Raw genomic sequence first — 230,686 nt, 5'->3', positions numbered from 1 at the left:
GTTAAACGAATTATCATCATAGTATATTTTTTATGAGTTATTGTAAAAGGTGCAACTCTCACTTCAAATTAGACAAAGACTGTCTCAACAAAGATTGAGACAGCCTTTATGATTTCAGCTTCTATTATTATAATAATCTAGCTTACTCTTATGAGATCGCCTACTTGTAATCGTTGTGGATCAATCCCTGGGTTTAAGGCTATTAAATTATCAACCGTTGTATTATACATTTGTGAAATACGCCATAATGTATCCCCTTCTACTACGGTGTGGTATCTTGGTGCTTGACCACTTACAACAACTTCTTGTCCAATTTGCAAGCGATCTGGGTCAATCCCTGGATTTAATTCAAGCAGTCTGTTTACCGTTGTTTGATAAAGCTGAGCAATACTCCAAAGTGTATCTCCCTGCTGTACGATATGAATTTGTGTGCCACCGCTTTTCGGCGTTAATCCAAATGCTCGTGCAAGCCCACTGGCGTGTCCACGGGCAATTTTTTCTAAAAAGGAATTTTGCTTTAGTTTATTTGCATCATCTAAAAAATCAACAAACCCATTTTCTGTTAATACTGCTTTCATATTTGATTCTCGCAGCATATGGAAATTTGCTTCCTTCTTGCCTCGATCTCTAAAGCCTGTGCTTGAGACTACTGCGTCATGAATATATCCACGCAAACGATTTGTTTCGGCCTTTCCACTATAGCTGCCATTATGAATATACGATTCAAAGCCTGTTCCGCCCCCAGCATTAATATGAATCGACACTAAATAATTGGCACCCCAGTTATTTGCCATATTTGTTCGCGTTGATAATGAAACAGTAACATCGGTTGTACGTGAAAATTTTAGTGTATGCCCCTCATATTCATTGTTTAAAATATTTCCTAGCTTTAGGGCAATAGCGAGTGTAACATCCTTTTCCTGTAAACCGTTTGCAGTTGCACCAGGATCTGATCCACCATGACCTGGATCAATAAAAATTTTTGTCATTTCGCTTCCTCCTACTAGTTATTTTTTTAAACATGCATGCCTTCCTTCGACCATGGTCATAATAATAATCGAAAAAAAGCAATAATACGGGGCAAAATAAAAGCGCAATTCTTATGTACAATAACATACGAATTGCGCTACTAATATTTGGTCAAATAGAGAGAAAGATCATGATTAAAAACAAAAAGGATAAATAAACTAATGACGATTTAAATATTATATTGGCCCATTTAATATCATCCTTCATCCAAAATCCAGCAATTGCGAAACCAAGCCAAATCACATTCATTATAGAAGCAACGATAACAAAACCGATTCCTAACGAACTAAGAAAAAACGGAGTTGGTAAAAGCCCTGCAATATAAATTACGGTTTGTCGCTTTGTCATTTCAAAGCCACCAACAACTGGTAGCATTGGAACACCCGCTGCCTTATAATCATCAAATCTTCGCATTGCAATAGAGAACGTGTGTGGAACCTGCCAAATAAATAAAATAATAAACAGCATGATTGGTACAATGTGAAAGCTTGATTCAACCGCTCCCCATCCAATTAACGGCGTTACAGCACCAGAGACACTCCCTATAATAGTATTTAACGTATATTTCCGCTTTGACCAAAATGTATATAAAACAACATACGTAAACCATCCAATAAATGCATATAGCACGGATTCTAACGTAGTAAAGGAAAGAATGATAAATCCTACTAATGTAGAAGTAATCCCCATTATCAAAATGGTTTTCATCGAAATGCTGCCAGTAACAGTTGGTCGCATGATTGTACGCTTCATTTTTCTATCAAGATCGACTTCATACCAATTATTAATAATTAATGCACCAGCCATGATTAAAGTACTACCAACAATCGTAAATAGAAGTGTCATCCAATAAGCCGACAACTCCTGATTTGAATAATGGAGCGCCAATAAAAACCCTGTGAGCACTGGTAGTACATTGAGCATTAAAACTACAAATTTAATTAACGATTTTATATCTGAAAGGACCGATGAAGGAGCTTCATTAAGTAAAACCTTATTTCCTTCTGTTCCTTTAACAATTGTATTTCCGTCCTTCGACACCTTACTTCCCCCTATCTTCTATCATCATACCTTTCTTTTCCGTAAATAGTGTAACATGAATCCACATTCTTCGCCTACTACTGAAACACTTCAAGAAAGAATTTATCATTGCTCGATAATTATTTCCCGGGCAATATTCGACATTTTTTTCACAAGTGAACACTTTAGAAAAAAGCTTGTCTCTAAAGATAAGCCTCAAGTAGCAGGACTTATTTCATCACTTACAGATAGTTAAAAAATAGAATCGGATAATCAACATCCAATTTGATTATCTACTTATTCTCTGTTTCTTCATTTCGATTTCCAATTTATAGTGTTTTTACCAACAGTTACATGAGGAGTAATTCCATTTCATTTCTCTACTTCTGTTTGACATCACCTTAATTAATTCATTTGACAAATTCCAACGTTTATTATGAATAATACAGGGAAATAAATCAGAAAGAACCTTCCTCATTTACAAGAAAGGAGCTTCGATATGGAACGTAAAATAGATGTTACAAATCCAGCAACAGGAGAAATAATTGATTCGGTGCAAATGCATTCAGAGTCAGAAATCCGAACAGCAATTAATAAAGGAGCAAACGCTTTTTTCAACTGGTCAAAAACAAATGCACATAAACGGGCACAATTATTAAAAAACTGGGCACAAGTTGTTATGAACCATAAGCAAGAACTTGCAAACTTAATGACATTGGAAAATGGAAAACCATTAAAGGAATCACTCGGGGAGGTAGATTATTCCGTAGATTATTTAGAATGGTATGCCGAGGAAGCAAAAAGAATATATGGTAGAACAATTCCTGCGAATGACGGCTCCAAACGAATTATCGTAACAAAGGAGCCAATCGGTTTAGTTGCAGCGATTACACCATGGAACTTCCCAGCTGCCATGATGGCTAGAAAAGCTGCACCAGCATTAGCCGCAGGATGTACCTTTATTGTTAAACCAGCATCAGAAACACCTTTAACTGGGATGAAATTTATTGAGCTTGCCCATGAAGCTGGTATTCCCAAGGATGTTATTCAATATGTCAATGGTAAAGGAAGTGATATTGGTTCCATCTTTACCGAAAGTGAAGCAGTTCGAAAAATTACATTCACTGGTTCAACTGCTGTAGGGAAATCGCTTATAAAAAATAGCGCAAATACGGTAAAACATGTGACCATGGAGCTTGGAGGCCATGCCCCACTCATCGTTGCAAAAGATGCTGATTTAGATCTTGCCGCAAAGCAAGCAGTCGCATCCAAATTTCGTAATGCTGGTCAAACATGCGTGTGCGCAAATCGAATTATTGTCCATGAAGATGTAGTCAACACATTTACAGAAAAGTTTATACAAGAGGTAGAAAAGCTAAAGGTCGGAAATGGATTAGATGATGGAACAGATATTGGTCCAATTATTAATAAACAAGGCTTTGAGAAAATAACAGATCAAATAAAGGATGCAATAGAAAAAGGGGCAACAGCGAAAATAGGAAATTCGTTTGAAACCAATGAATCAGAAGGTTATTTCTTTATTCAACCAACCGTTTTAACAGAAGTTACAACCGATATGACAATCATGCATGAAGAAACGTTTGGACCTGTTGCACCAATTTTAACTTTTTCAACAGCTGAAGAAGCAGTTGAACTAGCTAATTCTACGCCATTCGGCCTTGCTGCTTACTTTTTCACGAGTGATTATAGACTAGGGACGTATCTACATGATCACTTGAAATTTGGTATTATCGGGTGGAATGATGGCGGACCTTCTGCCGCACATGCTCCTTTCGGTGGTATGAAAGAAAGCGGTCTAGGACGAGAAGGTGGCATAGAAGGTATTGAACCGTATTTAGAAACGAAATATATGTCCATAGGTGGCCTTTCATTTAATGGATAGAGAAAACAGGACTGATACAAAACAGAAGCATTTGTTTCAGTCCTTTCTTATTATCTTTTTCTTTATCACATTTTCACTTCTAAAACCTCTTTCCTGTTCATATGCTATAAGGTCGTTTATTTTTTAAGGAGGAGATATTGATGCCACATGGAACGCATGAGATGTCAATGAATGTTCCTATATTCAGTGTGTTTTCGTTTGTAAGTGATATGGATAATTGGGCTCCATTAATAAATGGGTATGTCGAACATAAAAAGCTAAATGAAAAACAGTCAACTTGGAAGTTCAAAGGAGACTTAGGCATTATACAAAAGACGATTTACATGGGAGTAGAAATTACAGAGTGGAAAGAACCAACCTTAATTACATTTGACCTAGTTGGACTAAATGAAAATTTTAAAGGAAATGGTTATTTTCAAGCAACCCCGATAAATCAATCGAAAACAAATGTTACTTCCTCTCTCAATATTACTGCAAAAGGGTTCAAAGCACCGGTTGCAAATCCTGTCTTAAAGTCGCTCGTGCCAAAAACAACGATGGAATTAACAAAAGCAATTGAAAAAAAGCTCGCCTCCTACCAACGTCTTGCATTAACATAAACTGATACAAAAGAACTGCTTTTTTCTAGAATTCATCAAACTACCCCCATAGATAATCTTAAAACTTCGTATCTTTTATAAAAAATAATGTTTATCTTTATCTTAATAGGGTATATTTATATAGGAATTAATGACTAATTGCTCACACGTTCTAGATAACAATATAATCCGACGTCTCGTAAGCCACTTTTTTAAAATTGGAGGTTGAATTGCTGTGAGGAAACTAAAAAGAAGCGAAGCAAAATTAATCAAAGACATTGTACACCAAAATCATACAGTCATCGAAATAGATAATAAACGTTATTTCCTTTCCCTGGTAGAAGAACCGGAACCAATGAAACAGCCTTCTAAGACCAACACCAAGCTAGCACAAAAATATGTGCAAACGAAATTAGACATTTTACGAGGTCGAAACTTTTCGATTGATGATGTCGTAGAAATGATGGACAACGGTGTTTTATAGCGTGCAACATAAAGATACTTTACCTGTTTTCTAATAGAGAACAGACCTTAATACTTAGATACGGACAGCATTCTCTGTTTCAAAAAAGCGTGCTCATTTTATGGTGATTAAGTCGCCATAATGGCACGCCTTTTTTATGGCTTGCTTCCCCTATTCACCAATTACAATTACTTCATGAAAGAATGCCACAATTTGTAAAGTAAATTCCTATTTTGATATGGGAGCTATGAAATTAGTGCACTTAACAACGAAGCTGGAATAAAGGCAGCAAACACTTCTAAAGAACTGCTAAAAAAGCTCCGTGCTAAAAACAGAGGAAGCAAGTTTAAATAGTGTTATCCTTTACCGACCGCACTTCGCGGTCGGGTTTTTATTCACCACAATTCCCTACCCTCTCACTTATGATCCGTATCAAACGAATCTGGATTTGTTCCACTTCGATCATCTCGGTTTAAACGATCTAGTAATTGCATATCATGTTCGGTAAGTGAAAAATCGAATACATTTCCATTTTCCTTGATTCTTTCTGGATGGATTGACTTCGGAATGGTAATAACACGATGCTGGACGTTCCAGCGCAAAATAATTTGTGCGGGTGTTTTGCCGTATTTATTAGCTAGATCTTTAATTGTCGGCTCCTCTAACAGCCTGCCTCGCTTTAACGGAGACCAGGCCTCTAATTGAATGCCTTGCTTTTCACAAAAGGCCTTTAACGGCTCCTGTGTTAAATGCGGATGATATTCTACTTGATTTACAGCAGGGGTAATTTGGCTCTCTTTTAGCAAATCTTGTAGATGATGGATATGAAAATTACTAACACCGATTGCCCGAACTTTTCCTTCTTCGTAAAGTGCTTCTAGTGCTTGCCACGTATCTTTATACATGCCTTTTACAGGCCAATGGATAAGATACAAATCTAAATAATCTAGACCGAGCCTCTGAAGACTACGATGAAATGCTTCCTGTGCCGCATCATAGCCCTGCTCATCATTCCATACTTTAGATGTAATAAATAATTGATCACGCGGGATATTAACTTCAGCTAACGCCTTTCCAATCCCTTCCTCATTTCCATAAAAAGAAGCGGTATCAACACTTCGATAGCCATAATCAAGCGCAACTTTCACTGCCTGTTCTACTGTTGGACCATTTTCCACCTTATATACGCCAAGTCCAACTCCAGGCATTTTCACTCCATTGTTCAAGGTGATCGTATCCGCCAAATGCGAAATCATCAAGCATCCCTCCTACTTTCTCTTATCTCTGTATCATATCGATGAAGCTGAAAATTATCAAACAACATTCGCATACTTTTCCTTGAAATCGGGAAATAGATAATTTAGAAAAGCATGTGGTATTAATAGTATCGATTAAAATCCGTATAACAAAGGAGAACAGGCTATGATCCAAACCGTAGCAATCACATATAACAATGAACGTATTACAAATGTTCCATTAGAAGCGCTACATGCTGATACCTATCGTTGGTGGTGGATCGATTTCTATCAACCAAATAAAGACGAGATTACATTACTAGAAACAGAATTACACTTCCATCCATTAGCAGTCGAGGATTGTATTCAAGGAAATCAACGACCAAAGCTTGATTATTACGATGACTTTTCTTTTTTTGTTACGCATACAATTGGTCCACAGCACTTCAATCAATTTGAAATAAACTTCTTTATCGGAGAATGCTATATTGTTACCTTTCATAAAAAAGATCTGCAAGAAATTAATGATGTATGGAACCAGCTTTTCACCCCAAAAAATGTATTAGATTGGGATGAACATCGTGTTTTTTACGAAATTATGGATAATGTTGTCGACAATTATTTTCCAATCATTTATCGACTAGAGGATCGGATTAATGCGGTTGAAAACAATCCTGATAACGAAACAATGCATGTGCTCCTCAAGAATCTTTTCGACCTTCGCCATGAATTATTAGAACTGCGGCATGCCATTAATCCAATTCGAGATCTTTTTTACCGCATCCTAAATTCACATCATTTAGAAGGCATTCAGGAACGAAGAGCTTATTTTACAGATATCTATGATCATCTCTTAAAGCTCTCTGAAATGATCTACTCTAATCGTGAATTAACAAACGATATTCGAGATAATTTCATTTCTATTAACTCTTACCAGCAAAATAAAGTAATACAAATATTAACAGTAATCACTTCTATTTTCGCACCATTAACGTTTATAGTTGGGATTTACGGAATGAATTTCGTTCACATGCCCGAGCTACAATGGCAATATGGTTATCTCATTATTTGGATCCTCATGTCGATAATTACCATCCTGATGATTTTATGGTTTAAGAAAAAAGGCTGGTTTGGATAATAAAAACTCCACTCCAGCCTTTTCTCCCTACAATTACAATAACCCAGAAAACCACATTCCTAAAATAGTACCAATATAATTACCTATAATGTAGCCTAATGTTCCTACTACTAATATTGGTCCAACTAAATCCTTCCAGCCCTTAGCAATTGCTAATGCTGCTGCAGTTGTAGGACCGCCGATATTCGCGTTACTTGCAACGATAATATCCTCCAAATTTCCCTTTACAAGCTTTCCAGCAGCAAATGATACAAGCATATTAATCAATACAATAATAAAAACAAATACCAATAAAAGTGGTGCATTTTGAATGATTAATGGGATAGATGCAGGGATGCCAATTACGACGAAAAACAAATAAATTAAATATGTACCAATTTCTTGGCTTCCTCGCATTTTATCAAAGTACTTAGGAAAAAAGAATAAAGCTATAAAGGTTAACGTCGTCAGCATTAAAAAGGCATCACCCAAAAGTCCATTTAACACATTTAATATGAACGAAACATTTTCACCAGATGGGATGACTTTATCGAACACTCCAGCCAATTTAAAGGAGAGGATAACTAGCAAATAAGCTGTTCCAACAGATAGTGCAATATCCTTTAATGACATCTCCTTGCGCTTCCAAAAGCGTTCTGAAAGTGTCTTCCCGTTTTCTGCGTCAGTCGCAATTTCCACTTGATTGATATGTGGAGTAGTAAACCTTTTCCTAAAAAACGTCAATGCAGGAATCATCATTAAAACGACAAAGTAAGCCGCCATCATCAAGTTATCGGCGACAACCGTAGCAGAAACCCACTCACCTGGTGTATCAAATTTCGCAGCCATGGCAGCAAAATTCACACCACCACCAATATAAGAGGCACTGATCATACCCGCAATCTTGTCTAGGAATGGTATATGGTCTCGTAAAAGAAAAAAACTAATAATGGTACCAGCAACCGTTCCAATCGAGCTTAATAAAAATAATAGAACAAGCTTTCCGCTTTCTCGCCATATCTTTCGTAAATTAACTTGAAAAAGCAATAACGGAATGGCTAACGGCACAATAATTCCCCAAACCGCATCATAAACAGTAGATTCAGTCGGAATGAATCCTGTGTTTGACATAATTATCGCACCAATAAGCGCAATAATCGCACCCGATATTTTGGATGCCCATTGAAAACGTTGTTCCAAATAAATACTAACAGACGCCCAAACAATTATTATTCCCCATAACGTTATCGTGTCATCGGCTTTAATAATGGAGAAAATCATCTCCTTGTCCTCCTTTTATGATTTAACGTACTATTGAAATTAAATAAATGCACTATTTTATTTTATATGCTATGGATTACAATGCGCAATCAATTCTTGTGACTCCATTCATTTTTATGTATTAGTCCATTAAATATTTGCCAACAAAAGAAAAAAACAGGGATTTCCCCTGCTTTAAGTCAACGTAACATCATCTAAACATATGGGCTTCGAACATATGGACCAATGGTTGACGTTAATGTAAGCTGACTAGACATATATTTAGGCGTATAAGGCATGTCATTTTTAAGCCACCATATGATTACCCCCAAAATAGCGCTAGATCCATATGCAACACTAATTTCTTTCGGTATCGTAAATTCAATTCCATCCTGTTCCATTTGCTGAATTCCATTCCTTACAAAAATCTCAATTATTTTTACAACTCGCTCTGTAAAATATGGCACCTTTTCTTCTGCCAGCATAATTTTATAGAATCGACTTCGTTCCATCATTTTTTCAAATAAACGAATAAATGTCGGATGTGGCTCATCATATTTATAAGTAAATTCGAAAGCCTGCACCTTAATACTTTCTTCTAGCTCTTTTATTGCCTTGTCTAAAAGCTGCTGTAGAAGTTCATTTTTATCATAATAATGCAAATAAAAGGTAGCTCGATTTAATGTTGACTTTCTAGCGATCTCCTGCACAGATATTTTATCATATTCTTTTTCTTCCATTAAATCAAGCAGAGCTGCTTCAAACAAATCCTTTGTCCGCCTTACACGCGGGTCCATTCTAATAGACATTTTATCCCCCTCTGTCTTATTACCGATTTGTAGTGATCATTTTGGTTCAAATTGCCTATAAAGCATCATCTTTTCCAAAAGTGTTTATTGTTTGTAAATCTCTATCTGCTATCATTATATACGACAACACTATGTCTATAAAGTAAAATTTGCATTAATTAGAATAACTATTTATCTAGTGAATTTGTCTCATAGTGTTGCCATCATTTTATTATGCATATTTGCTTATATAAATGGGAGGGGAAAGCATGTTATCAAACAAAGAAATCAACTGGAATGTTGAGACAGACGTTGTTGTTGTTGGTAGTGGTGGTACTGCACTTACATCTGCCATTCTAGCACACGACCAAGGGGCAAAGGTTATTGTACTCGAAAAAGCCGATCAAATCGGTGGTACAACTGCTTTTTCAGGTGGAATTCCATGGATACCAATGAACCGTTACATGGCGGAAATTGGTGTAGAGGATTCTAAAGAAGATGCAAAAAAATATTTAGATCATATTACGTATGGTAAAGCTCCAGATCCTGAATTAGTTGATGTTTTTATCGAAGAAGGAAGAAAAATGATTGACTACTTGCATGATCATACTCCTGTACGGTTTAAAGTGCCAAGATTTTACGGAGATTATTATGCGAATTTAGAAGGTGGAAAAAGAGAAGGGCGTTCCCTTGATCCACTGCCATTTGAATTAGCACAAATTGGAGAATGGGCAGATAAACTTCGTCGTCACCCTATCTTTCCGCCGCTTACATTAGAAGAAGGCGGAGCAGGTGACCCAACAAAAGCAGACTTTAATTTAATCGCAGAACGTATGGAAAACAATATTGCAACAATGGGACGATCACTAGTAGGCGCACTATTAAAAGCCTGTCTTGATCGTGGCATTGAAATCATTACCGAAACACCTGCAAAAGAGCTCATTCAAAATGACCATGGAGAGATTGTTGGCGTTCGTGCCGAACAGCATGGCAAATCGATTTATTTTGCGGCTCGTAAAGGTGTTGTAATTGCTTCCGGGGGCTTTGAATGGAACAAGCAATTAGTTCGTACGTTCCTAAAAGGAGAAGTTACACATCCAATGTCACCTCCTGGCAATGAGGGAGATGGACTAATTATGGCTATGGAAGCAGGAGCTGCATTAGGTAACATGAGTGAAGCATGGTGGTCTCCTGCAATGGTCGATCCAACCATTGAATATCAAGGTCATGTCTTTAATCAAACGGGTAGTGGTCGTGGACTAGCGCATTCGATTATTGTCAACAAACACGGAAAGCGTTTTGTAAATGAAGGCGCTACATATATGGATATGCCAAAATCGTTTTATGCTCATGACGCAGTTACACAATCCTTACCGAACGAAGGACCAGTATGGTTAGTTTTTGATCGTAATTTAAAGGATAACAAGCTAATTTTAACGATGGCTCCTGGTGAGGATGCTCCTGATTGGGTGCCACAAGCGGAATCAATTCGTGAGCTTGCGGAAATGATTGGCGTAGACGCGGACGGGTTAGAAGCAACTGTAAAGCGTTTTAATGAAAACGCTAAAAATCTAGAAGATCCTGATTTCCATCGTGGAACCCAATACTTTGAGCAAATGCTTGCTGGTTTCCAAGGACCTCAAGGAAACATTGGACCAATTGAAGATGGCCCATTTTATGCATTACCGATTTATAGTGGGGCATTAGGAACAAATGGTGGTCCTCGCATTAATGAGCATGGACAAGTTATCAGCCTACGTGGAGAACTAATTCCAGGGTTATATGCAGCTGGAAACGCCGCAATGGGAGTACTTGGACCAGCCTATCCAGGTGCAGGAGGAACGATTGGACCTGCTCTAACATTCGGCTATTTAGCAGGAATCGCAGTGGGAAAAGCGGAAGATAAAGATTTTGGTGGAAACAGTCCAGTAGAACTAACCATTGCGTAAATAATATTTACTAAAATAACATCGACAAAACTCAAGGAGGAATTTTTCATGCCTAGTGGAACACACGAAATTGTATTAGACATCCCTATTGAAAATATTTGGAGCTTTGTGAGCGATATGAATAAATGGGCTCCATTAGTACCAGGATATATTGAACACAATATTATTAATGATCGAGAATCAACTTGGAAATTTAAAGGTGATATCGGTATTATGCAAAAGACTGTATCTCTTAAAATTAATATTAAAGAATGGATTGAACCAACAACTGTAACATTTGATTTATCTGGAATTAATGAGAATTTTGCTGGAGATGGTTATTTCGAAGCAGAAAAAATTTCAGACACGCAAACAAAGGTAACTGGTAATCTTGATATTACTGCCAAAGGAATGATGGGGCCAATGATTAACTCCATTCTTAAGTCCTTTGTTCCAAAAACAGCAAAAGAATTAACCGAAGCAGTTTGCAACAAAATTGTTGAAGAAGAAACTGTCGCTAAATAAACGATGAAGCATGTACCTTAAAACAGGTGCATGCTTTTTTATTTGAAGATCCTTCGTTATTTAGAACTTCTAATTTGTCCCGCTCCGTGAAAATGAATGACGCTTATCTCCATCCTAACAAATAATATCATACCGATTGGTAATTCTAATCATAAAGTGAAACTTCAACCAGTCAAGGGGTTCCCCACTGGTCGCGAACTAAAACAGAATCGGACATTTATTAACAACTTAACTCACTATTTATCGCTTTATTATCGTCTCATAGACTAATTGGAGAAATACCGCCAGTTATATGTGGGGGAAGATAAAAGTTTTTACTGGTAAAAAAAAGTCGCTAAAAAATATTGACGTAAATTAAATCATGGTGGTAAACTTAACTGATAAAACGTTTTACCATTGTTGAGAGGAGCATGAAGCATGAAAAAAATCCTCGTGTTTGGCAGTTTAAATATGGATTTGTCTATTGAGGCAGAACAAATGCCACGAAATGGAGAAACTATTGACGGCAAAGATTTTTATATGACTCCTGGTGGGAAGGGAGCAAACCAGGCAGTGGCAGCCCAGAAAAATGGGGCATCTACCTTTATGATTGGTACTGTTGGCGATGACATCTTTGGCAATCAGCTAGTTTCTGCATTAAACAGCTATGGTGTGGATTGCCAAAACGTAACGAAAACGAAGGAAGCGTCCACAGGAGTAGCCATTATTACACGACATAAAGGAGATAATCGCATTATTCTTAGTGCAGGAGCAAATTATATTACGAATAATACCGATATCTTAAACGCTATAAACACACTCACCAAAGAAGGAGATATATTCTTAACCCAGTTTGAAAGCGATTTCGATACAGTTGTAAATGCAATTACTACTGCAAAAAGACATGGCTTGTATACGATTTTTAATCCAGCACCTGCAAAGCAAATACCAATCACACTTTACAAGGAAATTGATTTGTTGGTTGTTAATCAGTGGGAAAATCAAATGTTAACAAATATCTATCCAGAAACAGAAAGCGATTGCAAAAAATCGATAGAATACTATCTTGAACATGGCGTCCAATCCGTTATCATAACGCTTGGTGCAAATGGAAGCGTTTTTGGAAGTCACCAACAATTTATTTTTGTTCCTAGTATGCAAGTCACAAGTGTTGATACGACAGCTGCCGGCGATACGTATATTGGAACGCTCGCTAGCTCTCTTGCTATGGGACGACCAATAAAAGAAAGTATGCAATATGCGACAAAGGCTGCTGCAATCACCATCTCTAAACAAGGTGCACAAGAATCTATTCCATATAAAGAAGAAGTAGAACAATTTAAGGAGGAAAAACATGATGAATAAAAGACCAATCATTATTGATACAGATCCTGGTATAGATGATGCTGTTGCCTTAGCAATTGCATTGTACAGTGAAGAACTCGACGTTCGTTTAATCACAACAGTTGCAGGTAATGTAAGCTTGGAAAAAGTAACCTATAATGCACTCAGACTCATGAAGTTCTTTGAAAAAGATGTTCCTGTTGCTGCTGGGGCGAACAGACCACTTATTAAAGCGCCGATTGATGCTAGCAATATTCATGGCGAAACAGGAATGGATGGATATGAATTTGAAGAGCCGGAGCCAAACAAGCTTCTAAGCGATCACGCGGTTAATGCCATGCATAAAGAAATCATGTCGAGTAAAGAGCCGATCACAATCGTTCCAATTGGACCACTAACGAATATTGCACTTTTACTTCGTCTCTATCCAGAGGTAACAACGAACATTCAAGAAATTGTTCTTATGGGTGGTTCAGCAAGCAGAGGAAATGCAGGTGTTATGGCAGAATTTAATATTTTTGCCGATCCAGAAGCTGCGAAGATTGTCTTTAATAGCGGGATCCCAATCGTAATGGTTGGACTTGATGTTGGTTTGAAAGCGCTTGTTTATCCAGAGGATAGTCAAAAGCTAAAGGATATGAACAAAACAGGAAATATGATTTTTCATCTTTTCCAAAAATATCGTGGCGGAAGTATGAAAACAGGACTTAAAATGTATGATAGCTCAGCGATAGCTTACTTGCTCCAACCTTCCATGTTTGAAGCAGTTGACACACATGTTGATGTTGAACTAAACGGTACATTAACGGCGGGTTGTACAGTTGTCGACTTAAAAGGATATCTTGGAAAAGAAGTAAATGCAAAGGTTTGTATCGATATTAATCCAGATGAATTCAAGAAATGGTTTATGGAAAGTCTGAAAAAATGTAACTAATTACAGATATAATAAAGGAGGTATGATTCCTTATGCAGGATATCATTATGTATAGTTCAGCTATATTAGCTGTTGTAATTCTCGGATATATGCTAATTTAAAAAATGGATATTAAAATCGCATTATTTATGATGGGGATTGTTCTTATTTTAATCAGTATTGGGATGGGGAACGATATTGCTATCAAAGACTTTGAATCAACCGGCTCTCCACTACTCGATCCACTACAGGTCATTGTTGAGCAGTTTAAGGATACCTTTAGTAAAGCCGGGTTGATTATTTTAATACTTGGTGGATACACGGCATATATGACATCCATCGGTGCTAATGATGTTACGGTACAATTATTGACAAAACCGATTGGCAAGGTCAAATCTGTATATGTACTCGTTCCCATCGTGTTTCTATTAGGAAATCTACTTTCCTTAGTTATTCCAAGTGCATCAACATTAGCTATTCTATTATTAGCAACATTGTATCCTGTTTTAAAACAAGCGAAAATGTCTACATTGACCATTGCTGCAATTATTGCAACATCAGCAACGATTATTCCAACACCACTTGGAAGTGACAATGTAGCAATCGCTGAAGAACTTGCAAAATATGCGCAGTTCGCGGATATGAATGTTACCAACTATGTATTTAGTTATCATGCTATCGTATCTTTACCGACCCTTCTTTTCATAGCACTCGTACACTATTTATGGCAAAAACGAATGGACAAGAAGCTGGAACACACTGGACATCACGAAGAAATTGAAGTGCAAAAAGTAGACGAAATTAAAGGCGGATCCCTTTTCAAAGCAGTATATGGTATTCTTCCTGTATTTCCAATAATTTTACTTCTTATTTCGTTTATCCTAGAATTAACAGCTGGCATAACGATTTCTATCGGTGTCGAATCAGCTGTTTTAGTATCACTCATCCTGGCAATTATTTGTGAATTAATTCGTCACAAAGGCGATAAGGCAGTACTCTCCAATACGGAAAAGTTTTTCGAAGGCATGGGGAAAGTATTCCCAATCGTTGCATTAATTGTTGCAGCATCTGTTTTTGTAACAGGTTTAAAATCGATTGGATTAATTAACGAGCTTCAGCAATCCATGGGGCACTTGCAAGGTGGCAATGTATCCTTTATCCTTCCATTAATTATGGTTGCCCTTACGGCATTAATTGTATTATTAAGTGGTAGTGGAATTGCGTTGTTCTTCGCAATGGTTCCTTTAATGGTTCCACTTGCAGAAGCAGCAGGAATTAGCCCAATTGCTATTTCCATTCCGATGGGACTAGCAGGAAACTTATTTAGAGCAGTATCACCTGTAGCTGCCGTTGTTCTCATAATTGCGGGTACATTAAAGCTCGATCCATTAGATATTATTAAGCGAACATCCGTCCCAATGATCTCTGGTGTCGTGTTCATGTTTATACTATCAATGATTTTTTTCTTATAAAATGAAACGTTAAACAGAGGCGGGATTCTTCCCCCTCTGTTTGTTTATTAGAGAAAGGATAGCCTATGCTACTTAGAAGCTTTGTCCGTTTTCGGAATCGTGAGTTGGACTTTTTACATTGCCATTTAGGCTTTATTCGCCGATAATAGAATGGAATCCTTTAAAAAGGTGCTTTTTAATATTGGATAGAAAGAGGCCTATGCATAATGAAAATCACGATTAAGGATATTGCCAAAAAAGCAAACGTATCCCCGAGTGCAGTTTCGCTCGTCTTAAATAATCGACCATGTCGAATATCAAATGAAAAGCGTAAGAAAATAAAGGAAATCGCCGAGGAATACAACTACTCAGCAAATCAAATCGCTAGAAGCCTAGTAACAAAGAAAACACAAACATTAGGCTTAATTATTCCAGATATTGAAAATATATTCTTTTCCTCATTAGCAAAAAACATAGAAGCATATTGTCGTGAAAAAGGCTATATGCTGATGATTGTTAATTCAAACAACGAATACGACAACGACTTAGAACTAATTAATTTACTTGCTTCTCGTTCTGTAGAAGGAATGTTTATCATTCCAAGTGATTCATCCTATAGCGATAATACTGAAATAATCGATCGGTTAGAGAAATTAAGTAAAGCTTCTATCCCGTATGTGTTAATTGACCGAATTTATCCAGAGCTTTCTTGTGACAAAATAACGTATGACAACGAGCTTGGCGCTTATTTGGCGGTGCGTCACCTTTTAGAAAATGGTCACCGAAAAATTGCCTGTATCGCAAGCTCGGAAATGTCCTATAACGGGAACCTTCGTCTTCGTGGGTATTATAAAGCAATGAAGGAATTCAATAGTACGATTAAGCCTGGCTATGTGCTACAAGGAGATTACCGCATTGACAGTGGATATGAAGCAGGAAATCAAATACTTGATAAGGATATTACCGCTGTATTTATTACGAACGATATGATGACACTAGGATTTTTAAAAAGTGTGTATGAAAATGGTAAGCGTGTTCCAGATGACTTTTCAGTTGTTGGTTATGATAATTCTATTTATCCATATGTCTTCGGTGTAGAGCTTACTTCTATCGAGCAGGATGTAGAACAATTAGGAAAACATGCTGTCCAACTATTATTTTCCAAGCTACAAGACCCAAATAAATCATATGAAAGTCTTTGTCTTTCTCCAAGGTTAGTCGTTAAAAATAGTGTAAAAGAGATTTAAATTAATCAAGAGCACTCATTTAGGGAACACTATCCTTTAGTAATCATATAAGGCTGTGACAACCGCATTTTAAGAAGCGATCATTGTCACAGCCTTTTTTCATGGAGACAATGCTCCTTACACTATTTATCTTTCAACGATGTATTGCTGTAAACGAAGCGCAGCGAGATCCTTTTGCTTTGCTTCCACCATCACATCAACATCAGCACCATTTAAATAGTGTATTAATCGGTCAAAATCGTCTGGAAATATATAATCATGATGCCTTCTATCAGTGGGAAATTCCTTCCCTGAGCTAATGTGCACTTTTGGAACTTCTCCTTGCTTCCACGTTTTCCAAACAGCAGGAAGTAATGCAGATAACTCCTTTGTTGCGGGATTACAATAATGATGATGAATGTCAAAGCAAGCTGGAATCCCTGTAGCTTCACATACATAAAGCACATCTTCTAAATCGAAAATTTTATCATCATTTTCAAAACGCAGCTTCTGCAAAATTTTAGCTGGTAGCCGCTTCGTTTGTTCCATTAATCGTGCTAATGCTTCCTCTTTATCACCATACTTCCCTCCGAGATGAAGGATCATGTCCGTTGCACCAGTAAGCTCCATTAAGGTAGCATGATAGTTTAAATCAGCGATTGTATTTTCAACCACTTCTGCTCGTGGTGAGTTTAATACACTGTATTGCCCAGGATGCATGGACAATCGCAATCCATGTTTTTCTTGTAATGCTTTTATGTCATTACAGATTGTTTGCACATCCTGATCTTCCGCCCAATCCCACGTATTAACTGGATGTGTTGCTAAAACAACGATATCACTGCTTATGCGATAAAAATATATACCATGGGCAATATTCCATTCAATAATTTCTTTTGTTAAGCGCAGGTTTTCCAACGTCAGCTCTTTTAGCTTGGGAACACCCTCTTTTTCTGCTGTGGCAACACGACATGTTCGGAATTTTTTCTTTAAACTCATATTTATGCAAGCATAACCAATTTTCATATCATCTCTCCACCTGTTCATCAAAAAATAACCTAATGAAAACTTTATATTGCAAATCTATATTTTTATTATAAGAATAAATGTTCTTATATATTGTAGCGAAATAGGCTATCAAAAACAATAAATTCAAGTTCAGTGTGCAAAAAAAAAAAAGAGGAAACTTCCTTTCAGAAGTCCCTCTCGAGTGATACTATATAGCACCTGTTACGAATATGGATATTGCCGCTTTACATGTTGAACGGAGATCCATTTAAATGTAGTAAACGCATCTAAACTCCATTCGCCATTTAAGCGTCCCACACCTGAATGCTTCATTCCACCAAAGGCTACATTAGGCTCATCATTAATTGTTCCATCATTGATGTGAATCATACCAGTATCCATTTGCTTCGCTAATTCAGCACCCCGTTCAACATCTTTCGTATGAACCGCTCCACTTAAGCCATATGGCGTGTCGTTAACAAGACGTAATATTTCCTCATCGCTGGACGCTTTCATAATGGAAATTACCGGAGCAAATAATTCTTCTTTTGCCAATGTCATTTCTGTTGTAACATTTCCAAAAACAACAGGTTCCATCGTATTGCCATCTACCTTGCCCTTCAACAATGGCGTAGCTCCTTCACTCAACGCTTTTTCAACAATTGCCACCGTATTATTAACTTGGCGTTCATTAATCAATGGACCAATAATTGTATTTGCATCGCGTGGGTCACCACATGTAAGTGTAGAAACTTTGGCAATATACTTTTCTACGAATTCATCATATATTTTTTCATGAACAACTAGGCGATTTGCTGACATACAAATTTGCCCCTGGTGTGTAAAACGACTGAATACAGCAGCACTTACCGCAAGATCGATATCGGCATCATCTAATACGATTAATGCACTGTTCCCTCCAAGCTCCAAATGAACCTCTTTTAAATGTTTTCCAGCTAATGCACCAATATGCTTTCCGATAGCGGTAGAGCCTGTAAAAGAAATTGCTCTCGGAATTGGATGTTCAACAAAGCGATCCCCTATTTCAGCTATCTCTGTTGTTACAACATTTAACAGTCCTTTTGGTAGTCCAGCTGCTTCAAAAATCTTTGCAATCATCGTACCGCCTGTAATAGCAGTATGCTCATGCGGCTTTAAAACAACACCATTCCCTGCCGCTAACGCTGGTGCAACAGATTTCATTGAGAGAAAAAATGGAAAGTTAAATGGACTAATGACACCTACCACGCCAATTGGAACACGATACACGCGGTTTTCTTTATGATCAATTGGAGATGGCATAATTTTTCCTTCCATTCGAAATGGAAATGTTGCTGCTTCCTTTAGCATATTCTTAACTAATCCGATCTCAAATTCTGCCTTTAATCTTGTTCCACCAATTTCTTCAATAATAACATCAACAATAGATTCATGCTGTTCCTCTATATAAGCAACCGCACGTTCAAATACTTCACGTTGATTAACCGGATTAACGCGAGCCCATTCTTTCTGAACCGTTTGAGCAGAAACATAAGCAGCATCTAAATCTTGAATAGTAGCAGCCTTGTATGTAGCAATTAGCTTTCCATTATAAGGATTGCGATTCTCCATTGCACGTTCGCTATTTCCGTCTCGCCATTCTCCAGCAATATACTGTCCTTCAAGTTGTGTAAAATTCATTTGTAATCCCTCCGAAGTTTAGTTGTCGATTTGAACATTTTGCTTTGCCAAGCTTGCTAGCGTATGTACATTTGCATTTATTTCTTCCATGGTTGCCGATAGTTGTTCAATTGCAGCAGATTGACTGTCAGATTCCGTGTTCACTTCTCTTGTATGTTTGTTTAAGTCACTAATATCACTTTTTATTTTCTTTGTAATTGCCTGAATCTCGGTAACTTGCTGCTTTGAGTTAACCGCCATTTTTCGAATTTCATCCGCAACGATGGAAAAACCTCTTCCGTGTTCCCCAGCTCGTGCTGATTCGATTGCTGCATTCAGTCCAAGTAAATTACTCTGATCTGCAATTTCTTTTACAACATTCGAAACCTCTTCAATTGTTCCTGCACTCGTAGTAACTTCTTCAGCTTGATTCGAAACAATCGTCATATTTTCAGCAAGCTCTGTAATGGATTGTGACATTTCAATAATTGTTTTCGTCACATCTTCCATGACAGTTGATAGATTTGATGAAATATCAGATAGTCTTTGTGCATGTTCAATACTGCTTCCAATTCCAACTCCACCAATCACATTACCAGCTTCGTCATGTAATGGAATAGCACGAGCAATAAGATGTACACCAAAAAGCTCCGGCGGAACTGCTGCTGCCATGTTCTCATTATTTCTTATAGCAGCTGTCACGATATCTCCTTCCATTAAAGGATCTCCCGGATTCACATTTAAGGAAAAGCTTTTAGCGGGAAAGTTGATTACTAGCTTCTCCGTGTCATAAATTCCAACCGTAATATCATCATTAACTAATGTTTGAAGAAATGGTGCGACTTTCACAAATGCTTCTAAAAGCGAATGCTGTTCCTGCGTTTCCATCGTCATCTTGTGTACCTCCATTATGTTGTATTCTTCTTTTATATCGACATACTGTCGTGTATAATGAACCTAAATTTAACAGTTTTTCTAAATAGCTTCTGAACTATCATTATTTATATGAATAATCATAAATTATTAATTACTGGTACGATATTTCCAGAAAAACGGATGAAGGAGGGTGTATCATGACTAAACATCGGATATATACAATGCCTTTCGCAAGTGTCTATCCCCATTATGTCACGAAGGCAGAGCGAAAAGGCCGTACAAAAACAGAAGTAGATGAAATCATCGGCTGGTTAACAGGCTATAGCCAGAAAGCGTTAGAAGCACAATTGGAAAAACAGACAGATTTTGAGACTTTCTTTGCGGAAGCTCCTAATCTAAATCCTTCGCGCGCTTTAATCAAAGGGGTAATCTGTGGTGTTCGAGTGGAGAATATTGAAGAACCAACGATGCAAGAAATCCGCTATTTGGATAAGCTTATTGATGAGTTAGCAAAAGGAAAAGCAATGGAGAAGATTTTACGAAACTAATCGATTCTTTGTAATATGTGGTGGTGTAATTTTCTCTCCATTGCTCTTGTTTCAAGACTTATTGGTATGAAATAGTACTGGCAAAGAACGCGGCAGAAAATTATTCCCTTTTCGCAGTAGGCATGCGTTTTTCCCAGGATTTCCAAGTTACTTAAAATAATTCGGTTTTTTAATCGTATTACTGTATGGACGATGAAACATATGCGTCGTTGCTGGAGAAAGTGGCGGAACAAGCCATGACCATTTTCCTGTTAGTTCTCGTCCTGCTTCCTGCTCTTTTCGTTCAAATACGCTAAATTGCTTTGCTGCAGTATGATGATCAACAACGGTTACACCATGCTTCTGAAAAGAATCTAATACAGCGGCATTAAGCTCTACCAATGCTCGATCCTTCCATAGGCTTCGAGCTTTATTGCGATTGAGACCCATTTGATCGGCTATTAGCGGCAATAAATGATATCGTTTTTCATCTGCTAGATTTCTAGCACCGATTTCTGTTCCCATATACCAGCCATTGAATGGAGCTGCAGTATATTGTAACCCGCCTATTTCAAGTCGCATATCCGAAATAATTGGCACCGCATACCACTTTACTTCGAGATCGCCAAACAGGTTATATTCTTGATGTTCGATCGGCACTTCCATTATAATTTCTTTCGGAATTTCAACATAAACTGGTGTTTCATCATTCCATTGAATAACAAGGGGTAATAAATCAAAATAACTGCGCTTTCCTTGCCAGCCAAGCTGTTCACACATTTTCGTAAAGGGAATCGAGTCGGGATCACCGATAATCTCATTTTCGGTTTCATAGCCTGCATAGCGCAATAATTGATGGTTCCATATTTTCAATCGCTTATTATGACTTGCTGGTGGAAACACAGTAATCATCGGTTTAATCTTTCCAGCATTCGTCGCCTTTTCAATATGCTGAACTAAATATGGAAATACTTCTTCACTTGACGTGACATGACGTGCATCTACTACTTCCAACCGGTCCCAAAACAATCGTCCGATACAACGATTAGAATTTCGCCATGCTACCCGTGCACCATAGGTTAATTCGTCTATTGTATGCTCATAAGAGCCTTCCTTCGCAATCATAGCTTTTACTGTAGAGAGGCGCTCATTAAGTAGTGCTTTAGATTTATTGGTTTCCATATAATATTGCTCTAAAAATTGCTTTGCTTCGTTAAATAGTTCTGAATTATTCATAGTTGGTGCTCCTTAAATATATCTTCTTCCACCATCATAGCAAATGAAAGAAAATATATGGTAGATAAAGACTTTCAATGGGGTTTACTCCAATTTATACGCGGGATTAAAAATGAAAGGAAGAATGAAAAAAAGAGACGCAAAAGCGTCCCTTATGATATGCTCTTCAGTTCTTTTATATACGCACCGATTTCTTGTAATGTGCAGTCTCTTACCTTTTTTACAAAATGAGAACCAATAATCGCTCCATCTGCTCCATTTTGATACACAAGGGAGACATCTTCTCTTTCTTTTATTCCAAACCCTACATAAACAGGAATGCTGCTATAATTACGAATTCGCTTTATTGTATCGATATAATTTGTGGGAACCTTTTCAAAGCTACCTGTTTTTCCGATCCCACTCATACAATATGCAAACAGCCGATTGTTTTCCAATTGCTTGACCATTTCATCCTCAGATGTTTCTTCATTATACAATTGAATTGGTGCTGGAAAATCTTCCACCGTTAGTGCTTGATCAACACAAAGTAACCCATCAAATAAATGCTGCTTTTCATGGAGTAAGCGATAGCTTTCCAATCCCTCTTTATACGTCATTAATACAATCTGAAAGGAAAATGCTTCTTTGATTCGCTGAAGGATTTCAACAAAATATTCCTCATTAAAGCCTTGTGAAAGCACCTGCTTATGACTTTCTTGGATGACTGCTCCATCCATGTGCGCATCCTTAACAGGAACCCCTAATTCAAGTACGTCAACCTGATATTGATCCATCAGAGTTAAAATCTCAAAAAAACGAGCTTCATTTGGATAGCAGCATGGTAGATAAAGTGCAAGCTTTTTCATGATTACCCTCCTATCAGCTTAAGAAACATTCCTAACAATGGACCATATAAAGCATAGTCTGTTTCACTTAAAATCCGCATAATTGATGCATATGAACCAATATGAGGGAGCAATAATGCCTGTCCTATTATTAAGATCAATCCGTTTGTAAAGGAACCAATCAATGCTCCACGAATCCCACCAGTAGAATTCCCAAAAATTGCAGTTACCGCACCAGTAAAGAAGGTAGGAATTAATGCTGGGAATACAGCAATTGGATAATCAATCATTGCTAGAAAAACCATACCTACAAATCCAGCAACTAAGCTAGTGAGAAAACCGACAATAACCGATGTTGGATAATTTGGAAATAACAACGGAACATCTAATCCTGGCTTTGCATTCGGAATGATCTTATCCGCAATGCCATGGAAAGCAGGAATTATTTCTGCTAGAAGCATCCGCACACCAGCTAAAATAACCGTAATCCATAAACCGAACTGTAAACCATTTAAAAGTGAGAATGAGATTATATCTCTTCCATCACTAATATTTTCCATAATCCAACTTGGACCAGATATAATCGATACAATTAAGAACATTAAAAACATAATTACCGTCAACGCAATAGTCATTTCACGTAAGAAGTTTAAGCTTTTAGGAATTTTAATATCCTCTAAATCACGCTTTTTATTTCCAAAAAGTCCGCCAAGCTTAGCAGCAATCCAAACACCACTAGAGCTTGAATGGCCAAGCGTAAATCCTTCTCCACCTTTTACATTTTTCATTAACGGTGCCACATAAGCACATGTAAAGGTTAAATAAAAACCGAGAATTAGAGACCCTGTTAAAACAAGTGGAACAAATCCCATATTCGTACCAAATTTTAATAACGCTGCAATTAAACCAGCATAGAAGAAAGATACATGTGCAGAAAGATGTACGTATTTAAATGGTGTTATTCGCGCAAATAAAATATGAATAATAAATCCTAAAGCAAAAATAAGTGCCATTTCTGTTCCAATTTGAACAAAGCTCTCCATTTGCGCCTCTGCAAGCGTAGGAATTTCGGCTTCTAAACGAAATACTTTACTAAGCATTGGCTGCAACGGCAGTAAGGAAATCCCTAACGACTGTGCACCTGTATTAATAAGTAAAAAACCAATCATTGTTTTAATGGTACTAGATACAATCGAATCAAAGCCCTTTTTCTGAACCAATAAACCAATAATGACGACAATACCAATTACAAATACAGCCTGGCTAAATATGTTATCAATAAGATACATGATAAAGTCCATGTGTGCTCGCTCCTTTAATAGATTTAATGGTATTTAATAACGAAATATTTTTGAACATTTTTCACATATTAGAACTATCTAAGATAACTGACATACGTCTTCTATTTATTTTATTTTGGAAGCTTTTGCTGGTCATATATGACTTCCGAACAAAAACTCCCATTTACACTTCTATTTATTCGTTTATTGCTTTTAAAAGCTCGGATCGCAATAGCTCTTTGTCCATCATATTATCAATTCGCAACACCTTTGCTCGCGAATTACGGAGAATATCAGCAAAATCAGAAGTTGTAATAACTACGTCATAATCATCTGCGCGGACCGAACCAATGTCGGATGCATCCACTGTTGCTGAAATCCCTTCTTCTGTTAATACTTGTTGTGCATAAAGACGGAGCATCATACTACTTCCCACACCAGCTCCACAAACCGTTACAATAGATAACATTATTATTCCTCCCCTTTAAATATTTTCATTAATTGTTGAGGTGTTGTTGCCTGTAATATCGCCTCTAGCTTTTCTTCTTGATTTAATACACCAACTAGTTCAGATAACGCAGTTAAATGGGTTTCATGATCAATGGCACAAAAACCGATCACGATTTTTACCGGGTCATTGGTTCGATGTCCAAATCGAATTGGCTCTTTTAACGTCACGATACTAAATCCAATATCTTTTGCACCATACTCCGGTCTAGCATGTGGCATTGCAATTCCAGGAGCAATGACGATATATGTTCCATTTTCATGGACATTATCAACCATCGCGTCAATGTACGAAGGCTCGATTAAGTCATTTTGATAAAGCAATTCACCACTTCGTCTAACCGCTTCATCTCTATCTGTAATTAAAGCTTGTGTTTCAATTAAGTTCTCATTTAACACTTCTATTAACACAGGATTTATTCTCCTCTCTATTTTGGCTGTCTCTTTTTCATCACGTTGAAAATAGTCCTGTAATCGCTCATGAAGCGCCAATGGATCATGAATTGTACAAAACGGATAAATAATATGCAGAATATCCTGTACAAGTAATTCAGGACCCTCTAGCTTGTCGAATAGCAATGTAAGCTTCTGAATATCTTCTTTGGTAAGTAATGGACTTACTTTAAGAATTTGCGTATTCTCCATTTTCAGAGGTACGGTCGTAATGACTACATCCACTAATTCCTTTGCCACGATTTCACTTGCCTGTCGTGCCGGAAATGCTCCTAGCACTCGAATATGAAATAAGCTTTTCAGCTGTGTGGCAAGCATCTGTGAAGTGCTTGTACCGGTATCACAAACAATGATAGCGATCGGCGTTCTTTTTGTTTGCTTCTTTTGTCTTTCTAAAGCTGCTGTTACATACATCGTTATAAAGGAAGCTTCGTCTTCATTAAAAATTACATTTAACTCTGCCTCCATAACAGTAAGTGACTTCATCACCTTATGATGCACAAAGCTATAGTTCTCACGAATTTGACTCAATACTGGATTATCAATCGTTGAACCATTTCTGATTCGATATAGAGCAGGTCGTAGATGCGCTAACAATCCATTAAATAATTGAGCATCTTCTAGTAAAGGGACATTAAACACATTCTCTAGCGCCTTTATAAACGTACGTGTTACAATTTGTAGTGGAAGCCATTGATCATTTATATTTCCAAAATGATTCGTATCCTGCAAGCTACTGCTAACTAACTGCGCAGCGAAGTAAACGATTTCATTCTTTGGAAAATCAATCTGAAACACACGGTCAATTTCTTTCTTCACGATACAGGCCACTTCGTATTCACGTGTTTCCTGAATACTTTCCGCTACTGTACCTTTTTCTAGCGTGCAGTTCTGTTTTACTCGTGCGATTGCCATTCCAAGATGGAGCATTACGCGAAAATAAGAATGATCAGAAAGAATAATTTGCAGCTCATTTTCTACTACATCTATCATGCTTGCAAGCTGATTAATTTCTTCCTTTGAGAGAATTCCACTTAACATTATTCGCTCTTCGTTCGAAATTTGAAATCGATGCTTTTGCTCTTGACGATAAACAGCAAGCAATGCTTTTCGAATAGAAAGTTCTGTTCCTTCAACCTTTAATCCTTTATAAGGATATGACGTTAATGATAATTGAAACGAAGCCAACCACTCTTTCAGTAGCTTCATATCATTAATAACGGTATTTCGAGATACTTTAAGGAAATTTGACACTTGATCAATGGTTACATGCTCATGCTGAATTAATAGATAATGCAGTGCTCGATATTTGCGTTCTTCTGGAGTATGAAAAGTAAAATCCTCATGATCAAGAAACTCTTTAATTACTTGCTTCTCGCCATTTTCCAAATTCAGCCTCACGCCAATCCCTTTTTGACGCTCTAATGCAGAAAGGTGATGCTTTTCTAGAAATTCATCTACCTCCATTAAATCGTTATACATTGTCCGCTGACTAACAGAAAAGTGGTCTGAAAGCTGGCTTACGGTAAAATATTGATCATTATCCATGAATAGCAAAACCAGATCTCTTGCACGTTGATTCATTGCCTCCACCTCAATTTCATTATACGAACTACAAAAAAACGTACCAAGACCAATTTCTTGCAAAACAATTTGCAATCATTCGTTAAAGTCTTGCAAGTTTAACCTGCAAACTAAAATATATTAAAAAAGGCAGACCAAAGGAAAACTTCCTTTTGATCCGCCTTTTTGCTGATCCAATCCTATTATAATATGAAAAAGAAAGATGTTAGTTAAAAAAAAGATTCCTTTCTTACCATTTTTAAAGCAATAAAACCCCTAACCATTGGAATTGGTTAGGGTATGTGTTATAGAAGCTTTTCAATAACAGATTTTGCCGTACTTTCTTTATTACGAATAGATTGTTCATGTGTCCGCTTAAAATACTCTGCGTAGAGCACATCTAACAAGTAAAGCTGTGATATTTTGGCAGAAAGACTGCCACCTTGAAGTGGCCCTTCATTTGCACCGCAAAGTAATGTAATATCGGAATAACTCGTTAGTGGTGATTTAGCAAACCTTGTTAACGAGATGACTTTCACGCCTCTTTCTCTCGCTATCTTTGCTACTTCTAATGTGTCCTTTGTTGAACCAGAATAGGAAATTAAAATTGCAACATCCTTGTTGGACATTAATACAGCTGACATCACTTGAAGGTGAGAGTCAAATGAACATTCCGTTTTATTCGTAATACGCATAAACTTATTTTTACCTTCCATCGCGGTCATTAGTGATGCACCGACACCAAAAAAGTGAATACGCTCTGCTTCAACCATCCAATCAATTGCTTTCGAAATGTCTGCATCATTTGCTAAATTATGTGTTTGGGTAAGGGCATTGATTGTTGTAGATAATATTTTGGCAGAAAGCTCCTCAATTGTATCCTGCATCGTAATTTCACTTGTAAGCTGTGGTGTTTCATCTGCCATGGAAATGGTATGTGCCATGGCAATCTTAAATTCTTGATAGCCTTTAAAATTCATCGATTTACAAAACCGAAAGACACTAGATTCACCAACTTGGCATGCTTCAGCAAGGTCTGTGATGGACATGTATATGACATCCTTCGTATGCTCACAAATATAATCGGCTACTTTCTTCTCCGTATTTGTAAACGAACGATATCTCGTTTGGATGAGTGAAAAAATATCCGTCTTCGTCATAGCATACTCCTTCTAACTTCTCTCGCTAAGTGAAGAGCGATTGCACCCAGCACACCTGCTTTATTACCAAGAGAAGCTTTTTGTATTTGCACGTTTGAAAAGCTATCCATAATCATTTGTTTTACTTGAAAGGATACTTGTTTAACAAGGACATCCTGCTCCATAATTCCACCTCCGATAATAATAGATGGAGGATTAAAAATATGAATTAAAGAAGTTAATCCAAGTGCTACCTCATAAATCCAATCCACGATGAGCTGCTGTAATGAAACATCTCCTTGCTGATATCCCTCAAAAATAATTCTACCATTATCATAACTTTTATCTACCAATTTTGCTTTATTAATCAATGCTGTTGTCGAAGCATAGGCTTCATAACAACCATACCTCCCACAATTACAAAGCGCCCCTGACGGATGTGTAATGAGATGTCCGAATTCACCTGCTATCCCATCATTTCCGTGGTATAATCGACCATTTAAAAAAAGCGCTCCACCAATCCCTGTTCCATACGTTAAAAATAAGAAGTCATCTCGCCTATGTGTATTTCCAAAATAATACTCACCCATCGCAGCAGCATTTACATCATTCTCAACCATTACCGGAACACCGAAGCGATCCTCAAGCAGCTCTTTTAATGGCATTCCGGTATAGCCTGGAATATTATCATTTGCATAAAGGATGGAACCGTCCTGGTGGTTTACTTGACCTGCAGTACTTATTCCAATGGCGTCTACCGTATTCATTTCGGTGATGATACGCATCACCTTCTGAATCATATATTCGCCACCCTTTTTGCTTTCAGAGGCATATTCTTTAAAAAGCGAAATTTCCCCATGTTCATTTGCGAGGCCAACCTTGATTGCAGTCCCCCCAATATCAATTCCTAATAATTTCATAATGCTCATTCCTTTTCAAGGAAATATCATCGTTCTGCTAGGATTTAATGGCACGAACAAATCGTTCCGTAATTTCTTTTGGTCTCGTAATCGCAGTTCCAACAACCGCACTATACGCACCACTTTCATATACATTACTTAAATCGTCCGGTGTCCATATGCCACCCTCTGCAATGACTGGAATCGGAATATCACGTGCCATCTGTTTAATCAAGTGGATGTCAGGAAGGGAAACTCCTTTTGTTTGCGTGGTGTATCCACACAAGGTTGTCCCCACTAAATCAAAACCCAATTCATAAGCCTCTTTTGCTTCTTCATAGCTAGAGCAATCAGCCATAAACAACTGATCGGGATACGTTGCACGAAACGCTGGAAAAACATCTCGTATTCGCTGTCCTCCTGGTCTAACTCGGTCGGTCGCATCCATTGCAATAATATCTACTCCCTCCTGGTGAAGCAGCTCTACCTCTTCTTCAGTTGGCGTAATAAACACGTCAGAACCTTCATATGTTTTCTTTATTATACCAATGATTGGTAATGCAACCACTTGTTTAATAGCACGAATATCATCAATTCCATTTGCCCGTATACCTTTTGCTCCACCTAAGCGCGCTGCCTGTGCCATTCTTGCCATAATAAACGGACTATGCAATGGTTCTTCGGGTAGAGCTTGACAGGAAACGATTAATTCATGCTGGATAGATTGTAGTATTTGTTCATTTGTTGTCATCACATGCATCTCCATAATTTTAGATTATCCTTTTTCTGCACCTATCGAAATTCCTCGTGTAAAGTAACGTTGGAAGAAAAGAAAAATGACGAGCATTGGAATTGCGGCGACGGTGGCCCCAGCCATCTTATATGCGAAGTTTGGATTTAAATCTTGCATTAATGTCGCTGTTCCTACCATCAATGTTTTTACGCCTTCCTCTTGTCCGATAACTAACTGCCACACATAGTCATTCCATACTTGCACAAAGTAAAGGATAAATAGTGCACCAATTCCTGGTTTTACAATCGGTAGCATAATCTTAAAGAAGGTTCGAAACTCACTTGCGCCATCCATTTTTGCTGATTCACGCAATGAATCTGGAATACTATCGAAGAATCCCTTTAATAAAAACACACCAAAAGCCGTAGCAACATTCGGCCATATCATGCCATGTAGCGAGTTAACCATACCAAGCTGATCAACAATACGATATAACGGAACGATCATCACTTCTTTTGGAACCATTAAACTCGAAATAAAAATAATGAAAATAACATTTTTTCCTTTGAATTGTAGCTTAGAAAATGCATAGGCTGCTAAGGAGCTAACAATAATTAATGCTACCGTAGCAACAAGCGAAACAATCACACTGTTCATTGCCCATTTCAGTGCAGGCTGATTGCTGAAAACATCGATATAATTTTGAAAGTTAAAGGTCTTCGGAAACCAATCTGGTGGCATTTTCACAACTGCTGCACTGTTTTTAAATGAGCTTGTAACGAGCCAATATAATGGAAATAAACTTAATATCGCAAAAAATAGCACAATCACATTTGCTGTAATATCGAATTTTTCCTGTTTTAATTTATTTTTGCGTTTCAACATTTCATTTCACCTCTAGTTCGTTTTAAACATGGCACGTAGCTGTGGAATCGAAAGCACCATCGCAATGGCGAACATAATCACACCTACAGATGATGCGATGCCTAGTTGATTGTATTTAAATGCATTATTGTACAAGAAGTACATTAATGTCGTAGAGGCATTGTTTGGTCCTCCACCTGTGAGGAGCTGAATAACGACGAATATTTTTAGCACATTGATGATATTGATAATGATGATATAAATCGTTGTAGGTTTTACTAACGGGATCAAAATCTTAAAAATAACACGAATGCGGCTTGCACCATCTACCTCAGCGGCTTCAAAAATATCCCTTGGCACGCCTATCATAGCTGCTATATAAAGGATAATTGCTTGACCGACATTTGTGGCGAATGTTACAAAAATGATGACGGGTAAGACGAGATCCTTATCCCCGAGAAAATTTACGACAGGCAATTCCATTTGTCTAGCTAAAAATGGTATAAGTCCATTGGAAGGATTCAATAAAAAACTCCAAATCATACTCATAACGACCATGGATACCATAACCGGAATATAATAGCTCCCCCGAATAAACGAAACATATTTAGCGTTTTTATCAAAAATAGCTGAAGCCACAAACAAAGCAAACACAACGGTTAATGCTACAATACAAATAACAAATACAACTGTGTTTACCGCTGATTTTATAAACACTTCATCTTGAAACAGTGCCTTGTAATTATCAAAGCCAATGAATGTCATGTTGCCGTAATTGATTTTATATAAGCTTAAACGAATTCCTTCGAATATCGGATACACAAGAAAAACCATGAAAAATAATAGCTGTGGTGAAATGAATAGATACCCTGTTAAATTACGCTTTAAAGCGTGCATGTTGTTTTTCATACGCATCATTTACCTTTCCAATAAAACTATGAGAGGATGAGACAAAAGAAAAGCATTTATATCAAAGATAAATTCCTTTGTCCCAGTGCCTCATAGATTATTTGTTATAGATGACAGAGTCTTCCTTCGCTTTTTCGATTACATTGTTTCCTTTTTTCTGATAATCCTTCACAGCTTCTTCTGGCGATTTTTCACCTGTATATAATGCTTGAAGCTCTGGATATAAAACCTGTCTTAACTCATTGTAACCAGGAACATTTCCTGTGAAGCTAAACATATATTGTGAGTTCGCTTCATATGCAGCAAACAATGGATTTTCACCCTTAAATTCTTCGACGACTGATTTTCTTACTGGTACACCGTTCTTCGAAGCTTTAACAAGCTCCGGATCAGAAGAGAAGAACTTCACAAAGTCTTTACTAACTTCCATTCTTGTTTTGTCTCCTGTATCAAAAATAGAAGCACCTGTTACATAGGTGAATGAAAGTGGATCTCCGCTTTCAGACGGAATATTTGCAAGTCGAGCATCGAATTCAGGCACATTTCCACTAGCCATATCAGCTTTAATGTTGTTGTACAATACAGAGTTTGTGAAGCTAACGCCTAATTGTTGATTTTGGAACATTGCATTTACATCATTCGAGGAAACAGACTCCGCTCCCGGATTCGTAAGACCCTCGTCATACATATCCTTTAGCCATGCTGCAGCCTTTGTCCCTTTTTCATCTGCCAAAACAATATTTCCTTCATCATCAAAGAAAGGGCTTCCAAACATTCTTAAATAAGCTAAGTTCCATGTATCACCTTGATTATTCAATGCATATAATCCCATTGGATACGCGTTCGAATATTTATCCTCTGGTGTGTTCGCCTTTAGTTCTTTTAAAATCGTTTCATATTCATCCAATGTCCATGTTTGAATTGCATCCGCACTCCCGACATACTTTTCAAGTCCTGCCGCTTTAAACATATCTGCGTTATAAACTAATGTACCTGGCATATGTGAGAACGGATAAAAATAGATATCTTCTCCAAATGTTACCGTATCCCAGAAGCTTTGTTCGATATCCTGTTTCGCTTCATCATCAACAATATCATTCAAAGGAGCAAGAGCACCGCGATGTGCGTAATCCCCCATTGCGAATACGCTTTCAAAGAAAATATCTGGAGGTGTGCCACCATTTAAATTAACGTTTAACATTTCATCACGCTGATCACCAGCAATTACTTCTACATTTACTTTCACATCATGCTTATCATACTGCTCGGAAAATTTCTCAGCAGCATACTTAAAGAAACTGTCAAAGTCTGCACCTTCTTCCGAAGAATCGATAACACCTTTCCATTGTGGTGTGAGCCATAAAGAAATTTCGACCGTATCTTTCCCATCGGTTTTTCCTTTATCAGCTTCTTTATCGTCATTTCCACAAGCAGTAAGCAGAGATAATAATAAAACAATACTAAATAAAGCCAATCCTAATTTTTTCAATGTATAATCCTCCTTAATCCTCAAACTTTTTTCATACTTTTTTCTTTCCATTCTTCTCTTTAGCTCTCCCCCCTTTTCTCATCACCTCCTATAATTAATCGAAGCACGCCGGTTTTATTGATACATTTGGATAGCTTGATCGATCATTTGATTAATTTCTTTTATTTTCTGTGCTTCATGCTGAGCTACTTCCTCTAAAGGAGCACGAACTCCTCCTAGTTCTATGCCACGTAAGTTGAGGCATGCTTTAATGACGGCATACATATTCCCATCCAATGATGTTAAAGCAATAATAATATCATTGATCGATTGTTGAATTGCTCTAGCTTTATCAAATTGTCCTGCCTGTACATATTCATCTGCTTTTAAATACAACTCAGGCATCACTGCATACGTTCCACCAATTCCGCTGTCTGCTCCAATTAATCTTCCTGAAACAAATTGTTCATCTGGTCCATTAAAGACGATAAAGTTCTCACCACCAGTCGTTTTAAAACGCTCAATGTCTAACACTGGCATGGAAGAATTTTTCACCCCAATTACTTTTTTGTTTCGGAGCATTCGTTGAAATAAGGAAAGCGATAAATGATACCCTGTTGTTTGTGGAATGTTATAAATAATAAAAGGCAATTCCGTTGCTTCTATAATTGCTTCCCAATATTTATCAATCGCACTTTCAGGAAGCTTATAATAAATCGGAGGAATCGCAGATAATGCATCATACCCTAATGTCTCAGCATATTTCGCAAGTTCAACACTGTCCTTCGTTGATGGCGCACCAACATGGGCAATTAATGTAAGTCCTTCTTTTGCTTCTTCCGCTACATATTGGAGCGTTTTTTTTCTTTCTTCTAAGCTATGATATATACATTCTCCAGAACTACCACCTACATAAAGCCCTCGAACACCTTTGTTTGTTAGGTAGTTTACAAACGCTTTTGTTCGCTTTTCTGAAACCTCTCCATCTGCATCATAGCAAGCATAAAAGGCGGGAATAATTCCGTGAAACTTCGCATTCATCATTGTTGTTATATCCTCCTGTTCCTGTTCAAAAAAATGATAACGTTTACAAAACAAACTTATCACACATATTATTTTTTGTAAATAATTTTCTCCATAATTAATATTTATGAAAAAAATATCCATTATTCCGCGATTCTATGATAATAATAGTGCCAACATAATAATCTATAGTAAATGAAGAGGCAGTTACCTCAATGAGTAACTGCCTCTTATTTAAAAACTTTCTTTACGCTTATTACGAAAACCAAAAAAGCTGCTCTCCGCTAACGAAGAACAGCTCCTATCTATTTTATTTCATAATGAGTACTGGACATTTGGCATGTTGTACAACATTATTACTCACACTTCCAAGGAAAAAGGACTTCATATTTCCTAGTCCACGACTTCCAACGATAATCAAATCCATGTGATGATTCTCTGCATATTCACACACTTTGACACCTGGATTTCCTTGCGAGTAATCAACCATCACTTCTGAAATTACCTTTATCCCCTCTGCTTTTAGTTCTTTCTCAATCCTACTAAGACTAAGTATGGGGCGTATTTCTTCAGCCAATTCCATCATGATGCTACTAGCAATTGCTTTATTTGTACTTGGCCCTGCATGAGTTACAACAGAAATGAGATGAATTTCAACTTGAGGGTTTTCTGTTGCTTGCAATCTTGCTTCTTCAAGTGCACGCTTACTTAAATTTGACCCGTCATATGCTACTAAAATTCGCTTCATTCTTTTGTCCTACTTTGCTTAGATGTCCTCCTTTTCACTATATCATAACACTACATAGCTTGTACTTATCCCTTACAATTATAGATTCTTTACAATTGAAAAGCATGCGTTGCAATGGTAAACTTTTTCATTGTATCCGCATCAATTTCATATCCAATTCCTGGCTTATCCGGAATGCGAATTATCCCATCTTTGACGATTACTTCCGGTTCAATAATATCTTTTTCCCAATAACGAGAGGAACCTGCTGTATCACCTGGTAGCGTAAACTGTGAAAGCGACGTTAGTGCAATGTTATGTGCACGTCCAACTCCTGCTTCAAGCATACCACCACACCATACATCGATCTTCTTTTCCATACAGTAATCATGAATTTTCTTAGCTTCTGATAATCCACCAACGCGTCCAATTTTTATATTAATAATTTGACAGCTACCAAGCTCGATTGCTTTTCTCGCATCTTCGAGTGAGTGAATACTTTCATCCAAGCATATTGGTGTTTTTAGCTGCGCTTGTAATAAAGCGTGATCCACGATATCGTCATGTGCTAACGGTTGTTCGATCATCATTAAATTAAATGCATCAAGCTGTTGTAAATGCTCCAGGTCTTCAAGCGAATACGCAGAATTTGCATCTGCCATAATTAGAATATCGGGAAAATGAGCACGGACTTCTCTTAGCACATCAATGTCCCAGCCAGGCTTTATTTTTATTTTAATTCGTTTATACCCTTGCGTGACAAACTTATCGATTAACTCCAATAAAGCTTTTATAGAAGGTTGAATCCCTATACTAATCCCTACATCAATTTCTTTTTTATTTCCACCAAGCATCTCTGCCAATGGCTTGTTATTTCGTTTCGCATATAGATCCCAGATCGCTCCTTCGATTGCTGCCTTAGCCATATTATTTCTTCGTATCGGTGAAAACAGCTTTGTGACTTCAAACGGATGTGATATGGAATGCTCCTGCAAAAGTGGAATTAAAAAATCACGCATCATATGGTATGTTGTCTCTACAGTTTCCTCACTATACCAAGGACTGGTAAAAGCAACGCTCTCTCCATAGCCATGATTCCCATCCGCATCAACCGCCTCAATTATAAAAAACTCCTTGTCCTGGAATGTTCCAAAGCTCGTTGTAAACGGATCATTTAACCGCATTTTCAATCGATGTAAGATAACTTGTCTAATTGGAATTTCCACTTCTATCCCTCCACTATCATTTTGAAAAATAATAATAACAAATACGCTGTTCCTTGTCCCGAATAATGTCTGTCGCCATGTAACCATTCGAAAACAAGGCCATAAAAACACGTCTTGTAGCCGAACGCCACGCTTTCGCCAATGGTAAGTCTCTTTGCTTTATTTGTTGAAAATGGTCTGGTACAGCTACAAACCAACCATCTTTACATTCTATTTCTACTAAATTAGCAGAATTGAAAGTATCGGTTATAGCAGGTTGATCATTTTCCCCTACCTTAAGAAGCAATAGATGTTCGGAAATCTCATGTACTTCTTTTTTAATAGGCTCCTTATGTAGGTGCCACGCTACAAGAAATCGATCAGTAGCAAGTCCTTGGTTTAGCCCATCATCCAAGGTTCCGTAATGATCTTCTTTATACTGTACACCTGCAGCTCCGAGCTTATGTATATTTAAGTACGCATTTTTGGTTTCAAGTGGATCATACGTCCATGTAATCATGTGATAACCTAAATCTTTTGCAATCCTTGCTTGCTCGAGCTTCATCCGCATACCAACCCCTAATTTCTGATAGGCTGGTAGGATGCCAAGCATGTGCGAGCAAACATATGGAGCACTCCCATCAAATCCAGCAAAGCTATACAAAAAGCCAATCATTCTATTTTCATCATAAGCGCCGAGTAGAATACCGCCATTATTGCAAGCGGTGTATGTTTGATGCACAGGGGTTGGAGGCATTTCCCAAACTTGTTCTTCTATCTGCTGCATCTCATTTAATTCCTCTAAGGAATGAAGTCTTCTAATATCAATGGACCGGTTCAAAATATAAATCCTCCTTGTTGCGTCTAACTCACAATTGTATGTATATGTTAAATAAAAAAGAAAAAAGCCCCATTAGGACAATGCTTCAGTACATGATACTTTTATATTCAATGACTTTAAGAGTATTTCTTTTCAAATTAACGTTACCATAGCTCTTATCTTTAATCAACGCTGAATTGTCTAACAATTCAATTAAGTTAACGTCTGTCCATTTTCTTATTATCTCTTAAACTGATAACGGATACAATTATGACAAATCTTCAAAACAATTGTACCATTATTCTAATTTTTCCTGTTATAATATAATTAAAACTATTAAAAAAAGAGGGTTAAAAGATGTGGTTAAAAAATTTCTTCATCGGTTTATCTCAAAATCAGCTTTTAAATAGTATGGCCAAAAAATACGGCACCAAATTAGGTGCACAAACGGTTGTCGCAGGAACAACTATTGAAGAAATGATTGAAAGCGTAAAAGAGCTCAATAGGCACGGCATCTCCGCCACGGTTGATAATCTCGGAGAATTTGTATTTGAAAAAGAAGAAGCACTCGAAGCAAAGGACCAAATTTTAAACGTCATAGAAGCGATTCATGCACATGAGGTAGATGCACATATTTCGTTAAAACCAACCCAGCTGGGACTTGACATCGACTATGCCTTTTGTCGTGAAAATCTAGAGGAGATTGTCGCGAAAGCAAATGAATTCGGTATTTTTATAAATGTCGACATGGAAGATTACAAACACCTGCAACCGTCCTTTGATTTAATTGACGAATTGTCCCAAAGCTATCAGAATATTGGAACCGTAATCCAGGCTTATTTTTTCGATTCTGTGAAAATGATTCAAGCATATAAGGATTTTCGTCTACGCATTGTAAAAGGAGCTTATAAAGAACCGGAAACGGTAGCTTACCAGGATAAAAAAGAAATTAATAACAATTTCCTTAAATTAATCGAATATCATTTGTTAAGCGGATCGTTCACTTCCATTGCTACACATGATCATCATGTCATTAACCATGTAAAGCAGTTTGTAAAGGAAAATGATATTCCGAAAGATAAGTTTGAATTTCAAATGCTATACGGCTTTCGCAAGGACCTACAGCTTACACTTGCCAAGGAAGGCTATCAGTTCTGTACATACGTACCATTTGGAAAAGACTGGTATGGTTATTTCATGCGTCGTTTAGCAGAGCGTCCACAAAATATGAATTTAGTAGTAAAACAAGTATTCAACAAAAAAACGAACACAGCTATTGCCATTGGTGCAGGCGCATTCCTATTAGGGAGACTATCCAAACGAAAAAAGAATAAGTAAGATAAAAAAGCCACGTAGTTTAAAAATGGGGTCGCTTTCCCCGGGCACGACCTCAACTAACTCGGAAAAGAAAGTACACTTTTCCGAGTTAATTTTTCGACGTACAGGATGTACTAGCGCAGACGTTGCAACAGGACGTAGCGATTTTAGTCTGCGTTCCTCTGTTGCTTCCCGGAGGAGTCTCACCCATTTCAACTGCTTATAAATACATTTAATTACAGTTAAATTTTAACGTCAATATTTCGTTCGTATTTTTTGAATAATAAACCTTTTTTTCATCCGCCTTTTTATCTAATAACTGTTTATTCATACTCCATTTTATTCGTTTTAATTCTAGGAACTAAATACCGGCCATTCCCTTTTCTTTGCGATTGCTAACATCGCTTCATCAGGATTTACTACAACAGGATAGGTTGCTAGTTCAAACAGTGGAATATCGCTCTCACTATCCGCATATGCCCATATTTTCAGTGCATCGTCTTCTTTACGCGAATAGGCTTGCAGCCAATCCTTCACCTTTTCGACCTTACTAGCACCATTTATAATTTGTCCAATTTCACCAGTGCAAACCCCATTTTGATCATAAAGCAGAGAGGTGCTTATGATATGCACATCTAGTTTAACTTCTTGAACGAACATTTCTAAAAATGGACGTAATGCACCTGAAAGCAATATTATTGTATCGCCTTGTTGCTGGTGTTCACGTATTTTTTCTACAAGGTCTTCATGGACATCCTTTTTCCCAATAGATACTAACTCTTGGAAAAATAAAGCCATTTCTTGTTCTGTCTTTCCTTTAAATGATTTAGCAAATGCGATAAAAAACTGATGGCGAAACGCATCTTTCCCTTTAAATACACCAATAAAAACAGCCTGAATTAGCCCTGCAATCACGACAAGCCATTGCTTAAGGGTGAACTTCTTTTTCGCAATCTTAAACATAATCTTAAACGAGTTCCCTTGGTATAGTGTCCCATCAAAATCTACTGTTACGACTGCCACTTTTCTTCCCCCTTTTGTTACAATCAATAACCATAATTTACCATGCAATCTACTTAGAAGTAAATAGCTTTTACTATTTTTGTACAATAGTATCCTGTATACTACGCTTCTTACATTCTATTTAAGCATTGATTGTAATTCTTTTAAAGATAGTATCCGATAAAATATTGGAAATGCAAAAAATACAAGCCTTTCTTTTTCAAAGAATGGCTTGTATCAAAAGTTTGTGTTATTGCGATACACATAATTTCTTATTCACAGCAAGCTTCACGGTTTTCCAACTTAATACTATGATTAGAAATAGTAGACCAGCACTTTCAAAAACGAGCGACCAAGCATAAAGTATCGATTTAGTAACAACGAACATATGAATCGTAGCAATGGTTAATGCTGCTGTTGGAAATAAAAATGCCCACCATGATACGAAAAACGGAAGGACAATAAATCGCTTTATATTAAAAAGCAATAGTAAAAAAATAAAAAATGCAAACCCGAACAAAATATGAGCAAATACATTTAAATTTCCGGTTAGCTTCATATACGATAAAAATCCTACTGCTGGTGGTGCCATTAAAATAAACAATGTTGCCATCAACGGATTTGGTAATGAAGGATCAAAAAACAATCGTTGCATCATGATTGTTAGATAAATGATGCTAAATACAATTCCAACACTAAAAAACAACCAATTAATATCCTTTCCTACATGATACACTCCAGCCAATGGTAAAACAATATTCCCTACAATTGGAATAAACCAAGCGGGATTAAATTGAGCAATAACAAATGATTGCCGCCAAATTAAGTTAGACAACACTTTTAAAGTCAGATACAGCTGTAAGACAGCACCTACTACCCAGACTACAAAAGATAAGGCTGGCACATAATGATAATAGGATTCCGCTAATAAAAGTAAGCTTATTGATATCGCTGCAAAGAAATTCATCTTTACCGGATGATTAAAATCCTCCCTAACATCCTGAAGAAAATGAATAGAACGATAACTTAGTATTGCTAAATTAACTAGAAATAATAAGGTTGAAAAAAATAAGAATACTAATGATACATAATGCGGAAAATTTAAGAGCTCTTCGAGATGTCTACTAGCTATTGTTACTCCCGCAAATCCCATCACACTTGCAAATAATCCAATTGGAAAATAACGCAATCCGTGTTGTTCCAATGCTTCCACTCCTACTTAAAATTAATAACGTTCATTATATGTGAGGAATCTCTTTCATTCCTCACTGATTGTTAGCTGAACAGAATCCGATAAAAAAGCTACTGGATATAGATGCACGTTTGCATCACCCCAGCAGCTAAATCGGATTGACCCCTAAAAAATGAAACGCTGTCTTATCTCATTAGCTCCGAAATTAAAATAAAAACGGCAGCTAAAAATAACCCTACATGACCAATACAAATCTTCGGACCACCTGTTTTAGTATTGCATCCCTTGTCCTCATTATTCACTGAACAAGAATTACACATGAACTGGTACTTGATTTTCTGAAATGCTTTCTTCACTTGCTTCACCCTTTTAGCGCTTCTTGCACTGCATCTGGATCAAAGCCAAGCACCCATTTTCCATTGATTTCTGTCTGTGGTACACCAGTTTGACCAGTCGTTTCAACAAGCTTTACTGCAGCTTGTCGATCCGTTTGTACATTAATCGTTTCAAATGGAATATTATTTTCATGCAAATAATTCGTCATCATCGTGCAAAATGGACATGTTGAAGTTACATAAACCTTTGCTACTGTAGCCAATTTTATTCTCCCCTTCCTACAAAAACTCAATTAACTAACCTCATTATATACCCCCTTAGGTATATAGTCAAGTGTATTTGCTTTCAAAAAAAGAAGCGTTATAAAATTTGATTTCCATATTTTATAAAAATATCGGAGAAGTACTTATCTACTTCTCCGCAGTCTGATCATTATTATTATTAAGTTCTTTTAAATGCTCTTTGTGAGACGAACCCCATTCTTGCATTGAATTTAAAATCGGAATTATTTTTTCTCCATATTCTGTTAAAGAGTACTCCACCTTTGGCGGGACTTGGGGATAAACCTTTCGATTTACAATGCTATGAGATTCCAATTCTCGCAGTTGTGAGGTGAGCATTTTCTGTGTGATTTTTGGTATTTTTCGCCTTAATTCATTAAACCGCATTGTTCCATTTTCCATCAAATGAAACAAAATAATTGGCTTCCATTTACCAACCATTGCATCAATCGCTACTTCTACACCAACACATGTGCGGTCATCCATCTGCATCCTCCTAAGTTTCCTTTTGGATACTATACCACTTTAAAGTGCCTACTTCAATAAAAAGATAATATATATCATAATAGAGTCTGCAGCAAAAGAATGGAGGAAATTATAATGTTATCTGTTGGTTTACAAGTACTACTAGGAGCAGGTTTTTTTATGTTTGGTTACATGAAATTCACCTCGCCAAAAATGGTGGAGGGCTTTAATCATTTCGGACTCCCCCAGTGGTTTCGTGTTATAACTGGGTTATTTGAATGGGTTGGAGCAATAGCAATCATTGCTGGGATATGGTATACGCCATTAGTCATTTGGGCCGGCCTCTGGCTAGCGATTATAATGTTTTTTGCAATGTTAACACATATTCGGGCAAAGGATCCTGTTGCATCGTTAAAAATGCCTGGATTATTATTTGCATTTTCACTGCTTGTTGTCATTTTAAATATCTAACTTTTAGATACTATCTCAAACAACAAAAAGAGGTTGAACCATTATTCAACCTCTTTTTATTCTATTTGAAGGGATGTTCACTTTTAATTTCGGATAAAAAACTTTTCCCTTCAGCAGGTGCAGGCAATTGAAAGAAATCACAAAACGTTGCCCCAACATCTGCCATCGTATTTCTTAACCCAATAGATGTTTTTTTCACTTTGTTTCCTACTATTAATATTGGAACATATTCTCTGGTGTGATTGGAATGCCCAATCGTTGGATCATTGCCGTGATCTGCCATGATAATTAATATATCCTCTTCGTTCATCTCTGGAATGAACGAAGCGAGCCACTGATCTGTTTCATTTAGCAAGCTGCAGTACCAATCGACATCCTCTGCATGACCAGCTAAATCTGTTTCCTGTACGTTCACAAGGAAAGCGGCATCCCCTGTTTCTGCTTTATAGCTGCTTGTTACTTTCTTTAAAAGCTTCGTCGTATTCACAATAGGATCAGCAGGTCCTTCGCCATGCAATACATCTGCAGTTTTACCGAGTCGATATACCTTTAATCCATTTTTTGCGGCAATCATCGGGAATTGCTTTTCAATCTCCACACCAAAGCCCATATGATATACTTCGTAACCTTTGCCATAAACGTTTGCCTTCGGAGTATCTACTCCCCACTGACCAGGATGCTTTTCTTGTACACAGGATAAAATATGTTCAATACTTGTGTAGGGTCCTCCAAAAGCAATCACTCTTGTAGTATCCACATTTTCTCGAACTACCTCACCCAGCTTCTTTACTTCTGAAAAAGGCATGCGATTAAAGTCAGCTGTTACATTAATTATATTTCCTAAAGCAGACTCTAAATTATCAGCTACAACAGCACTGCCATTAACTAATAAGATCGGACAATGAGCTAATGGATAAGTAACGGTATAGCCACTTTTTTCTAAGGCATTTTTCATTTCATGATGAATGTCCTTCATTAGTCGTTTATTTGATTTCTTGGGGCAGCTTCCGGCAATTTCTTGATGGCCTAAATACGTGTCTGCCCCATGATGAGCTAGCTTTGCATAGCCATATGCGTTTTCAGGTGCCTCTTTTCCGTCCACAAGTGTGCCCAACCCAAGCTTATACATGACAGGAATTTGTAGACTATCCTGTTTTTTGGCACGAATATGCTTATACGTATTTGCTGTGCAATCTGACGGTACAAAGTCTTTACAGTCCTCCATTGCTCCAATTCCAAAGCTATCGATTACGAGTAACATCATTTTAGCCATGATGTCACCACTTCCTTTCTAGGTGGATGACATTCGGATTTCCTGATTGTATTCCCTCAACAAGCGCAATATGTGCTCGCGTAACAAAAAGCTGCGTACGAAAAGCAAATATAGCTGTATCTCCGATTTCAATTTGAAAGTCGTTTGGCTTCGCAATCATTCCATAATAATCAATTGATTCAGGGCTAAGCTCATATGCCGCCGTATATCGATTCATAATTGTTTCCTTATCATGACCAACGAAGCAACCCTTCATATTTGATCTTCCATAAAATCCACCGGCTATGACTTGATACTTGTCATCATAGGTATGAGATACTTCAGAAACATAAACAATTGCCGGTTTTTCTGGTAAATCTTTATATGCGTGCAGTGGAGTCGTTCCCGTTAACCCATGTCCAGGCTCTCCATGAGTTACTCCTTTATGGGATAAAAACGGAATCGTTTCACAGCTTGTTCCACTTGGACCATTAACTTGAGTAACTTCTATTCCTTTCTTCTCTAATATCTTCTTTGCTCTTAATAGAGTAGAAAGATTTTCCGTTGGGATCATTTCCAGATTTAAGCTATTTAATTGTAGGTTTGGAAATGTAGTAACACCAACAATTCGAACTCCAGTTAATTGCAGGATGTTATCAATCGTTTGTTCAAGGCTGTGAAGCGGAATGCCTCCCTCTTGACCATGATAGATTTTATCCTCTGAATCAACTACTTTGAGTAAAATATCCTGCACTTTCCCCATCTGTCTCGCAGTAACGGATAGTTGTTGTGCTCTTTCATAAGAAAAAATCGTCACAACTTCTGGGTTCCAGCTTAAAACTTCCTTCCATTGGTGCTTTCCTGGCTGTACAAGATGACCTATATTACCAATTTTTATTCCGTTTTCAGCTAGTAGCTTTCCTTCATCGAAGTCTACCGCTACCGCTTTCGCTATTCCATTATTTTCGATTATCCTTGCTATCTCTGGCAGCCTACCAAGCTGCTTAGACATAAAATATAATGTCATCTCATGCTTATCAGCAGCCTTTGACAGTAATTTTACATTTTCTTTTAAAATATCTACATCAATAATATATGTGTTGGGTGGAATCTCACCCGTTTGGTGTAACGTAACACCAGTCTTTATAAGGTCTGGATTCCTTCGTTTTGTCACATCCAAAAACATGGGACATCCTCCTGTTGTTCATTCAATTATCAGAACCCCTGCTTTACTGCTTTCATCGCTTTCTCCAATATAGATAAAACAGTTTTCGATCCTGATTTCATCGGATTAATTCTTATGCCATACTGCTTTAATCGAGGTTGTGAAGCAATAAAGCTTCCAGAAACCCGATAGATCATCGGCAAAATCTCATACTTGGATTCAGCTCCGACTGGATGCGTCGCCGCTCCAAAAGTATTACTAGCTTTAATAACCTGTTGTGCAATAGGTTCCTCTAATTCCACGATTATATTTTTTGATTGTGCATTTACCATGTATGCATGTGTGACACCTTTTATAGCACCGGTATTTAATTGCTTACAAACCTCAGCTACCTGCTCATTTTGAATTGCTAATGATACTGGAGCAAAGGTCATCATTCGCAATAGCTCCATTGCTTCAAAGCCTTGAACTTGTCCACCACCAGAATAATTTCTCGATTGAAGCAATTGGATTTCTTCTTTTTTTCCTGCAATAATACCAATTCCTTCTGGTCCAAGCACTTTAAAGCCAGAAAACGTGGAAAAATCTGCTCCATACTCCACACCAATTCCGTATGCTTTCATCGCAAGATAATTATCATCTACAATAATTGGCAAGTCTGGACGAACACGTTTTACCGTTTGAATAACCGCTTTTAAATCATACGTATCTGTCGGCTGCTGTCTAGCATGCTGAACATAAAACACCTTACATACTGTATCTTCTTTTAATACAGCTTCAACTGCTGTTAAATCATTAAAGTCGACTTCCTTTGTACGCAATCCTAAAACGCGAATGGTATCTGTTGTTGTTGTATATACTGGTGCGGTATGAATTAACATCGTATCACCTGGGCTCATGATCGTGCTTAAAATAATGCGAATCGCCCCTGTTCCTGCGCCTCGGACAAGTGCAACATCCTCCACACCAAAAAACGATGCTAACACACGTTCAACTCGAGCTGTCTGTTCTGGCTTCTTATAAACTGGTGCTACTCCAAGATCTCCCAATGAAAGAAACTGATCACCAGTAAAATGCTCACTCATACATTCAACCAATTTAAATTGAAGCTCCTCCGCTTCCTTTACTGTTCGTGTTGGAACAACTGAATTTGCATACTTAAGTTTTGCTGGATCGTAAGTCACGGTTAACGCTCCTTTATTGAAAATGCATGTGCTGGATTGTTGATAAGCATATCTTGAATAACATCATTTGTTACCCCGTGCTCCTGTAATTTCGGAATAAACCCTTGAAGGACGAGATCATATCCTGGACCACCGTGCTTCTTCCAATGTGATTTGCGGGTTAAATCGGCTGAGAGTAAAATTTGCTTATGATAACCACGCTCGATAAAGTCTAATAAAAATGCAATTCTATCCTCATCTGGACGATAATTTGTTTTACCAATTGTATCAAATCCGATATAAACACCTGCACGAAGCACATCAAGTACTTCATCCTTGTTCGTATTTAAATCCTGATGACCAATAATGATTTGATCCTTAGGTACACCTAAATCAAACAACATATTTACTTGTTCAACCCCCATTGTTCCTAAAGACGTATGGGTTGTAACGGTTAATCCAGTTGCAAGTGCCGCTTTCCCAGCACCAATGATGAGTTCTTTTTCTACTGGTTTAATTTCATTTACACTCGTACCTACCTCACCAATAACACCTGGATAAATTCCCGTATTCTGAATACCTTCTTCTATTTCTTTCGTAAAATACAAGGCAAACGCATCTCGATCCCATTTTTGAGCAAAATCTGGAATAAAAGGATCCTTGTAAAAGCCTGTGCATGCAATAATATGGACATTTGTAACCTCACTTAACCTTTTTAAGCGTTGGACATCTCTTCCCATTCCTTCATTCGTCAATTCAACCATTGAGCGTCCACCAGCTTGATAAAAATGGTGTAATTCTGATTCCATACCTGCTTCATCATCTAATATCGTATCTGGGTCTTTTTTTATTCTTGATAAATCAATGGATAAATGTTCATGTGCTGCACATATTCCAAATTCATTTTGCTTAATTTTTCCTCTAACTGTTTGTAGCATTACCAATCACTCCCATGCTGTTATTGAGGTATCGCCATAATCCCCATTGCCACAAGTATGTTTGCAATAATCCCTACTGCAATCGCTCCGACTGGCCCTACTGCCATACGAACGATTGGACGACCTGCTGCTTCATTTAACAAGTAGAAGCCAGCAATAAAGAAGAAACCGAATCCTGGTGCAATCGCATTGGAAGCATTTGCTCCACCAATCAATAAAGCAACCTCAAGCAGTTTCGTCATCGCGTTACGGATATTTTCCCCAGAGTTTCGAACACCTGGATACTTATCTAAAAATCTAGCAATAGAGCTAAGGAGCATGACTTCACCAAAGATTACTAATGCACCAATAATTACTGCTAACCATACATTTGGAGCAAACAACCCGACAACAAATATCAATGTAAATCCAACTGGGCTGTAAACACCAGTAGCAATCGCTGTACTTGCAACTAAAGGAATAAACCCAATCGCTCTAGCAGCAGCTGCAATACCAGCATCTGTTTGCTTTCCTTCTGCAAGAAGATTTAAAGAAATTGGATCACCAGCCATTAATAATAGATTAGTAGCCCCAGCTATTAATGCACCGATAATCATGAAAAAGGCAACATTCTTTTTAATTGATTTTACCTTTTCACTAAATACAGAAGCTAAATCAATAGAAGAACCTTCTTCTGCTTTTTCCTTAATGGCATAAGTAAAGAGAAAGATCATTCCAACAATCAAAGCCATTCCTTCTTGATTTAAGGAAACAACGTTATCACCTATTGTTAAAAAGCCTTGCTCATTCACAAAAACTGCTAATTGTCTTACTAAAGCAGCAACAACAAAGGTCAATATCCCTTTTTTCACACTAAACTGAAATGCTACTGCAAGTGCTGGGAAAGCCATAAATGTTACAACAACTGGTGTTCCAACTTGTCCCATCGCATCAAGGAAATTCACTGGCAAATAATCAAACAGCTTCACAAATCCTTCTAACCCTGCAAGTAATCCCCAACCATAGAGACCACCAACAAATGCGGCAACTGGAGTTCCCCAGCGGTTTTTTGGTGTAACTAATCCAATAATATCCGTTCCCAATAAAATACTATGAATCAAAATAATACTAGCCGACAATGTAAACGGAATCCCAAACCCAACAACTAAGCCGAAGCTCATCGCAAATGCAGTTAATCCAAGCTCTCTCCGTTTTAACCTACCTTCGATATGCTCAGATACAATCGGTCGTAGCCCATCATTAAAAACTGCGATATTTCTGTTTGATAGAACAGCAGCAACTGCTCCAATTAAAATGACAAATAGCATTTCCATTTCATGCACTCCCCATTCTACGTTTTATTTTTTATTTTTTATTGCATTAATAATCATTGGTACTGCCAAATCAATATGATCGCCGGTAAAACCAAAGGCTCTTTTTCCATCGTTCACTGCTGCGATTATGGATGCTTCTACAGGCTTTTTCCCCGGCATTGAAACGGTTTCACAAGAAGCCTTTCCATTCATCGCGATTGCCATTGCCAATGCTCCACCACCACCGGTATGACATGCACCTAGATAATAATCAGCTTGGTTTGTTTTGAGTGCCATTGCAGCTTCTAAATCTGATTTGATTACTGTCTCAATCGAATCATCTAATTCTTTAACCAATGCCTCAATAGCTTTTTTTTCAACTTGTCCACCAATAACAATCTTCATCTTATTCTCCTCCTGTGTTCATCGTAATAACAGTCGTATAATGTAAATATAAAAAGTCCTTTTCCCCTTTTGGCAACGGTGCTTCCCATCTTTGTTCAATAAATGCTACATGCTCCTGCGCAATTGGATAAAAGGGCGAATTCCTTACATCAAGCATGATGTCATCTGTAGGACTTGCTACATCCTCACCATTCTCAATCCGTGTAAGTGCCATCGGTAAATGTGTAAAGAGCATTTCAGCATGATCAGCAAAATCTCTTTCCAAGTAACGAAGCAAAAACTCATAGGAATCTAAAGTAGTTGCATATGCTTTCTTTGTGATTACATGTTGTTCAAGCAATAGCTGTAATCGTTCTTTTAATTCTTGGATGTTCATTCCAACTCTCCTAACCTTACTTTGTTTATTTAATAATGAGGCAGCTTCTTCTTTTCCACTACAAGCCGCTGTATATCTAAAATAAGCTGCTTATCCAGCCGCAAAAGAAAATTACTAACCTCCGGCCGATCCTTTTCCATCAGCACTACGGATGTAGATGCTTTCTTAGCAATCGCCTTTGCTTTTTCTGATTTAAAATCTACTTTTTTTAATACCTTGTTTGCTCGCGTTTCATCTGCATTCCAGACCGCGGCATCCAAGCTACCACTTTGAAGACTATCGAATAATTGCATGTAATTAAGTGGAACCAACTCAACATTTAAGTTTTCACATTCCAACAATGTGATTTTAGATTGATCTATAGATGTATAGTCAATACCAACTCGCATCCCCTCCTTTATTTGATTTTCATGCGCATTTGCTAAAAAAATTTGGTGTCGTGTCACATATGTTTCCGGACCAAAATTAATAGCTATTTGCAAATTATTGTCCTGCGCAATTTCTTCCTCTGCTGCTAGCTGTGACATCACTACAAAATCATATCTTCGTGATTTCAACCCCTCCAATCTTTGCTTTGAACCTCTCATATATGCTAGATTAACTCGATTTAACATCGCATCTGACACTTCAATTAATCCTGTTGCTAACCCTTCATATAAAGTAGAATATGGTAACGGCATTGCTCCCATAAGTGAGCCTACACCTGCAATTTCTTTTAATAAATGCATGTCCTTCGTTATCAAGAATGTCCCTAAGTGACCACGAGATTCTAAATGGATTGCTCGCAGGTTTTCTAATACCTTAAGCGCTCCTTGTACAGTGCCACGCCCCAAAGACAAGCTTTGAACAAAATCCTCTACGCGCGGGATTCTTTCTCCTGCTTCGATAAAGATCATTTTTTTAGCAATTTCCTTTGCTGCTAACCCGTTTTTTGAAAATAAACTTTCCCAAATTCTACTCATTACTTCACCTTATTCTCGTATATTTTTTTTAATGTAATCGGAAAGTCCAGCATCGGTTTCCTTTTTCATATTCATTTGTTGTACCCATGCGTGAGGTAATACGATTTTTTCTTCTAATTTTTTTGCTAAGGAGATTGCGTTCATACAATTGGCATATCCCGTATTTGCTATAATTAACAATCCGGTTGCAAGACATTCAGTTGGAACAGTAATAGCCGTTGTTTGACACATGTTCGCTACTCGAACTAAATATTTTCCATTTTGATCGAATATCTCCTTGCCAACCGTTCCAAAGGTGGACGGCATCGTTTCTCCATAACCATAAACATCAATTGGACCTTCACATGTAACAATTAAGTCAACGTTTAAACGTTGAAATGCCTCTTGAATAACGGCAATGCCCTTTTCTCTATATTCCATCCCTTGCATATCCATTTCGATAATAGAATAGTCGTTCGGATCTAGCATTGATAAATAATGGGATACCTTCTCATACATATCAACCCGATCAGGAGAAATAACAGTTCCTTTTTTAGGGATTGCAATTGTTAATCGCTCCCTTTGTGGGATATTAAAGCTTCTTTCTGATAGTTTCTCTATCACATCGACGACTTGCTGCATTTTTTTTGCTATAACTCCAACACTTCCAACAAAATTAATTCCATCCGTGGAGGTTTTGTTTTTCTCAAGCTGCATCCCAATCCCAGCACCTATCATTGCTGGTAGCTGACAGCTTATAGCAGGTGCCAGCACGGAGCCTCCTCCATCCGTTCCAATTGCAAAGTCAGTAATGCCTTTTATAATATTGATTGGTCCTCCACTCGTCGAACCAGTCATTAATCGATATGTAACTGGATTATGGATATCTGTATCTATTGCCCTTCCATTGCTTGCTGCTTTATCAATTGTTAACCACTGCCAATCATCTATGCTTAAAAGCTTATCGAGTAATGCATGTGGAAATTGATTCGTATCCTTTATTCCAAAATATAAGGTAGTATCGTCCTGTGACAATTGCTTCTTTATAGATGGATTTAAAGCTACTACTGACCTTCCTATTTCCTTCTCTGCATTGATTAGTCTTTGCTTGAAATTCCCCATGCTCCAATACCTCTCTTCGGAATTAATAAAAGCATATGAAAAGCCCGGACTTTTAACCCATAGACAATATACAAAATATCGTATATTGTAATTATAACGCTTTCATTACTAGATAGCAATGAAAGTTTAAAAATCGATGGATCTTTTTACCATCAAATACACTTTAGGAGGCTGTTTTAAATGAGGAAGAAAAGCTTTATCACATTAATTCTTATTCTATGCTTTGCACTCTTTTCAACACCTTTTTCATCCTTTGCAGCAACAAATAACGGTAAGCTCAGTTATGGAACATCAAAAAAAGTTGGACTTAGTGAAACAAAACTAAAGGAAATTGATACAATTGTCCTTCAAGCAATAAACAATGGAATAACACCAGGGGCTGTTGTGTTAATTTCGAAGGATAATAAAATCATAAAAGAAAGCGCTTACGGTTATGCAGAAAAGTATGATATGGGTAATTTATTAGATAAACCTACTAAAATGACTAAAAAGACTTTATTTGATTTAGCATCTGTCACGAAGGTAATGGCAACAACACAAGGAATTATGAAACTTGCATCGGAAAATAAGCTATCCATCGAGGATAAAGTAAGTGATATCATTCCTGCGTTTGCACAAAACGGAAAAGAAGACATTACCATTGCCGACTTATTATCGCATACTTCAGGATTAACACCTTGGCAGCCTACTTATTTACATGCTGACACACCTGAGGAAGTTCTCGATTATATTAATGAGCTTCCACTTGAATATGAAACAGGTACAGATCGACGGTACAGTGACTTTAGCTTTATGACACTCGCATTTATTATCGAAGAAGTAACAGGACAAGCATTTGATGAATATCTAGAGCAAAGTATTTATACTCCTTTACAGATGCAAGATACGATGTTCAATCCAAATAGCAAAACAAAAAAACGGATTGCTGCTACATCCTGGGGGAATCCATTTGAATACAAAATGATTGACGATCCTAATTTTGGTTATTACGTGGAAGAGGATGCAGATTCTTTCACAAGATGGAGAGACTATACACTACGTGGTGAAGTAAATGATGGAAATAGCTTTTATGCTAATCAAGGCGTAGCTGGACATGCAGGCTTATTTTCAACCGCTAAAGATCTTGCCATTCTTGGGCAAGCAATGTTAAACAATGGAACTTATGGTAAAGTAAAGCTATATGACGAAGAAACGATAGACCAATTCACTTCTCCATACCTTTTTGGGCAGGGGCTTGGCTGGGAGCTAAATAAAAGCTGGTACATGGGTGATTTACATTCACCAAGAGCTTTCGGTCATACTGGATTTACCGGCACACAAATTATCGTAGATCCTACCTATAACCTACAAATTATAATATTAACGAATAAACAGAACAATGGTCCTCTAGCAAGTGGCTCTTATGCTAGTACGGGAACATTATCTAAACAAATCGCAAATAAAGTATACGAAGCAATGCAAGCATATTAATTCGTAATGAAAAGGAAGCATCTAATATGCTTCCTTTTCCTCTTTCCATAAAAGTAGAAATAAAAGAAATAGATTTAAATTTTAAATTGCTTCACCAGTTCGTTTAACTCTTCTGCAAGATTTGCTAATGCATTTGAGCTAGCCGCAACCTCTTCCATCGAGCTACTCGTTTGCTGAGAGGATGCAGACGTTTCTTCAATACCTGCAGCAGATTCTTCAGAGATTGCAGCGATATCCTCAATGGAGCGATTCATTTGCTCACTTTCTTCTACAATCTGTGCTAGACTACTTGATACCGCCTCAATACTTTTAACAACATCTGTAACCGCCGCATCAATAGAACGGAACCTTTCACCTGTCTCCTGAATTTGCTCAGAGCCTAATGCAACCTCTTGATAACCATCCTTCAAAGAAACAGTAACTGCTCCAGATTCTTGCTGAATATTTGTGACGATTGAAGTTATATCGGTAACAGATTCAGCTACTTGCTCTGCTAGTTTTCTAACTTCATCTGCAACAACAGCAAAGCCCTTTCCATGCTCCCCTGCTCTAGCCGCTTCAATTGCAGCGTTTAGTGCCAGCAGATTTGTTTGCTCTGCAATATCCTTTATAACAAGGACTAACTTAGATATTTCTTGTGTTTGTTGATCTAAACCACTTACCTTTTGCACCGCTTCATCAACTATATGATCAATTTTCTCCATCTGTTTCATGGAGGTTGTCATGAACTGACTTCCTTCTTGCGTCATACTTGAAATCTTCCTCGAAGCTCGTTCAATATGATTTCCACTTGTATTTGCTTGTTCGAGCTGGACAGCAAAGCCTTGCATTGCAGCAGATAGTCCGCTTGCACTATTCGCTTGATTTTCTGATCCATTTGCTAATTCCTGCATCGTAATGGCAACCTGCTCTGACCCAGCTTTTACTTCATTTGCCGACTGAGTGAGTGCGCCACTTTGATTATTCAGTTTTTGTGAAGCACTCATCACATTACTCACAAGTGCTCGCAGCTGTTTTTGCATATGGTTCATAGACGCTGCAAGCTCTGCAGTTTCGTCCTTTGAGTTAACGACGATTTCTTCTTGACTTAAGTTGCCTTCAGCAAGATAGTTCATTTGCTTGGAAACTCGTCGAATTGGTGTGGCTAGTTTCGAAGCTAGAACCCAAACAAGCCCTACTCCAATAACTAATGTAACCCCCATTACGATTAAAATCATTCCAAGAAGCTCTGATGCAGGTTTATTAAAGTCCATCATGTACGTTCCCGCTACAATCACCCATCCCCAATCTGGATTCAATTTGGAATAGGCTGCTTTTCGTTCAATGATATTTTCATCATTTGGTAATGGCCAATGAAAATAAGTTAACCCCCCGCCGTTTTGGGCAGTCTTAATAATTTCCTGTGTGGACATAAATCCTTTTGCATCCGGATTATCCCAGTTGTTCTTTCCTTCCACGTTTGGATGTGCTACTTGATTTCCTTTTTCATCTAAAATAAAAAGATAGCCATGCTCCCCGATATCAATCGCTTTGTTAATCGGTCGTGTTCCATCTGACTGCTTCTCCCCTAAAAGTGCAACCTTTACTTTTTCCTGTGCTTCTTGAAGTGATATATTTCCTTTTGTTACTTCACTATCTAGCGTATCAATCATTTCGAGTGTAAGCTCTACACTGTTTTTTAGATTGGTAACACCGATTTCATTTAAGCTTGTTAAGCTTTTGTTGTACGTTACGAATCCTAATACAATCATCGGAATTGCTAAAATTAAAATTGCAGCGATAATGAGTTTTACCTTAATCGAATGAATATCAAGCTTCAACTTTTTCATGATTTACACCTTCCTGGATGCTGTATTTAAGCCAAGTCACATGTGTATAAAAGGTCTTCTATAAAGTGGAGAGCAGAACAAGATGATACGCACCTTGGCTTTTGTTTTTTCTTATCACTTTTCTGCTATCTATGTTAATTATCGCCAGCATTGGAAAGGACTTAAGGAGAAGCACTGATTTTTAATGAAATTTTAATGTCTCATAATTTATGTGCATGCTACACCTTATCTAAAAAATTGCTAAAAATTATACAACTTTACCAACAATAAAAAAGAGCATTCGCGAATCAGGAATGCCCACAGATTTTTCTAAAGTTATTTTTTTCTTGCTGTCCATATTGTCCACCTATCTTTTTCCACTATTTTCTTACTAGAATCTAACACCGTATCAATATGAAAGATGAGCTGCGCTAATTCTTCGTCCGTCAATTCATGGAGAATACTTCGACCCGTTCTTGCAAGTAAGTCCATTTTTAACTGATCATTATTTTCATAAACTGCTCTCGTTTCCCATTGTGACACTTCTTCTATCTCGATAAAGCCCGATTCTTCTAATGCCTGAATCACATCTATTGAACGATGCCTACGAGAGCGTTCGAACGCAGCTAATCTTGGAAAGCAATCGAAAAAATATCCTCGAATATGATTCTCACTTCCCTCTAGCAAACAATCTTCAAGCGTGCGATCCTGAATAATAAAGAACCCTTCTTTTTGCAAGATTCGATTAACTTCACTAAAACCTTTATTCAAATCATCAATATGATGAATCAATGCCCTTTCGAGTACCAATTCATAGCTGTTACTAGCCAATCCTGTTTCGAGGGCATTCCCATGCTTTAAAATAATGTTGTCATGATTCCTACAATTGTAGCTTGCTCCTTCGAGAATTTGCTCTGAAAAATCGACTCCAGTTATTAAATTTATCCCCATGTCTGATAAAGCCTTCGCATAGATTCCTCCCCCACAACCAATATCTACAGCATTCGTTATACGGTTAATTGGAATGAGATCTTGTATAACTTTAATCCACGATTGATCAGCATTACGTGTCGTATAGGTTGATTTATTCCTTTTATCATGAAAATCCATGCGCTTATCCACCCCTTTCTGAAATTGCCCTACCATCCTTAATATAAACGACATTCCCTACTAGGAATAATATGGATTTAAAATAGCTTTTGATAAAAATTAATTATTATTATTTTGAACGACCCTTGCTTTTAGCATTTACGTACTTTAAGAATTGAAAGCAATATCATGAAAAATACATTTTAATATACTTATCTAGCACACTTGTTCCACCAAAATCATCCACGCAAAAGAAAAAAGAGGATATTAGCCAAAGTAATAAACTAATTATCCTCTTTACTTCTGTTTGCCTCATCAGGCTTACGTTAATAAACCTCATGCATTTTATTCAATTACATGCTAACTCAGCTTTTCAATATCCGTAACTGTAAAATTGTTTCGATCTAAGTCAGCTTCAATTTTCTTCGCCATTTCTTCCGTTACTTCTTTTGGTAAAACGATACAAACTCTGCGAACATATTTCGAATTGTTATTTAAGGAAATAACACTTTGCACATTACAGTATTTGTTAATGATTTTCAGCATTTTACGAAGTACACCAGCATATTCAATCGTACCAATCGTTAATGAATAGCTGCCATTATGCACGCCCCAGGCATTTTCTAGTACTTGAATAACATTTCCATTTGTAAGTATACCTAGGAAATCCTTTTCTTCATTTACTACCGCAAGATAAGGCAGTTGCTTAATCGTAGAGAACACTTTAAAAAATGGGTCATCTTCCTTCACAAATCCAATTTCCCGATCAGATACGAGCTGTGCAACAGCATCATCTAAGGAATGCTCTTTTTCATACTTTAATAAATCGACCTTATAAATATTTCCGACATATTTTTCCCCAGACTCATCCAAAACCGGGATACAGCGATAGCCTGAGTCCGCAAGCTTTGTCATGACATCCTTCATGCTAGTATTCTCTGTTACGTAGACAACATCCTTCTTATTTACATAATCGTTACTTACAAGCATGTTTTCTGCCTCCTCTATGCCCTGGAGAATAATCTCACAGAGCTCTTTCCTCTATTTTCGTCTATTCTCAATTTTATTTCAATAGTGAAAAGAATAGAACATTGAAATTATAGCGAAAAAGAAGTTGGTTAGATAATGAAGAAACCGTCTTTCACGAATTAAATTACAATAAGACATATGCTATAGTTTATAGAGAACTATCAAAATGCGAATGCTAAATTAAAAGGACGGATTGTTAATGATCGAAGTATATACAGACGGGGCAACGAATGGTAATCCTGGTCAAAGCGGAGCAGGGATTTATATAAAAAGGAATGGTGAATCGTATGAATATGCGCTTCCTTTAGGGGAGCTAACAAATCATGAAGCAGAGTTCCAAGCAGTATTAGAAGCATTACTCCTTTGCAAACGCGATTTCCCTGATGAAATCCTTTCTTTTCGATCTGATTCAAAGGTAGTCGTCGATACGATCGAAAAGGATTATACAAAGAACAAAACCTTTTTACCCTACTTAGAAAAAATAAAGCTAGAAATAGCTGCTTTTCCATATTTTTTTATAAAGTGGATTCCGGAAAAACAAAACAAACATGCAGATCAATTAGCTAGAAAAGCGCTACATATGAATGAATAGTAAGCAAACTACTAACTGCTACATTAAGTAACTAATAAGCTATGCTTTTTAGTTACTTTTTTATTTACGATCGAAAAGAATATATCCTCCAATAGTAAATCTTGATGTAGATCAATTTTTAGCTGTTCTTATTCACCTATACTTTAGGTAACAAACAAAAAGGAGGTTTTTCAAGTGAAAACTGTTGCTTTTCAATTAGAGACACTTACTTGTCCAACCTGTATCAGAAAAATAGAAAAAACAGTAGAAAAAATTGACGGGGTAACTAAAGTAAACGTTCTATTTCAATCAAGTAAGGTGAAAATTGTTTTTGATGAAAGTAAAACGAATGCAGAATACTTAGCTTCTACACTCACAAAATTAGGTTATCCTATTCTAACAACTAATTTATTATAAAATTGCAGTCCTTCATTATTCTAGGAATGGCCATATTCGGAGGTGAACCATTTGATTTCCTACATTCATAACAATAGGACTAAATTAACGTTCATTTCATTACTGTTTATCATGTTTAGTTTTATTTTTAAATTAACAAATGATCAAACTTTGATAGATATAATGCTAATCATTGCTACTGTTATTGCTGGTATCCCCATTGCAATAAAAGCCTTTCAAGCATTATACATGAAAGCATTTAGCATTGAATTACTAGTAATGCTAGCTATCACTGGGGCGCTTTTTATTCAAGAATATGTTGAATCTGCTGTTGTGGCATTTCTTTTCTTATTTGGGGATTACTTAGAAGCTCGAACGTTAGCTAAAACAAGATCCTCTATAAAAGAATTAATGGATGCGGCTCCACAAAACGCCATTGTTATTCGCAATGATAAGCAGCAAACTGTAAGCTTAGAAGAAATTGAGGTTGGAGAACGTGTTATTATTCAAACAGGAGCAAAAATTCCCGTTGATGGAAAAGTAATAAAAGGAACTGCTTCTGTGAATGAGGCAACCATTACCGGAGAATCTATTCCAGCATCTAAGGTGATAAATGATTTTGTTTATACTGGTACACTTGTTGAACAAGGATATCTTGAAGTATTAGTTGAAAAAATTGGAAATGATACGACATTCGCTAAAATTATAGAGCTTGTAGAGGAAGCGCAGGAAGCAAAATCAAATACTGAAAAGTTTCTGGATAAATTTGCACGGTATTATACACCATCTGTGATTTTTCTATCCGTAATCGTATACTTTTTACTAAATGATTTGCATATAGCAATCACATTTTTAGTTATAGCCTGCCCTGGAGCACTCGTAATTGGTGCACCAGTATCTACTGTTGCTGGCATCGGAAATGGAGCTAAACATGGAATATTAATCAAAGGCGGAGAAATATTAGAAGCTTTCTCAAAAGTAAACACAATTGTATTCGATAAAACGGGAACATTGACTAAAGGGTCGCCGCAAGTTACTGCAATTAAAATATTTGATGAGACATATGATGAAGATGAACTAGTACAATTAGTTGGACAGGCAGAAACTATTTCTGAACATCACTTAGGAAAAGCAATTGTAAAGGAAGCTCAAGAACGAGATCTGAACATAAATCAACCAACTAGTGAAGGAGAAATTATTAAAGGCAAAGGGATTCAGGTGAAAGTGGAAGGGAAGCAACTAGTAATCGGAAATCGTAAGTTGCTTCAACAAGAAGAAATCACCCTTCCACAAGTTATTACGGCCTATGCTGAAAAACAAGAAAGATTAGGAAATACAGCCGTTTATGTTGCGATAGATGGAAAACCTATATGTATCATTTCTATCGCAGATCAAATTCGCACCGATACGATAGAGGCAATAAATGCTTTTCGCAAGAACGATGTGAAGCAACTAGTCATGCTTACAGGAGATAATAAATATACCGCTGAACTTATCGCAAACAAACTAAAACTCGATGATTATCAAGCAGAGTTACTACCACAAGAGAAAGTAGCTTATATTAAACAGACAAAGAACATAGGACAGATAACTGCAATGGTTGGTGATGGAATCAACGATGCACCCGCTATCGCAACTGCCGATATTGGTATAGCAATGGGAGATAGTGGAACAGACATTTCCATGGACACTGCTGACATTGTGTTAATGGGAGGGCGCCTTATTCAACTTGTTCAAGCACATGCGCTTTCTAAGAAAACGATACGCAATATGAAACAAAATACTTTATTCTCAATGATTACTGTTTTTGTACTTCTAATAGGCGTGCTTTTCGACTACATTCATCTCGCCTCTGGAATGTTTATTCACGAAGCGAGTGTGTTGCTTGTCATCTTAAATGGGATGAGACTATTGAAATACAAAACGACGGAAATAAATAGTAACTAAAAATGGTAATTGTTCCATGTAAATAATAGAATAATATTATGTAGGTAAGGAGGGATATCTTGAAAAAAAATGAGGCAGTTTCATCCTGTTCTATTGATAAAAAACGAGGATGTGTATCAAGCGTTCCCATATTTAATCATCTAACTAATGATCAAATGAAAGAAATAGAGGCAGTTGTCAATGCTGTAACCTATCAAAAAGGACACACAATTTATCGAGCGGGTGAGTGTGCAGATACTCTATATATTGTAAATGAAGGGAGAATACGAATATATCGACTTTCAGAAGCAGGAAAGGAGCAGCTTGTTCGAATTATACATGCTGGTGAATTTTCTGGCGAGCTTTCCATTTTTAAGGATACAGTGCATGAATCGTACGCAGAAGCGATGGATAATGTGACAATATGTAAAATAAGTCGTTCTTCATTTCAGAAATTATTATTAAAATTCCCATCTATCTCATTAAAGCTATTAGAAGAATTCGCCAATAGACTTGAGCAATCTGAAGTCCAGACTACCCGTTTTGCAACTGAATCAGTCGAAAGTCGTATTGCGTTATATCTCGTTGAAATTAGTTCCAATGATACAAATGAAGTAATTTTACCAATGAGTCACAAAGATTTAGCTTCTTATCTCGGAACAACACCTGAGACTGTAAGTAGAGTGTTTCATACATTACAATCTAAAGGATATATTAAAAAGATCTCTCCAAAACGATTTATGATATTGGATATAGATGGATTAACACAAGCTTGAAGCTTTCTAGCTAAAGGATAGCAATACATTTAGAATAGAGGGTTTTTATCTTTAATCCCTAGCACCACTGTAATAAAATCATGTTGTACTCATCCCCTCTCCTTTTCCTTTTGTCTCGCAGCTATAGGTTATCAATAAGAGAGAAATGAGTGTTTTATGTACCATCTTTATGTCTTACCTATGACCTGATAAGCCCACAATTAATATAGAGCAAAAAAAGCAGGAGATCCCTGCTTTTTATTGCTGCTTATTCACATAGTTTCTTTGGTGATCCGATATTCCCGCTAGACAGATTGTTGCTGGATCTTGGCTAATATCTAATTCTACAGTTGAGCCATCCGTTGGCAAGCTTTCCTGAAAAATAGCTTCATATTCTGCTACACTAACTTCTTTTCTAGCTTGAAACTGTGCAGCATGCTCTGCAACAAACAAATGCTCGCGATACCCTGGCTGTAAGATTCCGGAGAAGAATTCACCAACTGCTCCTGAACCATAGCTGTACATACCAATTCTTGCACCTTCCTGTAAATCTTCTTTTTGCTCTAACAAGGACAGTAAGCTTAAGTATAGAGAGCCCGTGTATATATTACCTACATTTCGATTATATAACGTACTTGTTTTATAGTTGGTTAAAAGACGTTCCTGTTCTTTTTCTGAAGCTTCTTCCAGGATTGTTTTTAATGCTTTAAAGCCCATTTTCGTATATGGTAAATGGAAGCAAATCGCTTCATAATCTGCTAACTGCAAGCCTGTTTTTTCCTTATATTGCTCCCAAACCTTTGCAAAAAAGTGAATATATTGCTCATTAGAAAACTTTCCGTCTACATAAGCTGTTTCCGAGTAAACTGGTCGCCAAAAATCCATAATATCTGAGGTGAAATATGCACTTTCATCCTCAAGCACCATAACACTTGGATTAGCGCTAATCACTAATGCTACAGCACCTGCTCCCTGTGTTGCTTCTCCACCAGTGCGTAATCCATAACGCGCAATGTCAGATCCGAGCACCAGCACACGGCTCTCTGGATGAAGCGCAATATGACCTTTGGCCAGTTGGATTGCCGCAGTGGCACCATAGCATGCTTGTTTTATTTCCATCGCTCGCGCCTCTGAACGAAGCCCTAATAATTGATGAACATAGACAGCACCAGACTTGGAATGATCAATACCTGATTCTGTACCAAAAATAACGAGGTCAATCTTGGCTTTGTCCTCCTCATCTATTATCTGCAAAGCTGCATTTGCCGCTAAAGAGATAGGGTCTTGTGTAATCGGAGCAATCGCCATCTGACTTTGTCCAATTCCAATGGTAAACTTTTCTGGCTCGACATCTCGAGCAACTGCTAGCTTGTTCATGTCAACATATAAATGAGGGGTGTAAAATCCAATTTTATCAATTCCTATTTTCACACGAATTCTCCTTTGTCTGTCATGATGATCTAACATTACCGATAGGAAACTTACAGCGTTGGATGAAAAAAATTACGATTCTAGCTTTGTACAATCCCCAACAAACATTATCGTATCCTATTTTTTGTTATCCATTTCACAATGATATATTACCGTTAACTCGTCCGAAGAGCAAGAAAACGAACCTTAAAAAATAAACTTTTTTTAAGGAGTGTTTCACTAGAATATTTTGATTAGAATTGTAATCGTGCTTCTTCTATTACAAAAGAAGTTTATCTCATTCTATTACCTGAGAACCAATATTGGAACAATATGGAAACTTTTGTGGTTATCCCATATAATAGTACCCAACTAAGATTACTTATTCAGAAGAAAAAGGAGGAAGTCTATGTTCAAACGAAAGCCATTATTGATCGTTGCTCTTATTTCTTTTATTTTTTTCAGCTATGGGTGCTCACAGCAAACAGAGGGAGTTATATTATCCAAGGACTCAAACTCTGAGTATGTAAAAACATTTAACGATCTAAGCTTAGGAACAATACTAGATTTCAACATCCAGATTCCAAATGAAGACGAGCGCTGGTTTACATTATGGGTTGAAAAGTATGAAAATGGACAAAAAATCTCGAAACCATTATCCGAACTATCCTTTCCAAATAATCCGAATGAGGAGGAAGAAGGACATATTGGCTTTGGATTAGTCAAAACGAATGAAGATTATCCGGTTGCCTTTCTTTATGGATTCGGGAGCGCTGCACAGTCATTCGGCATCGATAAAGAAATGAAGATGGACTCTTCTAGTACTAGTAGTTGGCAGTCTGTCATGGAAGATGATGAAAAGATAGAAATCAAATTATATGAACCAACGCTACTTGGTGTGTATATAGAAACGACGAGTAATAGCATTAGAATACCAGATTTGACGGACGAAGCAGACGTAGAACAACTAACCAGTGAATATGAAACCATTCTTTTACTAAAGGTAAAGGTGGAAGAAAGAACAGAAAATTAAAATCTGAATAAAAGCATCCGTTTATAACTTGACTCTATTTCACAACAGATACAAACGTGATGCTTTTAATCAGCCTACACCCTCTTCTTTATTACTCAACTAACTCGCGTTGATCCACGCTCAATAAGCTTCACTCGCAATTCCTTTTCAGTTATAGGAATGGTAGTATCTTGAATTCGAGTAATCAGCATTTCCGCAGCTGTTGCGCCAATCTCATAGATTGGCTGTGCCATCGTCGTTATTGCTGGTTTTGTTGCTTTCCCAATGCCGATACCATCAAATCCAATAATCGATAGGTCATCCGGAACGCGATACCCTAATTGCTCTGCTGCTTTTAACGCACCTACTGCCATTAAATCGTTTGCAGCAAACAAGCCATCGATATCTGGGTGTTCTGTAAGCATCTTTTTCGTTGCCTCAAAAGCAGCTTCAAATCCATACTTCCCTGACCGAATATACCCTGAAGAAAACCATGGTTCATTTTTGACAACATCTAAATATCCCTTTAAGCGGGCTTTTGAGCTACTCGCATTTTCCGGACCACAAATATGACCAATCCGCTGGCAGCCTTTTTGCATAAGGAATCTTACTGCTTGCTGTGCGCCATCTTGATTATTTACTGTCACAAGATCAATATCAATGCTAATTTTACGATCAAGTGCGATCATCGGAGTGGTTATATCAGATACATCCTCCTGTGAAAGCTTGCTCGATACAATGATCATTCCATCGACTGATTTTTGCCGTAATGCATTTAAATAGGCAAGCTCCTTCTCCTTTTCATCATCCGTATTGCACAACACAAAGGTATACCCATACTTACTCGCAACATCTTCAACCGCACGAGCTAATTGTGGAAAAAAGGGATTCATTATATCAGGTACGAGTAAGGCAACCATTTTGGACCTTCCTTTATAAAGACTTCTTGCCACATCGTTCGGCTGATAATTTAACTGTTTAATTACTTTTTCTACACGTTCTTTCGTTTTTATATGTACATATCCAGATTGATTAATAACCCGTGATACCGTTGCTACAGACACACTGGCTTGTTTTGCGACATCTCTAATAGTTGACATGATACATTCCTTCCTTCACTCCCTGTAACCCGTTACATATAGACGTATACGTATGCTTTTAATGAGAAATCTAGCTACCTAGTAAGACATACGGAATACGTCATAGTACTATGAAAAACGACATACAGCATTATGTAAACCGTTACATTTATATTTTTCTAAATATAATGGTAAGATATTTGCAAAAAATTGTCAAATTAACGCATTGGAAAATATTAAAAACATATAAATAGTATAAAAGCCAAAAACGTCACCGCGAATTCAAAAAACGGATGCTCTACTTATGATACGATGAAAAAAGAAACTATATATTGTATATAAATAAAAACAAAACACAATATATTGTATTTCAGCTACAGGATGGGAGGTATTTCACAATGATCGTAGAAAAAGAGGAACATGCGCTCATGCGAGCTTTTACTGACATTGTAGATACAACAAACAGAGATTTTTTACAGGAAAACGCAAATGTAGATGGGCAAACCCCAATGGGACAAATGGGCAAATTTGCTTCGGAAGGAAGTAAATTTTACACGAATGAATATCTACTTTCACAGGAAGCACGACAAGCAGTAGAAGAAAACTATCTTCATATTCATGATTTAGATTTTTATTCGACAGGTACAACAACCTGCTGCCAAATCCCGTTAGGAAAGCTATTAGCACGTGGCTTTAATACCGGCCATGGTGCTATTCGGAAGCCAACTTCCATAACAAGCGCCATGGCATTAGCCTCCATCATCTTTCAAGCAAATCAAAATATGCAGCATGGTGGTCAAAGCTATCCTTTATTTGATTATGACCTTGCACCATATGTCCAAAAAACGTTTCAACGACATAAAGAACGACTGGAACATTACCCGACAACTTGGACAAGCATGGAAATCATCGAACAGGCATGGAAAGATACAGAAAAGGATGTATACCAAGCGTGTGAAGCATTTATACATAATTGTAACAGCATGCATTCTCGTGGTGGTGGACAGGTTCCATTTGTATCCATTAACTATGGCACCGACACCTCTAAGGAAGGAAGAATGATTACGAAAAATATTTTATTAGCAACACAAGCTGGCCTAGGAAACGGAGAAACACCTATTTTTCCAATTCAAATCTTTAAAATAAAAAATGGGACGAATGCAGAGAAAAATGAACCAAATTATGATCTGTATGAATTAGCACTGCAAACGACTGCCAAACGGCTATTTCCGAACTTCAGCTTTATCGATGCGAGTATGAATCAAATCCATTATGATGGAACGCCTGAGTCAGAGGTTGCTTATATGGGGTGTCGTACGAGAGTGATGGCAAACCGACACGGAGGAGAGACAAGTATTGGTCGTGGAAATCTTTCTTTCACATCGATTAATCTCGTAAAAATCGCCTTAACAACAGGGAGCTTTCAAGCTTTCCTTAACAAGCTCGAGCAATATATGGACATTGCAATTCGACAGCTGTTAGCGCGGTATTCTTTTCAAAGTAAAAAACATGCACGCCATTTTCCATTTCTTTACCTTCAGCACATATGGAAGGACAGTGAAACATTAGAAGCACATTCCAAGTTAGATAATGTGTTAAAGCATGGCACATTAAGTGTTGGCTTTATCGGCTTAGCGGAGGCGTTAGTAGCATTAACAGGAAAGCATCATGGTGAAAGTCATGATGCACAGCAAATCGGCTTACAAATTATAAAATGGATGCGCCAAAAGTTAGAGCGCGCATCGAATGATTATGATGTTAACTTCTCACTATTGGCTACTCCTGCAGAAGGATTATCTGGTAAATTCACAAGGAATGATCAAAAACAATTTGGTAAGCTGCCTGGAATTACGGATCGGGATTACTATACAAATTCGTTCCATGTTCCTGTTTACTTTCCAATAAAAGCAATTGATAAGATTCGGAAGGAAGGACCATATCATGCCCTATGTAACGGCGGGCATATCTCTTACATTGAATGTGATGGAGATGTTTCTAAAAATATACCTGCCCTCAATCAATTAGTTAAAGCGATGGCTAATGCGAATATGGGATATGCTTCGATTAACCATCCAGTTGATCAATGCCTGAGCTGTGGTTATTCAGGAATTATTGATCAAGCTTGTCCTGTTTGTCAAAATGCAGATGAAGATTATATTGAGAGAATCCGCAGAATCACAGGTTATCTTGTTGGAGATATGTCACGGTGGAATGCGGCAAAATCGAGTGAGGAACGAGAAAGGATAAAGCATCGATGAAGGTCATGAACATTATCCATGACTCTGTTGTCGATGGGCCTGGCCTTCGTACGGTAATCTTTTTAGCTGGTTGCCCGCATCAGTGTCCAGGCTGTCACAATCCTGAAAGCTGGAAAATGACAAATGGAACCAATATGTCCATCGAAGAAATCCTACGTGAAGTTGAAAGTAATCCACTAACAGATGTCACACTATCTGGTGGTGAACCTTTCATCCAAGCAAAGGAGCTAGTAAAACTCGTAGCATTGCTGAAAGAAAGAGGAAAAAATGTATGGATTTACAGTGGCTATACATATGAGCAGCTATCTACTTCAATTAATCCATACCAGCAGGAGCTACTTGCTTTATGTGATGTTTTAGTAGATGGAAAATTTATTCAGGAAGAACGAGATTTGAGCTTATCCTTCAGAGGAAGTAGGAACCAAAGCATTATTGATCTGCATCATATAGGCGGGTAATAGGAGATAAAAAAAGAGGGAAGCAGCCACCGTTAGACTATCTTACCGGTGGCTTTATTGCCTCTTCGTTTCATCGTTTAGTATATTTTATCTCCATTGAAAATCGAGTTTTTCACCACAACATAATCCACTTTTTGAATCGCTTCTAAATCCGTTCCACCTGCATAAGAAATAGATGATTGTAGATCCTGTTCCATCTCAACAAGCGTATCCATTAAAGGTCCTTTGTACTCAACATACATGCGCTTACCTTCTACATTTTTCTTTTCACCTTTTTGGAATTCAGAAGCAGAACCAAAGTATTCCTTATACTTCTTTCCGTCCCTCTCTACCGTTTCGCCTGGCGATTCTTCATGCCCTGCAAATAAGGACCCGATCATTACCATTGTAGCTCCAAAACGAATCGATTTCGCCACATCACCATGTGTACGGATGCCACCATCAGCAATAATTGGCTTTGTAGCTGCTTTTGCACACCAGCGAAGTGCAGCCAGCTGCCAGCCACCTGTTCCAAAGCCTGTTTTAATCTTTGTAATACACACCTTTCCAGGACCAATCCCAACTTTCGTCGCATCGGCTCCTGCATGCTCGAGCTCCCGAACCGCTTCTGGTGTACCAACATTCCCTGCGATAAGGAAGCTTTCAGGTAAATGCTGTTTAATATGCCGAATCATTTCAATAACGGAATCGGAATGTCCGTGGGCAATATCAATTGTAATATAATCTGGAATCTGTTTTTCACGTGCTAATTGCTCAATAAAAGCGTATTCATCATTTTTCACGCCAACACTAATTGATGCAATTAATCCTTTTGCATGCATACTTTGAATAAACTCGATTCGTGTTTCTGGTTGAAATCGATGCATAATATAAAAATAGCCATTCTCAGCTAGCATTATGGCAAGGTTCTCATCCATAATCGTTTGCATATTCGCAGGAACAACAGGTAGCTTAAACGTATGCTTTCCTAACGTAACCTTCGTATCACATTCTGATCGACTTCGCACCACGCATTTTCGTGGAACCAACTGAATATCCTCATAATCAAATACATTTTCCATCCAAATCACTCCTATTTCCGAACATTAAAAAGTAAATTAATAAAAACATTCGACTTTTGTAATATAAATCATTTTTCAAAGAATGTCAATCTGAACAGAAACGGATAAGGGTGAAAATGAGTGCGAGAATTACCTTTAGTCGAGCCAGAAAGTCCCAAACCTCAACTCGATCTAGAATGTGCATCAAACGATCAAGAAAGTGCTCCAAACGATCAAGATTCACCCTAATTCGAGCGAGATTCTCCCCAATCGATCAAGAATCCTCCACAAACGATCGAGATCCACCCAAAATCGAGCGGGAACTCTCCAACCCATCTCTCCCCCAAAAAACCGCACTAAAAAAAGCAAGGTATGCCTAAACGCTATGAAAATATCATACCGATTAAACGCGATACCTTACTTTTCTTAAATCCGATCCTTATCTTAATCCAATTCGATTAAAATTCGTCCCATGGAATTGCTGTTTCCTTAATAACATCCATTACTTTCGTTAGATTAGCTGTTCCTGTTGTTTCTAGCCATTGGTAGAATTCTTTTTCTCCAGCTTCGGCAAATGATTGAACGCCTTCCTTCCAAATAGCTCTTCCACATAAGCTTCCGCTAAAGCGAGCGCCTGCTTCTTTGGCAAAATACAGTGTATCGATAAACTGATCATTCGTTACACCACCACTTAAATAAATAAATGGTACGCCACTTTTTTCGGAGCATGTTCGGTAAAGCGCTGCTGCTTCTTCTTTGCTGTACACAGCTTCAGCTTCTGATTTAGAGAAGCCTTCAATATGATAAATAGATACTGGTACTTCTACCTTTAATACATCGACACCATACGCTTCCTTTGAAAATTCTTCCATAAAGTATTCAACAATGGCAGGCTTTACTTTCGCAAAGTCTGTTCCCTTTGCGTCAAATCCTTCCGCACTATAGGAAACTGGCTCTAAAATAAAGAGAACATCGTTTTGCTTACACTCGTCACCGACACGCTTTATAAATGCTTGCTTTAATCGGTTAATGCTCTCTTCTTCCTTATGATCATAATAGATTAATAGCTTTATTGCACTTGCTCCTTGCTCGACTAAATCCTGTACTGCATAATCATCAACGAGGTTTGGAAGCCTTCCTTTTTCCGTCGCATCATAACCTGTTTTTTCATATGCCATGATTAAGCCGATATCCTTGTTTAATTTTTTGGCAGCATCCCAGCCATATTCTGGATCTAGCAAAAGTGAAGAGGATTGATTACCAAGTACTTCACTAACGCCCACTTTAAAGCGGCTTAGACCATCGGCATAGCTAATTTGATCGTTTAATCCTTGAATCATCTTACCAAGTGAGCCGCGTTGATCCATTGCTGTTGCTAAAATCACATGGTTTTCATTGGAAATTTGTTCTAATCCACGTCGCTTTCCTGGTGTTAAATTCATCTTCAAACACCCTCCCATTTAATGTCCAATTTTAATGACCTGTATTTGTTCCATGCACCAATCGAGCTTTTCGATATCGATAAACCCTGTTTTTTCTTCCATGGCGTTCAACGTTCCCATTGCCATTCCATATTTAAGTAAAGGGGCTTCTTTCATGCCTTTCGATAAACCTGCGGCAAAGCCTGCAACAACGGAATCCCCAGAACCTACCGGATTGACTGCAGTTACGTTTGGAATCGTTACCCGATACAATTTATTTCCTTCCTTTACAATTGCACCATTAGCTCCTCTTGTAACAACAACCATTGGAATGCCTTCAAATCGTTCATCCTGTAGTCCATCTAACAAGGCAGCTTCTGTCGTTAGCGTCCTACCAAGCAAATCAGACAGCTCTGATTCGTTTGGCTTAATTAAATACGGCTTATTGACCGATTGTAATGTACGTTCTAATAAGTCTCCCTTTGTATCCAAGAGAACTGGCACATCCTGTTCAGCTGCAAGTGCAAGCATTTGTTCATAGTAGTCTGCAGCGATCCCAGCTGGCAGACTCCCCGAAATGGCTACAAGACTTACTTCAGGAAGATGCAGAGAAAAAGCAGCTAACAATCGTGCTTGCTCTTCTTCAGATATCAGCGGTCCACCTTCTAAAATCTCTGTTTGTTGTCCTTCATGAATAAGGGCAATACAGTTACGTGTTTCGCCTTTTATTCCGACAAAATAATCTTCAATGCCAAGCTTCGTAAGCTCACTTCGAATAAATGCACCTAAACTTCCACCTAAAAACCCTGTTGCAGCAACATTCACATTTAGCTGCTGAAGGACGCGTGCAACATTTAATCCTTTTCCACCAGCAGTTTTCGTTACGTCGGCTACTCGATTAACGGTATCCAATGACAGCGTTTCGAGTTTATAGCTAATGTCCACTGCTGGATTTAACGTTACGGTAAGGATCATTGCTTCACCCCCAATCCAATCTATCAAAATCCTAGACGCGCTTATATTTCAAATTTCCTTCTACAGCTACCGCTTGGACATCCAATTGTTCATTTAAAACAACATAGTCAGCAAGCTTTCCTGGCGCGATACTTCCTAGCTCGTTTGCACGGCCAAGGCTAGCTGCTGGAGATAATGACGCTAAATGCCAGACATCATAAAGGGCTTTTTCACTCCAAGCATGGAGGTTCTTTACGCCATCAATAAGCGTTAATGTACTCCCAGCTAACGAACCCGTCTCTGTTCGAGCAACTCCTTGCTTCATAATGACTGGAAATTCACCAAGCTGATAATTTCCATCAGGCATTAAGCCCGCACGCATGCAATCTGTAATTAATTGCAGCTTATCTTCCTTCACCCTTGCAGCAAATGCCGCTACCTCTGGATGAACATGAAAACCATCACAAATTAATTCAGCAAATGCATGCGGATTCGTTAATGCAGCGCCTACTACACCTGGATTGCGGTGATGCAGCCCTGACATGCCATTAAATAAATGCACAAAATTTGTTGCACCAGCAGCAACCGCTTGCTGACAGCACTCAAAGCTGGCATCCGTGTGCGCAATGCTTGGTAAAACACGACTCTCACGCATTTGCTTAATAAACGGAATGCTATTTTCCCTTTCAGGTGCTAGTGCTATTTTTACAATAGAACCTTCGGCAAGCTCCTGCCAGCGCTCGAATTCTTGCATATCCGGATCGCGAAAATAACTAGGATTTTGCGCACCTTTATGCTGTTCTGTAAAATACGGTCCTTCGAGAAAAATACCTTCTGATTGCGCACCTTGTAGTCCGTCCTTCACAGCGTTCACAATAGCCTGGATCGATGCTTCGAGTGCTGCTTTACTAGATGTCAGTGTTGTTGGTAAAAAACGTGTTACACCTAGGGCTAATATTGCTTCGGAAATCAAATGGATCGCTTCTGCAGTTCCGTCCATAACATCCTGATTTTTAATGCCATGGATATGGGTATCAAACAAACCAGGCGCAACCGTGTACCCAGTCCAATCAATAATTTCCGCATCATTCGGGACGTTATTAACAAACTCACCAAAACGCCCATTATTAATTTCAAGAAACGAATGAAAAGCCTCTCCATGCTCTAATAAAAAACGATCTGCTTTTATATAGGTAGTCATTGTACATGCTTCCTTTGATTGTAAATTAGCGTCATCTTAATACGCTTCCGAATCGATGCATCTATTAACGCTTAGTTGAGCCGATTACACGTCGTAATGATGAATGGTAACACCCTGTACAACACGATTTACACGTCCATCTGGACTCGGATTGTCTGGTGTAATTCCAAGCGCTAAAGACTTCTTCAATGCAACCGTTTGAGCGAAAATAACGTATAGCAATGCAAGATGAAAATCATTAGAAAACGCTGTTTCACTTCGGTTTACCGTAATAGTCCAAGCTGCTAATGCAGCTACTTCTGGGTCTTCTTTTTCTGTTAAGGCAATGACTTTCATACCTGATTCATCTGCTGCTAATTCACGCAGTATATCCATGTCATATTTACGCGTGTAGGACTGCTGTGACATGAATAGTACAACTGCTGATTTCTCATGCAGGATAGATTTTGGACCATGACGAAAGCCTAAGGATGATTCATGAATAGCAACAACCTTTCCAGCTGTTAGCTCTAGCATTTTTAACGCTGCTTCATGAGACAACTGTCCAAATAGCCCTGAGCCAAGATAAACGATGCGTTCAAAGTCGAATGAAAGCATATCATCGACAACATCCCCAACATGATCCACGAAATGCTGAGCCTGCTCCACAAGAAGCTGCTCCTGTTCTCCATTAAATGGCGTGGACTGGAATAATGCATACGCGGTAAGAATCATGCTTGTAAAGCTACTTGTCATAGCAAATCCTTGATCATGTGCTTTATCTGGCATTAAAATAACGAGTGCTTTATCATCGTTTTCGACATTTTTCGCAAGCTGTCCACCCTTGTTACACGTGATCACTACTTGATAAAAATGATCAATTAACTGTTCCCCTAAAGCTACTGTTGCCACACTTTCTGGACTATTTCCAGATCGTGCGAAAGATACCATAATCGTCGGTACTTGCTTTAATAAATATTCTTCAGGATTAGAAACGATATCCGTTGTGGCTATTGCTTCAAACTGGATGTTCCCGGAAGTTCCTTTACGAAGTGCAGGTACGACTGTATCTCCAACAAAAGCGGATGTTCCTGCACCAGTAAAAATCACTCTAACTTGATCATGCTTTTGATAAATAGAATCCACAAATGTCTTCCATGTATCCTGCTGCTGTAAAATCATTTCAACGAGCTCACTCCATACTTCTGGCTGTTGATAGATCTCCCTTGCTGTATGGATAGCCTTGTTTTTTTCAAGCTGTTCAGCTGTGATGTTAAACATTTTTCATCCTCCATATTTGTTTATTTACTGTTTTCCGTAAGATTACTAGCTTTCAAACACGCGGAGTCCTGCACCGACAACACCTTGTTCGTTTTTAAGCTGACTGATCTCCATATTGTTCAAGATGTGCTGTTGCTCTGGAAGGAGACTACTTCCTAGCTTCTCCTTGATAACATGGAGAAGAATTGGATTATTCGTCGCTACACTACCACCAATAACAATTTTATGTGGATCTAGTAAGCTATTAACCATGTATATTCCTTGTGCTAATGCAGTTGCCGTTTCGTCAATCAACTGCTGTGCATGTATATCCCCATCATAATACGCATCGAATAGTTTCTTTGCTGTGATTGATGAATCATCGAAACGATACTTCGCTTCTTTCTCAATAGCTGGCCCAGAAGCGATTAGCTCAAGTCTTTCCAATCGCTCTAGTCTATCCTTTCGCGGACTAAGCACAGGAATTAAACCTAGTTCCCCTGCAAAGCCCGCACCACGTACAAATTGTCCGCCTTGAATAATCGAACAGGAAATTCCTGTACTAATCGTTAGGTAAACGAGTAGCTGATCATTCGTTAGCTGTGCTTGCTTCCACTCTGCAAAGGCCGCCATATAGACATCATTATCGATTCGAATCCGCTCGATATGTAATGCCTCTTTGACGCGCTCAACAAACGGAAAATTATCCCATGGTAAATTGTTTTGAAAGACGGCAATTCCTTTCTCCCGATCTACCTTTCCTGGCACACCTGCTCCAATGCCATAAATATGATCTAATGGAATACTAGAATGATTGAGAAGCTGCTCTACACACCCAATCACCTGTTGGAACATCTTCTCGCGATCAGAGGGATCACTTTTCACAACTTCCTTTTGGATCAAATCGCCTTTTTCATTGACAATGCCAGCGGCGATTTTTGTTCCTCCGATATCGATTCCAATCGCATACTTCATAACCGAACACTTCCCTTCATCGCTGATTTTTATAATCAGGTAGGAATTGCTATTTTCATTGGAAAAATCGTGTCACATACCGATTGGTCACGTAAACTTTCGATTGTAATTCCAAAGCAAAACGAGCAAGCCTCCAAGTCCGACTAATTGCATAAACAAAAACGTTCGCCCAACGGTTCGCTGTCCATAAATGATCAAAAACATACAAAAGAGAAAGAATACGACTTTTAGAATACGAGAAAGATTATCTTTCATCCTGCCATTCCTCCCATATAATTGCACTTGGTGCTAGTGACACATTCCGCTTTACGCCGTTTCCATCATATACTTCTGTTTCTTGCGGCTCATTCGAATTATTCACAATCGCATATTTCCCAGCTTCTGGATATGCATGTATTTCACAATGAATATTTGATGCATGCCAAATCTTATATTCTTTTTCTTTATTTGCCGCGTAATACATAGCCCGCATTAATAATCGCGTATTGGAATGACTATACGGTAACCCGGCAATGTAAACCGATCTACCCTTACCAAATGGTGCACTAGCTAAATGCACATCTCCATCCGAATTCTCAATAATCTCTGTATCTTCTCGGGTAGCATAAACGTTTTTCATGCTTTCCCCAAAATCATACGTATCGATATCTTCTGCAATAAAGTGGTTTTGTGTAGTCGCTGTATAATATTTATTCGTAGATAAGCTAAAGCCTAATTCCTTATCTACACCAAGCACGTTCGCAAGCTGGAAGAAACGTCCCTCATGATGATATGCAGTCGGTTCTCCAATTCCAATAAATCCTCCGCCATGAAAGACCCATTCGGTAATTTTTGCAACTAATGCTTCCTCCTGCCAGCGCTCTCCACCGGAAAATGCTGTTCCCATATCACCCGCATTAATAATGACGTCAATACCTTCTGGGACCCCATTCTGAATTACATCATCAAAGCTAATGAATTCTACTTCAACTGCCGATCCACTTAATGCTTCTAATACACCTTGGTACGAATAAATTTGCTTATACCATTTGCCGTGTGCGACGATATGTGTTTGCCAAGATCTTAGCTTACCCCATGAATTTAATATCGCTACACGTAATCCGGTATACGGCTTGACATCTTTAATATTGCTATAAATTTCGCGAAATTCATCGGTAACTTTTTCAACATAGTCAACGAACGCTGGGAATTTATAAGCAAGACTTAAATAGCCTCCATAGCCAATTCGATCTAGCGGCTTTCGCATTAAGGCACGACGAGCAGTAAGCCAATTTTGATTTGCTTCAATTACTGGATCATTGCCTTCATAAAACGTATCTGGGAAAAAGTATGGTAAAAATCTTCCCTCTGTATATTTCACATGCGGAATGTCTGAAATGATTCGTAGCGTTGTTCCATCACCAACACTTCCAACAACAGCATCCAAGCCTGTTTCTTTAAAATATTTTCCGTACGGCTCTGTTCCAATCCAGTTATCACCAAGGAACATCATCGACTCTTTTCCAGATTCGCGTACAGTATCGACTAATTCCTTTACTTCCTTCGCTACAAACTGCTGAATAAAGTCCATATAATCTAAATAGGCTTTAGAAGGAACACGGAACGTAGAATTATAGTAGCCTTGATCGACAATATCCTCTGGTCTTAAACGATATCCTTTTTCTTTCTCAAACGCTTCTAATGCTGCAACCGATACACTTGCACCATAACCAAACCAATCAACAAATTTTTCTTTTCCTAAATTGTTGAATACAAGGGTAAAGTGATAGAAAAATGTGGTGAAACGAACAACATCTGTGTCAGGGTTTTCCTGCAACCATTGCTGTAAATATTGCTTCATAAATTGGTTTGAATGTGGCTGACGAACATCAAACGGAATTTCATGTGGCTTGTCGCCCCAATCATTCGTAATATGGTTATACATTTGGGTAGGATCCCATTTCATATAGGCAAGAAAGGATACGGTATATTCATGCCATGGTGTTGCATCATGAACTGTCAATACATTATTCTCTTGATCGACAGTCCATTTCTCCTGGTCTACAACTGCACCAGTAGTCCGGTCAATAACCTCCCACCATTTCTTCGGGTCATGTACATAATCCGCTTCAATTTGCTCTTCGAAATAGCCAGTTAAAAACGTAATATCCAGTGTTGTAGATGTTGCCGTATTATACTGGGACATTAAATATAGCTGCTGTACTTCTTCTGGATGCTTTTCAGCAAATTCATTATGACTTCTCGCCACAAAATACGTCGTATAGATTTTGGCATCCAATTGCTTAATTTCATCATCAAGCTTTGTTCCGTCACTATCTCGAAGCGCATCTGCACCCCAGCGCGCCATTAATTCCTTTGTTTCTTGTAAAAAATTCTGCTCACTCGGTAAGGTTACTCTTCCTGTTTGTTTTTTCATCTGATACACCTATCCTTTCAATCCTCCAACCGTCATCCCTTGAGTTAATCGTTTTTGTACAATAATGTATAAAATTAATGTTGGTAGCATGACAATAACCATGCCTGCATACATTGGTCCGTAATTTACGGCGGCTCTTTCCGCTGCCATTAAGTTCAATAAGCCGACTGGCAGTGTTTGGTTTTCTCCTGGCATTAATGTCAGCGCAAGAATATATTCGTTCCAAAATAGGAGAAAATTAAATAACACGACAATAACAATACTCGGCATTGCCATTGGAAGCATTACCGAAAACATCGTGCGAAAATATCCTGCTCCATCAATACTTGCAGCTTCTTCAAAGTCAGCAGGTAATGTTTCAAAATAACTGGAAAGCAGAAAAATAGTGAACGGTAATGCCGTTGATGCATAAACAAGCGCAAGCATGAAACGATTGTTTAAAAAGACACCATCACCCATAATGACACGTAATGCGGTATCCCAATCAAGTAGCATAAGAAAGATAGGAACAGCAATATAACTCATATTGATAAATAACCCTGCTTTTACAAAGCTATTCAAAAATTTACTTCCTCTAAATGTAAAGCGTGATAATACATATGCTGCTGGTAATGCAACAGCAAGCAAAATTACTAATGCTAATACCGTAACAATGACAGAGTTAAGTAGATACTCTCCCATTTTTGCCTCATTAAATGCTTCTATAAAGTTTTGAAAATGAAAGCCATTTGGCATTGCCCAAGGACTGCCATAGAACTCTGCATTTTCCTTAATAGAAGCGAGAAACACCCATCCAACTGGAATAAGGATGGAGATTGCTAATGAAATTAATGCAACATATACAAATAATCGAAATAACTTTTCTGTGCTAATACCTTTTGATTTCTTCATCAATCTGCCAAACCTCCTTAATATTCCAGTACGTCACGCTTCGTAATTCGTGTAACAATCGCTGCAAGAACAAATGAGAAGGTAAAGACAACGACTCCGATTGCCATTCCATAGCCGTATGTTGAGTTCCCGTAGGCTTGTGCATACATGTAGGAAAGGAAAACTTCTGTCGATCCATCTGGTCCACCATTCGTCATCGCTTTTACAAGCAAGAAGCTTAAATTAATCGTACTAATGATAAAAAATGTTAATGTTGTTCGGATATTGTTCCAAATTAGTGGAAGGGTGATGCTCGTAAACTGCTTTAATTTACTAGCGCCCTCTAATGATGCAGCTTCGTAATAGCTTGCAGGTATACTTGCCATACTAGACATGTACATGACCATGTAATATCCGATCGCCTGCCAAATTAACGCACCCGCAATACTATAGATAACAATTTCTTGATTTCCGAGCCACATTTGCTGAAGATTTTCTAGGCTTAACATACCGAAAACGCTGTTTAACAATCCATTTGATGGATCATAGATTGCGGAGAAAATACCCGCAATAACAACGACAGAAAGGATGTTCGGAATGTAAAAAATGACACGGAAGAAGTTAGCTCCTCGTACATTTTCTTTCGTAAGAATTGCTGCAAAGAACACCGCAAAAACAACAGTGATCAACGCTACTACAACAATTAACAGGATGGAGTTTTGAAAGGAACGAATGAAATTCATGTCATTCCATAACGTTCTAAAATTATCTAAGCCCACAAATTGCTGTGTGTTAGAAAAGCCTCCCCATTGATACAACGACATCCGAAACACTTCTATCGTTGGAATAACCATAAATAAGAGAAATAATATTATTGCTGGTGCAACACTAACCAGAATAAATATATTTCTCGACTTCGATTTACTCATCTCGTTCACCTCTCTTAAGCAAATAAAACGGCGAGCCTGTATACCCACCGTTTTATTTTTAAGTTACTGTCGTTCTTATACAGGCATACAAATCATTTAATTCATTGCATCTCTTAGCTTATCACTTGCTGCTTCGACATTTGCCTGCCATTCTTTATACGAAATTTTTCCACTCATGACACTGTCGATTGAACCATATAATGTATCTCCCATATTTACACCAGGTACAGGCTTTGTTGAAGCAAATGTACCCATAGCTGGAAGTGCACCTTCACTCTCATAGACACTGTAGAATGTTTTGTTTTGTCCTTCTAATTGATCAATAATTCCATTCACAGGCTGAATCGCACCTGCTTCTAGGAAAATTTTTGCTGCTTCATCGGAATACATGTACGAAATAAATTCTTTCGCAGCATCTTTATTTTTTGCAGCTGCTGGAATCCACATTTGCTCAAAGAAAGTAAATGCATAGCGGTCTCCACCTTCTTCAAAAGCAGGCATTGGCATCATAGCCCATTCAAAGTTCTCTGCTCTTGGTGCTTCCGCCATTTCTCCTGCAACCCATGTTCCATTCGGCATGAATAATGCTTTATTATCCAAGATTAATCGTTGGTTCTTTGTAAAATCGTTCGGATTCGCATTTGCTACCGTGTTCTTTTCTGTATAATCCTTTAACTTCTCAACTGTTTCGAATACTTTCGTTGCTTCTTTTGACTCCCAAATTCCATCTTCATAAGTCATTGCAGAATTAAAGAAGTCTGTACCTCCTGCAGCATAAAGCATGGATCCGATAAATGTATCAAAATAACCAGTTGTTGGGTATGTGAATAAGGAAATACCTTCTGCTTGTGCTTTTTCTCCTAGCTCCCACATTTCATCCCATGTTTTTGGAACTTCCCAACCTTTTTCTTCTAATAGACCAGCATTGTAGAATAATCCTGTTGGGCTATAGAACATTGGTGCTAAATATGTTTTACCATCTGCATATGGATTTGTTGCTAACGTATTAGTGAAACCAGATAACATTTTATCTTTTACGTTAATATCCTCACCATATACTTTTCCTTCAAATACATCTGAAATATCTTCTAAGCCATTTTCCTTAATTAACGTTTCTGTTAATGCTTCTGGACGTCCAGTTGCTAGTAAAACAGCATCTGGATATTCTCCAGCCTGCATGTTCGGACGAATGACCTCTTCTAAATTCTTCTTTAATGTTAATTCGATTTTCACATTTTCATTTGCTGCCTCGTAGGATTCAGCGATTTTGTTCCACATATCTGCGCCATATGCAGATTCTAATGCGGCTACTTTTAGTGTCGTTTGCTTTCCCTTATCCTTGTCACCTGCTGCATCATTGTTATCGCCTTCTTCTTTATCCCCAGAACAAGCTGCCAGGCCGACAACTAACAAAACAAGTGCAAACATCCAAACTATTTTCTTGAGCTTCATATGCGTGCCCCCTACTTTTTTTATTTTCCACATCTTTATCGTACAAATAATAAAACGCTTTCACAATAAACATCTTGTTGATATTTTTAGTTATATTGCTTTTTATATTATAACTCGATAAAATAATATAGTAACAATATGCTCCATCGAAAGGATGAGATGAATGTCCTATGAAGTTTATAAAATGAAGGATTTTTCGGTGGAAAAAATGCCCTTTAAGCTGTTATACATTACCCATTCTGAATATGACAAAGGCTGGCATAGCACGCAGCACACGCATCATTTTACAGAGCTTTTTTATATTGTAAAAGGAAAAGGAGCATTCGTACTTCCACAAAAGGAAATTCCGATTAAAGAAAATGATCTTGTCATTATTAATCCAAATGTCGAGCATACAGAAAAATCAAACCCACAGGATTCCTTGGAATATATTGCATTAGGGATTGAAGGACTAGCCTTTTCGCTACCAAAAGAAATGGATTCCAGTGTTGGACTTTACACCTATCAAGGAGATCGGAAGGACATGCTCTTTTATCTTCAAAAGCTTTTAGTAGAGGTCCAGCACGGGGATGCAGAATACGAGATTGTTTGTCAAAATATAATTGAGATTTTAATTGTAAAGCTACGAAGAGAAAAGAATTTCAAGGTGGAGCAAATTGAAACAAAGAATGTAAACAAAGCGGTCGCATTTGCTATGCATTACATTAATCAGAATTACCGTGATAATATTACACTTGATAAGCTTGCCAAGGTTGCCCATATTAATAAGTATTATTTGGCACATAGCTTTAAAAAGGATATGGGCGTCTCTCCCATTGACTATTTAAATAAAATCCGTGTGCGTGAGGCACAAATTTTATTAGAAACAACCGATTATCCTATCTCTTATATTGCTGAAATTATCGGGTTTTCTTCACAATCATTTTTTGCACAAGCGTTTAAACGAAGCACAAACGAAACACCTTCAAGCTATCGAAAAGCGGCAAAGAGTAAAGGAAGCGTATAACTTGTACGGTAAAGAGCATCCAATGCAAATTTTGTTGGATGCTTTTTTAGTGAAATTGTTTTTCGTTTACGTTTCGTAACTTTTTCGAAAAAAATCCGCCATTCTACTATACTAATTAAACAAGATAGATTAGACTAACAGTAGTCCCCTATTTTTTTGATTGATAAAACAATCGCTTGCTTTCCCTTCTTTGTTGCAAGCATATATTTATTTTCCACACTTCACCCTGTTCATCACGGTGTTTTTTGTATTTTTATTGAACAGGAAAACGACTATTATGAAGGACTGCAGTTGCATTTCAGCTCCGGTTTGTTCGCATACTCATGGATACATGAACTTTTGTAAGGAAGAACATTGGTGCATGATGTGAATGAAAGCAGTCTTTATGACATTAACCAAACATGATTTCCCTGAAGGAGTGGTAAAATGAGTATTTTAGTTTTAGGTGGAGCAGGATATATCGGCTCCCACGCAGTTTATCAGTTAATCGATCAAAAGAAAGACGTAGTTGTTGTCGATAATCTGGAAACAGGTCATCGAGAAGCACTGCACCCCAATGCAACCTTTTATCATGGTGACATTCGCCAAATTGATTTTCTCCGCACTGTATTTCAAAAAGAACAAATTGATGCCGTTCTCCACTTTGCAGCGAATTCGCTCGTTGGAGAATCTATGGAAAATCCATTAAAATATTTTGATAATAATGTTTACGGAACACAAGTATTACTTCAGGTGATGACAGAGTTTCATGTAAAGCATATCGTCTTTTCGTCTACTGCAGCAACCTATGGTGAGCCAGATCACGTGCCAATTACAGAAACGATGACGACAAACCCTACGAACACATATGGTGAAACAAAGCTAACAATGGAAAAAATGATGAAATGGACAGCAAAGGCTCACGGAATTAAGTTTGTATCCTTGCGCTATTTTAATGTTGCAGGTGCAAGAGCAACTGGCGAAATCGGTGAAGACCATCATCCAGAAACCCATCTTATTCCGATTGTCCTACAAACCGCATTAAAGCAGCGTGACAATGTAACCATCTTTGGAGACGATTATGCTACACCAGATGGGACGTGCATTCGCGATTACATTCATGTCGAGGATTTAATTGCTGCCCATTTGCTTGCGCTTGATTATTTACAGCAAAATGGCGAGAGCGATATTTTTAATCTAGGTAGTAATCAAGGCTTTTCCGTGAAAGAAATCGTTGATGCAGCAAGAAAAGTAACAGGTGAAGAAATCCCGGCATTAATTGGCCAGCGTCGCGCAGGGGATCCAAGTAAATTAATCGCTAGCTCCGCAAAAGCAAAAAAAATACTCGGATGGCAGCCTACTCGCACATCCATTACAACGATTATCCAGGATGCTTGGAATTGGCATAAATCACATCCACATGGATATAGAAAGGATTAACCGATGATGATTTACAACGATATAGCAGGCCTCGTGCAACAGGCAATCCAAACCGAACTCATCGAGGTGATAGATGCACGTTACACCCGAAACCAAGTAATGCAGTTACTTCAATTGGATAGTTTTCCTGATTCAATTGCTGAAACGACAGATTCTATTCCGAATCTATTAGAAAAAATCGTCCAATACGCGGTCGAAAATGAAGTCATTGAAGATACGTTTGATCAGAAGGACATTTTATCTGCGAGCATCATGAATTGCTTTGTAGCTCGTCCCTCAGTTGTTCAACATACGTTTTATGAAAAGTATGCGCAATCCGCTGAGGCCGCAACCGATTATTTTTATGCATTAAGCAAAAACAGCAATTATATTCAAATGAAGCAAATCGCCAAAAACATCCATTATAAAGCAGATACAGCTTACGGAAAATTAGATATTACGATTAATCTTTCCAAGCCTGAGAAAGACCCAGAACAAATTAAGCGTGAGCGCGAAAGTAAGCAGCATGCAGTCCAATATCCGAAGTGCGTATTATGTGTAGAAAATGAAGGATATGCTGGACGGATTAATCATCCGGCGCGCGCAAACCACCGCGTAATTAACGTACCTCTTTTTGATGAAAATTGGTATTTACAATACTCACCATATGTTTACTATAATGAACATAGCATTCTTCTTTCGGAAGAGCACCGTAACATGAAAATCGATCGAAATGCCTTTGCCCGATTAGTGGAATTCACAGCAAAATTCCCACATTATTTTATCGGTTCAAATGCAGACTTACCTATCGTCGGCGGCTCTATTCTTTCGCACGACCATTATCAGGCAGGTCGCTATGAATTTGCGATGACAAATGCAGAAAATGCTTTTTCATTTTCACTGCAAGGATTTCCGGGCGTAGAGGCAGCAGTTTTAAAATGGCCATTATCCGTTATTCGACTACAAAGTAAAAGCAAAGACCAGATCATCCATGCAGCAGGTCACATTTTAGAAACGTGGAAAAGCTATGATGATGCCAATGCGGATATCATCGCATTCACAGAAGAAACACCACATAACACGGTAACACCAATCGCCCGACGTCGTGGGCAGCAATATGAGCTTGATCTTGTATTGCGCAATAACCGTACGACTGAAGCGCACCCATTAGGAATATTTCATCCGCATGAGGACGTACATCATATTAAAAAAGAGAACATCGGACTAATTGAAGTAATGGGCTTAGCCGTCCTACCAGCAAGACTAAAGGACGAGCTCGCAACCATTAAGCAATATTTGCTTAATCAACCGGTAACCGTAGCAGCATACCATCAAGCATGGGCAGAACAAATGAAAGCAAAATATACCCCATCTACAATAGAAGAAGCAGGAGAAATTGTAGAAAAAGAGCTTGGCTTGAAATTTGCACGTGTGCTAGAAGATGCAGGCGTATTCAAACAAACTAATGAAGGAATCAAAGCCTTTAAACGATTTATCCAAACATTATAGAGGAAAGCGTACGCGTGAGCTCGATTGGGCTCACGCGATTTTTTTTGGGAGTGGGGGGTGTTCTCGCTCGAGTTTGGGGGGATCGTCGCTCGAGTTTGGATGGTTCTCGCTCGTTTGGGGAGTTCTCGCTCTAATTTGGGTGGTTCTTGATCGTTTGAGGCACTTTCCTGATCGATTTGAAGCGAATCCTGATCGTTTGGGCAGCTTCTCGCTCGAATTGGTGCAGTTCTCGCTCGAGTTTGCGGGGATCGTCGCTCGAGTTTGGATGGTTCTCGCTCGTTTGGGGAGTTCTCGCTCTAATTTGGGTGGTTCTTGATCGTTTGAGGCACTTTCCTGATCGAATTCGGGCACTTTCTTGATCGTTTGAGGCACTTTCTTGATCGTTTGGAGCACTTTCTTGATCGTTTCGAGGCTTTCTCGATCGAATTCGAGCGTTCCTTGATCGTTTGGGGCACTTTCCTGATCGATTTGAAGCGAATCCTGATCGTTTGGGCAGCTTCTCGCTCGAATTGGTGCAGTTCTCGCTCGATTTAGTGCATTTCCCGCTCGATTTGAGCAGTTCTCGCTCGATTTGAGCAGTTCTCGCTCGAGTTCGACGCATTCTTGCTCGAATTAAAGCAATTCCGGAGCAACTCCCGCTCGTCCCCGCCAAATCTAGTGCGAATGATCTAATAGGACAGCCGTTTACTTTTCTATCCCCTTCTGCTAGACTATTTTTTAAATAGTTAAAAATATTTAAAAAATAAACTTATATACATATCCTGTTCTCGATAGGGCGAGCAACGAAAGTATGATCTAAAGGGGAAGAAACAATGAACAAAGCTTTATTTATTCATGAATTTAAAATGATTAGTAGAAGTAGGAAAAACATCCTGTTTATCATTACATTAGTCGCATTAATGCTAAGCTACTTTTTTATTATCCTTCCTGTTAAACAGACCCCTGATTCTTTTGATTCCAACGAGGTGAAGCTAGAGCTCAAAGACTTGGCTGCGGTTCAAGAAGGAAAGAAAGCTCGTGGTGCAACTGGTTTTTCCTACATGTCTGGGAGAGCTGTGTTTGCTGAAAATGAATACGCATATAATGTTCGGAATCGAATGGTCTATGCTTTTGATGATGGAAATTACACCAGATTTTTACGACTTCGGATGATTGATATGGCGAATAATTATATGAGTCAATCGATGGATGAAGCGATTATTAGAGATTCTCCTTTTCCAGGAAAGGATATAAATCATCGCTTTAATCAAACTATCATACGCTATGAAGGCTATTTAACTGAAAATCACCCAATTACATATAAAGTGATTGAACAAAAAACAGCTTTACAAACAGTAAAACAATTTCTAGTTAGTTCGGCCGTGCTCATTGTACTATTTTGTGCGATCTATTTTAGTAGTGACATGCTCACGAAGGATCGAAAAAACCAATCCATTATGCAAGGGCTCCCTATATCTTGGTATCGACGAATCAATTTAAAAACGACCGTCGCATTTTTTTATACGCTGCTCGTTTTAACAGGGCTACTTTTTGTATCGATCATCGTGCTTACGATTCAAAATGGCTTTGGCTCCTTTTCCATGCATGTGCCAATCTCAATGCAAGCAAGTGCTGAGGAGCTTGCTTATGGAAATTATTATGCATATGATTTCATATCGATGGGACGATTTTTCTTGTTAGCACTGGGATATTTGCCCATTCTTATCTATTTATTTATTCGGTTGAACGCCATATTAAGCTTACTTTTAAAAAACACTTGGGGTGTGCTAATGGTAGGCACGATTTTCTTATTTTCCGAGCGAATTTATTTCACAAGAACAACACGAGACTTATTCGGCATTGAAATTAGTAATCTGCCACAAACCTATTTTGACTTAGGAAAAATCATTGTAAATGATAAAAACTTTCTTGTTAACTTAGAAACAATGACATATGAAAAAGGGCTGCTTGTCCTATGCATTAGTCTTGTAATCGTTGAAGTTACCCTGTTTATCGTATCTCGAATTGTAAACAAACGCCGCTTTTACTATGGAGTTTAACTATTTTCATTAAAAAAGATATTGATGCATGTGGCAAATGATAGATAAGGATATTTTCCACAGAAAGGATACGGCAATATGTTTTGGAAATATACGCAATTTGAAACAAAGCTATTGTGGCATAATCGAAAAAATCTCTTTATAGCGCTATTCTTACTTCTCTTTTATTTTATATTTTTCATCTATTACAACCAAGGAGAGCAACTAACCTTAAAGCAGCAAAAATATGAAGAACAAGGCATCATGAATGCGACATTTGAGTATGTTGATTATTTACGCGATGAAGTTCCAAAGGTTGAAGAAGTATATCAGTTATTAACCGAACAATCCTCTTTAATAAACTATCAAGTGTTTTATTTAGGCGTGGGCGATGATCAGGCGCAGTATATTGAAAATGGACTTGAGTTAAATCAATTGCGGTTAAAGGTGCATGAATTAGGGAATGAGGGGATTCCGAATCACCTCATTAAACCGAAGGATGAAATATTAAAAGAGGACGCAATATTACATTATATTAAAAAGCATCAATTACCAATTGAAGACGATTCTTTTGCGACAAATGATTTTTTTGTTAAAGCACAGCAAGCTATGAGCGGATTGTTGCTTCTAGTAGTCGCGCTTATTGCAGGTAGTGAGCTATTAATTTATGAGCAGCGTCACCAATCGGTCGTGAAAGGATTCCCATTGCCATTTATGAAAAAAGTAAATCAGAAGGTGGCTGTCCATTTTGTTCATGTTTATAGCTTATTAATCGTTGGTTTTTTCATTGGAACGATTTATGCAGCGTCAACGCTTCAAGCGAGTAATTTTTCCTTTCCTGTACTCATCTATGTAAATGAAAGCTATATAGCCGTATCAACACTACAATATTTACTTTATGTATTTCTTGGATTTGCCATCGTTTTAACGCTTTTACTCTATGTATCTGTTCTACTAAACATGCTATTTCGCAATGCGTTTGCTAATTTACTTGTTGGTCTCGGTATCTTTTTTCTTCCTGATTTATTAACTGCTACCGGGATTTCACCGAAGATTTTAGCCCCAATCAAATATATGGATATTGCAAAAGTATTATCCGGAGAATTAGCAATACAATTTGGAAACAGCACGATTGATTATTGGCACGCGTTAACATGGCTCGGCGGACTACTGATACTTGTTGTCAGCATAATCTATGGAATGAATCGTTGGACATACCATCGACAGCCAAAGGATATGCCTTTAGTAAAAACTTTTTAGCTAAATTATTATGGAAATGAGGATGCTTATGCTGAAATTAAAGGACGTTTCCGTTGCATATAAAGAAAAGAACGTATTAAATAAACTAAACCTTTCAGCTGAAAAAGGCGAAGTTATCGGGGTAGTTGCTCCAAATGGAACGGGAAAGACGACATTGTTCCATGTAATGGCAAACTTTTTAAAGCCGAATGCAGGAACGGTCACCTTTTTTGATTCGATTGAATATAAGACCGAGAAGGATGAGCTTACCATTCATAAACAGCTTGTCACCTTTCCAGATCAAGGGGATTTATTCGATGAGCTATCAGGAGTAGATCACTTGAATCTATATGCCAATCTTTGGAAAGGAACAACAAAGCACGTTCCAGATATTATCGATCGGCTACAAATGACAAATTACGTGAAACGAAAGGTGAAAACATATTCTTTAGGGATGCGCCAGCGCCTCTGCTTTGCCATGATGGCTGCAGCTGATACTCCCATTATGCTCATGGATGAAGTAATGAATGGCTTAGATGTTGCGAATGTAGCGATGATATCTAACCATCTGTTGCAAATGAAAAAAGAAGATAAATTAATATTCATCGCTTCCCATCTATTAGAAAATCTTGATTTATATGCTGATCGTGTGCTTTTCCTAAAGGATGGCGTCATCGTTTATCAGGAAGATTTGCATGAAGCCTCTGTTGACTATATAAAAATCGAGTTAAAACCAGACCAATATAAAACGCTTTGTAACGATATAGAAGTACCCGAGGAGCACCATTATATTGCGAAACGCCTTTTCTGTTTGCCTTTATCAAACTTAACTCCTGAAGAGAAAGCCACATGGATCGAACGGCTTTTACTATATAAAGGAAAGGATTTAACGATCGGACCTTTAGGAACGGTGGAATTCTATGAAAAATATTACCATGAGGAATAATAATAGCAGTTGTTGTACGGCTAGTAAGTGGATTGGGAGTGATCACCTATGAGGAAAGCAATTATTTTTATTGCCTTACTTGGGTTAATAACATTGAGCGCATGTCAACAACCTTCCGAAACGGTTATTCGCTATCAGGAAAACTTTGAAATTATTGGTGAAGAAAAAGAAGCAATGGTTGGGAATATTAGTGAGACAATTTATGATTCTATCGATCGGAGCAATGCAGCGGCCAAAGAAGTCCAGCTTGCTCCCATCGCTCAAGATGGTGAAGAGGTAACACTTCCTGAAGGCAGATACCAAATTTCTGGTCAAATTACTGGAAATATATATATTCGTGATGAAGCTGGAAAACTATTGTTTCACGAGGTAATCGCTCCATACCCCTCTGGCGTAGAAAGGGTTACCATCGATGTAAACAACTCTCATACTGTTCGAGTGGACGGCTTTGAAGAAGTATTCATTACCCCTGTAGCAACAAAGCTATCTACTGAATTAACAACTGGTATTTGGGAAGTTGGAAAAGACGTTAAAGAAGGAATTTATCGTGTGGCTAGCAGTGGGTTTGGAAGCTTTATCATATTTAAGCAAGGTGAAAGCCCTCGTGTTCATGAACTTTTTAGTAGTCATGAGAATCGCGAAACGACCTTTGATGTTCATTTACAAAAAGGACAGCGCATTATTGTTTCAGGTGCTACAATGGTACAACTAGAGAAAAAAGGAAAGTAAAATAAGCAAAAGAATCGCATTTCATTCGAGAAGTGACTGAAAGGAGCTCGGCGATGACATACACCTCAGATAGACTACAATTCCGCCATATGAAAATAAGGATTTTTCATTTTTAATGGCTTTATTAACAGAGCCAAAAATGGTTCGGTATATCGGAAACGGTCAAGTTAAAGATACACAGGCTGGAAAGGACTTTTTGAATTGGATTTATCGGATATATGAGATGGGTGACGGACTAGGCTTAATGGTACTAGAGAAAAAGGACGATCGTACGCCAGTTGGGCATGCTGGATTAGTTCCACAAACCATTGAGGGAAAACAGAAATGGAAATTGGTTATTGGATTTCAAGAGAACATTGGGGCAACGGATATGCCACCGAGGCTGCGAAAACGCTTTTGGAAAACGGGAAACAAAACCTTCAACTTGAACGATTTATTGCACTTATACAACCTGCAAATATTGCTTCCCAGCATGTTGCCAAAAAATAGGCATGCATGTGTTTAAAAGAATACAATTAAACAACCAAGCTGTAGATGTGTATTCCAAATCCATACAGGAGCAAATTTATTAGGCTTAGATAAGGATGATTTCTGTACAGTCAACATGAATACGTTAATGCAATCCTATTACTCTATGCTTTCTCTACTTCTCGATAACGGTGCATATTTTAACTTTCAGTATGTCGATCTAACAAACAAGAAAAAGATGGATGAAATTGATCAAGAAGGAATAGAGAGCGCCCCTAACTTCCAACAATATATATTTTCATCAGAAGAATTTTTTCAAGATTTTATCCCACTATCACTTGCTGTTCAGAAGCCTGTCTTAATCATTGCTGGGAAAAAAGATGATGCAGTCGGACCGACACATCATCACGCATTTAAATTTCCGATATACGATATTCAACAATTAAATACCGGGCATCATCCTTATGTAGAACATCCTTCCGCATTCAAAAGGGCAATACTTCGCTTCATACACGATAATTACTAACACATAATAGTAAAGTAAAAACGCATCGATGCAGGAATATGCTTCTTTTTAGAGAATATATATATAAGAATGCTATTTTCTAGTGAAGGGATGTATCGCTCATGAATAATGCACTGGATGAAAAGCTACGAGAAACAAGAAATAAACTTCTAAATGAATTTTCTTTTATAAGCGATACCCAATTTAATATGCAGCCTGATGAAGATACATGGTCTGTTGCACAGGTTTGTCATCATTTAGTTTTAACAGAAGAGGCAACGATAAACGCTGTCAAATGGGGATTAAGCCCAGCTAATCATGAGCACACAGAGCCGAAAAACATCCATTTAATATTAGATCGAACGCGAAAGGTTTCCGCCCCAAAGGTGGTCGCCCCAGCTGTTGAAGCATTTACAGTGGATGAAATGATAGATTTATTTAATCAATCAAGGGAAAAATTACTGACCTTCCTTGCTTCCATAGAGGACACACCTACCCTAAAACAACTTGCTGTAAAGCACCCCTTCTTTGGAAAGTTGCCGCTAGATCAATGGATAGAGCTCGTACATTTACACGAAGCTCGACATATTGAACAAATTCAAGAAATAAAAGCACGTTTAAACGATGAAGAATAAATTCTAATTAGCTTGATTTCAAATAAGGAGCAGGGGATATGTGGAAAAGCATTGAATGTGTTGCCATTTACACAGATAACTTGGAAAAATCGGAAGCATTCTATCAATCACTCGGATTAGTGAAAGCTTGGGAGACATTTCAAGACAATGAAAACCGCTGGAAGCTTGTTGGAATGAAGTTTCCTGATGGCGATTCGGAACTGATCCTAAAAAACAATCCTGAATTAAAATTTGCTGAGGTTGAAATCCTCGTTGACGATGTAAAACAAACCTATGAGGCACTAAAAGATAGTCACGATATTCAGTGGATTCGCACACCTTTTCCTAACTCCCTAGGCGGTCATGTTGCTGTAATGCAAGCACCAGATGAAAATGTTTTTGTTCTAGTTGGCGGATAGGATGAACGGAAATTGCTCCTAGCGTATTTCTTAAGGAGGAAAAAAATGATTTTTGAGATGACAGTACAAGTACGTGTACATGATTTTACAAGAGGAAGTAACTGGTATCAAACCTTTCTTAATAGAACACCTGACTTTATCCCTCATGATGGGTTTGCTGAGTGGGAAATAATACCTGGCTGCTGGTTACAAGTCGCTGAAGGAACTCCATCAGAAAAGAGCGGTCCGATACGAATAGGAGTTAGCGACATTGAAGGAGAAAGAGAAAGGCTTGTACGCATATTAGAAATTGATAAATTTAAGATACACCAAAGAGAAGAAGTTCCTGTAAAGTGGGGAACACTTTCTGATCCTTGGGGGAATCTTCTTGGCCTTTTTGAATACATTGACAAAAAAGAAGAAAAACAAAGAATAAATGCACTACTCCCAACTTCGAATCCACATAAATAAGGTTTATAGTTATTACTCAAAAATGATTTTAAGTTTAAACTATAAGCAGCAATGCGCATCATAGGCATTGCTGCTTTTTTATCCCACATAGATCATCTGAAAATGTTCGATGCTTTACAGCCAATAATTTTCCCTTTTATAACAAGTACTGTTCTTTAACAATGGATAAGATGCCTTTTTTCTCTAAATAGCGCGTCGGTGCTAAAAATGTCACGGTAACAACTCCCGGATGTCGTCCAATTTCAATGGAACCATTGATGGTAGCCCGATTCATTACCTCTGGAACGGTAATATCAAAATATGCCGCCGCTCTTTCTAGACCATTCGTTGTTGCTTCATTCAGATCTGCACCAGTTCCGATAAAGGATATTGGAAGCACCTCTTCAACCTCCGCTACTCCCCATTCTTTACTTAAATGAACTGCTTGCTCTTTCTCTTCTTTTGTAAAAGGCTTGGCAAGGTATGGAAGGTCTTCTTCAACTGGCAGAAGGATAGGTCCATTTATTTGCATGCCCTTCAAAACATTCACCTGTAAATGAACAACGCCCGCTACATCAGCAGTATGCCCTGCGATTTCTCCGTCTCCTTGCATGGCATGCATGTCACCAAGGTAGACGCCACCGCCTGGAACCTTTACTGGACAAATTAGCACTGCACCAGCTCTTACACGATTAATATCCATATGGCCGTCTGTACGATCCTCAAGCTGTTCCTTTGTAATACCATAATCATGTGGAGCATCAATTAAAAACTGGCCAAAGTCACCTGCATTATGGGAATCTGGTAATGCCCGTGCAGGAGTTGTTCCTAATTGTCCTAAAAACGGGCGTAGTCTAGCCATTGTTCCCGGCATACCATGCGGAGCAAATGTCACGATTGGATTCTGAATCGAATGCTCTGGTGTATTCATATAATGCTTTCCATTTTCAGCTACTTTTTCTGCTGCTTCTTTATTTAATGTAATACCTACTGATTTCTTCTCATTAAATGCAATTGAATAAGCATGTGTAAATATAAAAGGTGTAATATCCGTGTCACAGGTTTTGCAATGAACTGCTTTTTCACCAATTCCCTTAATAACCGTTTCTGGATTGACTGTTCCACATGTTGGACATTTTGCAGCAACAAATGGATCACCATTAAATCTTCCATCAATCGGCTCATCATTCCCCGATGCAGTCACGACTGATGTTACATCAATAGACTTAATACGGATGGCAATTGCATCCCCCACTTCTGCTCCTTCTACAAATACTGGCTTTGTCACCTCATGACCGCCCTTTAAAGCAGGTGTAATCATAGGTCCCCAACAGCCTGGCGCGGTATTTGCGACAATCTGTCCCCCATCCTTCACAACGTATTCCATCTCTTTACTCGGATCAAGAATTCCATCTGTAAATCTGTCTACATAAACGGTTTGCTTGGCAACCATTGGAATAACCTCCTTCTAGTATTCAATACACTTTCATTTTACACCGATTTGAAAACGCTTTCTATTAAACCCCCTCGAAAAAGAAGTGTTTTCGACATAAAGTGACAAAAACGCGAAGGATTAAATTCCCATCATAAAAAGAAGCAAGGAATTTTCTCCTCGCTTCTTTTTTAGTAGATTATTACATAATCTTTTATTTCTTCACCTGCTCAATATGGGCTCTTATTCTACCAAATGATTTATCCTTCGCAAATAAATGCTTGGCAATAACCTCCATCAATTCAAAATCACCTTCATGATCTAAATCAAGAACAGCGGTATCCTTCATTTTAATAATCTCACATATCCCGTCAAAGATTCCTTTTCCACTTTGTAAAAAGGACGGCGAATACGCATATAAAGATGCATTCATATCGAATATTTCTGGTGCTTGTTGTCGGGCATTAAAATTGGATGCAATGACCCGTTCATAGCCATTTTCCGTTTGCTTGACCATATTAAAATATGGATTTCTTCTTGCATCGGTAACAGAAAATACAACATCTGCCTCTGAAGCTAGCTTTTTCTGAATAAGCTTCTCTATGTCTGCGACCGTTCGCAGTGGGGAGGTGATATCCAAGTCGACAACCATATCATAATGCTGCCTCTTCTGTTCCATCATTTGCTCGAGACTTTTTTCAATGACTGCCACCTTTGGTGTATCATCTTGTCCTAAAGAAGATTCCCGTTCGATTACATGGACTGGAATATTCAAACCGTCCTGCACCATTTCAATTAATTCCTTACTATCTGTATTAATAGCAAGATCGCATGAATAAGCCGGATGCTCCTTTTGATACAAATCAATTGCAGCCATAGTATAATACACGAGCGGATAGCCGAGAAAATCCTTTATATTTTTATTTTTGATTCCTTTTGAACCAGCACGACCACAAACGGTAAATAAAATATTCATGTTACTTTTCCTTCCTTTACGATCTTTAACGTTTCCATTGCGCGCACGATATCGTTATCGTTTTGCTTCTTCCCTTCGATCACATCAAAGAAATATTCGATTTCCTTCCGTTGAAAATCATTCCGTGATTCATGAAAGGAGACGGTTTTTCCACTTTTCAAGAAGCGAACCTCACTTTGCAGCAAGTCCCCTACAATCGTATCCTCTCTCGTAAAAAGCTGTACCTCTCTTATCGGCTCTCTCCCAAAATAATCTAAGTGTACCTCTACTGCCATATTCCGATAACGCGCAATATAAAGTGATAAGTCATCACTATCTATTTCTAAATGCGAAAAAGTCCCCTGTATATGAAACACCTGCTCAGGCTTCCCAAATAAATAATGCAAATAATCCCATTCATGAATCAAATCGATGGATACGCCGCCACCTTGATTTTTATGGGCGCTATAGGTTGTTCGATAATCTACCCCAGGACGCCATTCCGGAAGATAGCTTGAAGAAATCACCCGCGCACTATAAATATGCTTTCCTTCCTTCTCACTCCACTCCTTTAAATATTGAATGACATCGGTATAACGAAGCGGACAGGCAACATAATAGATGCTGTCGTTTTTCAAAGAAAGTGCTTCAAGCGAAAGATCCGTTTGATCGAAAACTGGTTTTTCGATAAACATGTGCTTCGTCTTCGGAACAAATTGCGCAATTGTACTGAAATGCAAATGCGTTGGATTTGTTATGAATATGACATCATAATCATTTGCCGCTTGCTCACTCGAATAATAAACATTCGTGATATTCCTTTGAATCTGTTCATCAAGCTCTTTTCCTTTGCCGCTACGAAATAAATCAATCGAAAAAGCATGATTTCTTTCCTGTAGCACGCTGACGATGTTATGTAAATGCCTTGTACCGATCGACCCTAGTCCAACCAACCCAATCTTATACATGTGCGTCGTTTCCATTCTCAATCTCGTCAATCACCTTTAAGATCTTTTCATCCTGCTCCATGCTGTATAATGGGGCCGTTCCATGCGCTATTTGCTCAAAAAAAGCAGCAATTTCATTATAATAGGCATTTTCCACAACAAACGAACTATAATTATCCAATCGTTCTGCCGCTTCATGGAGTTCAATTGGTACTTCAAGCTTTTGCTCATAATCATAAAGACGTAATCCCTCTGGTGAACCGTTCCATGACATATAAAGCTGCTCACCAAAAACCTCTAAATTACGAACGGCCTTTCGCGATACAATATCAACTGCTAGCATCCCTTTATGTCCGCTCTTATGCTGTAGCATAACGAAATAATTATCTGCATAATCGACGTTTAACGTACTAATTTTATTTTTCACGACATTTATATGGACGATTTCTCCAAAAACATCGGTTAACCATGGTAGCTCAATGGCAAAGATTTCTCGACAGCCATTTGTTCGTTTATTCGCGACGAAAAAATCATGATAGCTTTCCCACGGATGCCAATCAGGCAAATACTGCCCAACATGATATGTATAATTAAGCGCACCATCCACCGCTTGTACGGAAGACTTGATTGTTTTTATTTCATCGCGATAAAGGAAAGTAGAAGATTGAAACAATACGAGCTCCTTTTGTTTGGCTAAGGCAATATTTTCTGCATAGCCATCTGCAACCAAATTCAGTTCTGTGAACACATGCATACCAAGCTCAAGACATTGATGAATGAGTGCTTGGTGAGATAAGGGAGCCGTACAAATGAATGCCCCGTCCACCTTATGCGCTTCCCCTAATGCAGATAAGCTTTCATAGGCTTCGATATCATATTCCCTTGCACATGCTTCCCTACGTTCTAAACGCGTATCGATTCCTAGGATTTCAATATTTTCATTGTATTTTTGAATTAAACGAATTCTTCGTTTCCCCATGGAGCCTAGGCCTATAACAGCTACTTTCATTGATTTTCACCTTCCACATCATAAAATCGCTTTTTCAAATCAATGCGATCGTCCATTAAAAATTCCTTTAACACCGCAATGATCTTATTACTTGTATGCCCATTCCCGTATGGATTTACAGTCTGCTTTGCCTGTTCTCTAAAGGCTGCTGATAAAGCGGTATGCATTGCCTCTGTAATCGCTTCGACCGTTGGTTCACAGGTAATTACACTTGGCGCCTGTAGCCTTCCTTTTTGACGATCACCGATATTCACAGTAGGAATTCCAAACGAAGGCGCTTCTAACAAGCCACTCGATGAGTTGCCAACCACGAGCTGACAATGCTTTAACGCACTTAAATAACGCGGCATACCAAGTGAGGTAAAGGCGATTGCGTGTTCATGTGCTGTAACATAGGCATCAATCATTTCGTTAATAATCCGTCCGTTTGTATCTGCATTTGCCTTTGTGAAAATGAACTGCATGTCCGGAAAATTCGCACACACGTCAAGCAATGCTTGAAACTGATTGGCAGATTCATCATTTTCTAATGTAACAGGATGAAAGGTAACAAGTGCAAACGGCTTTTCTAAACGGTAGGCAAGCGATTCCTCAAGTGCTTGCTTATCCATCAATGGATGGTGAAGAATATTTTCTATCCCAATAGCGCCAACTGTAAAGACACGATCTGGCTCTTCCCCAAGCTGAATTACTCGCCTACGATAGCTTTCGGTACTCGTAAAATGCAAATAGCTGAGCTTTGTAATCGCATGACGAATGGATTCGTCAACAGCACCCTCTGTTGTTTCCCCACCATAAAGATGCGCAATCGGAATGCGAGCATTCATGGCAGCCATACAAACAGCTAATGTTTCATAACGATCACCAAGCACAAGCAGCATATCAGGCTGTACCCTGGCAAAATAATCAGCAAAGCTAATCATAGCTAGCCCCATTGATTTAGAAACCGCTGCTGGCGTATCTGCACTAACAAGCATCTCTATCTTCTCATCAATGGAAATGCCATCTTCTTCGATTTCCTTATACGTTAAACCAAATTCAGGTGATAGATGGGCACCTGTTACAACAAGACGCACATTCCATGCCGCTTCTTCTTGTAGCTTTACAATAATCGGCTTTAATAAGCCATATTCCGCTCTAGTGGCTGTTAATATACAAATCGTCTTCATAGCTCAATCAGCTCATCCTCTTCAAAATCTCGCGCAGCTCTTTGTCCAATAACCTCAAACCATTTCATCGGACTAAGTCCATCTCCAGGACGCTTTACGGTAATGTTTTCTGTTGAGAATAACTCGCCTTTTTGAATGTTATGCTGTGCTACAATACTTTTTCGAGCAACTGCAATATTCTTTTCCTCGGAAGGGGCTGGTTTTTTTTCACCATTACCAATCGCTTTTTCAACATTGCGAATCGCCTGTACCATTGCTTTTAGCTCATGCGGTTCAAGACTTGCCTTATGATCAGGTCCTTCCATGCTCCGGTCAAGTGTAAAATGCTTTTCAATAACCGTAGCTCCCATCGCTACTGCAGCTATTGGTATTTCAATACCCTTGGTGTGATCCGAGTAACCAATTGATACTCCAAATGCTTCGCCAATCGTCTTCATTGCTAGCAAGTTTACATCCTCCATTGGTGCGGGATATTCTGTAGTACAATGCAAAACCGTAATCTCACCAGCACCATGCTGCTTAAGCACTTGAAGGGCCGCTTCAATTTCCGCCATCGTACTCATTCCTGTTGAGAGAATGACAGGCATATTCAATGCAGCAATTTGCATTAAATAAGGCAAATTCGTAATATCACCAGAAGGAATCTTCCAAATATCCATCTTTAATTCGTTTAAAAAATCGATGCTATCAAAATCAAATGCCGTAGAAAGAAACGCAATTTCTTTTGCTTGGCAATACGCATGAAGCGCACGAAACTCCTCAAAGGAAAGCTCAAGATTCTCAAGCATTTGCAGCTGTGTTTCATCGGCTCCGGTTTGTTCCTTTTGATAGGTAGCTTTTTTTGCATTTTTTGAGGCTATATTTTTCGCTTTAAAGGTTTGAAACTTAATACAATCTGCACCAGCTTCCTTTGCCTGATCAACCAGCTGCTTCGCTAAAGCTAGACTGCCATTATGATTCACACCCGCTTCAGCAATAATAAAAACACTCACTTTAACGCCTCCTTGCATGGATTTCCATAGGCAACGAAATGATCGCCGAAGTTATGTAATACCGTGCTTCCCATTCCGATTATTCCATTTGAACCAATTGTCACTTCTTGCTTGACCGTACTGTTTGCACCAATATGGGTATTTTCCCCAATGTGAACTGCACCATTTAAAACAGCTCCAGGAGCAATATGTGAAAAAGCACCCACTCGGCAATCATGCTCGATAATCGTTCCTGTATTAATAATCGCACCTTTGCCAATTTCCACCCCAGCATTCACTACCGCTCGCTTGCCAACATAAATGCCCTTGTCAAGCTGCACATGATGACTCACGACTGCAGTGGGATCAATAATCGTTGGGATTTTAAAGCCGATCTCTTCTAGGAGCGTCATTAACCGCATACGAATGTCTGCATCGCCAATACTTCCTACCGTTACAAATGCGAACTCATAGCCTTGCTCATAAAGCTTTGGAAGATCCGCATCACACCCTACAACAGGAACACCGAGCAACCTTTTTTCATGCTTCCCCGTTTTTTCGACGATTCCTATTTTTGAAAATTGCTTTAAGCTAAGCAGGGAATCTAAGACAGACGTACAATGTCCACCTGCCCCGACTAATAGCATTTGTTTATTCATCTCGTTCCAGCCTTTTCCTCATTTTTTCCATTTCATCGAGCTGCCCCATATCAAGCCATGCATGCTCGCTTATTGGATACACCCCAATTTTTTCTCCAGCTTCCTTATATCGTTCAATAATATCCGGAAAACCGACTGCCTCACCTGCTTGTAATTCCTCAATAACTTGCGGTTCAACAATATACATTCCGGTATTTGTAAAAAAGGAAAACTCCGGCTTTTCCTTCATTTCCTCGATTTCTCCAGTTTCCCCAATTTCAATTACACCATAGGGAATGCGAATATGCTTTAGTGAACAGACCATTGTAATCAGGTTGCCCTCTTTTTTATGGTAAGCATATATTTTTTCATAATCTTCCTCAATTAAAATATCACAATTAGTCAAAATGAACGTTTCGTTTATTTTTCCTTTTAACAAGCTCAGACCGCCACCAGTACCTAATGGCTCGTCCTCATCAGCATACTGCACCTCATAATCCTTTTCGATTTCATTAAAATAAGCTTTAATCATATTCTTCTTATGGTTCACAACTAAGAAGAACTCCTTACTGCCATATTGGTGAAACCGATTAATGATATGCTCCGCAATTGGAATTTCGCCTATTGGGATTAGCGGCTTGGGCAAAATCTTCGTATACGGATACAATCTCGTTCCTAATCCACCAGCCATAACAACAACTGGAACAGGGAGGCGCTTTTTATGTTCAATTTCATCATTCCAAAAAATAATCGATACAATATCCTTGTCCGCATTTAAAACGGGAAGTGCCTCGATCGAATGCCTTTTCATGAACGCTTTTGCTGTCTTTTTATCATGCTCATAGATATACTTCGGGTTATAGTTTGCGATATCACAAACCTTTGCTTCTAAATTCCCCTTCCGCAAAATCCATCTACGGATATCCCCATCTGTAATTGCTGCTACAAAGTGGTCCTCCCGTACAACGAACAGCACCTTCTTGGCGACTTTATCTAATAATGCCATTGCATCTAGCATCGTCGCATTTTCATCAATCAAAAATTCTTTAATATCCAAGCTGCTTCCCCTCCCTGTTATTGGCACTGATGACGATTTCACCTTTCTGGATGTTGCAAGCAATGAATGACTCGAGCAACATCCTCCTTCGTTAAATTAGAGCTACAAGGAATGTTTACGATCGTATTCCAAAACTGTTTTGCTTTTTGTATGTGATAGGTTCGACTACCCATGTAAGGCTTTTGCTCATGAATAAGGCCCCAAATAGGACGTGATTGAATGTTCTCAGATGCGAGATAGTGAATCACTTCAACTCGATTCAATGCATAATTTTCATCCACCTGTAATGCATAAAACCAATGGTTACTGCGAATGTTAGGGCGAAATTCTAAAAGAGAAAGCCCCGAAACTTCTTCTAAATGTTTTTTATAAAGCTGATAGTTTTCTTGCTTCATCTGAATAAACCCTTCTAATTGCTCTAGCTGTGCTATTCCCAGTGCTGCCTGTAGATTTGTCATCCGATAATTAAAGCCGATTTCGTCGTGGGTATAATATAATTCATCACTTTTGGCTTGGGTTGATAGATGTTTTATTCGATGTAAAAGTGCTTCATCATCTGAAACTACCATGCCACCTCCACCAGTTGTCATGATTTTATTTCCATTAAATGAATACACACCAACGTTTCCAATTGTACCAGCATATTTTCCTTTATATTTCCCGTTCAGATAATATGTTCCAATTGCTTCTGTAGCGTCTTCAATTACTTGTAATTGATATTCACGAGCAACCTCCATGATTTTTTCCATGTTCGCCATATTCCCGAAAACATGGACTACTAAGATTGCCTTGATATGCTTTTTCGACTCCTTATTAATAAGCTTTCCGTCTATAAAGCTACATTCCGTTTGGCAAAAAGCCAGTAGCTTTTCGGCATCCATACAAAGTGAATCATCACAGTCCATAAAAATAGGCTCTGCCCCTATATATTTCACCGGATTCACTGCCGCAATAAAGGTTAGTGTCGGAACAATGACTTCATCCTGATCGGTAACTCCAGATGCTAACAGTGCCAAATGTAAGCCGGCAGTCCCATTTTGTACGGATACTGCCCCTTTCGCTTTCACGAATTCAGCTGTTTTTTCTTCAAATTCTTCTACATATGCGCCACCTGTTGATACCCATTCCGTTTCTACTGCATTTGTTACATAGGCAAGCTCATTGCCCTTTAAATTCGGAACAGAAAGCGGTATATATTTTTGACCCATTACGGTCGCCTCCTAGATGTTATAAATATCAGCTTTGTATTTATCTAAATTGTCCCTAAAAAATGTAATCGTTTCAGCAAGTCCTTCTTCAAATGTATAATTCGGCTGCCAATTCGTTATCCGTTTAATCTTTTCATTAGCGCCGAGTAATCTGTTGACCTCACTATTTTCCGGACGCAGACGCGCTTCATCACAGCTGATTTTGGCATTTGGATTAATTTGCTTGATAAGCTCTTCTGCTAATTGACCAATAGAGATTTCTTGCTGTGTCGCAATATTAATCTCTTCGCCTATCGTTTTATCTGTATTTGCGATTTCGATAAATCCATTAACCGTGTCTTTTACGTAATTAAAATCGCGCGTCGGTGACAGCGCACCAAGCTCAATTTCCTCTTTGCCTGCGAGCAATTGAGTAATAATCGTTGGAATGACTGCACGCGCTGATTGCCTTGGTCCATACGTATTGAACGGACGAACAATAGTAATAGGTAAATTAAAGCTACGATAAAAAGATTCTGCCAAGCGATCTGCCCCGATTTTCGTTGCAGAATAAGGCGATTGTCCTTGATATGGATGTTTTTCATCAATCGGAACGTACTGTGCTGTCCCGTAAACTTCCGATGTTGATGTAACAAGCAGTCGAGAAGTTTCTAGATCTCTAGCAGCCTGAAGCACATTTAACGTCCCTTTAATATTCGTATCTACATATGTATCTGGTGAATGATAGCTAAATGGAATGGCGATAAGCGCTGCTAAATGATGCACCTCATCCATCCCTTTCATCGCTTCCTTCACTCCATTCGGATCACGCACATCTCCTGTAAAAACTTCGACTTCCTTCATTATTTCTTTCGGAAGTGTATCTAGCCACCCCCACGTATTAAAGGAATTATAATAAGCAAACGCCTTTACCTTATGCCCTTTTTTTACAAGCTCTTCTGTTAAATGGCTCCCAATAAAGCCATCTGCTCCCGTTACTAATATATTTTTCATTATGTATGACACACTCCTAATACTAGTAAAATTCTATTCAACATTTTGTTTTCTATTAAAGCTATACGTCTATTATAAACCATCGTTCAACAATACGTCTTTCTTCTATTTTCGACATTTATTACGTTTTTCTTAAGGGAGTAGCTTAATAAAAGCCCATTAGTAAAATTAACCAAAATAATTGTACTTCCTTTTATTCGCCCGCACATGTAAAAACCGAAGCCATTATGGATAGGCTCCGGTTTTTAATGATTCCTCACACTCAGCAACGTGTATGCTATATGAAGTGATTAATCCTATTGGATAAGCTTGAATTTCACATGTAAAATGTTGACCATCATCTTATTCCTTTAACCATTTTTCGTTTTGAAGTTTCTTTCGTACTCCTCTACCCCAGCTTTTCACTGCTTCTACATGCACATTTTCTCGAACTGCAATTTCTTCGACTGACATGTCTTGAATTATATAGTAATCAATCCATTTCCACTGTTTGTCCGTAAGCATTGATTTAATTCTTTCCCACTGGACATCTTGAACAGACTCATTAGCTATTTCAACAAGCGGATATTTCTTATTCCCATAACGGTTACCATGATCTATGTTTATGATTTCTTCCTGGGTGATTTTGGCTTGACGTTCTCTTTGCCGGGCCTCTTTTTCTAGCAGGTCGATTAATCGGTAGCGGATAATATAGTTGAAGTATGTGGATAAGGGGCCTTTATCTGGTTGGTATTTCTGATAAGCGTTCCATAACGCGAACGTTCCCTCTTGAAAATATTCTCGCCATGGATCATTCCATATTCCTAATCTGTGCAATTGATAGTATACGCGATTCTTATTTTGCTCAAAGATATCCTCAAACGAAAATTTCGGCTGCTTCATATTGGAACTCACCTCCCCCATAATATATAATCTATAAAACTAGTCATATATTATGTTCTCCTTAGAGGACGCAAATCCCTCCAAAAATTTATTTTTTTTGTAAAATTTTACTATTTATTAAAAATAGTATTTTCCACATGAAAAAGCTATGTAAATATGAAATTAGATAGATTTACTTATATTTTATGAAAAACAATGCTACAATTAGGTTAAATCTAGCAAATTTTGTTAAAAACCGATATAATAATAGAACTTTCTGTATACATGAAATACATTACATGAAGGGAGTTTTGTCCATTGTCGAATAAAAAAATGTACATGTCCGTAACTGCTAGTGCTGTGATTGCTTCCAGTATGTTAGCTGCACAGGAAGCAGAGGCTGCCTCTTACAAGGTTCAGCCAGGTGATTCATTGTGGACGATTGCCCAAAAATATAATACAAGTGTTGCTAACTTAAAGAAGGTTAATAGCCTTACAAGTGATCTTATCTATCCGAACCAACTACTCAAAACAACAGCTACAGACAATCAGACACCGAACAAAAACAATAAACCAAACAATCAACCAGCAAAACCCACACCTTCGAAAACAACTACATATACCGTAAAAGCTGGGGATACGCTAAGCGGAATTGCAAGTAAGCATAAGATTTCACTGTCTGAATTAATGCGTTTGAATAACCTAAATTCTACGTTGATTTATCCTGGCAATGTCTTCGTTGTCAGCAAGTCTACTACGGATACTGGAAACAAAGGGAATGCTAGCTCTAACGCAAGTAGTGGAAATAGCAGTGGAACTACTAATTCTGGTAAAGGGCAAGTCGCCTCTTCCTCTGTTTACGTTGTTAAATCAGGTGATACACTATCAGCAATCGCAGCACGTAATGGGGTAACTGTCGCCAACTTAAAAAAGTGGAACAAGCTAAAATCCGATCTCATTTTAATCGGGCAGAAGCTAACAATTGGTGATGGTAAACCTTCCTCTAGTAGTGGGTCTTCCACAGCGAACGGATCAACTGGAAGTAATGGCGCTACTAATGGCAATACAGGGAACACCGGTTCAACTGGACAAAATGAAAAACCAAGCACGAACGTTAGCTATAATGTAAATAAGCTTACGAGTGTGGCTGAGAACCTCATCGGTGCTCCATATTTATGGGCAGGTTCTTCACCTGACGGGTTTGACTGTAGTGGCTTTATTTATCATGCATATAAAGACGCTGGAATGGGCATCAATCGTCTATCAACCGACGGCTATTATAATCGCTCCTTTTATGTGAATCAACCGCAAATCGGAGATCTCGTATTCTTCTCTGGTACTTATCGAGCAGGTATATCACATATGGGAATTTATGTCGGAAACAATGAATTTATCCACTCCGGAACATCTACCGGCGTAACAAAATCGAATCTAAACAGCAACTATTGGAAAAAACACTTCGACGGCTTCAAACGATTCTACTAATTGTAGGATAATTCAGGATGGAACCTCTAACCAATGTGTGAGTTCCAAATCGAGTGTATTAAAATACTCTTGTTCTTCATATAACACGCCTCCTTCTATGGTGAGATAATATGGTCGGGAATCCATTTTTATCATACCGTGAAGTGAGGCTTTTATTGTTTCGCTAAAGGCTTTTGGAACTTCTTGCATAGTCGCTATTTGAATTATCATTTGTAAGTGCTTTTCATTCGTCATTCCACCCCATGAAAAAAGCCTTAAAAGAATTAATCTCCTAAGGCTTCATTAACTATTATAATTCACATAAATCTGAGAAGATAGCCCAAGATGGTTGGGATGCACTCAATGGAATTTCTGAAACAAAACCCTCTCTCGGAAGCTGTTTATAAAATTGATTTTCTCTTACGATTGTACCATCCGAAAATTCATAGTACATTAATCCATTCGGATCTGCATCTGTATTCAAATGTCTTATTCCTGAGAAACTCTGTTCTCCACTTTTCATCAATTGCAGGTAATCATTTACCGTTAATGGATTATCAAAGAATATCGCATTGTAGGACCCCTTGGCCCATGTATAAAACGTGTTAAACGTTGCATTTTCTGGTATCTTATAATGTTTAGATAGAAATGCTTGGTTCCCCTTTGCGATTGCAGAAGCCGAAATGCTTTCTTCCCAACTCACTATTCCTTCGGCTACATATTGCACAGATTCATCGTTCGCAACTATTTTTGAACCAAAATCAATCGTTCCGTCTGGATAGAGTCTATACAACGTCTTCGTATAATCATAATACCATGTATCCCTTGCATCAATTTCATAATAAACTGTTAAGTATCTTTGATTATCCGTGACTTGTTTTCGTACGTCTGAACCATAAGTCCTTTCATAATTTTGATAAGTCCAAGACTCCTCGCTCATTCTAGTTTGATTGTCTCGATTAGTTTCGAAATTATCCTGACGAGCTTTTACCCAATCCGGAATTCCTGATGTATCAAAATTTTCAGCAACCCGCCCAGTTGGATCCCAATAATTGACCGGATTATTCATCACATACGAATAACGATTCTGTGTTAATGGCGTATTGAGCTCTCCTGCATACGTATCCTCTTGTAAAAATCTAGCTGTTGATGGATCATACATACGCGCTCGCATATCAATTAAACCGACATCTTGGTCATAGCTATGACCTGTATAACTATTCGTATTAAATGGTGCAGTTATTCCATTTACAAGCCCACCAAATACGTCATAGCGATAGCTTTGAATTTCTGCACCATGCCGATCAGTCAATTCACTTACGGTTGACATCCCATCATAATGATAGTACATCAAGCCTCCAGTAGTTTTCATTGTTGGATCATGGCCTGGGATGCTGCGTCCATGGTAACCAAACATCTTTTGTGACACAATTCGATTGTTCGCACCAATATAATATTCTGCATATGGTGAACCAGACGGACTATATTCTTTGTGAACAAGATGGCTTAATCCTTCATAAAGGTAACGTGTTTCCACAACCTCCATTTTTTTCTTGCCTTGTCCCTGTTTATATAAACCCCAGGCATTTCCTTTTCCTGGATGATTGTCTGTTCCAACACCATTCCCATTTCCTTTACCATTTCCCTTACCTGGATTATCTTTATTAACTCCATGACCTTTTCCTGGGTTATCTTTGTTGAGCCCATGGCCTTTGCCTGGATGTCCTTCCCCATTTGGTTTTCCAAGTGAACGCCACATGCCACTTTCACGATATACTTTGCGATCAAGAGCATCATAACCATACGTAACATAGCTATCATCCCCGAACATCACTGCACGAATGCGATTTGCAGCATCGTACGTATAGGATCTTTGTTCAAACAAACTGGTTTCTTCAATGACGTTACCATTCGCATCATATTTCAAGGTGCGGTCATCTGTTTTTGTTAATTGATTATTTTCGTTGTAATAGTATTTCTTAATTTCACCGTCGACTTCTTCTGTCAAGCTATTGCCTACAGCGTCATACGTATATGTTACATAATCTGCAGGTTCTACCATGTATTTCGGCTTTTCTGGAAAACCTTCTTCCCTATTCGTTCCTTCATCAGGACCAAGCATTGTGTTGCCACTTGAATCAGAATTCTCAATTGGCTTTTCGAGTTTCGGCGGTTGTTGATCGAATTGAGGTGATTCTTGATCGAAATGGGCTGTTTCTTGATCGAATTGGGGTGTTTCTTGATCGAATTGGGGTGTTTCTTGATCGAATTGGGGTGTTTCTTGATCGAATTGGGGTGTTTCTTGATCGAGTTTGGGCGGTTGTTGATCGAATTGGGGTGGTTCTTGATCGAATTGGGGTGTTTCTTGATCGAATTGGGGTGTTTCTCGATCGAATTGAGGTGATTCTTGATCGAATTGAGGTGATTCTTGATCGAGTTGGGCTGATTCTTGATCGAGTTTAGCAACTGCTCGATCAATATAGGCCGCATCCCGATATAATGAAAGCCACTTCAGCTTTTCTTTATCCATTTTCGATTGGTGTGATTGTAGCTTAAGTTACTTCCTTTCAATAACCGTGTTACTACACTGTGACTTTTAATCCCTAAAAACCGCATACATTCCTGATTACTTATTTCGTGATTAATTAATAGTAGATAATCGTTAATCGCCTTGAGATGATTTGTAGAAGAAATCCCCTGACAATGTGGACATTTCCATGCTCCATGAATACGTTCCATGCCTATTTTTCCACATATCGAACACACAACTCCTGGAAGAATATCTGTTTTCTTGATCATGTATTTATCCAGTACATTGTGAGTTTGACTACGATTTGCACTCCGAATTAATTGCTCTATTTTCTGTTGTTCAATCGTATTTGTTCCTTGAATAGATTGCTCTATCTCCCATATTTTGCTTGCTATATGTTCTCCATGAGAAACTACTCTAGCGATTGCTTGCTCATCGCCCTTTACCTGAATGATTGTGCTTGGTTCGGCAATGGCTATAAAATAATAAATTGGAATTTCTGCATGGCTTCGTTCCAAAAGCCAATTTTCAAGGTGAGATTTTTGAAGTTCTGCTTGCGTAATGGGGTAGCGATAGCCTTTTTCTTGTAAGCCATCATTGCGGAAAAATTGCTGAAGCGTCGTATCAAAGGTAATTGTTCCATTGTAATTTTTCACTTCGATAATATAGAGTGCTTGAGGACTAATGACTAATGTATCAATTTGGAAGTTAGAATCATGAACGCGTAAATAAATTCCGCTTAAAATCGTAAATCTATCATCCAACTGCTGTAAAAAGAAGTCTACCTTCTTTTCTCCTATAAATCCTTTCCATTCCTTTGCTAATGCATGCTCCACTTTTGAATAACTAGGGTGCTGTGGTGCTAGACGTGGAACTATTGCTTCCAGCTTTTCTAGGACGATTGGCTTTTTTCGAACATACAACATTATCCCTCCCATAAAGTTGATTACTATTACTATAGCATCGTTTTAATTTTTATCTAGTTTCTTCTATAAGAAATTACCCAATTCATATTTTCACTATAAGACACATTTATGCTACTAATTTGTCACATTTCGTTCACATCCTTCCGTTGATTCTGGAAAAAACTGCTGATAGACTGATGTTAGAATGTGTGTTAATTTGTTATATTTTGATTTTTTAATACAAATTAGCCCTGTAACTTAGCGCTTTTAAAAAAGATACCTCCACTCTAAAGGGCTATTCCCAAATTATTTAAAAGAGGTGAACGACATGCTTCCTGTGGAACGTCGAAACCGGATAAAGAATTTAATCCAAGAGCGACAAAACATGAAAATCTCTGAGCTAAGTGAGCTATTGAAGGTTTCAGAAATGACGATTCACCGAGACTTAAAGCCACTTATTGAGGAGGGATTTGTTTCAAAATCCTTTGGTGGGGTCACTTGGAGTGAGGTGGAAAACGAGTCTCCGCACAGCACTCAAAGCTCCAATACTTGTGTTATTTGTCAGCGGGCTGTTTGCGAGCGTTTAGCATATCGAATTATCCGCAACGACAACCAAATTGAAATGGCATGCTGTGCACATTGTGGGTTACTGCGACATCAGCAACTAGGCAGCGATGTCATGCAAGCGATTTGCCATGATTTTCTGCGGCAAACGACGATTAGTGCTGGCAGCGCCTGGTATGTTATGGATACATCGGTTCAAATCGACTGCTGTCAACCACAAGTATTAACCTTTGAGCTCCAGGAACATGCAGAAAAATTCGTGACTGGCTTTGGGGGACAAGTATTCGATTTTACTGCTGCGACCGAAAGGCTTCATCAAAAAATGAAAGAACATGGATCAGGTTGTCCGCATCACGATTGAAAAGTTGAAGGCAGTAGAGATGGCGCATTTGATGCATGCTCGATTGTTAAGGGAGCTTTCTTGATCGTTTGAACCGCTTCTCGATCGTTTGAAGCGCGTTCTTGATCGTTTCAGCCACTTTCTTGATCGTTTGGAGCGCATTCTCGATCGTTTCGACCGCTTTCTTGATCGTTTGAGGCACTTTCTCGATCGTTTGGAGCACTTTCTTGATCGTTTGAGGCGCTTTCTTGATCGTTGGAGCGCATTCTCGATCGTTCCAACCACGTTCTTGATCGTTTAGACCGCTTTCTCGATCGTTCCAACCAAGCTCTCGATCGTTGCCGATACTCGTGATACAGCAGATTAGTTTCACCTATTATCATTCAAATCAAAACAAGGGGTGTTTAAAATGAAATACATAAAATTTATTGCTTTAGCGTTAGTGATGTTTTTAGCCGCATGTGGCAGTGGTGAAAAAATTGAAACGAATATGTCACAGGAAGTGAACGATTTTAGCTTTACAACACAAGATAATGAACCGCTTTCCCTAAAAGATCTCGAAGGAAAGTATTGGATTGCTGATTTCATTTTCACAAATTGTACTACTGTATGTCTACCTATGACATCAAACATGGCACAGCTGCAGCAAATGGCAAAAGAGGAAGACATAAACATTCAATTGGTATCCTTTAGTGTTGACCCAGATTTTGACACACCGGATGTATTAAAGAATTATTCGAAGGGCTATAATGCGGATTTAAGCAATTGGGCTTTCTTAACAGGCTATGATTTTCAAACGATTAAAGAGCTTTCGATTAAATCCTTTAAGAACATGGTAGCTGCACCTCCTGAAGGCTCTGATCAAGTCACTCATGGAACGAGCTTTTTCCTTGTAAATCCAGAGGGTGAGGTAATTAAAAAATATGATGGCGTGCAATCTGCAAGTATGAAAACCATTTTGGATGATTTAAAAAAATTGGACCTATAAATGATTCCTTCTAAAGCATCCAAAGTTCAGATAAAAATACAGTCATATAAACGAGGGGGATAAAAAAGATGCGCAAATGGATCGTATTACTTTTATTAATGGTTGGACTTATTACACTTGCTGCTTGTGGAGAAAACGAAGATAAAAACAGCCAGAAGGAAGCAGATGATGAGGCGTTAAAGCAACTAACAGCTGAACTTCATGTTCCTGAAACAGCAAATGTAGATGAGGAAGTAGACATTTCAACTACTGTATTGTATGGAGATGACAAAGTAACCGATGCGGATGAAGTCGTTTATGAGCTTTGGGAGGACGGAAAAAAGGATGCAAGCTACAAGCTGGAATCTACAAACAATGAAGATGGCACCTATTCATTAAAAACCTCCTTTGATAAAGACGGTGTATTTACCGTACAAGTGCATGTGACCGCAAAGGATCAGCATACGATGCCATCAAGTAATATCACTGTTGGTGAAGGAGCAAGCCATGATACCCACACAGATGATGGAAGTGCTAATGAATTTAGTTTACATTTCATGGAACCAAAGGATGTAAAGGCTGGAGCGGAAACAGAATTAATGAGCCATGTCCAAATGCATAGTGAGCCACTAGAAAATGCTGAGGTACGCTATGAAATTATTCTCGATGGAAATACGGACTGGGTAGATGCCAAGATGACTGATAATGCTGGGGAGTACACAGGCATGTATACCTTTGAAGAAGCGGGAACCTATCATGTAAATGTACATGTAAAAGACGATGCCGATTTACATGAGCATCAAGAATACGAGGTAGTAGTTAAATAGCCGAATTCTCAAGATCATAAAATCATGGAACAGCTTTCGTATCATGCGAAGGCTGTTTTTTCATGGACACCCCGCTTTCTGTAACACAAATGAAATGTTTTATTTACTCCTGAATTGGCTATATACAAACTATCATGGAAAAATGCTTTCCTATTCCATGGAACTACCTTGGAGCTGATATCGGTGGCAAACCAGTAGCACCCGACAGTATAAACGATCAAGTTAACAATGATGCGGCGACCATCGTTATCCGAGTAGGGGGAACCATTCCTTCCCTTTCAAGGTAGTAATGATGCAGCTTAATGAAATTAGTAAGCTGGCATAAGTTAGCATTTGTAGCATTGACCCCCCTTTTTTTCCTCTCTGGATAAGCATCCAGGGAGGTTTTTTTGTTTATCCCACGTGATATAACACCCAAATTCAAACAGCCAGCCTACACTGGAAAAAACAGTCTCGCTCCTTCATAATAGAAAAAAACAAAGCAATAAGGGGAGATCCCATTGACAAAGAAGTTATCACTCATCTATGAAATTACGCTTGTTACGCTCGCATTCATTTCAGTTATCTTTCTCTGGTCGGATAATGATACCATTCGTATCCTTGATAAAATCGTCTGGCTCGTCTTTTTTATTGATGTTATCGTACGCATTATTACAAGTAAGAAGAAATGGCAATATATAAGGGAAAATCCCTTTGATATCATTGCTGCAATTCCACTTGATAGCATTTTTCAAACTGCCCGGGTGGTTAGACTTGTTCGGGTACTTCGTTTTTTTACGATCGGAAAAAAATACTTCAAGCCAATGCGAAATATCCTTAGAACAAATGGCCTCAATAAATTACTCACTGTTTCTGCCTTTATGCTAGTTGGATCAACTGTACTCGTTACAAACATTGAACCAAGCATTAACTCGTATGCAGATGGGCTCTGGTGGTCGATCGTGACAACGACAACCGTTGGCTATGGAGACCTCTCTCCAGAAACAAGTACTGGTAGATTAGTAGCTATCGTTCTCATGCTGGTTGGAATTGGCATTATTGGTATGCTAACGAGCTCGCTGACGACTTACTTTGTAAAGGAAGAAAAAGAAACAGATCCTACAATTGAGTTCATCAAGTCAGAATTAGATCGGTATGATGTGCTAACAGAAGCAGAGAAAAAGCGTCTTGAGTGGCTAATAGCGGATTTGAATAATGGCTCGCCAAAGGAAGAACAGGAACAAACCCAGTCATAGTCTATTCAACGTCAGCGCGCAGCAAACAAATTGATAGCTTCAAGTCTATCCTGTATGTATAATACCCTTATTGGTATATAAATACTCTTATATGCCTTCCATAGCTACTTGAAAAAGTAGTAAGAAAGAAGGATTCCGCATGAAAAACAACCAATCAAATACGATGCCTGCATATGTGCATTCACAGGAGGCACAACAAAAGCTATATAAACGTACGTTAACGATTGTGCTAATGTCACAAATTTTCGGAGGAGCGGGACTTGCTGCTGGCATTACCGTTGGAGCATTGCTGGCACAGGATATGCTAGGAACAGAAAGCTTTGCGGGATTGCCTGCTGCATTATTCACCCTCGGCTCTGCACTTGCTGCCTATTTAATCGGCGGAATTTCGCAGCGAAAAGGAAGAAGATTAGGACTTTCTTTTGGCTTTATAACAGGAGGAATTGGTGCAATTGGGGTTATTGGGGCTGCAACCATATCCAGCCCGATTCTTTTGTTTATTTCCCTATTCATTTATGGTGCAGGGACATCCTCCAATTTAATGGCGCGTTATGCTGGAACGGACTTAGCGAGTGAAAAGCAACGTGCTACTGCGATAAGTATAGCTATGGTGGCTACTACATTTGGTGCGGTTGCTGGGCCAAATTTAGTTACACCAATGGGTAAAGTAGCAACCGCAATTGGATTGCCAGCACTTGCTGGTCCCTTTATATTAGCTGCGGTTGCTTACATTTTAGCGGGCTTAACTATCTTGATTTATTTGCGTCCCGATCCGTTACTTGTCGCAAGAGAAATTGCACTTCATAACCAAATAGAAGCAAATACGGAATCTGCAATCGAAGCGAATAAATTACGAGTTAACCGTGTTGGGGTCTTTGTTGGCGCAATGCTTCTCGTTTTATCACATGTTGTCATGGTAGCAATTATGACGATGACACCGGTCCATATGCAAAACCATGGCAGTGGATTAACTGCGATTGGCTTAGTTATTGGACTACATGTTGCGGCAATGTACTTACCATCGCTCGGAACAGGAATACTTGTCGATCGTATTGGTCGAACAGCGATGGCGGTTGCTTCTGGGATGACACTTGCGCTTGCTGGCATACTTGCAGCTTATGCACCTGGCGATTCTCTCCTTTGGCTAACCATTGCCCTTATATTGTTAGGACTAGGATGGAATTTCGGGTTAATTAGTGGTACGGCAATCATTATTGATTCAACGAATGTACACACTCGCGCGAAAACACAAGGCTCAATCGATGTATGGGTTGCATTAGGGGGCTCTGCGGGAAGTATTCTTTCTGGTATTATTGTCGCTTATTCGAGCTATGCTATCTTAGGATTCATCGGTGCTTATTTAGCCCTACTCTTAATACCTATTATTTTCTGGGCACGAATGAAACAAAAAAACTAACCAAAAGACGCGTTCTCTTTTTTAGAGAACGTGTCTTTTTCGAAACACGATATGCGTGGCTATCCAACTTTTCATAAAGGCTTGTGCATGCTTTTGGTCTGTTGTACGATGCGTTATTAATATAGGATAGGGATAAGATCATTTCTAAAGGAGAGGTTCCCTATGCTTCTGGAAGTAATCGCAATAAATCTAACTGATGTAAAAGATGCTGAAAAATACGGTGCTGATCGCATTGAACTCAGCCCAGCGATGAATGAGCTTGGCATTACTCCGAGCTATGGTTTAATCGAGGCAGCTGTTCAAGCTGTCGATATACCGATAAATGTTATTATTAGGCCACATAGTCAATCATTTACCTATAATCAGAATGATATCGAAACCATGAAATCAGATATTCGCATGGTCAAAAAATTAGGTGCAAACGGGATTGTTATTGGTCCACTAACAACGAAACAAACGATAGATGAAGAAGTATTACGTGAATTATTAGATGTTTCTGGAGACCTTGAAGTAACCATCCATCGTGCATTTGATTTTGCTCGTGATCAAGTAGAAGCATTAAAGTGTTTAACAAAATTTAAGCAAATTACTACTATTTTAACTGCTGGAGGAAATTATAATGCTCCGGATGCGGTCAAAGAAATTAACCATTTACTCGATTTATCAAGAGATTCACATTTGTCTTTAATGATTGGGCACGGATTACGCATAGAGTCATTCCAATCATTTTTACAACAGGTACAAGGAGAGCCGTCTGCAGTACATTTCGGATCTGGTGCCAGAGTTAACAACGATTTTGCTTATACTTTAGACGAGAGTAAAATAAAACAAATTAAACAAATCATGACCTCTGCTTGATTGAGAATAAAACATAAGCATAACGCGCATTCACACAAAACATTGTGCAAATGCGCGTTTGTTTTTTCATTATAGGGTAATTCTTCCGGAATATTGATCAATTAATCGTTGATTATGTTCGTCAGATCCTTCAATATTTCCACTAAGAAATATTGGGGCTTCAAAGCCATGCTCCGCCATTAATTTAATTGATTCCCCAAAAATGGCATTTAGAATCGTTGCTCCAATTACTGTTGAACTAGGTGAAAAGCGAACAGCTATCTTTTCATGCTCTAGTAATGCATCTCCAATCGGAGCATGATTGTCTATTACTAAATCAACTACTTCATATAGATACTTCGCATCTTTATGACGAGATGGTTGGCTTGTTGCGTAGTCAATAGAGGTGATTCCTACTACAAATGCTCCCTGCTCCATTGCAAATAATGCAACATCTACAGGAACTGGATTACGTCCAGAGGTAGAAATAACAAATACAATATCTCCTTCTTTTATATCCTGTTCTTTCATAAAGTGTTCAGCATAATTATTTTTTCTTTCTAATGTGGAAGATCTTACCGCACCCTCATGTAACATTAATGGCTCATGTAAGATGGGATGAATAGGGACAAGACCACCCGCACGGTAATAGACTTCTTCAGTCAATATATGTGAATGTCCACATCCAAATAAGTGAATGATATGCTGATTTTCTATTGTTTCCGCTACTTTTGTTGCTGCTTCTTTCAGCTGCTTTCCTTCTTTTTGTAAAACTGTCTCTAATAAGCGATGAATTTCAGTAAAATATTGCTCTAACATTATACTCCTACCACCTTTTCGATAATTTCTTTTACTTTTCCAGGAATAGTTTCCCCTGTTACTGGATCAATAGTAGAACCAAAAATATGTGGCATAAAAAATTCAATATCAATGTTCTTAACACCTTCAATAATGTCAATGATATTCGTCGCATCTATCCCTCCGGCAGGCTCTACACCACGGATACCAAGCATTGAGGCCTGCGAAGTTAAATAAATTAGTTCCTCTAAATGCTGTTTGCCTTGAACTGGCATCATTTTAATACTTTCAATCCCTTGCTCTAAAGCGATTTCTAAAAAAGTTGTGACATCGAGGATTTTTCCAGAGCTTAATTGAATTTTTCCGACGGTTCCAGTAGGTTTAACAAGTGCATTCACGATTTGATTCGGTAATCCTTTCGCATCTAAAAATCCTTTTGTATAACTGGCCGTTTCAAAAGGCTGATTTAAATGCCCAGGCTCGGATAAAGCAGCTATTTCTAAAACCTTACGCCAATTATCCGGATTTCCTCCACCACCTAGTCCAACACTTACTATTGGACTAGTTTTTTTCAATTCCTTAATCATCGCAGCTCCAGCTTCGATGGAATGAAACTTGTCAGAAACGATTCCCGGAACGATATACCCTTTACCAGCTTCGATAATATCCGCTGCATTTTTTGCACTTGATGCTAAAAAATTAAACAAAAACTTATCATAAAGCTTCTCCACGCCACCCACTCCTTTCTCAACAAGTATCTATTATTCACTTAGCTGCTTTATTATTTTCACCATATTATCCAATGCTATATCTATTACGTACTTTCCTTTTTCTTTTGTTGCTAATTTAGCATCTCCTAATACCGCTGTACTTGTAAATTCCTCCCAAGGAGTTGGAGTTACATCTGCGGATATAGGAATAGTAGGAATATCGGTAATCGCTCTCTCCATGTCTACAAATTCTGGTGCCAGATAAAGCATATAAGACGTTTCTATTTCACAAGCATGAAAATATGTTCCATGCGCAGCATCTGTCTCACGAACTTTAGCTACTGCTTTGTTCATTCCTGGGTAAAAAAAATAAAACACGCGAAGCTCGGGACATTTTTCGAATAGAACCCTTGCTGCCTCTTTTAATGCCGTTCCATTTCCTAAATGACCATTTACCATTGCAAATGTTTTAAAGCCTTGTTTATATAAACTGTTACCAATATCTACGATAAAGTTGATTAAGGATTGATTACTTATATTAATGCTGCCAGGAAAATTACGCAGACTCCAAACTTGACCATATGGTAAGGTCGGCAATACAAAACCATTCACTCGTTTAGCAAGTTCTGTTGAAAGACGCTCAGCCAATAAATTATCTGTCCCTAGAGGTAGATGAGGACCATGTGCCTCTACTGCACCAACGGGTAATATGGCGATAGGAGATGAATCAATTTTTTCCTTTACATCAAAAGAGTTTTCAAATTGAAATTGCATGGAAACCACCACTCCGTCTTGAAGTTATTTTTTAAATGTAAAGCAGCGTGCAGGATTCGCAACAAAAAATTTATGAATGAGTTTTTCACCTTCAAAGCCTCTCATATTTGCTTCCTCTCTAAAACGCGACACCCATTTTCCAAGGATATACTCTAATCCTAAGCCATAATCATAATGCTTGTAATAAGATTTTCTTGCTGTATCACCACTGATCAAAATTTGATCCTCATATCCTTTTTCAACAAGACCCAAAATACAATCAATTCTAGTACTTTCCGGAGCGTACTTTATTTTTGCAATCCCATCAAAGGATAAAAATGCTCCTGTTCTAGCAATTGCTTCATGGTAAAAAGGATCAGGGTTTCTATCCATATGTCCAAAGCTTACATGCTCAAGATCTACGTTCTCACTCTGTAAAAGCTCAATCTGCTCTAATCCCATCGTTCCAGCTTCTGTATGCGAATGAACAGGTGCTTTTGTCTCATGATAGGCGCGTGCAACTGCACGTAACGTCTTTTCTTCTAAAGGGGTTATTCGGTTATATCCTGTTCCAAACTTTACTTGCCCACCACGAATTAGCGTGCCTTCCAAGCCCTCTTCAATTTCCTTAATAACAAAATCTGTTAAGGAATGTATCGGTGTATTGTCAATCCACTCATAATAGGTTGCATATTCTCCAATTACAGCTTTTAAATGCTCTGGAAGTGGGGCATTCCATAAAAAGCTTTTATTAAACCCTGCTGTACCAATAATTGTTACTCCAGTTTCTTCGGAGATTTCCTTCACAGCTTGTACATCACGACCATAATCTATTGCGGTAGCATCAACAATTGCTTGTCCGCCTAAGTTTTTAAAATCAAGTACATCGAGTTTTGTTTTCTCTTTATCATCCAACAGTAAATCATCTGCTTCTTTTTGCACCCAATAAGGAGGGCGACAAACAAGATGTTCATGAGAGTAAGTAAACCCCAATGATGTGGGATCAATATCACCAGTAAATGTCCGAATAAAACTCATATGCCATACTCCTTTCAATTTCATTAAAAAGGAGGGAAAGTAAGCCAATCCCCCCTCTTATCTTCCTATCTAGAACAATAACTGTGCTAAGAACCGAATGATTGGTCCTAATATAAACATATCTGAGTCCGCAGCCCACATTGCTGTATCAGGAATTGTATCCGGTAATAGCATTTTCACTGTTACAAACTGACCCCAAGCAACGACGGTAGAGGTAATAAAACCTGCCATTAGCGCACCTCTAACACCACCTGTTACGTTACCAAACACACCAGCAGTAGCGGAATGGAAAAATAACACAATCATTGTTGGAACAAAGATATAACCAACCGTATTTCCAAGGACAACTAACCAAATTAATGCTCCAGCAAATGCTCCTAAGAAACCAAGAATTACGGCATTAGGTGCATATGGAAATACAACTGGACTGTCTAGAGCAGGCTTTGCCCCTGGAACAATCTTCGTTGCGATCCCTTTAAACGCTGGTACCATCTCTCCAATAAACATACGAACCCCAACAAGAACTACTGCAATACCCGCAGCAAACGTAAACGATTGAATCAATGCGTACACAATAAAGTTTTGTTCTCCTGCTTGCGCAATGAGCTCTTGTGCACCTGGTGTGTCTTTAAAGGAAATAATGATTGCTCCTACCAGGAAAAGCAGCCCCATCGTCATTGCTGTAATTACATTAGAATCTCTTAAAAACTCGAGACCCTTTGGAAGCTTAATTTTCTCAGAATCATTTTCTTTATTACCTAACCATTTACCAGCTAAAGCCCCTAACAAAGCTACAGATGCTGATGTATGACCTAATGCAATATTGTCATTACCAGTGATTTTACGCATAAAAGGCTGTGTTAGTGCTGGCTGTATTGTCCAATACAATCCCATAATAACAGCTAAAAATATCACTAATTTTATAAATGAAACATCACCAACTGCTTGAATAACAATTCCTGCAAAAATCGTTGTTGTCCAAAACATCATGTGACCAGTTAAATAAATATATTTCAACTTCGTAAATCTAGCGAGTAAAACGTTAATGATGAAACCTAACGTCATTGCCAAAGTGACAGCACTTCCGTATTTAGCATTAAAACCTTCTTGTCCCATAAAGTCTCCAAGAGGTTCTCCAGATAGGTTAAATACCTCTTTCCATAATGGCTCAAATACAGTTAAAGCGTTAACAATTACACCAGAACCTGCTCCAATAATTAAGAACCCAATTATTGCTTTAAAGGTACCACTTACTGTTTGACTTGCCGTTTTCTTCTGCAATAAGAGACCTAAAAGTACAATAAATCCTAATAAAATAGCTGGTTCTCCAAAAACGTTTTTCGCAAACCAAAAAATAACTTCCATTTTGTTAACCTCCTCATATTAATTTTTTAGGCTATATATGAATGTTGCTTAACCTACCATGTTTTCATCAATCGCTTTATTAATTTCATCCATATCAAAATAATTATTTACAATAAAAACCTTTGCACTGTGATCTTGTAAGCTTTCAGCTAGCTCCTTGCTCGTGATAATATAGTCAGCTTGCATACTAGAAGCTGAGGAAACATCTGTGTGCTCGACATCTGCTTGTATTCCTTTCTCTCCTAAAACCTGCTCGACATTCATTTTCAAAATTAAGCTTGTCCCTTGTCCTAATCCACAAACTGTTAATACTTTTATCATTGAAATCACACTCCTAAAATAATTTTTTTATGTCCTCATATCCCTTAGCATTTCTTAACACATCAACATTATTACTATTATTTAATAAAGTTGTCAGTTTTCTTAGTAATGCTAAATGTTCATCACTGTTGGATGCTCCTAGTCCAAAAACTAATTGAACAGGATCATTCATCTCATTACCAAAATTGATTGGTTCTTTAAGCTTTACGAAGGAGACAGAGGCTTCATTAACTCCGTCCTCTGGTCTAGCATGCGGAATGGCAATCTGTGGTGCTAAAACAAAATAAGCTCCATTTTTTCGATATGAATTAATCATTGCATCCACATAGTCCTTCTCAATGAGATTTGCATTTAACAACAGATTCCCTGCTTCCTGAATTGCTTCTTCTGCACTTTCAACAACTACATCTACTTTTATAAGATCTGCCTCTAAGAATTTCATATTAACCACCTGCCCTTTCCTATCTTAATCTGTTGAAAAGTTATTAATAAGCTGTATGATTCTTTTCCTATTTCCTGATTGAACAATCTTTTTATTCTCTTTATCAGATAAAAGCCTTGTGAGTTGAGATAAAGCTTTTAAATGTTGCTCATTATCTAACGATGCTAAAATAATAAATACTTGAACTGATTTCCCTAATAAATCAATCGACTCTTGTAAATGGAGTAAGCCCATTCCTGTTTTATATACACCGTCTGCTGCAGTGGCGTGAGGAAGTGCAAAGCTCTCGGAAATAACGACATAAGGCCCCATAGATATAATATTTTCAATCATTTTTTCTACATACGTCTCATTGATAAAATTTTGCTTAATCAATGACGATGAAGCGAGCTTTATTGCTTCCTTCCAATCATGCACTCGTTCATTCGTGACGATACGACCTTCAGGTAACAATACATTTAAATTAGGCTTTCTTTTCTTATCATCGATAATAATTGGTGCCTGAAAATAACTTCTTAACTCTTTACGTAATTCTTGGTCATCCTCTATCTGGGCGTATCGTCGAACAATATCCATTACCGTATCAACGGAATATATTTGTTGTTTACTCTTATTTTTATAAAGACTATTAACTTTTTTTAGCAATGCTTCTTTATCTTCATTACTAAGCACAGGTCTAACGACAAAAACAGGAACTCCTTTGTCTGGAAGCGGGATAGTAGATACAATAATGTCCACTTGAATCTCCATTTTTTCATATTCTCTAATAGAAGTTACACCAATAATTTCTATATCTGACAATAATCCTTTTAATTGACTTTCTAGCATCCGCGATGTACCTAATCCATTCGTACAAACAATAAGCAGTTTCTTTCTCGCCCGTTCTAGTACAACCCCTTCTTTTCGGAGCCAACCACCGAAGTGCATGGCAATATATGCTATTTCATTATCATGAACAGGCTGTTCAATTAAATTTTCAAAGTGATGGATTACTTTTTTTGTAAGCAAAAATACCTCTGGATAATTTTCTTTGACTGAATCACATAAGACATTGTCAATTTTTATACCATATTTAATCCGATAAAACGCTGGTTTTAAATGCAATAGCAGGTTCTGAATCATATGGCTTTTTTCTGGAAAGTCAACTGCTGCATATAATTGAAATTCAGATACCATTTTTTCTACCACTTGTCGTAGTAGCTTCATTTCCTGGTTCTCTAGTTGTAAATCTAGGCTGTAGTTTACTTTTGCACTTAATAAATATTTTGAAAAGTACAAGACTTCATCACTTGGAATATCTAAACGTAATTGGTTCGCAAGGGCATTGCATATTTTCTTTGCACCACTGAATTCCTCTGTCGTAAGAATAACTTCTTTTTCAATTGGATCTGTTTTTACATAATTCTCTTTTTTAATACGATATAAAAACAAATAGAACCAAATAACTAAACTGTTCAAAACATCATCTGTAATTTCAATGCGCGACTGTTTTTCATAATCATGTAACAGATGTTGCAACGTATTTAATACTTCGTAACTAAAGATTGAATAGGGAAGAAGTAAATCTTCCGTTTTCCATTCTTGCGAGTTGATAAGGCTATACCATCCATTATCAGGGGTAACAAAAGATAAATAATGAATTAACGTACGTCTAATAATTTTTTCGTCGCCTGAAATCTGATAGCCGCGCTGATGCTCAGAAAATAATTCTAAGTCTTCCAATGCCATTTCTTCTTTTAGCTTCTTGATATCGTCTAGAACAGTGTTTCTACTTACTTGAAATAACTCCTTAAGGTCATCTAAAAAATATGGAGTTTCTGCTATCGAAACATAAATATAAATCCATGCTTTTCTTTCATCATGAGAAAACTCATAATATGAATTGTCCGATATCGTCAGTTTCGAGCTAATATTTTCCTTTACGTTCTGGTCCAAATAAATTCCTTTTTCTCTTATTTGTCTAACACCAGGTAAATCGATTTCTTTAAGCCAATCGTTTATTTTCTCAAGGTCATTATAAATCGTCCTTCTTGATACATTGAACTTTGCAGCTAACTCCTGGATAGTTATATAAGAATCTGATTGGACAAGCTGATTTAAAACTGCCATACTTCGACGATCCATAATGCCACCTCCTTAAGAAAATCATTTATTTAGTTATAGTTATTATGTCCTATATAGATTATATTAAATTCCGCATAAAGAAATAAGACCAAATAAAACACAGCGGAAAATGCAAAAATGGACTTCATACAAAAAAGCACTTTATGAGGATATCTATCGAATAAAACACAGAGGGCATTCTTTACAATATCTTCACCATTGCTTCATGCTCCATTAATATCTCTCATGTATGATGACAGTAACCGAAAAATCTAGTCATCTTGGAATTTTCAAACACCATTTCAAACTGACAATAATATCGATTGTGAGGTGATTAAGTTGAAAATGAAAAATCCAAATTTAAAACTACAGTTAAAAACGATGAAAAAAACCCTCCGCCATTTGAAAATGACCCCACATAAAAAACAAGAACGCCAAAAATCTCATGTATAGCGTTCACATAGAAAGGAGTTCAAGGGATGTTGAAGACGCTTTTAAAAAACAAGGATAGAAAGAACAAGCAAGCCGTTAATAGCACGTATAACTATGTATTAGCAGCTGGTTCACTTCTTCTTATAACTGGCGGAGCAGCATTCTACTATAGGAATAAAAAAGCTCGGGATACATTTTTTCCAATGTGTAGAACAAACGTGCTTTAATAAGGATTATAGGAAATGTGGAGAATAAAATAATAAAAGTTATAATCGAGTATACAAGTAACATATTATACTCGATTTTTGATTACTTTGAAGAAATAGCATTTCTCAATACCCTTCTTTTTAAATCAACTATTCTAACTATTACAAAACAATGTTACAATTTACTTTATACTTAACTATGGGAGAGGCGAATAAGAAATGCGAAGCAAAATCGTGGATATTGTCCAATCACAAGTTATTGCCTCTGTGAAAGAAGAGAGCGATTTACCTATCGCTTTGCAGGCAAACGCTAACATTATCTTTCTATTGACCGGTAATCTTATGACCGTAAATGACTATGTAGAAGAAATAAAGAAAGCGAATAAAGCATGCTTTATTCACGTCGATTTTATTGAAGGTCTATCGAATTCAAAAAGTGCGATTCAATATATTGCAGATGTTTGGCAACCAGCGGGAATTATTACGACAAAAAGTAATATGGTCAAGATGGCCAAGGAAGCGAGGTTACTAACGATTCAACGATTGTTTCTTATCGATCGCAATGCGATGAAAAAAGGAATCGAAATTGCCCATACATGTAAGCCGGATGCCATTGAAGTACTTCCTGGAATTATGCCGCATATCATTGATGAGCTTACAGCATTAACCCACCTGCCAATTATCGCAGGTGGGCTCGTAAGCAACAAAAATGAAATTATGCAAGGGTTAGAAGCTGGCGCGCTCGCTATATCGTCTGGTAATCCGAAGCTGTGGAATCTGGACCTTTAAGCGGGAGGTCTGAAATATACCGAATGCTATCCAAAATGAATGTTGGTTTATAAACGGATGCTTCTACCATATGTTTATCCGTAATTCCCGATAAAACGAGTACTGCATTCATGCCATAATCCAATCCCATCTTTATATCGGTTTCCAATCGATCGCCAACCATGTAACAGCGCTCGGGTGGAAGCCGTAAAATTTCTTCGGCAATGAACTTGGCCGCTAGCTGGGAAGGCTTTCCTAGAATTAATTCTATTTTTTCTCCTGTCGCTCCTTCTAATGCGCCAATCATGGCACCACAATCAGGAATTTGGCCATTATTTACTGGACAGGTGCGATCCGGATTTGTTGCCACGATCTTCGCACCATTACGCCACGCTTGAAACGCATCATTTAACTTTTCATACGTGAACGCGCGATCCCAGCCGATAACAACATAATCCGCTTCGAAGCTATTGGTTGTTAGGCTTATTCCCGCATGTTGCAGCTCCTCCACCAATGGTGCTTCTCCAACAACCATTGCTTTCTCTTCTTTTCCCATCTTCTTCTTTAAATAGCGCGCAACTAAATAGTTTGAACTAACAACAGATTTCTCTGTTACGTGGATACCTAGATGGCATAACTTTTCCACATACGCTGATATCGTCTCAATTGATTTATTGGTTAGAAAAACGACCTCATCCCCACGTTGCTTTAATGCATGAATTGCTTCTTTTGCACCATCAATCAATTTATTATCAACGTATACCGTTCCATCTAAATCAAAGATGAATCCCCTTTTCATGCATGCTCCTCCTAAAGATGTTTACACATGATAATGCTTCTACTTTTCACCTTAATTTATTATGAAGATTGCTTGCTCGTAAGCCGATTGGCGATTGCTTGTAAAACGATAACAAGCACAACAAGTACAATCGACATCGCGGCAGCAGAGTAATATTCTGCTCTTAGCACATTTTGAAAAATAGCTAAGCTCATTGGTGCCCATTCTGCTGGAGCCATTAAAATAGAAACACTCGTTTCTTTAATAACCGTTACGAATACGAGAATCGATCCAGCTGCAATACCTGGTAGCATTAATGGGCCAATAACAGTAATTGCCGCAGTTAACGAGGACGCACCTAAATTTACTGCGGCTTCCTCAATATCCGCCTTAATCGATTGCATCGTACCAACGGTTGACCGTATCATATACGGTATGCGACGAATCGTATAAGCAATAACCAGAATCATGGCTGTGCCTGTAAGCTGTAATGGTGCTGTATTGAACGTTTGAATAAGCGCGATACCGAATGCAATTCCAGGAACAATTAACGGTACGGTTGTCATAAAATCTAAGGACGCTGCATTTTGCCTTACTACAAAGTAAGAAACAAACGTTGCAATTATTACACTTAGCACAAGCGCTCCAAAGGCAAGAATTAAGCTGTTTTGAATATTACCCAATGAAGAAGTAAAAATTGTCTTATAATGTGCTAGTGTATATCCGTTTGGCAGTGGATCCTTTCCCCACGTCGTTGCAATGGATTGTAGAAACACTGTACCCATCGCCAATAATGGTACGAGGACAACAAAACCTGAAAATGCGGATAGTGAAATTGTTAATGCTTTATTATCATTCAGCTTTATTTGCTTTGGCTTTCCTGATACAGCATCATAGTTTTTCCCTTTGAAAAATGCATGCTGCATCCAATAAACAAACGCTGCTACTGCAATCATAATGACCGTTAGAATCGCTGCTCCACCCCAATTAAAAAATCCAGCAATTTCACGGTACGCTTCAACAACTAATAAGTTCAAGTCGGTTGGCGCTAAAATAATCGGTGTACCAAAATCGGAAAAGCTCACCGAAAATATGACTAAAGCTGTTGAAAGCATTCCAGGGATGGCTAGTGGAAATGTAACGGTAATAAAGGTTAGCCAGCTTTTTGCTCCCATATTTCGTGATGCTTCCTCTAGTGAGACATCACTAATTTTAAACGCTGCTACCATTGGCCATAAGGCGTATGGGAAAAAGAAGAATACTTGCACAATTGCAATTCCTGTCATCGAATAAGGGTCGATTAGTAATCCTTCTCCTCCAAGCGCTTGATAAATATAAGTCACCCAACCAGCTCTACCAAACATAATGATAAATGCGTATGCAGAAATAAAGGTTGGAACAACTAATGGAATGGTACATAACGCACTGATCGTCCGTTTAAAGGGCATTTTCGTACGTGCTATCCCGTATGCAATTGGCACACAAATAAGTAAAACGATAACAGAAACCATAAAGGCAAGATACACACTATTTTTTAATGCATCGAAATAATGCCCTTGTGAAAAAATCGCCTTAAAATTATCGAGTGTCGCATTTTTAAACTGCTCAATCGTCGTCTGCATCGTGTCCAAGCTAATAAGCGATCCAAATAAATTAATCGGCTCATTTGTAAAGGCAACTAAAAATACAGAAACTAACGGCAGGATTAAAAATAAAATAAAGAATGCATAAACAAGCAATCGTACAATTCCAATTCCGGTAAAGGTTTGCTTTAGCCAATTCATATGAGCAACACCCTCTCTGGAGAGACACTTAATTTAACACTGGCTCCAGTGGATAAGATGCTATCTCCAGATTCATACGTCGTATCGACTACTAACTCATGTTCACCAACTTTAACGTCATAACGCACGGTTGATCCAAGATACGTCGCAACCTGGATAATTCCTTCAAAGGCATTATCATAATCGGCTTCCTTCTCATCAAGGACATTAATATTTTCCGGCCGAATGACTACTTGCACCTCCTGGAGTTCGGTTGCAAGCGTCGATTTAATTTGTTGGTTGCCAATTTGAATCGTCGTCATTCCGTTTTCTCGGTTTAACACCGTACCAGGCATAATGTTTGATGTTCCGACAAAATCAGCAATAAACGGTGTTTTCGGATTACTATATAGATCTGTAGGCGTACCGATTTGCAGGATCTCGCCATCCTTCATAACTGCTACCCGATCAGCCATACTCATCGCTTCTTCCTGATCATGCGTTACAAAGATGGTCGTAATCTTTAAATCCTGCTGAATTTTACGAATCGTGTTTCGCATCGTATGCCGTAGCTTTAAGTCAAGGTTGGATAATGGTTCATCCATTAAAAGCACATCTGGCTCCATCACCAAAGCCCTTGCTAACGCAACACGCTGCTGCTGCCCACCTGAAAGCTCACTCGTTAGTTTTTTTGCATGATCGGTAAGCTCAACATACGCTAAAATATCCATTACCTTTTGTTCGATATCCTTTGGGTACTTCATTATCTTACTGTTAAGCATTCGGGTATAAACGCCAAGCTTTTTGAACACATTGCTCTTTCTTAAGTGCTTTATGTTTAAACTGTAAGCAACATTATCAAATACATTCATATGTGGAAACAATGCATAGCTCTGAAACACCATTCCACAGTTGCGTTGATTTGGTGCCAGCTTATTCACATTCGTATCACCAATTTTTATCGTACCGCTTGATGGTTTTTCAAAACCGGCTATACAGCGCATTGTCGTTGTTTTCCCACAGCCTGAAGGACCAAGGAGGGCAAAAAACTCGCCCTCTTTAATGTCCAAATTTATGTTTTGAAGTACAGTTACCCCTGAAAAATTCTTTGTTAGTTGTTCGACTACAACTGACCCCATACTATCAACTTCCCCTTAGTTAATTTTATTTTTCCACTCATTGCGAATACGGTCATAATTCTCATTAACCCAATCAATATCTAGATCAACTGCATGCTCCTTAATCTTATCCAATGATAACGGAGTTTTTGATTCTACATCTGGATTAATTGGAATATGGTACCAATCTGCTAAAATTTGCTGTGCTTCTTTCTCAAGCATGAAATCCATGAATTTTTTTCCGCCCTCTGGATTTGGAGCGTCCTTTACAAGTGTAATTGGGTTTACTAAGATTGGGGTTTTCTCTGGGACAACGAAATCAACGGTTTCCCCATTTGCTTGGTGTTCATATGCCATAAAATCAAAGCCAATCCCAATATGTGCCTCTCCCATTGCAACTCCCTTTGTTGGACCAGAACCAGAATCAGGAATTGAGTTTGCTTGGGCAGCAAGCTTTTGGAAATATTCCCAACCAGCTTCTTCGCCATGCTCCATCATATAGCTCAACACCATTAATGTTGCAGTACCAGATGCTGCTGGATTGGAAAATTGAATTTTTCCTTCCCATTTTGGATCTAGCAAATCCTCCCATGTCTTTGGTGCTTCTTCCTCTGAAACGAGCTCTGTATTATAAGAGAACCCGAGTACAAACATTTCTGTTCCAACATAATAGCCATCCTGATGCTTCATCTTAATGCCATTTTCGACAACTTCCCAATCCTCAGCATCTTTCGGAATATAGCTTGTTATAATATCTTTGTCTACAGCGGCTTCAAATGGTAGAATTCCACCTCCGCCATACCAAACATCAGCTTGTGGATTCCCTTTTTCCGCCATCATCTTATTGACCAACACATTCGTTCCAGCATAATCAACATTTACCTTCTGTCCATACAGCTCTTCATACTTTTGTGCTAGCTCCTTCGTTAAATCTGGTGTTTCCGGTGAATAAAGTGTTATTGGTTTATCCCCTCCACCTTCTCCACCATCCCCTGAGCTATCGCCAGCACATGCGGATAATAATAAAATACTGAATAAAAACAAAACAGACAGTGCGTAGAATAAGACTTTTTTCAATGTTGTTCCCCCTTTATTTTGATATCTCCCTTAACCCTAAAAAAGAAGAGAATAATAGAAAGAGCCCCCCTTGATAAGTAAGAAAGGGTTTTCAATTAGTTCTCTTCTCCTGGATTCTCTGAGAGATATTCAATTGGTTTTTATTTTAGCAAACGTTTTCATTTTTGTAAATACAAAATAAACAAAATTTTTTAACAATATTTAATTATTACTTTTAATCGTTTCTGCCTTTAAGAACATCGTTCAATATATCAGGGTAGTTGGTAAACATTCCTGTTACACCCCAATCGAGTACTTTTTCCATATCGGCTCGTGTGTTAACCGTATATGGATGCATTAGCAAATCATGTGCTCTTACTTTCTCTACATAGGCCTGGTCAATTTTCGTATGACTTGCCCCAATTCCTACTGCATAGCTTTTAATCTCTTCTAGTTCTTCATCTGTAATCGTTGCAGGCTGTTTATAGGAAATTAGCTGCACAAGTGGCACATTGGGATTGAGCTCATGCAGGATTTGTAGACTTTGTGGACTAAAGGATTGTAGTAGCACCTTACTCGAAGGGCCATTAACTCCGAGTAGCTTATACTTTTCTAGTATTCTGATTAATTCCGCTTCCATCCCTGGATAAACCTCAGGCGATTTCGTTTCAATATAGTAGCGCGAGCCTCTACCAAATTCTTGAACAACTTCCTCGAGCGTCGGTACTTCGAGGCCAACAAAATCCGGATCTGCTTTATCAGGATATTTCTCATTAAACCAAGAACCTGCATCTAGCGCTTTGATTTCTGCTAAAGTCATATCTTTTACATAGCCTGTCCCATTTGTTGTCCGATCGACTCTTTCATCATGCATCGCGATGAGTACGCCATCCTTTGTCATTTGTAGATCAAGCTCGATATAGTCCCCATGCATCTCCTCACCTAGTTCATAGGCTATCATCGTATGCTCTGGGGCATGCCCAGATGCGCCGCGGTGTGCTACATTCAGTATTCGATTCGGATTTAAAGTAGGTTGCTCTGAAGCTGCAAAAGCAAGATTTGTCCCTGCAAGCATTGTAAAAAGAAACGTCATCAATACCATTGTAAAGCTTAATACCTTCTTCATTCATTTCAGCTCCCTATCAAAATATAATCCTACGCTTAAAAATGTAGCTACCCTCCTTTATTATTTGATAATTCCAATAATGGTTAATGCTAGCTTCATAGTCAAGATAGAATCCTTTTATTGCTGAAAATTGATAGATTATGCCTAGCTTACTTAGGGCAAATGAATTAGAGGCGGGAGTTCGGAAGGGGGATGAAGTGAGGATATCTAATATCGCAGGCAAAAAGACTAGGAAACAGTTACAGAAAATGCGAATCCCCTCGCCCAAACTTCGGACGAAGGGATTTTTTATTGAATTTGGGTGGTTCTTGATCAAATTCGAGTGTTTCTTGATCGAGTTTGGGTGGTTCTTGATCGAATTCGAGTGGTTCTTGATCGAGTTTGGATGGTTCTTGATCGTTTCACCCGCTTCTCGATCGAATTTGGGTGGTTCTTGATCGAATTTGGGTGGTTCTTGATCGAATTCGAGCGATTCTTGATCGAAATTGGATGATTCTTGATCGTTTCATCCGATCTCGATTGAGTTTTGTTCGGTCTCGCTCGAGTTCACAGCTTTCTCGCTCGAATTTGGGCGCTTCTCGCTCGAATTTGAAAAAACGATTTGTCCTAAAACAAATCGTCTTTCCGCATGACTATACTTTATTATGCTTGCATTACCTTTCTCCTTCGTTGGATCATATCAGATACAACTGCAGGATTTGTTCCGCCTGTTACTTTTCTACGTTCTACAAAGCATGTTGGATCTACGATTTGTTGCCAATCCTCTGCCGTTAATTCAATATCTTCGAGCCACTCATTAACTTGGTGAAGTGATATTTCATATAGCTCTTTTTGTTGTGCCTGTGCTTTTTGGGCTATAATACTTGCTTTATGATGTGCCTTTCGAAACGACACACGATAATCACGTGCTAAAACATCAGCCAACTCTGTTATCGTAATCATGTTTTCTCTTGCTTGTTGGTGTGCTCGTTCCTTGTTGAAGGTTATTGTTAGTACAACCGCGCGCATCAAGCGTAACACACGATTTGCTTTTTCATAGCCATTATATAAATGCGGCTGTAAATCATCTTCTGTATCATTAATATCACCATATGGTGTATTGTGAATCATATGAACAACAGCTAATCCCTCTGCCGCTGCACTCGATGCAATCGATCGCGAATGCTCAATAGAAACAGGGTTTCGCTTCTGTGGCATAATGCTACTTATTTGAACATACGCATCCGAAACGCGTAATAATCCTACTTCCTTGGAAGTCATCCTTAGAAACTCCTGTAGCCATCTTCCGATATTTGTCATGGTACTTACAAGCGCTTGCGCTGCCTCGATTAAATAGTCTCCAGCACCAATTGCATCATAGGAATTCTCTATCATTCCATCAAAAGCAAGTAATTCTACCATCCGCTCACGATTAATAGGAAATCCAGAAGTAGTTATCGCCGCTGCTCCCATTGGAGATTGATTTACCGTGTTATATGCATGCTTTAATCGCTCAATATCCCGCTGCAAACTATCATAAATCGCTACTAGATAATGACCAAACGTGGTCGGCTGTGCTGGCTGTGTATGTGTATGGGCAGGCATAATCGAATGAACATGCTGCTCTGCTTGATTTAGGATTGCTTCACTAAGTGCTGCCGTATTTTGAATGGTTTCCTGTAAATAATTACGCAGCACAATCCGATACATCGCCTCTCCCATATCATTTCTACTTTTTGCAATATGCATTTTCCCAGCAAGCTCTTGTCCAATAATTTCACCTATTCGTGACTCAACTAAAAAAAACAAATCCTCGTATGCAGCTGAATACTCAATCGAAGCGCGATCCATTTTTTCAACTTCTGCAACACCTTTTAATATCTGTTCTGCTTCTGACTTAGATAATATCCCTTGTTCGGAAAGCATCGTCGTATGTGCTTTATGAATTAAAAACATGGCATCAAATAGATACTTTTTCTGATCGTAGAACACTGGCTGAAGTAATGTTTCTACATATGTTTTCCCAGGAAATTTCAAACCGTCTGCTTGCTCAAACTGATCTTTAAATGAACTCATTTATAAAGCACCTCAAGTTTACATTGTGATTGTCGTTTATTTAGCCTTCTTGTTATCTAGCTTTAACTCTTGAAACTAGATAAAATTGATTTTGAACATTAGCTAGCGTTCAACTATATTGAAGATTCGAGATTGAGAGACTTACATTGCACTCGATCAATTCCAACTACTTCTCAATTGAATCTAACACATTCCCACCTGACTCAACTCCAGCTTGATTGACCCCAGCAACTCTTTCCAAATGCTCGCTCAAGTCTCCACCAACATTTTCCTCTCATTACCCAGAACGGGCTACAAAGTGTTTTCGGTTTTAACCCCAAAGAATCGATAAGCAATGAACATTACGATTGCGATGAGACCTACCTGAATCATTCCATATGCTGCTGCTTGCCCTAAGTTAAACATGCGCAGCTGGTTCATAATCTCAATCGAAATTGGCCTATTACCTAACGTGTACAGTAATACGGAAGTTGGAAATTCGCCGACTGCTTGCACAAACGCCAACAAGGTCCCACTTAATACGCCGGGCATTATGATTGGAATCACAACACGGCGAAATGTATAAAACCATTTTGCTCCTAAATTTTGTGCAGCTTCTTCAATGGAATCATCCATTTGTTCTAGAACGGCATTCGTTGATCGTACAACTAATGGTAAAAATCGCACAAAATAGGCTAACGGTAAAATCCAAAATGTTCCTACTAAAATTTTCCCAAAAGAAAAGACAGATGGTTCGTTAAATGCCAAAATTAAGTTCATCCCAACAACTGTTGCTGGTAGTGCCCACGGAATCATTACTAAAATATCGAGTAGGTTTTTCCCGATAAATTTTCGTTTTACTAAAGCATAGGAGGTGATAATTCCAAAGATAAAGACTCCAAAACAAGCAAGAAATGACATGATCAAACTATGCTTGACTGGATCCCAAATATTCGGATCTTCAAAGAGCAATTTAAAGTTTTCGAGGCTAAATGCTGTTGGATATGTTTGCCATGTCCAAGCCCCCTCTGGCACTAAAGACAATACTAATAATGTGACATGTGGTAATAGGAGAACAATCATCGCGATAATTCCGAGTGTTACCATCGACCATTTTAAAAGCGGGTTATTTACCTCACTGCGATGTGCCCCAATTCCCTTGCTTGCCATGCGATAATCCTTTCTTCCTTGATACCAGCGCATGAACAACAAGAAAGAAATCGATACAACGGATAGAATAACCGATTGTGTGGCAGCCATTTCTAAATCACCATTTATTTTAGAAAAATAAATTTGTAAGCTTAATACACGGTAGCCTCCCGCAAGTAAAAATGGCGCACTAAAAGAAGCCATGGAAACCATGAACACTAAAAGCGATGCGGCCACAAGCCCGGGTGTTAATAATGGAAAAGTAACCTTCCAAAACACTTTAAATCGACTTGAACCTAGATTAAACGCGGCTTCTTCAAGTGACGGATCAAGATTGTTTAAGGCAGAAGATGTCGTCATATAGAAATACGGATACATCGTATATGCATGGACAATTAATATTCCTGAAATGCCTCCAATACTAAATGGGACATTTTCTAAATGAAGTATGTCTTTTATCGCATTTGGAACAAGTCCTGCTTCTCCATATAAAAACATGAACGCCATAACGCCAACAAGTGAAGGCAAAACAATCGGCATAATTGCGATATTCGAAAAAAATTGCCGACCTGGAAAATCATATCGATTAAAAACAAATGCTAATGGAACACCAATTAATGCACTAAAAAAGACTGATAACAAAGAAATATATACGGAATTCCAAAGTGCTTCAAAATTTGCTGCTGATTTAGCTCCGAAAAAGTCCTGATAGTTTTGTAATGAAAAAACACCATTTTTCTTAAAGCTTTCTAGCATCGTTTCGATCGATGGGTACAGTACATAGCCAATTAGAATTAAGGCAACAGGTATTAACAGTAGAATCGTTTTTCTTTTTTCTGCGTTTAACATATGCATGTCACTCCTTTGCCTTTGGAACCACTCTAATTTGGTCTGCTGGCAGCTTCACGTATACTGTCGTACCTGCTTTTAAATATGTACTTGGCCCTTGATTCAAGCCAGTCGTCTGGATCTTAATCGAATTATTTACCATTACAGTCGTATGAACAGCTGCACCAGTAAACTGAACGAGTTCAACCGTTCCAGAAAAAACATTTTCCCCTGTTAATTCCTCTGTGGATACCATTATTGCCTCTGGACGAATCGACATTAACAATGCATCGCTTTCTTCATGCTTCGCAATGTTTCCTGTTGTATTTTGTACATGCACAGCACCATTTAGTTGCTCTGAATGGTAAATGATTTGATTTTCTGTTTTTTGTTCAAATTGAATTGGAAGTAAATTTGTTTCGCCAATAAATTCAGCGACAAAGTCATTTACTGGCTCATTATAAATTTCAGTTGGTGTACCTACTTGCTGACATTCACCAAAATTAAACACGGCAATTCGATCACTCATCGACAATGCCTCAACTTGATCATGCGTAACATAAATCGTTGTAATCCCATACTCTCGCTGTAAGCGTAAAATCTCTGCCCGCATTTCATCACGCAATCGTGCATCAAGATTACTTAAAGGTTCGTCTAACAATAGAATATCTGGTTCGATTACTAATGCACGAGCAAGTGCGACACGCTGCTGCTGTCCACCACTTAACTGGCTAACTTGCCGTTCAATATATTGATCAAGTCGAACTTTTTTAAGAACTTCCTCTACACGTTTTTTAATTTCAGCTTTACTCACTTTTCTTACTTTAAGGCCAAAAGCTACATTTTCGAAGACGGTCATATGAGGGAACAATGCATAGTTTTGAAACACCATGCCTGTATTCCTTTTTTCTGGTGGAACGGTAGTCATATCCTTCTCATTGAATTTGACTTTACCTTTTGTAGGGTAGTAGAAGCCGGCAATCATACGAAGAGTTGTTGTTTTTCCACATCCACTAGGTCCTAGAAATGTGAAAAACTCGCCTTCTTTAATCGTCAACTCTAATTTCTTAACTGCCTCTACACTACCAAATTGCTTCGTTATTTCTGATAAATGCACTGTTGACATGAACAACAACTCCCTTTATCTCCCGGAAATAGAAAAGCATTATTTCCTTCATCCTGATGGTTCATTTATTACCTAGTAATGAGGTGAAACGACTTAAGAGTAATTCGTTCCACCTAGATTACTAGTTTACTTGTGTTTACTCACTTTTATCTTTTTTTGCATTTTTAATGTTGTTATCCCAATGCTCCATCCACTCATCAGATTTTTCTTGGAATAGCTTCCAATCAATATCCATTGGATTAATTTCTGTTTTTGTAATCCATTCTGGAAGATCTGTTACATCCTCACGCGTTGGAATACGATAATACTTCTCTGCTAGCAGCTTAGCTGCTTCCGGAGTATTAACAAATTCGTAAAATGCTTCAGCTGCTTTTGGATGTGGTGCATCTTTAACAATAGCAATACCTTCTGTTAAAACAGGTGTACCGCTCTCTGGAATAACATAATCAAACGGATAGCCTTTTTCTTCTGCAAGCATGACTGTATCTGGCATATTCCAAACAGATAGAGTACCTACACCTTTAGCTACTTGATTGTACATAATTTCTGGATTTGCTGAATATTCCTTTGTGTTTGCATCTAGCTTTTTCAACCATTCATAGCCTTCTGACGGATCCTCTGTATCTTTATACGTACGATAAATCATCGAGGAATAAATGGTACGCATCGTTCCTGATGCTAATGGATAACGAATGATTAATTCATCCTCCCATTTCGGATCTAGTAGATCGTCCCAATCCTTTGGCGCTTCGTCAGCAGAAATTTCCTTTGAATTGTATAAAATTACTTCTGGTGTGATAGACGTTCCAGACCACATCCAGTCTGCATCATGATACATTTCATCAATTGAATCAGCATAGGAAGGCTTATATTCTGCTAAAAGTCCTTCATCCTTCGCTTGATCAAAGTTTACTTGAGGAGCTCCCCACCATACATCTGCCTGGGTATTATTTTTTTCCGAGCGCACACGGTCAAGAATCTCCTGTGATCCCATATCTAAAAATTCCATTTCAATGCCATACTTTTCTTCAAATTGCTTTTCAAAATCACTTAAAATATCTTTTCCATGCGGAGAATAAACGACTACTTTTTCCTCAAGCTCTTTATCTCCATCTTTTGCTGCATCTTTTCCATCATCCTTTTTATCATCTCCACCAGCCATACACCCGGCTAGCACGAAACTAAAAATGATTCCCATAATAAGTACTAAGCCACTTTTTCTAATCTTCTTCACTAAAATAACCCCTCTCCATTAAATATTAAAAATACTGTCGTATTCCTTCAAAAACAGTGCGACAGCTCCAATAACGCCCGCTTCTCTTCCAAAGGTTGTTCGAACGACATCACAGTTTCTAGGTGTAAAACGTTCAATGATATGCTTCATCTTTTGCTCAATCAATGAATACGCTTCGCTAACACCACCTCCTAAAATGACAATCTCTGGATCTAGTAATGAAATATAGTTGGCAATTCCTAGGGAAAGATTTTCGATTGCTGCATCAATCACTTCTATTGCAATCGGATGCTTTGCTCGATAAAGCTCAAAAGCCTCTTTTGCAGTTATTTCTTTTCCAAGCCGGCTTGTCATCGCATCCCCAATTGAAGTTCCACCAGCAACACTCTCTAAAAAGCCATAACCGTCATATACAGGGTGGTAGCTGTTCGCGTATTCCCTATCTGTTACCATATAGCCAATTTCTCCAGCACCATAGTTACTTCCACGGTATAGTTCCCCATTAATCATGATACCGCTTCCAATCCCTGTTCCAATTGCAATGTAAATAAGATTGTTCTTCTTTTTGCCCACACCCTTCCAATGCTCACCTAGCACTGAAATATTTACATCGTTATCTACAAAAATTGGATATGGAAATATCTCACTTAGTTTTTGACGAACCGGAAAACGCTTCCATTTTAAAGCTGGTGCCTCATGGACAATTCCTGTTTCTACATTCGTCACCCCTGGTATGCCAACTCCCATACCAAGAATTAATTTGTCATCAATATCGAGCTCGGCCTTCATTTCTTCAATTTGATCTCGAATCTTTTCAAACAGTCGATCCTGCTTCATATGTTCCTGTGTCGAAAAAACACGGTAGGAACATATTTCTCCATTTAAATCAGTAATTCCAGATGCTACCTTTGTTCCGCCAATATCAATCCCTATCACATATGCTTTTTTCGGATTGAATTTGAGATTAACAGGCTTTCTTCCTCCAGTTGTTGACGATTCACCATTACCCATTTCGTGAATCCAATCTTCTTCAATAAGCTGGTTCACAAGCGCTGAAACGGTTGGCTTGCTTAAATTAAGCTTTTTCGCAATCATTGCTCTAGATGTAGATTGCTCGTCTATTACACATTGGAGAATCATTTCCTTGTTCATATTCTTTATGTACGCTGCATTTCCTTTCTGCATTGCATAAGCCCCTTAATTTTGTTATTTCATTCCTTTTCCCTCGTAACTTTTTTATGTGCTTACTTTTACTTTAGTTAGTAAAGTTTACTTACTAACCATCTGTCGTATAACATAATATATGAAAGCCCTATCATTTGTAAAGTACTAAATTATTAAAAAATATTTTTTATTTGGATTTCGGTTTCTTCGCAGGCTTAGAACTAAGCTATGCATGGATGTTTTGATTTATGTTTTTATAAGTAAAGTGGTTCTTACTTACGACCTATTAATCGTAAACAAATAGAACTTTTGTAATATTTACAACATTATTCGTACATGCTACGGTTTAAAATATTAGCAGTGGTATTGCTTGACTGGTTAGTTAGTATATTTAACTAACCAACTTATTGCGAAAAGGAGGTACTGTTTTAATTAGGATACACTAAAATGAAAGGGGTTACAAAAAATGAAAAAAACACTTTATATCTTGTTGGTTGCACTCCTTACACTTCTACCAACATCCAGTTTTGCCAAAGTTAGTGAGAAACATGATGTCGAGCTATGGAATGTTGTTAACCCGTTGCAGACAACTGTCACTTTTTTAAACACGGGGGCGCATCCAGATGATGAGCGCAGTGATTTTTTAGCTTATTTATCAAGAGGTCTTGGCGTGAAAACTGCTAGCTTAATTGCCAATCGCGGAGAAGGTGGACAAAATGAAATAGGCAATGAACTAGGAAACGCACTTGGAATTATTCGTTCTAATGAAATGGTGGAGGCTGCAAAAATTACTGGCGTGAAGGCTTTCCATTTAAGTGAAACAACTTCTGACGCCATTTATGATTTTGGTTTTTCTAAGTCACCGAATGAAACATTAGAAAAATGGGGCGAAGAAGTAACGTATGAACGATTGATTCGTTTTATTCGTACGTACCAACCAGACATTGTTATGCCCTCCTTCCGCAACGTTAACAGCCAGCATGGACATCACCGGGCAATGACAATTTTAAGTGAAAGAGCATTTGAGGATGCCGCAGATCCATCTGTTTTTCCAGAGCACCTTGAAGATGGTCTACACGTTTGGCAAGTGAAAAAGTTTTATTTACCTGCAGTATCTGAGGAAACAGCAACAACTTCCATTGAAATAGGTGATTATGATCCAATTTATGACATGACTTACCCACAGCTTGGAGAAGCATCTCGCTATATGCATAAAAGCCAAGGGATGGGAAAAGACATTCCAGCTGAGCCACGCCAAACGCACCTAGAGCTTGTAACGACAGTTTTAAATGATGAAGAAGCAGACCTTTTCAGCGGAATTCCGTATAATTTTGAGGATTGGGCAGAAGTCGTTGAAGCTGACAATGAACGTCTTAGTGAACAACTCGAAGCATTACAGGAAGCGCTCGAGGACATTGTTGAAGCATATCCAAATCGTGCACACGTATTGCCAAAATCTCAACAAGCTTTAAAAGATGTTCGGAAGCTATTGAAATTTAGCGAACGGGCCGACTTATCGGAAACAGTGAAGAACGATTTAGTGCATAAGCTGGAAATCAAGGAAAAGCAGCTGCAGGACGTTAGCTTTGTTGCTGCCGACCTTGAGGTTAAAACGGATATTAATTCACAAGTACTAACGCCAGGAGAAGAAGCAACTATTTCTGTTTCCATTACAAACAAGGGAGCAAAGAAAATACACCACATGAAAGCGGGCATTGCTATTCCAGAAAGCTGGAACCAGCAAAATGAAAAATATTTGAAACATGTAAAACCAAATGAAACAAAAACAGTAACCTTTAAAGTAAATGTACCTGAGGATGCTGAATTGTTTGCAGCCTATGATGATCCAATCGTGCAAGCGGAGGTATCCTTTAAAGAACAAGGCGTAACAACTGTGAAGGTTGTTGATCTTGATAATACGGTTTCAGTACTTCCAGAGCTAAGCGTAAAGCTAGATCCGGAAAATATTACGGTGAATACCGCTGCGGTGCAGGAGGAAATTCCAGTCCGCGTGAACGTTAAAAGCTATACGAACAGCAAAATAGATGGAAACGTATCATTAAAACTTCCAGATGGCTGGACGAGTGAGCCTACTCAACAAGAAGTAACGTTTCATAACCGTTTTGAGGAAAAAGAGCTGACATTTACAGTTCACCCACCGGCTCAGGTTGAAGCAGGCGATTTTTCTATTGATGCAATTGCGAGTGCTAATGGGAAAACATTTACAAAAACGGTGCAGGAAATAAAGTATGAGCACATTAACGATTCCTATTTCTTATATGAAGCTAAGGCAGATGGTGTAGCGTTTGAATTACTAAAGCCAGATAATTTGAAAGTTGGTTACATTGAAAGTGGATTTGATAAAGTTGCCGACTACCTTCAAAATGCTGGATTTGATATTACAAAGCTAACTGAAACCGATTTAGCTACTGGCGACTTAACTCAATATGATACTATTGTCACTGGAATTCGAGCGAACCTTTCACGCGAGGATCTCGTTCAAAACAATCCTCGCCTACTAGAATATGTAGAAAATGGCGGACATTTAGTTGTGCAATATCATAAGCCTTGGGACAATTGGGATACGAATAGCTCTGCGCCTTATCAGCTCGAAATTGGTCAGCCTTCGATTGAATGGCGTGTTACAGATGAAAATGCAGCCGTAACCATGACCAAGCCAAATCATAAGCTGTTCAACTATCCAAATACCATAACCGATCGTGATTGGGACAATTGGGTACAGGAACGCGGCCTGTATTTTCCAATGAATTGGAGCGATCAATATGAAACCTTCGTTCAGATGGTAGACCCAGGCGAAGAAGCATTTGATGGTGGAATTCTCCTCGCTAATTATGGCGAAGGAACATATTTATATACAAACCTCGTCTTTTACCGACAAATTGATAACCAGGTGCCAGGTGGATACCGCATATTTACAAACTTAATTAGCTATGGAATAGAGGAATAACCTGTCATCAGTATGAAAACACCTCGCCTTGGTTGGCGAGGTGTTTCTTTCCTCTTCAGGTGGATGGCTATGGAGTGGCGTGGCATGATTGAATGCATTAACTGATTCTCAGAATAAAAACTGGCAGGCCGTCTCATGTGAAATTGGGTGGTTCTTGATCGAGTTGAGCCCTTTCTTGATCGTTTCACACGATTCTTGATCGAGTTGGACCCATTCTTGATCGTTTCAACCGATTCTCGCTCGACTGTCACCTTGTTCCAGCTCGTTGTGTCGTTTATCCCACTTGATCTGCGTCCACGCACGTTAGTCTTTATTTAAATGAGCGTGTTGCTGCAACTGCTTTTTGCCAGCCGCCGTACAATTCTTCTACTTGAGCTGTTTCCATCGTATTTTCAAAGACCTGGTCGACCTTCCATTGCTTGGCGATTTCTTCTTTATCCTGCCAATATCCTACTGCAAGGCCTGCTAAATATGCCGCTCCTAAAGCAGTTGTTTCTTGAACTACGGGGCGTTCAACAGGCACACCGAGCATATCACTTTGAAATTGCATGAGTAGATTATTTTTTACCGCACCGCCATCTACGCGGAGCTTTTTTAAATGGATTCCAGAGTCAGCGATCATCGCATCAAGGACGTCTTTTGTCTGGTAGGCAAGTGATTCTAATGTCGCGCGGATAAAATGGGCTTTTGTCGTCCCTCGTGTCAAGCCAAATACAGCACCACGGGCATCACTATCCCAATATGGCGTTCCAAGACCGACAAATGCTGGTACCATGTAAACCCCATCCGTTGAATCTACGCTGTTAGCGAAAGCTTCACTCTCCGGTGAACTATTGATCAGCTTCAAGCCATCACGCAACCATTGAATAGCTGAACCTGCAACAAAAATACTTCCTTCTAATGCATATTCCACCTTGCCGTCTACACCCCAGGCAAGTGTCGTTAGTAGGCCATGCTCGGATGAAACACCTTTGTCACCTGTATTCATGAGCATAAAGCAGCCTGTTCCATAAGTGTTTTTTGCCATGCCTTTTTCAAAACAGGCTTGCCCGAACAATGCTGCCTGCTGATCACCAGCAATACCTGCGATTGGAACCTCGTGACCGAAAAAGTGATAATTCACTGTTTTCGCATATACCTCTGATGACTGGCGAACTTCAGGAAGCATACTCATTGGCACACCAAGAATATCTAACAGCTCCTCGTCCCATTTAAGGTCATAAATATTAAACATCAGTGTTCGCGAAGCATTAGAGTAATCTGTAACATGCTCCTTTCCTCCTGAAAGCTTGTAAACGAGCCACGTGTCAATCGTTCCAAACATGAGATCGCCATTATTCGCTTTTTCGCGTGCTCCATCAACATTATCTAAAATCCATTTCACCTTCGTCCCGGAGAAATACGCATCGATTAACAGGCCCGTCTTTTCACGAAACAAGTCATTATATCCTTGTTCCTTTAACTCATTACAAATCGGCGCGGTTTGTCTTGACTGCCAAACAATCGCCTTATAGATTGGCTTTCCTGTTTGTCGATCCCAAACAACCGTCGTTTCCCGCTGATTCGTTATACCAATACCAGCCACCTGTGTTGGCTCAACATCTGCCTTTCGTAGCACCTCAGATATACACGCTAGTACCGATGTCCATATTTCATTCGCATCATGCTCTACCCAGCCTGGCTTTGGAAAAAACTGCTCAAACTCCCTTTGGGCAGTTTCGACTATTTCTCCTGCATGATTAAACAAAATGGCTCTAGAACTCGTAGTTCCTTGATCGAGCGCCATAATATATTGCTGTTCCATAGAATCTCCTCCTATTTTCTAATATATCTGCGTATGACTTTTTTAATCGCTCAACGATGTTTTGTTTGTCTTCATTTTTTATATAAACATATTCTACCGAAAAATACCTTATCTTTGTAACCGTTTGCTTTTTTTCGTTGCTAAAACAGCGTTGTCCAACCTAGCTTAGCTTTTGTTCTACGTCATTTGCGAAAGAGCGTCCCTTTTTCAATTCTGCATTCACTGCACCAACGATTACAATGGCTGTTAATGCACTCATTATCCAAAAAAGCGCAGAAAAGTTACCTAAAAATAAAGCTTGATAAAATAACGCACCATAAATCCCTCCAAAAATTGGTCCAACAACTGGTATCCAAGCATAGCCCCAGTCTGAATCCCCTTTTCCTGGAATAGGAAGTAGTGCGTGTGCAATTCTTGGTCCTAGATCACGCGCTGGATTGATTGCATATCCTGTTGCACCACCTAATGACATACCGATTGCGACGATGAGCAAACCAACAATGAGTGGATTTAATCCTTCGGTAAATTCATTTGCTCCAATAAACATGAGCCCCATTAATAAGACAAATGTCCCTACCATCTCACTAATAAAGTTTGAAAAGGGACTTCGAACTGCTGGAGCTGTTGAAAATACTGCAAGCTTAGCCGCTTTGTCCTTTGTTTTTTTCCAGTGTGGTAAGTAGTTGATGAAAGCAATCCCTGCGCCAAGCATCGCCCCAATCATTTGTGCCACGATATACAATGGCACCTTCTCCCAAGGGAATTCACCTGCAACAGCAAATCCGATTGTTACTGCTGGATTGATATGGGCACCTGATATACTTCCTACCGCATATACGCCCATTGCTACTGCAAGTCCCCAGCCAATTGTTATGACGACCCATCCAGCACCCTCTGCTTTTGAATTTTTTAATACAACACCAGCAACAACACCCGCTCCGAAAATAATTAGCACCATCGTCCCAATCATTTCTGCTAAAAATTCAGACATATCCTTCACCCCTATATTTTCTTATTTTCAAGTATGCATAAATACCTACAACCTTTTCTAAAAAATAAAACACATCATGATTCTCCACCCCTTTTTGTAACTACCCTTTTTTCTTACCATGCAATCCTTCATTTAAAATAAAGTTCGTTGTCATATGATATTCGACTTAGGACAGGTTTTATGTCTGTTTATTTTTTCTGCTTTTAACATAATGCTTTTGCTTTAGTGGGAAGTTAGTAGTAAAGAAACAATTGCGTAGCGGAACGCCGCTTGAATCCATTTCCCCGAAGTATTTTTAATTGATGACTTTTTTATCATCTACAACAAAAAAGCTCCTATTCAACATTAAGAATAGGAGCTTTTGTATACTATCGTTTAAAGAAAGTTATTCATTTTCAATAATGATTTTATTTAGCTTTAAATTTACAGTATTTGCTAATGTATCACCTACTGGACAAGTATCTTCAATAAATGCCACAAATTCTTCTACTTTTTCTCTGGGTGCATCCGTTTCGATATGAATATTGTAACGAATGTCACTATACCCTTTTCGTACATCTGCTATTTGTAAAAATCCATCTGTATCAAGATCGCCTTCTACTTCAACCCAGAAGTTGGTGAATTCCATTTTAAATTTTCTTGCAAACGCACCAGCAACAATTGCCTGACATGCACCTAATGCACCGAGCACTAATTCTACTGGATTCATTCCTGTATCAGTTCCACCGAGGCTTTCCGGTTCATCTACTGTTATTTCAAAATTTCTTGATTTCACCTTTACTTTTACACCTTCCTGTAAATATGCTGCTGCTTTAAAAATAGTTTTAGGCATGGATAAGATCTCCTTTCAAAATGCATTTCTTAGTACACTTATATTGTAATTCTCCTAGCCGACATATACCATGGATAGATTGTGAAATATTGAGCAAACTTTTAACGTTTATCGAGCAACTTACTGGACATTTCATTTTTCAACCCTTTTTTTAATATATTGCTTCCTTTTCTTGCCATGAATGAACGCTTATTAGAATACGTTTCAAATTTTACATCCCTCATTTCGCTTTTCGCTTCTTTAAGTTCCCACAGCAAATGTAATTTATCCTGTTATTACTTTCCTTAAATAAAAGTACCTTTCAAACGCAAAAAGAAACTCCGATCACTCGAAGCTTCTTAGTTAATCATTTTAGTTTTTCGGGTAACGTATGGATCGATTCGATTAACAAGTTTAATTTACTTTCAATTCGATGGAGTAGATAAAAGGTTACTACGATTGGAAAGCCAACCTCAGTTATGAATTTTATCCAAGCGTCCATTCCATTTCCCTCCTTCGTTGAAAAAACAGACCAGCTTTATGAGCTGGTCTTGTTCACATCAGAATCATAACATGGTGATCGTTATACTAATTGAATTTCTTCTACAATATGCTCAACTACACGAGCACTTTTCTTAGCAACGAGGTTTCCACCCTTCGATGTAAATGCTCCTTGTGTAATGATCTCGTCCATTACTCGTGAAACCTCTGTAGGATCCACAGGCTCTAGTGGTTTATCTAATGCATAGGTGACTGTCTTTCCTTCCGCATTCTCAAACTTAAGCTCCAACTTTTTCATCTCATTCTCCCTCCCATCATCCCTTTTTTAAAACGTGCTTCTTATGCTTGACGAATGTCCGAGCTGTCTTTTCGTTCAATGCTGTAGAGCGGGCGTTGCTGTAAGCCAGCAATTGCCGTTGCAACAGCATACAATTGATTTGCTGTCGCAGCAAAATTCACATTGTTGAACGACTTTGCCTTATAAATCGGCTTCCCTGTGATGGCGTCGTCTCCATCATATAGAACAAGACGCAACTGCGAATTCGTCATATCTGCTACTGCCATCTCCCCCACCTCCTTTCACTGCTAATATCGAAGGTGGGCGAAAAAAAGGGGCGCTTCATATTCTCATATCGTTTAATACAAGCTGAAGCAGTTAAAAACCTGCCACCATTTCATACTTCTATTCGAATACACTAACAAAGAGAGACTTTTTCCATTTCCATTTAAAAAAGCCTTACGAAAAAATTCACTTTTTTCATAAGGCTTATTAGCTATTAGCTCTTTTTTAACAGGATTCGAAAAATAAATTCAAACGCCTTGCCAATTCTTTTTATACGGAAAGGCTGTTTAATAATGCGGTATAACCACTCTAAATTTAAATTAATCCATTTCTGTGGTGCACGCTTTACTTCTCCAACGAAGGTATCGAAGCTCCCTCCGACCCCTATAAACAATCCTTTTTGAAAAGCATCGATATGATGAGCGATCCATTGCTCCTGTCTAGGCATTCCTAAAGCAACGAATACTAAATCCGGAGCCGCTTTACGCATATCATCAATTAACATTGGATCATTTATGTCTGTATATCCGTGCTGATGTCCGACTATATTTATATTAGGGAATTGCTTTTCTACCTCAAGGACCATTTTTTCATTTACATAGTCCTTTCCTCCAAGAAAATAACAGCGTAACCCTTGTACATGCGCAAAATTTAATAAGTCAAGCATTAAATCATAGCCAGCAATTCTTTCTTGTAATGGCTGCTTTAAATACTTGGCAGCAAGTAATATCCCCGCTCCATCTGGCGTAACAAAATCCGCTGACTGGAGCACTTCTTTATAAGAACGTTGTGCTCTTCCTTGCATGACAATTTCTGGATTTGCTGTCACAACAAAGCACTTTTGCTGTCGATTTAAACGTGGATACAGCTGATGATGAAGAAAGTCCTTTTTTGTCATATTTATAAATTGTATATCCATAATGGAAACTGTTTCATGATGCTTCATTTCATGTAACCTCTCTGCTTTATCAATGGTCATCGTAAAACTCCCCACATCCAATATTTTACACTACGTTTTTTTAGGTTTGTCGACAATTGTAACGTCTAATTATTATAGATGTAATAAAAAAGCAATTTACGAAAAACTGAATTCATAGTAAAATAAAGGTTAGCTTTACATTCGCTTAACATTAGCAATCTATTATTTTATCATGATACATGATACCATTATCGGGCAAAAATTTCTATGTGAAAATAATGATAACACTGCCAATAAAGCAGAGACTAGAAATACCTAAACACAAAGGGAGAATTTATAATGTATAAACAACCAACGTCAAATTCACGGATTGTGAGACGTGTTAAAAAACGTAAGCTTAGAAAAAGAATATTTTTTATCGCCGTTCCGCTTCTCGTTTTTTTATCCGCTTTTTCCTATTTCACTTACCTATATATAACGGCAGACTCCGTTTTTTCAAAATCCTATCAAGATGATGGAAGAGAAAAATCAGAGCTTCGTGACAAGGTGGTCAATCCAAGTGATGATAATGTGTCCATCTTGATCATGGGCGTCGATGCAAGTGACATCCGTAATAATGCGGATAATTCAAGAACAGACACGATGATGGTAGCAACACTAAACATAAAAGAAAAAAGCGTGAAATTGCTTAGCATACCTCGTGACTCACTTGTCTACATTCCTTTTGATGGCAGTGAAACAAGGATTAATAGCGCCCATAGTAAGGGTGGGACTACAGCTGCTGTGGAGACGGTAGAAAATCTGTTAGATATTCCGATTGATTACTGGGTAAAGGTAAATTTTGAAGCATTTATTGATGTTGTCGATGCAATTGATGGTATTAAAGTGGATGTACCATATGAATTTAGAGAACAGGATTCCAGTGATGTGGCAGGAGCTATTCATCTTTTGCCTGGAGAACAGCAACTCGATGGAGAAGAAGCACTCGCTCTAGCACGTACACGTAAGCTCGATAACGATATTGAGCGCGGAAAAAGACAGCAGGAAATCATTAAAGCAATTGTAAAAAAAGCAGTTTCGATGAATTCCATCTTAAAAATCGATGACGTGATGGAAGCGGTCGGAAGTAACATGACAACGAATATGAGCTTTAGTGATATGAAGAGTTTCATCACTTATGGCACAGCTGGAAAAAGCTTAAAAATTGATTCGTACTCTCTTGAAGGAGAGGATTACTGGGTATATAATCCAAAGCGAATCTATTTCTGGAAGTTAGACGAAGAAAAGCTTGTAGAAACTAAAGAACTCCTACAGCAGCATCTAGATGTAAAATCTATTGCAACTCCTAATGATGCTAGTACAACAGAGCATGCAAGCCCAAATTAAGACATTAATACAAAATGATTCATGTTTCCCACGGAAGCATGGATCATTTATTTCTCTAGACCTCCCCTATTACAGCAAAAAACCTTTCAGCATCCGTGCTAAAAGGTTTTTCTTTTTATTGCTTATGTCGTAGCCCCTTAACAAAATTCGTTAGCGGCTTATAGTTACTATTAATGAGCTCTAGATTCTCAATTAATACTTGAATGACAAGCATTGCAATAACGAAAATTAATACAGAGCCCCAAACCGTTGTCATCGAAAAGAGAATCGCTGCTAAGCTAAACATCGTACTTAATCCATAAATAAATAATACCGTTTGCTTATGTGTAAATCCAAATTTAATTAAGCGGTGATGCAAGTGAGCGCTATCTGGACTGGACATAGGCTGCTTATTAATAAAGCGACGTACCATCGCAATTAATGTATCGGAAATCGGTACCCCTAAAATAAAGATAGGAATAACGAATGAAATGATCGTTACATTTTTAAATCCGAGCAACGCTAATACGGAAATCATATACCCTAAAAACAATGCTCCTGTATCACCCATAAATATTTTTGCAGGAAAAAAGTTATAACGCAAAAAGCCAAGTGTACTGAAAAAGAGAATGATGGCAATTGTCGCTACATAAACCTCTCCCATGATAATAGCCATAATCGAAATCGTAAAAAGCGCAATGGAAGAAACGCCTGCCGCCAGCCCGTCCAAGCCGTCAATAAGGTTGATTGCATTCGTAATTCCAACAATCCATATTAATGTAATTAAGGAGCTTAGAAAACCAAACTCCACTTGCCCACCGAACGGTAAATTAATAAACTCAACCTGCAAGCCAGCCCAATATACGACAAGTCCGGCAGCTAAAAACTGTACCGCAAATTTAACCTTTGGTGACAGCGTATATAGATCATCAAAAATCCCTAAAATAATAATGAGTACAGCACCACAAATAATGGCAATATGGTAATCATTATATGGTTGAAGCACAAAAAGGCCGACTAAAAAGCTAATAAAAATGATTAGTCCACCAGCGGTTGGGATCGGTTCTTTATGCACTTTTCGGTAATTCGGTTTATCTAATAAATGAAATTTTTTACTATGTTTAATTAACACCGGTGTTAAGAAATAGGATGTTATAAATGATAAAAATGCTAACACGATAATATTAATCAATTTGGCCACCTCATTATAAAAGCCATTCCAATCAACAAAACAGGAACTTTCATTTCTCTTTCTTCATTATAAAGGTTAGAACGAAAATTCTCCAATAAAATTTACATTGCCTTAATATTTCCCTAAAAAAATAAAATCATTCCTTTTTCTGCTTTTGAATAAATATTGCTAGCTTGTCAATAACTGTTAAGATGAAACCATTATTAGCTTCCCGAGAGAAAGAAAGGTGAAGTCATGCAACCAAATAAGCTAGTTAGTATTATCGTTCCAGTGTATAACGCTGAACAGCAGCTAACACATTGCATAACAAGTATTCTACAGCAAACCTATCCACATATTGAAATCATTTTAGTTGATGATGGCTCTACTGATAACAGCTTGAAAATTTGTTACTCTTTCTCACGCTTAGATCCACGCGTCATTGTCATTCATCAAGCCAATGCTGGTCCATCAACAGCTAGAAATAATGGTATAAAAAAAGCGTCAGGCGATTATATTCAATTTGTAGATGCAGATGATTATATCGATCGAGACATGACAGAAACACTAATCAAGCATATAAGCAGTGATACGCCTTTTGTTATTTGTGGATATCGCTCATTACAAAAAGGAAAACGGTCATTGATGCATACCAATTATATTCCACCTTTAGATGGAAGCTTTTCTAAAGCAGAATTTTTACAACAATTTGGCATGTTGTACACCAAACTGTTACTGCATTCCCCTTGCAACAAGCTTTATCAAACGCGTAATTTAAAATCTTCTGCTATTCAATTTCAAAAAGGGCTCCAGCGTGGAGAGGATTTATTGTTTAATCTCGATTATATCCGTACCTGTGAAGCTATGTACCTTATTAGCAAGCCCTTATATAACTATGTTATCTCTCAGGATGATACATTGTCTCGTAGCTTTAACAACAGCCTTATGGACAACCAAAAGTATTTATACTCGTGTGTAAAACAATTTTTAATCGAGCACCAAGTTTTTCATGGAGCAAATAAAAAATATGTTGAACAATCTTATATGAATAGTATTGTGAAATGCTTAAATAATGTGTTCCATCCTGCATCCAACTATTCTACGGAAGAAAAGAAAGCTCAAATAACTAACATTCTCGAAGAAATTCCGGAAGATAAACTGCGCTATTATTCGGGTGGTGTTCAAGCCCGTCTCATGAAATTCTTTATACGCAAGCATTCTACTCAAGGGATTTATGTCTTTTTTAAAGCAAAGCATTTTCTAAAATCAAGAATGCTTCCGTTATTCTATCTCTTAAAAAGATTGAATATGAAAGAAGAAAAAAATAGTAAAGGAAACCTGCAATGAAAAAAATAATGATTTATGCCTATACGCAATTTAACCTTGGCGATGATTTATTTATAAAGCTGTTATGTGAACGGTATCCGAGCGTTCAATTTCTTTTATATGCCCCAAAGAAATATGAACTTCTATTTAAGCAATGTATTAATTTAACCGTTTACCCGAGTGATACACCTTTTGAGAAAGGAAAACGATTACTAGGGAGAGCGCTAAAGCTCCCTTTCTCAAAGCCAATTGCGTTGTCAAAACGATGCGATGGGATCGTTCAAATTGGTGGTTCGTTATTTATTCAACGAGTTGGCTGGAAAAAAGAACTTGCTATGAGGAGGAAAATGCATATAAAGGAAAAACCTTATTATCTACTCGGAGCTAACTTTGGACCTTATGATGATCCAGCCTTTTATAATGCTTACAAGCGATTGTTCGCAGCTTATACAGACATTTGCTTTCGAGAAGAACATTCCTACCGGCTGTTTCAAGCGCTTCCGAATGTTCGCAAGGCGGATGACATTGTATTTCAACTTAAACCTGAACGCATACAATCAACAACAAATAATGTGTTTATATCTGTTATAAAACCATCTACACGAAAGGAGTTTGCTGCTTATGATGAGCCGTATTATGAAAAAATTCGCGATATTGCACTTGCACTAATTCAAGAAGGCTATCAGATTACACTTACATCTTTTTGTGCATTTGAAGGAGATGAAGATGCCGTGAAGCAGATTCTAAACCTTATTCCAGCAGCGAAACGATCTTCCATTTCAACGCATTTTTACCAGCATAATATGGAAGAAACCTTACATATCATTGCGCAATCCTGCTATGTTATTGCAACCCGATTTCACGCGATGATCCTTGGTTGGGTGTACGAGAAACCTGTCTTTCCAATCGTATATAGCCAGAAAATGATACATGTCATGGAGGATGCTCAATACAATGGCACATTTGCCCTTCTCCAGCAAATAGCAACGCTTGATTCTAGGGAAGTCACTTCTAGTATGGAAACAAATACGTTATCTATTCAAAAACAAGCTAACAGTGCTCCACAGCACTTTCAGGAGCTTGATAAATTGTTATTGAAAACAGAAACATGATATTGACAAAGGAATCGAAAAGCGATGAATAATTTGTTTAAGAATACATTCATTTACGGATTTGCTAAGCTTGGCACAGGAGTCTTAGGGATTCTTATGCTCCCAATCTATACACGCTATTTCTCACCAGCCGAATTCGGTCTTTGGGATGTTGCTGCAACGACTGGAGCTTTAATAACCCCATTTATTACATTTGAGCTTGTAGCTGCTGTATATCGCTGGCTTTTAGAAGAAAATTGCGAATCGAAGCGAGCAGAAATAATTACAACAGGCATACTTGCCATTATACGTAATACGATTATGTTTAATGTGCTTGCGATTGTGTTTTTCAGCTTTTATTCCTTTCCGTACGCTTGGCCTGCACTTGGTTTTATTAACATTCTTATTGTAAACAGCTTTATGCAACAATGTGCGAGGGGATTACGATATAACAAGCTGTTTGCAATGATGGGCATCATTCAGATGGGGATTACACTCCTATGTATGCTTTTCTTTATGTTCGTTCTCCAGCTTCGCGTGGAGGCTTTTTTCTATGCGGCTATGATTTCTGGATTCGTGGGGAGTCTTGTTTTTTGGAAACAGATGAAAATGGAGCGGTATGTTTCTTTATCCGTTTATTCAAAAGGACTGTTAAAACACTTTTTAGCTTATTCGATGCCTATTATTCCAGGTGCTGCGAGCTGGTGGATTTTAACGATGTCTGATCGTTACTTTATCAGCGCATTTCTCGGCATGGAGATGAATGGATTATATGCTGTTGCTAATAAAATTCCAGCAATGCTCCTCTTAATTAATTCTGTTTTCTCTCTTGCTTGGAAGGATAGTGCGATTGTTACCTTCCATACTACGAATAAAGATGATTATTATTCAGATGTATTCAAGCATTTCTTCAGACTAATCATCACCTCAGTTATCTGTCTAACACTTGTTGCCAAACCACTATTAGCAATCGCTGTTTCTAGTTCCTATTTTGATGCATGGAAATATATCGGCTTTCTTATGCTCGGAACGGTATTTCATGCTTTTTCATTATTCTGGGCTGCTGGTTTTCATGGTGCCAAGCAAACGAACCAAATTTTTTGGTCAACTGTAGTCGGCGCGCTTGTCAATGTTGTCATTAACCTACTTCTTATATCACTTCTTGGATTATACGCAATCGCCATCTCGACATTTGGTGCATTTTTGCTAACTTGGTTATTACGAATAAAAGGGGCGAACAAGCTTTTCCATGTAGAGCTTCCTCAGAAGGATATGGCTATCTTATTTCCGCTTGTTGGAATTTCCATTGCCCTGCCTTTTATTCTTTCCAAGCTATGGCTAGCGATTAGTATCTTCTTTTCCATTTTATTATTTATCGGTTTTAATTGGCAGCTCATAAAAAATGTATATAAGCAGATTAAGCACATAATGAAAAAGACTTCCACATAGCTTTCTCAAAAATCAAATGCCCCCCGATATCTTTCTTGTGATATGATGAAACCAATCTATTTTTTTCAATTCAAGAGGTGATTGACAGTGGTTTTAAATTTCGCCCATCGCGGCTCATTAACAGAAGCACCTGAAAACTCCATTCCTGCTTTTCAAAAAGCTTTAGAGCACGGAACACAAGCGATCGAGCTGGATGTCCAGCTTACAAAAGACAATCAGCTCGTTATTTGTCATGATCATAAGTTTACCCGTTACAACAACCAAGTTAAAGGACGAATAAAAGATTATTCCTTACATGAAATAAAGCAAATCGATATCAGCGCTGCATTTGGAACAGCGTATAAAGGAACTTCCCTGCCAACCTTACAGGAAGTGTTAGACCTTTGCCCGAAAGACATCATCCTTAATATTGAAATCAAAAATATTCCCGTCATTTACGATGGCATTGAAAAAATACTTATCGATTGCCTTCGAGCAAACAATCGCTTGGAAAATATCTTGATTTCTTCCTTCGATCATCTAGCTCTACAAAAAGTGCAAGCCTTGGAGCCTGGATTAGAATTAGGAATGTTGTTTTATTATCGGATGCTACGCCCTTGGGAATACGCTAAACAAAGCGGACTTCGGATAAGCAATATCCATCCAAATCAAGTATATACAGACCAAGAATTTGTTGAAAGCTGTAAAGCGCATGGGTTTAAGGTATATCCGTATACAGTGAACGACACGAAAAGATATGAGCAGCTGCTAGATTTTGGAGTAGATGGCGTGTTTTCAAATAATCCAGCGATCTTCCGTGCGGACAAATAGAAAAAGAACCACATAAAATTCAGGTATAAATCCTTGATTTCATGTGGTTCTTCAGTTTCTACAAATGACTTAAATGCAGAGTAGCCAATAGCTCTTTTATTTTCTTTCAAACAATTCTACTAACAATAGTGACACAGCACCGAGTAGAGTGGCATCCTCTCCTAAAGTAGTAACGACTACCTCTGTTTGCTTTGCATCCGGGGTGAGTGCACGTTGAGCAATCGTTTGCTTTATACTTGGCAAAATGTATTGCGCACTGTTCATTACACCGCCGCCGAGAACGATTTTTTTTGGATTGACGAGATGAATTAAATTCGTTAATCCAACACCGATATAAACTCCTGTCTCTATTAATACTTCTTCATATATCGTGTTCCCCGCCTTTGCAAGTGCATATACACTCTCACCGGTAAGCCTCATCGCTTCGGAAACACCACTTTCTAGAAGGCGCTCCTGGGCACGATTTGCAATTGCAGAGCCTGTGGCAAAGGTTTGCAAGCAGCCTTGATTGCCACACGTACAAACCTTCCCATGCATGTCAATCGTCATATGACCGATTTCTCCCGCGATGTCTTGAGAGCCATGATAGAGCTTCCCATCAACTACAATTCCTGCTCCAACTCCTCGGCCAATATTTACAGCAACCATACTATCTATGTCACCATGGCCACCAAACCAAGCTTCCCCTAGTGCCATTGCACGCGCATCGTTTTCTACTTTAATTAAAACATCGAATTCTTCTTCAAGCGCTTCTTTAATAGGGACATTTGTTAACCCAAGGTTTGGAGCGAATAGTGACGTCCCATTGTCTACATCAACTACCCCATGCATTCCGATGCCAATCCCTAATATTTCCGAACGATTTAACGGTGTTTCGGCGATTATTGTATGAATACTATTTTTCAAATAGGTTAGAAACGTATCATTCGTTAAACGTGTTGGCAGCTTTTTTTCGTTCCTCTTAATAATTGTGCCGGAGAGGTCAGTAACGATGGAAACAATGTTATCTGGGCCCGCATCAACGCCAATAATATAGAAAGCAGTCCTATTTATATGTAGCATGGTTGGTTTTCTACCGCCCATCGATTGTCCACTATCGCTTTCTACTACTAATCCTTGATCGATTAGTTCCTTCACGATATTACTGACAGTTGGCGGAGTAAGCTTTGTATCTTTGGCAATTTGAGCTCGGGAAATCGGCTCTGCTGTCCGTATTTTATTTAAAATAATCGATTTATTTACAGATTTCATTAATTGAAAGGTTCCACGTTGCATAGCCGTTCCTCCGAACATTATGTACTTCCACGTCTAAAATAGAGCATTGCGCGAGATGAAAATCATTTCTAGTTACCTATATACCGCATAGGATGAGAATGGATTGACCTTTACTTTTCAGTATATCATTCATTATAACGTAGAGCACAAGAAAGGGGCATTTCGAATAGCCTAGCATAAAAACGCGTTTAGTTAATGGAGGATTAAAAGCGAACGATGATTATGCACATTAAATTTATAAAGGAAGATGCCTTATCGCTTGGCACCTCCCTTGCTTAATTAATTTTTATACAGCAATTCCGATCGGTGAGAAGATTACATAGATAATGATCATCACAGCAATCGCGGCTAGACCAACTGGATACGCAAGCTTCCATGGATTTAAATCCACTGCTTTCTTATCTTCAAGAACAAACGCCGTATCCCTTGGCTTTACTTTACCCATAATTAACATAAATACCGTACAAGCTACAAACAAGATTGCTAGAATATGAAGATAATGAACTCCCGTATCCCAGAATAATTGTGTAATTCCATAGACTATAATGAATGCACCCAGTGCAATCTTCGCGGCAATGGCAGGTACACGCTTTGTCATATATCCAACAATTAGTATCGTAAAGATCGGTACATTATAAAAACCGTTTACCATTTGGAAATATTGAAAGAATCCTTGTGGCATCAAATCAATCAATGGCGCCATACACATCGCAAAAATAGCAATCAACGTTCCAAACACTTTACCATGCCGGATAAGTACGTTGTCCGATATATTCGGTTTCACGTATGGCTTATACACATTCAACATGAATAACGTTACCGTTGAATTTAAACCAGAATTAAAAGAGGATAAAATTGCTCCAAAAAGGACAGCCGCAAAAAATCCTACAAGTGGCAATGGCAATACATGATTGACAAGTGCTGTATATGCGTTAATTGGTGATAGCTTATCACCTAGTAAGTTGAACGCTATAATTCCTGGCAAAATTAAAATGAGTGGTCCAAGCATTTTTAAAAATGCTGCAATTAATAGCCCCTTTTGTCCCTCTTTTAAATTTTTTGCGGCAATTGCTCGTTGCATAATATGCTGGGCAGTTCCCCAATAGAACAAGTTTACTAAAAGCAACCCGGTAAACATTGTTGAAAATGGCAATGGTTCTTTATCTCCACCGATTGCATTTAGTTTTTCCGGTGTATTTTCAATAATCGATTGGAAGCCAGCAATTGGTGAACCATCTCCTAGAAACGCAAGTCCGAGAATAGGAATGAGCAAACCACCGATTAATAAACCAATACCATTTATCGTGTCAGATATCGCAACCGCTTTCAATCCTCCAAAAATAGCATAAATTGAACCGATAATACCAATTAACCATACGGTAATCCATAAAGCGGCTGTATCGCCCACTCCGAAAATATCTTGGACATGAAACATCTCTCGCAATGCAACCGCACCTGTATAAAGAATGGGAGGCATTAAATTAAGGACGTAGCCAAACAAAAATAATATCGTAACAAATAATTTCACACCTGGATCAAAACGTTCCTCAAGAAAATCAGGAATTGTCGTTATTCCACCTTTTAAATATCGTGGAAGTAAATAAAACGCTACCAAAACAAGTGCTAATGCTGAACCAACTTCCCATCCCATTGATGCAATACTGAATTCATATCCCTCTGCATTTAGTCCGACAAGCTGCTCTGTTGATAGATTCGTAAGCATTAATGAACCAGCTATTACCCAACCTGTTAAACTACGTCCCCCAAGAAAATAACCATCTGATGTCGTCAGATCTTCCTTTCGTGTTTTTAAATAAGAAATAATTGCAACTAAACCAGTAAACAACAGAAATGAAGCAATGGTTATAAAAGACACAATAAATCTCCTCCCTTTTATCATGTAAAAATTTGCTCGTATACGTTATGTATCTCGTATCCGCTTTCAAAAATGCTCTTTTTAATGAAAACGCTATCTTATTTCCTTGTCACTTTCCATTAATTAATTAAATTAATTAACTTTTAACATCCTAACACTAAGTCGTTAAAACGTCAAATCTATTTTTATTTCTATTATAGTTATAGTTTACGAGAAAGGTTTGACGGTTATAGCTTCAATATCACGATTAACCTCTTAGTATTTAATAAAATCATCCTTTTGTGAAGCGATAAGTTGAGCTACTATTCACATTTACGTCATTTATTGTAATCCCTTTCATTTTATTTCGCTATACGTGTTGAAATTACCTATTGTTCATTGTAATATTGACTTAATTAAATTAATTAATAAAGTTTTTGAATCATACTTATAGTTACAGGTTGTGCAATCCAGGTTCCAGCAGTGTGCACTTCGCTTCTAGCTTTTACGCATTGATTCTCAGCATTTTATTTATCCTTGACGCTTTAGACCTGTAACGGTTGCTAATTATGAATTTCATGCTATCTACTATGTACAAAATTTATCAAAGAACAGCACTTAAGAGGAGTTTTAAACATGAAACCAGACCTTATTACCCAATTTAAATCTATTTTTCAAACGAATGAAACACCTGAGGTTTTCTTTGCCCCCGGACGTATTAATTTAATCGGAGAACATACCGATTATAACGGTGGCCATGTTTTTCCTGCAGCAATTTCATTTGGAACCTATGCAGTTGGAAGAATGCGTCAAGATCAGAAGCTCCGTTTTTATTCACTTAATTTCCCCGATAAAGCAATCATTGAATGTCCATTAAATAGATTAGACTATGCGAAGGAACATGACTGGGCCAACTACCCTAAAGGGATGATTCTAGCTTTGAAAAAATTAGGCTATAACATCCATTCCGGGATGGATATTCTATATTATGGGGATATTCCAAATGGTGCTGGCCTTTCTTCCTCTGCTTCCATCGAAATGGCCACTGGCGTTTTACTTGAAGAATTTTTCGCATTAAACATTGACCGTGTAGCCATGATCGAGCTTGGCCAGCAGGTAGAAAATCAGTATATCGGTGTAAATAGTGGGATTATGGACCAGTTTGCAATAGGTATGGGCAAGCAAAATCACGCCTTGCTTCTCGATTGTCAAACGCTCCATTATAAATATGCCCCTATTAAGTTAGATAACCATGTCATTATTATTATGAATACAAATAAAAAGCGAACATTAGCAGGTTCAAAATACAATGAACGCCGTGAACAATGTGAAACAGCACTAGAGGAATTGCAAAAACAGCTCTCAATCAAGACCCTTGGCGAATTAACCAACGAGCTTTTCCTTTCCCATCAACAGCTAATTACCAATGAGATAAACCGAAAAAGGGCTCGTCATGCCGTAACAGAAAATCAACGTACCCTTCAAGCACTGGAAGCATTGCATGAAGGAAACTTAACAGCATTCGGAAATCTAATGAATGCGTCACATCAATCCTTAAAAGACGATTATGAAGTTACCGGTATAGAGCTCGACACGCTAGTTGAAGCCGCACAAAAACAGCAAGGTGTTGTTGGAGCTAGAATGACAGGAGCTGGATTTGGTGGCTGTGCAATTGCCATCGTTGAAAAAGAACAGCAGGAAGCATTCCAACAGCATGTAAATGACATCTATCAAAGGAAAATTGGCTATGGTGCTACCTTTTATATAGCAAGCATTGCCGATGGCGCGAAAAAAATTGAAAGTAGCAAGGTTCTATAAAAGAACGGCTAACTATAAATCTGAGGAGGACTTTTCATGCGTGTTTTAGTATTAGGAGGAGCAGGATATATTGGTTCCCATGCAGTTTATCAATTAAAGGAGCAAGGCTATGATGTAGTAGTTGTCGATAACTTACAGACAGGACATCGACAGGCACTCCATCCAGAGGCTATTTTCTATCAAGGAGATATTCGTGACATTTCCTTCTTACGTGACGTCTTTCAAAAAGAAGCGATCAATGCTGTGATTCATTTTGCGGCAAACTCGCTTGTTGGCGAGTCAATGGAAAAGCCACTCCAATATTTTGACAATAATGTTTATGGTACACAAGTATTGCTACAAGTAATGGTGGAGCATCATGTAAAACATATCGTCTTCTCTTCTACTGCTGCTACTTATGGAGAGCCTGAAGCAATTCCAATTAACGAAACAATGCCAACAATCCCAACAAGCACTTATGGAGAGACTAAGTTAACAATGGAAAAATTAATGAAATGGACCGCTGAGGCGCATGGCATTACCTATGTCTCCCTTCGCTACTTTAATGTGGCAGGTGCAAAAGAAACAGCAATTATTGGCGAAGATCACCGCCCTGAAACCCATTTAGTTCCTATTATTTTACAAACGGCTCTAGGACAACGCGACCATATTACGATATTTGGTGAAGACTATGATACACCTGATGGGACATGTATTCGCGACTATGTACATGTTGATGACCTTATTGATGCCCATCTACGCGCACTCACTTACTTACTTGATGGGGGAAAAAGCGATATTTTCAACTTAGGTAGTAGCCAAGGATTTTCAGTAAAGGAAATGATTGATGCAGCAAGAGATGTAACCGGCAAGCCAATCCCTGCTATTCTTGGCCCACGGCGTCCTGGTGATCCAAGTACGTTAATCGCAAGCTCGGACAAAGCAAAGAACATCTTGGGCTGGAAACCCACTAGAACCTCTATCAAAAAAATTATGGAAGACGCTTGGAGATGGCATTCTTCCCATCCAAATGGTTATGAAACGGATGTGACAACATGATTTACGCATATATTACAAGTTTAATAAAGGAAGGAATAAATAAAGAACTCATCACACCAGTTGATCGTATTTACGTTCGCAATCGCATCATGCATTTGCTTGGAATTTCTTCATTTCCTGAAGATGCGCCTGAAGCAGAGGAAACTTCCATTCCAGAACTCTTAGAGGCAATCGTTGATTGGGCGGTTTCTGAACATGTCATTGAAGATATGTTAGCCAATAAAGAAATCCTATCTGCAAATATAATGAACTGTTTTGTTGCCAGACCTTCCGTCATCCAACAACAATTTATAGAAAAATACAGCCAATCACCTGTTGCCGCAACCAATTACTTTTATGAATTAAGCAAAAATAGTAACTATATTCAAATGAAGCGGATCCAAAAGAACATTCATTTTAAAGCAGAAAGTGCTTACGGAGATTTAGATATCACGATTAATTTATCGAAACCAGAAAAAGATCCCGAACAAATTCGCAAAGAGCGTGACATAAAGCAATCTGGAAACTATCCAAAATGTTTCCTATGTATAGAAAATGAAGGCTATAACGGGAGGATTGGACATCCAGCACGGGCTAATCATCGGGTTATCCAAATTCCACTGCTTGGTGAAAATTGGTATCTGCAATATTCTCCCTATATGTACTACAATGAGCATAGTATTCTGCTCGCTGAAGAACATCGGGACATGAAAATTGATCAAGCTACATTTAGACGATTAATCGCCTTTACAGAACAGTTTCCACATTATTTTATTGGTTCAAATGCAGACTTACCTATTGTCGGTGGTTCTATCTTAAGTCATGATCATTATCAAGCGGGGCGCTATGAATTTGCAATGACCAATGCTGCTTCTGTAATGAAGACCGATCTAAAGGAATTTCCATCAGTAAAGGCTGCTATATTAAAATGGCCTTTATCAGTCATCCGCTTAAACAGTGCTAATCCCGAGCAGCTAGCTGAGGCAGGTGGACACATTTTAAATGTGTGGAAAAACTACTCAGATATGGAAGCTAATGTGCTGGCATATTCTGAGGACACGCGTCATAATACGATCACTCCGATTGCAAGGCGACGTAATAACGAATTCGAGCTTGATCTCGTCCTGCGCAACAATCGCACGACCGAAGCCTATCCAATGGGGATATTCCATCCGCATGCTGATAAGCATCATATTAAAAAAGAAAACATTGGTCTCATTGAAGTGATGGGACTTGCTGTCCTTCCAGCTCGTTTAAAGGATGAACTCGCCGAGCTCAAAAAATTCTTATTAGACTTACCATGTAATGTGGCATCCCACCATGAGGCATGGGCACTTCAATTAAAAGCGACTTATGGCAGCATGAAGGATCCAGCTACTGTAGATGCTATCGTAGAAAAGGAGCTTGGCATAAAGTTTGCCAGCGTACTTGAAGATGCAGGTGTTTTTAAACAAACAGATGCTGGCATCGTAGCATTTCAACGCTTTATCAATGCAGTGAACAGCTAAAAAAGTTGGACTTAAGAGTATGGTTTAAAAAAGTAATGAAAGAAAGTAGATAACAGGCAGCGCAGAATTAGGTTGCCTGTTAATTTCTTATACATAAAGAGGAGTCAACAGAATGCGTATTGCAACTAAGCAGGTTTGCGACAAATGGATGCTTTATACACTCGTTAATGATCATGGAATGGAGGTAAGCCTGTTAAATTACGGTGGAATCATTACAAGGATCATTACACCAGACAAGGATGGAAATCGAGAAAACATTGTACTTAGTTATGATAATCTAGCGGAGTATGTTGAAAACCCTAATTACTTTGGTGCGCTAATCGGCAGAATAGCAGGTAGAACTGCCAATGCAGTCTTTACACTAGATGGAGTCCAATATAGGTTGGATACAAACGAAGGCAATCATCATTTGCACGGGGGAGCGCATAGCTTTAGTAAGGTTGTCTGGGATGTAGAGACGTTTATTACGGATAATATGGCTTGTGTGAAACTGATACATGAAGCAAGTGATGGCGAAGGAGGATATCCAGGAAATTTGCGAACAGTTGTTACTTATTCGCTATCCAACGCGAATGAACTTGAAATCGATTACCAGGCACAATCAGATCAAAATACAGTATTAACACTAACGAACCATAGCTATTTTAACCTGCGTGGCAAGCTTGATACAACGGTTCATAACCACCATGTGTTTATTGCCAGCGATGAAACTCTGGAATTAGACAACGAACTTATTCCGACCGGGAAAAGACTAGCGGTGACCAATACTCCTTTTGACTTTCGAAATGGAAGATGGTTACGAGATGGCTTCTCGTCAGACCATCTTCAGAACAGAATTGTTGGAGGTGGCTATGATCATTATTTTATCTTTCAGGAAAATAAGAAAGAACAAGTGAAGGTAACTGAACCTGTAAGTGGCCGGACAATGACAATAACGACAGATCAACCAGGGATGGTTATGTATACTGCCAACGGATTACAGACAGGATTAAAGCTAGCAGGAGGGTTATCTAAAAAGCATTTAGGTGTATGCTTTGAAACACAAGGCTCTCCCGCTTCTTTACAGCATAATGACTTATCCTCTATTCGACTTGAGGCGGGAGAATTGTATCATAAAAAGACTGTGTTTCAAATTGGCGTGGAATCATAAGAGGAGGGACATCGTTAAGCTGATGTTCCTTTTTTCTTCTGGATTTACATTAAGTTAGCGTCTCGTGTGAGGTTAGGTGTGCATCGATGTTTAAAAATTTACTATCAAGAGAAGATGTCTTGAACAACTCGTTCTGACGCCATACCATCTAAGTGATCGAAAAACCTGCTTTGAAAAGCAGCTAGTGTATCAGTAGAAAGCGAATTATTACGCAACACATCGATTAGTTCTTCCGTACTCCTGACAATCGGTCCTGGAACTAGCGATTGGTAGTCATAATAAAAATCGCGTTCTTTTTGATAATCGTCCATATCATACGGGTAAAAAATCATTGGTTTATGAAGCAAGCTATACTCAAAAAACACCGCTGAATAATCTGTTATTAAGATGTCAGCAATCACTAACAGCTCCTGAATAGAAAACTCATTCACGATAGGAAAAACAAAATGCTCCTCATCTGACTGTAGTACAACATCGTTCCGCATGTATGGATGCAAATGAATAAGCAAGGCATATTCACCTTCTAATGCCATTTTTAATTTATTTAAATCTAATGGAACTTGATAAGCCTCTTGATGATGGCTTTTCCCTCGATAGGTCGGTGCATACAATAGCAGCTTTTTATGACTAAGCATTGGATATTTCCGATAAAATGTATGTTTTGCTTTTTGAATTTCCGACTCGTTATAAAAGAAATCAGACCTTGGAATACCTAATGGTTTAATCCGGTGCTCTTCCATCCCAAATGCGTTTGCAAAAAACGGAATCACCTCTGTCGCACTTACATATGCCTTTGAATAATTCCCGTGGACCGGTACATGCTTTACATAGTTTGCGCTTGGCCCAAAAGGCTTCCCAACTGTACTTAAGCCAAACTGCTTTAATGCACCTGCACTGTGCCACAATTGGATCACTTGGACTTCCTTTCTAGGCTTAACTAAATACAAAAGCATATAATAATCATCCACGATAAAATAGCCTGATGTGGCAAGGTAATAGCAGCCCTTTAGCATATGAAGCGTATATTTCACCTTACTCATTACACCTCCCTTAAAAGTTGCAAACAAAAGAACTGCTTCTTTTTCTGGGAATTGATTTCTCATCTCGTTATAAACATAAAACAGATTATCCTTTAATACCGTTGATCGATAGGAAGCAAAGACAACACGATTACGATTCACCTTAAAGATGAAGCATAGGCAACGGTAAAAGCTATTAAGAATAAATTTAATGATTAGCGTAGGGAAAAGCTTTAACAAACTCATAAAGAACGCTACCTTTCTATACCAAGGATTTCTTTGTAAATATAATCTACTTGCTTGGTTAATACTTGTCCCTGATTTTCCTTAGAATAAAATATACCTAATACTCGTTCTCTTTCTTCTTTATATAAGTTCGGTTGTGCTACCGCTTTCTTTAATTCAAGCAATAGATCAGAGAAACCTTCGACTTTCGGACCTGGAGTGACGTCAAAATAATTAAAATACATCTCATTCGATTTTTGTAAATATTCTTCTAAATCGTACGCATAAAACAGCACAGGTCGATTTAACAGCAGATAATCTGTATAGCAGCTGGAATAGTCGGTTATTAGGATGTCTGCATACTTTAACAAAAGCTGTGGATCAAAGGAGGAATTACTAATATCAATAATGTTCTCATAATCTTTCGGTATCTCGCCACTGCTATACATATGTCGTTTTATGAGAAAGCGGTAGCCCATCTCTTTGCAGGCTTCACTTAATGCACGAAAATCGATAACTAATTGAATATTCTTCTCGTATTTGCCAAATTTGCGATGAGTTGGCATATATAGAATAACTTTTTCATCGCGAATCCATTCTGGGATTTCACGATCCTCTTCAGAATGTGTAAAGAACACATCGTTTCGGACCTGACCTAGCTCTAATACATTTTCTTTTGGAACAAGAAAGGTTTCTGGATAATAGGAGCTTACACGCTCGCTTGTAGAAACAACAAAATTTTGTTTCGCTTGATTGGTTCGCACGACTAACTTTCCGAACAACCGCTTCCACTTATTACTTTCATGTAACACTTTATATGAAAAAGTACTCTTATTTGCGCCCCATACTTTTTTTAGTCCAACTCCATGCCAAGTGTTATAGGAAATCGCCCCACCTAAAAAGGATTTACTAAAATCGTCATTAATTGAATGAGTATGCACAACTAACGTTGCACGCAGCTGATAATAGATACCACGCCATGAATGATGCTTCCATGAAAGGTAGCCTTCAGCTCGTAATTGCTCAACAACGCGATCATTTTTTGAAATCCAAACACAGGTAAGGTCTGGGTGTTTTGTCATCATTAAAAATAAATACTTCGAATTCCCTCGAAATCCTTGCCCGCTTTCTCCGCCAAACACGACTAAACGATTGGATTTTGGTATTAATCGAGATAAAAAATGAATCACAACAACAATGCTGCGTTTTCCAATTAATCGCCCTTTTTTTATCATTGACTTGTTTACTGAAATGAATATAAGGATCAACAAGCCAATTTGGATTATGTCTACTATGTTCATAGAATCTCCTCAATTATCTAGAAGTTGTTTGCTCTGTTTGCCTTTTAGCTACTTTTACCACTTGCTTTCGAACAACGATATTCTGTCCGTCTAAACAAACACCACTCTCTGACAATAAATGCCCAACAACTTCACCTACATGGCTTGGTTGCATGATCGTAGTAGGATCTTCATCTGGCGCTAGAATTTTCCGAAGCTCTGTTGCACATCTCCCAGGAGATATGCAGTACACTAAAATGCCGTAATCAGAAAGCTCCTCTGATAACGTCTGTGAAATACTAATCAAGGCAGCTTTTGATGAAGCATATGCCAACCATCCAGGACGAGCAGAGCTTCCAGCAGTTGAAGCAACATTTAATATTTTGCCACCATTCTTTTTCATCCACTTGACGACTTCCTTCGTAATATTAAATAAGGAATGCACATTAATCTTATACGTTTTTTCCCAATCCTCCACCGTCGTCTCTAATAAAGATTTCGGATTCGCATAGCCTGCCACATTGATCAGCATATCAATACTTCCATATTTCGCTCCAATATGCTGTATTTCCTGCCTTACAGTATTAAAATCTGTTAAGTCGATTGGAATGATTTCAATTTGCTTGTTTCTGTTCATTAACGTAGATGTCTCTTCCAAGCCTGTTTCTGTACGCGCAAGTAAGATAATATTAGATACATCGTCCTGATTACTCAATTCAATCGCAATGGCCCTACCAATACCGCGACTTGCCCCAGTAACAATACATGTTTTTGACATCAAATAACCCCCATTGATATATAATCCTTGTAAATTATCTCTGCAATCTTTCTATCTAATGGTTTAGTAATTTTAATATTGTATTCACTACCAGCCAGTATTTCAATCGTAGAATGGTAGTAATGATAATAGAGACTTGCATCCTCTGTAAATATTTGTTGGTCTTTCCGAGCACATTCATGCGCATACAATAATTGCTTTGCATTATATTTATGCGGTAATTGGACATTAACTAGTTGGTCTCGACGTAAATTTCCTTCTACAGTCGTTTTCCCTTGTAAAACAGTAAAAGGAATATCCAAACCAAAGATAACGTTTTCATTTTTAATATGCATTAATTGCTTGTACTGCTCTACCGTCACAAAGGGGCGTACTGCTTCATGAATAATGACATGATCAGCACCTTTTGCATAAACCAATCCATTATATACTGATTCCTGCCTTGTCTCTCCACCCGCAATACAGTGAATCGGCTTTGAAAACCCATAGTCTTGGATAATCGCTTCTGTCTTCTCGATAAATTGCTTTGGACATGGCATGATCACTTCTACCACTTCATCAAGCAATTCCACTTTCTCTAAAATATGAATAAATATTGGTTTTCCAGCGAGTAGGAGAAATTGTTTGGGAATATTCACCTGCATCCGCTTCCCAATTCCTCCCGATAATAGAATGAAGCTATATTTGTTCATTTCTTCCCTCCTTTCATAGGTAAATTTTAGTATAGCAAACAAAAATAAAGAAAACTGTCTAAATTCAAAATATTCTTTCGACAAATAATGTGAATATATAGGAATAATTACAAGTGCATCTCGGTAAAAGTAGGGTCCATGAAAGTAAAAAGTTTTACAATATCTTTATTTTATTGAAGTGTTTTTCCCCCACAAATCTTAACTGGTTTTTATTTACTTGATAACAAAAATAAACTATACTTAATAACGTATGTCCAAAGTAGGAAATATATTACTTTCATACTATTTATCAAAGGTTCGCTCCCTATCGAATTACCAATCTAAGCATTTTTAACTATTATTTTATGTAGATTTTAATTTAAGTAGAGGTGTATTTAATGTTTAAAATCAATATTAGAAAATATAGTATCCACTATTTTTTAGTTACTATATTTCTTTTCTATTTTTACATGGCTTATAACACTCCTTTAACAGGAGATGACTGGACATGGGGTACTGACAGAGGAATTGCAAGACTAACAAGTTTTTTTGATGGTTATAATGGTAGATATTTTAGTAATATTCTTGAATTAATCGTAACACGTTCTGAATTTATAAGGTATCTAATTCATGCATTATTTTCCACTCTTTTAATCTTTGCATTAGGAAAAATTATCGGGGGCGGCAAAAATATAATTCCATATTTGTTATCATTTATTCTATTACTGCTTTTACCACCTAACATATATGCTCAAACTTATGGGTGGACAGCAGGTTTTGTTAACTATGTTCCTTCGATTGTATTGTTATTAATATTTTTGCTAATAGCAAAAAAAGCTATCGATGATCAGGCGCTATCTTCTAATAAGGGATTGCTCTTTACCATAATTCCACTTGGAATTCTTACTCCTTTAATCGTCGAACACGTTTCGTTATTTGCTTTATTCACAGCAGGCTGCATTGTAGTTTATAGTTTTTTAAAGTACAAAAAAGTATTCCTTGTACATATTTTATATCTTTTATCGTTGTTAATTGGAAGTATCATTATGTTTACTAACAAGGCTTATTTGAATGTCATTCTAGGTACTGATACATATAGAACTATATCAAACGATCCAGTAGAAGAAACCGGATTACTTCAAAGGATCTACGATACTTATACAGGTGATATGTACAAGTATTTATTCATTGAAAATCCGTTAGTTAATGTTTTTCTAGGTACAATGGTAGTTCTACTAATTATAAATTTTGTTACAACATCTAAGAGAAACAATTATATAATAAAACCGTTGCTTATTTTTATTAATATTGGATTTATGCTCTATGTCCTCTTTTTCAAACGAATTCTAGGATTTGAATACTTAGGTGAATTAACAAATGACTTCGAAGCAATATTTAGCATCTTATACTTTTTAAGTATCATTATAACTGTTATTCTATATGTTAAAGATTCAACTATAAAGACTCGTCTTTTATATTATATATCTGGAGTAGTATTACTATCTGCTCCGTTTGTTTTTATTACACCTTATGGTCCAAGAGCAGCTCTAGCTCCTATAGTCTTTTTGATGTTGATCGGTCTAGAAATTTATAATTATAATATTCGTAACACAGATAAAACAAATGAAAAGTTGTTACCTGTTTTCTTATCTATTGCTTTATTCGTTGCAATAACGTACGCTTCCATTTTCACGATAATTGGTAAAGCAGAGCGAGATAGAATAGCTTTAATAGAACAAGAAAACCAAAAAAATGTAGAAATAATTAATTTGCCAAAATTACCTTTTTCTCAATTTATGTGGATGTCTTCTCCTCCAAACGAACATTTTAATTTAATGTTTAAACTTTTTTATAATATAAAAGAAGATACCAAAGTAGAATTTCTACCTTACGATGAATTCAAAATGAATAATTAATATTTGATTTACAGGATCAATTCTGGAGGGTAACAATGAAAAAAATATCAATAATTATACCTTGTTATAACGAAAGTGCCCCATTGTGGGATGCCTACTTTGAAGTAAATAATATTCTAGAATTACTTAAGGAAAAGTATACTTATGAAATTTTATTTATAGATGATGGAAGTTCAGATAACACTCTCCATATAATTAAAGAAATAGCAACAACAAGTGATGCAGTAAAATACATTTCTTTCACTCGTAATTTCGGAAAAGAATCCGGAATGCTTGCTGGTTTGGAAAATGCTTCTGGAGATATCGTTATTATTATGGACGCTGACTTACAACATCCTCCTCATTTAATTTTAGACTTGATTAATAACTATGAAGAAGGCTATGATCAAGTAATTGCAAAAAGAACAAGAAAAGGGGAAAAAATATCTAGAAAATATATTACTAAGATCTACTATAAACTTGTGAATAAATTAATTGATGTTGAATTAATAGATGGTATCGGAGACTTTAGACTTTTGAGTAAAAAGGCGGTTAATTATCTTCTTTCAATGCGAGAATATAATCGTTTTTCAAAGGGGCTCTTTTCTTGGATTGGTTTCAAGACGAAAATAGTTGAGTACGAAAATCAGGAAAGAGTTTCAGGAGAAAGCAAATGGAAGTTTGGAAGTTTATTGAATTATGCCATTGATGGTATAACATCTTTTAATAGCAAGCCTCTTAGACTAATTATTTACTTAGGTTTTTTTATTACCCTAATAAATATAATATATATAGGATACACATTTATAAATATTATATTATTTGGAATTGATATGCCAGGTTACTTTACTGTTATTTCCTCAATTCTATTACTAGGAGGTATACAGCTTATTTCCATTGGAGTTCTTGGAGAATATGTTGGTCGTATTTTTTACGAAGTAAAAAACCGGCCACATTATCTAATAAATGAAACAAACATCGACCAGACAGAGAAAGATACAACTAGGATTGAGAAGCTGAAGGTGGAATTATGAGTTCATACAGTTTGTCTCTATTAAAAAAGTATAATTCTTTTTTACGTTTTGTTATTGTAGGTTTTATAAACACAGGAAACTATTATATACTCTATGTTTTACTAATGAGTATGAACATAGCATATATTTATAGCCATTCTATAGCATTTGTTTTAAGTATGATTGGATCCTTTTATTTAAATTGTTATTTCACATATAAAACCAAACCGACTTTTAAAAAGTTCTTCCAGTTTCCTTTAACTTATGTTGTGAATTACAGTGTATCGACTTTTTCATTATTTATATTAGTTGGTATTTTAAATCTGAATGAGTTTGCTGCTCCTCTAATTGCAGCCGTAATCCCAATCCCTTTTACTTTCATTATTTCAAAAAAAATTCTTACTAGATAATATCTATAACAAGTAATCGCCGGCAATGCCGGCGATTTTTAATTTGATCTTTAAGGTACTTGCTTTTCCACAATAGAAGGTTTTAGTTCACTTATCAATCTATACACTCTTGTGATGAGTGTACTCTATGAAAAACCTGTAGTTAAAACGCTCTCTTTTTTAAGTGTTTAACTACAGGAACTTTTTAGATTATACATTCATAGTCATCATAATTTATTTATTTCATAGCTTTCTTTCTATATTCTTGTCTTTCTATTTTATTCATTTTTTTCCAATCATTAAGAAAGGATTCATACTTTGGTATAACCTCTTCTACATCACCATAATCTTTTACTTTTCCAAATTCCAACCAAAGAATCTTATCACAAAACTGTTTCATTTGACCAATGGAATGACTAACAAAAATCATCGTCTTTCCTTGCTTCTTAAATTCTTTCATCTTCTCCAAGCTTTTTTCAGCAAAGGCTTTATCTCCTACAGATAGTGCTTCATCAATTATCAAAATATCCGGATCAACATTAACAGAAATAGCAAAACCTAAACGAGATCTCATCCCACTTGAATAAGATTTAACAGGCTGGTCAATAAATTTCTCTAGCTCTGAAAACTCGATAATTGATGGTTCTAACTCAATTATTTCTTTCTTGCTAAAACCAAGCATCAATAATTTCAGTTCAATGTTCTCTCTTCCTGTTAGATCTCCCTTTAAACCTGCAGCAACTGCAATTAAAGCGACTTGGCCAGTTATTTGAACACTACCCATAGTTTCTGGAACAATACCAGCAATGATATTAGAAAGTGTAGATTTCCCGGAACCATTTATACCAATAAACCCTACTACGTCCCCTTTTTCTGCTTCAAAGCTTACATCAGTCAAAGCAAAAAAATCCTCACCATAGCTTTTGGGAGTTAGTAGATCCAGTAGCCTTTCCTTTGTTCCATTATATAATTTATATTTTTTTGTTATGTTTTGAACGATTATCGCTTTATCCATATCATCACAAGCCTTTATAAATAATCAATAAAGTGTCTTCTAAACTTAATATGCAGTATTGAACCAAACAAAAACAGTACTAATATGAGACCCCAGAAATACAACGTATACTGCCAATGATCTATTAGATACCAACTAGACCCTAACAACGCATGGCGATAACCTTCAATTAAGTAATATAAGGGATTTAACTTCAAAATAGCTATCACGGTTGAGTTGCCTATAATTGCTATTGGCCATAAAACTCCAGATAAATACAATCCCATACGCAATGTTGAATTAAGAAACATGTGCACATCTCTTATGATTGTTGACAATGTAGATGTAATAAGAGATACAGAAAAAATAAGACATAAAGTAGCAAAAAGATAATAAAAAATTTGCAAAGAATAAATACTTATTGTAAATCCATAAAACTGCAGAAAGATAATCGTTATAATTAGCATAGCTATATGAACGTATAACTTAGAAAAGATAACATAATTAGGGATAACACTCATCGGAAAATTCATCTTTGATAGCATTAGCAATCGTGAATATATCGACTTCGATCCTTCAATCGTAGACTGATAAAAAAATATCCATAAAATAAACGCTATTAATAGCCAAATAAAAAATGGTACATATTCGCCATTTACATTGATGGGCTCACTTGACCTTAGCGTACCAAATACAAACCAATAAATTAATATCTGGATTGTTGGATTAATAATCTCCCAAAGAATACCTAAATAGTTATTTTTATTTTGACTTTTTAATTCATACAATGAAAGTCTTCTAATAAGGTAAAAATTATCTATTTGTTCTTTTAAAACCATAATTGCTGATTTCATTCAATATTTCCTCTCAATACAGTAAGAGTTTTTCATTTCACGTTATTAAATTATACAAGCATCATAAATAAAAAACAATAACTAACGAAGCCTAATTAATATACCCCTAGAAGTCATCTTTAAAAACCTCATTTATTACACGGTCACAGGAATTTCCATCTTCCAAATAAGAAAATTCTTGTTGAAATTGCTTTTGCATGTTACTAGCTGTGTAACCGTGTTTATTGATATTATTCACTTCTACAATCAAATCTTCTGTAGTTTTAACAAGTGGACCAGGTGCTTTCTCTTCAATATTAAAATAAAAACCTCTTAGAGTATCTTTATACTCATCGATATCATAAACATAGAATATAATCGGACGTTCCAAAATCGCATAGTCGAAGAATACAGAAGAGTAATCAGTTACAAGTATATCTGAAACCAAATAAAGCTCCCTTATATCCGGATAGTGGGATACATCTAAAACGAAACCATTATAGTCTTTTAAATCTAAACGTTCCGCTACAAGATAATGAAGTCTTAAAATTACAAGATAATTATCTCCGAGTTCTTGTTTCATTTTATTTAAGTTTAGATGCAAGTTAAATTTATACTTACCCTGCTCATGATACTGATTATCTCTCCATGTAGGAGCATAAAGGATAATTTTTTTATCCTTTGGGATGTTTAATCTGCTCTTTATCTTTAAAATCGTATCGTCATTGTTAAAATTCACAAGATAATCATTGCGCGGATAACCAGACTCAATCACTTTTCCTTCGAACTCAAATGCTCTTTTAAAAATCTTTGTTGAATATGCATTAGGTGATATTAAATAATCCCACTTTTTTGCCTCACTAATAAAATTTCTTTTATAGCTCTCTGTAGTTGTTCCTGGCATTTGAACCTCATCCATGTCCGCCGCTAAGCGTTTGAGTGGTGTGCCATGCCACGTTTGAACGTATGTTGTATGCTCAGGTTTAGGAATCCATGAAGGTAATCTACTATTAGTGACCCAATATGCTGATCGAGCCATCATTATAATCCATTTTATAGACAACCGAGGTATACATTGGATATCAAAACTTTCAAACCGCTTTATATCTTTTTTATTAATACTCCAATACATTTTATAAGGAGTTCTGTGTTCTTTTAAATACTCATATATCGCTCGTGGGTTATCACTATATTGTTTCCCCAAAAAACTTTCGAACATAATTACTTGTTTTACTGGTAATTTACTAGCTATTGAAAATGATATTTGTAATATAACTTCTGTTAGTCTACTTCTTTTTAATTTGGTTAACCAATTATAAATATACAATTTTATGTTCACCCTAAAAATATTATTAAATATTGCCCTTAAAATCTTTATATGGTTCAGTTTATATAATTCTACTTTAACGTATGTATTTTATGTCACATTTCTTACAATATATTACATCTCAACCATTTAAAAGATATTTTTTTAGATTTATTTTCATTCATATTTCATCTTAATTATAGCATGTGCGATTTGCAAAGGAAAATATTAGAAAACACGGTATAAGTAATAAAAATATAATTAAAATTTGTTCTGCCCCCCTTTTTAGAAAAGCTTAACGTAATATATAGAATAAAAACATATTTTTATTAGTATTTATCATTGCCTTTGATCTAAAGATATTCTTGTTGTACATTAGATGCACTATAATTTTTAGTGCTTCTTTAGTATAATAAACACATCTAAACATAACTCTAGAATAATAACTAAACTTCATGTTGATGTGTAATTTAAATTAACGTATAATTTGAAAGTGATTTTACTAAAAGTACTTTAATTTTCAATTCAACTTTTTTTACAACAAAAGAGATACACTACAATTTAGGGGTGATTACATTGAAGCGTCTTAAACATCAATTGAATCGAATTAAATACATATTTAAATTTCTTTTACGTCCCTGCGTTAATATAATTAGAAACAGAAATTTTCGTTTGCAAATGTATTACTCATATCATCTACGGTATTCAAATTTAAACAGTAAAATGGTTTTGTTCGAAACAGCACATGGAAGTAAGATGGCAGGAAATCCATATGCCATTTTTAAAGAGATGATTAATTCAAATGATTACAAAGGTTACACATTTGTATGGGTATCTAATGATCCAAACAATTATTATGCAAAACAATATGGAACGTTTTCTAATGTTAAATTTATAAGGAGAGATAGTTTTTCTTATGTTCGTTTTCTAACAAAGGCAAAGTATCTTATAAATAATACAACTTTCCCTTTTTATTTTCAAAAAAAAGAAAATCAGGTTTATATTAACACTTGGCATGGAACACCATTAAAAACATTAGGTAATGATGTAAAAGGAACAATGGGACAACATAAGAATGCTATTAGAAATTTTCTTCATGCTGATTATATTATTAATCCTAACCGATTTACTTATAACAAAATTATTGATTCTCATTCCATAAGAGATCATTTTAATGGAACTATAGTTGATGCAGGCTATCCTAGAGTAGATTTGACTTTAAATGCTGACAAAGAAGAAATTAGGAAAGAATTAGCACAGATACTGGATATCGAATTGAATAAAAAAATAATTCTTTACGCTCCCACTTGGAGAGGCGAAATCGGAAAAAATGCAGATATTGGTGATGAGTTAAGTGAACATATTAAACAACTGCACAATAAAGTGCCTGATGATTATATCTTATTACTAAAAGTTCATGATTTAACGTATAAGTTAATTAAAAATAATGCGTATTTAAGAGAGGTTTGTATTCCAGATTGGATAGAAACGAATCAACTATTATCAATAGTTGATATCTTAATTACAGATTACTCAAGTATATTCTTTGATTTCCTTGTAACAGATCGTCCTATTATCTTCTTTACGTATGATAAGGATGCATATTCAAAAGAAAGAGGACTATATTTAGATCTAGAAACTTTACCAGGTCCCTTATGTACAACCGTTGACGAAGTAGTTAAATCAATTGTCGATATTGACGATATAAATAAAACCTATATGAATAAATATACGCAAATGAAAAATGAATTTTGTTATAACGATGATGGCCAAGCGACTAATAGAGTATTGGACATAATTTTTAAAAATGTTGAAAGTAAAAGCGCCTTTAATTTAGAAAAAACAGCCAAGAAAAACATTCTAATTTATGGTGGTGGTTTTACTACCAATGGTGTTACTACCTCTTTATTGAGCTTACTTAATAACATTGACTATTCAAAGTACAATATATCTATTGTTCACGGTGGAACGATTACAGATACCATTCAGTCTAATTTGGAAAAGCTTAATCCAAATATAAATATATTATATCGAATGGGGACATTTAACTTTACTTTGCTTGAATATTTCAGACATAGTTTAGTTATGAACTCTGGACTAAAGAAAAAAATGATAAAAAATAACATTCCTAAAAAGCTTTATAAAAAGGAAATGAAAAGAATTTTAGGTGACGCCGAATTTGATATAGCTATTGACTTTTCTGGTTATTCACCTTTTTGGTGCTTACTGTTTTCTTTCAATGATTTCCGTAAGAAAGTAATCTACTTACATTCAGACATGCATGCAGATAGCGAAAGAAATAAGATTTTCCATAAGAATTTTAGAGTTATTTTTCCTTTGTATCACCATTTTGATAAGTTGGTATCTGTGTCAAAAGATATCACTTTAATCAATCAGAGTAAGTTAAATAATTATGTGAATCCAACTAAGATTGTAAATGTTGATAATACATTAGATTACAAAAGAATACTAAATTTAGCTAAAGAATCTACTGTTGAAGAGTTTTTGAATGACAAATATTTACTTGTTCAAGATATAATCGAAAAAGGAATAATGATAAAAAAAGGTATAAAAATGCCTAATCCAAATCATATAAATTTTGTTACAATTGGACGCCTTTCACCCGAAAAAGATCATCAAAAGTTAATCAAAGCATTTTGGAAAATTAATCAAATGTATAAAAACACAAAATTATACATTATAGGTAACGGTCCCATGAGAAGTAATTTAATTAAATTGATTGAACACCTTAACTTGGAAGAACATATTATATTAGTTGGCGAGATGCAGAACCCTTTTAAACTGTTAAGCGAATGCGACTGCTTTATTATGTCCTCCAATTATGAAGGACAAGGATTAGTTATTTTGGAAGCACTGGTTTTTAAAATACCTGTGATCTCAACTGATATCCCTGGTCCAAGAGGATTGTTACAAGATCAGTATGGCTTATTAGTGGATAACAGTATAGAAGGACTTCAAGAAGGGATGAAAAATTTCATCTTAAATAAACCTGTGTACCAGGAATTTGATGCTATATCTTATAATGAAAAAGCAATAGAAATGTTCTATAAAGAAGTTTGCGAAATTAATTAGTATATGAAACCCATCCTTGCAAATAAACTGCATCCTAATTATTAGGTATAATCTATTAATTTGGGGTGCAGTTTATTTACTATTTATCAGAATAAATTATTTAATTGTACTAGTTCCTACACGCGTCTTTTCTGATTTAAAAATGTAGTTCAATGCTTGAATGATTTAAAAAGAGTAGACAACTAATTAGATAAGTTAATTTTTGCGTCATTTAATATCTTATTTCCTTTTGTTAATTCTAAGAGGAACTGTGTAATGAATCCATCGGTCATTCCGATAATGACTTAACATTTAGCTTATGTTAATGTTACATTTTTTCAGTAAAAGTATATGAAGATATTTATGAGGTTTTATACCAAATCAGCACTGGTTGAAGAGCATACGACTCTTGTGGATTGTGGAGCGTTTTTTATTCTAGTTATATCAAAAAATAGGTGATAGAGATTGAGAGATAGAAAAATTAGCAATTTAAAAGGCATTTTGATATTTTTAGTAGTATTTGGCCATGTAATTGAGTTATATCGAGAGCATCTAAATAATTTATATGTTTTCCTTTATGCTTTTCATATGCCATTATTTATATTTATTAGTGGATATTTAGCTAAAAGAGTTAAATTTAGTAAGATAATTAATTTAATTTTATTATATTTGTTATTTCAATCTTTTTTTAACTGGTATCGATATTTTTTAGATCACTATAACACATTCCCTTTTCATTATGGTATTCCACATTTTCATTTGTGGTATATCGTTAGTCTTGGATTTTGGTATGCAATAGCATTATGTGTTTCAAAATTAAAACTTAATACTATGAGCAAGTTTATTTTTCTAATCTGTTTATTTACTATTGCCATCATTTCAAGGTGGTATGTAGATATAATTGATATGAAAATAGGTTATTTTTATGAAGGGTTTACTTCAAATACTCTGAGTTACCAGAGGACTATCACTTTTGCACCTTTTTTCTTTGTTGGATATTTTATGACGCAACAAAAATTTAATAAAATCTGCAATGTGTTTACTGATGTAAGAATAAAATATACTGTTTTATTAGTAGTATCGCTTATTATGTTTTTATTTATTCAAAAATATCCATTGATTGAAAGAGTATTCAGAGGGAGTTTAGGTTCGAGTTTCTTTGTAGAACCTACAAATACATTTAGTTTTTATATTGTTGTTGTAATAATTCATTATTTTATTTCTTTTGGTCTATCCTTTTTAATTATGAATATCGCAACTGACCGGCTATTACCACTAACTAAATGGGGGGATAACTCATTAACTATATTCCTTTTCCATCCTATATTTGTATTTTGGCTTTGGGAATTTAGCTTTTTTGAAACTTGGGAAGTAGATACGCAGTTATTCTTCTTTTTCATTGTATCCCTAGGAATATCCCATATTTTGGGTTCGATTAAATTTGTAAAACTGACAAAATATATATGTAATCCATATATAACTCTTATCAGCTTATTTAAAGTAAGAAACAGAAATCCTCTTTCACTTATTAAAAAGACTCTTTCAGATTAGATCTACATACCTCATCTATTCGTCCAGAAATCGGTGAGGATAATAGTAGGTGCAAATACAGTCTATTTTAAAATATTTTAAATCTAATTGAATTTGATTATCAGTTTCCTGTCGAATATTGTCATCTAAATGGTGTTAATTTCCAAGTATAATAGTATAATATAGTCAAACTATTATACTTGGAGGCAGCAATGAGACCAACAGTATCTATAATTGGATCATGTATTACAAGAGATAATTTTAATGGTAAGTTTAATCCAAATCATAAGATGTTTTTCCAATGTAAAACACATCAAAATCAAGCAAGTTTTCTGAGTGTAATGTCTCAACCATTTCCGTTAGAAGTGGATGTAAGTGATAAATCACACTTTGACCAGAAGCATATAATAAAGGAGTTTGATAAAACTTTCTTAGAAGAGATAATAAGAGATAATCCAGACTACTTACTAATTGATTTTTACGGTGATGTTTATTATGGTGTAACCGAGGTCCATAAAGGTACATATATCACATCAAACGATAAATTTTTTAATATCCCTATAATGATAAATAAAAAAGCATTTACAATAAAAGATGATATTTATTTTGATATATGGAAAGAGAAAATAAATGTTTTCTTTTCATGGGTTTCTGAAAATCTACCAAATACAAAAGTAATCCTCGTTAAAGGTAGATTTTCAGAAACGTTGATCGATGGAAGAAATTTGAATGAGGTAAGAAAACAATCTGGTATGCGAACAATTAATATAGCTGAGATGAATAATCTGTGGGACAAGTTAGACACACACGTAGAGAATAAGTATAAGGTGGATGTTATCGACTTAACAGAACAATACAATTTAAGTACAAACCACCCTTGGGGTACTTTTTATGTGCATTATACTATGGATTATTACAGAGATTTCTTGAATAAAATGCAGCGAATAGCTTGGGACGACAATATAAAAAAATTAAGATTTTATGAAAATGAGTCGCTAACACATAATATAAAAAGAAGACTACTCAAAATACACAAATTGAATAAAATAAATAATTTATTTAAAAGAGCATCTCGTTGACGAGATGCTCTTCTGATCTATGAATCATAACTTTTATGAAAAGTATATAACATATAATTTGTTTAAGTTTTTTCAACATCCTCTTAAACCTTCACTGCTTTAATTAGACAATAATTACTGTAGTAAAGATCTTAGCGTTATAGTTTCTTATTTTGCAATCTCTTCTCGTAGATTACTATTATTTATTATTAAGTCATACTACAATATTTATTCTTTTCTTAATAAAGACTTATTTACTTTATATAAAGTTATTAATCATATAAATTATGTATTTAAAAAAACTATTATATTGACTATAATTATATTGTAACAATTTTTATCAAATATTTGAATAAGGAGGGTATAATGAGAAAATTATTAGTTTCGGCAGTCATATTGTGCATAACAATATTTAATATCTACCCAGCACCAATCTTTCAACATCTAGTTCTTGCTAATAGTATTATACAAACTGATATAAGTAGAGTCGGACAAATTTATAATCAGGATGTTTCTATTTACAAAACATTAGGAGATTCGAATTCTCAAATTAAAGCGGGATTAACTTATACTGACCAAGTTTTCTTTATTAAAAAACAGGCGCGAGTAAATAATGAATTATATTATCTTATCAGTACGGAAGCTAGTAGTATAAGAGGCGTTATTGGATGGGTTAAAGCGAAGGATTTTTTTACACTCAAACATATTGGTGTAGATAATAAAGCGAAAGAATTTTATTTTAAGGGTACTGGTGTTACTTATAGTAAAATTTGGGGCGGGAAGAAAAATATTGTTCACGATTCCTCTTCTACCAAAAGTTTAAATGGACAACTATTTAAAGTAAACTTAACCCAAAATATTGAAGGTAATATTTGGTATCGCGGAACTATTCCTAGTGGACAAGAAGTTTGGATCCATTCAAGTCATGTGCTTGGAAAAATAGAAAATCCCACAAGTAGAGTCGGACAAATCTATAACCAAGATGTTTCCATATACAAAACATTGGGAGATCCAAAGTCTAAATTCAAAGCTGGCACAACTTATACAGACCAAGTCTTCTTTATTAAGAAGCAGGCACGGATAAACAATGAATTATTTTATCTCATTAGTACGGAAGCTAGCAGTGTAAGAGGAGTTATTGGATGGGTTAAAGCAACTGATTTCTTTACTCTTAAACATATTGGTGTAGATAATAAAGCAAAGGAATTTTACTTGAAAGGTACTGGAGTTACATACAGTAAAATTTGGGGGGGGAAGAAAAATATTGTCCACGACTCTTCTTCCATTAAAGGTTTAAATGGACAACTATTTAGAGTAAACTTAACCCAGAATATTGAAGGTAACATTTGGTATCGTGGTATATCTTTAGATGGACAGGAAGTGTGGATTCATTCAAGTCACTTAGACAAAAATGAAAGTCTCGCTAGTAGAGTAGGCCAAATTTATAAGCAAGATGTTTCCATATACAAAACATTGGGTGATCCAAAGTCTAAATTCAGAGCTGGCACAACTTACACAGACCAAGTCTTCTTTATTAAAAAGCAGGCACGGATAAATAAAGAATTATATTATCTCATCAGTACGGAAGCTAGTAGTAAAAAGGGTGTTATCGGTTGGGTTAAAGCAACTGATATCTTTTCTCTTAAACATACTGGAGTAGATAATCAAGCGAAGGAATTTTACTTCAAAGGGAACGGTGTTACCTATAGTAAGATTTGGGGTGGAAAGAAAAATGTTGTCCACGATTCTTCTTCCATTAAAGGTTTAAAAGGACAATTATTCAAAGTGAACTTAACCCAGAATATTGAAGGTAACATTTGGTATCGTGGTACTACCCCTAATGGTCAAGAAGTATGGATTCATTCAAGTCATGTTTTAGAAAAAATAGAAACTCCTATAAGTAGAGTTGGACAAATCTATAATGAAGAAGTTACTATTCACAAAACATTAGGAGATCCTAATTCCCAAATCAAAGCTGGTGCCACTTACACTGACCAGGTCTTCTTTATTAAGAAACAAGCACAGATAAACGATGAATTATTTTATCTTATTAGTACGGAAGCTAGCAGTGTAAGAGGAGTAATCGGATGGGTGAAAGCGACCGACTTCTCTACACTTAAACATATTGGTGTAGATAATAAACCAAAGGAATTTTATATCGAAGGTAATGGCGTTACCTACAGTAAGATTTGGGGGGGGAAGAAAAATATCGTTCACGATTCTTCTTCCATTCAAAATTTTAAAGGTCAATTATTTAAAGTGAACTTAACTCAGAATATTGAAGGTAACATTTGGTATCGTGGAACTCTATTAAATGGTCAAGAAGTATGGATTCATTCAAGTCACGTATTAGGAAAAATAGAAACTCCTATAAGTAGAGTTGGACAAATCTATAATGAAGAAGTTACTATTCACAAAACATTGGGAGATCCTAATTCCCAAATCAAAGCTGGTGCCACTTACACTGACCAGGTTTTCTTTATTAAGAAACAGGCAAAGATAATCGATGAATTATTTTATCTCATCAGTACGGAAGCTAGCAGTGAAAGAGGGGTTATCGGATGGGTTAAAGCAACCGACTTCTTTACCCTTAAACATATTGGTGTGGATAATAAAGCGAAAGAATTTTATATCGAGGGGAACGGGGTTACCTATAGTAAAATTTGGGGTGGAAAGAAAAACATCGTTCACGATTCTTCTTTCATTCAAAACTTTAAAGACGAACTATTTAAAGTAAACTTAACTCAGAATATTGATGGTAACATTTGGTATCGCGGAACTCTATTAAATGGTCAAGAAGTATGGATTCATTCGAGTCACGTTTATGGAAAAATAGAAAGTCCTACAAGTAGATTAGGACAAATTTCTAATCAAAATGTTACTATACACAAAACAATCGGAGATCCTAATGCTCAGATAAAAGCAGGCACAACTTATACCGATACTGTCCTTTATATTAAAAAGCAGGCACAGAAACGTGATCAATTGTATTATCTCATTAGTATGGAACCTAGTAGTACAAATGGCGTAATAGGCTGGGTTAACGCTACCGATATCTTTACACTGGAACATACTACTATAGATAAAATACGTAGAACTTTTTATTTCAAGGGGACTGGTGTTACCTATAGTAAAATTTGGGGTGGAAAGAAAAACATCGTTCATGATTCCACTTCTATACAAAACTTAAAGGGCCAAGCTTTTAAAGTAAATTTAACTGAGAATGTGGGAGGAAATACTTGGTACCATGGAACGCTGCAAAATGGACAATCGGTTTGGATTCATTCCAGTCATCTGGATAAATCAAATATCCAATACACTAACTATAGTGTGACATTTAATGAAGCACTAAACCGACAAATGAATACAACCCCTCCTCCACAAACAGATAAATACAGAAATAAAAATGCGTTTATTCATAATGACTTTGTTAACATTACAAGTAATACTGGTGCAACGACTACTGGATCTCGATTGCGGACAGAGCCAAGGTTCACTGATACTAATACTTATACCACAGTAAGTGGAGGAACACTATTAACAATAGTATCTGAAGTTACAGGGGATACTTACAGTGGAAGTAATAAATGGTATAAAGTGATTTATAGCGGGAAGACACTATATATTCATACTTCATTAGTAAATCCAAATGTTTCAACGGCTGTAACAACTGCAACAGTTAATATAAGAGATGCAGCAAGTACAAATAGTCATATATATGGAACTGTTCCAAAAGGAACTACAATTAAAATCCTTAAAAAAGGCACTACGTGGCATGAAATCAGCTATAACGCTTGGCGAAATGCAAAATCTACTGATGTTAGAGAGTATTTAGATCCAAATAAAAATGATCGCTATCAGCATCTGTTATTATCAGGTAGTGCAGGTGTATCTGAAGCTGATCTAAGAAAAGTTCTATTAAACAAAGGCACTCTAAACAACACTCAAAAATCATTTATTTCGGCTAGTAAAACACATAATGTAAACGAAGTATATCTTATAGCACATGCACTACATGAAACAGGCAATGGATCCTCTACTTTAGCAAAAGGTGTTAGGGTAGGAAAAGATAGAAATGGAAACCTGGTACTTGCAACATCTAGTAATTCGGGTAGCTTAACCTCAATTAAGACGGTTTATAATATGTACGGTATTGCCGCATACGACAGCAATCCTTTATTAGGGGGAGCAAAGAAAGCCTATCAACTAGGATGGACTACAGTCGATAGAGCGATCATCGGTGGTGCAAAGTGGATTTCAGATAATTATATTAATCATGCACAATACAAACAAAATACATTATATAAAATGAAATGGAATCCAAGTAGCCCAGGAAGCCATCAATATGCAACAGATATTGGTTGGTCTATAAAACAAATCAGTAAAATTAAAAACGTTTACGATTTGCTGCCGAATGCAATACGAGTCTATGATATTCCTAAGTATCGATAGTGAAAGGTTTTAAAAGACGATTTATACAATAAATGATTTATTTCCATAAATAACTCAAGGGAACTTTAATTCCCTTGAGTTTTTCTTTTCGACTTATTATTTTATAGGTATCCCCTATCACATATTTTTCCGCACCCTGTTTATTTAAAATATAATTCATAGTATAATAAACTTGTATTCGATTTGATAAAGTATTGTAATGTATTATGTGAATATAAATGATATACTAACTGTTATCGGAGGTTATTATAAATGAAAAAAGTAATCACATATGGAACATTTGATTTGCTTCATACTGGTCATATAAACATTCTACGTCGTGCAAAGGAATATGGCGACTATCTTGTTGTTGCGATTTCTTCTGATGAATTTAACGCATTAAAAGGTAAAAAGGCGTACTATTCATTTGAGCAACGCAAGGCAATTCTTGAAGCGATTCGTTATGTGGACGAAGTAATTCCTGAGCATACATGGGAGCAAAAAGTGGAAGATGTGAAGGCGCATAACATTGATGTGTTTGTTATGGGAGATGATTGGACCGGGAAATTTGACTTTCTGAAAGACCAATGTGAGGTCGTTTATTTGCCGCGGACAGTTGGAATTTCCACCACAAAAATCAAACAAGATTTGAATTCAGCAAACAATGGCTAGGGAATTTGCTGTTACGGCATACCTGTTTGTTTTTCGTATTTTCTTTGAACTTTTTAAACGATTTCCCCAAAAGAAGAAAACAACATTTGTTGCTTCCTTTGGGGATAATATTTTGTTTGCTGCACAAGAAGTTGAAAAACAAACAGACGACCAAGTTGTTATCCTTTCAACCTCCCAATGTCACATCAACTTTAAGGAAATGCTAGCAACCAAACAAATACTCGCGTTCGAACCTAGCAATCTCATAAATTGGATACAATCTATTTATCACTTAGCTACCTCACATAAGGTATTTGTAGATAATTATTATGGATTTCTAGCAGCGAGTTCCTTCCGCTCCAATGTAGAATGTATTCAGCTTTGGCATGCTGCAGGTGCTATAAAGCAGTTTGGTTTACAGGATCCATCGAATCAGTTTCGTTCACAACGCGCAATAGATCGCTTTCATAAGGTTTATAGCAATTTCCATCACGTTGTTGTCGGCTCAGAACGAATGGCTACGATTTTCAAAAAGAGCTTTGCCTTATCGAATGATACTATTTTGCGTACTGGTATTCCGCGTACAGACTTTTTTTATGATTCTGAAGCTATGAATGAAGCAAAGCATATATTAGAAGATGCATTTCCAATTATTAAGAAAAAGAAAGTCATTCTTTATGCACCAACTTTTCGAGATGACAACCTAGCATCGGCAACAATCGAACTAGATATAGAGAAAATGTATAAATCGTTACGACATGATTATGTCATTTTCTTAAAGCTTCATCCCGCTATAAATGGGACGTTTGAAAATAAATTTCCGGGCTTTGTTTTTAATGTATCAAGTGACTATCGGATGAATGATTTACTTGTTGTGGCAGATTTGCTAATCACAGACTATTCTTCTATTCCCTTTGAATATGCATTGCTGCAAAAACCAATGATCTTTTTTGCGTATGATTTGGAAACATACCAAAAAACGAGAGGCTTTTGGGAAGATTATGAAACACTTGTCCCTGGACCCATTGCTTTTAACACAGATGCGTTAATTGACATCATTATGCAAGCATCGTTTGATATGGGGCGTGTTCAACAGTTTGCTAACCAGTGGAACCTTTATTCGAAAGGAAACGCTAGCAAACAGCTGATAGAGGCACTTTATGTTGAAGAGGCACAACAAGTAGAGCAACCTGTAAATATTTAACTCCGTGGAAAAAGCAACCATCCTTTTTCTTCGGAGTTATTATTTTGCTTCTATGTTGTTATGCCTCTTCGATAAAGCGTTGAATTAATTGAAAAATCGTCTTCTTTCCTGATTGAAATGGCTGGGGCTTAAAATCTTCTGCTTGTTTTAAAACAGCAGCGAGCTGTTCGCCATCCTTCCATGTTAATATGTATCCTTGCTTTAAAAACTGAGCCACGATTTCCAATTGATGATTATCATTATGCTCTCCATATTCCTTTAATCGTGGAACAGCAATCACCTTCTTCCCTTTACGTAAAGCTGTCACAACCGACCCCGTTCCCGCATGGGTAATGACTATCCTTGCTTTATCGTAAAAAGCATCCATTTCCTCATAGCTCACAAATTTCTTTAATGAAAAGTATTTACTATTACAAGGGGTATGCCCGTGTTGAACAATGACCTCTTCTTTGATGAAGGCTTGTTGCTTTAAATGTTCTATTTCATTTAATAAACGATGAAATGGGAGTTCATGCGTTCCAAGTACAACGAATATCAATAGATAGCACCTCCATAACGCGCATTTGGGTATACCTTCTGCATCGATTCCCATTGCACAATAAACAAATCTGCAATCGGATAAACAAGTCTTCCAGAAAGGGTTGGTGACGTTGTTTTTGCAAAGCTTTCTATAAAAATCACTTTTTTTCGGAAAAGCTTGGCAATATAGCACATCGGTACAGCAGTATGCGCCCCGGTTGTTATAACAACGTCAGGTCGAGTACGTAGAAAAATGAAAAAGGTTTTGCATACATTAAAGGAGAATTTAAACAAATAACGAATGGGATAGTTGCGTGCACCATATACGAGTGTGGATACGGGATAGTTTTCTTTCATTTTTTCTGTAATCTCGGACTTTTCGGTCACAATATGATAATCGTATTTTTTAAAAATAGGCTCTAGCTGCATGAGCTGTGTTAAATGTCCACCAATAGATGATATTAGAAGTATTTTTTTTTGCTTCATCAACTGCTGCTCCTATCACGATAAATTTCGATTAAACGTTCTATAATTTGGTCTTGATCATATGCACGTGCCTTTTCTTCCCCATTTTGTATTAATGATCGCTGTAAACTTGTAGAGGAAAGCACTGCTTGTAAGGCTGCTTCTAATGCATCAGAATCCTTTGGTGGGACTAATATGCCTGCCCCATCGGCAAGTAAATAGCGAAGTCCTCCTACTGTCGTGCCAACTACTGGCGTATGACAGGACATCGCCTCTAAAGCAACTAGTCCAAAGCCTTCCATATAGGAAGGGATTACTAACACATTTGCTGCAGAAATCCATATAGGTAATTGACTTTGCTGCATCGGCCCATGAAAAAAAATCCCTTCTTCTGTTTGCGTCTTTCGCTTTAAGTTCTTTGCAAATAGAGGTTCCTTTTCTGCGCCGATTATATGGAGTTGGGCTGTTGGATTCGTTTCCTTATACTTCTGATAGGCTGCAACTAATTCCTCTAACCCTTTTGCCTGAATGATATTTCCAACATATAAAATGATGGACACTTGTTCATTGCAACCAATTAAATTGCGTGCTGTTTTTTTATTCATTGGATGGAATCGGCTCCGATCGACGCCCATAGGTAGTACATCGATTTTTTGTTCTTGTATGCCGTAATGTAGAACCATGTCATTTTTTAATTGATGACCGACCGCTATTATGTGATCTGCTTCTTGCAAGATGCACTTCGTTGCCTTCTGGAAGAAACGATTTTTCCTCGCCATTTTATCCATATCCCCACCGTGTGCAGTAACAATCATCCTTGCATGAAACAGCTTTTTAAATATAAGCGCGCAAAGGCCACTCGGAAAAATATAATGGGCATGAATAATCGTATATTTTTTCCCTTTCGTAACGAGTGTCCATCCAGTCCGCATAATCCACATCATGTATTTTTGCAGCACTGCCTTCTTGTTCGAGCTTGGATTTTGAACAGCTATTACGTCGACTAGCATTCCTTTTTCCTTTAACGCTCGAACTTGGTTTTCCACAAATACCCCGAATACCGGATGCTTGCTACTAGGATACATCGTACTAATTATTAATATTCTTTCCTTTCGTTTCGTCATCTTATACATTCCTCATCTGTTTAAAGTTGGCGGGTTCACATGCATCCATAAAAAGCTAATAACGACAATAAGGTAAATACTCGCAGCAGGGGACGATAATACATGTCCTGCTACAAAAGAACTACCTAAGCCGAGACAGGTCGCTAATGCGGCAAATATGATTGGCAAGTTCCACTTACAAAGTAACAGATGGCGCAACAGCAAGATGCCAATACTTAAAAGGGGAAGAAAAAGAAGTAAACTGCCTACAATTCCGAAACCAAAAAACCAATCAAGCATGTCCATTTCTGCGAGCTTAGGCTCCTGTTCATAGTTCCCACCATATCCCATGCCAAAAAGCTTCTGAAGGAGTGGTGCTTCGCTAAATTGCATTTGCAGCTCGTCCAAGAATTCACTACGTCCGCTTAATAGCTCTGGAACTTGCTCTGGTTCGTCTTCTGGAGTGTCCTTTTGTTCTTCTTGTTGCGAATTCGTTTCTCCAAAAAAGAAGTTAAGGTTGTTTCCAATTGCTGCGTATGGAACAGCAATTATTGTCATCATAAAAAGGGTGGCAAGTATTGCTGCGTGTTTCCATCTTTCGCGATGCTTAGGATAGCCGATAATAGCAAGAAGCAGAGCTATCCCTAAGATAACTACAACTGCTCCAAAGCTTACCTTCGTTCCAATCTCTAGCATAGAAGCGATAACGAGCACGATAAAGGGAAGCTGATATATCTTATTGTTGAAAGACTGTTCTGTCCAAAAATAGAGCAGCATCATACTAAACCCCATTGCTACAATCGTACTTAGCTCGTTTCCAGAAAAGAACCAGCCTGAATGACCTGCCTTGGCGAGCGCATCATAGGTTTTTTTTCCAGTTCCTGTTATAGTAGCAACCAGCATAATTCCGCCAATCGTTGCCATATTGAAAAAAACGAGACGTTCGATCGTACGGTTCTTTTTTAGTTGCACGTGCCATTTATTAAATACAAGTATAAATACAACGAGCAATTCTACGAAAAACATTGATTTTACAATATGAATGACTTCCTCCCCAACGGAAAAAGGATGCTTCCATCCCAAGGTAACAATAAGATGAACCACCATAAAACTAATAACGAGTAAAAAATATGAAATGAAAATTTTCTTCCATTTTCCAGGGGGCAACAACAGGATGTACCAAAATCCTGCCACCATGATTCCAATTCGGGCAATTTCCGATATGGGAAGGTGAATGAATGCAGCAATATCTAAAAATGGTTGCAGCGCGATAAAATAAATGAAGCTATACTCAAGTCTCTTACGCCATTTAGTATGTTGAAGCAAATGCATGCTAGTATCCTTCCTCTATGTCCATTGTCTAATCGAATAAAGTAAAAACCATTAAACAGTATCGTCCGAAAGCGAACGGTTTATAATCATTTTTTCTTTAGAACTGAAGAAGTTTTTAAAAAACAGTCCAAGGATACCCGATTATTCGGGATACGCTTGGACTGCTTCACTTATAGGAAATATATCCGGCCGACCGATCGAATGGTATTCAAGCCCTGCTTGCTTCACCGCTGTTAGTGAAAAGCAATTTCTCCCATCAAATAAAATGGGGGATATTAAATAATGGTGATAGTTCTCTAAAGGAAATGCTTTTATTTCCTGCCAGTCGGTTAAAATGACTGCACAATGAGCCTGTCGCAAAGTCTCTTCCATCGTTGTCATCATTCTAACCTGTCGTGGCATCACTTCTTTTGCGTTTTCTAAAGCTACCGGATCATATGCATGAACTGTTGCCCCGATATTAATGAGCATTTGTGCAATCTCGATTGCAGGTGATTGCCTCATATCATCCGTATTCGGTTTAAAAGCTAATCCGAGAAGTGCAATTGTTTTTCCGTCTAGATTACCGAAGCGTTGTAGTATTTTCTCAATGAGCCATACGCGTTGCAATTCATTGACACGCTGCACTTGCTCGATAATTCGCATTTTCTGACCTGCTGTTTTACCTATTGCAAGCAATGCTTTTGTATCTTTTGGTAAACAGGATCCTCCATAGCCTATGCCAGCTCTTAAAAAGGAGGAACCAATTCGTTTATCCATTCCTACACCTTTCGCAATCTCCTCTATATTTGCATCACACTGTTCCGCAACATGAGAAATTTCATTAATAAAGCTAATTTTCATGGCCAAAAATGCGTTTGCCGTATATTTAATCATTTCAGCACTGCGAAAATCCGTTTTTAAAATAGGAATGTTTAATGGCTTATATATTTCTGCTACAACGTTCATTGCCGTTGGATTCTGCGCACCGAGCACAATCCGGTCACCTCGAAAGGCATCTTCGACAGCTGATCCTTGTCTTAAAAATTCCGGATTTGCAACAACATGAACAGCAATATCGCGTGGAGCTTCTTTTTCGATCCATCCTTGAATACGTTCATTTGTTCCAACAGGGACAGTGCTTTTCGTAATAACAACTGTATCCTGCTGTAAGTGCTGTGCAATGGCACTTGCTGCCTGTTTAACATAGCTTAAATCTGCTGAACCGTCGTTTGCTTCTGGTGTTCCTACTGCAATAAATACAAGCTGACAATCAGTAAGTCCAACCTCATACATTGTCGTAAAGCTTAATCGATGCTGTCGTATGTTTTTTCGTATTAGCTCCTCCAGTCCCTGTTCATGAATCGGGCACACCCCTTTTGATAGCTGTTGAATTTTGGACTTATTCACATCAACGCATGTAACTTGATGACCTAATTCCGCAAGACATACCCCTGTAATCAACCCAACATATCCAGCTCCAATAACAGCTATTCTCATAATTTCCCCCTGCCATTACCGCTTTTATAAACGTCTTCCAGCAAACCATGTAAATACGGAACGAGTTCCTCTCTTAAATCACTCCGCTCCATCGCCATTTCAATTGTTGCTTGAATGAATCCGAACTTATCTCCAATATCATATCGCTTTCCTTCCACTAAACAAGACAAAACACGCTCTTGTTCATTTAAGCGATTAATCGCATCTGTTAACTGCAGCTCTCCTCCTATTCCAGGTGTTGTTGCATTCAAATGTGAAAATATTTCCGGCATAAAAATATACCGACCAATGATCGCGATATTGGATGGTGCTTCTTCTGTTTTTGGCTTTTCAATAAGTGAATGGATAGGGAATATTCGTGTAGGATTAAGTGTTTGCTCTAATGGGGCGACAATTCCATACTTTGTTACAGCATCGGCGGCAACTTTTTGGACACCAATGATCGAAGTTTGATATTGCTCAAAGGCTTCCATAAGCTGAGAAAGACAAGGGCGGTTTGCAGTTACGATATCATCACCAAGTAACACCGCGAAGGCTTCATTTCCAATAAATCGGTTTGCACATCTTATTGCATCTCCCAGACCATTCGGTTCTTTTTGACGGATATAGTAAATGTTTGCTAATGAAGATATTTCACGGACCTTCGCAAGCGTCTGCTCCTTTCCCTGTAATGCAAGTTTTTCCTCTAATTCGTATGAAATATCAAAATGATCCTCAATTGCCCGCTTCCCACGACCAGTAACGATGACAATATCTTCAATCCCCGATGCAATTGCTTCTTCTACGATATATTGAATTGTTGGTTTATCAACTATGGGCAACATTTCTTTTGGTTGTGCTTTTGTTGCTGGTAAGAATCGCGTCCCCAGTCCAGCTGCTGGAATAATAGCTTTCCGAACCTTCACCTCTGATTCTCCTCTCTCTAGGATGTATGGGCTAATGCTTTATCATCGATACTTTATTTGTATGTATCTACCTTGTTTTTTAGAAATCCGACACATAAGAAGGCATGAAAAAATCGGCACCCATATGGATGCCGATGCTTTCAAATATCATTTTATCCGAACAAACCCCAAAGCTTGCCAAGCATAATATACATTTGTTCAATCCAGTAACTATACCAGTTCTCATCATCATTTTCTTTTACTTTCTTTTCAATCTCAATCGTTTCTGTTGTTACATGTCCACCAAGATCGACTACTTTGAACTCAAACTCATTTTTCCCATCCTCTAGCTCAAGCTCAATATCTTTAATCGTCTTATTAAAACCATTCATCCCATATGGTTCTGAGAGCGCATGCTTATACACTTCATCCCCATTCACAAATAGACGAATATCATCAAAGTTATCTTTAATGTTAACCGCTACATTTACTGTATCAGTTTTCACTTTTTTCTTCGCCTTCACCTTTACTTTTGCTTTTTCACTATCTAAGAAAAAGCGTCTGCCAATCTCTGTTTCATTTCCAGCCATATCTACCGCTTTAATATGGTAGAAATAGAAGCCATCCTTTGTATGCTTTACCGTTAATGAAAAGTCATAACGATCTTCCTCTGCATTATAGACGAGCTCTGCTTGCTTTCCATCTACCGTTACTTCTTTAATGCCTGATTCATCCTTTACATATCCTGAGAACACTACTTCTTTATTCGTTTCTACACCGAGAAATTCAGGTGTTAACAGGTGTAAATCAGGTATCGTCGTATCCTGTGGTTCAAGTGAAACCTCTTCTGCTACTTGGTTTCCAGCGTAGTCTACGGCAACAATTTCGAGCAGCTGACCTTCACCTAGTTCTTGGTCAAACTGATGCTCCGTCTCGCCGTTCGTGTACGGGTTAGCTAAAACAGACTGTCCATCAACAAGTACATCCCAATACGCTAGTCCACTGCCATCGTCACTTGCAGTCACTGTTACACTGTTCGCTTCTCTGTCAAAGCTTGCTTCTACTTCTGGAGCAACGGTATCAACCATAACTGGTACTTCTAACGTTTGCCATTCTGCTCCTTCATAATCAATAACAGCCTCTGCTTGCAAGTAGTACTGTCCATCTGCTGCTTGCTTCCCCCGAATTTTTCCATCCCAAGTGCGATCAGAAGACAACGAGTACATCGGGTTTGAACCACCATCATAATAATTTTTACGGACAAAGTCCTCTGTTCGGATGGTACGTACTACCTTTTTATTTTCGTCTAGTACTTGGAACTTGACTTCCTTCGCATTTCTTAAGAAGGATAAAATCATTAATGCATCATCCTGTACACCATCCCCATTTGGTGAAAATGCGATTTTCGTTGGATCAATTGCTCCTGTATTTAAATCCTCTCCTAGGAAGCCATAATTTCCTTCTCCTAGATGTGTAACTGCTCCAGTCATTTCATAATAGGAACCTTGCTCCCATAATGGGTTATCAAATATTGGAGCCTTGTCCCAATCCCCTTTAAAACCAACATATGGAACTGTTAGCTGTGGATTCGTATCACTTGGATCCGTTAATGTAACAAAGCCTTCTAACCAATAGCCATTAACAAAGTTTGATGCTAACGCTGCATCAATTTCACTTAGATCAATCGTCACTGTAATTTCTACCGCGTCATTTGCAGGCACCTCTACTGTGCTTACTTCCTCTCCATTCACGGTTGTCGTTGCCATTCCTTCTAAATCTAGGGCACCGAACAAGTTAGGTGCGACAAGAAGGTCATCTCCATTTTGAACTGGCACATCGGTTTGTGCATTTGCTTTTACTTGATAAGTTGCTGCTTGATCTGTGAAGTTTTCTGCAGTTAATGCAAAGGTCACTGTATTTTCTTTTATTTCTCTTAGCGCAACCTTTGCTTCCTCTGTCTCCGTTTCTGTAACCATAACTGGTGTAGACAAGGCTGCATGTAGCTGCATTAAGCCTGCTCCTTGACGACGTGGCGAAACGTGCGTGCCTTCAAAATCAACAATCTTCGCCGTATTCATCATGAGGTTTTTGGCACGAAGTACGCGTTCTTCATCCTCAAGTCCAAACTCTTCCTCGGTACGATTTAAGATAAGCGCTGCTCCTCCGGCAACATGTGGAGCTGCCATCGATGTACCACTCATAAGCCCATATTCATTATCATTCAATGTAGATAGAATTTGTCCACCAGGAGCCGTAATTTCTGGCTTAAAATCAAGATTTGGTGTTAAACCCCAAGAAGTAAAATCACTCATCTTTTCTGCATCTGGATTCGGTGTACCAAGCTTCTCTCCATTAAAGGTAACCGATACTGCTTGTCCATTTTTAAGAGCTGCTGCTAATCTATCTCCATCACTCTTTAGCATAAAGAGCTGTGGAATGACAATGGCATTGTCTGTAGCCATATTTACAAGTCCATCTGTATTGTTGTAAATAAATACTCCTGCAGCACCAGCGTTCTGGGCATTCAATGCTTTATCTGTAAAAGCAAGCTCCCCGCGCTGGACTAGTGCATATTTTCCTGTTAGATCCTTCCCTGCGAAATCTTCCGGCTTTCCTAATCCTGCCTCGACAAGCTCAAAGGTTTCTCCAGCAGCTTGACTTGTATTTCCTGCCGATAGGAAAGGTGCTGTTCCTGGTTCCCCATCAATACTGTATTCAACCGATTCAACTTCAATAAATGAATTTTCATACGAAGCTACTTGGACAGAATCATAGGAAAGTCCAGGTGATCCGCTTACACCATAATCTGGGTTCGATGCAAGTGGGTAGTAAAATCCATCACCTAGTTTGTTAGAATTCCCAGCAGAGATCGCCATGTATACGCCGTTTTCAACTGCACGTGCGACAGCTTCCTGTTCTGGTGAATCTTCATTTACAAACCCTGATGGTGATCCTAAGCTCATGTTCAGTACATCTGCCTCTAGCTTAATCGCATCATCAATTGCTTTAATATAAATATCACCATACGTAGACTGCATTTCAGGATCATTCCCAAATACTTTTAATGCGAGTAACTGAACCTCAGGAGCGATCCCTTTAATGCCCCCATTTTCTTCATCTCCATTAGCTCCAACTGTTCCACCGACGTGCATACCGTGCATGGATGCACCTTGGTAAATTTCACGGATTTCATCATTTTCGTCCATATAATTATAGCCATATGGTACTTTTTCCGTATAAAATTTACCAGGTAACCCTTCCTCTTCTACGGCTTCGCCTACTTCTTCTTCGGTCAGTTCAGCAGTAGAGTTATCTGTTAACACCATATCGCGATGACTTGGATCAATACCGGTATCTATGATTCCAACAACTAGCCCTTCTCCTTTAAATCCATAATCACGCCATGCTTGTTGTGCTTCTACAAGCTCCTTACTATATTTCATGTCAGGCTTTGCGATTGGACGTTCATACTCATTCACAATCTCAACCGATTTAACATTTGCAATTTGTTTGATTTCATCAATTTCCTTCTGTTTTACAGTAGCACTAAACCCATTTACAACTGCATTAAACGCTTGTAAATATTTAGGATGAATGTTTTGCTTTTTGATCGCTTCCTTTACCGCTTTTTGCTTTGAGTTAGCTTCCTTTTGAAGCTGCTTCTTTTCTGCTTGCGATAAATCCTTAAACATCTTTCCTTTTTTTGAAGCTATCTGAATTGGAGCTTCACCGTCAACTTCAATGACAACACGAACCTCTTTTTCAGGATCTACCGTTTCTTTCAACTGCTGATCAAACAGTTTTTCCTGTTTATTCTTTTCGATTGTTTTTGGCATTACTTCTCCCATTGCAAACGAAACATTGCTAAATGCTAAAAGAAAGATTAATAGAAATGCACCAACCCGCTTAAACATCCAATTCCCCCTTATAAAATGCGTGCTTTCGTAAACCTAATCCAACTCCTTTACTATGTCACCACCTCATCTATCCATGACTTAATATTCAGATATAACTGATGATAGATAATTTTTAGTATAATAACAAGAGTCCATTGACCTATCTCATTTTAGTGGTTTCTATTGGATTCGACAGATATCGTGAAGAAGCTTCATAAACTACCAGGTATAAAGTTCTATACGTGCATAATTTTTAATAGCTGCTGGAAGTAGGAACTGCTAGAATATGAGAGAGATTTGATTGGAATGGAGCGGGAGTCGGGTGGAAATGGCCCTGTTCGAGCGGGAACTACCCCAATTCGGATGAGAGCAACCCAATTCGATCAAGAAAGTGCTCCAAACGATCGAGAATCGGGGCAAACGATCAGGAATCGGCCCAACTCGATCAAGAAAGCGCTCCAAACGATCAAGAATCAGGGCAAACGATCAAGAAAGCGCTCCAAACGATCAAGAATCGGGGCAATTCGATCAAGAAAGTGCTCCAAACGATCGAGAATCGGGGCAAACGATCAGGAATCGGCCCAACTCGATCAAGAAAGCGCTCCAAACGATCGAGAATCGGGGCAAACGATCAGGAATCGGCCCAACTCGATCAAGAAAGTGCTCCAAACGATCAAGAATCAGGGCAAACGATCAAGAACCTCCCCAATTCGAGCGAGAGCAACCCCTATTCGATCGAGAACGGCCCTATCTCGATCACGATTAAATAGGCTACAGTAAGCCAGATAGAATCATCAACCTTGAAATTGCGAATAGGTATACTAAACTAAGGGAAAGGTTATAGATTGCAGAGTATTTTAAACTTAAATTTTAAAATGGGGCGGTTATATGCAAACCATGCACAATAAAGTGATGGGTAAAGGTAAGATGCGGTTAATTTCATTCGTGTATCTTGGACTGATGTTGATATTTTATGTGGGGTATGTTTTATTGGATAATTATCGCTTAATTAAATCTCAATTCTGGGCAAATATGGATGGACTAACAGGGAGTGAACTTCAAAGTATTCAACAATTAAATTTTTGGATTAACTTTTTTGAAATATCCTTTTTAGGCTTATTTATCCTTGCCACGATTGTGTTATATCGTTTCAGAAAGAACAGAATAATTTTAAACTATTTTATAATCTCGCATCTTTGTATATTTTCTTTCCTATTTTTACTGGGATATGTTTTATCATTCTTTTTAATAGCACCTATTGGAAATTTAACTCAGCCTTTACTTTTGCCTTTTTATCTACTAATTGTAGTAGTGATATATGCTGTCATTATGACAATAAGTCATCGACTAATTAAATAGTTTCATTTATGTTTTTCATTTTAACTAAACTGTATCTTCGTGGAATTTTCAACAGCTACCTCACCTCTTAGACCGCTGAAGAGCTCCTCTGATTTTCACTCGATCAAGCCCACTCCTAAACCCTAATCTCAAATACTATTGAGTAGTTCTCGCCCCTATGATAGAATGACAGAGAAATTTGTGATAAGAAAACGAAATAGGGGGATTTGGAGGGAATTATGGGACCTTATCTTTTTGTAGTTGCTGCACTATTAGCTGTTTTACCAATTTTATTTGTGTTTAAAATTAGTGTTGAGCGGATCAAAGAAAATCCACAACAAAAGGAACGTACACAGTCTTTCTTTTTTATTGGCGTTGCCATATGTGAAATTATTCCTATCATATTAATTATCTTTGGTATGATTAATATGATGACTGTTTCAAGCATTGATGAACTATTTATTCCTGGGTTAATCCTATTGTTTTTAATGGGATTTGCATCCTTCTTTATCTTTCTTCAGCGTGTGTTTGATGTAGAGGAGGATGTAAAGGGGTTTATGAATACGTTTGCCATGGTTGGTATTGCAATGGTCAATGCGGTTCCGATTATAGCAATTGTTTCCTTACTTATGATGATGCCCTAAAAAGAAAAATATCTTTATACTATACAACTAACAAGGATAGCCGATTCATAAATTAAAAGCGACCTGCACCTTAGCACAAGTCGCTTTTCTATTTCATATAAATATAAGAGTACTTCCCCTAATCCCCTCTATTTATTGAGATAGCTCAATTGCTTGATCTAATACTTTATCACCTTGCATCAGGCCATAGGCTTTCGTATCAATAACATCGGCTTTAATCCCTTTTGGCTCTGCTAGCTCTCGAATCTTTTTCTCTAAATAACGCACCTGTGGTCCGATTAAAACAACATCCAATCCATCTAAATTATTTTTTAACTGTGATTCTGGAACTGCTTCAATGGTTGCTTCTAGATTTCTTTTTTCCGCTTCTGCTCGCATTTTATTGACGAGCAAGGATGTTGACATACCGGCAGAGCATACTAAGATGATCTTCATTGTTTTCCCTCCACTTGCTCTATTTTTTCATACATTGTAATCATCTCGTTTGCTAAATCTTTTACTGTCATTGCAGTCATCAAATGATCCTGTGCATGAACAAGGATTACGGTAACAACAGTAGGATTACCACTTGCTTCTTCTTGTAAAAGCTTTGTTTGCATATGATGTGCTTCATTAAAAGCTTCATCTGCATCCGCAATTTTCTCCCGCGCTTCTCTAAAACGATAATCTTTTGCAAGAGCAATCGCCTCCATCGCATAAGAGCGTGCATTCCCCGCATGCAAAATGATTTGGAATGAAATCATTTGAATTTCTTCTGTTGCTTCAGACATTGCTGTTCCCCCATTCTAGATGAATATTAATTGTTTAAGCCTTCCATATTTAGCTTGCTTTGTCTCTAATTTGTTGACTTAATGCACGTACCCCTGCCATGACAAATGGAATGTACATGAGCACCGCGAGCGAAAGGTTGAATAATTGAAGTGCTATTCCTCGCCAGCTTCCTCCAGTTACGAGATATCCACTTAGAATAGGTGGTGTTGTCCATGGTAATATTGCCACTGTTTTTGGAACAATACCTGTGGATAAGGCGACATAAGAAATAACCGTTAATACTACTGGCACAAGGATAAATGGTACAAGGAATACAGGATTTAAAACAATTGGCAGTCCAAATATTACTGGTTCATTAATATTAAAGAGTCCTGCAGGTGAAGATAGCTTTGCTACCTCACGATATGGATGGTTTCTTTCCATTCGAACAACGATAAATACTGCGATTAATAATGCAATAGTCGTTCCTGACCCACCCATGTAAACAAACACATCAAAAAACGGTTTTGTTACTACATATGGTACCTCAAATGCGGATAATCCACCAGCCCATAAATCGGCATTCTTCTCGATTAAAGGTAAATAAATCGGTTCGATAACCCCACCAAGAATGTTCGTTCCATGGAGACCAAAGAACCATAATAGATGATTTAAAAAGGCGATGATGATTGCTGCTGGTAATGTGTTTCCTAAGCCTTGTAATGGCTTTTGTATGGCATTAAAGATAAGTTCAAATACACTCATTTCGACAAAAACAGTCATTAACGCTTGGAATAATCCAACAATCATAAGAATAATTACAGCTGGGAAAAGTGCTGCAAATGATTTTGCAACTCCTTCTGGTACTCCTTCTGGCATTCTAATCGTTAAACGCTTCGTATTAACCAATACTCGGAACAACTCTGTTAAAACAATCGCAACAAAGATTCCGACAAATAGCCCTTGTGAACCAAGCCAAGCAAAATTCAAGCCCCAATCCGCTGTTACAGGAACAAGCATAATATAGCCTGCAACCGAGATTAAGCCGGCAGATAATCCGTCAATTTCATAGGATTTCGCTAAATTATACGCTATCGAAAAAGCAATAAGTAATCCTAAAACAGCAAAGGTTCCGTTCCAAATGGAGCCACCGACCTGCTGCCAATTTCCATCCCCAAATAAATTATTCATTATGTCAACAAAATTAAAGCTTCCGAGTGGCGGGAAGTTATTAAAGAGAACAGCTAATGAACCGACAATAATTAATGGCATTATTGCCACAAATCCATCACGAATGGCTACTAAATGACGTTGTGAACCAATACGACCAGCAATTTCAATAAATTTTTGCATTTTTATGCCCCCCTAAAAAATTGTGGTAAAAACGTTTTATTCGCTTCAAGCATTTCGTCTAATAACACTTTACTTCTCTTTTCATCTGCAATTAATGGATTCATCACAAACGCAAGATATGCATCATGATAATTTCCTGTAACCGCCGCTTGAATGACGAGTTCCTCAAACGCTTTCATTTGTAAAATTAAGCCTTTTACACTAAGTGGTAATGGGCCTATTCCAATTGGCTTCGGTCCACTCTTAGTGATTACCGCATTCACTTCAATGATCGCATCATGTGGTAGCTCAGGAATCGCACCATTGTTTCTTGTATTGACGGTTTGAATGTCTTCCCTATTATTATATATCGAATCTATTAAACTACAGGCTACATCACTATAAAATGCTCCCCCTCTCTTTTCTAGCTCTTTTGGTTTCTCCTTTAATTCAGGATTTTTATATATTTGAAATAAGGATTCCTCTAGTTGTTGCACAACTTCAGCTCGTGTTCCATGCTCTTCAAATGCCTTTACATCTTTTTCAAGTACATCCTTCGTCTGAAAATAATATTGATGATACGGATTTGGTAACAGTCGAGTGGATTCGATAAAATCCTTTGACCATCCTAAGCTAACAATATTCGCTGGTGAGTAATCGAGATCCGCACTTGCCAATGTTTCTAGCACTTCTTTTGTGCGTTCTTCTCCATTTACGGTTACACTTTTACCAAAAACAAAGTGATTAAGCCCAACAAAATCAATCGTTACCTCATGTGGTTTTGCTTGCAATATTTCTGCAGCTGAATGTCGCATATTATATGGTATGTTACAAACTCCGATAACTTTTTGATGCTTTGAATGCTTCATAATTGCTTCCGTTACCATCCCAGCTGGATTCGTGAAATTAATCATCCACGCATTTGGACAGATTTCATGAATGTCTGCGGCAATCTCTAACAGGACTGGTATAGTACGGAAAGCTTTCAAAATACCACCGGCTCCATTCGTCTCCTGACCAATAAAGCCATGACTTAGTGGAATACGTTCATCCTTTGCACGGGCTTCTAACCCACCTACACGAATTTGAGTCGTAACAAAGTCAGCTTGCTGTAATGCTTTTCTGCGATCAAGTGTCCATGATAATTGAATTGGCTTATTTGCTTTTTCAATCATTCGCAACGCAAGATTTCCGATAATGTCTAATTTTTCTTCGCCAGCCTCAATGTCTACTAGGACAATTTCAGTAACTGGGAAACGGTCATGTCGTTTAATTAATCCTTCAATAATTTCTGGTGTGTAGCTTGACCCGCCACCAATGACAACTACTTTTAATGACATAACAGTTCTCTCCTTAGGTGTGAATTAATAATCAAATCGTTTTCTAAACAAATGAAAGCGCTTTTCAAAAAAACCATACGATTACAAGGGATACATTACGTAACCCACTTTCATTAAATTTCTTCTGCGCATGAAAGAAGATTAATCTTTTTTCACCTTAAATGTATCATACAATATTTATATTGTCCATACAATTACAAAAAATATTTTTTAATTGTTACTACAAATGTTTTATATTGTCTTAATTTGTTATATCCTGTACACTCTAAGTAGCATATGTATAAAGGAGTAACCAATGGATAAACATCAATCTCTACATGCTTATATTAAAGAGGAACTACTTAATAGAATTAAATCAAACACGTATAAAAAAGGGGAGCAAATACCGACTGAACTTGAATTATGTAAGGATTTTGATGTCAGTAGAACAACTGTAAGACAAGCTTTAAATCAGCTAACGATGGAGGGGTATTTAGTTCGAAAGCAAGGCAAGGGGACATACGTGGCTGAGCAAAAGGTGAAGCAAACACTTTCCCATACAATGAATCGTTATAGTGATCAAGTTGCAAATCAAGGAAAGAAAGCAGAGGTTTCCCTTATCCAGATATCTGTTGTACCTGCAAATGAGCTAATAGAAAAGCACTTAGACGTTTCAACAAATGATCCAATTCAACGGATTGAACGCATTCGAAAAGCAAATGGCGAGCCGACACAATATGAAATCGCTTATATTCCTTGGTCAGTTGCACCAGGAATTACAAAGAAGCAAGCAGAAACTTCCTTATACGCCGCACTGAAAGATCCATTTGGTGTGCCAATTGCAAAAACTACGGAAAATATTGAAATTACTCTTGCCGACGAACAAATTAGCACCCACTTAGAGTGTGAGGAAGGCCTTCCATGCTTCTATATTGAAACTATCGCTGAAAATGAAGCGGGTAAACGGATTGAGTTTTCCAAATCGTATTTTAGAGGGGATAAAACAAACTTTACCATTGAACGGAATTATCCCATCGAGTCTTAAAAAAACAACAATCATACCATCAAATTTGGAGGTAATTCATATGAAAGTAATCTTTAATGCAGATGATTATGGATTAACAAGAGGAGTTACAGATGGAATTATTAAAGCCCATGTAGATGGAGTTGTTACAGCAACAACCATGATGATGAATGGAAGAGCCGTTGACTATGCAGTAGAACAAGCAAAGCAAAATCCAGCGCTTCAGGTTGGCATTCATCTCGTGCTGTCGTCTGGACGCCCACTTTCTGACAATGTCCCTGATCTGGTGGATACGGATGGTTTTTTTCGATTTAAAAATACGTTCTCTTCGATGGAACCACCGAATATTCAGCAGGTAGAAATCGAATGGCGTACGCAAATAGAGGCATTTATAAAAACTGGCTTACCACTACATCATATCGATAGCCATCACCACATACATGGCTGGGAGCCTTTAAAAGAAGTGGTTATTCGATTAGCAGAAGACTATAACGTCCCCGTAAGGTATGTAGATTCGTTAAAAGAGCGCCCTGATCTATTATTAACAGAAGCACTCTTTCTAGAATTTTATGGTGAAAGTATCTCCACAGATATATTTACTGAATTAAAGAAGCTTCCGGTAAATACGGTAGAAGTGATGACACATCCTGCATATGTCGATACCGATTTAGAACAGCTTAGCTCGTATCGCAAATTGCGAGAAAAGGAATTAGAAATTCTCTGTTCTATTGAGTATCCTGATTGGGTTGAAAATCCCGCCTAAAACGTGGCGGGATTGTTTATTGACATTCATTTTTTCTGATTCCTTGCAAAATATATTCTACTGTGCGGCGCAATTCCAACTCATCGTCCCAATCCTTTTGTGGATTTAACATAAAACGATCAATCATAAACCCAATAATGGTGGGAACGATCATCCGTATAAGCACATCTGTTGGTAAATCACCTATTTCTCCTTTTTCCTTATAATACGTAAATGCATGATCCATTGCAGGATATACAGTTGTTCCAAAAACTTGCTTATATGTTGTCTGAATTTCCGGATGAAAAGCAAGCTCCTGTAATAATATTTTCAGGATTGGAACATTGGATTGGGCAAATTCAAAACGATTTCGAATAAACGCATACAACAGATCTTCAAAGCTTTGATAAGATTCATCAAAAACTTCTTTAACAAATTTCTCTGCGAAGAAAGGTGCAGAAAAATTTGCAATTGCTGGTGTAACTATTGCAACCAGCAAATCCTTCTTCGTCTCATAATGACGAAATATCGTTCCTTCTGCTACTCCCGCACGCCTCGCAATCTCACTAGTTGACGTATTGTAATATCCTTTTTCAGCAATTAATTCAATTGCCGCTTCTACGATTTGTGATTGTTTCTTTGTCATATGATTCCCTTCTTGCTGAATTGCTTTTAGCTTATCATCTAATGTTTCAGCCACTCGAATTTCTCCTTTCTTCCTTCATCGACTGCTTTTAAAGAGCTTGGTGTAAAAATGAAGTTACCTCATCTCTCCCAGCATTTCACAACTACTAAACTATTTACAAGCCCGGGCTTTATAAACTACGATACCGCTTGAGTGCAACAATATTTAAACTAATGCAAAGGAGCGAGAAACCGATTAGGACTGTAATATCTAGCACAACATTTGTTAAATGCTCCCCACGAATCATAATGGCAGTGAGAGCATCTGCCCCATAATAAAGCGGCATCAACTTTCCTATTACCTCTAGCCATGGAATGCCACTGATTGGAAATACGCCAGCAAAAAATACTTGTGGAACAATAACTATAGGAATAAATTGGATCATTTGAAACTCATTTTTCGCATAGGCTGAAAGAAGTGTACCCATACTTAAAGCAGCAATCGCAAGTAAAATGGTTATAAAAAGCACTTCTAAAAAAGAGCCAACCATATAAATATCCAGCACATAAATTGCATACGCAGCGACAATGACAGATTGTATTAATATAAATATACCAAATCCTATTAAATAGCCTGCTACAATTTCCCAACGTTTCAGCGGCGTTGCCAGCAGTCTTTCCAGCGTTCCCTGTGTACGTTCTCTTAAAAATGAAACACCACCTATAATAAAGGTAAAGAAGAACACAAAGAAGCCGATCAACACTGCACCAACATGATCAAACAAATTTAAATTTTTTGATCCATACAGAAATTCCACCTCCATTTGTGCTTGTGATGGATTATGCTCCTTCATCGCTTGATTAAATACACGCTGAACAGCACCATTTGCTGTTGGATCACTTCCCTCCATTTTTAAATAGAGTGTGCCACCTTGGACAGTCGCAAATGCATCTACTGCTTGCTCTTCTAATGCATCCAACGCTTCTTTTTCAGACATTGTAATGATTGTTGCAGTTTGATCGTTTAATGCTGTATCCAGCTGATTTGGAATATCATATATCGCAATTGTTGGTTCATAATCCTCTAAATCAAGTACAAGCCAAAGAAGGGTAATAACGAAAACAGGTGCGATAAACATAAGGGCGATACTCCGTTTATCACGAATAATCTGGCGCACAATCCGTTTAATTAATGCACTCAATCGCATATTGCCGCCTCCTTCACGCTTCCGTAGTAAAGAAAGGCCGCTTCTAAAGAAGTTGTATTGCTCGCTGCTTTCAACGTTGCTGCACTGCCATTCGCTATTATTTTTCCTCCGCGGAGTAATGCAAGCTGATCACATTTTTCCGCTTCATCCATCACATGGGTCGTGATGATGATTGTAGTACCTTGTGCTTGTAGCTTCTTTAAATCCTTCCAAATCGAAGCACGCAAAACCGGATCAATCCCTACGGTTGGTTCATCTAAAATTAATAGCTCCGGTCTATGCAACAATGCAATTGCTAATGACATCCTTCTCCGCATTCCTCCTGAATAATTTTCCAACACTTTATCTAAATGAGGGGATAAATTAACAATTGCTGCTGTTTCTTCTATCCGCTGGCCTCTGTCTTTCTTTCCTATTCCGTATAGTGCTGCAAAAAAATCCATATTTTCTCTTCCTGTTAATTCATTATAAAGTGCGTCACTTTGCGCCATGTACCCAATACTATTCATCGACTTTAAGGAAGGAATTTTCTCATTCCCAATTTTTACTGTTCCAGATGTTGGCAGCAATAAACCGAGCATAATTTTCACTAAGGTCGTTTTTCCAGATCCCGATGGTCCCAGCAAGCCAAATAGCTGTCCTTTCGATACCTTCAAGGTGACATCATTTAAGATTTTCTCCTTGTGAAACGCCTGCTGAATGTTTTTCATTTCAATAAATGCTGACATCCTTATCCTCCTTTTATGATAACGAGTGAGTGATTACTCACTTTTATCATAAGTATACTCCACAAAAAAGTAAAGAAGAATAAATAAAAGGATCACTTTATCACTCTGTAGAAAGTGTTCTTTTTCAACATGAAAAGCAGGAGTTTGCAACCAATGGCATAGCGAAAGCATGTTGAAGAGGTCATGCATGTGCCTTCTATGGTAAAAATGACCCGATTTGCAAACTCCGGTAATATTGTGCTGTTTTCCATGTCAAAGCTGTATTTTTTCTTATGATGTTTTATCCGTTTCTTTTGGTTGCTTCGTAATCATTACTTTATCCACGCGCACATGATCCATATCAATAATTTCAAGCTTTAGATTCTCTACGATAATTGTATCCCCTACTTTTGGAATATTTCCTAAGTACATCGTGAAAAAGCCTCCAAGTGTATGATAATCATTACTATCTTCAATTGCCGGAAAGTCCTCTAATTCAAAGAAGCGAACAAACGTGTCAACAGATACTAGTCCATCTGCTAACCAGGTCGTCTCATCTCGCTCGGTTATTTGTACTTCCGTTAGCTCATCCCGTAATGGCATATCACCAACAATCGTCTCAATAAAATCATGTAATGTAACAAACCCTTCAATTCCCCCATACTCATCAATGACTACCGCCTCATGATGACCCGTTTCCTTTAACGTTTCTAAGGCTTGTAGCACCTTCATATGCTCTGGCAGTACAAGAGTCTCATCAATACAATCCTCAATAGAAAATGTTTCTTCAGAAAGTAAACGCGAAAAAACCTTCTTTGTATAAATCACCCCTAAAAAATGATCCAAACTTCCCTTTCCAACTGGAAAAATGGAATGATAGCTCGTACTGATTAATTCCATATTTTCTTCATAGGAGCTCTCCACATCAATCCATATAAGCTGTGTTCGTGGTGTTAATATATCACCTAGTCGTTGATCACCCATATAAAAAATTTGATCAACCATTTCATGTTCCATCTTATCTACTACACCACTATATACACCTTGCTCAATCAATAATTGAATTTCTTCTTCGGTTACATCAGGCTCGTCTGATTTTTTAATACCTAATATTTTCAATACAAGTGACGTGGATCGACTTAATATCCAGATTAATGGTCTTCCAAGCTTTGCAAAGTAAAACATTGGTTTTGCGACAAGTAATGCTACTTTTTCTGGATTACTTAGACCGATTTGCTTTGGTGCGAGCTCCCCAATTACTAAGGATAAATACGTTGTGATTGCCACTACTCCAAATAAGCTTAGCTCGGAACTAATTGGAGCTAAGAAGTCTATTTTAGCTACATATACAGAAATTTGGTTGGCAATCGCAGCGCCCCCAAAAGCCCCCGTAATAATACCGATTAAGGTAATCCCAATTTGAATCGTTGATAGTAAATCAGTCGGATTTTCTGCCAGCGTAAGCGCAAAGCTCGCTCGCTTATCGCCTTCTTTTTTTCGTTGCTCCAATCGTGCCTTTCTTGATGTAACGATGGCTATTTCTGTCATCGCAAAAAGGCCATTGGCAACAATTAAAATGAGTATGATTATAGTGGAAACGAGTAAACTGTTCAATGTTATTTCTCCATTTCTTTATAAGATACTTGTGTAATTTTAGTTTATCATTTTCATTTCTCTTCTCCAAAAGCTAGAACACTTTTCTATTCCTAACATTTCCGTGAACTTCTTAAAAATAAGCAGGAGTTTGATTGCCTGTTACCGAATTGTTTTATAAAGAACTTAAATATGAAAGGAGAGAAAGGTGTGCCAGTCTTGAATGGCACAGCCGCATAAAATGAATTTGCCTATTATTGTTCCAATAGATGACTCAGAGTATTCTTACCATGCACTTAAATACGCGATCGAGTTTGCAGAAAAAATGGATGCAAAAGTGATCGTATTAAACGTACAGCCTAATATTCAAACCGTTAACGTGCAGCGCTTTTTTAGTAAGGAAGAAATAAAAGAGTATTCACTAGGCATCGGTAAGGAAATTTTAGATAAAACTGATGTACTTACAACGGATCGTAATGTCTCGGTAGAAAAAGTAATTCGTATTGGTATCCCGAAAGTAGAAATATGTTCGGTGGCTAAAGAGTTTAAAGCGCATTCAATCGTAATGGGCTCACGGGGATTAGGTCCGATTCGTGGAACGGTTCTTGGTAGTGTAAGCTATGGTGTGCTTCATGAAGCACCATGTCCTGTCACGATTGTTCCATAATGTATATAGCCAATGAGGGGCAAACGGGAAAATCCGTTTGCTTTTTTATACGAAAACTGTATTGAAGGTTCGAACAATCACAAGCTAGATACAGTGCTTTGAAACTGAATAAACTGAAAACAAATCCTTTCTTTTCTAAATGCGTGTGAGCGTCTATAATGTGTATAGGAATTGGGTAAATGAAAGTAAGGTGAACATATGACAACAACAGATTCCATTACAAAAGTATGTATGCTTGCAGGTAAAATAATGCTCGCTTCTGGCGCTGAAACGTATCGAGTAGAAGATACAATGAATCGTATCGCTGCCGCATATGGATTAGATGACGCTCAGAGCTATGCAACCCCCACTGGGATAAACTTTTCAAAGGAACAAGCTGATCCAGCTAATTTCATGCGGATTTCTAAACGTACAACAGATTTGCATAAAATAGCTGAAGTAAATAAAATTTCAAGAAGTATTGCTGCAGGCAATTTAGAAATAAAAGAAGCATATCTAGCTTTAAAGGAGTTAGAAACGAGGCCTTTTCAGTTTTCTAACTGGCTGCAAATCATCGCGGCGGCTATTTCAAGTGGCTGCTTTACCATTATGTTCGGAGGGTCATGGACAGACTTTCTTCCAGCAATGATTGCTGGTGGATTAGGATTCACGGCGATGCTCTTTGTGGATGGATTCTTAGAAATTCGTTTTATTGCTGAGTTTACCGCCTCACTATTCATTGCAATGCTTGCAGTTCTTTTTATCAGTCTGGGGATTGGCGTTGATTTAGACAAGATTATCATTGGAGCAGTAATGCCGCTTGTTCCGGGTCTACACATTACGAACGCGATTCGAGATCTCATGGCTGGTCATCTCGTGGCTGGTGTTTCCAAAGGGGTCGAAGCAACGCTAACAGCATTTGCTATTGGGGCTGGTGTTGCAGCAGTTGTAATGTTTATATAGCAGATAGATCGGAGGAATTGTTTTGACCATTTTTGCACAGCTAGTTACTAGCTTTATTGCCTCAGCGGGCTTCGGGATAATATTTAATGCCCCCAAAAAATCTTTAATTCAATGTGGATTGATTGGTATGGTCGGCTGGGTATTATACTTTATCCTTGTATCCAAGACCATGGATGCAGTTCCAGCTACTATATTAGCTGCAATGCTCGTAGCTGTATTAAGTCAAATTAGTGCGAAGGTATTTAAAACCCCGATAATCATTTTTAATGTATCTGGTATTATTCCACTTGTTCCAGGTGGAATGGCTTATAATGCGATGCGTTATTTTGTAGAAAATGATTATTACATGGCCGTTCAATATTCAACAAAGGTAATGCTTCTTTCAGGTGGAATTGCTTTCGGGCTTATGTTTTCTGAGGTTGCCAATCAAATCATTCGTAAGACCTGGAAACCTACTAGAAACAGCTAGCATTTAGTTCATCGATTAATCTAGGTGACTAACCTTTTTCAATCGAATAGATTATGAATAAAGCTCTTCGCAATATTTGCGAAGAGCTTTTCTCCATTATGCTTCCTTTTTCTTTCTACGTTTCGTAATCTTTGCAGTTAAATCATCAAAATAAGTGTATACAACCGGAATTAACAGTAATGTAAAGATACTTGAAACACCAAGCCCAAAAATAATAGTTACTGCCATCGGCTGCTGTGTTTCTGCGCCTTCACCTAAAGCAAGTGCTAACGGAACCATTGCTAAAATCGTCGTTAAGGTTGTCATTAAAATTGGTCGTAATCTTGATCGTCCCGCTTCCATAATTGCTTCGTAGCGATCAATCCCTCTGCGACGCAAAATATTAATATAATCAACTAGCACAATAGAGTTATTAACAACAATTCCCGCAAGCATGATGATACCAATAAAGGCCGGTATGCTTAGAGGTAGATCTGTAATAAATAATCCTACCATTACACCAACCACTGTTGCCGGCATCGAGAACATGATGATAAACGGAAATAGGAAATTCTCAAATTGAATGGCCATTACCGCATACACGAGAAAGATTGAAAAGATGAGCGCCAACGCTAAATCAGTAAAGGCTTCTGCCATGTCTTCGGCTTGCCCACCAATCGAATAACTATATCCTTCTGGAAAATTCATCTCATCTAGCGTCTTTTCTACATCCTTTACAATACTATTTAAATCGCGATTTACAATTTCCGATGTAACATTCATTTGTGGTTGTTGATTTTGACGTAGTAGGGTTGCTGGTCCTTGAACTTGCTGAAAGGTTACTACCTCTTCTAATGGAATAACAGCACCTGTTGGTGATGAAAGCTTCAGATCCTGTAAATCGCTTAATTCATCTCGCTCCGCTTCCGGATAAAATAGTGTTACATCCATTTCATGACCCGCTTCACGATATTGCGTAGCGACTTGACCAGAGAATTGGAACTGAACTTGACCTAAAATTTGTTCTTGTGTCAATCCAAACATCGCCGCTTTTTCTTTATCAATCGTAATATCAAGCTGTGGTACTCCTTCAGATGCTGCTGACTCTGGATTATATACCCCAGGCACATTAGAAATTTCTTGTACAACCTCCGTAGCAAGCTCCTGAAGCACCTGATGCTCTGGTCCATTCAATTGCACTTGAATAGGATCCCCCATGCCCATGCCACCTTCTAAGGCACTTACCGTAATTTCAGCACCGGGAATTCCTTGTAGTGTGTTATCTATTTCCTGCGCTAATTCGGATGTTGTCTTACTTCGTTCACTTGCAGAAACTAGCTGCATAGTATAGGTTGCTTGATTACTGCTTGAACCGGACATCCCAAATCCGCCGCCCCCGACGCTCACATAATTTGTTTCAATGATATCTTCATAGGTTTGCAGTTTTTCATTGATTTCATCAACTACTTCTTGTGTATGCTTTAACGAACTGCCTGAAGCAGTTTCCACACGAATTTCCATTTGGCCTTGATCAGCGGATGGAATAAATTCTGCCCCGATCCAAGGAATTAAAGCTAAACTGGCTACAATCGCAAGAAGCGTGCTTAAAATCGTTGTTTTACGATATTTCAATACTCGCTTTAGCACCTTTGCATAGCCATTCTTTACACGCTCCAACAGACGATTAAACCAATATCTCCGTCCATGATTCTCCATTGCCTTTGAAAGTAACTTGGAAGATAGCATTGGTACTAATGTTACTGCAACAACTAAAGAAGCAATAAGTGAAAATGATACTGCAAGCGCAAGCGGTGTAAATAAATCGGATGCGATCCCTTCCACATATACAATTGGTAAAAATACGACTAACGTTGTTGTAGTAGACGCAATAACTGCTGGTGCTAGTTCAGAAGCTCCCTTTAGAGCACTTTCAAACAAGCTGTATCCACGTTGACGGTAGGAATAAATATTTTCCAAAATAACAATAGAGCTATCTACCATCATACCAAGCCCTAATGCGAGCCCTCCTAATGTGAGTGCATTTAATGTTTGACCTGTGAAATACATCAGCGCAAAGGTCGAAATAATCGCAATTGGAATGGATAATCCAATAACAATCGTCGCTCGAATGCTTTTTAAAAAGAGTAAAAGAATAAAAATGGATATTGCTCCACCAATTAAAATATTTTGTACAACAGAATCTATTGATAGCTTAATAAATTCAGACGTATCAATTACTACATCCAGCTTTGCTCCCTTAGGAAGTTCTTGCTGAATTTCATCCATACTTTCTTGAATATTAGAAGCTACATTTACAGTATTCGCATCTGTTTTTTTCATGATGGATAATACAATAGACGGCTCTCCATTTACCAATGTTTCGGCGTTCGACTTTTTAAACGTATCTTTTACTTCTGCCACATCGGTAAGATGAATGGTAGCACCAGATTCTGTTTGCAGTAGCGTGTTTTCAATTTGCTCGATTGATTCGTATTCTCCTGTGAGACGAATCTGAAGGTCCTGTGCTCCTTTTTCAACTGTTCCAATTGAAGCTGACTGATTTTGGGTGCGTAGTGCCTGTGTAATTGATTGCCCATTTATTCCGTATTGCTGAAGCTTTCGCTGATCGAGAATAACTTGGATTTCTCTTTCTTTTGCTCCTTCAACCGTTACAGATGCTACACCTTCTTGTCGTTCAAAAAAGGGAACAATTTGATCCTCTGCAATTTCCGTTAATGCTTCTGCTTCCTTTCCGGTCACACTAACCCAAATTACCGGCAATTGATCTGGACTAAACCGCATGATTCGTGGTTCGCCTGCTTGTTCTGGTAAAAATCCTTTTGCTTGATCCACTTTTTCTCTTACATCAAGCAGTGCCTGATCTAAATCTACGCCATTATTAAACATCATCACGACTAAAGAAGATCCTGATTGTGATTGAGACTGGACGGTATTTATTCCTTCTACGGAGCTTATCGATGATTCAATCGGTCGGCTAATCAGATTCTCTACTTCCTGTGGTGCTGCATCTGCATAAGAAGTAGCGATAACAGCAACTGGAAGGTCTATCTTCGGGAATAAATCAATAACAAGATTTCTAACCGAAACAATACCGAGCGCAATGATCGCTAACACGATCATAATGACGCCAACGGGCCGTTTTATAGATGTATGAACTAACTTCACGATTTATTCCCCACTTTCTTTTACTACGTCTACCTTGCTATTGTCGGAAAGGGTAAGCTGACCATTTACAACAATATCCTCTCCTGCCTTTACTTCTCCCTTAATAGCTGTTTGATAAGATTGTACGTCTTCTATTTCAATTGTTACTTTTTTTGCTTTCCCGTTAACAATTTTAAATATGAAAGAAGATCCGCTTTCTTCCATTACAGCTCTAGTAGGAACGATTAGTGTATCTTGCACGCGTTTTATAGGAACACGCATTTTCACTACTGTCCCTGGTAATATCGTCTCTTTTTTATTGTCTACTGTTGCTTCAACTGTAAATAAACCTGCATCATTAGGGATTGTTCCTATACTAGTAACTTTTGTATCATATGTATCCTTCCCTAATTTAATCGGATACTGTTCTTCTTGCTGCAACGTTTTTTGCATTGATTCGGTCACTGAAAAAGAAACCTTTAACGGATTTAAATCTACAATCATCGCAATCGGTTCTTCTCCAGAAACTTGCATGCCTTCATCGGCTGCAAAATCAACAATCGTTCCATCGGTAGGTGCATAAATTGTTTGATTTCCTCTAGGTGTTTGAATAACTGCTAATTTATCATCTTCAGTAACCTTTTCTCCCTCCTTTACTTTCCACTCATCTACTTCTCCTGGGCTAGAAAGAATAATTGGGGTAGAACGAGAAGGGGCTGTTCTTCCATAGATAGACTTCTCAATTACAAAGTCTCCTTCGGTCACCTTCATTGTTTCTACTGGAACAATTCGATCTTCTTTTTTCTCATTTGTAGCGTCGTCTTCTGTACAAGCCGACAGTAATCCTATTAAAAGGATAGCTACTAAACCAACATATATTTTTTTCATCTCGTTTACTCCTTTTTCTATAGTAATTCCACGTGACAACAAGATGCTAGCTGTTTACTTTCCATTTCAAGCTCGGGATAATTCCGAAAATGAACGAGTAGCCCTTGGAGCATTATTTTTTGTGGTTTTGTTTTAGATAGTTCCGCCTGTAATGCTTGCACAACCGCGTGTAGTTCTTCCTTTTTTTCGTTTGAAATGGATAGCTTCTGAATTTTATCTGTTAATTGGCGCATTTGCTTTCCTAAATCTTGTTGTGACTTCTGTTCCCTAATCGTTACAAGTGGCTGTTCTTCTGTTGTTAGCATGCCATAGACTAAGTCATTTAATCTTGAAACGATAAAATGCCCCAAACGTTCTCGATTAATTTGCACCCCTTCAAACACAATCCATTTTAAATACCCGTTCATTATTCCTTCTAACTGAATAACACAATCATTTAAAAATGGCATCACCTTATCCCCATAAATCGCATGAATATTCGTACACAACCACTCATAGTTCTGCTTTTTGATCGATTCAATTAACGTATCCATTTTTGTACCAATCGATATGTTTTCCCGGAGATACATCTGAATAAAGCTTTTATAGGAATAAATATAATTGATTAGAACTGTAATTTGCTCTGCCAAGCATTGACTTGGTGTTAAATTCTTTTGTTGCACAGCTTGTAACCTTTGGGTAATCTGTTCATTAAAGTAGGTGAAAATTATTGTGACAAAGTCTTCTTTTGAATCAAAATATACATAGAAGGATCCTTTTGAAACTCCTGCCATGTCCGCAATTTCTTGAATGGATGTAGCATGATATCCTTTCGCGGCAAAGAGGGAAAGTCCAGATTCAATCAGTTTCATTTTCTTATCGTTCAAGCGATCACCTTCTTTCACAATTCGAATTATTCTTTCACGACTGACCGGTCAGTCATTTCTATTTTAATAGTAACTATTATAAACGGGATTGCTCCTATACCACAAGAATTTAGCATATATTTTCAAACAAAAAAGCAGAATGAAGGATATAATCTCTTTCATCCTGCCTTACGTAATTATTTGTTATTTTGGTCTGTTCCGTTCATATCGTTGTTATTGTCGTTCATATCATTGTTGTTATCATTCACATCGTTGTTGTCGTTTTGATCAACAGGCCCATTGTCATCTACTGGATTATTGTCATTGTTCGTGTTACATGCTGTCAGTAATGACATTGCCAACAACGTCGCCCCAAATCTCATTACCCATTTCTTCTTCATGGATTACCCTCCTTCATGTATTGGTTTCAAGGTTATCTTGCCCCTTTTTTTTGAGACCATACAATAATTCTTACCATATGAAGGATTTTTCGGGATACCAGTAAATATGAAAGTATGATGCACTTATACATCTTACGTTATTTTATCGCAAATATGATTTCTGCCTCACAAGCAAGCTCTCCATCTACGGTAGCAACGCCCTTGCCTTTCCCTATCGGACCTTTTATACGAACAATCTCAACCTCTAATTTTAATTGATCGCCTGGTTTCACTTGCTTTTTAAAGCGACATTTATCAACACCTGCTAAAAAACCGAGCTTCCCCTTATTCTCTTCTTTTCCAAGAACGGCAATTGCTCCCACCTGTGCAAGTGCTTCTACAATTAACACACCTGGCATGACCGGATATTCTGGAAAATGCCCTTGAAAAAATGGCTCATTAATTGATACGTTTTTAATACCAACAACCCGCTTACCTTCTTCCATCTCTACTACTTTGTCAACTAACAAAAACGGGTAACGATGCGGAATCGTTTCTTTAATTTGTTCTATATCCATCATATGTATTTGCTCCTTTTCAAATAATTTATGTATGAAAATCTAACCGTATTTCCAATAGAAACAAAAGACTGTCCAGTAAAAAGCATTTCACAGCTGAAAGGGCTTTTCTGAGCAGTCTTTCTTTATTATTTTTCTTTCTTAACGATGTCAATGATATGCTGCCATGTTTCCTTTTCTAAAACATCTTGCGGGACACCTTCACCGATAACACCGTAACCAATCATTAAACCTGCAACAAGCGCTCCTACAGCAAGGAGAAGAACAACGATTATACGTAGCCATATTGGAAAAATTCGTCTTCTTAGCTTTTCAGTTTTTTGTTTTTCCTGTTTCTGCAGCTTTTTTTGCTGCTTACGCGTTTTGACATCTTCTTTTTCCTTGTTGGCAGTTTGAACCGCTTCCGTCTCTTTCGTCTGCTTCAGCGATTGTTCAGCAGTGCCTGTTTTCTCCAATTGCTTTGTTCCCATGGATTGTTTCTCCTTATTCTCTGCTTCATTCACAAGTTCATCACTTTATGGTATTAAAAACAATATAAAGCAACAACTTGCAATTCGTCAATAGGACGCTTGTCACGTCTATTCAATGAAAGCATCGTTAACGAAGCTGGTTAATTAGACCAAGCATCTGATCAGACATGGAAATGGTTCTTGCATTAAACTGATAGGAGCGTTGAGTTGAAATCAGGTCTGTCATCTGTTCAGCCATATTAACATTTGAACTCTCTAATACACCACTTTTAACAGAAGCAGTATTAGGACCGACTTCTTGTAGGATCTCTCCTAATGTATAATTTAATGCGTCCAAGTCAGGGAGTCTAAAGTTGTTATCACCAGTAGCTTCAAGCACCCGTGGGCGAATTGCTTGTACCATAGAAAGATTTCCTACCGCTTCCATTTGATTGCCTCTTCTAACCAATACTGCTCCATTTGATTCAATTGAAATTTCATCAAATCCAGTAGGAATTACGATGGGACCATTCTGCCCTAACACAGGGTTTCCATCCTTCGTAACAAGCATTACGGTTTGATTCGTCGCATCTGGACTAAGATAAAACGAACCATCGCGAGTATACCGCGTTTCCTGAACCCCATTCTCCGTTACTTGTATTTGAAACAAGTGGTTTTTCTCTAATAAAGCTACATCTAGTTCTCGACCAGTCTCTTGAATTGCTCCAGGCGATAAATCAATATTGATTGAACCTAGCCTTGCACCAGCACCGACACGAACACCATCAGGAGTAAGTCTTCCAGCCTCAAATGGTGGATTTTTAAGGTTATCAATTTGCTGAAACAATAAGGAAGAAAAATCTGCTTGCCGATTTTTATAGCCAGTCGTTTGACTATTTGCCATGTTATTTCCGATTAAATCTAATTTGCTTTGTAGCTGATTCATCGTTACAGCTGCTTGAATCATCGCACGTGACATGCTGTATCCTCCCGTCGTTTCTGTTCTTTTTAAAAGCCTAGATGGTTTGAATTAGCAGCTAGCTTAACCGATTCGACCAATCTCATTTACTGCCTTCCCCATACTCTCATCATATGCTTTTAACACCCGTTGATTCGTTTCAAACAAACGATACGATTCCATCATCTGTGTCATCATTTGTAATGAATCAACATTGGAACGTTCTAAGGCGCCTTGACGAATTTGGTATGTAACATTCGCAGGTATTGGTACAGCTTCCCCCTGGAATAAATCATTTCCTTCTTTCACGAGCTCATTTGTATCCGCAACATAGTTCAAGCCAAGTGGAATATTTTGCCCATTCACGTCTATTACGCCATCTGGGAGAACTGTGATTTCCATTCCATCCGTTTGAATGGGATTGCCATTTTGATCAAGCACATAATAACCATGGTTGGTTACTAAATACCCTTGACCATCTACTGTGAAATTACCATTTCTCGTTAAGCGTGTATCACCTGCTTCATTTTGAACCGTAAAAAAGACGCTTCCCGTTTCATCTGGCAGCTGGCCATTCATAATTGCTAGATCTGTCGTGACTCCTGTATCGCGGATATCTCCCTGACCATGATTCGGAACCATTTCCTGAAGGTAAACACCCGTATTAAGTGGTCCGAGTGGTTGCTGTGTGGATATATTCATTCCATACTTTACTGGAAGCTCTTTTGTTCCCATTTTTTGCATAAGCAGCTCAGGAAAAGCTCTTAATGTCGTTTGATCTGCTTTATAGCCAGGTGTATTCACGTTGGATATGTTATTCGATAATGCCTCTTGCTGTCTTTGTTGGGCGATCATTCCACTTGCAGCAGTATAAAATCCTCTTAACAATCCAAGCCCTCCTCATTAAACGTAAAGACGTTTTGTTTATTATACGATACTTCTCCGCTCAATTTTGTCAATGTTTTCGAGCATCATACCTGTTCCTTTTGCAACACAATTCATTGGTTCTTCTGCAATAAATACAGGTACCTTTAGCTCTTCTGCTAATAATTGGTCAATTCCATGAATTAGTGCACCACCACCGGTTAAGATAACTCCACGGTCAATAATATCTGCAGACAACTCTGGTGGTGTTCTTTCTAATACTAACTTAGCAGCTTGTACAATTAAATATACAGATTCACGAAGTGCTTCTTCAATTTCATCCGAATGAATCGTAATGGTACGTGGTAAGCCTGTCACCATGTCTCTTCCCCGAATATCCATTGACTCATGACGTGAGCCTTGAAAAACAGTTGCTACATTTATTTTAATATCCTCAGCTGTTCTTTCCCCAATTAACAATTTATATTGCTTCTTTATGTAGCTAAGAATTTCGATGTCGAACTTATCACCAGCCATTTTAATGGACTCTGATGTTACGATGTCACCCATTGAAAGAACAGCAACATCTGTTGTTCCACCACCGATATCAACAACCATATTTCCGCTTGGTTGGAAGATTTCCATCCCTGCTCCAATAGCAGCTACCTTTGGTTCTTCTTCCAAATATACTTTTTTACCACCGGATTTTTCGGCTGCTTCCTTAATTGCTTTCTGCTCTACCTTTGTAATGTTAGTCGGGCAGCAAATGAGCATTCTAGGCTTTGATAAAAAGCCACGTACATTGATTTTATTTATAAAATGCTTTAGCATTGCTTCTGTCACATCAAAATCCGCAATAACCCCATCTTTTAACGGGCGAATTGCTTCAATGTTTCCTGGTGTACGCCCCACCATGCGGCGTGCGGCTTCTCCTACCTCAAGCACCCGGCCAGTTGTGCGATCCATTGCAACCACTGCTGGTTCATTTAAAACGATGCCTTTTCCTTTCACATGAATTAAAACGTTGGCAGTTCCAAGGTCAATTCCAATATCCCGAGAAAACATGAACAAGATCCTCCTAGCATGATTATCTATCTTGCATCTGTCCGAAAACACAATGCTACTATTATAATATTTTACCACAAACTTCTCCATATAACTGCAAAAATAGGAAAATAGATGCATTATTTTTAAATTAATTCAATCTATATTCTAAATTTGCATCATTTCAGCTTATATTTTAGAACAATTCGTCGATTAACTTTTTTTACCTGTCACATCTATCATAAAGAAAAACACAGCCTGGAACACGATTGGCTGTGTTTTGCATTGTCTACGGAAAACAAATGATGGATGTCACTCCCTACTTAAAGTCGTTATTATTCAGAAACAAAATATTAATTCCTAGAGATTACCCAATCGGTTCAACATCCTTCCTTTTTCCGGTATCAATTTTATATTTTTTTCTGGTGGCTTCTCCGCCTCTTAAATGCCGTATAGACTTGTGGTATTCCAAAATATCCTTCACTTTTAGGGCAAGCTCTGGATTTATTTCTGGTAGCCGCTCCGTTAAATCTTTATGGACGGTACTCTTGGAAACACCAAATTCCTTTGCGATCATACGGACGGTTTTCCTCGTCTCCACGACATGTTCTCCAATCCTGATCGTCCTTTCCTTGATGTAATCGTGCACACCGTTCGCCTCCCTATGTTGATATATCCGAGGTGTGGGTCGAGACAAGGTGATCCAAAAACATAAAACTCGCTTACGTTTTTGATTTATCACTTGCTTGCTTCTAGAACAAATGATGGTGGCTGTCAAAGAGCGTATCAAATATACGAGATTATAATCGAGATATGTAAGGAAGGAGCTTTTTATACGTACGACAGATAGCAATGATTTCAACCGAAATTTAGCGTTTTACAGCTGCTCCATACCGCATTCCTACAAGCTGCTTCTATTCGTTAACTAGTTAAGTTTACTTATAGAGCCACACAAGCGCTCACCCCAGATGTTTCTGAATGCTTGGTTTGTAACATTTTATTACATGACGACAGCGTTTATGATTAAATTTACTGCTTTGCTTATGTGGACAAGAACTTTATTTCGTAAAACCATTCCGAAAACAAAATTAAAAACCATGCTTGCTAAACTACAAGCATGGTCCTTAATTTTTTTATGGAAAGGGTTCAACCTACAAAATAGCACGATACCAATTTTTAACTTGTAAATAATTTGCTAACTACAATGATTCAATCAATCAAATGTACCCATATCTGGGTCGCGGTTGATTACATCACCGGTTGGGACACTTGTCAAAATTAATACAAACGATAACATAGAAGCCAAAATCAACTTGTTAACATTTTTCATTTTATCCCTCCTAAGCATTTTTTTTACAATTAAGATTATAAAAGGTTGAACCCTTGAACCTAATTTCAATGGAGTTATTCTGGATGGTGATTCTTTTGTATGTGGATGGGGGCTATACTTGTATGGATAGTCCCCCGATGCTGAAATGGATTAATCATTAATTCGTTTGAGTGCATTAAGTGGAAGTCTGCTGAAGAAATAATCACTACGTTTCACAATAAAGAAATCATAGGATTGAAGTAGTATATTTTTATCCTGTTTTGCTACACCTAGGTAGTACATTTGAAAAGGACTTTTAATCGGTAATTTTTCCAGTATTGCGATAGCTTGATTATAGTTTCCTTTTGCAATTTCGATATGCGCTTGTTCACTCTTATCCTCTGTCGTAACTCCTTCAACTCGTTTAAATTGCGCTGAGATAAATGGAATATTTCGTTGAATGATTCGATGTTGAAGCTTTTTATTGTTCGTCCTTTTCGATAGCTTTAGCGCTTCATTAAGATGGTACATCCCTTGATGGTACGTATCAAACGTATAGGTAAGGCCAAGACTAAGATGTAAATTTGCTATGGTGTCTTCATTTTTAGTTTGATTAATTGCTCGAAACGCATACTTTCTTGCCATGATTAGTTCATTGCGAACCCAGTAGTAAACAAACAGATATTGATACAGTCGTAAATTTATGCAGTTAAGAAAAAAGGTATCCTTAATTCGTTCAAACAAGCCATGCTGCATGTCTAAAAAATTACCAATCTTACCAAATTGCTTCATATCATGATATAGTGCTACCTTCGTCAACTCAATAATACAAACTAGCTCCGGATCATTCGTTTTGATAGCATTCAATTGCTCAATCATCTTAATGGGAGATTGTTTTTTCTTACGCCTATTAATTGTAAGCTGATATACGTGTGCCCACTGACGATTTTGTATATCTTCTGAAGCTAGATTCTTAATGATTAGAATTTCTAATTCCTCATAAAAACCATTGATGTATAAAAATTCTAATCCTTTTCGCTGAATCTCTTTTGAATCGGACTCCAAACAAATCTTTTTTGTTAAATCAATGGCAACTTGTTCATTATGCTCCTGTGCTAAAATCGTCATAATTTGTCCCAAAGATAATTCTATTGAATTGACCAATGACGTGATGAACGTTGGTTTTACTTTTTCATTTACACGTTTCACTGCAAAATTCCTTTCTTATATGGCTAGTTTATAGAAAAGTTATCCTGTCAATGCGATTTCTTTACAATGAACCGCTTTTCTGCAGCTAATCATTTGAAGCAAAGTTCTGAAGAGAATCTTGCATGTTTATTTATACAAGTATTTTGTAGAAATATTGCATTTCCTATCAATTTATGTCCCTACTTCATTGGTTATAAATATATTAACACGAATATTCGCAAAAACAAGGATTATCGTTCGACATATTTTGCAATATTATGGAAATTAATTTTGTGTTTCGCATCATATCAAGGCTTTTGATGTTCCTTGTTTTTGTATAAATTGTAAAAAATACCATGAAGAACAGCTTAAATCTCTATGATTTAAGCTGTTCTTCTATCTTATGATGCATCATTTGATGTATCTTCTTCTGGTTGGTTTGTTGGATCAGAAGTATTTTCCTTTTGCTTCCCGTTTGGGGTCGTTTCACCATTTTCTTCTGTATTCGTTTCTTGTTGCTCATTCGCCTGATCGTTTTTTTCGCTTTCTTCAGTCGCTTCATCCGTTACATTTTCGGCTTCTGCACTATCAAGCTTGCTAACTGGTTGATTAAAATACGTTTCTGGATTTACTACTTTACCAGCTTTTCTTAATTCGAAATGAACATGGTTGCCATTATCCTTACCAAAGATATTTTTTCCTGCAACACCTAGTAAATCGCCCTGCTTTACCTTTTGCCCTGCTTTTACTTTCACACCGTCTAAGCTAGCATAATACGTCATTACTTCACTTCCATGCTCTAATACGACGACATTTCCAAGAAGTGGATCCTCTTTTACTTCCATTACGGTTCCACTTAGTGATGCAGTAACATCGAATGGATCTCCATTTGCTGCTGCAAGATCTACTCCAGTGCTTTGATAATAGCGACTGTTATGGAGGATTAATGCATTGACTTGATCCTCCTGATCCGCACTGTAGTCAAAAAATTTAGTTACAATTTCTGCTTCAGTTTCCTTCGTTACAGGCATCTTAATGACTTCCTGCTGATCAAGCACGGCTTCTGCATCTTCATCATAAGGACTTGGTGTGTAATTGTCACTAATATCCTTATCGTCTCCTGCTTCTGGGATTTGATTATCTAAGTTTTGATACCAGATAACAACAGACAGAAGTAGTGCAGCTATAACCAAGTACACAGCGGGAAAAAACCATTTTTTGCGAAAAAGTTGTCTCCACTTATTTTTTGGAGTGTTGTTTTCCTCTTTCATAAGATCATCACCTCAACAACCATTCTGATCAGAAAAAGGAAAAACTATACATTTTTATACAACTTTTTTCACTATTTACGAATTTTTTTATAGAAATGAAGCATATTAACAGGATATTCTTCACAATCAAATGAAACGAATAGGTTAATAGATCGTACAAAAAATGTCACTTGGTGAGATGAAATTCCTAATTAGTGATAAACATGAATACTGAAGTGTACCCGCAGACTAAATACTACTTGACTACTAATGCAGGAGCTGTTTCATTCACTGTGCTAATTTCTACACCTTGAAAATAGTATGACAATATTTCTTTGTATGTTTTTCCTTCTTTAGCCATCCCATTTGCTCCATATTGACTCATTCCAATACCATGACCATAACCTTTTGTCGTAAAAACGAGATGGTTACTTTTTTGTTCAATGGAAAAGTCACTTGATTGAAGCTTTAATTTTTCTCGAATATCCCTTCCAGTAAAGCTTTTGTCTCCTAACGTAACTTCTTTTACTCGCTTTCCTTCCGTCCTCGAAATTTGAATAGATTTATTATTTAATTGTGATAAATTTGTTTGCAGCACCCCTTCTACTTCATCAATCGTAAAGGTTTTTTGATCTAAATATTTTGGTGATTTTTTATCCCACGGACTTTTCACACTTCGCAAATATGGTAGTTTATTTTGCCAATAATCCTCCGAGTTTTCTGTATAACCATTGCTAGTTGAGAAAAACGCTGGAAATATTGGTGCATTTTCATAAGTTAAAATCTCTCCCTCGGTATCTACAACCGCTTGATTAATTTTACTCATTTTCTCGTTATATTCATTTTTCCACTTTTTTCTTAAATCCATTTCACTGCTATATACTTGATCGCTCACTGTATCCGTAACAAACGCATCCGGATTATCATTCTGGTGTATCATGCGATAGACAATAAACGTTCTTGCAGCTAGCACTTGCGCTTTTAATGCTTCCATTTCAAAATCGGCTGGCATTTCTGAGGCTACCACTCGTGCCACATAGGTTTCTAGTGGGACTTTTTCAATTTCCTCTGATTCTGATCGCATAACAGTAACAGAAACTGCAGAATTATTGGGCAATGTCACAATACCTTCCTTCTCACTCTGATCATTAACAGTGGTTACTTTATTGTTCTCTGATACAAATGGGGTAACAATTAGTGTGGGAATAACTAGAATGACAGAAAATAAAAAAGCGACTCCTAGTATACCGGGAAGCTTCCAAGATGTACCTTCATTTCCTGAACCAAATTTGCTTTTCATTTTTGAACTGGTTATTTTTCTTTTTTGGGTGGTGTACGGTTTCTTTTTATTCCCTTTTGATGCTGTTCGTTGTTTCCATTTCTTTGCTGTTACATTGTTGCGTATTTTCACAGATTGGGTACCCTCCTATCTTTGGACATGTCTAGTAAAGCTAGCAAATGTTGTACTTCTAGTATTCCTACTATTAAACGTATACAAAATACGAATACAATAGAACCTTATTTTTTTAAAAAAATAATGTAAAGGGAATCTTTTAAGTGAGGGGCATACTTCCTGTTGCATAAGAAATAAAATGAGGCACGAGAAATGAAGTATGAAAGATATCGGTCTCCAAAATAAAAAAAGACAGATCTACGTATGGTCCTTTGATCTGTCTTCGTTCATCCCTCCTATTATAATTTAAAGGGAAACTACTACATTATTGGCTTGCAATCGTAATTTTAGGAGATGTCTTTGTTGTGTTATTCCCCTCGTATAAATGACAGGCGACAAAGTGGTCTTGTTCAACCTCTTTCCACGACGGCTTTGTTAAACTACATACCTCCATTGCCATCGGACAGCGCGTTCGGAACACACATCCGCTTGGCGGGTCTATCGGACTTGGCAACTCCCCATTTAAAATAATCCGCTCTCTTCTTTCTTCCACATCTGGATCTGGGATTGGAATTGCGGATAAAAGTGCCCTTGTATATGGGTGTAATGGATTATCATAGAGCTTACTGCTTTCGGTCAGCTCTACCATATCCCCTAAATACATAACACCGATGCGATCGGAAATTTGCTTTACCATCGATAAATCATGGGCAATAAATAGAAATGTAAGGCCTTTTTCTTCTTGTAGCTCCTTCAGAAGATTCACTACCTGTGCTTGAACAGAGACATCTAATGCGGATATCGGCTCATCAGCAATTATAAATTCTGGATTCAAGGCAAGTGCGCGTGCAATCCCTATTCGTTGTCGTTGGCCTCCGCTAAATTCATGTGGATAGCGATTGGCATGATCTCGATTCAGACCAACCTCTTCCAGCAGTTCATAAACACGTTCAAGCTGCTCCTTTTTACTTTGGAACAATTGATGAACCTCCATCGGCTCAGAAATAATCTCTCGAACGGTCGAGCGGGGATTTAAAGAGGCATATGGATCTTGAAATATCATTTGCATGCTGCGATAAAATCGAAAACGTTCTTTTTCATTTAGCCCGTGCACATCTTCTCCTTTAAAAAAGACTTCGCCATCCGTGCTTTCGTACAATCCTAGAATGGTTCTGCCAATCGTTGATTTTCCACAGCCAGATTCACCAACAAGTCCAAACGTTTCTCCTTTTTTTACATAGAAGGAAACACCATTTACAGCCTTTAGAATACGTCCCTTCCCTATTTCAAAATGTTTCTTTAAATCATTCACCTGTAATATTTTTTCCATTACGCTCTACGCTCCTCTATTGTCGACCAATAACGCCTTGCAACACAAAGCTCTTGTTCATATAGTGTTCCAGCTAAAGGAGTAATTTCTATGCCCTTCCCTGTTTGTGGAGAATGTACCATTTCCCCGTTTCCGAGATAAATCCCTACGTGATGTACATTGCCTTTTCCTTCGTTATGAGCAAAAAACAAAAGATCTCCACTTCGCAATTGGTCTAATGGCACCGCTTCTCCGTGAATTGCCTGATCTGAAGCATCTCGACTGATTTGGTAGCCATTTGCTTTATAAGCTGCATACGCTAAACCGGAACAATCATAGCCAAATGAGCTCATCCCACCCCAAAAATATTCAAGGCCGATAAACATCGTTGCAGCTAGAGCAATTGCTTGTCCAGATCTTTGCTTCATTCCATCTCTTGTATTTACGATATAGACATCACTCTTTAATAAAAATGCACTTCCTTCAGGTGTTTTAACTTTTATCCTCGCTTCTTCATCAAAAATAACCGGCAAGGCTGTTAAAAAACTGAGCGAAAAAATGCGATTGCCGGAGTGTTCCTCTAACCAAGCCGTTTTCGTTTTCACTACTGCGGTTTGTTCTCGTTGCCAATCTGCTTTCATTACTTTTTTTAATTGTACGATTGGGACCCAGCCAGGATAGCCGTAATCATCCTTGCTTGATGGCTGGGATGGAATAACGATACGTGCCCAACCCGCTTTTATTTCTCGAACCAGCACATATTCGCCGAATAGCAATTGGGTTTGAACGCGGTTTTCATCACATAAGGCTAGCTTGTCATGATAAGATAATGTCTTTACCCATTGCACAATATTCGTTGGATTCTCTAACCCTAGCTTATCCATATCTCTTGCCGACTGTGGAGATGTCCAAACTGTAGCTACTTGAACCGAGGTTACCCACAGCTCTTCTTGTAGCGAATCAAACGTTTGTTTATACACGCTAGCACTCCTCGTATAGTATGGTTAGGCGTTTTTATCCGCCTATTGTTTCAAATGTTCTCTAAGCTATTACTTCTGACTACAGGCGGATGCTTTCCACGGGCATGGCTTGCGTCTCCTCGGAAGAAACCCGCTTCCCTAGTGTCTCAAATCTCATGCTTTTCCGATTGGAGTCACCACCTTGATGCAAGTAAACCTCTAAGCGTCCATGCTCCTTTCATTGCACTCCTGGTGTAATCAATAACGTTTTTGAGGTGCTATCAAGTGTTGCTTCAACACCTAAAGGAATAGCTATATTTGGTGTGCAATGACCTATTTTAAAGCCTGTTACTACCGGACACGCTATTTTTTGAAAGTAGTGGTCAAATACCTCTTCTAATGTGAGGGATGGAGAAGCTTTTGGAGATGAATCGGCAAAATCGGCCACAGCTACCCCTGCTAGCTTGGAGAGTTTTCCAGCTAAGCGCAGCTGGTTGAGCATGGAATCGATCCGATATGGCGCCTCGCCAATATCCTCTATTAAAAGGATTTTATCCTTTGTATCGATCTCAAAAGACGTTCCAAGTGTGCTCGTCAAAAGGGAAAGGTTGCCACCAACAAGCTGTCCTCGCGCTGTTCCAGGAACAAGCACGTGAAGTGGAGAAATCTCCTCTGTATAACGTATTTCCATCGGTGCAAATAATTGATCCAACATAGCGAATGATTTCGAGTCAAAATCAGGTTTTGCGATATCTGACTCGATCATCGGACCATGAAATGTAACTAATTCTGCTTGCTTATGAATAGCAGTGTGTAAGTATGTAATATCACTATAGCCCCATATAATTTTTGGGTTGTCACGTAGTAATGCATAGTCAATACGATCAGCGATTCTTCCTGTTCCATAGCCTCCTCTTGCAAAAAAAATTGCTTTTATCGTTTTATCTGCAATCATCGTATTCAGATCATCTAAACGTTCTTCATCTGTTCCCGCTAAATAGCCATATACGGTAGAAACATAATTTCCTAGCTTGACCTTTAGTCCCTTTTTTTCTAGCAATGGAATTGCCTGATACAGCTTTTCCATGTTTGGTGGACTTGCAGGAGCAAGTACGCCAATCGTATCTCCAACTTGTAAACGATCTGGATAAATCATATCAAGCAAGCTCATCCCTTCCGTACGGATAAAAGTGATGCTGGGACAAAAGATTTTTTATGATTGACTCAGTTACCCTATTCGCCCCAGCATTTGTATCCTAATTAATTTTGTTTATCGGCATACTTTAAATCAAAATAGCCAACTGGATGACGTAAAATGCCCGAAACGCCTTCTGCTTCTAAAACAACTGTATTGTAATAACGAATTGGCATAATAATCATTTCTTCGGCTAGCATTTTTTCTGCCTCATACATATATTCCCAACGTTTTTCTTCATCCGACTCTGTTTTTCCTTTTGCAATTAGCTCATCGTATGCTTTACTAGAGAATCCCGTACGATTCATATAAGAGTCTGTTATAAAGCTTTCTAAAAAGTTAATTGGATCACTATAGTCATTAATGAAAGAGCTCCGCGAAAACTGCAGTTCCAATGCTTTTTGTGCTTCAGAGAACACATTCCATTCCTGATTTTCTAAAGATACCTCGACCCCAAGTGTTTCCTTATACATATTTTGTAGCTCTTCTGCTACTGCTTTATTCGTATCACTTGTATTATAGGAAAGCGTTATTGGTGGAAGCTTCTCATAGCCTTCCTCCTTCATTCCTTCCTCCAGTAATTGCTTTGCCTTCTCGGCATCAAATGTAACTAAATCCCCGTTTTTTTCACGGAAATCCTTTCCATCTGGCCCTTTAAACCCTGGAGAAACAAAGCCAAATGCAGGCTCCACACCATTTTTTACGACATACTCCGCAATATTCTCTCGATTGACAGCATATGCAAACGCCTTTCGGATCTTTTTATTTTGAAATGGTTCTTCTTTTACATTAAATCGATAAAATTCCAGTCCACCATAATCTCCAATAAATACATTCTCACCGTCAATCAGTTGGTCAGAAAGCTCTGCTGGAATACTTGCGGTATCAAGATCTCCACTTTCAAACATTTGATACTGCGTATTCGAATCATTTACCATCGCAAAATGAACTTTATCAAGCTTTACTGCACCTTTATCCCAATATTGATCGTTCTTAGCAAAAACCATTTCCACATCATGGTCCCACGATTCTAACTTAAATGGTCCATTTGATACAAAGGTATCTGCCTCCGCATGCCAATCTGGCGTTTCTGCAGCAACTTTATGGTTAATAGGAAAGAACGCTGGATTTGTTAGCAAATCCGGGAAAAATCCTGTTGGGGCTGTTAAAACAACCTCTAATGTCTTGTCGTCCTTTGCCGTTACTTTCACATCATCAGCTTTGCCTTCTCCATTGTTAAATGCTTCTGCTCCTTCAATAAAGTATCCGAGAAAAGCTGCTTCAGAAGCATTAGCTGGATCAAGCATATATTTCCAAGCAAACTCAAAATCCTTTGCCACGACAGGATCGCCATTCGACCATTTAGCATCCTCTCTAATCGTGAAGGTATATGTTTTTCCATCTTCTGAAACATCAATTTTTTCCGCTGTGGCGGGTTCTGCAACATGGTCCTTATTCAGCCGAGTTAAACCTTCCATTAAATTATTCAACGGATCCCAAGATACTGCATCAAATCCAATCGAAGGGTCTAATGATTTCGGTTCTGTTCCATTATTTAGCTTTAAAATCTTTTCTGTACTTTCCTTTGCATCTTTACCTTCTTCATCATTTGGCTCTTTACCTGCATCCTTTGTTGCGGTACAACCGACTAGTACAAAAACTGCGAACACGGTCATTAAAAAAACCAGAAACTTCTTCACTGTATTTCCCCCTTTGTTCATTTTATTTCCTCCATATTCTTAAAACTTTATTGCTACTTGCGAGCTACTCACTATTTTATCGGCAGAGTAGCTTGCAATTGCTTTGCCCGTTCATCCTGCAACCAGCACGCTACATGGTGAGAATCAGTTATGTTGGTTTGAACAGGATAAACTTTATTACACACCTTCATTGCAAAAGGACAACGCGCATAAAATGAGCAGCCCTTTGGAGGTGAGAATAAATCAGGTGGTGTACCATCAATCGGTGTTAGTTTTTCGCCATCTAGATCCAGGCGAGGAACAGATTTTAAGAGTCCTTTTGTATAGGGATGCTGTGGACGATAAAAAATATCTCTTTTCTCTCCCATTTCAATGATCTTCCCTGCATACATGACTGCAATTCGATCAGCTATATTCGCAACAACCCCAAGATCATGCGTAATTAAAATAATGGAAACACCTGTCACCTTTTGGATTTTCTCGAAAAGCTCTAAAATCTGTGCTTGAATGGTTACGTCAAGTGCGGTTGTTGGTTCATCCGCAATGAGTAGCTCTGGTTCACAGATAAGTGCCATTGCAATCACAATTCGTTGACGCATTCCACCACTAAATTGGTGAGGATATTGCTTTAATCTCTCTGCCGGATTAGAAATTCCAACTAATTCCATCATTTCAATCGCTTTTCTTTTTGCTTTGTCAGGAGACACCTTATGATGCTCTCTGAGCCCTTCCATTAGCTGTGAGCCAATGGTTAAGGTCGGATTTAACGCAGTCATCGGATCCTGAAAAATCATTGATATATCAACACCGCGAATCGAACGCATTTTCTTCTCTGTCTCATGCATTAAATCCTTGCCTTTAAAGCGAATCGAACCTTTATCAATTTTCCCTGGTGGATTTGGAATAAGTCGCATAATCGCATTGGATGTGACACTTTTTCCGCAGCCTGACTCTCCTACAATTGCTAGCGTTTCTCCTTGTTTTAATGAAAATGTGACTCCACGCACTGCTTTGACTGTTCCACCATATGTAGAAAATGTGACGTGTAGATCTTCAACTTCAAGAATATTTGTCATCTATACACCTACTTCCTCAGCTTCGGATCGAGTGCATCCTGTAGTCCATCACCTAGTACGTTAAAGGCAAACATCGTAAAGGAAATAAAAAAGGCAGGAAAAAATAACGTCCACCAATTTCCTGATAATATGGCCCCTAGTGAATCATTTGCCATCGTTCCCCAGCTTGCATATGGGGATTGAATTCCAAGTCCTAAAAAGCTTAAAAATGCTTCTGCAAATATTGCCGATGGTACGGTCAACGTCATTTGTACAATTATCGGCCCCATCGAATTTGGAAGTAAATTACGCCGAATAATACGTGATGTCTTCGTACCAAATGACCTAGAGGCAAGCACAAACTCATAGTTTTTTATTTGTAGTACTTGCCCGCGAACAATTCGCGCCATTCCAACCCATCCGGTTACGGTCAGCGCAACAATAATCGTCGTTAAGCTCGGTCCTAATACTACTAAAAGCAAAATAACGACTAACAAGTACGGAAGTCCATATAATATTTCAATAATGCGCATCATCACATTATCTGTACGTCCACCCTTATAGCCCGCAATTCCTCCATAAATAATACCAATCGACACATCAATTAATGCTGCCATTAATCCAACAAACAATGATATCCGTGCACCAAACCACGTACGTGTAAATACATCACGTCCATGGGAATCTGTGCCAAACCAATGGGATGCAGATGGTTCCTGATATTGATTGGGCAAATCTGATTTATTCACTTCATAAGGAGATAAAATCGGTCCAAAGATAGCTAAAAAGATTAAGATGATTAAAAAAACGAGACCTGTCATTGCTAGTTTATTTTTACGTAGTCGTTTCCATGCATCATTCCAATAGGATAAAGAAGGACGAGCAACCTTCTCTGCTTGCGCTTTATCTGACTGTTCCCATTCAAACCAATCATCGGGAATGTTCGTAGAGGAGGGCATGATGGAATCCTTTGAGGTATATTTCATACTATTCACCCTCCTTTTGATGTACCTTTATACGCGGGTCCAATATGCCATAAGCAATATCAACTAGAAATAACATCATAATTAAGAAGACGCTATAAAACACCGTTGTTCCCATGATTACTGGATAATCTCGATGATTAATGCTTTCTACAAAATACTTTCCCATCCCTGGGATCGCAAATATTTGCTCAATAACAAATGTACCTGTCAATATACCTGCTAATAAGGTTCCCATAATGGTTACTACTGGCATGAGCGCATTACGTAAGGCATGCTTGAAAATTATTTTCCATGGTGATAATCCTTTTGCACGCGCCATCTTGATGTAATCCTGGGTGAGCACTTCTAGCATCGTGGACCTCGTTAGTCTGGCGATAATCGCCATCGGACCTGTTGCCAATGCTAGTACAGGAAGAACCATATGCTTTGGACTAGACCATGTGGCTACTGGGAACCATTCCGCATTTACGGCTAGCTGTTGAATTAATAGCGTAGCTAAAATAAAGTTCGGAATTGATATTCCAAATACAGCAACTCCCATTGCTAGATAATCAACGAAGCCATTATGTCGGAGAGCTGCAATAACACCTAGAATAATCCCTGATATAACAGCAACGATGATCGTTATAAGTCCTAATTCAAATGAAATGGGAAAGCCCCTCCCTAATAAATCATTTACCGTTTGATTCGGTTGTTTAATAGAAGGACCAAAATCAAATAGAATAACCGATTTTATATATTGGAAGTATTGAATATAGTAAGGTTCGTCCAGATTATAAAATTTTTCCAGATTTGCTTGTACTGTTTCGTTCGATGACTGGTCACTATTAAAAGGTGAGCCGGGAATAGAAATCATTAAAACAAACGTAAGTGTCACGATAATCCATAGTGTAATACACATAATCAATAATCTTTTTAATATATAGCGCAGCACATAACCCTCTCCTGTATCATTATCTTTCTAACATTCCAAAATCTATTTAGTTAGCAAACGCTTTCATTTTTGGTTATATGTAAATAATCATAGATTTCTCTGCCAATCAATTGGATTGTATTCCGCGCAACGAGATCATCCATATCCTTTGATAGTACAGAGGCAATTAATTGACGTTTCCCTACATAAAAAATACCTATATCATGGTTAATTCCTTGAACATTTCCTGTTTTATGAGCAATTTCCCAATCTTTTTGTCCTCCAAAGTAAGAAGGCTCTGGAGAAGCTAGGCGGCCTGGAAGTCCATCTTGAATTTGCTGCTTTTTTAATATCGCAATCATTTGCTCACATGCATGCGCAGAAATCACTTTGCCTAAGGCTAGTTTTTTTAACATGGCATTCATTTCTGCTGCTGTAATCGTATTATTTCCTTTCCTAACTGCAGGTACAATCATTAGCTTGTTGTAAAACTTACTTTGAATAAACTCATATTCGACCATTCGTTGTTGAATATGAGGCTCTCCTAGAAGATCAATAAGCATGTTGGTAGCAGTATTATCACTCTGAATAATCATTAACATCATGACATCGTATATCGGTAGCTTGATACCTGGCGTCATATACTGGAGTACACCAGCACCACCTACTTGATCTGCCTGTTTCAGCTGTAGTTCATCATCTAATGAAAGATCACCATTATGAGACGCATGAAAAACAGCCATCATAATCGGAACTTTAATCACACTTGCTGCATAAAATGGTTCGTTCGCATTCCAATACCAACGTTCGTTTCGGTCAAGGTCTTCTAGGACTATCCCCCACTTGCCATTCGTATTCTCAATAATATGTTGGATACGGGCGGTTAGCTTCTTCATTCGATACATATCAACTCCTTATAAATATGTACTTCTCACGATGAAAATGTAGCGTTTAAAGCTAGTTCTACCATTACAAGCATGGCCTGATACGCTTCCAATATATCCTTTGCCTCAAAGCGAACGATTGTTGTTCCAGCTTCTAAGATTGTACCTGGCATGAGACTGGCCCATTCTGCCTGTCCATAATTGTTAAATTCAATTTTTATGACCGGTTTTTCCGGTGGAGCAAGTGGATCGACTTTGTTCCGTCTATCTAAAGCATGCTGTACACGTTTTGATAATAATTCACCAGCTTTTTGGGGCGTTAAGCTTTTAACCGCAGACCTCGATATCGTTTCCTTTACCGTTGCAGTCGTTACATTAGGGATCAATTCCTCTGCCTCTTTAACTGCTTGATCATCTCCTGCTACCATTAATATTGGAACTTCAAAATACCCAGCTACATAGGCATTTAATCCCAACTCACCAACTGGTTGGTCGTTTATGTAAAAATTCCGTACAGCATGGATCATTGAATGCGACATAACACCAAACTGTCCAGCGCGAGCATGGTAACCAATAAATAGTGCTCCATCATAGGAAGCATCTAAGCCTTGCATCATGGATAAAGGCTTCCCCTCACCAGTAATTAACAATGCCTCAGGATGTAAGGCATCAATTAACAAGTTGTTCATTTTAGAATGGCTATCATTCACAACAATTTCACTACAACCACTTTGCATTGCTGCCTCGATAACATAATTCGTTTCATCGGTCATAATCTTTCGAGCGCGGTTGTAATTATGCTTTTCAGCGAGTACAAATGTATGGTCGGGCAATCCAGTAATTCCTTCCATATCAACAGAAAGATATAATTTCAAGATGATTCACCCTTTATAAATTATTTATAATTTTCATTTAATTTTAGCATAACCTTAAATAAAATAAAAGATGCATTTTTACATATTAAATCCTCTTCACATACAAAAAAGCCCCAATGAATAGATATTCACTATTCATTGGGGCTCACTTCATGAGAATAATAGAAAGATAGCCGGTTATTTTGCAGTTTCTAAATCTGCCTCAGTTGTAGGAGTTACGACATCTCCACTTTCATCAACACGTTCAATATCTGCTCCGAGCGCAGCTAGCTTGCCAGCAAGATCAACATATCCTCGATCTAGATGCTTCAATTCTGTTACTCTTGTAAAGTTCTCAGCAGCTAGACCAGCTAAAATCAACGCAGCGGCAGCACGCAAATCGGTTGCTGCAACCTCAGCACCTTGTAGATTTGAAGGACCTTCAATAATGACACTTCGCCCCTCAATTTTCATCTTCGCATTCATCCGGCGAAACTCTTCAACATGCATAAAGCGATTTTCAAACACGGTTTCTGTTATGACACTCGTTCCTTCCGCACATAACATTAATGCCATCATTTGCGATTGCATGTCAGTAGGAAACCCTGGATGTGGTAATGTTTTGATATCCGTAGCTTGGAGCTTTTCTGGTCCGATCACGCGAATACCATTTTTTTCTTCCACTATCGTTACATTCATTTCTTGAAGCTTTGAAATAACAGGACGCAAATGCTCACTCACCGCATTTTCAATTAAAATATCTCCTTGAGAAATAGCTGCAGCCACCATAAAGGTACCTGCCTCTACTCGATCAGGTATGATATTGTGTTCCACGCCCTGAAGTTTTTCTACACCTTCGATGCGAATAGTTTCTGTTCCTGCACCGACAACCTTTGCCCCCATCTTATTTAAGTAGTTGGCAAGGTCAACTATTTCAGGTTCTTTTGCACAGTTTTCAATGATGGTTTTGCCCTTTGCTAATGCTGCCGCCATCATAATGTTTTCCGTTGCGCCAACACTAGGCATATCAAGGTAAATTTTTGCACCCTTTAAGCGACCATTAACATGCGCTTCTACAAAGCCATTCCCTACATGGACCTCTGCTCCCATTGCTTCAAAACCTTTTAAATGAAGATCAATTGGGCGAGAACCAATTGCACAGCCTCCAGGCATAGCAACCTTTGCGTGTCCATAACGGGCTAATAGTGGTCCCATCACAAGCACGGAAGCACGCATTTTTCGTACATATTCAAAAGGAGCTTCTGTCTTCAATTCAGTTGAAGCATCAACCGTTACCGTATTATTACTAAAATGTACATTTGCATTCATATTTCGTAGTACTTCATTGATTGTATATACATCTGCCAAGACAGGAACATCATAAATAACGCTTTTTCCTTCACTTGCAATAAGACTGGCTGCAATAACAGGTAATACTGCATTTTTTGCACCTTCAACCTTTACAGTGCCCCTTAATTGCTGTCCGCCTCTTACGATGATTTTTTCCATATTTCAAATCTCCTTCAGATCCATTTTCATAATATTAATATTCATTTATTAAGATAGGTGTTCCAATGGTGAATGTGACGTCACCTTGCTTATCTATTTCAGTAACGATTTGTACATTCATTGGCTTATTATGTATGATAAGCCGCTCTTCCCATAATGGTGTATACCCGTAAATAATTTTTTTATGCATCGTTTTTACTAGATTATCAGTCTGTGTAGAAACATGTCGTAATTTAAGTTTTTTTGCTAGATTATCTGATAAATAACCAATATCCATTATAGCATTAGGTTTAGTTGTCAGACAAGTAAATATTTCCCGTTTCTCTGTGAAATATTGTTCGGTAACTTGTTGTTTAATTTTTTGATATTCAGACTGTGTAGGTGGATCCCAACCGGAACCCTTTATTACGATTGAAAAAGATGCACGATACTGTTTGTTTTTAGGTAAAACAGCATTATAGGATACGATAATTCCAGACGTTTTATGGATGTCTCTTGAAGCATATTTTATACTGTTTTCATCTTCTTCTCGTAAAACGGAGTCTTTATGCTTCCAATCTTCCAGCAGCTGTTCAATTCTTGAACGTTCCGCGTTTTCCTTTATCGTGATCTCCCATGTTTCTATCAAATCTCCTTCACTCGTAATAATCGATGCTAATTGGACGAGTTCATCCTTTTTGATACTAGATGCGAACACGTTATTGGATAATAAATAGATTAGTACAGAGATAATAATAACCTTTCTCATAAAAAAACCCCCTTCACCATACGCTTTTATAAGTATGATCAAAGGGGAATTCATATATACATAGTTTAAGAGAATACTAGATATTTAGAATGATGTATTAGAATAGATACATCAAATCTCTGGACCACTGCATAAATTCTAAGAAAAACCGACTAACACCAGCACCAATTATTATCGCGAGGAACAATAAAAAGATTTTCGCCTCAGCTGCATGGCCTTTACGAATAATAGGCTCAAAATTAATGCTTTGCATTATTCTCCACGTAATAAAAATAAATATAAGGTGTGAAATCATACTAATAATAGCTAACTGTCCAATTGAAAACATATAATCCTCCTATTTGCTAATACTAATGTTACTCTGCCATGCTTTGCAATGGTTGTCAACGGAAAGTTCACCTCTTCTTTCTCCTTTGGTTATTCCGAACGACAATTCCAGTCAATACATCCTAGTTTTCTTATTTCCCGGGAAATATCGACATATATTGCTTTTTTGTCTTCTCAAAAAAGTAACTATCCGCCCGTAAAACGGGCGGTTTTAGTTTCGCCCTATAAGGGCACTTTACCAACGAGGCCCCTAAAGGGGCTTCGAAATTGACCGTCAACCGTTTATATTCCTATCTATTTTTTA

General features: G+C 37.7%; 210 protein-coding genes and 1 pseudogene. 69 read left to right on the top strand and 142 right to left on the bottom strand.

Annotation, left to right across the window (positions count from 1 at the left end):
• Positions 1–137: 137 nt before the first annotated feature.
• Both QBK89_RS01055 and cyoE read right to left on the bottom strand, forming a co-directional pair.
• Positions 138–989: an N-acetylmuramoyl-L-alanine amidase gene (locus tag QBK89_RS01055; RefSeq protein ID WP_284139149.1), complete on the bottom strand. Its 852-nt coding sequence runs from the start codon at positions 987–989 to the stop codon at positions 138–140.
• 151 nt (positions 990–1,140) lie between these two features.
• Positions 1,141–2,070 carry a heme o synthase gene (cyoE, locus tag QBK89_RS01050; RefSeq protein WP_284139148.1) on the bottom strand — a complete coding sequence of 310 codons (930 nt, stop codon included), beginning with the start codon at positions 2,068–2,070 and terminating at the stop codon, positions 1,141–1,143.
• A gap of 478 nt (positions 2,071–2,548) precedes the next feature.
• Between cyoE and QBK89_RS01045 the strand changes: the two genes are divergently transcribed.
• The 3 genes from QBK89_RS01045 to QBK89_RS01035 all read left to right on the top strand — a co-directional run bounded on the left by QBK89_RS01045 (position 2,549) and on the right by QBK89_RS01035 (position 5,014).
• Complete coding sequence (locus QBK89_RS01045; RefSeq protein WP_284139147.1) at positions 2,549–3,952, top strand: NAD-dependent succinate-semialdehyde dehydrogenase; 1,404 nt, start codon at positions 2,549–2,551, stop codon at positions 3,950–3,952.
• Positions 3,953–4,092: 140 nt separating this feature from the next.
• A complete protein-coding gene (locus QBK89_RS01040) occupies positions 4,093–4,551 on the top strand; it encodes an SRPBCC family protein (RefSeq protein WP_284139146.1) in 459 nt (152 codons plus the stop codon).
• 214 nt (positions 4,552–4,765) lie between these two features.
• Positions 4,766–5,014, top strand: coding sequence for a hypothetical protein (locus QBK89_RS01035; RefSeq protein ID WP_284139145.1), 249 nt, complete (start codon positions 4,766–4,768; stop codon positions 5,012–5,014).
• Positions 5,015–5,409: 395 nt separating this feature from the next.
• On the opposite strand, the gene QBK89_RS01030 is transcribed toward QBK89_RS01035, so the two are convergent.
• Positions 5,410–6,249 carry an aldo/keto reductase gene (locus QBK89_RS01030; RefSeq protein WP_284139144.1) on the bottom strand — a complete coding sequence of 280 codons (840 nt, stop codon included), beginning with the start codon at positions 6,247–6,249 and terminating at the stop codon, positions 5,410–5,412.
• A gap of 166 nt (positions 6,250–6,415) precedes the next feature.
• On the opposite strand from QBK89_RS01030, the gene corA reads away from it, so the two are divergent.
• Positions 6,416–7,366 carry a magnesium/cobalt transporter CorA gene (gene corA, locus QBK89_RS01025; protein ID WP_284139143.1) on the top strand — a complete coding sequence of 317 codons (951 nt, stop codon included), beginning with the start codon at positions 6,416–6,418 and terminating at the stop codon, positions 7,364–7,366.
• A 33-nt stretch (positions 7,367–7,399) separates the two neighbouring features.
• Here corA and QBK89_RS01020 read toward each other — a convergent pair whose 3' ends face one another.
• Both QBK89_RS01020 and QBK89_RS01015 read right to left on the bottom strand, forming a co-directional pair.
• Positions 7,400–8,626: a DUF819 family protein gene (locus QBK89_RS01020; RefSeq protein WP_284139142.1), complete on the bottom strand. Its 1,227-nt coding sequence runs from the start codon at positions 8,624–8,626 to the stop codon at positions 7,400–7,402.
• 194 nt (positions 8,627–8,820) lie between these two features.
• Positions 8,821–9,414 carry a TetR/AcrR family transcriptional regulator gene (locus QBK89_RS01015; RefSeq protein ID WP_284139141.1) on the bottom strand — a complete coding sequence of 198 codons (594 nt, stop codon included), beginning with the start codon at positions 9,412–9,414 and terminating at the stop codon, positions 8,821–8,823.
• Positions 9,415–9,662: 248 nt separating this feature from the next.
• Between QBK89_RS01015 and QBK89_RS01010 the strand changes: the two genes are divergently transcribed.
• The 6 genes from QBK89_RS01010 to QBK89_RS00985 all read left to right on the top strand — a co-directional run bounded on the left by QBK89_RS01010 (position 9,663) and on the right by QBK89_RS00985 (position 16,780).
• Positions 9,663–11,342 (top strand): FAD-dependent oxidoreductase, encoded by a 1,680-nt coding sequence (locus QBK89_RS01010; RefSeq protein WP_284139140.1) that lies wholly within the window; start codon positions 9,663–9,665, stop codon positions 11,340–11,342.
• A 48-nt stretch (positions 11,343–11,390) separates the two neighbouring features.
• The gene (locus QBK89_RS01005; RefSeq protein ID WP_284139139.1) at positions 11,391–11,846 is read left to right on the top strand and encodes an SRPBCC family protein; all 456 of its coding nucleotides are present in this window, start codon (positions 11,391–11,393) and stop codon (positions 11,844–11,846) included.
• Positions 11,847–12,263: 417 nt separating this feature from the next.
• Positions 12,264–13,190: a ribokinase gene (gene rbsK, locus QBK89_RS01000; protein ID WP_284139138.1), complete on the top strand. Its 927-nt coding sequence runs from the start codon at positions 12,264–12,266 to the stop codon at positions 13,188–13,190.
• On the top strand, positions 13,183–14,103 hold the full coding sequence (gene rihC, locus QBK89_RS00995) for a ribonucleoside hydrolase RihC (protein WP_284139285.1): 921 nt from the start codon (positions 13,183–13,185) through the stop codon (positions 14,101–14,103). The genes rbsK and rihC overlap by 8 nt, the downstream gene beginning before the upstream one ends.
• 104 nt (positions 14,104–14,207) lie before the next feature.
• On the top strand, positions 14,208–15,554 hold the full coding sequence (dcuC, locus tag QBK89_RS00990; RefSeq protein ID WP_284139137.1) for a C4-dicarboxylate transporter DcuC: 1,347 nt from the start codon (positions 14,208–14,210) through the stop codon (positions 15,552–15,554).
• Between the two features lie 206 nt (positions 15,555–15,760).
• Positions 15,761–16,780 (top strand): LacI family DNA-binding transcriptional regulator, encoded by a 1,020-nt coding sequence (locus QBK89_RS00985; protein ID WP_284139136.1) that lies wholly within the window; start codon positions 15,761–15,763, stop codon positions 16,778–16,780.
• 126 nt (positions 16,781–16,906) lie between these two features.
• Here QBK89_RS00985 and uvsE read toward each other — a convergent pair whose 3' ends face one another.
• The 3 genes from uvsE to QBK89_RS00970 form a co-directional block, all read right to left on the bottom strand.
• Complete coding sequence (uvsE, locus tag QBK89_RS00980; protein WP_284139135.1) at positions 16,907–17,785, bottom strand: UV DNA damage repair endonuclease UvsE; 879 nt, start codon at positions 17,783–17,785, stop codon at positions 16,907–16,909.
• Between the two features lie 204 nt (positions 17,786–17,989).
• Entirely contained in the window at positions 17,990–19,447 is a 1,458-nt protein-coding gene (locus tag QBK89_RS00975) for an aldehyde dehydrogenase family protein (protein WP_284139134.1), read from the bottom strand.
• An 18-nt stretch (positions 19,448–19,465) separates the two neighbouring features.
• Positions 19,466–20,320 carry a methyl-accepting chemotaxis protein gene (locus QBK89_RS00970; protein WP_284139133.1) on the bottom strand — a complete coding sequence of 285 codons (855 nt, stop codon included), beginning with the start codon at positions 20,318–20,320 and terminating at the stop codon, positions 19,466–19,468.
• 179 nt (positions 20,321–20,499) lie between these two features.
• Between QBK89_RS00970 and QBK89_RS00965 the strand changes: the two genes are divergently transcribed.
• A complete protein-coding gene (locus QBK89_RS00965) occupies positions 20,500–20,850 on the top strand; it encodes a DUF2200 domain-containing protein (protein ID WP_284139132.1) in 351 nt (116 codons plus the stop codon).
• A gap of 147 nt (positions 20,851–20,997) precedes the next feature.
• Here the strand turns inward: QBK89_RS00965 and QBK89_RS00960 are convergent, their stop codons facing one another.
• The 15 genes from QBK89_RS00960 to QBK89_RS00890 form a co-directional block, all read right to left on the bottom strand.
• Complete coding sequence (locus tag QBK89_RS00960; RefSeq protein WP_284139131.1) at positions 20,998–22,065, bottom strand: nitric oxide synthase oxygenase; 1,068 nt, start codon at positions 22,063–22,065, stop codon at positions 20,998–21,000.
• Between the two features lie 152 nt (positions 22,066–22,217).
• Positions 22,218–22,913 (bottom strand): tryptophan synthase subunit alpha, encoded by a 696-nt coding sequence (trpA, locus tag QBK89_RS00955; RefSeq protein WP_284139130.1) that lies wholly within the window; start codon positions 22,911–22,913, stop codon positions 22,218–22,220.
• A 2-nt stretch (positions 22,914–22,915) separates the two neighbouring features.
• Positions 22,916–24,193 carry a PTS ascorbate transporter subunit IIC gene (locus QBK89_RS00950; RefSeq protein WP_284139129.1) on the bottom strand — a complete coding sequence of 426 codons (1,278 nt, stop codon included), beginning with the start codon at positions 24,191–24,193 and terminating at the stop codon, positions 22,916–22,918.
• Positions 24,194–24,368: 175 nt separating this feature from the next.
• Positions 24,369–24,641, bottom strand: coding sequence for a PTS sugar transporter subunit IIB (locus QBK89_RS00945; protein WP_284139128.1), 273 nt, complete (start codon positions 24,639–24,641; stop codon positions 24,369–24,371).
• A gap of 2 nt (positions 24,642–24,643) precedes the next feature.
• Positions 24,644–26,716 (bottom strand): BglG family transcription antiterminator, encoded by a 2,073-nt coding sequence (locus QBK89_RS00940; RefSeq protein ID WP_284139127.1) that lies wholly within the window; start codon positions 26,714–26,716, stop codon positions 24,644–24,646.
• 284 nt (positions 26,717–27,000) lie between these two features.
• Complete coding sequence (locus tag QBK89_RS00935; protein WP_284139126.1) at positions 27,001–27,855, bottom strand: MurR/RpiR family transcriptional regulator; 855 nt, start codon at positions 27,853–27,855, stop codon at positions 27,001–27,003.
• Positions 27,852–28,754, bottom strand: coding sequence for an ROK family protein (locus QBK89_RS00930; protein ID WP_284139125.1), 903 nt, complete (start codon positions 28,752–28,754; stop codon positions 27,852–27,854). Before QBK89_RS00930 ends, QBK89_RS00935 begins: the two co-directional genes overlap by 4 nt.
• 37 nt (positions 28,755–28,791) lie before the next feature.
• Positions 28,792–29,484: an N-acetylmannosamine-6-phosphate 2-epimerase gene (locus QBK89_RS00925; RefSeq protein WP_284139124.1), complete on the bottom strand. Its 693-nt coding sequence runs from the start codon at positions 29,482–29,484 to the stop codon at positions 28,792–28,794.
• A 24-nt stretch (positions 29,485–29,508) separates the two neighbouring features.
• Positions 29,509–30,351, bottom strand: a complete 843-nt coding sequence (locus QBK89_RS00920; RefSeq protein WP_284139123.1) for a carbohydrate ABC transporter permease — start codon at positions 30,349–30,351, stop codon at positions 29,509–29,511.
• A 12-nt stretch (positions 30,352–30,363) separates the two neighbouring features.
• A complete protein-coding gene (locus tag QBK89_RS00915) occupies positions 30,364–31,248 on the bottom strand; it encodes a carbohydrate ABC transporter permease (protein WP_284139122.1) in 885 nt (294 codons plus the stop codon).
• Positions 31,249–31,336: 88 nt separating this feature from the next.
• Positions 31,337–32,728 carry an ABC transporter substrate-binding protein gene (locus QBK89_RS00910; RefSeq protein ID WP_284139121.1) on the bottom strand — a complete coding sequence of 464 codons (1,392 nt, stop codon included), beginning with the start codon at positions 32,726–32,728 and terminating at the stop codon, positions 31,337–31,339.
• A gap of 114 nt (positions 32,729–32,842) precedes the next feature.
• Positions 32,843–33,751: a dihydrodipicolinate synthase family protein gene (locus QBK89_RS00905; RefSeq protein ID WP_284139120.1), complete on the bottom strand. Its 909-nt coding sequence runs from the start codon at positions 33,749–33,751 to the stop codon at positions 32,843–32,845.
• A gap of 289 nt (positions 33,752–34,040) precedes the next feature.
• Positions 34,041–34,478 (bottom strand): universal stress protein, encoded by a 438-nt coding sequence (locus QBK89_RS00900; protein WP_284139119.1) that lies wholly within the window; start codon positions 34,476–34,478, stop codon positions 34,041–34,043.
• 89 nt (positions 34,479–34,567) lie between these two features.
• A complete protein-coding gene (gene menC / locus QBK89_RS00895) occupies positions 34,568–35,677 on the bottom strand; it encodes an o-succinylbenzoate synthase (RefSeq protein WP_284139284.1) in 1,110 nt (369 codons plus the stop codon).
• A 22-nt stretch (positions 35,678–35,699) separates the two neighbouring features.
• Positions 35,700–36,503 (bottom strand): GNAT family N-acetyltransferase, encoded by an 804-nt coding sequence (locus QBK89_RS00890; protein ID WP_284139118.1) that lies wholly within the window; start codon positions 36,501–36,503, stop codon positions 35,700–35,702.
• Between the two features lie 336 nt (positions 36,504–36,839).
• Between QBK89_RS00890 and QBK89_RS00885 the strand changes: the two genes are divergently transcribed.
• Entirely contained in the window at positions 36,840–37,820 is a 981-nt protein-coding gene (locus QBK89_RS00885) for a proline dehydrogenase family protein (protein ID WP_284139117.1), read from the top strand.
• 333 nt (positions 37,821–38,153) lie between these two features.
• Here QBK89_RS00885 and QBK89_RS00880 read toward each other — a convergent pair whose 3' ends face one another.
• The 4 genes from QBK89_RS00880 to QBK89_RS00865 all read right to left on the bottom strand — a co-directional run bounded on the left by QBK89_RS00880 (position 38,154) and on the right by QBK89_RS00865 (position 41,096).
• Entirely contained in the window at positions 38,154–38,822 is a 669-nt protein-coding gene (locus QBK89_RS00880) for an HAD family hydrolase (RefSeq protein ID WP_284139116.1), read from the bottom strand.
• Positions 38,823–39,051: 229 nt separating this feature from the next.
• Entirely contained in the window at positions 39,052–40,005 is a 954-nt protein-coding gene (locus tag QBK89_RS00875) for an SLAC1 anion channel family protein (RefSeq protein WP_284139115.1), read from the bottom strand.
• Positions 40,006–40,354: 349 nt separating this feature from the next.
• The gene (locus tag QBK89_RS00870) at positions 40,355–40,591 is read right to left on the bottom strand and encodes a glutaredoxin family protein (protein ID WP_284139114.1); all 237 of its coding nucleotides are present in this window, start codon (positions 40,589–40,591) and stop codon (positions 40,355–40,357) included.
• Between the two features lie 148 nt (positions 40,592–40,739).
• Complete coding sequence (locus QBK89_RS00865) at positions 40,740–41,096, bottom strand: winged helix-turn-helix transcriptional regulator (protein WP_284139113.1); 357 nt, start codon at positions 41,094–41,096, stop codon at positions 40,740–40,742.
• A 114-nt stretch (positions 41,097–41,210) separates the two neighbouring features.
• Between QBK89_RS00865 and QBK89_RS00860 the strand changes: the two genes are divergently transcribed.
• A complete protein-coding gene (locus tag QBK89_RS00860; protein WP_284139112.1) occupies positions 41,211–41,546 on the top strand; it encodes a DoxX family protein in 336 nt (111 codons plus the stop codon).
• Positions 41,547–41,607: 61 nt separating this feature from the next.
• Here the strand turns inward: QBK89_RS00860 and QBK89_RS00855 are convergent, their stop codons facing one another.
• From QBK89_RS00855 to QBK89_RS00815, 9 genes are read right to left on the bottom strand one after another with little or no spacing between them, the layout of a single operon-like run.
• On the bottom strand, positions 41,608–42,819 hold the full coding sequence (locus QBK89_RS00855; RefSeq protein ID WP_284139111.1) for a phosphopentomutase: 1,212 nt from the start codon (positions 42,817–42,819) through the stop codon (positions 41,608–41,610).
• A gap of 4 nt (positions 42,820–42,823) precedes the next feature.
• Positions 42,824–43,984 carry a YhfX family PLP-dependent enzyme gene (locus QBK89_RS00850; RefSeq protein ID WP_284139110.1) on the bottom strand — a complete coding sequence of 387 codons (1,161 nt, stop codon included), beginning with the start codon at positions 43,982–43,984 and terminating at the stop codon, positions 42,824–42,826.
• Between the two features lie 29 nt (positions 43,985–44,013).
• Positions 44,014–45,147, bottom strand: a complete 1,134-nt coding sequence (locus tag QBK89_RS00845) for an aminotransferase class V-fold PLP-dependent enzyme (protein WP_284139109.1) — start codon at positions 45,145–45,147, stop codon at positions 44,014–44,016.
• Between the two features lie 2 nt (positions 45,148–45,149).
• Positions 45,150–46,064 (bottom strand): phosphotriesterase family protein, encoded by a 915-nt coding sequence (locus tag QBK89_RS00840; RefSeq protein ID WP_284139108.1) that lies wholly within the window; start codon positions 46,062–46,064, stop codon positions 45,150–45,152.
• A 20-nt stretch (positions 46,065–46,084) separates the two neighbouring features.
• A complete protein-coding gene (locus QBK89_RS00835) occupies positions 46,085–47,377 on the bottom strand; it encodes a YhfT family protein (RefSeq protein ID WP_284139107.1) in 1,293 nt (430 codons plus the stop codon).
• 24 nt (positions 47,378–47,401) lie between these two features.
• On the bottom strand, positions 47,402–47,761 hold the full coding sequence (locus QBK89_RS00830) for a DUF2620 domain-containing protein (protein ID WP_284139106.1): 360 nt from the start codon (positions 47,759–47,761) through the stop codon (positions 47,402–47,404).
• Between the two features lies 1 nt (position 47,762).
• Positions 47,763–48,137 carry a PRD domain-containing protein gene (locus QBK89_RS00825; protein WP_284139105.1) on the bottom strand — a complete coding sequence of 125 codons (375 nt, stop codon included), beginning with the start codon at positions 48,135–48,137 and terminating at the stop codon, positions 47,763–47,765.
• 29 nt (positions 48,138–48,166) lie between these two features.
• The gene (yhfZ, locus tag QBK89_RS00820; RefSeq protein ID WP_284139104.1) at positions 48,167–49,099 is read right to left on the bottom strand and encodes a GntR family transcriptional regulator YhfZ; all 933 of its coding nucleotides are present in this window, start codon (positions 49,097–49,099) and stop codon (positions 48,167–48,169) included.
• Positions 49,100–49,108: 9 nt separating this feature from the next.
• Positions 49,109–50,200 (bottom strand): hypothetical protein, encoded by a 1,092-nt coding sequence (locus tag QBK89_RS00815; RefSeq protein ID WP_284139103.1) that lies wholly within the window; start codon positions 50,198–50,200, stop codon positions 49,109–49,111.
• A gap of 180 nt (positions 50,201–50,380) precedes the next feature.
• On the opposite strand from QBK89_RS00815, the gene QBK89_RS00810 reads away from it, so the two are divergent.
• Positions 50,381–51,670 carry a serine hydrolase gene (locus tag QBK89_RS00810; RefSeq protein WP_284139102.1) on the top strand — a complete coding sequence of 430 codons (1,290 nt, stop codon included), beginning with the start codon at positions 50,381–50,383 and terminating at the stop codon, positions 51,668–51,670.
• Between the two features lie 74 nt (positions 51,671–51,744).
• On the opposite strand, the gene QBK89_RS00805 is transcribed toward QBK89_RS00810, so the two are convergent.
• The 3 genes from QBK89_RS00805 to cbpA form a co-directional block, all read right to left on the bottom strand.
• Complete coding sequence (locus QBK89_RS00805) at positions 51,745–53,499, bottom strand: methyl-accepting chemotaxis protein (RefSeq protein ID WP_284139101.1); 1,755 nt, start codon at positions 53,497–53,499, stop codon at positions 51,745–51,747.
• A gap of 315 nt (positions 53,500–53,814) precedes the next feature.
• Entirely contained in the window at positions 53,815–54,588 is a 774-nt protein-coding gene (locus tag QBK89_RS00800) for a class I SAM-dependent methyltransferase (protein WP_284139100.1), read from the bottom strand.
• 339 nt (positions 54,589–54,927) lie between these two features.
• On the bottom strand, positions 54,928–55,557 hold the full coding sequence (gene cbpA, locus QBK89_RS00795) for a cyclic di-AMP binding protein CbpA (RefSeq protein WP_284139099.1): 630 nt from the start codon (positions 55,555–55,557) through the stop codon (positions 54,928–54,930).
• A gap of 238 nt (positions 55,558–55,795) precedes the next feature.
• Between cbpA and QBK89_RS00790 the strand changes: the two genes are divergently transcribed.
• The 4 genes from QBK89_RS00790 (at position 55,796) to QBK89_RS00775 (ending at position 59,265) form a co-directional block, all read left to right on the top strand.
• Positions 55,796–56,188, top strand: a complete 393-nt coding sequence (locus tag QBK89_RS00790) for a ribonuclease HI family protein (protein WP_284139098.1) — start codon at positions 55,796–55,798, stop codon at positions 56,186–56,188.
• 174 nt (positions 56,189–56,362) lie between these two features.
• Positions 56,363–56,584 (top strand): heavy-metal-associated domain-containing protein, encoded by a 222-nt coding sequence (locus QBK89_RS00785; RefSeq protein WP_284139097.1) that lies wholly within the window; start codon positions 56,363–56,365, stop codon positions 56,582–56,584.
• A gap of 51 nt (positions 56,585–56,635) precedes the next feature.
• Complete coding sequence (locus QBK89_RS00780) at positions 56,636–58,510, top strand: heavy metal translocating P-type ATPase (protein WP_349774612.1); 1,875 nt, start codon at positions 56,636–56,638, stop codon at positions 58,508–58,510.
• Positions 58,511–58,569: 59 nt separating this feature from the next.
• Positions 58,570–59,265, top strand: coding sequence for a Crp/Fnr family transcriptional regulator (locus QBK89_RS00775; RefSeq protein ID WP_284139096.1), 696 nt, complete (start codon positions 58,570–58,572; stop codon positions 59,263–59,265).
• A 237-nt stretch (positions 59,266–59,502) separates the two neighbouring features.
• On the opposite strand, the gene QBK89_RS00770 is transcribed toward QBK89_RS00775, so the two are convergent.
• A complete protein-coding gene (locus tag QBK89_RS00770) occupies positions 59,503–60,675 on the bottom strand; it encodes a hydroxymethylglutaryl-CoA synthase (protein WP_284139095.1) in 1,173 nt (390 codons plus the stop codon).
• A 388-nt stretch (positions 60,676–61,063) separates the two neighbouring features.
• Between QBK89_RS00770 and QBK89_RS00765 the strand changes: the two genes are divergently transcribed.
• On the top strand, positions 61,064–61,687 hold the full coding sequence (locus tag QBK89_RS00765) for a hypothetical protein (protein ID WP_284139094.1): 624 nt from the start codon (positions 61,064–61,066) through the stop codon (positions 61,685–61,687).
• A gap of 95 nt (positions 61,688–61,782) precedes the next feature.
• On the opposite strand, the gene QBK89_RS00760 is transcribed toward QBK89_RS00765, so the two are convergent.
• Complete coding sequence (locus QBK89_RS00760) at positions 61,783–62,766, bottom strand: LacI family DNA-binding transcriptional regulator (RefSeq protein ID WP_284139093.1); 984 nt, start codon at positions 62,764–62,766, stop codon at positions 61,783–61,785.
• Positions 62,767–63,143: 377 nt separating this feature from the next.
• On the opposite strand from QBK89_RS00760, the gene QBK89_RS00755 reads away from it, so the two are divergent.
• A complete protein-coding gene (locus tag QBK89_RS00755; RefSeq protein WP_481937818.1) occupies positions 63,144–65,003 on the top strand; it encodes an anaerobic ribonucleoside triphosphate reductase in 1,860 nt (619 codons plus the stop codon).
• Complete coding sequence (gene nrdG / locus QBK89_RS00750; RefSeq protein WP_284139092.1) at positions 65,000–65,461, top strand: anaerobic ribonucleoside-triphosphate reductase activating protein; 462 nt, start codon at positions 65,000–65,002, stop codon at positions 65,459–65,461. Before QBK89_RS00755 ends, nrdG begins: the two co-directional genes overlap by 4 nt.
• A 77-nt stretch (positions 65,462–65,538) precedes the next feature.
• Here nrdG and guaC read toward each other — a convergent pair whose 3' ends face one another.
• The 11 genes from guaC to QBK89_RS00695 all read right to left on the bottom strand — a co-directional run bounded on the left by guaC (position 65,539) and on the right by QBK89_RS00695 (position 77,958).
• The gene (gene guaC / locus QBK89_RS00745; protein WP_284139091.1) at positions 65,539–66,522 is read right to left on the bottom strand and encodes a GMP reductase; all 984 of its coding nucleotides are present in this window, start codon (positions 66,520–66,522) and stop codon (positions 65,539–65,541) included.
• A gap of 437 nt (positions 66,523–66,959) precedes the next feature.
• Positions 66,960–67,943 (bottom strand): tagatose 1,6-diphosphate aldolase, encoded by a 984-nt coding sequence (locus QBK89_RS00740; RefSeq protein ID WP_284139090.1) that lies wholly within the window; start codon positions 67,941–67,943, stop codon positions 66,960–66,962.
• An 18-nt stretch (positions 67,944–67,961) separates the two neighbouring features.
• Positions 67,962–68,897: a hexose kinase gene (locus tag QBK89_RS00735; protein ID WP_284139089.1), complete on the bottom strand. Its 936-nt coding sequence runs from the start codon at positions 68,895–68,897 to the stop codon at positions 67,962–67,964.
• Between the two features lie 31 nt (positions 68,898–68,928).
• Positions 68,929–70,077, bottom strand: coding sequence for an N-acetylglucosamine-6-phosphate deacetylase (gene nagA / locus QBK89_RS00730; RefSeq protein ID WP_284139088.1), 1,149 nt, complete (start codon positions 70,075–70,077; stop codon positions 68,929–68,931).
• Positions 70,078–70,161: 84 nt separating this feature from the next.
• A complete protein-coding gene (locus QBK89_RS00725) occupies positions 70,162–71,337 on the bottom strand; it encodes an SIS domain-containing protein (RefSeq protein ID WP_284139087.1) in 1,176 nt (391 codons plus the stop codon).
• Positions 71,338–71,382: 45 nt separating this feature from the next.
• A complete protein-coding gene (locus QBK89_RS00720; RefSeq protein WP_284139086.1) occupies positions 71,383–72,291 on the bottom strand; it encodes an ROK family protein in 909 nt (302 codons plus the stop codon).
• An 87-nt stretch (positions 72,292–72,378) separates the two neighbouring features.
• Positions 72,379–72,546: a DUF6903 family protein gene (locus QBK89_RS00715; protein WP_284139085.1), complete on the bottom strand. Its 168-nt coding sequence runs from the start codon at positions 72,544–72,546 to the stop codon at positions 72,379–72,381.
• Positions 72,536–74,707: a 1,3-beta-galactosyl-N-acetylhexosamine phosphorylase gene (gnpA, locus tag QBK89_RS00710; protein ID WP_284139084.1), complete on the bottom strand. Its 2,172-nt coding sequence runs from the start codon at positions 74,705–74,707 to the stop codon at positions 72,536–72,538. Before gnpA ends, QBK89_RS00715 begins: the two co-directional genes overlap by 11 nt.
• A gap of 9 nt (positions 74,708–74,716) precedes the next feature.
• A complete protein-coding gene (locus QBK89_RS00705) occupies positions 74,717–75,598 on the bottom strand; it encodes a carbohydrate ABC transporter permease (protein WP_284139281.1) in 882 nt (293 codons plus the stop codon).
• A 17-nt stretch (positions 75,599–75,615) separates the two neighbouring features.
• On the bottom strand, positions 75,616–76,506 hold the full coding sequence (locus QBK89_RS00700; RefSeq protein WP_284139083.1) for a carbohydrate ABC transporter permease: 891 nt from the start codon (positions 76,504–76,506) through the stop codon (positions 75,616–75,618).
• A 96-nt stretch (positions 76,507–76,602) separates the two neighbouring features.
• Positions 76,603–77,958, bottom strand: a complete 1,356-nt coding sequence (locus tag QBK89_RS00695; RefSeq protein WP_284139082.1) for a carbohydrate ABC transporter substrate-binding protein — start codon at positions 77,956–77,958, stop codon at positions 76,603–76,605.
• A gap of 163 nt (positions 77,959–78,121) precedes the next feature.
• Between QBK89_RS00695 and QBK89_RS00690 the strand changes: the two genes are divergently transcribed.
• From QBK89_RS00690 to QBK89_RS00635, 12 genes are all read left to right on the top strand, one after another.
• Positions 78,122–78,964, top strand: a complete 843-nt coding sequence (locus tag QBK89_RS00690) for an AraC family transcriptional regulator (RefSeq protein WP_284139081.1) — start codon at positions 78,122–78,124, stop codon at positions 78,962–78,964.
• A gap of 426 nt (positions 78,965–79,390) precedes the next feature.
• On the top strand, positions 79,391–80,383 hold the full coding sequence (galE, locus tag QBK89_RS00685; protein ID WP_284139080.1) for a UDP-glucose 4-epimerase GalE: 993 nt from the start codon (positions 79,391–79,393) through the stop codon (positions 80,381–80,383).
• Between the two features lie 6 nt (positions 80,384–80,389).
• Positions 80,390–81,871: a UDP-glucose--hexose-1-phosphate uridylyltransferase gene (gene galT / locus QBK89_RS00680; protein WP_284139280.1), complete on the top strand. Its 1,482-nt coding sequence runs from the start codon at positions 80,390–80,392 to the stop codon at positions 81,869–81,871.
• Between the two features lie 812 nt (positions 81,872–82,683).
• Positions 82,684–83,910 (top strand): hypothetical protein, encoded by a 1,227-nt coding sequence (locus QBK89_RS00675; protein WP_284139079.1) that lies wholly within the window; start codon positions 82,684–82,686, stop codon positions 83,908–83,910.
• Positions 83,911–83,988: 78 nt separating this feature from the next.
• Positions 83,989–85,149: a hypothetical protein gene (locus QBK89_RS00670; RefSeq protein ID WP_284139078.1), complete on the top strand. Its 1,161-nt coding sequence runs from the start codon at positions 83,989–83,991 to the stop codon at positions 85,147–85,149.
• Positions 85,150–85,177: 28 nt separating this feature from the next.
• Positions 85,178–86,074, top strand: coding sequence for an ATP-binding cassette domain-containing protein (locus tag QBK89_RS00665; RefSeq protein WP_284139077.1), 897 nt, complete (start codon positions 85,178–85,180; stop codon positions 86,072–86,074).
• 48 nt (positions 86,075–86,122) lie between these two features.
• Entirely contained in the window at positions 86,123–86,803 is a 681-nt protein-coding gene (locus QBK89_RS00660) for a hypothetical protein (RefSeq protein WP_284139076.1), read from the top strand.
• Between the two features lie 115 nt (positions 86,804–86,918).
• Positions 86,919–87,308 carry a hypothetical protein gene (locus QBK89_RS15105; RefSeq protein WP_481937817.1) on the top strand — a complete coding sequence of 130 codons (390 nt, stop codon included), beginning with the start codon at positions 86,919–86,921 and terminating at the stop codon, positions 87,306–87,308.
• A 99-nt stretch (positions 87,309–87,407) separates the two neighbouring features.
• Positions 87,408–87,797, top strand: a complete 390-nt coding sequence (locus QBK89_RS00650; RefSeq protein ID WP_284139074.1) for an alpha/beta fold hydrolase — start codon at positions 87,408–87,410, stop codon at positions 87,795–87,797.
• A 101-nt stretch (positions 87,798–87,898) separates the two neighbouring features.
• Positions 87,899–88,411, top strand: a complete 513-nt coding sequence (locus tag QBK89_RS00645) for a DinB family protein (RefSeq protein WP_284139073.1) — start codon at positions 87,899–87,901, stop codon at positions 88,409–88,411.
• Between the two features lie 38 nt (positions 88,412–88,449).
• Positions 88,450–88,809: a VOC family protein gene (locus QBK89_RS00640; RefSeq protein WP_284139072.1), complete on the top strand. Its 360-nt coding sequence runs from the start codon at positions 88,450–88,452 to the stop codon at positions 88,807–88,809.
• Between the two features lie 45 nt (positions 88,810–88,854).
• Complete coding sequence (locus QBK89_RS00635; protein WP_284139071.1) at positions 88,855–89,259, top strand: VOC family protein; 405 nt, start codon at positions 88,855–88,857, stop codon at positions 89,257–89,259.
• Between the two features lie 136 nt (positions 89,260–89,395).
• Here QBK89_RS00635 and QBK89_RS00630 read toward each other — a convergent pair whose 3' ends face one another.
• The 11 genes from QBK89_RS00630 to QBK89_RS00580 all read right to left on the bottom strand — a co-directional run bounded on the left by QBK89_RS00630 (position 89,396) and on the right by QBK89_RS00580 (position 100,499).
• A complete protein-coding gene (locus QBK89_RS00630; protein ID WP_284139070.1) occupies positions 89,396–90,691 on the bottom strand; it encodes an acetamidase/formamidase family protein in 1,296 nt (431 codons plus the stop codon).
• Positions 90,692–90,884: 193 nt separating this feature from the next.
• A complete protein-coding gene (locus tag QBK89_RS00625) occupies positions 90,885–91,646 on the bottom strand; it encodes an acylneuraminate cytidylyltransferase family protein (RefSeq protein WP_284139069.1) in 762 nt (253 codons plus the stop codon).
• Positions 91,643–92,608 (bottom strand): Gfo/Idh/MocA family protein, encoded by a 966-nt coding sequence (locus tag QBK89_RS00620; protein WP_284139068.1) that lies wholly within the window; start codon positions 92,606–92,608, stop codon positions 91,643–91,645. The genes QBK89_RS00625 and QBK89_RS00620 overlap by 4 nt, the downstream gene beginning before the upstream one ends.
• Positions 92,586–93,581, bottom strand: a complete 996-nt coding sequence (locus QBK89_RS00615) for a Gfo/Idh/MocA family protein (RefSeq protein WP_284139067.1) — start codon at positions 93,579–93,581, stop codon at positions 92,586–92,588. Before QBK89_RS00615 ends, QBK89_RS00620 begins: the two co-directional genes overlap by 23 nt.
• The gene (neuC, locus tag QBK89_RS00610) at positions 93,578–94,750 is read right to left on the bottom strand and encodes a UDP-N-acetylglucosamine 2-epimerase (protein ID WP_284139066.1); all 1,173 of its coding nucleotides are present in this window, start codon (positions 94,748–94,750) and stop codon (positions 93,578–93,580) included. The genes QBK89_RS00615 and neuC overlap by 4 nt, the downstream gene beginning before the upstream one ends.
• Positions 94,747–95,742: an N-acetylneuraminate synthase gene (gene neuB / locus QBK89_RS00605; RefSeq protein ID WP_284139065.1), complete on the bottom strand. Its 996-nt coding sequence runs from the start codon at positions 95,740–95,742 to the stop codon at positions 94,747–94,749. Before neuB ends, neuC begins: the two co-directional genes overlap by 4 nt.
• Positions 95,739–96,380, bottom strand: a complete 642-nt coding sequence (locus tag QBK89_RS00600; RefSeq protein WP_284139064.1) for an acetyltransferase — start codon at positions 96,378–96,380, stop codon at positions 95,739–95,741. The genes neuB and QBK89_RS00600 overlap by 4 nt, the downstream gene beginning before the upstream one ends.
• A complete protein-coding gene (locus QBK89_RS00595) occupies positions 96,373–97,416 on the bottom strand; it encodes a sugar phosphate nucleotidyltransferase (RefSeq protein WP_284139063.1) in 1,044 nt (347 codons plus the stop codon). The genes QBK89_RS00600 and QBK89_RS00595 overlap by 8 nt, the downstream gene beginning before the upstream one ends.
• A 38-nt stretch (positions 97,417–97,454) precedes the next feature.
• A complete protein-coding gene (locus QBK89_RS00590; protein ID WP_284139062.1) occupies positions 97,455–98,624 on the bottom strand; it encodes a LegC family aminotransferase in 1,170 nt (389 codons plus the stop codon).
• Between the two features lie 12 nt (positions 98,625–98,636).
• Entirely contained in the window at positions 98,637–99,617 is a 981-nt protein-coding gene (locus QBK89_RS00585) for an NAD-dependent 4,6-dehydratase LegB (protein WP_284139061.1), read from the bottom strand.
• 342 nt (positions 99,618–99,959) lie between these two features.
• Positions 99,960–100,499 (bottom strand): sigma-70 family RNA polymerase sigma factor, encoded by a 540-nt coding sequence (locus QBK89_RS00580; RefSeq protein WP_284139060.1) that lies wholly within the window; start codon positions 100,497–100,499, stop codon positions 99,960–99,962.
• A 297-nt stretch (positions 100,500–100,796) separates the two neighbouring features.
• On the opposite strand from QBK89_RS00580, the gene QBK89_RS00575 reads away from it, so the two are divergent.
• Positions 100,797–101,963, top strand: a complete 1,167-nt coding sequence (locus QBK89_RS00575; RefSeq protein ID WP_284139059.1) for a C40 family peptidase — start codon at positions 100,797–100,799, stop codon at positions 101,961–101,963.
• A 12-nt stretch (positions 101,964–101,975) separates the two neighbouring features.
• Here the strand turns inward: QBK89_RS00575 and QBK89_RS00570 are convergent, their stop codons facing one another.
• Together QBK89_RS00570 and QBK89_RS00565 are read right to left on the bottom strand one after the other, a co-directional pair.
• Entirely contained in the window at positions 101,976–102,197 is a 222-nt protein-coding gene (locus tag QBK89_RS00570) for a hypothetical protein (RefSeq protein WP_284139058.1), read from the bottom strand.
• A gap of 55 nt (positions 102,198–102,252) precedes the next feature.
• Complete coding sequence (locus tag QBK89_RS00565) at positions 102,253–104,064, bottom strand: RHS repeat-associated core domain-containing protein (protein WP_284139057.1); 1,812 nt, start codon at positions 104,062–104,064, stop codon at positions 102,253–102,255.
• Between the two features lie 11 nt (positions 104,065–104,075).
• On the opposite strand from QBK89_RS00565, the gene QBK89_RS00560 reads away from it, so the two are divergent.
• Complete coding sequence (locus tag QBK89_RS00560; protein WP_284139056.1) at positions 104,076–104,405, top strand: hypothetical protein; 330 nt, start codon at positions 104,076–104,078, stop codon at positions 104,403–104,405.
• Between the two features lie 48 nt (positions 104,406–104,453).
• Here the strand turns inward: QBK89_RS00560 and QBK89_RS00555 are convergent, their stop codons facing one another.
• A complete protein-coding gene (locus QBK89_RS00555; protein WP_284139055.1) occupies positions 104,454–105,398 on the bottom strand; it encodes a nuclease-related domain-containing protein in 945 nt (314 codons plus the stop codon).
• A gap of 307 nt (positions 105,399–105,705) precedes the next feature.
• Between QBK89_RS00555 and QBK89_RS00550 the strand changes: the two genes are divergently transcribed.
• Positions 105,706–106,302: a DeoR family transcriptional regulator gene (locus QBK89_RS00550; protein ID WP_284139054.1), complete on the top strand. Its 597-nt coding sequence runs from the start codon at positions 105,706–105,708 to the stop codon at positions 106,300–106,302.
• Between the two features lie 46 nt (positions 106,303–106,348).
• Here the strand turns inward: QBK89_RS00550 and QBK89_RS00545 are convergent, their stop codons facing one another.
• On the bottom strand, positions 106,349–106,654 hold the full coding sequence (locus QBK89_RS00545) for a hypothetical protein (protein ID WP_284139053.1): 306 nt from the start codon (positions 106,652–106,654) through the stop codon (positions 106,349–106,351).
• 36 nt (positions 106,655–106,690) lie between these two features.
• On the opposite strand from QBK89_RS00545, the gene QBK89_RS00540 reads away from it, so the two are divergent.
• From QBK89_RS00540 to QBK89_RS00520, 5 genes are all read left to right on the top strand, one after another.
• Entirely contained in the window at positions 106,691–107,269 is a 579-nt protein-coding gene (locus QBK89_RS00540; protein WP_284139052.1) for an SCO family protein, read from the top strand.
• 68 nt (positions 107,270–107,337) lie between these two features.
• On the top strand, positions 107,338–108,075 hold the full coding sequence (locus QBK89_RS00535) for a FixH family protein (RefSeq protein ID WP_284139051.1): 738 nt from the start codon (positions 107,338–107,340) through the stop codon (positions 108,073–108,075).
• Between the two features lie 500 nt (positions 108,076–108,575).
• Positions 108,576–109,310: a potassium channel family protein gene (locus QBK89_RS00530; protein ID WP_284139050.1), complete on the top strand. Its 735-nt coding sequence runs from the start codon at positions 108,576–108,578 to the stop codon at positions 109,308–109,310.
• Positions 109,311–109,449: 139 nt separating this feature from the next.
• Entirely contained in the window at positions 109,450–110,727 is a 1,278-nt protein-coding gene (locus tag QBK89_RS00525; protein ID WP_284139049.1) for an MFS transporter, read from the top strand.
• 162 nt (positions 110,728–110,889) lie between these two features.
• Positions 110,890–111,585, top strand: coding sequence for a copper homeostasis protein CutC (locus tag QBK89_RS00520; RefSeq protein WP_284139048.1), 696 nt, complete (start codon positions 110,890–110,892; stop codon positions 111,583–111,585).
• Positions 111,586–111,654: 69 nt separating this feature from the next.
• Here QBK89_RS00520 and QBK89_RS00515 read toward each other — a convergent pair whose 3' ends face one another.
• The 8 genes from QBK89_RS00515 to QBK89_RS00480 all read right to left on the bottom strand — a co-directional run bounded on the left by QBK89_RS00515 (position 111,655) and on the right by QBK89_RS00480 (position 119,115).
• A complete protein-coding gene (locus QBK89_RS00515; RefSeq protein ID WP_284139047.1) occupies positions 111,655–112,383 on the bottom strand; it encodes an SIS domain-containing protein in 729 nt (242 codons plus the stop codon).
• Entirely contained in the window at positions 112,383–113,093 is a 711-nt protein-coding gene (locus QBK89_RS00510) for a KDGP aldolase (protein ID WP_284139046.1), read from the bottom strand. The genes QBK89_RS00515 and QBK89_RS00510 overlap by 1 nt, the downstream gene beginning before the upstream one ends.
• 30 nt (positions 113,094–113,123) lie before the next feature.
• Positions 113,124–113,846, bottom strand: coding sequence for a creatininase family protein (locus tag QBK89_RS00505; protein ID WP_284139045.1), 723 nt, complete (start codon positions 113,844–113,846; stop codon positions 113,124–113,126).
• Positions 113,847–113,870: 24 nt separating this feature from the next.
• Positions 113,871–114,863 (bottom strand): phosphotriesterase family protein, encoded by a 993-nt coding sequence (locus QBK89_RS00500; protein WP_284139044.1) that lies wholly within the window; start codon positions 114,861–114,863, stop codon positions 113,871–113,873.
• Between the two features lie 69 nt (positions 114,864–114,932).
• Positions 114,933–116,228 carry a PTS ascorbate transporter subunit IIC gene (locus QBK89_RS00495; protein ID WP_284139043.1) on the bottom strand — a complete coding sequence of 432 codons (1,296 nt, stop codon included), beginning with the start codon at positions 116,226–116,228 and terminating at the stop codon, positions 114,933–114,935.
• 48 nt (positions 116,229–116,276) lie between these two features.
• Positions 116,277–116,546, bottom strand: a complete 270-nt coding sequence (locus QBK89_RS00490) for a PTS sugar transporter subunit IIB (protein ID WP_284139279.1) — start codon at positions 116,544–116,546, stop codon at positions 116,277–116,279.
• 16 nt (positions 116,547–116,562) lie between these two features.
• On the bottom strand, positions 116,563–116,991 hold the full coding sequence (locus tag QBK89_RS00485; RefSeq protein WP_284139042.1) for a PTS sugar transporter subunit IIA: 429 nt from the start codon (positions 116,989–116,991) through the stop codon (positions 116,563–116,565).
• 24 nt (positions 116,992–117,015) lie between these two features.
• Positions 117,016–119,115: a BglG family transcription antiterminator gene (locus QBK89_RS00480; protein ID WP_284139041.1), complete on the bottom strand. Its 2,100-nt coding sequence runs from the start codon at positions 119,113–119,115 to the stop codon at positions 117,016–117,018.
• Positions 119,116–119,573: 458 nt separating this feature from the next.
• Here QBK89_RS00480 and QBK89_RS00475 point away from each other — a divergent pair, with 458 nt between their 5' ends.
• Together QBK89_RS00475 and QBK89_RS00470 are read left to right on the top strand one after the other, a co-directional pair.
• Positions 119,574–119,753 (top strand): hypothetical protein, encoded by a 180-nt coding sequence (locus tag QBK89_RS00475; protein WP_284139040.1) that lies wholly within the window; start codon positions 119,574–119,576, stop codon positions 119,751–119,753.
• A 198-nt stretch (positions 119,754–119,951) separates the two neighbouring features.
• Positions 119,952–120,521: a glycerol-3-phosphate responsive antiterminator gene (locus QBK89_RS00470; protein ID WP_284139039.1), complete on the top strand. Its 570-nt coding sequence runs from the start codon at positions 119,952–119,954 to the stop codon at positions 120,519–120,521.
• Here the strand turns inward: QBK89_RS00470 and QBK89_RS00465 are convergent.
• The 10 genes from QBK89_RS00465 to QBK89_RS00420 form a co-directional block, all read right to left on the bottom strand.
• On the bottom strand, positions 120,478–121,299 hold the full coding sequence (locus QBK89_RS00465) for an HAD-IIA family hydrolase (protein ID WP_284139038.1): 822 nt from the start codon (positions 121,297–121,299) through the stop codon (positions 120,478–120,480). The genes QBK89_RS00470 and QBK89_RS00465 overlap by 44 nt on opposite strands.
• A gap of 59 nt (positions 121,300–121,358) precedes the next feature.
• Positions 121,359–123,062: an ABC transporter permease gene (locus QBK89_RS00460; RefSeq protein WP_284139037.1), complete on the bottom strand. Its 1,704-nt coding sequence runs from the start codon at positions 123,060–123,062 to the stop codon at positions 121,359–121,361.
• Positions 123,059–124,180 (bottom strand): ABC transporter ATP-binding protein, encoded by a 1,122-nt coding sequence (locus QBK89_RS00455; protein WP_284139036.1) that lies wholly within the window; start codon positions 124,178–124,180, stop codon positions 123,059–123,061. The genes QBK89_RS00460 and QBK89_RS00455 overlap by 4 nt, the downstream gene beginning before the upstream one ends.
• Positions 124,181–124,195: 15 nt before the next feature.
• Positions 124,196–125,236 (bottom strand): ABC transporter substrate-binding protein, encoded by a 1,041-nt coding sequence (locus tag QBK89_RS00450; protein WP_284139035.1) that lies wholly within the window; start codon positions 125,234–125,236, stop codon positions 124,196–124,198.
• A gap of 214 nt (positions 125,237–125,450) precedes the next feature.
• Positions 125,451–126,341: a glycerophosphodiester phosphodiesterase gene (locus tag QBK89_RS00445; protein WP_284139034.1), complete on the bottom strand. Its 891-nt coding sequence runs from the start codon at positions 126,339–126,341 to the stop codon at positions 125,451–125,453.
• 642 nt (positions 126,342–126,983) lie between these two features.
• The gene (gene argH / locus QBK89_RS00440; RefSeq protein WP_284139033.1) at positions 126,984–128,396 is read right to left on the bottom strand and encodes an argininosuccinate lyase; all 1,413 of its coding nucleotides are present in this window, start codon (positions 128,394–128,396) and stop codon (positions 126,984–126,986) included.
• A gap of 291 nt (positions 128,397–128,687) precedes the next feature.
• On the bottom strand, positions 128,688–130,373 hold the full coding sequence (locus tag QBK89_RS00435; RefSeq protein ID WP_284139032.1) for an ABC transporter permease: 1,686 nt from the start codon (positions 130,371–130,373) through the stop codon (positions 128,688–128,690).
• Positions 130,374–130,380: 7 nt separating this feature from the next.
• Positions 130,381–131,478: an ABC transporter ATP-binding protein gene (locus QBK89_RS00430; RefSeq protein ID WP_284139031.1), complete on the bottom strand. Its 1,098-nt coding sequence runs from the start codon at positions 131,476–131,478 to the stop codon at positions 130,381–130,383.
• Between the two features lie 136 nt (positions 131,479–131,614).
• Positions 131,615–132,712, bottom strand: coding sequence for an extracellular solute-binding protein (locus QBK89_RS00425; protein ID WP_284139030.1), 1,098 nt, complete (start codon positions 132,710–132,712; stop codon positions 131,615–131,617).
• 18 nt (positions 132,713–132,730) lie between these two features.
• Entirely contained in the window at positions 132,731–133,897 is a 1,167-nt protein-coding gene (locus QBK89_RS00420) for an ROK family transcriptional regulator (protein ID WP_284139029.1), read from the bottom strand.
• 445 nt (positions 133,898–134,342) lie between these two features.
• Here QBK89_RS00420 and QBK89_RS00415 point away from each other — a divergent pair, with 445 nt between their 5' ends.
• On the top strand, positions 134,343–136,844 hold the full coding sequence (locus tag QBK89_RS00415) for a PIG-L family deacetylase (RefSeq protein WP_284139028.1): 2,502 nt from the start codon (positions 134,343–134,345) through the stop codon (positions 136,842–136,844).
• A 310-nt stretch (positions 136,845–137,154) separates the two neighbouring features.
• Here the strand turns inward: QBK89_RS00415 and glpK are convergent, their stop codons facing one another.
• The 7 genes from glpK to QBK89_RS00380 all read right to left on the bottom strand — a co-directional run bounded on the left by glpK (position 137,155) and on the right by QBK89_RS00380 (position 142,492).
• Positions 137,155–138,648, bottom strand: coding sequence for a glycerol kinase GlpK (gene glpK / locus QBK89_RS00410; protein WP_284139027.1), 1,494 nt, complete (start codon positions 138,646–138,648; stop codon positions 137,155–137,157).
• A gap of 160 nt (positions 138,649–138,808) precedes the next feature.
• Positions 138,809–139,639 (bottom strand): MIP/aquaporin family protein, encoded by an 831-nt coding sequence (locus QBK89_RS00405; protein WP_284139026.1) that lies wholly within the window; start codon positions 139,637–139,639, stop codon positions 138,809–138,811.
• A gap of 385 nt (positions 139,640–140,024) precedes the next feature.
• Entirely contained in the window at positions 140,025–140,471 is a 447-nt protein-coding gene (locus QBK89_RS00400) for an OsmC family protein (protein WP_284139025.1), read from the bottom strand.
• A 346-nt stretch (positions 140,472–140,817) separates the two neighbouring features.
• Positions 140,818–140,952: a YvrJ family protein gene (locus tag QBK89_RS00395; RefSeq protein WP_284139024.1), complete on the bottom strand. Its 135-nt coding sequence runs from the start codon at positions 140,950–140,952 to the stop codon at positions 140,818–140,820.
• Positions 140,953–141,033: 81 nt separating this feature from the next.
• Positions 141,034–141,249 (bottom strand): DUF2922 domain-containing protein, encoded by a 216-nt coding sequence (locus QBK89_RS00390; RefSeq protein ID WP_284139023.1) that lies wholly within the window; start codon positions 141,247–141,249, stop codon positions 141,034–141,036.
• A gap of 41 nt (positions 141,250–141,290) precedes the next feature.
• A complete protein-coding gene (locus QBK89_RS00385) occupies positions 141,291–141,515 on the bottom strand; it encodes a DUF1659 domain-containing protein (RefSeq protein WP_284139022.1) in 225 nt (74 codons plus the stop codon).
• A 212-nt stretch (positions 141,516–141,727) separates the two neighbouring features.
• Positions 141,728–142,492: a WecB/TagA/CpsF family glycosyltransferase gene (locus tag QBK89_RS00380; protein WP_284139021.1), complete on the bottom strand. Its 765-nt coding sequence runs from the start codon at positions 142,490–142,492 to the stop codon at positions 141,728–141,730.
• Positions 142,493–142,771: 279 nt separating this feature from the next.
• On the opposite strand from QBK89_RS00380, the gene QBK89_RS00375 reads away from it, so the two are divergent.
• Entirely contained in the window at positions 142,772–143,818 is a 1,047-nt protein-coding gene (locus QBK89_RS00375; RefSeq protein WP_284139020.1) for an LCP family protein, read from the top strand.
• A 115-nt stretch (positions 143,819–143,933) separates the two neighbouring features.
• Here the strand turns inward: QBK89_RS00375 and QBK89_RS00370 are convergent, their stop codons facing one another.
• Entirely contained in the window at positions 143,934–144,989 is a 1,056-nt protein-coding gene (locus tag QBK89_RS00370; RefSeq protein WP_443089771.1) for a glycosyltransferase family 4 protein, read from the bottom strand.
• A gap of 234 nt (positions 144,990–145,223) precedes the next feature.
• Here QBK89_RS00370 and QBK89_RS00365 point away from each other — a divergent pair, with 234 nt between their 5' ends.
• The 4 genes from QBK89_RS00365 to QBK89_RS00350 all read left to right on the top strand — a co-directional run bounded on the left by QBK89_RS00365 (position 145,224) and on the right by QBK89_RS00350 (position 149,644).
• Complete coding sequence (locus QBK89_RS00365; RefSeq protein ID WP_284139019.1) at positions 145,224–146,315, top strand: glycosyltransferase family 2 protein; 1,092 nt, start codon at positions 145,224–145,226, stop codon at positions 146,313–146,315.
• Complete coding sequence (locus QBK89_RS00360) at positions 146,312–147,406, top strand: polysaccharide pyruvyl transferase family protein (RefSeq protein ID WP_284139018.1); 1,095 nt, start codon at positions 146,312–146,314, stop codon at positions 147,404–147,406. Before QBK89_RS00365 ends, QBK89_RS00360 begins: the two co-directional genes overlap by 4 nt.
• A 24-nt stretch (positions 147,407–147,430) precedes the next feature.
• Entirely contained in the window at positions 147,431–148,834 is a 1,404-nt protein-coding gene (locus tag QBK89_RS00355) for a lipopolysaccharide biosynthesis protein (RefSeq protein WP_284139017.1), read from the top strand.
• Positions 148,835–148,921: 87 nt separating this feature from the next.
• Complete coding sequence (locus tag QBK89_RS00350) at positions 148,922–149,644, top strand: glycerophosphodiester phosphodiesterase (RefSeq protein WP_284139016.1); 723 nt, start codon at positions 148,922–148,924, stop codon at positions 149,642–149,644.
• A 96-nt stretch (positions 149,645–149,740) separates the two neighbouring features.
• Here the strand turns inward: QBK89_RS00350 and QBK89_RS00345 are convergent, their stop codons facing one another.
• Together QBK89_RS00345 and QBK89_RS00340 are read right to left on the bottom strand one after the other, a co-directional pair.
• Positions 149,741–150,919, bottom strand: coding sequence for an ROK family transcriptional regulator (locus QBK89_RS00345; RefSeq protein ID WP_284139015.1), 1,179 nt, complete (start codon positions 150,917–150,919; stop codon positions 149,741–149,743).
• Between the two features lie 286 nt (positions 150,920–151,205).
• The gene (locus QBK89_RS00340; RefSeq protein ID WP_284139014.1) at positions 151,206–152,795 is read right to left on the bottom strand and encodes a solute:sodium symporter family transporter; all 1,590 of its coding nucleotides are present in this window, start codon (positions 152,793–152,795) and stop codon (positions 151,206–151,208) included.
• Positions 152,796–153,410: 615 nt separating this feature from the next.
• On the opposite strand from QBK89_RS00340, the gene QBK89_RS00335 reads away from it, so the two are divergent.
• The 4 genes from QBK89_RS00335 (at position 153,411) to QBK89_RS00320 (ending at position 158,267) form a co-directional block, all read left to right on the top strand.
• Positions 153,411–154,592, top strand: a complete 1,182-nt coding sequence (locus tag QBK89_RS00335) for a galactokinase (protein WP_284139013.1) — start codon at positions 153,411–153,413, stop codon at positions 154,590–154,592.
• Between the two features lie 36 nt (positions 154,593–154,628).
• Complete coding sequence (gene galE / locus QBK89_RS00330; protein ID WP_284139012.1) at positions 154,629–155,630, top strand: UDP-glucose 4-epimerase GalE; 1,002 nt, start codon at positions 154,629–154,631, stop codon at positions 155,628–155,630.
• A complete protein-coding gene (gene galT / locus QBK89_RS00325; protein WP_284139011.1) occupies positions 155,627–157,117 on the top strand; it encodes a UDP-glucose--hexose-1-phosphate uridylyltransferase in 1,491 nt (496 codons plus the stop codon). The genes galE (QBK89_RS00330) and galT (QBK89_RS00325) overlap by 4 nt, the downstream gene beginning before the upstream one ends.
• Before the next feature lie 112 nt (positions 157,118–157,229).
• Entirely contained in the window at positions 157,230–158,267 is a 1,038-nt protein-coding gene (locus QBK89_RS00320) for an aldose epimerase family protein (RefSeq protein WP_284139010.1), read from the top strand.
• A gap of 104 nt (positions 158,268–158,371) precedes the next feature.
• Here the strand turns inward: QBK89_RS00320 and QBK89_RS00315 are convergent, their stop codons facing one another.
• Genes QBK89_RS00315 through QBK89_RS00300 form a run of 4 tightly spaced genes read right to left on the bottom strand, consistent with a single transcriptional unit; the run spans position 158,372 to position 162,261 of the window.
• A complete protein-coding gene (locus QBK89_RS00315; RefSeq protein ID WP_284139009.1) occupies positions 158,372–159,532 on the bottom strand; it encodes a CDP-glycerol glycerophosphotransferase family protein in 1,161 nt (386 codons plus the stop codon).
• Positions 159,533–159,540: 8 nt separating this feature from the next.
• Positions 159,541–160,812, bottom strand: coding sequence for a CDP-glycerol glycerophosphotransferase family protein (locus tag QBK89_RS00310; protein WP_284139008.1), 1,272 nt, complete (start codon positions 160,810–160,812; stop codon positions 159,541–159,543).
• A 13-nt stretch (positions 160,813–160,825) separates the two neighbouring features.
• The gene (locus QBK89_RS00305; protein ID WP_284139007.1) at positions 160,826–161,569 is read right to left on the bottom strand and encodes an SDR family oxidoreductase; all 744 of its coding nucleotides are present in this window, start codon (positions 161,567–161,569) and stop codon (positions 160,826–160,828) included.
• Entirely contained in the window at positions 161,569–162,261 is a 693-nt protein-coding gene (locus QBK89_RS00300; RefSeq protein ID WP_284139006.1) for an IspD/TarI family cytidylyltransferase, read from the bottom strand. Before QBK89_RS00300 ends, QBK89_RS00305 begins: the two co-directional genes overlap by 1 nt.
• A gap of 377 nt (positions 162,262–162,638) precedes the next feature.
• Between QBK89_RS00300 and QBK89_RS00295 the strand changes: the two genes are divergently transcribed.
• Genes QBK89_RS00295 through QBK89_RS00285 form a run of 3 tightly spaced genes read left to right on the top strand, consistent with a single transcriptional unit; the run spans position 162,639 to position 165,558 of the window.
• Positions 162,639–164,156: a DUF6056 family protein gene (locus QBK89_RS00295; protein ID WP_284139005.1), complete on the top strand. Its 1,518-nt coding sequence runs from the start codon at positions 162,639–162,641 to the stop codon at positions 164,154–164,156.
• Positions 164,157–164,191: 35 nt separating this feature from the next.
• On the top strand, positions 164,192–165,169 hold the full coding sequence (locus QBK89_RS00290) for a glycosyltransferase family 2 protein (protein ID WP_284139004.1): 978 nt from the start codon (positions 164,192–164,194) through the stop codon (positions 165,167–165,169).
• A complete protein-coding gene (locus QBK89_RS00285; protein WP_284139003.1) occupies positions 165,166–165,558 on the top strand; it encodes a GtrA family protein in 393 nt (130 codons plus the stop codon). Before QBK89_RS00290 ends, QBK89_RS00285 begins: the two co-directional genes overlap by 4 nt.
• A gap of 217 nt (positions 165,559–165,775) precedes the next feature.
• Here QBK89_RS00285 and tagH read toward each other — a convergent pair whose 3' ends face one another.
• The 3 genes and pseudogenes from tagH to QBK89_RS00270 form a co-directional block, all read right to left on the bottom strand.
• A complete protein-coding gene (gene tagH, locus QBK89_RS00280) occupies positions 165,776–166,552 on the bottom strand; it encodes a teichoic acids export ABC transporter ATP-binding subunit TagH (RefSeq protein WP_284139002.1) in 777 nt (258 codons plus the stop codon).
• A 14-nt stretch (positions 166,553–166,566) separates the two neighbouring features.
• Positions 166,567–167,385 (bottom strand): ABC transporter permease, encoded by an 819-nt coding sequence (locus tag QBK89_RS00275; RefSeq protein WP_284139001.1) that lies wholly within the window; start codon positions 167,383–167,385, stop codon positions 166,567–166,569.
• 106 nt (positions 167,386–167,491) lie between these two features.
• Positions 167,492–168,673: pseudogene (locus QBK89_RS00270) on the bottom strand (CDP-glycerol glycerophosphotransferase family protein); the annotation flags it as partial.
• Between the two features lie 675 nt (positions 168,674–169,348).
• Here QBK89_RS00270 and QBK89_RS00265 point away from each other — a divergent pair.
• The 6 genes from QBK89_RS00265 to QBK89_RS00240 all read left to right on the top strand — a co-directional run bounded on the left by QBK89_RS00265 (position 169,349) and on the right by QBK89_RS00240 (position 180,616).
• The gene (locus QBK89_RS00265) at positions 169,349–171,763 is read left to right on the top strand and encodes a glycosyltransferase (RefSeq protein ID WP_284139277.1); all 2,415 of its coding nucleotides are present in this window, start codon (positions 169,349–169,351) and stop codon (positions 171,761–171,763) included.
• Between the two features lie 444 nt (positions 171,764–172,207).
• Positions 172,208–173,293, top strand: a complete 1,086-nt coding sequence (locus QBK89_RS00260) for an acyltransferase family protein (protein WP_284139000.1) — start codon at positions 172,208–172,210, stop codon at positions 173,291–173,293.
• Positions 173,294–173,484: 191 nt separating this feature from the next.
• Positions 173,485–174,351 (top strand): DUF6270 domain-containing protein, encoded by an 867-nt coding sequence (locus tag QBK89_RS00255; RefSeq protein ID WP_284138999.1) that lies wholly within the window; start codon positions 173,485–173,487, stop codon positions 174,349–174,351.
• A gap of 345 nt (positions 174,352–174,696) precedes the next feature.
• Positions 174,697–178,782 carry a GW dipeptide domain-containing protein gene (locus tag QBK89_RS00250; RefSeq protein WP_284138998.1) on the top strand — a complete coding sequence of 1,362 codons (4,086 nt, stop codon included), beginning with the start codon at positions 174,697–174,699 and terminating at the stop codon, positions 178,780–178,782.
• A gap of 252 nt (positions 178,783–179,034) precedes the next feature.
• Positions 179,035–179,433, top strand: coding sequence for a glycerol-3-phosphate cytidylyltransferase (gene tagD, locus QBK89_RS00245; protein WP_284138997.1), 399 nt, complete (start codon positions 179,035–179,037; stop codon positions 179,431–179,433).
• Positions 179,426–180,616: a CDP-glycerol glycerophosphotransferase family protein gene (locus tag QBK89_RS00240; RefSeq protein ID WP_284138996.1), complete on the top strand. Its 1,191-nt coding sequence runs from the start codon at positions 179,426–179,428 to the stop codon at positions 180,614–180,616. The genes tagD and QBK89_RS00240 overlap by 8 nt, the downstream gene beginning before the upstream one ends.
• Before the next feature lie 58 nt (positions 180,617–180,674).
• On the opposite strand, the gene pssE is transcribed toward QBK89_RS00240, so the two are convergent.
• From pssE to QBK89_RS00205, 7 genes are all read right to left on the bottom strand, one after another.
• Entirely contained in the window at positions 180,675–181,154 is a 480-nt protein-coding gene (pssE, locus tag QBK89_RS00235; protein ID WP_284138995.1) for a PssE/Cps14G family polysaccharide biosynthesis glycosyltransferase, read from the bottom strand.
• Positions 181,151–181,621, bottom strand: a complete 471-nt coding sequence (pssD, locus tag QBK89_RS00230) for a PssD/Cps14F family polysaccharide biosynthesis glycosyltransferase (protein WP_284138994.1) — start codon at positions 181,619–181,621, stop codon at positions 181,151–181,153. Before pssD ends, pssE begins: the two co-directional genes overlap by 4 nt.
• Positions 181,621–182,724, bottom strand: a complete 1,104-nt coding sequence (locus QBK89_RS00225) for a glycosyltransferase (protein WP_284138993.1) — start codon at positions 182,722–182,724, stop codon at positions 181,621–181,623. Before QBK89_RS00225 ends, pssD begins: the two co-directional genes overlap by 1 nt.
• 12 nt (positions 182,725–182,736) lie before the next feature.
• Positions 182,737–184,035, bottom strand: coding sequence for an O-antigen ligase family protein (locus tag QBK89_RS00220; protein ID WP_284138992.1), 1,299 nt, complete (start codon positions 184,033–184,035; stop codon positions 182,737–182,739).
• 141 nt (positions 184,036–184,176) lie between these two features.
• Complete coding sequence (locus tag QBK89_RS00215; protein ID WP_284138991.1) at positions 184,177–185,514, bottom strand: UDP-glucose dehydrogenase family protein; 1,338 nt, start codon at positions 185,512–185,514, stop codon at positions 184,177–184,179.
• Positions 185,511–186,419 (bottom strand): UTP--glucose-1-phosphate uridylyltransferase GalU, encoded by a 909-nt coding sequence (galU, locus tag QBK89_RS00210; protein ID WP_284138990.1) that lies wholly within the window; start codon positions 186,417–186,419, stop codon positions 185,511–185,513. Before galU ends, QBK89_RS00215 begins: the two co-directional genes overlap by 4 nt.
• Before the next feature lie 152 nt (positions 186,420–186,571).
• Positions 186,572–190,312, bottom strand: coding sequence for a S8 family serine peptidase (locus tag QBK89_RS00205; RefSeq protein WP_284138989.1), 3,741 nt, complete (start codon positions 190,310–190,312; stop codon positions 186,572–186,574).
• A gap of 288 nt (positions 190,313–190,600) precedes the next feature.
• Here QBK89_RS00205 and QBK89_RS00200 point away from each other — a divergent pair, with 288 nt between their 5' ends.
• Entirely contained in the window at positions 190,601–191,074 is a 474-nt protein-coding gene (locus tag QBK89_RS00200) for a hypothetical protein (RefSeq protein WP_284138988.1), read from the top strand.
• Between the two features lie 797 nt (positions 191,075–191,871).
• On the top strand, positions 191,872–192,276 hold the full coding sequence (locus QBK89_RS00195; RefSeq protein ID WP_284138987.1) for a hypothetical protein: 405 nt from the start codon (positions 191,872–191,874) through the stop codon (positions 192,274–192,276).
• A gap of 132 nt (positions 192,277–192,408) precedes the next feature.
• On the opposite strand, the gene QBK89_RS00190 is transcribed toward QBK89_RS00195, so the two are convergent.
• From QBK89_RS00190 to QBK89_RS00175, 4 genes are read right to left on the bottom strand one after another with little or no spacing between them, the layout of a single operon-like run.
• The gene (locus QBK89_RS00190) at positions 192,409–192,711 is read right to left on the bottom strand and encodes a PTS sugar transporter subunit IIB (protein WP_284138986.1); all 303 of its coding nucleotides are present in this window, start codon (positions 192,709–192,711) and stop codon (positions 192,409–192,411) included.
• On the bottom strand, positions 192,708–193,046 hold the full coding sequence (locus tag QBK89_RS00185) for a PTS lactose/cellobiose transporter subunit IIA (RefSeq protein ID WP_284138985.1): 339 nt from the start codon (positions 193,044–193,046) through the stop codon (positions 192,708–192,710). Before QBK89_RS00185 ends, QBK89_RS00190 begins: the two co-directional genes overlap by 4 nt.
• A 49-nt stretch (positions 193,047–193,095) precedes the next feature.
• Entirely contained in the window at positions 193,096–194,379 is a 1,284-nt protein-coding gene (locus QBK89_RS00180) for a PTS sugar transporter subunit IIC (protein WP_284138984.1), read from the bottom strand.
• 2 nt (positions 194,380–194,381) lie between these two features.
• On the bottom strand, positions 194,382–195,698 hold the full coding sequence (locus QBK89_RS00175) for a 6-phospho-beta-glucosidase (protein WP_284138983.1): 1,317 nt from the start codon (positions 195,696–195,698) through the stop codon (positions 194,382–194,384).
• A 295-nt stretch (positions 195,699–195,993) separates the two neighbouring features.
• On the opposite strand from QBK89_RS00175, the gene QBK89_RS00170 reads away from it, so the two are divergent.
• On the top strand, positions 195,994–196,722 hold the full coding sequence (locus tag QBK89_RS00170; protein WP_284138982.1) for a GntR family transcriptional regulator: 729 nt from the start codon (positions 195,994–195,996) through the stop codon (positions 196,720–196,722).
• Between the two features lie 40 nt (positions 196,723–196,762).
• Entirely contained in the window at positions 196,763–197,464 is a 702-nt protein-coding gene (chbG, locus tag QBK89_RS00165) for a chitin disaccharide deacetylase (RefSeq protein WP_284138981.1), read from the top strand.
• Positions 197,465–197,480: 16 nt separating this feature from the next.
• Here the strand turns inward: chbG and QBK89_RS00160 are convergent, their stop codons facing one another.
• The 4 genes from QBK89_RS00160 to QBK89_RS00145 all read right to left on the bottom strand — a co-directional run bounded on the left by QBK89_RS00160 (position 197,481) and on the right by QBK89_RS00145 (position 201,596).
• Positions 197,481–198,143 (bottom strand): TetR/AcrR family transcriptional regulator, encoded by a 663-nt coding sequence (locus tag QBK89_RS00160; protein WP_284138980.1) that lies wholly within the window; start codon positions 198,141–198,143, stop codon positions 197,481–197,483.
• Between the two features lie 115 nt (positions 198,144–198,258).
• Positions 198,259–199,275 carry an ABC transporter permease gene (locus tag QBK89_RS00155; protein WP_284138979.1) on the bottom strand — a complete coding sequence of 339 codons (1,017 nt, stop codon included), beginning with the start codon at positions 199,273–199,275 and terminating at the stop codon, positions 198,259–198,261.
• Entirely contained in the window at positions 199,266–200,003 is a 738-nt protein-coding gene (locus QBK89_RS00150) for an ABC transporter ATP-binding protein (RefSeq protein ID WP_284138978.1), read from the bottom strand. Before QBK89_RS00150 ends, QBK89_RS00155 begins: the two co-directional genes overlap by 10 nt.
• A 270-nt stretch (positions 200,004–200,273) precedes the next feature.
• Complete coding sequence (locus tag QBK89_RS00145) at positions 200,274–201,596, bottom strand: hemolysin family protein (RefSeq protein ID WP_284138977.1); 1,323 nt, start codon at positions 201,594–201,596, stop codon at positions 200,274–200,276.
• A gap of 202 nt (positions 201,597–201,798) precedes the next feature.
• On the opposite strand from QBK89_RS00145, the gene QBK89_RS00140 reads away from it, so the two are divergent.
• The 3 genes from QBK89_RS00140 to QBK89_RS00130 all read left to right on the top strand — a co-directional run bounded on the left by QBK89_RS00140 (position 201,799) and on the right by QBK89_RS00130 (position 203,653).
• Positions 201,799–202,242 carry a universal stress protein gene (locus tag QBK89_RS00140; protein ID WP_284138976.1) on the top strand — a complete coding sequence of 148 codons (444 nt, stop codon included), beginning with the start codon at positions 201,799–201,801 and terminating at the stop codon, positions 202,240–202,242.
• Positions 202,243–202,440: 198 nt separating this feature from the next.
• Positions 202,441–203,184 carry a threonine/serine exporter family protein gene (locus QBK89_RS00135; RefSeq protein WP_284138975.1) on the top strand — a complete coding sequence of 248 codons (744 nt, stop codon included), beginning with the start codon at positions 202,441–202,443 and terminating at the stop codon, positions 203,182–203,184.
• Positions 203,185–203,212: 28 nt separating this feature from the next.
• On the top strand, positions 203,213–203,653 hold the full coding sequence (locus QBK89_RS00130) for a threonine/serine exporter family protein (RefSeq protein ID WP_284139276.1): 441 nt from the start codon (positions 203,213–203,215) through the stop codon (positions 203,651–203,653).
• Between the two features lie 96 nt (positions 203,654–203,749).
• Here the strand turns inward: QBK89_RS00130 and QBK89_RS00125 are convergent, their stop codons facing one another.
• The 25 genes from QBK89_RS00125 to QBK89_RS00005 form a co-directional block, all read right to left on the bottom strand.
• The gene (locus tag QBK89_RS00125; protein WP_284138974.1) at positions 203,750–206,818 is read right to left on the bottom strand and encodes an efflux RND transporter permease subunit; all 3,069 of its coding nucleotides are present in this window, start codon (positions 206,816–206,818) and stop codon (positions 203,750–203,752) included.
• A gap of 3 nt (positions 206,819–206,821) precedes the next feature.
• Positions 206,822–207,685 (bottom strand): efflux RND transporter periplasmic adaptor subunit, encoded by an 864-nt coding sequence (locus QBK89_RS00120; RefSeq protein ID WP_284138973.1) that lies wholly within the window; start codon positions 207,683–207,685, stop codon positions 206,822–206,824.
• Positions 207,686–207,702: 17 nt separating this feature from the next.
• Positions 207,703–208,551, bottom strand: coding sequence for a TetR/AcrR family transcriptional regulator (locus tag QBK89_RS00115; RefSeq protein ID WP_284138972.1), 849 nt, complete (start codon positions 208,549–208,551; stop codon positions 207,703–207,705).
• A 176-nt stretch (positions 208,552–208,727) separates the two neighbouring features.
• On the bottom strand, positions 208,728–208,913 hold the full coding sequence (locus tag QBK89_RS00110) for a hypothetical protein (protein WP_284138971.1): 186 nt from the start codon (positions 208,911–208,913) through the stop codon (positions 208,728–208,730).
• Positions 208,914–209,068: 155 nt separating this feature from the next.
• Positions 209,069–209,491 carry a 3-hydroxyacyl-ACP dehydratase FabZ gene (gene fabZ / locus QBK89_RS00105; RefSeq protein WP_284138970.1) on the bottom strand — a complete coding sequence of 141 codons (423 nt, stop codon included), beginning with the start codon at positions 209,489–209,491 and terminating at the stop codon, positions 209,069–209,071.
• A gap of 125 nt (positions 209,492–209,616) precedes the next feature.
• The gene (locus QBK89_RS00100; RefSeq protein WP_284138969.1) at positions 209,617–209,958 is read right to left on the bottom strand and encodes a DNA-directed RNA polymerase subunit beta; all 342 of its coding nucleotides are present in this window, start codon (positions 209,956–209,958) and stop codon (positions 209,617–209,619) included.
• A 127-nt stretch (positions 209,959–210,085) separates the two neighbouring features.
• A complete protein-coding gene (locus QBK89_RS00095) occupies positions 210,086–210,916 on the bottom strand; it encodes a flagellar hook-basal body protein (protein ID WP_284138968.1) in 831 nt (276 codons plus the stop codon).
• Positions 210,917–210,979: 63 nt separating this feature from the next.
• Positions 210,980–211,783 carry a flagellar hook-basal body protein gene (locus tag QBK89_RS00090; protein ID WP_284138967.1) on the bottom strand — a complete coding sequence of 268 codons (804 nt, stop codon included), beginning with the start codon at positions 211,781–211,783 and terminating at the stop codon, positions 210,980–210,982.
• Between the two features lie 39 nt (positions 211,784–211,822).
• Positions 211,823–212,824 carry a rod shape-determining protein gene (gene mreB / locus QBK89_RS00085; protein WP_284138966.1) on the bottom strand — a complete coding sequence of 334 codons (1,002 nt, stop codon included), beginning with the start codon at positions 212,822–212,824 and terminating at the stop codon, positions 211,823–211,825.
• Positions 212,825–213,170: 346 nt separating this feature from the next.
• Positions 213,171–213,452 (bottom strand): sporulation transcriptional regulator SpoIIID, encoded by a 282-nt coding sequence (gene spoIIID, locus QBK89_RS00080; protein WP_284138965.1) that lies wholly within the window; start codon positions 213,450–213,452, stop codon positions 213,171–213,173.
• An 831-nt stretch (positions 213,453–214,283) separates the two neighbouring features.
• Positions 214,284–215,321: an AimR family lysis-lysogeny pheromone receptor gene (locus QBK89_RS00075; RefSeq protein ID WP_284138964.1), complete on the bottom strand. Its 1,038-nt coding sequence runs from the start codon at positions 215,319–215,321 to the stop codon at positions 214,284–214,286.
• A 380-nt stretch (positions 215,322–215,701) separates the two neighbouring features.
• Positions 215,702–216,571 carry a stage II sporulation protein SpoIIQ gene (gene spoIIQ / locus QBK89_RS00070; protein ID WP_284138963.1) on the bottom strand — a complete coding sequence of 290 codons (870 nt, stop codon included), beginning with the start codon at positions 216,569–216,571 and terminating at the stop codon, positions 215,702–215,704.
• A gap of 235 nt (positions 216,572–216,806) precedes the next feature.
• Positions 216,807–217,961 (bottom strand): stage II sporulation protein D, encoded by a 1,155-nt coding sequence (gene spoIID / locus QBK89_RS00065; protein WP_284138962.1) that lies wholly within the window; start codon positions 217,959–217,961, stop codon positions 216,807–216,809.
• Positions 217,962–218,268: 307 nt separating this feature from the next.
• Entirely contained in the window at positions 218,269–219,273 is a 1,005-nt protein-coding gene (locus QBK89_RS00060; protein ID WP_284138961.1) for an ABC transporter ATP-binding protein, read from the bottom strand.
• Positions 219,273–220,232: a C40 family peptidase gene (locus QBK89_RS00055; protein ID WP_284138960.1), complete on the bottom strand. Its 960-nt coding sequence runs from the start codon at positions 220,230–220,232 to the stop codon at positions 219,273–219,275. The genes QBK89_RS00060 and QBK89_RS00055 overlap by 1 nt, the downstream gene beginning before the upstream one ends.
• A 217-nt stretch (positions 220,233–220,449) precedes the next feature.
• Positions 220,450–221,367, bottom strand: coding sequence for a S66 peptidase family protein (locus tag QBK89_RS00050; protein ID WP_284139275.1), 918 nt, complete (start codon positions 221,365–221,367; stop codon positions 220,450–220,452).
• A 104-nt stretch (positions 221,368–221,471) separates the two neighbouring features.
• A complete protein-coding gene (locus tag QBK89_RS00045) occupies positions 221,472–223,106 on the bottom strand; it encodes a peptide ABC transporter substrate-binding protein (protein WP_284138959.1) in 1,635 nt (544 codons plus the stop codon).
• A 71-nt stretch (positions 223,107–223,177) separates the two neighbouring features.
• Positions 223,178–224,182 (bottom strand): ABC transporter ATP-binding protein, encoded by a 1,005-nt coding sequence (locus tag QBK89_RS00040; RefSeq protein WP_284138958.1) that lies wholly within the window; start codon positions 224,180–224,182, stop codon positions 223,178–223,180.
• Positions 224,183–224,190: 8 nt separating this feature from the next.
• The gene (locus tag QBK89_RS00035; RefSeq protein ID WP_284138957.1) at positions 224,191–225,147 is read right to left on the bottom strand and encodes an ABC transporter permease; all 957 of its coding nucleotides are present in this window, start codon (positions 225,145–225,147) and stop codon (positions 224,191–224,193) included.
• 1 nt (position 225,148) lies between these two features.
• Complete coding sequence (locus QBK89_RS00030; protein WP_284138956.1) at positions 225,149–226,081, bottom strand: ABC transporter permease; 933 nt, start codon at positions 226,079–226,081, stop codon at positions 225,149–225,151.
• 50 nt (positions 226,082–226,131) lie between these two features.
• Positions 226,132–226,965 carry a serine hydrolase gene (locus tag QBK89_RS00025; RefSeq protein WP_284138955.1) on the bottom strand — a complete coding sequence of 278 codons (834 nt, stop codon included), beginning with the start codon at positions 226,963–226,965 and terminating at the stop codon, positions 226,132–226,134.
• Positions 226,966–226,991: 26 nt separating this feature from the next.
• Positions 226,992–227,819, bottom strand: a complete 828-nt coding sequence (locus QBK89_RS00020; protein ID WP_284138954.1) for a M55 family metallopeptidase — start codon at positions 227,817–227,819, stop codon at positions 226,992–226,994.
• A 177-nt stretch (positions 227,820–227,996) separates the two neighbouring features.
• A complete protein-coding gene (gene murA / locus QBK89_RS00015; protein WP_284138953.1) occupies positions 227,997–229,307 on the bottom strand; it encodes a UDP-N-acetylglucosamine 1-carboxyvinyltransferase in 1,311 nt (436 codons plus the stop codon).
• Positions 229,308–229,341: 34 nt separating this feature from the next.
• A complete protein-coding gene (locus QBK89_RS00010) occupies positions 229,342–230,055 on the bottom strand; it encodes a YwmB family TATA-box binding protein (RefSeq protein ID WP_284138952.1) in 714 nt (237 codons plus the stop codon).
• 97 nt (positions 230,056–230,152) lie between these two features.
• Positions 230,153–230,383 (bottom strand): DUF1146 family protein, encoded by a 231-nt coding sequence (locus tag QBK89_RS00005; RefSeq protein WP_284138951.1) that lies wholly within the window; start codon positions 230,381–230,383, stop codon positions 230,153–230,155.
• Positions 230,384–230,686: the final 303 nt, after the last annotated feature.

It is taken from the genome of Virgibacillus sp. LDC-1 (assembly GCF_030137545.1).
Lineage (GTDB): Bacteria > Bacillota > Bacilli > Bacillales > Amphibacillaceae > LDC-1.
The sequence above is the reverse complement of the archived record's forward strand: the minus strand, read 5'-3'. Positions and strand labels throughout refer to the sequence as shown.

What these genes read in the sequence shown, in the direction of transcription:
- QBK89_RS00975 (WP_284139134.1), bottom strand. Translation starts at nt 19,447, where the DNA reads ATGAATTTTACACAACTTGAAGGACAGTATATTGCTGGAGAATGGCGA.
- QBK89_RS00050 (WP_284139275.1), bottom strand. Translation starts at nt 221,367, where the DNA reads ATGATTTATCCAGATCGTTTACAAGTTGGAGATACGATTGGCGTACTT.
- QBK89_RS00825 (WP_284139105.1), bottom strand. Translation starts at nt 48,137, where the DNA reads ATGAACATCCAAGAATTAAAAGAACGATTACAGCTATTGCTTGAACAA.
- QBK89_RS00915 (WP_284139122.1), bottom strand. Translation starts at nt 31,248, where the DNA reads ATGATGCGTATGAAAAACAACATGCACGCTTTAAAGCGTAATTTAACA.
- QBK89_RS00665 (WP_284139077.1), top strand. Translation starts at nt 85,178, where the DNA reads ATGCTGAAATTAAAGGACGTTTCCGTTGCATATAAAGAAAAGAACGTA.
- QBK89_RS00565 (WP_284139057.1), bottom strand. Translation starts at nt 104,064, where the DNA reads ATGCTTGGTCCTGATGAAGGAACGAATAGGGAAGAAGGTTTTCCAGAA.
- QBK89_RS00960 (WP_284139131.1), bottom strand. Translation starts at nt 22,065, where the DNA reads ATGAATAATTCAGAACTATTTAACGAAGCAAAGCAATTTTTAGAGCAA.
- rihC (WP_284139285.1), top strand. Translation starts at nt 13,183, where the DNA reads ATGAATAAAAGACCAATCATTATTGATACAGATCCTGGTATAGATGAT.
- neuC (WP_284139066.1), bottom strand. Translation starts at nt 94,750, where the DNA reads ATGAAGACGATTTGTATATTAACAGCCACTAGAGCGGAATATGGCTTA.
- QBK89_RS00310 (WP_284139008.1), bottom strand. Translation starts at nt 160,812, where the DNA reads ATGAACATAGTAGACATAATCCAAATTGGCTTGTTGATCCTTATATTC.
- galE (WP_284139012.1), top strand. Translation starts at nt 154,629, where the DNA reads ATGCGTGTTTTAGTATTAGGAGGAGCAGGATATATTGGTTCCCATGCA.
- QBK89_RS00215 (WP_284138991.1), bottom strand. Translation starts at nt 185,514, where the DNA reads ATGAGAATAGCTGTTATTGGAGCTGGATATGTTGGGTTGATTACAGGG.
- QBK89_RS00755 (WP_481937818.1), top strand. Translation starts at nt 63,144, where the DNA reads ATGATCGTAGAAAAAGAGGAACATGCGCTCATGCGAGCTTTTACTGAC.
- glpK (WP_284139027.1), bottom strand. Translation starts at nt 138,648, where the DNA reads ATGGAACAGCAATATATTATGGCGCTCGATCAAGGAACTACGAGTTCT.
- QBK89_RS00935 (WP_284139126.1), bottom strand. Translation starts at nt 27,855, where the DNA reads ATGACGAAGACGGATATTTTTTCACTCATCCAAACGAGATATCGTTCG.
- QBK89_RS00920 (WP_284139123.1), bottom strand. Translation starts at nt 30,351, where the DNA reads ATGTTGAAACGCAAAAATAAATTAAAACAGGAAAAATTCGATATTACA.
- QBK89_RS00345 (WP_284139015.1), bottom strand. Translation starts at nt 150,919, where the DNA reads ATGCAACGTGGAACCTTTCAATTAATGAAATCTGTAAATAAATCGATT.
- QBK89_RS00255 (WP_284138999.1), top strand. Translation starts at nt 173,485, where the DNA reads ATGAGACCAACAGTATCTATAATTGGATCATGTATTACAAGAGATAAT.
- QBK89_RS00140 (WP_284138976.1), top strand. Translation starts at nt 201,799, where the DNA reads ATGGCACAGCCGCATAAAATGAATTTGCCTATTATTGTTCCAATAGAT.
- QBK89_RS00485 (WP_284139042.1), bottom strand. Translation starts at nt 116,991, where the DNA reads ATGAAATTCTTAGAGGCAGATCTTATAAAAGTAGATGTAGTTGTTGAA.
- QBK89_RS00395 (WP_284139024.1), bottom strand. Translation starts at nt 140,952, where the DNA reads ATGGACGCTTGGATAAAATTCATAACTGAGGTTGGCTTTCCAATCGTA.
- QBK89_RS00570 (WP_284139058.1), bottom strand. Translation starts at nt 102,197, where the DNA reads ATGACGAATGAAAAGCACTTACAAATGATAATTCAAATAGCGACTATG.
- QBK89_RS00905 (WP_284139120.1), bottom strand. Translation starts at nt 33,751, where the DNA reads ATGATGAATGCGAAGTTTCACGGAATTATTCCCGCCTTTTATGCTTGC.
- QBK89_RS15105 (WP_481937817.1), top strand. Translation starts at nt 86,919, where the DNA reads ATGGCTTTATTAACAGAGCCAAAAATGGTTCGGTATATCGGAAACGGT.
- trpA (WP_284139130.1), bottom strand. Translation starts at nt 22,913, where the DNA reads ATGAAAAAGCTTGCACTTTATCTACCATGCTGCTATCCAAATGAAGCT.
- QBK89_RS00600 (WP_284139064.1), bottom strand. Translation starts at nt 96,380, where the DNA reads ATGAATAAACAAATGCTATTAGTCGGGGCAGGTGGACATTGTACGTCT.
- QBK89_RS00540 (WP_284139052.1), top strand. Translation starts at nt 106,691, where the DNA reads ATGAAATACATAAAATTTATTGCTTTAGCGTTAGTGATGTTTTTAGCC.
- QBK89_RS00765 (WP_284139094.1), top strand. Translation starts at nt 61,064, where the DNA reads ATGTTCAAACGAAAGCCATTATTGATCGTTGCTCTTATTTCTTTTATT.
- QBK89_RS00320 (WP_284139010.1), top strand. Translation starts at nt 157,230, where the DNA reads ATGCGTATTGCAACTAAGCAGGTTTGCGACAAATGGATGCTTTATACA.
- QBK89_RS00465 (WP_284139038.1), bottom strand. Translation starts at nt 121,299, where the DNA reads ATGAAAAGGGGATTCATCTTTGATTTAGATGGAACGGTATACGTTGAT.
- QBK89_RS00390 (WP_284139023.1), bottom strand. Translation starts at nt 141,249, where the DNA reads ATGAAAAAGTTGGAGCTTAAGTTTGAGAATGCGGAAGGAAAGACAGTC.
- QBK89_RS00445 (WP_284139034.1), bottom strand. Translation starts at nt 126,341, where the DNA reads ATGAAGAAGGTATTAAGCTTTACAATGGTATTGATGACGTTTCTTTTT.
- QBK89_RS00740 (WP_284139090.1), bottom strand. Translation starts at nt 67,943, where the DNA reads ATGAATTTAACACCAGGAAAGCGACGTGGATTAGAACAAATTTCCAAT.
- QBK89_RS00295 (WP_284139005.1), top strand. Translation starts at nt 162,639, where the DNA reads ATGTTTAAAATCAATATTAGAAAATATAGTATCCACTATTTTTTAGTT.
- QBK89_RS00315 (WP_284139009.1), bottom strand. Translation starts at nt 159,532, where the DNA reads ATGAGTTTGTTAAAGCTTTTCCCTACGCTAATCATTAAATTTATTCTT.
- QBK89_RS00715 (WP_284139085.1), bottom strand. Translation starts at nt 72,546, where the DNA reads ATGAAAGATAATCTTTCTCGTATTCTAAAAGTCGTATTCTTTCTCTTT.
- QBK89_RS00250 (WP_284138998.1), top strand. Translation starts at nt 174,697, where the DNA reads ATGAGAAAATTATTAGTTTCGGCAGTCATATTGTGCATAACAATATTT.
- QBK89_RS00860 (WP_284139112.1), top strand. Translation starts at nt 41,211, where the DNA reads ATGTTATCTGTTGGTTTACAAGTACTACTAGGAGCAGGTTTTTTTATG.
- QBK89_RS00620 (WP_284139068.1), bottom strand. Translation starts at nt 92,608, where the DNA reads ATGGAAACGACGCACATGTATAAGATTGGGTTGGTTGGACTAGGGTCG.
- QBK89_RS00135 (WP_284138975.1), top strand. Translation starts at nt 202,441, where the DNA reads ATGACAACAACAGATTCCATTACAAAAGTATGTATGCTTGCAGGTAAA.
- QBK89_RS00365 (WP_284139019.1), top strand. Translation starts at nt 145,224, where the DNA reads ATGCAACCAAATAAGCTAGTTAGTATTATCGTTCCAGTGTATAACGCT.
- QBK89_RS00650 (WP_284139074.1), top strand. Translation starts at nt 87,408, where the DNA reads ATGAATACGTTAATGCAATCCTATTACTCTATGCTTTCTCTACTTCTC.
- QBK89_RS00515 (WP_284139047.1), bottom strand. Translation starts at nt 112,383, where the DNA reads ATGTTAGAGCAATATTTTACTGAAATTCATCGCTTATTAGAGACAGTT.
- QBK89_RS00435 (WP_284139032.1), bottom strand. Translation starts at nt 130,373, where the DNA reads ATGTTAAACGCAGAAAAAAGAAAAACGATTCTACTGTTAATACCTGTT.
- QBK89_RS00060 (WP_284138961.1), bottom strand. Translation starts at nt 219,273, where the DNA reads ATGGAAAAAATATTACAGGTGAATGATTTAAAGAAACATTTTGAAATA.
- QBK89_RS00300 (WP_284139006.1), bottom strand. Translation starts at nt 162,261, where the DNA reads ATGAACAAATATAGCTTCATTCTATTATCGGGAGGAATTGGGAAGCGG.
- QBK89_RS00095 (WP_284138968.1), bottom strand. Translation starts at nt 210,916, where the DNA reads ATGTCACGTGCGATGATTCAAGCAGCTGTAACGATGAATCAGCTACAA.
- QBK89_RS00925 (WP_284139124.1), bottom strand. Translation starts at nt 29,484, where the DNA reads ATGACAACAAATGAACAAATACTACAATCTATCCAGCATGAATTAATC.
- QBK89_RS00380 (WP_284139021.1), bottom strand. Translation starts at nt 142,492, where the DNA reads ATGACCATTGATAAAGCAGAGAGGTTACATGAAATGAAGCATCATGAA.
- QBK89_RS00635 (WP_284139071.1), top strand. Translation starts at nt 88,855, where the DNA reads ATGATTTTTGAGATGACAGTACAAGTACGTGTACATGATTTTACAAGA.
- QBK89_RS00950 (WP_284139129.1), bottom strand. Translation starts at nt 24,193, where the DNA reads ATGGACTTTATCATGTATCTTATTGATAACATATTTAGCCAGGCTGTA.
- QBK89_RS00120 (WP_284138973.1), bottom strand. Translation starts at nt 207,685, where the DNA reads ATGAAAAAAATATATGTTGGTTTAGTAGCTATCCTTTTAATAGGATTA.
- QBK89_RS00840 (WP_284139108.1), bottom strand. Translation starts at nt 46,064, where the DNA reads ATGCTACAAACAGTTAGAGGAAAAATTAAGCAAAATGAATTTGGAATA.
- QBK89_RS00630 (WP_284139070.1), bottom strand. Translation starts at nt 90,691, where the DNA reads ATGGTTGCCAAGCAAACCGTTTATGTAGACAGATTTACAGATGGAATT.
- QBK89_RS01020 (WP_284139142.1), bottom strand. Translation starts at nt 8,626, where the DNA reads ATGATTTTCTCCATTATTAAAGCCGATGACACGATAACGTTATGGGGA.
- galT (WP_284139011.1), top strand. Translation starts at nt 155,627, where the DNA reads ATGATTTACGCATATATTACAAGTTTAATAAAGGAAGGAATAAATAAA.
- QBK89_RS00040 (WP_284138958.1), bottom strand. Translation starts at nt 224,182, where the DNA reads ATGACAAATATTCTTGAAGTTGAAGATCTACACGTCACATTTTCTACA.
- nrdG (WP_284139092.1), top strand. Translation starts at nt 65,000, where the DNA reads ATGAAGGTCATGAACATTATCCATGACTCTGTTGTCGATGGGCCTGGC.
- QBK89_RS00810 (WP_284139102.1), top strand. Translation starts at nt 50,381, where the DNA reads ATGAGGAAGAAAAGCTTTATCACATTAATTCTTATTCTATGCTTTGCA.
- QBK89_RS00985 (WP_284139136.1), top strand. Translation starts at nt 15,761, where the DNA reads ATGAAAATCACGATTAAGGATATTGCCAAAAAAGCAAACGTATCCCCG.
- QBK89_RS00705 (WP_284139281.1), bottom strand. Translation starts at nt 75,598, where the DNA reads ATGAAGAAATCAAAAGGTATTAGCACAGAAAAGTTATTTCGATTATTT.
- QBK89_RS00850 (WP_284139110.1), bottom strand. Translation starts at nt 43,984, where the DNA reads ATGTTTTTGGATGTGACAAAACGAAGGAATCCAGACCTTATAAAGACT.
- QBK89_RS01055 (WP_284139149.1), bottom strand. Translation starts at nt 989, where the DNA reads ATGACAAAAATTTTTATTGATCCAGGTCATGGTGGATCAGATCCTGGT.
- QBK89_RS00675 (WP_284139079.1), top strand. Translation starts at nt 82,684, where the DNA reads ATGAACAAAGCTTTATTTATTCATGAATTTAAAATGATTAGTAGAAGT.
- QBK89_RS00025 (WP_284138955.1), bottom strand. Translation starts at nt 226,965, where the DNA reads ATGTATCGAATGAAGAAGCTAACCGCCCGTATCCAACATATTATTGAG.
- dcuC (WP_284139137.1), top strand. Translation starts at nt 14,208, where the DNA reads ATGGATATTAAAATCGCATTATTTATGATGGGGATTGTTCTTATTTTA.
- chbG (WP_284138981.1), top strand. Translation starts at nt 196,763, where the DNA reads ATGAAAGTAATCTTTAATGCAGATGATTATGGATTAACAAGAGGAGTT.
- QBK89_RS00100 (WP_284138969.1), bottom strand. Translation starts at nt 209,958, where the DNA reads ATGGGAACAAAGCAATTGGAGAAAACAGGCACTGCTGAACAATCGCTG.
- QBK89_RS00480 (WP_284139041.1), bottom strand. Translation starts at nt 119,115, where the DNA reads ATGGATCGTCGAAGTATGGCAGTTTTAAATCAGCTTGTCCAATCAGAT.
- tagD (WP_284138997.1), top strand. Translation starts at nt 179,035, where the DNA reads ATGAAAAAAGTAATCACATATGGAACATTTGATTTGCTTCATACTGGT.
- mreB (WP_284138966.1), bottom strand. Translation starts at nt 212,824, where the DNA reads ATGTTTTCTCGGGATATTGGAATTGACCTTGGAACTGCCAACGTTTTA.
- QBK89_RS00625 (WP_284139069.1), bottom strand. Translation starts at nt 91,646, where the DNA reads ATGAATATTTTATTTACCGTTTGTGGTCGTGCTGGTTCAAAAGGAATC.
- rbsK (WP_284139138.1), top strand. Translation starts at nt 12,264, where the DNA reads ATGAAAAAAATCCTCGTGTTTGGCAGTTTAAATATGGATTTGTCTATT.
- QBK89_RS00290 (WP_284139004.1), top strand. Translation starts at nt 164,192, where the DNA reads ATGAAAAAAATATCAATAATTATACCTTGTTATAACGAAAGTGCCCCA.
- QBK89_RS00495 (WP_284139043.1), bottom strand. Translation starts at nt 116,228, where the DNA reads ATGGAAGTTATTTTTTGGTTTGCGAAAAACGTTTTTGGAGAACCAGCT.
- QBK89_RS01040 (WP_284139146.1), top strand. Translation starts at nt 4,093, where the DNA reads ATGCCACATGGAACGCATGAGATGTCAATGAATGTTCCTATATTCAGT.
- QBK89_RS00660 (WP_284139076.1), top strand. Translation starts at nt 86,123, where the DNA reads ATGAGGAAAGCAATTATTTTTATTGCCTTACTTGGGTTAATAACATTG.
- QBK89_RS00185 (WP_284138985.1), bottom strand. Translation starts at nt 193,046, where the DNA reads ATGTCTGAAGCAACAGAAGAAATTCAAATGATTTCATTCCAAATCATT.
- spoIIQ (WP_284138963.1), bottom strand. Translation starts at nt 216,571, where the DNA reads ATGAAAGAGGAAAACAACACTCCAAAAAATAAGTGGAGACAACTTTTT.
- QBK89_RS00415 (WP_284139028.1), top strand. Translation starts at nt 134,343, where the DNA reads ATGAAAAAAACACTTTATATCTTGTTGGTTGCACTCCTTACACTTCTA.
- QBK89_RS00335 (WP_284139013.1), top strand. Translation starts at nt 153,411, where the DNA reads ATGAAACCAGACCTTATTACCCAATTTAAATCTATTTTTCAAACGAAT.
- QBK89_RS00175 (WP_284138983.1), bottom strand. Translation starts at nt 195,698, where the DNA reads ATGTCATTAAAAGTAGTTGTCATTGGTGGCGGGTCAAGCTACACACCA.
- yhfZ (WP_284139104.1), bottom strand. Translation starts at nt 49,099, where the DNA reads ATGAGTAGAATTTGGGAAAGTTTATTTTCAAAAAACGGGTTAGCAGCA.
- QBK89_RS00460 (WP_284139037.1), bottom strand. Translation starts at nt 123,062, where the DNA reads ATGAATTGGCTAAAGCAAACCTTTACCGGAATTGGAATTGTACGATTG.
- QBK89_RS00800 (WP_284139100.1), bottom strand. Translation starts at nt 54,588, where the DNA reads ATGGATTTTCATGATAAAAGGAATAAATCAACCTATACGACACGTAAT.
- QBK89_RS00525 (WP_284139049.1), top strand. Translation starts at nt 109,450, where the DNA reads ATGAAAAACAACCAATCAAATACGATGCCTGCATATGTGCATTCACAG.
- QBK89_RS00945 (WP_284139128.1), bottom strand. Translation starts at nt 24,641, where the DNA reads ATGTTATCTATTGTAACGGTTTGTGGAGCTGGTGTGGGAAGTAGTATG.
- QBK89_RS00580 (WP_284139060.1), bottom strand. Translation starts at nt 100,499, where the DNA reads ATGAAGCAGCCGAAATTTTCGTTTGAGGATATCTTTGAGCAAAATAAG.
- QBK89_RS00225 (WP_284138993.1), bottom strand. Translation starts at nt 182,724, where the DNA reads ATGACGAAACGAAAGGAAAGAATATTAATAATTAGTACGATGTATCCT.
- QBK89_RS00005 (WP_284138951.1), bottom strand. Translation starts at nt 230,383, where the DNA reads ATGTTTTCAATTGGACAGTTAGCTATTATTAGTATGATTTCACACCTT.
- QBK89_RS01015 (WP_284139141.1), bottom strand. Translation starts at nt 9,414, where the DNA reads ATGTCTATTAGAATGGACCCGCGTGTAAGGCGGACAAAGGATTTGTTT.
- QBK89_RS00190 (WP_284138986.1), bottom strand. Translation starts at nt 192,711, where the DNA reads ATGAAGATCATCTTAGTATGCTCTGCCGGTATGTCAACATCCTTGCTC.
- QBK89_RS00170 (WP_284138982.1), top strand. Translation starts at nt 195,994, where the DNA reads ATGGATAAACATCAATCTCTACATGCTTATATTAAAGAGGAACTACTT.
- QBK89_RS01010 (WP_284139140.1), top strand. Translation starts at nt 9,663, where the DNA reads ATGTTATCAAACAAAGAAATCAACTGGAATGTTGAGACAGACGTTGTT.
- QBK89_RS01030 (WP_284139144.1), bottom strand. Translation starts at nt 6,249, where the DNA reads ATGATTTCGCATTTGGCGGATACGATCACCTTGAACAATGGAGTGAAA.
- QBK89_RS00550 (WP_284139054.1), top strand. Translation starts at nt 105,706, where the DNA reads ATGCTTCCTGTGGAACGTCGAAACCGGATAAAGAATTTAATCCAAGAG.
- QBK89_RS00815 (WP_284139103.1), bottom strand. Translation starts at nt 50,200, where the DNA reads ATGGGGAATTTCAAGCAAAGACTAATCAATGCAGAGAAGGAAATAGGA.
- QBK89_RS00735 (WP_284139089.1), bottom strand. Translation starts at nt 68,897, where the DNA reads ATGATCCTTACCGTAACGTTAAATCCAGCAGTGGACATTAGCTATAAA.
- tagH (WP_284139002.1), bottom strand. Translation starts at nt 166,552, where the DNA reads ATGGATAAAGCGATAATCGTTCAAAACATAACAAAAAAATATAAATTA.
- QBK89_RS00405 (WP_284139026.1), bottom strand. Translation starts at nt 139,639, where the DNA reads ATGTCTGAATTTTTAGCAGAAATGATTGGGACGATGGTGCTAATTATT.
- QBK89_RS00360 (WP_284139018.1), top strand. Translation starts at nt 146,312, where the DNA reads ATGAAAAAAATAATGATTTATGCCTATACGCAATTTAACCTTGGCGAT.
- QBK89_RS00220 (WP_284138992.1), bottom strand. Translation starts at nt 184,035, where the DNA reads ATGCATTTGCTTCAACATACTAAATGGCGTAAGAGACTTGAGTATAGC.
- QBK89_RS00385 (WP_284139022.1), bottom strand. Translation starts at nt 141,515, where the DNA reads ATGGCAGTAGCAGATATGACGAATTCGCAGTTGCGTCTTGTTCTATAT.
- QBK89_RS00645 (WP_284139073.1), top strand. Translation starts at nt 87,899, where the DNA reads ATGAATAATGCACTGGATGAAAAGCTACGAGAAACAAGAAATAAACTT.
- QBK89_RS01045 (WP_284139147.1), top strand. Translation starts at nt 2,549, where the DNA reads ATGGAACGTAAAATAGATGTTACAAATCCAGCAACAGGAGAAATAATT.
- corA (WP_284139143.1), top strand. Translation starts at nt 6,416, where the DNA reads ATGATCCAAACCGTAGCAATCACATATAACAATGAACGTATTACAAAT.
- QBK89_RS00355 (WP_284139017.1), top strand. Translation starts at nt 147,431, where the DNA reads ATGAATAATTTGTTTAAGAATACATTCATTTACGGATTTGCTAAGCTT.
- QBK89_RS00585 (WP_284139061.1), bottom strand. Translation starts at nt 99,617, where the DNA reads ATGAAAAATATATTAGTAACGGGAGCAGATGGCTTTATTGGGAGCCAT.
- QBK89_RS00760 (WP_284139093.1), bottom strand. Translation starts at nt 62,766, where the DNA reads ATGTCAACTATTAGAGATGTCGCAAAACAAGCCAGTGTGTCTGTAGCA.
- QBK89_RS00195 (WP_284138987.1), top strand. Translation starts at nt 191,872, where the DNA reads ATGGGACCTTATCTTTTTGTAGTTGCTGCACTATTAGCTGTTTTACCA.
- QBK89_RS00475 (WP_284139040.1), top strand. Translation starts at nt 119,574, where the DNA reads ATGTTGAAGACGCTTTTAAAAAACAAGGATAGAAAGAACAAGCAAGCC.
- QBK89_RS00200 (WP_284138988.1), top strand. Translation starts at nt 190,601, where the DNA reads ATGGAGCGGGAGTCGGGTGGAAATGGCCCTGTTCGAGCGGGAACTACC.
- nagA (WP_284139088.1), bottom strand. Translation starts at nt 70,077, where the DNA reads ATGACTACCTATATAAAAGCAGATCGTTTTTTATTAGAGCATGGAGAG.
- QBK89_RS00855 (WP_284139111.1), bottom strand. Translation starts at nt 42,819, where the DNA reads ATGGCTAAAATGATGTTACTCGTAATCGATAGCTTTGGAATTGGAGCA.
- QBK89_RS00035 (WP_284138957.1), bottom strand. Translation starts at nt 225,147, where the DNA reads ATGAAATATACCTCAAAGGATTCCATCATGCCCTCCTCTACGAACATT.
- galT (WP_284139280.1), top strand. Translation starts at nt 80,390, where the DNA reads ATGATTTACAACGATATAGCAGGCCTCGTGCAACAGGCAATCCAAACC.
- murA (WP_284138953.1), bottom strand. Translation starts at nt 229,307, where the DNA reads ATGGAAAAAATCATCGTAAGAGGCGGACAGCAATTAAGGGGCACTGTA.
- gnpA (WP_284139084.1), bottom strand. Translation starts at nt 74,707, where the DNA reads ATGAAAAAACAAACAGGAAGAGTAACCTTACCGAGTGAGCAGAATTTT.
- QBK89_RS00830 (WP_284139106.1), bottom strand. Translation starts at nt 47,761, where the DNA reads ATGAAGATTGTTATTGGTGGACAAGTTGAAAAAAAAGCTATTGAGGCA.
- QBK89_RS00940 (WP_284139127.1), bottom strand. Translation starts at nt 26,716, where the DNA reads ATGAATCAACGTGCAAGAGATCTGGTTTTGCTATTCATGGATAATGAT.
- QBK89_RS00500 (WP_284139044.1), bottom strand. Translation starts at nt 114,863, where the DNA reads ATGAGTTTTATTCGGACATTTACTGGTGATATTGATCCCACATCATTG.
- fabZ (WP_284138970.1), bottom strand. Translation starts at nt 209,491, where the DNA reads ATGATGGATATAGAACAAATTAAAGAAACGATTCCGCATCGTTACCCG.
- QBK89_RS00265 (WP_284139277.1), top strand. Translation starts at nt 169,349, where the DNA reads ATGTATTACTCATATCATCTACGGTATTCAAATTTAAACAGTAAAATG.
- QBK89_RS00375 (WP_284139020.1), top strand. Translation starts at nt 142,772, where the DNA reads ATGTATAAACAACCAACGTCAAATTCACGGATTGTGAGACGTGTTAAA.
- QBK89_RS00535 (WP_284139051.1), top strand. Translation starts at nt 107,338, where the DNA reads ATGCGCAAATGGATCGTATTACTTTTATTAATGGTTGGACTTATTACA.
- QBK89_RS00275 (WP_284139001.1), bottom strand. Translation starts at nt 167,385, where the DNA reads ATGAAATCAGCAATTATGGTTTTAAAAGAACAAATAGATAATTTTTAC.
- QBK89_RS00430 (WP_284139031.1), bottom strand. Translation starts at nt 131,478, where the DNA reads ATGTCAACAGTGCATTTATCAGAAATAACGAAGCAATTTGGTAGTGTA.
- QBK89_RS00720 (WP_284139086.1), bottom strand. Translation starts at nt 72,291, where the DNA reads ATGAAGTATGCGATTGGAATCGATATCGGAGGAACAAAAATCGCCGCT.
- QBK89_RS00690 (WP_284139081.1), top strand. Translation starts at nt 78,122, where the DNA reads ATGTCCTATGAAGTTTATAAAATGAAGGATTTTTCGGTGGAAAAAATG.
- argH (WP_284139033.1), bottom strand. Translation starts at nt 128,396, where the DNA reads ATGAGTTCATTTAAAGATCAGTTTGAGCAAGCAGACGGTTTGAAATTT.
- QBK89_RS00885 (WP_284139117.1), top strand. Translation starts at nt 36,840, where the DNA reads ATGTGGTTAAAAAATTTCTTCATCGGTTTATCTCAAAATCAGCTTTTA.
- QBK89_RS00900 (WP_284139119.1), bottom strand. Translation starts at nt 34,478, where the DNA reads ATGAAGCGAATTTTAGTAGCATATGACGGGTCAAATTTAAGTAAGCGT.
- QBK89_RS00505 (WP_284139045.1), bottom strand. Translation starts at nt 113,846, where the DNA reads ATGCAATTTCAATTTGAAAACTCTTTTGATGTAAAGGAAAAAATTGAT.
- QBK89_RS00555 (WP_284139055.1), bottom strand. Translation starts at nt 105,398, where the DNA reads ATGTTGTATGTTCGAAAAAAGCCAATCGTCCTAGAAAAGCTGGAAGCA.
- QBK89_RS00965 (WP_284139132.1), top strand. Translation starts at nt 20,500, where the DNA reads ATGACTAAACATCGGATATATACAATGCCTTTCGCAAGTGTCTATCCC.
- QBK89_RS00285 (WP_284139003.1), top strand. Translation starts at nt 165,166, where the DNA reads ATGAGTTCATACAGTTTGTCTCTATTAAAAAAGTATAATTCTTTTTTA.
- QBK89_RS00700 (WP_284139083.1), bottom strand. Translation starts at nt 76,506, where the DNA reads ATGAGTAAATCGAAGTCGAGAAATATATTTATTCTGGTTAGTGTTGCA.
- guaC (WP_284139091.1), bottom strand. Translation starts at nt 66,522, where the DNA reads ATGGAAAATGTATTTGATTATGAGGATATTCAGTTGGTTCCACGAAAA.
- QBK89_RS00470 (WP_284139039.1), top strand. Translation starts at nt 119,952, where the DNA reads ATGCGAAGCAAAATCGTGGATATTGTCCAATCACAAGTTATTGCCTCT.
- QBK89_RS00520 (WP_284139048.1), top strand. Translation starts at nt 110,890, where the DNA reads ATGCTTCTGGAAGTAATCGCAATAAATCTAACTGATGTAAAAGATGCT.
- QBK89_RS00205 (WP_284138989.1), bottom strand. Translation starts at nt 190,312, where the DNA reads ATGTTTAAGCGGGTTGGTGCATTTCTATTAATCTTTCTTTTAGCATTT.
- QBK89_RS00790 (WP_284139098.1), top strand. Translation starts at nt 55,796, where the DNA reads ATGATCGAAGTATATACAGACGGGGCAACGAATGGTAATCCTGGTCAA.
- QBK89_RS00010 (WP_284138952.1), bottom strand. Translation starts at nt 230,055, where the DNA reads ATGAGAAAGGTTATTATTATCTCTGTACTAATCTATTTATTATCCAAT.
- QBK89_RS00420 (WP_284139029.1), bottom strand. Translation starts at nt 133,897, where the DNA reads ATGCAGAAAGGAAATGCAGCGTACATAAAGAATATGAACAAGGAAATG.
- QBK89_RS00670 (WP_284139078.1), top strand. Translation starts at nt 83,989, where the DNA reads ATGTTTTGGAAATATACGCAATTTGAAACAAAGCTATTGTGGCATAAT.
- QBK89_RS00400 (WP_284139025.1), bottom strand. Translation starts at nt 140,471, where the DNA reads ATGCCTAAAACTATTTTTAAAGCAGCAGCATATTTACAGGAAGGTGTA.
- QBK89_RS00805 (WP_284139101.1), bottom strand. Translation starts at nt 53,499, where the DNA reads ATGAAAAAGTTGAAGCTTGATATTCATTCGATTAAGGTAAAACTCATT.
- QBK89_RS00150 (WP_284138978.1), bottom strand. Translation starts at nt 200,003, where the DNA reads ATGTCAGCATTTATTGAAATGAAAAACATTCAGCAGGCGTTTCACAAG.
- QBK89_RS00305 (WP_284139007.1), bottom strand. Translation starts at nt 161,569, where the DNA reads ATGTCAAAAACATGTATTGTTACTGGGGCAAGTCGCGGTATTGGTAGG.
- QBK89_RS00455 (WP_284139036.1), bottom strand. Translation starts at nt 124,180, where the DNA reads ATGGGGTCAGTTGTAGTCGAACAACTAACAAAGAATTTTTCAGGGGTA.
- QBK89_RS00970 (WP_284139133.1), bottom strand. Translation starts at nt 20,320, where the DNA reads ATGACGATGGAAACGCAGGAACAGCATTCGCTTTTAGAAGCATTTGTG.
- QBK89_RS00240 (WP_284138996.1), top strand. Translation starts at nt 179,426, where the DNA reads ATGGCTAGGGAATTTGCTGTTACGGCATACCTGTTTGTTTTTCGTATT.
- pssD (WP_284138994.1), bottom strand. Translation starts at nt 181,621, where the DNA reads ATGAAGCAAAAAAAAATACTTCTAATATCATCTATTGGTGGACATTTA.
- uvsE (WP_284139135.1), bottom strand. Translation starts at nt 17,785, where the DNA reads ATGAAAATTGGTTATGCTTGCATAAATATGAGTTTAAAGAAAAAATTC.
- QBK89_RS00155 (WP_284138979.1), bottom strand. Translation starts at nt 199,275, where the DNA reads ATGCGATTGAGTGCATTAATTAAACGGATTGTGCGCCAGATTATTCGT.
- QBK89_RS00695 (WP_284139082.1), bottom strand. Translation starts at nt 77,958, where the DNA reads ATGAAGCTCAAGAAAATAGTTTGGATGTTTGCACTTGTTTTGTTAGTT.
- QBK89_RS01005 (WP_284139139.1), top strand. Translation starts at nt 11,391, where the DNA reads ATGCCTAGTGGAACACACGAAATTGTATTAGACATCCCTATTGAAAAT.
- QBK89_RS00180 (WP_284138984.1), bottom strand. Translation starts at nt 194,379, where the DNA reads ATGCAAAAATTTATTGAAATTGCTGGTCGTATTGGTTCACAACGTCAT.
- QBK89_RS00835 (WP_284139107.1), bottom strand. Translation starts at nt 47,377, where the DNA reads ATGGAAATGCTATTTGTCATTTTAATTGGAGCAGTTGCTGCTGTTCTA.
- QBK89_RS00865 (WP_284139113.1), bottom strand. Translation starts at nt 41,096, where the DNA reads ATGGATGACCGCACATGTGTTGGTGTAGAAGTAGCGATTGATGCAATG.
- QBK89_RS00725 (WP_284139087.1), bottom strand. Translation starts at nt 71,337, where the DNA reads ATGTTTAACATCACAGCTGAACAGCTTGAAAAAAACAAGGCTATCCAT.
- cbpA (WP_284139099.1), bottom strand. Translation starts at nt 55,557, where the DNA reads ATGCTTGTAAGTAACGATTATGTAAATAAGAAGGATGTTGTCTACGTA.
- QBK89_RS00930 (WP_284139125.1), bottom strand. Translation starts at nt 28,754, where the DNA reads ATGAAATTATTAGGAATTGATATTGGGGGGACTGCAATCAAGGTTGGC.
- QBK89_RS00615 (WP_284139067.1), bottom strand. Translation starts at nt 93,581, where the DNA reads ATGAAAGTAGCTGTTATAGGCCTAGGCTCCATGGGGAAACGAAGAATT.
- QBK89_RS00110 (WP_284138971.1), bottom strand. Translation starts at nt 208,913, where the DNA reads ATGAGATTTGGGGCGACGTTGTTGGCAATGTCATTACTGACAGCATGT.
- QBK89_RS00590 (WP_284139062.1), bottom strand. Translation starts at nt 98,624, where the DNA reads ATGGGTCAAAAATATATACCGCTTTCTGTTCCGAATTTAAAGGGCAAT.
- galE (WP_284139080.1), top strand. Translation starts at nt 79,391, where the DNA reads ATGAGTATTTTAGTTTTAGGTGGAGCAGGATATATCGGCTCCCACGCA.
- QBK89_RS00640 (WP_284139072.1), top strand. Translation starts at nt 88,450, where the DNA reads ATGTGGAAAAGCATTGAATGTGTTGCCATTTACACAGATAACTTGGAA.